At 56.0% G+C, this 230686-nt stretch carries 202 protein-coding genes, 5 tRNA genes, 6 rRNA genes and 2 riboswitches (2 of these 215 only partly in view); of the genes, 111 read left to right on the top strand and 102 right to left on the bottom strand.

The features are described from left to right. The 6 genes from mnmG to ravA all read right to left on the bottom strand — a co-directional run. Positions 1-1880, bottom strand: the 5' portion of a protein-coding gene (mnmG, locus tag PU624_RS04135) for a tRNA uridine-5-carboxymethylaminomethyl(34) synthesis enzyme MnmG (RefSeq protein ID WP_283546692.1). Its footprint begins 10 nt before the window's first position; only the first 1880 of its 1890 coding nucleotides appear in the window; its start codon is at positions 1878-1880; the stop codon falls past the left edge of the window. A 432-nt stretch (positions 1881-2312) separates the two neighbouring features. Beyond that, complete coding sequence (gene mioC, locus PU624_RS04140) at positions 2313-2753, bottom strand: FMN-binding protein MioC (protein WP_283546693.1); 441 nt, start codon at positions 2751-2753, stop codon at positions 2313-2315. A gap of 154 nt (positions 2754-2907) precedes the next feature. Further along, positions 2908-3369 carry a transcriptional regulator AsnC gene (gene asnC, locus PU624_RS04145; RefSeq protein WP_003849496.1) on the bottom strand — a complete coding sequence of 154 codons (462 nt, stop codon included), beginning with the start codon at positions 3367-3369 and terminating at the stop codon, positions 2908-2910. Positions 3370-3472: 103 nt separating this feature from the next. After that, complete coding sequence (gene ovoA / locus PU624_RS04150) at positions 3473-5611, bottom strand: 5-histidylcysteine sulfoxide synthase (protein ID WP_283546694.1); 2139 nt, start codon at positions 5609-5611, stop codon at positions 3473-3475. Between the two features lie 71 nt (positions 5612-5682). Next, positions 5683-7143 carry an ATPase RavA stimulator ViaA gene (gene viaA, locus PU624_RS04155; RefSeq protein WP_283546695.1) on the bottom strand — a complete coding sequence of 487 codons (1461 nt, stop codon included), beginning with the start codon at positions 7141-7143 and terminating at the stop codon, positions 5683-5685. Next, positions 7140-8636 carry an ATPase RavA gene (ravA, locus tag PU624_RS04160; RefSeq protein WP_283546696.1) on the bottom strand — a complete coding sequence of 499 codons (1497 nt, stop codon included), beginning with the start codon at positions 8634-8636 and terminating at the stop codon, positions 7140-7142. The genes viaA and ravA overlap by 4 nt, the downstream gene beginning before the upstream one ends. A gap of 291 nt (positions 8637-8927) precedes the next feature. Here ravA and kup point away from each other — a divergent pair, with 291 nt between their 5' ends. Further along, positions 8928-10796 (top strand): low affinity potassium transporter Kup, encoded by a 1869-nt coding sequence (gene kup / locus PU624_RS04165; RefSeq protein ID WP_283546697.1) that lies wholly within the window; start codon positions 8928-8930, stop codon positions 10794-10796. A gap of 15 nt (positions 10797-10811) precedes the next feature. Here kup and qseC read toward each other — a convergent pair whose 3' ends face one another. Then, on the bottom strand, positions 10812-12167 hold the full coding sequence (gene qseC, locus PU624_RS04170) for a quorum sensing histidine kinase QseC (RefSeq protein ID WP_283546698.1): 1356 nt from the start codon (positions 12165-12167) through the stop codon (positions 10812-10814). After that, positions 12155-12826 (bottom strand): quorum sensing response regulator transcription factor QseB, encoded by a 672-nt coding sequence (gene qseB / locus PU624_RS04175; RefSeq protein WP_283546699.1) that lies wholly within the window; start codon positions 12824-12826, stop codon positions 12155-12157. The genes qseC and qseB overlap by 13 nt, the downstream gene beginning before the upstream one ends. Positions 12827-12988: 162 nt before the next feature. Between qseB and PU624_RS04180 the strand changes: the two genes are divergently transcribed. The 7 genes from PU624_RS04180 to rbsR all read left to right on the top strand — a co-directional run bounded on the left by PU624_RS04180 (position 12989) and on the right by rbsR (position 19373). Beyond that, a complete protein-coding gene (locus tag PU624_RS04180) occupies positions 12989-13396 on the top strand; it encodes a YgiW/YdeI family stress tolerance OB fold protein (RefSeq protein ID WP_283546700.1) in 408 nt (135 codons plus the stop codon). A gap of 183 nt (positions 13397-13579) precedes the next feature. After that, positions 13580-13999 carry a D-ribose pyranase gene (rbsD, locus tag PU624_RS04185; protein WP_283546701.1) on the top strand — a complete coding sequence of 140 codons (420 nt, stop codon included), beginning with the start codon at positions 13580-13582 and terminating at the stop codon, positions 13997-13999. Positions 14000-14006: 7 nt separating this feature from the next. Further along, positions 14007-15515, top strand: coding sequence for a ribose ABC transporter ATP-binding protein RbsA (gene rbsA, locus PU624_RS04190; RefSeq protein WP_283546702.1), 1509 nt, complete (start codon positions 14007-14009; stop codon positions 15513-15515). Next, entirely contained in the window at positions 15512-16483 is a 972-nt protein-coding gene (gene rbsC, locus PU624_RS04195) for a ribose ABC transporter permease (RefSeq protein ID WP_013359547.1), read from the top strand. Before rbsA ends, rbsC begins: the two co-directional genes overlap by 4 nt. A gap of 25 nt (positions 16484-16508) precedes the next feature. Beyond that, a complete protein-coding gene (rbsB, locus tag PU624_RS04200; RefSeq protein ID WP_283546703.1) occupies positions 16509-17384 on the top strand; it encodes a ribose ABC transporter substrate-binding protein RbsB in 876 nt (291 codons plus the stop codon). 62 nt (positions 17385-17446) lie between these two features. Beyond that, on the top strand, positions 17447-18376 hold the full coding sequence (gene rbsK, locus PU624_RS04205) for a ribokinase (protein ID WP_283546704.1): 930 nt from the start codon (positions 17447-17449) through the stop codon (positions 18374-18376). A 13-nt stretch (positions 18377-18389) separates the two neighbouring features. Beyond that, positions 18390-19373 carry a ribose operon transcriptional repressor RbsR gene (gene rbsR / locus PU624_RS04210; RefSeq protein ID WP_283546705.1) on the top strand — a complete coding sequence of 328 codons (984 nt, stop codon included), beginning with the start codon at positions 18390-18392 and terminating at the stop codon, positions 19371-19373. On the opposite strand, the gene mdtD is transcribed toward rbsR, so the two are convergent. Continuing rightward, the gene (mdtD, locus tag PU624_RS04215; protein WP_283546706.1) at positions 19370-20770 is read right to left on the bottom strand and encodes a multidrug transporter subunit MdtD; all 1401 of its coding nucleotides are present in this window, start codon (positions 20768-20770) and stop codon (positions 19370-19372) included. The two genes, rbsR and mdtD, sit on opposite strands and share 4 nt — an antisense overlap. 534 nt (positions 20771-21304) lie before the next feature. Between mdtD and PU624_RS04220 the strand changes: the two genes are divergently transcribed. From PU624_RS04220 to rrf (PU624_RS04235), 4 genes are all read left to right on the top strand, one after another. Further along, a 16S ribosomal RNA gene (locus PU624_RS04220) occupies positions 21305-22845 on the top strand. Between the two features lie 88 nt (positions 22846-22933). Next, positions 22934-23008, top strand: a tRNA-Glu gene (locus PU624_RS04225). 230 nt (positions 23009-23238) lie between these two features. Next, positions 23239-26149 (top strand): 23S ribosomal RNA (locus tag PU624_RS04230). A gap of 211 nt (positions 26150-26360) precedes the next feature. Next, positions 26361-26476, top strand: a 5S ribosomal RNA gene (rrf, locus tag PU624_RS04235). The 16S, 23S and 5S rRNA genes sit together here with 1 tRNA gene alongside, the layout of an rRNA operon. Positions 26477-26561: 85 nt before the next feature. Here the strand turns inward: rrf (PU624_RS04235) and mobB are convergent. Together mobB and mobA are read right to left on the bottom strand one after the other, a co-directional pair. Next, positions 26562-27068 carry a molybdopterin-guanine dinucleotide biosynthesis protein MobB gene (gene mobB, locus PU624_RS04240; RefSeq protein ID WP_283546707.1) on the bottom strand — a complete coding sequence of 169 codons (507 nt, stop codon included), beginning with the start codon at positions 27066-27068 and terminating at the stop codon, positions 26562-26564. Between the two features lies 1 nt (position 27069). Then, positions 27070-27636 (bottom strand): molybdenum cofactor guanylyltransferase MobA, encoded by a 567-nt coding sequence (gene mobA, locus PU624_RS04245; protein WP_283546708.1) that lies wholly within the window; start codon positions 27634-27636, stop codon positions 27070-27072. A gap of 45 nt (positions 27637-27681) precedes the next feature. On the opposite strand from mobA, the gene PU624_RS04250 reads away from it, so the two are divergent. From PU624_RS04250 to spfP, 5 genes are all read left to right on the top strand, one after another. Next, the gene (locus PU624_RS04250) at positions 27682-27957 is read left to right on the top strand and encodes a YihD family protein (protein WP_003850728.1); all 276 of its coding nucleotides are present in this window, start codon (positions 27682-27684) and stop codon (positions 27955-27957) included. A 45-nt stretch (positions 27958-28002) separates the two neighbouring features. Next, positions 28003-28989 carry a serine/threonine protein kinase gene (locus PU624_RS04255; RefSeq protein ID WP_283547936.1) on the top strand — a complete coding sequence of 329 codons (987 nt, stop codon included), beginning with the start codon at positions 28003-28005 and terminating at the stop codon, positions 28987-28989. A gap of 26 nt (positions 28990-29015) precedes the next feature. Beyond that, on the top strand, positions 29016-29645 hold the full coding sequence (gene dsbA / locus PU624_RS04260; RefSeq protein WP_003850731.1) for a thiol:disulfide interchange protein DsbA: 630 nt from the start codon (positions 29016-29018) through the stop codon (positions 29643-29645). A 377-nt stretch (positions 29646-30022) separates the two neighbouring features. Beyond that, positions 30023-32809: a DNA polymerase I gene (gene polA, locus PU624_RS04265; protein WP_283546709.1), complete on the top strand. Its 2787-nt coding sequence runs from the start codon at positions 30023-30025 to the stop codon at positions 32807-32809. 284 nt (positions 32810-33093) lie between these two features. After that, complete coding sequence (gene spfP, locus PU624_RS22280) at positions 33094-33141, top strand: small protein SpfP (RefSeq protein ID WP_071892919.1); 48 nt, start codon at positions 33094-33096, stop codon at positions 33139-33141. Positions 33142-33226: 85 nt separating this feature from the next. Here spfP and yihA read toward each other — a convergent pair whose 3' ends face one another. Beyond that, the gene (gene yihA / locus PU624_RS04270; RefSeq protein WP_283546710.1) at positions 33227-33862 is read right to left on the bottom strand and encodes a ribosome biogenesis GTP-binding protein YihA/YsxC; all 636 of its coding nucleotides are present in this window, start codon (positions 33860-33862) and stop codon (positions 33227-33229) included. A 553-nt stretch (positions 33863-34415) separates the two neighbouring features. Here yihA and yihI point away from each other — a divergent pair. Both yihI and hemN read left to right on the top strand, forming a co-directional pair. Then, positions 34416-34940, top strand: a complete 525-nt coding sequence (gene yihI / locus PU624_RS04275) for a Der GTPase-activating protein YihI (RefSeq protein WP_283546711.1) — start codon at positions 34416-34418, stop codon at positions 34938-34940. A 233-nt stretch (positions 34941-35173) separates the two neighbouring features. Then, entirely contained in the window at positions 35174-36547 is a 1374-nt protein-coding gene (gene hemN / locus PU624_RS04280) for an oxygen-independent coproporphyrinogen III oxidase (protein WP_283546712.1), read from the top strand. A gap of 41 nt (positions 36548-36588) precedes the next feature. Here hemN and glnG read toward each other — a convergent pair whose 3' ends face one another. From glnG to glnA, 3 genes are all read right to left on the bottom strand, one after another. Beyond that, positions 36589-37998, bottom strand: a complete 1410-nt coding sequence (gene glnG / locus PU624_RS04285) for a nitrogen regulation protein NR(I) (RefSeq protein WP_010258440.1) — start codon at positions 37996-37998, stop codon at positions 36589-36591. A gap of 7 nt (positions 37999-38005) precedes the next feature. Then, complete coding sequence (gene glnL, locus PU624_RS04290; RefSeq protein WP_111142116.1) at positions 38006-39055, bottom strand: nitrogen regulation protein NR(II); 1050 nt, start codon at positions 39053-39055, stop codon at positions 38006-38008. 138 nt (positions 39056-39193) lie between these two features. Next, complete coding sequence (glnA, locus tag PU624_RS04295) at positions 39194-40603, bottom strand: glutamate--ammonia ligase (protein WP_013359533.1); 1410 nt, start codon at positions 40601-40603, stop codon at positions 39194-39196. Between the two features lie 438 nt (positions 40604-41041). On the opposite strand from glnA, the gene typA reads away from it, so the two are divergent. The 5 genes from typA (at position 41042) to fabY (ending at position 45983) form a co-directional block, all read left to right on the top strand. After that, on the top strand, positions 41042-42865 hold the full coding sequence (gene typA / locus PU624_RS04300; protein WP_283546713.1) for a ribosome-dependent GTPase TypA: 1824 nt from the start codon (positions 41042-41044) through the stop codon (positions 42863-42865). A 210-nt stretch (positions 42866-43075) separates the two neighbouring features. Then, entirely contained in the window at positions 43076-43672 is a 597-nt protein-coding gene (yihX, locus tag PU624_RS04305; RefSeq protein ID WP_283546714.1) for a glucose-1-phosphatase, read from the top strand. A gap of 3 nt (positions 43673-43675) precedes the next feature. Then, on the top strand, positions 43676-44545 hold the full coding sequence (locus tag PU624_RS04310) for a virulence factor BrkB family protein (protein ID WP_283546715.1): 870 nt from the start codon (positions 43676-43678) through the stop codon (positions 44543-44545). After that, positions 44542-44979, top strand: coding sequence for a D-aminoacyl-tRNA deacylase (gene dtd, locus PU624_RS04315; protein ID WP_283546716.1), 438 nt, complete (start codon positions 44542-44544; stop codon positions 44977-44979). The genes PU624_RS04310 and dtd overlap by 4 nt, the downstream gene beginning before the upstream one ends. 56 nt (positions 44980-45035) lie before the next feature. Continuing rightward, entirely contained in the window at positions 45036-45983 is a 948-nt protein-coding gene (fabY, locus tag PU624_RS04320) for a fatty acid biosynthesis protein FabY (RefSeq protein WP_090967234.1), read from the top strand. 33 nt (positions 45984-46016) lie between these two features. Here the strand turns inward: fabY and PU624_RS04325 are convergent, their stop codons facing one another. The 7 genes from PU624_RS04325 to gmk all read right to left on the bottom strand — a co-directional run bounded on the left by PU624_RS04325 (position 46017) and on the right by gmk (position 55151). After that, positions 46017-47696 carry an AsmA family protein gene (locus PU624_RS04325; RefSeq protein ID WP_283546717.1) on the bottom strand — a complete coding sequence of 560 codons (1680 nt, stop codon included), beginning with the start codon at positions 47694-47696 and terminating at the stop codon, positions 46017-46019. 118 nt (positions 47697-47814) lie between these two features. Then, a complete protein-coding gene (locus PU624_RS04330; RefSeq protein WP_283546718.1) occupies positions 47815-49188 on the bottom strand; it encodes a uracil-xanthine permease family protein in 1374 nt (457 codons plus the stop codon). A 104-nt stretch (positions 49189-49292) separates the two neighbouring features. After that, the gene (gene recG / locus PU624_RS04335) at positions 49293-51371 is read right to left on the bottom strand and encodes an ATP-dependent DNA helicase RecG (protein ID WP_283546719.1); all 2079 of its coding nucleotides are present in this window, start codon (positions 51369-51371) and stop codon (positions 49293-49295) included. Continuing rightward, positions 51368-52066, bottom strand: a complete 699-nt coding sequence (gene trmH / locus PU624_RS04340) for a tRNA (guanosine(18)-2'-O)-methyltransferase TrmH (protein WP_283546720.1) — start codon at positions 52064-52066, stop codon at positions 51368-51370. The genes recG and trmH overlap by 4 nt, the downstream gene beginning before the upstream one ends. A 2-nt stretch (positions 52067-52068) precedes the next feature. Beyond that, positions 52069-54177 carry a bifunctional GTP diphosphokinase/guanosine-3',5'-bis pyrophosphate 3'-pyrophosphohydrolase gene (gene spoT, locus PU624_RS04345; protein ID WP_283546721.1) on the bottom strand — a complete coding sequence of 703 codons (2109 nt, stop codon included), beginning with the start codon at positions 54175-54177 and terminating at the stop codon, positions 52069-52071. Positions 54178-54197: 20 nt separating this feature from the next. Continuing rightward, positions 54198-54473, bottom strand: a complete 276-nt coding sequence (gene rpoZ, locus PU624_RS04350) for a DNA-directed RNA polymerase subunit omega (RefSeq protein ID WP_003851346.1) — start codon at positions 54471-54473, stop codon at positions 54198-54200. A 54-nt stretch (positions 54474-54527) separates the two neighbouring features. Further along, the gene (gene gmk / locus PU624_RS04355; protein WP_033743562.1) at positions 54528-55151 is read right to left on the bottom strand and encodes a guanylate kinase; all 624 of its coding nucleotides are present in this window, start codon (positions 55149-55151) and stop codon (positions 54528-54530) included. 239 nt (positions 55152-55390) lie between these two features. Here gmk and ligB point away from each other — a divergent pair, with 239 nt between their 5' ends. After that, positions 55391-57142 (top strand): NAD-dependent DNA ligase LigB, encoded by a 1752-nt coding sequence (ligB, locus tag PU624_RS04360; protein ID WP_283546722.1) that lies wholly within the window; start codon positions 55391-55393, stop codon positions 57140-57142. Here the strand turns inward: ligB and PU624_RS04365 are convergent. From PU624_RS04365 to PU624_RS04395, 7 genes are all read right to left on the bottom strand, one after another. Next, positions 57080-57697: a trimeric intracellular cation channel family protein gene (locus tag PU624_RS04365; RefSeq protein WP_283546723.1), complete on the bottom strand. Its 618-nt coding sequence runs from the start codon at positions 57695-57697 to the stop codon at positions 57080-57082. The genes ligB and PU624_RS04365 overlap by 63 nt on opposite strands. A gap of 438 nt (positions 57698-58135) precedes the next feature. Beyond that, positions 58136-58780: an oligosaccharide flippase family protein gene (locus PU624_RS04370; RefSeq protein WP_283546724.1), complete on the bottom strand. Its 645-nt coding sequence runs from the start codon at positions 58778-58780 to the stop codon at positions 58136-58138. Between the two features lie 146 nt (positions 58781-58926). After that, positions 58927-59127, bottom strand: a complete 201-nt coding sequence (locus PU624_RS04375) for a hypothetical protein (protein WP_283546725.1) — start codon at positions 59125-59127, stop codon at positions 58927-58929. A 434-nt stretch (positions 59128-59561) separates the two neighbouring features. Continuing rightward, positions 59562-59957, bottom strand: coding sequence for a polyketide cyclase (locus PU624_RS04380; protein WP_136196385.1), 396 nt, complete (start codon positions 59955-59957; stop codon positions 59562-59564). A gap of 136 nt (positions 59958-60093) precedes the next feature. Beyond that, positions 60094-61236 (bottom strand): alanine racemase, encoded by a 1143-nt coding sequence (locus PU624_RS04385; protein WP_283546726.1) that lies wholly within the window; start codon positions 61234-61236, stop codon positions 60094-60096. A 227-nt stretch (positions 61237-61463) separates the two neighbouring features. Then, positions 61464-62387 (bottom strand): kdo(2)-lipid IV(A) palmitoleoyltransferase, encoded by a 924-nt coding sequence (lpxP, locus tag PU624_RS04390; RefSeq protein ID WP_283546727.1) that lies wholly within the window; start codon positions 62385-62387, stop codon positions 61464-61466. 414 nt (positions 62388-62801) lie between these two features. Continuing rightward, a complete protein-coding gene (locus PU624_RS04395) occupies positions 62802-63665 on the bottom strand; it encodes a YicC/YloC family endoribonuclease (RefSeq protein ID WP_010258384.1) in 864 nt (287 codons plus the stop codon). A 155-nt stretch (positions 63666-63820) separates the two neighbouring features. On the opposite strand from PU624_RS04395, the gene PU624_RS04400 reads away from it, so the two are divergent. Next, a complete protein-coding gene (locus PU624_RS04400; protein ID WP_283546728.1) occupies positions 63821-64246 on the top strand; it encodes a DUF3574 domain-containing protein in 426 nt (141 codons plus the stop codon). A 38-nt stretch (positions 64247-64284) separates the two neighbouring features. Here PU624_RS04400 and PU624_RS04405 read toward each other — a convergent pair whose 3' ends face one another. Beyond that, complete coding sequence (locus PU624_RS04405) at positions 64285-65469, bottom strand: NupC/NupG family nucleoside CNT transporter (RefSeq protein WP_283546729.1); 1185 nt, start codon at positions 65467-65469, stop codon at positions 64285-64287. Positions 65470-65619: 150 nt separating this feature from the next. Here PU624_RS04405 and rph point away from each other — a divergent pair, with 150 nt between their 5' ends. Further along, positions 65620-66336, top strand: a complete 717-nt coding sequence (gene rph, locus PU624_RS04410) for a ribonuclease PH (RefSeq protein WP_010258378.1) — start codon at positions 65620-65622, stop codon at positions 66334-66336. Between the two features lie 49 nt (positions 66337-66385). Beyond that, the gene (gene pyrE / locus PU624_RS04415; RefSeq protein WP_031591887.1) at positions 66386-67027 is read left to right on the top strand and encodes an orotate phosphoribosyltransferase; all 642 of its coding nucleotides are present in this window, start codon (positions 66386-66388) and stop codon (positions 67025-67027) included. A 35-nt stretch (positions 67028-67062) separates the two neighbouring features. Here the strand turns inward: pyrE and slmA are convergent, their stop codons facing one another. The 3 genes from slmA to coaBC form a co-directional block, all read right to left on the bottom strand. After that, positions 67063-67659, bottom strand: coding sequence for a nucleoid occlusion factor SlmA (gene slmA / locus PU624_RS04420; protein WP_010258372.1), 597 nt, complete (start codon positions 67657-67659; stop codon positions 67063-67065). 118 nt (positions 67660-67777) lie between these two features. After that, on the bottom strand, positions 67778-68236 hold the full coding sequence (gene dut / locus PU624_RS04425; protein WP_031375149.1) for a dUTP diphosphatase: 459 nt from the start codon (positions 68234-68236) through the stop codon (positions 67778-67780). Beyond that, positions 68214-69434: a bifunctional phosphopantothenoylcysteine decarboxylase/phosphopantothenate--cysteine ligase CoaBC gene (gene coaBC, locus PU624_RS04430; protein ID WP_283546730.1), complete on the bottom strand. Its 1221-nt coding sequence runs from the start codon at positions 69432-69434 to the stop codon at positions 68214-68216. Before coaBC ends, dut begins: the two co-directional genes overlap by 23 nt. A gap of 180 nt (positions 69435-69614) precedes the next feature. Between coaBC and radC the strand changes: the two genes are divergently transcribed. From radC to mutM, 4 genes are all read left to right on the top strand, one after another. Further along, positions 69615-70271 (top strand): RadC family protein, encoded by a 657-nt coding sequence (gene radC, locus PU624_RS04435; protein WP_283546731.1) that lies wholly within the window; start codon positions 69615-69617, stop codon positions 70269-70271. A gap of 241 nt (positions 70272-70512) precedes the next feature. Further along, the gene (gene rpmB / locus PU624_RS04440) at positions 70513-70749 is read left to right on the top strand and encodes a 50S ribosomal protein L28 (RefSeq protein WP_006121249.1); all 237 of its coding nucleotides are present in this window, start codon (positions 70513-70515) and stop codon (positions 70747-70749) included. 19 nt (positions 70750-70768) lie between these two features. Next, positions 70769-70936 carry a 50S ribosomal protein L33 gene (gene rpmG, locus PU624_RS04445; protein ID WP_003024094.1) on the top strand — a complete coding sequence of 56 codons (168 nt, stop codon included), beginning with the start codon at positions 70769-70771 and terminating at the stop codon, positions 70934-70936. A gap of 69 nt (positions 70937-71005) precedes the next feature. Continuing rightward, the gene (mutM, locus tag PU624_RS04450; protein WP_283546732.1) at positions 71006-71815 is read left to right on the top strand and encodes a bifunctional DNA-formamidopyrimidine glycosylase/DNA-(apurinic or apyrimidinic site) lyase; all 810 of its coding nucleotides are present in this window, start codon (positions 71006-71008) and stop codon (positions 71813-71815) included. Here the strand turns inward: mutM and coaD are convergent. The 11 genes from coaD to rfaD all read right to left on the bottom strand — a co-directional run bounded on the left by coaD (position 71812) and on the right by rfaD (position 83077). Next, a complete protein-coding gene (coaD, locus tag PU624_RS04455; protein ID WP_283546733.1) occupies positions 71812-72291 on the bottom strand; it encodes a pantetheine-phosphate adenylyltransferase in 480 nt (159 codons plus the stop codon). The two genes, mutM and coaD, sit on opposite strands and share 4 nt — an antisense overlap. Further along, positions 72288-73064, bottom strand: a complete 777-nt coding sequence (locus tag PU624_RS04460) for a glycosyltransferase family 2 protein (RefSeq protein ID WP_283546734.1) — start codon at positions 73062-73064, stop codon at positions 72288-72290. Before PU624_RS04460 ends, coaD begins: the two co-directional genes overlap by 4 nt. Further along, positions 73064-74338, bottom strand: a complete 1275-nt coding sequence (waaA, locus tag PU624_RS04465) for a lipid IV(A) 3-deoxy-D-manno-octulosonic acid transferase (protein ID WP_283546735.1) — start codon at positions 74336-74338, stop codon at positions 73064-73066. The genes PU624_RS04460 and waaA overlap by 1 nt, the downstream gene beginning before the upstream one ends. A 92-nt stretch (positions 74339-74430) precedes the next feature. Further along, the gene (locus PU624_RS04470; protein WP_283546736.1) at positions 74431-75564 is read right to left on the bottom strand and encodes a glycosyltransferase family 4 protein; all 1134 of its coding nucleotides are present in this window, start codon (positions 75562-75564) and stop codon (positions 74431-74433) included. After that, positions 75557-76633 carry a putative lipopolysaccharide heptosyltransferase III gene (gene rfaQ, locus PU624_RS04475; RefSeq protein WP_283546737.1) on the bottom strand — a complete coding sequence of 359 codons (1077 nt, stop codon included), beginning with the start codon at positions 76631-76633 and terminating at the stop codon, positions 75557-75559. The genes PU624_RS04470 and rfaQ overlap by 8 nt, the downstream gene beginning before the upstream one ends. A 73-nt stretch (positions 76634-76706) precedes the next feature. Then, complete coding sequence (locus tag PU624_RS04480) at positions 76707-77693, bottom strand: glycosyltransferase (RefSeq protein ID WP_283546738.1); 987 nt, start codon at positions 77691-77693, stop codon at positions 76707-76709. A 326-nt stretch (positions 77694-78019) separates the two neighbouring features. Next, on the bottom strand, positions 78020-79024 hold the full coding sequence (locus PU624_RS04485) for a glycosyltransferase family 8 protein (RefSeq protein ID WP_283546739.1): 1005 nt from the start codon (positions 79022-79024) through the stop codon (positions 78020-78022). 9 nt (positions 79025-79033) lie between these two features. Next, on the bottom strand, positions 79034-80110 hold the full coding sequence (locus tag PU624_RS04490) for a glycosyltransferase family 9 protein (protein WP_283546740.1): 1077 nt from the start codon (positions 80108-80110) through the stop codon (positions 79034-79036). Beyond that, positions 80107-81084 (bottom strand): lipopolysaccharide heptosyltransferase RfaC, encoded by a 978-nt coding sequence (gene rfaC, locus PU624_RS04495; protein ID WP_283546741.1) that lies wholly within the window; start codon positions 81082-81084, stop codon positions 80107-80109. Before rfaC ends, PU624_RS04490 begins: the two co-directional genes overlap by 4 nt. Then, positions 81072-82127 carry an ADP-heptose--LPS heptosyltransferase RfaF gene (rfaF, locus tag PU624_RS04500; protein WP_283546742.1) on the bottom strand — a complete coding sequence of 352 codons (1056 nt, stop codon included), beginning with the start codon at positions 82125-82127 and terminating at the stop codon, positions 81072-81074. The genes rfaC and rfaF overlap by 13 nt, the downstream gene beginning before the upstream one ends. Before the next feature lie 17 nt (positions 82128-82144). Then, positions 82145-83077 carry an ADP-glyceromanno-heptose 6-epimerase gene (rfaD, locus tag PU624_RS04505; protein WP_013359495.1) on the bottom strand — a complete coding sequence of 311 codons (933 nt, stop codon included), beginning with the start codon at positions 83075-83077 and terminating at the stop codon, positions 82145-82147. Between the two features lie 230 nt (positions 83078-83307). Here rfaD and PU624_RS04510 point away from each other — a divergent pair, with 230 nt between their 5' ends. Next, positions 83308-84504, top strand: a complete 1197-nt coding sequence (locus tag PU624_RS04510; protein WP_283547937.1) for a glycine C-acetyltransferase — start codon at positions 83308-83310, stop codon at positions 84502-84504. A gap of 10 nt (positions 84505-84514) precedes the next feature. Continuing rightward, positions 84515-85543 (top strand): L-threonine 3-dehydrogenase, encoded by a 1029-nt coding sequence (gene tdh / locus PU624_RS04515; protein ID WP_283546743.1) that lies wholly within the window; start codon positions 84515-84517, stop codon positions 85541-85543. Between the two features lie 28 nt (positions 85544-85571). On the opposite strand, the gene PU624_RS04520 is transcribed toward tdh, so the two are convergent. The 4 genes from PU624_RS04520 to envC form a co-directional block, all read right to left on the bottom strand. After that, on the bottom strand, positions 85572-86483 hold the full coding sequence (locus tag PU624_RS04520) for a hypothetical protein (protein WP_283546744.1): 912 nt from the start codon (positions 86481-86483) through the stop codon (positions 85572-85574). Further along, the gene (locus PU624_RS04525; protein ID WP_283546745.1) at positions 86476-87705 is read right to left on the bottom strand and encodes a glycosyltransferase; all 1230 of its coding nucleotides are present in this window, start codon (positions 87703-87705) and stop codon (positions 86476-86478) included. The genes PU624_RS04520 and PU624_RS04525 overlap by 8 nt, the downstream gene beginning before the upstream one ends. 104 nt (positions 87706-87809) lie before the next feature. Next, the gene (locus PU624_RS04530) at positions 87810-88712 is read right to left on the bottom strand and encodes a divergent polysaccharide deacetylase family protein (RefSeq protein WP_283546746.1); all 903 of its coding nucleotides are present in this window, start codon (positions 88710-88712) and stop codon (positions 87810-87812) included. A 3-nt stretch (positions 88713-88715) separates the two neighbouring features. Next, positions 88716-90017, bottom strand: a complete 1302-nt coding sequence (gene envC, locus PU624_RS04535; RefSeq protein ID WP_283546747.1) for a murein hydrolase activator EnvC — start codon at positions 90015-90017, stop codon at positions 88716-88718. Positions 90018-90269: 252 nt separating this feature from the next. On the opposite strand from envC, the gene PU624_RS04540 reads away from it, so the two are divergent. The 5 genes from PU624_RS04540 (at position 90270) to cysE (ending at position 93390) form a co-directional block, all read left to right on the top strand. Continuing rightward, a complete protein-coding gene (locus tag PU624_RS04540) occupies positions 90270-90701 on the top strand; it encodes a rhodanese-like domain-containing protein (RefSeq protein WP_109653815.1) in 432 nt (143 codons plus the stop codon). A gap of 19 nt (positions 90702-90720) precedes the next feature. Beyond that, positions 90721-90975, top strand: a complete 255-nt coding sequence (gene grxC / locus PU624_RS04545) for a glutaredoxin 3 (protein WP_283546748.1) — start codon at positions 90721-90723, stop codon at positions 90973-90975. A gap of 38 nt (positions 90976-91013) precedes the next feature. Then, complete coding sequence (secB, locus tag PU624_RS04550; protein ID WP_179899239.1) at positions 91014-91484, top strand: protein-export chaperone SecB; 471 nt, start codon at positions 91014-91016, stop codon at positions 91482-91484. Beyond that, on the top strand, positions 91484-92500 hold the full coding sequence (gene gpsA / locus PU624_RS04555; protein ID WP_283546749.1) for an NAD(P)H-dependent glycerol-3-phosphate dehydrogenase: 1017 nt from the start codon (positions 91484-91486) through the stop codon (positions 92498-92500). Before secB ends, gpsA begins: the two co-directional genes overlap by 1 nt. A 68-nt stretch (positions 92501-92568) precedes the next feature. After that, positions 92569-93390: a serine O-acetyltransferase gene (cysE, locus tag PU624_RS04560; protein ID WP_090967199.1), complete on the top strand. Its 822-nt coding sequence runs from the start codon at positions 92569-92571 to the stop codon at positions 93388-93390. Here cysE and trmL read toward each other — a convergent pair. Genes trmL through cpxR form a run of 3 tightly spaced genes read right to left on the bottom strand, consistent with a single transcriptional unit; the run spans position 93387 to position 95970 of the window. Then, entirely contained in the window at positions 93387-93860 is a 474-nt protein-coding gene (gene trmL / locus PU624_RS04565) for a tRNA (uridine(34)/cytosine(34)/5-carboxymethylaminomethyluridine(34)-2'-O)-methyltransferase TrmL (protein WP_283546750.1), read from the bottom strand. The genes cysE and trmL overlap by 4 nt on opposite strands. A 35-nt stretch (positions 93861-93895) precedes the next feature. Beyond that, positions 93896-95275, bottom strand: coding sequence for an envelope stress sensor histidine kinase CpxA (gene cpxA / locus PU624_RS04570; protein ID WP_179899243.1), 1380 nt, complete (start codon positions 95273-95275; stop codon positions 93896-93898). Further along, on the bottom strand, positions 95272-95970 hold the full coding sequence (gene cpxR / locus PU624_RS04575) for an envelope stress response regulator transcription factor CpxR (protein WP_009088062.1): 699 nt from the start codon (positions 95968-95970) through the stop codon (positions 95272-95274). The genes cpxA and cpxR overlap by 4 nt, the downstream gene beginning before the upstream one ends. A 148-nt stretch (positions 95971-96118) precedes the next feature. Between cpxR and cpxP the strand changes: the two genes are divergently transcribed. The 6 genes from cpxP (at position 96119) to PU624_RS04605 (ending at position 101631) form a co-directional block, all read left to right on the top strand. Beyond that, positions 96119-96628: a cell-envelope stress modulator CpxP gene (gene cpxP / locus PU624_RS04580; RefSeq protein ID WP_003851271.1), complete on the top strand. Its 510-nt coding sequence runs from the start codon at positions 96119-96121 to the stop codon at positions 96626-96628. A 455-nt stretch (positions 96629-97083) separates the two neighbouring features. After that, positions 97084-97239 (top strand): con-10 family general stress protein, encoded by a 156-nt coding sequence (locus PU624_RS04585; RefSeq protein WP_003851267.1) that lies wholly within the window; start codon positions 97084-97086, stop codon positions 97237-97239. 251 nt (positions 97240-97490) lie between these two features. Continuing rightward, positions 97491-98402, top strand: coding sequence for a CDF family cation-efflux transporter FieF (gene fieF, locus PU624_RS04590; RefSeq protein ID WP_283546751.1), 912 nt, complete (start codon positions 97491-97493; stop codon positions 98400-98402). Positions 98403-98601: 199 nt separating this feature from the next. After that, complete coding sequence (pfkA, locus tag PU624_RS04595; RefSeq protein WP_003851263.1) at positions 98602-99564, top strand: 6-phosphofructokinase; 963 nt, start codon at positions 98602-98604, stop codon at positions 99562-99564. Between the two features lie 143 nt (positions 99565-99707). Next, on the top strand, positions 99708-100697 hold the full coding sequence (locus tag PU624_RS04600) for a sulfate ABC transporter substrate-binding protein (RefSeq protein WP_283546752.1): 990 nt from the start codon (positions 99708-99710) through the stop codon (positions 100695-100697). A gap of 160 nt (positions 100698-100857) precedes the next feature. Beyond that, positions 100858-101631, top strand: a complete 774-nt coding sequence (locus tag PU624_RS04605; protein WP_283546753.1) for a CDP-diacylglycerol diphosphatase — start codon at positions 100858-100860, stop codon at positions 101629-101631. 28 nt (positions 101632-101659) lie between these two features. Here the strand turns inward: PU624_RS04605 and tpiA are convergent, their stop codons facing one another. Then, positions 101660-102427, bottom strand: a complete 768-nt coding sequence (gene tpiA / locus PU624_RS04610; protein ID WP_010258199.1) for a triose-phosphate isomerase — start codon at positions 102425-102427, stop codon at positions 101660-101662. Positions 102428-102547: 120 nt separating this feature from the next. Continuing rightward, a complete protein-coding gene (locus PU624_RS04615) occupies positions 102548-103138 on the bottom strand; it encodes a DUF1454 family protein (protein ID WP_283546754.1) in 591 nt (196 codons plus the stop codon). 98 nt (positions 103139-103236) lie between these two features. On the opposite strand from PU624_RS04615, the gene PU624_RS04620 reads away from it, so the two are divergent. Then, positions 103237-103671, top strand: coding sequence for a DUF805 domain-containing protein (locus tag PU624_RS04620; protein ID WP_283546755.1), 435 nt, complete (start codon positions 103237-103239; stop codon positions 103669-103671). Here PU624_RS04620 and fpr read toward each other — a convergent pair. Next, positions 103662-104408: a ferredoxin--NADP(+) reductase gene (gene fpr / locus PU624_RS04625; protein WP_283546756.1), complete on the bottom strand. Its 747-nt coding sequence runs from the start codon at positions 104406-104408 to the stop codon at positions 103662-103664. The two genes, PU624_RS04620 and fpr, sit on opposite strands and share 10 nt — an antisense overlap. A gap of 273 nt (positions 104409-104681) precedes the next feature. On the opposite strand from fpr, the gene emrD reads away from it, so the two are divergent. Then, positions 104682-105875: a multidrug efflux MFS transporter EmrD gene (gene emrD, locus PU624_RS04630; RefSeq protein ID WP_283546757.1), complete on the top strand. Its 1194-nt coding sequence runs from the start codon at positions 104682-104684 to the stop codon at positions 105873-105875. On the opposite strand, the gene glpX is transcribed toward emrD, so the two are convergent. From glpX to PU624_RS04645, 3 genes are all read right to left on the bottom strand, one after another. Next, on the bottom strand, positions 105865-106875 hold the full coding sequence (gene glpX, locus PU624_RS04635) for a class II fructose-bisphosphatase (RefSeq protein WP_283546758.1): 1011 nt from the start codon (positions 106873-106875) through the stop codon (positions 105865-105867). The two genes, emrD and glpX, sit on opposite strands and share 11 nt — an antisense overlap. 96 nt (positions 106876-106971) lie before the next feature. Next, positions 106972-108483, bottom strand: coding sequence for a glycerol kinase GlpK (gene glpK, locus PU624_RS04640; RefSeq protein ID WP_090967187.1), 1512 nt, complete (start codon positions 108481-108483; stop codon positions 106972-106974). 30 nt (positions 108484-108513) lie between these two features. Then, positions 108514-109365: an MIP/aquaporin family protein gene (locus tag PU624_RS04645; protein WP_283546759.1), complete on the bottom strand. Its 852-nt coding sequence runs from the start codon at positions 109363-109365 to the stop codon at positions 108514-108516. Between the two features lie 405 nt (positions 109366-109770). Between PU624_RS04645 and zapB the strand changes: the two genes are divergently transcribed. After that, positions 109771-110010, top strand: coding sequence for a cell division protein ZapB (gene zapB / locus PU624_RS04650; RefSeq protein WP_003851242.1), 240 nt, complete (start codon positions 109771-109773; stop codon positions 110008-110010). 53 nt (positions 110011-110063) lie between these two features. On the opposite strand, the gene rraA is transcribed toward zapB, so the two are convergent. The 6 genes from rraA to priA form a co-directional block, all read right to left on the bottom strand. Further along, positions 110064-110549 carry a ribonuclease E activity regulator RraA gene (gene rraA / locus PU624_RS04655; protein WP_009088032.1) on the bottom strand — a complete coding sequence of 162 codons (486 nt, stop codon included), beginning with the start codon at positions 110547-110549 and terminating at the stop codon, positions 110064-110066. A gap of 158 nt (positions 110550-110707) precedes the next feature. Further along, positions 110708-112045: an ATP-dependent protease ATPase subunit HslU gene (hslU, locus tag PU624_RS04660; protein WP_031591847.1), complete on the bottom strand. Its 1338-nt coding sequence runs from the start codon at positions 112043-112045 to the stop codon at positions 110708-110710. 10 nt (positions 112046-112055) lie between these two features. Beyond that, positions 112056-112586 carry an ATP-dependent protease subunit HslV gene (hslV, locus tag PU624_RS04665; protein ID WP_283546760.1) on the bottom strand — a complete coding sequence of 177 codons (531 nt, stop codon included), beginning with the start codon at positions 112584-112586 and terminating at the stop codon, positions 112056-112058. An 88-nt stretch (positions 112587-112674) separates the two neighbouring features. Beyond that, on the bottom strand, positions 112675-113685 hold the full coding sequence (gene ftsN, locus PU624_RS04670) for a cell division protein FtsN (protein WP_283546761.1): 1011 nt from the start codon (positions 113683-113685) through the stop codon (positions 112675-112677). A gap of 151 nt (positions 113686-113836) precedes the next feature. Further along, positions 113837-114874, bottom strand: coding sequence for a DNA-binding transcriptional regulator CytR (cytR, locus tag PU624_RS04675; protein ID WP_283546762.1), 1038 nt, complete (start codon positions 114872-114874; stop codon positions 113837-113839). A 165-nt stretch (positions 114875-115039) separates the two neighbouring features. After that, positions 115040-117235, bottom strand: coding sequence for a primosomal protein N' (priA, locus tag PU624_RS04680; protein WP_283546763.1), 2196 nt, complete (start codon positions 117233-117235; stop codon positions 115040-115042). A 225-nt stretch (positions 117236-117460) separates the two neighbouring features. On the opposite strand from priA, the gene rpmE reads away from it, so the two are divergent. Beyond that, entirely contained in the window at positions 117461-117676 is a 216-nt protein-coding gene (gene rpmE / locus PU624_RS04685) for a 50S ribosomal protein L31 (RefSeq protein WP_003851227.1), read from the top strand. A gap of 79 nt (positions 117677-117755) precedes the next feature. Here the strand turns inward: rpmE and metJ are convergent, their stop codons facing one another. After that, positions 117756-118073, bottom strand: coding sequence for a met regulon transcriptional regulator MetJ (gene metJ, locus PU624_RS04690; protein WP_009088019.1), 318 nt, complete (start codon positions 118071-118073; stop codon positions 117756-117758). 273 nt (positions 118074-118346) lie between these two features. Here metJ and metB point away from each other — a divergent pair, with 273 nt between their 5' ends. The 3 genes from metB to metF all read left to right on the top strand — a co-directional run bounded on the left by metB (position 118347) and on the right by metF (position 123047). Then, positions 118347-119507 (top strand): cystathionine gamma-synthase, encoded by a 1161-nt coding sequence (metB, locus tag PU624_RS04695; RefSeq protein WP_283546764.1) that lies wholly within the window; start codon positions 118347-118349, stop codon positions 119505-119507. 2 nt (positions 119508-119509) lie between these two features. Beyond that, positions 119510-121945 (top strand): bifunctional aspartate kinase/homoserine dehydrogenase II, encoded by a 2436-nt coding sequence (locus tag PU624_RS04700; protein WP_283546765.1) that lies wholly within the window; start codon positions 119510-119512, stop codon positions 121943-121945. A gap of 202 nt (positions 121946-122147) precedes the next feature. Then, positions 122148-123047: a methylenetetrahydrofolate reductase gene (gene metF / locus PU624_RS04705; RefSeq protein ID WP_283546766.1), complete on the top strand. Its 900-nt coding sequence runs from the start codon at positions 122148-122150 to the stop codon at positions 123045-123047. Between the two features lie 75 nt (positions 123048-123122). Here metF and ppc read toward each other — a convergent pair whose 3' ends face one another. Both ppc and argE read right to left on the bottom strand, forming a co-directional pair. Next, on the bottom strand, positions 123123-125774 hold the full coding sequence (gene ppc / locus PU624_RS04710) for a phosphoenolpyruvate carboxylase (RefSeq protein WP_283546767.1): 2652 nt from the start codon (positions 125772-125774) through the stop codon (positions 123123-123125). A 353-nt stretch (positions 125775-126127) separates the two neighbouring features. Then, positions 126128-127276 carry an acetylornithine deacetylase gene (argE, locus tag PU624_RS04715; protein WP_283546768.1) on the bottom strand — a complete coding sequence of 383 codons (1149 nt, stop codon included), beginning with the start codon at positions 127274-127276 and terminating at the stop codon, positions 126128-126130. Between the two features lie 167 nt (positions 127277-127443). On the opposite strand from argE, the gene argC reads away from it, so the two are divergent. The 4 genes from argC to argH all read left to right on the top strand — a co-directional run bounded on the left by argC (position 127444) and on the right by argH (position 131945). Continuing rightward, a complete protein-coding gene (gene argC / locus PU624_RS04720; protein WP_283546769.1) occupies positions 127444-128448 on the top strand; it encodes an N-acetyl-gamma-glutamyl-phosphate reductase in 1005 nt (334 codons plus the stop codon). 14 nt (positions 128449-128462) lie between these two features. After that, positions 128463-129239, top strand: coding sequence for an acetylglutamate kinase (gene argB / locus PU624_RS04725; protein WP_283546770.1), 777 nt, complete (start codon positions 128463-128465; stop codon positions 129237-129239). A gap of 24 nt (positions 129240-129263) precedes the next feature. After that, a complete protein-coding gene (locus tag PU624_RS04730) occupies positions 129264-130481 on the top strand; it encodes an argininosuccinate synthase (RefSeq protein ID WP_283546771.1) in 1218 nt (405 codons plus the stop codon). Between the two features lie 90 nt (positions 130482-130571). Further along, positions 130572-131945, top strand: coding sequence for an argininosuccinate lyase (gene argH, locus PU624_RS04735; protein WP_283546772.1), 1374 nt, complete (start codon positions 130572-130574; stop codon positions 131943-131945). Between the two features lie 120 nt (positions 131946-132065). Here argH and PU624_RS04740 read toward each other — a convergent pair whose 3' ends face one another. Further along, entirely contained in the window at positions 132066-132800 is a 735-nt protein-coding gene (locus tag PU624_RS04740) for a glutathione peroxidase (protein ID WP_283546773.1), read from the bottom strand. A 124-nt stretch (positions 132801-132924) separates the two neighbouring features. Between PU624_RS04740 and oxyR the strand changes: the two genes are divergently transcribed. Continuing rightward, positions 132925-133842: a DNA-binding transcriptional regulator OxyR gene (gene oxyR / locus PU624_RS04745; RefSeq protein ID WP_010258132.1), complete on the top strand. Its 918-nt coding sequence runs from the start codon at positions 132925-132927 to the stop codon at positions 133840-133842. On the opposite strand, the gene sthA is transcribed toward oxyR, so the two are convergent. Continuing rightward, positions 133825-135225, bottom strand: coding sequence for a Si-specific NAD(P)(+) transhydrogenase (gene sthA, locus PU624_RS04750; RefSeq protein ID WP_090967168.1), 1401 nt, complete (start codon positions 135223-135225; stop codon positions 133825-133827). The two genes, oxyR and sthA, sit on opposite strands and share 18 nt — an antisense overlap. A 192-nt stretch (positions 135226-135417) precedes the next feature. On the opposite strand from sthA, the gene fabR reads away from it, so the two are divergent. After that, positions 135418-136065 (top strand): HTH-type transcriptional repressor FabR, encoded by a 648-nt coding sequence (fabR, locus tag PU624_RS04755; protein ID WP_003851200.1) that lies wholly within the window; start codon positions 135418-135420, stop codon positions 136063-136065. A gap of 14 nt (positions 136066-136079) precedes the next feature. Beyond that, the gene (locus tag PU624_RS04760) at positions 136080-136433 is read left to right on the top strand and encodes a YijD family membrane protein (RefSeq protein ID WP_003851197.1); all 354 of its coding nucleotides are present in this window, start codon (positions 136080-136082) and stop codon (positions 136431-136433) included. Positions 136434-136473: 40 nt separating this feature from the next. On the opposite strand, the gene trmA is transcribed toward PU624_RS04760, so the two are convergent. Continuing rightward, on the bottom strand, positions 136474-137577 hold the full coding sequence (gene trmA / locus PU624_RS04765) for a tRNA (uridine(54)-C5)-methyltransferase TrmA (protein ID WP_008926930.1): 1104 nt from the start codon (positions 137575-137577) through the stop codon (positions 136474-136476). A 110-nt stretch (positions 137578-137687) separates the two neighbouring features. Beyond that, a riboswitch (cobalamin riboswitch) is annotated at positions 137688-137870 on the top strand. Between the two features lie 70 nt (positions 137871-137940). Here trmA and btuB point away from each other — a divergent pair. The 9 genes from btuB to PU624_RS04810 all read left to right on the top strand — a co-directional run bounded on the left by btuB (position 137941) and on the right by PU624_RS04810 (position 146598). Then, positions 137941-139821 carry a TonB-dependent vitamin B12 receptor BtuB gene (gene btuB, locus PU624_RS04770; RefSeq protein WP_283546774.1) on the top strand — a complete coding sequence of 627 codons (1881 nt, stop codon included), beginning with the start codon at positions 137941-137943 and terminating at the stop codon, positions 139819-139821. After that, positions 139766-140617 (top strand): glutamate racemase, encoded by an 852-nt coding sequence (gene murI, locus PU624_RS04775; RefSeq protein ID WP_283546775.1) that lies wholly within the window; start codon positions 139766-139768, stop codon positions 140615-140617. The genes btuB and murI overlap by 56 nt, the downstream gene beginning before the upstream one ends. Before the next feature lie 396 nt (positions 140618-141013). Continuing rightward, a 16S ribosomal RNA gene (locus PU624_RS04780) occupies positions 141014-142554 on the top strand. A gap of 73 nt (positions 142555-142627) precedes the next feature. Beyond that, positions 142628-142704 (top strand) — tRNA-Ile (locus tag PU624_RS04785). A gap of 142 nt (positions 142705-142846) precedes the next feature. Next, a tRNA-Ala gene (locus tag PU624_RS04790) sits at positions 142847-142922 on the top strand. 207 nt (positions 142923-143129) lie between these two features. Beyond that, positions 143130-146040, top strand: a 23S ribosomal RNA gene (locus tag PU624_RS04795). Between the two features lie 195 nt (positions 146041-146235). Further along, a 5S ribosomal RNA gene (gene rrf, locus PU624_RS04800) occupies positions 146236-146351 on the top strand. An 87-nt stretch (positions 146352-146438) separates the two neighbouring features. Then, positions 146439-146515, top strand: a tRNA-Asp gene (locus PU624_RS04805). Positions 146516-146522: 7 nt separating this feature from the next. Next, a tRNA-Trp gene (locus PU624_RS04810) sits at positions 146523-146598 on the top strand. A gap of 109 nt (positions 146599-146707) precedes the next feature. Here the strand turns inward: PU624_RS04810 and hdfR are convergent. Next, positions 146708-147541 carry an HTH-type transcriptional regulator HdfR gene (gene hdfR, locus PU624_RS04815; protein ID WP_283546776.1) on the bottom strand — a complete coding sequence of 278 codons (834 nt, stop codon included), beginning with the start codon at positions 147539-147541 and terminating at the stop codon, positions 146708-146710. Between the two features lie 120 nt (positions 147542-147661). On the opposite strand from hdfR, the gene PU624_RS04820 reads away from it, so the two are divergent. Beyond that, positions 147662-148000: a MaoP family protein gene (locus tag PU624_RS04820; protein ID WP_010253568.1), complete on the top strand. Its 339-nt coding sequence runs from the start codon at positions 147662-147664 to the stop codon at positions 147998-148000. 25 nt (positions 148001-148025) lie between these two features. Here PU624_RS04820 and PU624_RS04825 read toward each other — a convergent pair whose 3' ends face one another. Then, entirely contained in the window at positions 148026-149546 is a 1521-nt protein-coding gene (locus PU624_RS04825) for a YifB family Mg chelatase-like AAA ATPase (RefSeq protein WP_283546777.1), read from the bottom strand. Between the two features lie 330 nt (positions 149547-149876). Between PU624_RS04825 and ilvL the strand changes: the two genes are divergently transcribed. The 6 genes from ilvL (at position 149877) to ilvA (ending at position 156437) form a co-directional block, all read left to right on the top strand. Further along, positions 149877-149975 carry an ilv operon leader peptide gene (gene ilvL, locus PU624_RS04830; RefSeq protein ID WP_072101316.1) on the top strand — a complete coding sequence of 33 codons (99 nt, stop codon included), beginning with the start codon at positions 149877-149879 and terminating at the stop codon, positions 149973-149975. Between the two features lie 150 nt (positions 149976-150125). Beyond that, a complete protein-coding gene (gene ilvG, locus PU624_RS04835; RefSeq protein ID WP_283546778.1) occupies positions 150126-151772 on the top strand; it encodes an acetolactate synthase 2 catalytic subunit in 1647 nt (548 codons plus the stop codon). Beyond that, on the top strand, positions 151769-152026 hold the full coding sequence (gene ilvM, locus PU624_RS04840; protein ID WP_283546779.1) for an acetolactate synthase 2 small subunit: 258 nt from the start codon (positions 151769-151771) through the stop codon (positions 152024-152026). The genes ilvG and ilvM overlap by 4 nt, the downstream gene beginning before the upstream one ends. Before the next feature lie 18 nt (positions 152027-152044). Beyond that, entirely contained in the window at positions 152045-152974 is a 930-nt protein-coding gene (locus PU624_RS04845; RefSeq protein WP_090967023.1) for a branched-chain amino acid transaminase, read from the top strand. Positions 152975-153036: 62 nt separating this feature from the next. Further along, positions 153037-154887, top strand: coding sequence for a dihydroxy-acid dehydratase (gene ilvD, locus PU624_RS04850; RefSeq protein WP_090967022.1), 1851 nt, complete (start codon positions 153037-153039; stop codon positions 154885-154887). A 2-nt stretch (positions 154888-154889) separates the two neighbouring features. After that, positions 154890-156437: a threonine ammonia-lyase, biosynthetic gene (ilvA, locus tag PU624_RS04855; protein ID WP_283546780.1), complete on the top strand. Its 1548-nt coding sequence runs from the start codon at positions 154890-154892 to the stop codon at positions 156435-156437. On the opposite strand, the gene ilvY is transcribed toward ilvA, so the two are convergent. After that, entirely contained in the window at positions 156438-157319 is an 882-nt protein-coding gene (gene ilvY, locus PU624_RS04860) for an HTH-type transcriptional activator IlvY (protein ID WP_008926355.1), read from the bottom strand. 162 nt (positions 157320-157481) lie between these two features. On the opposite strand from ilvY, the gene ilvC reads away from it, so the two are divergent. After that, complete coding sequence (gene ilvC / locus PU624_RS04865; RefSeq protein WP_010253551.1) at positions 157482-158957, top strand: ketol-acid reductoisomerase; 1476 nt, start codon at positions 157482-157484, stop codon at positions 158955-158957. A gap of 632 nt (positions 158958-159589) precedes the next feature. On the opposite strand, the gene PU624_RS04870 is transcribed toward ilvC, so the two are convergent. From PU624_RS04870 to PU624_RS04880, 3 genes are all read right to left on the bottom strand, one after another. Beyond that, a complete protein-coding gene (locus tag PU624_RS04870) occupies positions 159590-160921 on the bottom strand; it encodes an MFS transporter (protein WP_283546781.1) in 1332 nt (443 codons plus the stop codon). A gap of 272 nt (positions 160922-161193) precedes the next feature. After that, entirely contained in the window at positions 161194-162213 is a 1020-nt protein-coding gene (yhjD, locus tag PU624_RS04875) for an inner membrane protein YhjD (protein WP_283546782.1), read from the bottom strand. 45 nt (positions 162214-162258) lie between these two features. Then, complete coding sequence (locus PU624_RS04880; protein WP_283546783.1) at positions 162259-163158, bottom strand: LysR family transcriptional regulator; 900 nt, start codon at positions 163156-163158, stop codon at positions 162259-162261. Between the two features lie 115 nt (positions 163159-163273). On the opposite strand from PU624_RS04880, the gene PU624_RS04885 reads away from it, so the two are divergent. Next, entirely contained in the window at positions 163274-164032 is a 759-nt protein-coding gene (locus PU624_RS04885; protein WP_283546784.1) for an SDR family NAD(P)-dependent oxidoreductase, read from the top strand. Positions 164033-164071: 39 nt separating this feature from the next. Here PU624_RS04885 and PU624_RS04890 read toward each other — a convergent pair whose 3' ends face one another. Beyond that, the gene (locus PU624_RS04890; protein WP_283546785.1) at positions 164072-164917 is read right to left on the bottom strand and encodes a PhzF family phenazine biosynthesis protein; all 846 of its coding nucleotides are present in this window, start codon (positions 164915-164917) and stop codon (positions 164072-164074) included. Positions 164918-165023: 106 nt separating this feature from the next. Here PU624_RS04890 and PU624_RS04895 point away from each other — a divergent pair, with 106 nt between their 5' ends. Then, complete coding sequence (locus tag PU624_RS04895) at positions 165024-165647, top strand: glutathione S-transferase family protein (protein ID WP_283546786.1); 624 nt, start codon at positions 165024-165026, stop codon at positions 165645-165647. Here PU624_RS04895 and PU624_RS04900 read toward each other — a convergent pair. Then, positions 165614-167101, bottom strand: coding sequence for an aminotransferase-like domain-containing protein (locus PU624_RS04900; protein ID WP_283546787.1), 1488 nt, complete (start codon positions 167099-167101; stop codon positions 165614-165616). The two genes, PU624_RS04895 and PU624_RS04900, sit on opposite strands and share 34 nt — an antisense overlap. 134 nt (positions 167102-167235) lie before the next feature. On the opposite strand from PU624_RS04900, the gene PU624_RS04905 reads away from it, so the two are divergent. Beyond that, positions 167236-167823: a LysE family translocator gene (locus PU624_RS04905; RefSeq protein WP_283546788.1), complete on the top strand. Its 588-nt coding sequence runs from the start codon at positions 167236-167238 to the stop codon at positions 167821-167823. Here PU624_RS04905 and PU624_RS04910 read toward each other — a convergent pair. The 3 genes from PU624_RS04910 to PU624_RS04920 all read right to left on the bottom strand — a co-directional run bounded on the left by PU624_RS04910 (position 167820) and on the right by PU624_RS04920 (position 172915). Beyond that, positions 167820-170204 carry a phosphoketolase family protein gene (locus PU624_RS04910; RefSeq protein ID WP_283546789.1) on the bottom strand — a complete coding sequence of 795 codons (2385 nt, stop codon included), beginning with the start codon at positions 170202-170204 and terminating at the stop codon, positions 167820-167822. The genes PU624_RS04905 and PU624_RS04910 overlap by 4 nt on opposite strands. A gap of 127 nt (positions 170205-170331) precedes the next feature. Then, positions 170332-171948 carry a malate dehydrogenase (quinone) gene (gene mqo / locus PU624_RS04915; protein WP_283546790.1) on the bottom strand — a complete coding sequence of 539 codons (1617 nt, stop codon included), beginning with the start codon at positions 171946-171948 and terminating at the stop codon, positions 170332-170334. A gap of 511 nt (positions 171949-172459) precedes the next feature. Continuing rightward, positions 172460-172915: a carboxymuconolactone decarboxylase family protein gene (locus PU624_RS04920; protein WP_283546791.1), complete on the bottom strand. Its 456-nt coding sequence runs from the start codon at positions 172913-172915 to the stop codon at positions 172460-172462. A gap of 57 nt (positions 172916-172972) precedes the next feature. Here PU624_RS04920 and pdxR point away from each other — a divergent pair, with 57 nt between their 5' ends. Further along, positions 172973-174409 carry a MocR-like pyridoxine biosynthesis transcription factor PdxR gene (pdxR, locus tag PU624_RS04925; RefSeq protein ID WP_283546792.1) on the top strand — a complete coding sequence of 479 codons (1437 nt, stop codon included), beginning with the start codon at positions 172973-172975 and terminating at the stop codon, positions 174407-174409. Here pdxR and PU624_RS04930 read toward each other — a convergent pair. Beyond that, positions 174399-174641 (bottom strand): DUF1158 domain-containing protein, encoded by a 243-nt coding sequence (locus PU624_RS04930; RefSeq protein WP_283546793.1) that lies wholly within the window; start codon positions 174639-174641, stop codon positions 174399-174401. The two genes, pdxR and PU624_RS04930, sit on opposite strands and share 11 nt — an antisense overlap. Positions 174642-174957: 316 nt before the next feature. Between PU624_RS04930 and mntP the strand changes: the two genes are divergently transcribed. From mntP to PU624_RS04950, 5 genes are all read left to right on the top strand, one after another. Further along, on the top strand, positions 174958-175533 hold the full coding sequence (mntP, locus tag PU624_RS04935; RefSeq protein ID WP_003852038.1) for a manganese efflux pump MntP: 576 nt from the start codon (positions 174958-174960) through the stop codon (positions 175531-175533). Between the two features lie 117 nt (positions 175534-175650). After that, a complete protein-coding gene (azuC, locus tag PU624_RS22285) occupies positions 175651-175728 on the top strand; it encodes a stress response protein AzuC (RefSeq protein ID WP_150011385.1) in 78 nt (25 codons plus the stop codon). A 400-nt stretch (positions 175729-176128) separates the two neighbouring features. Further along, entirely contained in the window at positions 176129-176341 is a 213-nt protein-coding gene (gene cspE, locus PU624_RS04940; protein ID WP_031593036.1) for a transcription antiterminator/RNA stability regulator CspE, read from the top strand. Positions 176342-176677: 336 nt separating this feature from the next. After that, a complete protein-coding gene (locus tag PU624_RS04945) occupies positions 176678-177589 on the top strand; it encodes an alpha/beta fold hydrolase (RefSeq protein ID WP_283546794.1) in 912 nt (303 codons plus the stop codon). Continuing rightward, on the top strand, positions 177582-178973 hold the full coding sequence (locus PU624_RS04950) for a hypothetical protein (RefSeq protein WP_283546795.1): 1392 nt from the start codon (positions 177582-177584) through the stop codon (positions 178971-178973). Before PU624_RS04945 ends, PU624_RS04950 begins: the two co-directional genes overlap by 8 nt. A 21-nt stretch (positions 178974-178994) precedes the next feature. Here PU624_RS04950 and PU624_RS04955 read toward each other — a convergent pair whose 3' ends face one another. Continuing rightward, positions 178995-180347, bottom strand: coding sequence for an MFS transporter (locus PU624_RS04955; RefSeq protein WP_283546796.1), 1353 nt, complete (start codon positions 180345-180347; stop codon positions 178995-178997). Between the two features lie 170 nt (positions 180348-180517). Next, positions 180518-181420: a GntR family transcriptional regulator gene (locus tag PU624_RS04960; protein WP_283546797.1), complete on the bottom strand. Its 903-nt coding sequence runs from the start codon at positions 181418-181420 to the stop codon at positions 180518-180520. Between the two features lie 137 nt (positions 181421-181557). On the opposite strand from PU624_RS04960, the gene PU624_RS04965 reads away from it, so the two are divergent. Next, positions 181558-182586 carry a zinc-binding alcohol dehydrogenase family protein gene (locus PU624_RS04965; RefSeq protein WP_283546798.1) on the top strand — a complete coding sequence of 343 codons (1029 nt, stop codon included), beginning with the start codon at positions 181558-181560 and terminating at the stop codon, positions 182584-182586. A gap of 17 nt (positions 182587-182603) precedes the next feature. Here the strand turns inward: PU624_RS04965 and PU624_RS04970 are convergent, their stop codons facing one another. After that, positions 182604-183524 carry a nucleoside hydrolase gene (locus PU624_RS04970; RefSeq protein ID WP_283546799.1) on the bottom strand — a complete coding sequence of 307 codons (921 nt, stop codon included), beginning with the start codon at positions 183522-183524 and terminating at the stop codon, positions 182604-182606. A gap of 117 nt (positions 183525-183641) precedes the next feature. Then, positions 183642-183717, top strand: a riboswitch (Fluoride riboswitch). A gap of 87 nt (positions 183718-183804) precedes the next feature. Here PU624_RS04970 and crcB point away from each other — a divergent pair. After that, on the top strand, positions 183805-184182 hold the full coding sequence (gene crcB, locus PU624_RS04975) for a fluoride efflux transporter CrcB (RefSeq protein ID WP_283546800.1): 378 nt from the start codon (positions 183805-183807) through the stop codon (positions 184180-184182). Between the two features lie 128 nt (positions 184183-184310). Next, on the top strand, positions 184311-185126 hold the full coding sequence (locus tag PU624_RS04980) for a sugar phosphate isomerase/epimerase family protein (RefSeq protein WP_283546801.1): 816 nt from the start codon (positions 184311-184313) through the stop codon (positions 185124-185126). On the opposite strand, the gene PU624_RS04985 is transcribed toward PU624_RS04980, so the two are convergent. From PU624_RS04985 to PU624_RS04995, 3 genes are all read right to left on the bottom strand, one after another. Next, positions 185123-185728: an alpha/beta hydrolase gene (locus PU624_RS04985; protein ID WP_283547938.1), complete on the bottom strand. Its 606-nt coding sequence runs from the start codon at positions 185726-185728 to the stop codon at positions 185123-185125. The two genes, PU624_RS04980 and PU624_RS04985, sit on opposite strands and share 4 nt — an antisense overlap. Positions 185729-185751: 23 nt before the next feature. Next, entirely contained in the window at positions 185752-186693 is a 942-nt protein-coding gene (locus PU624_RS04990) for a glutathione S-transferase family protein (RefSeq protein ID WP_283546802.1), read from the bottom strand. Between the two features lie 98 nt (positions 186694-186791). Beyond that, the gene (locus PU624_RS04995; protein ID WP_283546803.1) at positions 186792-187697 is read right to left on the bottom strand and encodes a LysR family transcriptional regulator; all 906 of its coding nucleotides are present in this window, start codon (positions 187695-187697) and stop codon (positions 186792-186794) included. A gap of 141 nt (positions 187698-187838) precedes the next feature. On the opposite strand from PU624_RS04995, the gene PU624_RS05000 reads away from it, so the two are divergent. Next, positions 187839-188963, top strand: coding sequence for a GNAT family N-acetyltransferase (locus PU624_RS05000; RefSeq protein ID WP_283546804.1), 1125 nt, complete (start codon positions 187839-187841; stop codon positions 188961-188963). Here PU624_RS05000 and PU624_RS05005 read toward each other — a convergent pair. Further along, on the bottom strand, positions 188960-190792 hold the full coding sequence (locus tag PU624_RS05005; RefSeq protein WP_283546805.1) for an ABC transporter ATP-binding protein: 1833 nt from the start codon (positions 190790-190792) through the stop codon (positions 188960-188962). The genes PU624_RS05000 and PU624_RS05005 overlap by 4 nt on opposite strands. A 72-nt stretch (positions 190793-190864) precedes the next feature. Here PU624_RS05005 and PU624_RS05010 point away from each other — a divergent pair, with 72 nt between their 5' ends. Then, positions 190865-191365: a GNAT family N-acetyltransferase gene (locus PU624_RS05010; RefSeq protein WP_283546806.1), complete on the top strand. Its 501-nt coding sequence runs from the start codon at positions 190865-190867 to the stop codon at positions 191363-191365. Between the two features lie 35 nt (positions 191366-191400). On the opposite strand, the gene PU624_RS05015 is transcribed toward PU624_RS05010, so the two are convergent. After that, positions 191401-192318, bottom strand: coding sequence for a sugar ABC transporter substrate-binding protein (locus tag PU624_RS05015; protein ID WP_283546807.1), 918 nt, complete (start codon positions 192316-192318; stop codon positions 191401-191403). Positions 192319-192737: 419 nt separating this feature from the next. Between PU624_RS05015 and PU624_RS05020 the strand changes: the two genes are divergently transcribed. The 9 genes from PU624_RS05020 to PU624_RS05060 all read left to right on the top strand — a co-directional run bounded on the left by PU624_RS05020 (position 192738) and on the right by PU624_RS05060 (position 204147). Beyond that, complete coding sequence (locus PU624_RS05020) at positions 192738-194129, top strand: MFS transporter (protein WP_283546808.1); 1392 nt, start codon at positions 192738-192740, stop codon at positions 194127-194129. Further along, entirely contained in the window at positions 194110-195066 is a 957-nt protein-coding gene (locus tag PU624_RS05025) for a 2-hydroxyacid dehydrogenase (protein WP_283546809.1), read from the top strand. Before PU624_RS05020 ends, PU624_RS05025 begins: the two co-directional genes overlap by 20 nt. 156 nt (positions 195067-195222) lie before the next feature. Continuing rightward, positions 195223-196389, top strand: coding sequence for an HD-GYP domain-containing protein (locus PU624_RS05030; protein WP_283546810.1), 1167 nt, complete (start codon positions 195223-195225; stop codon positions 196387-196389). A 108-nt stretch (positions 196390-196497) separates the two neighbouring features. Continuing rightward, entirely contained in the window at positions 196498-196587 is a 90-nt protein-coding gene (kdpF, locus tag PU624_RS05035; RefSeq protein ID WP_010253443.1) for a K(+)-transporting ATPase subunit F, read from the top strand. Next, entirely contained in the window at positions 196587-198275 is a 1689-nt protein-coding gene (gene kdpA, locus PU624_RS05040; protein WP_283546811.1) for a potassium-transporting ATPase subunit KdpA, read from the top strand. Before kdpF ends, kdpA begins: the two co-directional genes overlap by 1 nt. Then, on the top strand, positions 198272-200320 hold the full coding sequence (kdpB, locus tag PU624_RS05045; RefSeq protein WP_283546812.1) for a potassium-transporting ATPase subunit KdpB: 2049 nt from the start codon (positions 198272-198274) through the stop codon (positions 200318-200320). Before kdpA ends, kdpB begins: the two co-directional genes overlap by 4 nt. Before the next feature lie 10 nt (positions 200321-200330). After that, positions 200331-200900 carry a potassium-transporting ATPase subunit KdpC gene (gene kdpC, locus PU624_RS05050; RefSeq protein ID WP_283546813.1) on the top strand — a complete coding sequence of 190 codons (570 nt, stop codon included), beginning with the start codon at positions 200331-200333 and terminating at the stop codon, positions 200898-200900. A 16-nt stretch (positions 200901-200916) separates the two neighbouring features. Further along, positions 200917-203595 carry a two-component system sensor histidine kinase KdpD gene (gene kdpD / locus PU624_RS05055; RefSeq protein WP_283546814.1) on the top strand — a complete coding sequence of 893 codons (2679 nt, stop codon included), beginning with the start codon at positions 200917-200919 and terminating at the stop codon, positions 203593-203595. A 54-nt stretch (positions 203596-203649) separates the two neighbouring features. After that, a complete protein-coding gene (locus PU624_RS05060) occupies positions 203650-204147 on the top strand; it encodes a TIGR00645 family protein (protein ID WP_003852093.1) in 498 nt (165 codons plus the stop codon). Positions 204148-204186: 39 nt separating this feature from the next. Here PU624_RS05060 and PU624_RS05065 read toward each other — a convergent pair whose 3' ends face one another. After that, positions 204187-205155 carry a LysR family transcriptional regulator gene (locus tag PU624_RS05065; RefSeq protein ID WP_283546815.1) on the bottom strand — a complete coding sequence of 323 codons (969 nt, stop codon included), beginning with the start codon at positions 205153-205155 and terminating at the stop codon, positions 204187-204189. A 93-nt stretch (positions 205156-205248) separates the two neighbouring features. Between PU624_RS05065 and PU624_RS05070 the strand changes: the two genes are divergently transcribed. From PU624_RS05070 to PU624_RS05085, 4 genes are all read left to right on the top strand, one after another. Further along, on the top strand, positions 205249-206451 hold the full coding sequence (locus PU624_RS05070) for an MFS transporter (RefSeq protein WP_283546816.1): 1203 nt from the start codon (positions 205249-205251) through the stop codon (positions 206449-206451). 61 nt (positions 206452-206512) lie between these two features. After that, on the top strand, positions 206513-207859 hold the full coding sequence (locus tag PU624_RS05075; RefSeq protein WP_283546817.1) for a cation:proton antiporter: 1347 nt from the start codon (positions 206513-206515) through the stop codon (positions 207857-207859). Positions 207860-207881: 22 nt separating this feature from the next. Beyond that, on the top strand, positions 207882-208226 hold the full coding sequence (locus PU624_RS05080) for a hypothetical protein (protein WP_090966944.1): 345 nt from the start codon (positions 207882-207884) through the stop codon (positions 208224-208226). 168 nt (positions 208227-208394) lie between these two features. Then, positions 208395-209291: an alpha/beta hydrolase gene (locus tag PU624_RS05085; RefSeq protein WP_033734349.1), complete on the top strand. Its 897-nt coding sequence runs from the start codon at positions 208395-208397 to the stop codon at positions 209289-209291. Positions 209292-209439: 148 nt separating this feature from the next. Here the strand turns inward: PU624_RS05085 and PU624_RS05090 are convergent, their stop codons facing one another. The 6 genes from PU624_RS05090 to PU624_RS05115 form a co-directional block, all read right to left on the bottom strand. Next, the gene (locus tag PU624_RS05090) at positions 209440-210519 is read right to left on the bottom strand and encodes a porin (RefSeq protein ID WP_283546818.1); all 1080 of its coding nucleotides are present in this window, start codon (positions 210517-210519) and stop codon (positions 209440-209442) included. A 199-nt stretch (positions 210520-210718) separates the two neighbouring features. Continuing rightward, positions 210719-211465 carry a glycerophosphodiester phosphodiesterase family protein gene (locus PU624_RS05095; protein WP_283546819.1) on the bottom strand — a complete coding sequence of 249 codons (747 nt, stop codon included), beginning with the start codon at positions 211463-211465 and terminating at the stop codon, positions 210719-210721. Between the two features lie 37 nt (positions 211466-211502). Next, positions 211503-212606 carry an extracellular solute-binding protein gene (locus tag PU624_RS05100; RefSeq protein WP_283546820.1) on the bottom strand — a complete coding sequence of 368 codons (1104 nt, stop codon included), beginning with the start codon at positions 212604-212606 and terminating at the stop codon, positions 211503-211505. A gap of 32 nt (positions 212607-212638) precedes the next feature. Beyond that, complete coding sequence (locus PU624_RS05105) at positions 212639-213475, bottom strand: ABC transporter permease (RefSeq protein WP_283546821.1); 837 nt, start codon at positions 213473-213475, stop codon at positions 212639-212641. Further along, positions 213475-214341: an ABC transporter permease gene (locus tag PU624_RS05110; protein ID WP_283546822.1), complete on the bottom strand. Its 867-nt coding sequence runs from the start codon at positions 214339-214341 to the stop codon at positions 213475-213477. Before PU624_RS05110 ends, PU624_RS05105 begins: the two co-directional genes overlap by 1 nt. Further along, the gene (locus tag PU624_RS05115; RefSeq protein ID WP_283546823.1) at positions 214338-215438 is read right to left on the bottom strand and encodes an ABC transporter ATP-binding protein; all 1101 of its coding nucleotides are present in this window, start codon (positions 215436-215438) and stop codon (positions 214338-214340) included. Before PU624_RS05115 ends, PU624_RS05110 begins: the two co-directional genes overlap by 4 nt. A 648-nt stretch (positions 215439-216086) precedes the next feature. Between PU624_RS05115 and PU624_RS05120 the strand changes: the two genes are divergently transcribed. Beyond that, complete coding sequence (locus tag PU624_RS05120; protein WP_283546824.1) at positions 216087-217217, top strand: ROK family transcriptional regulator; 1131 nt, start codon at positions 216087-216089, stop codon at positions 217215-217217. Positions 217218-217286: 69 nt separating this feature from the next. Here the strand turns inward: PU624_RS05120 and gorA are convergent, their stop codons facing one another. Then, positions 217287-218639: a glutathione-disulfide reductase gene (gorA, locus tag PU624_RS05125; protein ID WP_283546825.1), complete on the bottom strand. Its 1353-nt coding sequence runs from the start codon at positions 218637-218639 to the stop codon at positions 217287-217289. A gap of 128 nt (positions 218640-218767) precedes the next feature. Between gorA and rnz the strand changes: the two genes are divergently transcribed. Further along, entirely contained in the window at positions 218768-219679 is a 912-nt protein-coding gene (rnz, locus tag PU624_RS05130; RefSeq protein ID WP_283546826.1) for a ribonuclease Z, read from the top strand. Here rnz and PU624_RS05135 read toward each other — a convergent pair. Both PU624_RS05135 and PU624_RS05140 read right to left on the bottom strand, forming a co-directional pair. Then, positions 219676-220494: a CPBP family intramembrane glutamic endopeptidase gene (locus PU624_RS05135; protein WP_283546827.1), complete on the bottom strand. Its 819-nt coding sequence runs from the start codon at positions 220492-220494 to the stop codon at positions 219676-219678. The two genes, rnz and PU624_RS05135, sit on opposite strands and share 4 nt — an antisense overlap. Positions 220495-220500: 6 nt before the next feature. Further along, positions 220501-221343, bottom strand: a complete 843-nt coding sequence (locus PU624_RS05140) for a 23S rRNA (adenine(2030)-N(6))-methyltransferase RlmJ (RefSeq protein WP_283546828.1) — start codon at positions 221341-221343, stop codon at positions 220501-220503. A 339-nt stretch (positions 221344-221682) separates the two neighbouring features. On the opposite strand from PU624_RS05140, the gene prlC reads away from it, so the two are divergent. Both prlC and rsmJ read left to right on the top strand, forming a co-directional pair. Next, complete coding sequence (gene prlC / locus PU624_RS05145; protein WP_283546829.1) at positions 221683-223725, top strand: oligopeptidase A; 2043 nt, start codon at positions 221683-221685, stop codon at positions 223723-223725. An 8-nt stretch (positions 223726-223733) separates the two neighbouring features. Continuing rightward, entirely contained in the window at positions 223734-224480 is a 747-nt protein-coding gene (rsmJ, locus tag PU624_RS05150; RefSeq protein WP_283546830.1) for a 16S rRNA (guanine(1516)-N(2))-methyltransferase RsmJ, read from the top strand. Between the two features lie 68 nt (positions 224481-224548). Here the strand turns inward: rsmJ and uspA are convergent, their stop codons facing one another. Beyond that, positions 224549-224974 (bottom strand): universal stress protein UspA, encoded by a 426-nt coding sequence (gene uspA, locus PU624_RS05155; protein ID WP_283546831.1) that lies wholly within the window; start codon positions 224972-224974, stop codon positions 224549-224551. Positions 224975-225390: 416 nt separating this feature from the next. Here uspA and uspB point away from each other — a divergent pair, with 416 nt between their 5' ends. Next, complete coding sequence (gene uspB / locus PU624_RS05160) at positions 225391-225726, top strand: universal stress protein UspB (RefSeq protein WP_003852126.1); 336 nt, start codon at positions 225391-225393, stop codon at positions 225724-225726. 36 nt (positions 225727-225762) lie between these two features. On the opposite strand, the gene pitA is transcribed toward uspB, so the two are convergent. Beyond that, positions 225763-227265, bottom strand: coding sequence for an inorganic phosphate transporter PitA (gene pitA, locus PU624_RS05165; RefSeq protein WP_283547939.1), 1503 nt, complete (start codon positions 227263-227265; stop codon positions 225763-225765). A 243-nt stretch (positions 227266-227508) separates the two neighbouring features. On the opposite strand from pitA, the gene PU624_RS05170 reads away from it, so the two are divergent. Next, positions 227509-228693 carry a BaiN/RdsA family NAD(P)/FAD-dependent oxidoreductase gene (locus tag PU624_RS05170; protein ID WP_283546832.1) on the top strand — a complete coding sequence of 395 codons (1185 nt, stop codon included), beginning with the start codon at positions 227509-227511 and terminating at the stop codon, positions 228691-228693. Between the two features lie 7 nt (positions 228694-228700). Here the strand turns inward: PU624_RS05170 and PU624_RS05175 are convergent, their stop codons facing one another. Continuing rightward, on the bottom strand, positions 228701-229687 hold the full coding sequence (locus PU624_RS05175; RefSeq protein WP_283546833.1) for an aldo/keto reductase: 987 nt from the start codon (positions 229685-229687) through the stop codon (positions 228701-228703). A 291-nt stretch (positions 229688-229978) separates the two neighbouring features. On the opposite strand from PU624_RS05175, the gene PU624_RS05180 reads away from it, so the two are divergent. Next, a complete protein-coding gene (locus tag PU624_RS05180) occupies positions 229979-230176 on the top strand; it encodes a hypothetical protein (protein WP_013359382.1) in 198 nt (65 codons plus the stop codon). 1 nt (position 230177) lies between these two features. Beyond that, positions 230178-230686, top strand: the 5' portion of a protein-coding gene (locus tag PU624_RS05185; RefSeq protein WP_283546834.1) for a hypothetical protein. It continues 319 nt past the right edge of the window; 509 of the gene's 828 nt are visible here — the first part of the coding sequence; the start codon lies at positions 230178-230180; its stop codon lies beyond the right edge, outside the window.

Consider the following 230686-nt stretch of genomic DNA (forward strand, 5'->3'; position numbering starts at 1 on the left):
TTGCGCAGCAGACCCTGTTTTTTCAGATAGATAAGCAGAATTGAGATGGCCGCCGGCGTAATGCCGGAAATGCGCGTTGCCTGACCAATCGACGACGGCTTGTGATCGTTCAGCTTGGCGATCACCTCATTCGACAGCCCGTTCACCTGACGGTAGTCGAGGTCTACCGGTAACAGCGTATTCTCGTTACGCAACTGGCGGTCGATCTCTTCCTGCTGGCGCGCAATATACCCTTCATATTTGACCTGAATCTCAACTTGCTCAGCGGCCTGCTCATCAGTCAGAGCCGGACCAAAGGCATCCAGTGTCATCAGCTTCAGGTAAGTCAGCTCCGGACGGCGCAGCAGATCTTCCCCGCTGGCTTCTTTGGTCAGCGGCGCGCTGAGGACGGTGTTCACTTCTGTCACGTGTTCTGACTTCGGATGAACCCAGATATCGCGCAGGCGCTGACGCTCCAGTTCAATCGCTTCCAGTTTCTGATTGAAACGCGCCCAGCGCGCATCGTCCACCAGACCCAGCTCACGACCGGTTTCGGTCAGACGCAGATCGGCGTTGTCTTCGCGCAGCATCAGACGGTATTCAGCACGGGAGGTAAACATCCGGTACGGCTCTTTGGTGCCGAGTGTGCAGAGATCATCAACCAGCACGCCCAGATAAGCCTGGTCACGACGCGGCGCCCAGCCCTCTTTGTCGGCAGACTGGCGGGCCGCATTCAGACCAGCCAGCATCCCCTGCGCAGCCGCTTCTTCGTAGCCGGTGGTGCCGTTGATCTGTCCGGCAAAGAACAGGCCGTGAATAAATTTACTTTCCAGCGTCGGTTTGAGATCGCGCGGATCGAAGAAGTCATACTCAATGGCATAACCCGGACGCACGATCTTCGCATTCTCCATACCCTGCATCGAGCGGACGATCTGAATCTGCACGTCAAACGGCAGACTGGTCGAAATCCCGTTCGGGTAGATCTCATTACTGGTCAGCCCTTCCGGCTCCAGGAAAATCTGATGCGAGTTACGATCGGCAAAACGCATGACTTTGTCTTCGATCGACGGGCAGTAGCGAGGGCCGATCCCCTCAATGATCCCGGCATACATCGGGCTGCGATCCAGATTATTGCGGATCACATCATGGGTTTTCTCGTTGGTATAGGTGATCCAGCACGGCACCTGCTGCGGATGCTGAGAGGCATTGCCCATGAACGAGAACACCGGCATCGGGTTATCGCCGTGCTGCGGACTGAGCACTGAAAAATCGATGGTGCGCGCATCGATACGCGGTGGCGTACCGGTCTTGAGGCGGTTGACCCGCAGCGGCAGCGCACGCAGTCGTTTTGCCAGCGGAATGGACGGGGGATCGCCAGCGCGACCGCCACTGTAATTGTCCAGACCGATATGAATTTTGCCGTCAAGGAATGTACCGACGGTGAGGACCACGGTTTTCGCGCGGAACTTCAGTCCCATCTGGGTGACTGCACCCACCACCCGATCGTTTTCCACGATAAGATCGTCAACCGCCTGCTGGAAGATCATCAGATTGGGCTGGTTCTCCAGTGCGGTGCGCACTGCCTGGCGATAGAGCACGCGATCCGCCTGAGCACGGGTAGCCCGCACTGCCGGACCTTTGCTGGCGTTTAGTATCCTAAACTGGATACCCGCCTGGTCAATCGCACTGGCCATCAGACCACCCAGGGCATCCACTTCCTTCACCAAATGTCCTTTGCCAATACCACCAATCGCCGGGTTACAGGACATTTGTCCAAGCGTATCAATGTTATGGGTGAGTAACAGGGTTTGCTGACCCATTCGGGCTGCCGCCATTGCGGCTTCGGTGCCCGCATGACCACCACCAATTACGATGACGTCAAAAGGATCCTGATAAAACATGAAGTGGTACCTCGGTTGATGAACTTGCAGGATCGTCGTCCTGGGGCGTGGATTCTACTCAAATTCCGTCTGGGGTGAAAGCCGCGGGATCGTCCGGTTTTAAAAGAAAGGATCTTAGATCTGTATATGATCTTTCTGTTAGATCTCTTATTAGGATCCCGGTTTTCTGTGGATATGTGCCAGAAGCACAGCAGAAACAACAGGATGAAGAGGATCACTACCTGTTAGTGATCGGTGATCCTGATCCGTATAAGCTGGGATCAAAATGGCACGTTATCCACAGCTCAAAAATCATTCTCCCGTTGTTCTTTGGGTAACTACCGGTTATACGCAGTAAAATAGGGTAGTTATCCACAAAATAAACGAGTCCAAAAGGATAAAATCAGCATCTTCCACTGGGGATCGTCACTATTTCGCGATCCCCAGCCCCATTCAGATCGCCTTTTTCCAGCTTTCCAGCCAGGCTTCCGCCGGATCTTCAGGGATCTCATGCTCCAGCACGTCAATCTCCAGACGATCGCCAATCTGACGGGCACCCTGAGCAATTAACAGCGCTTCAATCTGGCGGATCGCGCCACAAAAGAGATCATATTCATGATTGCCGAGTCCAATGGCACCAAACCGGACCTGCGAGAGATCGGGCTGGCTTTCCGTGATGGCTTCGAACAGCGGCAGCAGGTTGTCGGGAATATCGCCGGCACCGTGAGTTGAACAGACCACCAGCCAGATACCCTCGAGCGGCACCTCGTCCAGCTCCGGGCCGTGCAGCATCTGGGTTGAGAAGCCCGCTTCCTGTAATTTTTCTTCGAGATGTTCAGCCACATACTCTGCGCTACCCAGAGTACTGCCACTGATTAAGGTAATATCGGCCATCTTGCTCTCCCGGACATTAAGGCGAGCATTGTACGCTGTGATCAAGCGGTGATCCACCTGTGGACAACAGGGTTAATAGATCAAGAGAGGCGAAGGCAGCCGTTGTCAGCCGCCACATTCGTCAGGGATAAGATTATGCACAGGGCGGAGAGGATCAGGGCTTGATGGTCCGCATGATCGGGTTTTGCAGCGAGATCAGGGTTTCTGTCGACTGGATTTCATCAATGGTCTGGATCTTGTTGATCAGCACCTGTTGCAGGGCATCGATTGACCGGCACATGACTTTAATAAAGATGCTGTAGTGGCCGGTCGTGTACCAGGCCTCGACGACTTCATCCAGCGCATCCAGTTTGCTCAGCGCCGCCGGATAGTCACGCGCACTCTTGAGGATAATGCCGATAAAACAGCAGACATCAAACCCCAGCTGGCGCGGATCGATATCTACCCGGGTGCCCAGAATAATGCCCGCCTGCTTCATCTTTTCCACACGCACATGAATGGTGCCGGGGCTGACATTAAACTGTTTTGCCAGCTCGGCGTAAGCGGTGCGCGCGTTATCCAGCAGGGCATTCAGAATGCCGCGATCCAGGTTATCGAGCTGCAGATGTTCGGCCATGGCCATCCTCGTTATTGGTCTGCTTGAGTAAACAAAGGTGAATGTGCAGCAAAATAACGGTTCAGGCAACTACCGGCAGCGACGGGCGCCGCTGCCGGTTCACTTAGCGTTTGCGCCAGACGGTGACCTGCGCCAGCGTGTGCTGGAACTTGCGGGCCGTTTCGCGGATCACAAACGGTTTATCCTGCGGTTCATCGACCAGGTCGAAGTCGGCCGCCAGCAGACGTTGCAGTGCTTGCAGTGTGGTCAGTGCCTCACCATTCTCACGCACGCCGCCCAGCCAGTTCTCCTTCGGCGTGAAATCTTCCAGCCAGGTGTAAGGCGATGAGAGCAGCAGAATGCCGCCCTGACGCAGCATCGGTGTGATGTCACGCAGGAAGCGTGCAGGCTGACGCAGACGATCGATCAGGTTGGAGGCGAGTACCAGATCGTAACGGCCAGGCTGCGGCTTCAGGTTACAGGCGTCGCCCTGAACAAACTGAATCCGCTGCGCCAGTTCGCTCTCCAGTGAGAAATCTTTCAGGCGAACCTGACGATACTCCACCAGATCGCCTTCCTGCGGCAGCAGATAACGGAAGTCTTCGCCGCTGGCCAGCTGCAGCGCCACATCAATGAAGCGTGCCGAATAGTCCATCCCGGTAACGCGTTCAAAGTGGCGTGCCAGTTCAAAACTGGCGCGTCCGGTGGCACAGCCGATATCCAGAGCATCGCCACGGGCCGGGGTGTAGTTAAGCGCCAGCTTCACCAGGCTTTCGGCATAGTTATCCACGCCGAAATAGCGCGGGCCATACTGGAAGTCGAGGTACTGCGACACCATCGCGTCTGATTCATACGGGTTCAGCGCCATGGTCTCCTGATGGCTGGAAACCACGTAGCGGAAACCGGCATGCTGGAAGAAGTGGCGGCGGAACGCATAGCGTGCTGATTTCAGCGCTTCGTTGCCGGTCGAGATCCAGCTGCCGCCTTTAATCAGCGAATGTTTGCCATCGAAGGTCGGAGTAGAGAAATCATCGTAAAGCGGGTGGACTTTGAAGCCTTCAAAGCCGTTAGTTGGCGTGGTTGTCCACTGCCAGACGTTACCGACGATATCGAAGAATTCGCCCTGGGCGAAGAGATCGACTGGCGAGGAGGAAGCCCAGTACGCCAGGTTGATGTTGCCCGGCGCCCGCTCCCAGTCCGGCTGATCGCCCACGACCTGTTCGCGCAGCTGAGCCCACTCCGCTTCACAGGGAAGCTGAACGCTCATGCCGGTCTGATCCGCCTTCCATCGGCAGAACGCCGCCGCTTCCAGCTGATTCACCTCGGCAGGCCAGTCCCATGGCATAGTGACTTCTTCACACATCAGACGCAGTTTAAGCTGATCGGGCATCGCAGGCGTGCCGACCCAGAAAGTGGGCATCTCTGCTTTGGCAAACTGACACCAGCCCCAGCCTTCATCATCCCACCAGCGGGCATCCTGATAACCGCCCGCCTCAACGAACGCCAGAAATTCTGCGTTGCTGACCAGCATTTTGCTCGCCCTGAACGGCTGCAGCGCAACCTGCTGGCGGCCATATTCGTTATCCCAGCCGTAGGTATCGTCGGTTTTACCCAGCGTGACGGTGCCGCCAGGCATCGGCAGCAGCGTGTTGGCCGGCACAGCTTCGCGCTGGTGGCGCGCCATCGGACAGGCCGGCCACGCGGCCTGCGGTCTGACCCACTCAACCGGTAACTGGCGGATCAGCACGCTGGAGGTTTCCAGATGGATACGCTCATGCTCAATACCCATCAGGATCACCCAGGCCGGGCTCTCCCAGCTGATCGGCAGCGTAATCGGCATGGTCTGGATCAGATCGCTGACCAGCGCTTTCACGCGTCCGCGGTATTCACGGACTTCTTCAATAGTGGGCCAGTCATAGTGGCTGTCGTTGAGATCGTCCCAGCTCATCTCATCCACACCAATCGCCATCATCGCTTCGATACGATCGTCCAGACGCGCGTCAATCAGGCGTCCGGCCATCAGCTTATTAATGTAGAAGGTGGCAGTATGGCCAAAATAGAAGATAAGCGGATGGCGCAGCGGAATGGCTTTGGTAAACCAGGCCTTCGAATCGGCCAGACAGGTGAACAGACTTTCATACTGTTCCCAGGTCTGATGAAAATAGGCCAGCAATTCGGCACGTTTTTGTTCTGTATTCTGGCCGGAGAGCAATAACGTCCGCGTCGGTGCAGGCAAATCGCGGTGGGGTTGAGCAAGCGTCACAGGAAGCTCCAGATTGCTGAGTAAGTGAAACGGTAATTTACTATAGCAAAGAAGCTTTTCTGTCAGATGACTTAACGGCGCCAGTGGCGCAGCAGGCGGCTTTTCATGCCGGTATCGAAGCGCCAGATATGGTCGAAGATGCGCAGAATGCCTGGTTTCCCGTGGGCCGACATGGCGACGGCGTGAAAACGTTGCTGATTGTGTCGCTGGCGCGTTTTAATCGCCCCGATCACCTCTTCCGGCAGACGCTGGGCAATAAAATCGGAGACGATCACCGCATCGGCCTCCTGCCACAGTGCGCCTTCCATCCGGGTGACAACAGAGGACAGACAGGCAGCCAGATCGGTACCGCCGCGAAAACGCTGACTGAGAAAGCGAATCGCCTGTTCCAGTCCGTCATCACCGGTCAGCTCATAGCCAATCACCTCATGAGCAAACAGCATGATGTAGCAGCGACGGCGATCGGCCAGCGCGACCTTCAGCAGTGCCAGACAAAATGCCTTGGCGCAGCGCTCATTGAAGCCACCCATCGAACCGGAGGTATCAACGCAGACGATAAACGGCCCGCGCGGCTGCTCTTCATGCTGCTGGTGGCTGGCCGGACGCATCGTCACCTTTTCATGCCAGGCATCGCCCTGCAGCTTGTAAGTCAGCAGCCGTTTTTCCACCAGCCGCCGGTAAAATTCCAGCTCCAGTTCGCTGATGCTCAGCGCGGCTAACTCCGGCGGCAGCAGACGCAGCACGTCATCGCTCTGATGAATGCCGCTGACCTCTTCCGGCACGGACGCAGGTTCCTGCACCAGATGGTGAAAAGCCTCCATCGGAGCATCCTGCGACGGCACCGATTTGGCCTCGCGGCTGCGACCCAGCTGCTGCGCCAGTTTCAGCAGCTCCGGCTGCTGCGCCAGAAAGTCGCCATATTGCAGCATCAGCTGATAGTCGCCAGGCTGCAGGGACGCTTTGCTCATATCCCACAACCGGCCAGCCGCGGCTTCGTCATCGTCGCCGAGAATCGGTGCCAGCTGGCCGCTCAGCGCCATGCGCTGCTGCAGTTCCGCCAGCAGGCGCTCGCGCTGCTGCTCCAGCAACTGCTGATTCAGCGTCAGGGTCTGTAAGGTCAGGCTCAGCCGCCAGCGCTGTAAAAAGAGCTGGTGCTGCGCGCTGCTGAGATGGTTGATATCGGTGTGCTGCAGCAGACGGTTAGCTTCATCAAGAAAGGGAGAGGGCAGACTTGCAAGCGCCTGCAGTGTGGCAGTTAACTGATGGCTGAATTCACGATCGCTGAGGAGCTGTACCCGCTGAAACAGCTGAAACTCTTCGGCCAGCGTGGCCGGAACCGGCGTGGCCTTGAGATCGGCATTAATCTCCGCTCGCCAGCGCGGCACATCGCGCAGCAGCGCTTTCTTCAGGCCGGGAAACTTTTCAAAAAACAGCGCCAGCTGTGGGGACGCCAGCAGGGCAATAATCAGCTCTTCGATCAGTTCGGTTTCACCTACTGAAAGCAGCGTGCTGAGCGTCTCCACTGAGATCATTTACGCGCCTGTTTCAGCTGTTCCGCCACATCCTGCAGGCTGGTTTCAACCCGCGCCAGCCAGTCATCACTGATAAACAGGCAGCGCTGATGCTGACTGAACTGGTGACGCTGCGACCGCAGTTCACTCTCCAGCGCATCCAGCGCCTCGGTGATCTCACCCGGCAGCGGCTCGCTGCTGCTGACGCCTGGCAGCATCAGCCGCGACGATTGCAGGCTGACATCACGGATAGCCAGGCAGTGCTGTGCATCCACCTGTAAATCCAGACTCTGCGCAAAGCCAATCCCATTCAGCTTGCCGCGAATCTCGCCGCCTTTCTGCAGCCACTGATTCAGTGCATCACGCGCAATCACCAGATGGCTTACCTGCATGTCATGCAGCATCAGCGGCTTTTGCAGCATCAGCGTCAGTTGCTCATCGGTAAAGCTTTCCGGCAGATCGTAATGAGGTTTGCGACTGAACATGCCGCTGTGTTTTTCCAGGGTGATCGCCTGCGCAATGCTCTGCTGTTGCTGCAGGGCCATGCGACGCGCTTTGATCTGCTGCAGTTTCAGCAGCATCGGCTGCTGCTGCCAGGCGTGCTGCGTCATCAGCTGATCGATTTCGCGTTCCAGCAACTGCATGGACGCGACGTCATGCCACAGGCAATCTTTCAGCAGGATCAGGTCAATGGGCGCAATCACGTTGCGTCCGCTGTAAAAGGCGCTGGCCTGCAGCAGATGAATGGCTTTTTTCCAGCGACGATCGGAAATATAAGGCGCGGCGGGCTGGCTCTCCAGCTGCTGACGCAGCTGATAAATCAGTTCAAACACCGCATCGGGCAGGCTGACCTGGCTGATGCCGAGCTGCCACTGCGCATACTCTTCATCACTGATACGCAGGGATTCCGCGACCGGATTGGTGTGCTCATCCTGCTGGTGGGTCAGCATGCTGCGAAAGTTCTGCTTCTCATGCACGTTATCCAGCCACAGGCGAATCAGCATCCGGTCGTAAAGCGCTTCAAGGCCGCTATCTGCTTCCGGCAGTTCATTGGAGGCGGTGACCAGCAGCCGCATCGGGATGGTCTCTTCGCTGTCGCCATTACGGAAGCGGCGTTCGTTGATGGCGGTCAGCAGGGTATTCAGAATCGCCGGGCCGGCTTTCCAGATCTCATCCAGAAAAACGATCTCCGCGTCGGGCAGATACCCTTTCGTCAGACGCTGATAACGCCCTTCATCTTTCAGCGCCTGAATGGAGAGGGGACCAAACACCTCTTCCGGTGTGGAGAAACGGGTCATCAGATATTCAAAGGCGCGGGCGTGCTGAAAGGCATATTTGAGGCGGCGGGCAATCAGGCTCTTGGCGATGCCAGGCGGTCCCAGCAGGAACACGCTTTCGCCACTCAGCGCCGCCAGCAGGCAAAGACGAATGGCATGATGCCGCTCATACAATCCTTTTTCTAACGCATTGCTAAGGCGAGAAATTCTTTCTGCCAAAAGATGGGGTTGAGCCATAATCACTTCAATGTCCTTACGATCGTCGGGCCGCCGCGCTTAAGCAAGCGCATTACTCTATAGATCATCATGCGTGAAAGCGTTGATAGCTGTCAGCTTTTTTGTTTCAGAAGGTTTGCCTGATTGAAAAGCGACGCTAAATAACGCTTTATCGTCAGAATCGACCCCGTTACCCTGCCAGACAGGCGAAGCGGGTATAGGAATTTTTGGTAAACCGTGCATACTGTGCGCTTTTTGATGGCCTGAGCGAGGGGTTTTCGCGCCTCTTAGACTCCAACAAAAGATAACTCTATGAGCTCGGATAATAAGCAGTCACTTCGCGGATTAACGCTGGCCGCTATCGGTGTTGTTTACGGGGATATCGGCACCAGTCCGCTGTATACCCTGCGTGAATGTCTTTCCGGACAGTTTGGCTTCGGCGTTGAGCGGGAAGCGGTATTTGGCTTTCTGTCGCTGATTTTCTGGCTGCTGGTGCTGGTGGTCTCACTGAAGTACATCAGTTATGTGATGCGCGCAGACAATGCCGGTGAAGGCGGGATACTGACCCTGATGTCGCTGGCGGGCCGTCATACCGGTGCACGTGCCACGGCGGTGCTGGTGATCATGGGCCTGATTGGCGGCAGCTTCTTCTATGGGGAAGTGGTGATCACGCCGGCTATTTCAGTGATGTCAGCCATAGAAGGCCTGGAGATTGCCGCGCCGTCGCTCGATCCCTTTATTGTGCCGATGTCGATTGCAGTGCTGACGCTGCTGTTTGCGATTCAGAAACATGGCACCGGCATGGTGGGCAAACTCTTCGCGCCGGTGATGCTGGTCTGGTTCCTGGTGCTGGCGATCCTTGGGGTCAACGGCATCATGAAAAACCCGGAAGTGCTGCATGCACTGAATCCCGCCTATGCGGTTGAGTTCTTCGTGCACTATAAGTCTGTCTCATTCTTCGCGCTTGGCGCCGTCGTGCTGGCGATTACCGGGGTGGAAGCGCTTTATGCCGATATGGGTCACTTCGGTAAAGTGCCGATTCGGCTGGCCTGGTTCTCGGTAGTGCTGCCGTCGCTGGCGCTGAACTACTTTGGTCAGGGCGCGCTGTTACTCAGCGATCCCAAAGCGATTAAAAACCCCTTCTTCCTGCTGGCGCCGGACTGGGCGCTGATCCCGATGCTGATTCTGGCAACCCTGGCGACGGTTATCGCCTCGCAGGCGGTTATCTCGGGTGTCTTCTCGCTGACGCGTCAGGCGGTGCGACTGGGTTATCTGCCTGGGATGCGTATCATCCACACCTCTGAGCGCGAATCGGGCCAGATTTATATCCCGGTGATCAACTGGGTGCTCTATTTCGCGGTGCTGATTGTGATTATCAGCTTTGAGCATTCAAGTAATCTGGCTGCGGCCTACGGTATTGCAGTGACCGGTACCATGGTGCTGACGGCGATGCTCTCCTGCACCGTGGCGGTTAAAAACTGGCACTGGAACAAGCTGGCGGTGGCCGTCATTCTGGTACTGATGCTCTGCATCGACGTGCCGCTGTTTACCGCCAACCTGGTGAAAATCTTCTCCGGTGGCTGGCTGCCGCTCTGTCTCGGCCTGGTGATGTTTGTCATTATGACGACATGGAAAAGCGAACGTTTCCGCCTGCTGCGCCGTATGCACGAACATGGCAACTCCCTGGAAGCGATGATCGCATCACTGGAGAAATCGCCACCGGTTCGCGTGCCGGGCACGGCGGTGTATATGTCGCGTGCGCTGAATGTGATTCCGTTTGCCATGCTGCATAACCTGAAGCACAACAAGGTGTTGCATGAGCGGGTCGTGCTGCTGACGTTGCGGACTGAGGATGCGCCTTACGTGCATAATGTACGTCGCGTCACGATTGAGCAGCTGTCGCCGACGTTCTGGCGCGTGGTGGCGAGCTACGGCTGGCGCGAAACGCCAAACGTCGAGGAGATCTTCCACCGCTGCGGGCTGGAAGGACTCAACTGCCGCATGATGGAGACGTCGTTCTTTATGTCGCATGAGTCGCTGATTATCGGCAAACGGCCGTGGTATCTGCGCCTGCGCGGCAAACTCTTCCTGGCGCTGCAGCGCAATGCGCTCCGCGCGCCAGACCAGTTTGAGATCCCGCCAAACCGGGTGATTGAGCTGGGTACTCAGGTCGAGATTTGATCTGCAGCGCCCGCCTTACGGGGCGGGCGCTGACCAGCGCAGCGTGACGCATAATCCGCCGCCGGGTCGCTGGCTGAAGCTAACCTGCATCCCGTGCAGCTGGGCGATGTTGCGAACGATCGATAATCCCAGCCCGCTACCGCTCTTCTCCTGACCTGGCGGCCGCCAGAAACGCTCACCAAGCCGTTGCAGATCCGCTGTACTCAGTCCCTCGCCGTTATCCTCCACCGACAGGCTATTGGCCTGCAAACGCACATCCACTTCGCTGCCCGCGGGCGTGTAGCGGATGGCGTTATCCAGCAGATTTCGCACCAGCAGAGACAGTAATAGCGGATGCCCCTGAATCTGCGGATCGGTCTCCGCGTGCAGCCGCAGCGTTACACCGTTTTTATCCGCCAGCGGCAGCTGTGCGACGAGCGTCTCCTGCACCGTGCGTTTCAGCGCTACCGGTTCGAAGGCGCTGCGCGCATCATCGGCCTCAACCCGCGAGAGCGTCAGCAGCTGATCCACCAGCCGCGTTGCGCGGGCAATGCCGGCATCCAGTTGCTGCAGCGCATGGGTTCGCATCACTTCATCATCCGCAGTCAGCTGGATCACTTCGCTTTGCACCTGCAGCGCGGCCAGCGGACTACGCAGCTCATGCGCGGCATCGGAGGTAAAGCGCCGTTCACGCTGCATCATGGCGCTGATGCGGCTGAACAGACCATTGAGCGCGACCATCAGCGGTTGTACCTCTTTCGGCACGCGGTCTGCCTGCAGCGGCGTATCGTCATCGGGCGCGCGCTGCGCCAGCTGCCGGGCCAGCGTTTTCAGCGGCCGCAGTTCAGACCAGACCAGCCCGATCAGCAGCAGCAACATAAAAGGCAGCGCGATCAGCCAGGGCAGCACGCTGGCTTTCATCACATCCCGCGTCATGTCGTCACGGTATTCCGACTCCTGACCCACCACCACCCGAAACTGCTTATCGGGCGTTGTCAGCCAGACAAACCGCCAGCGATCGTCATCATTGGTGAGCTGACCCTCATGAAATCCCTGATAGTCAGCTTCAAATGGCAGATAGCGGCCATTATCGCCATCATTCATCACCTGCCTGCCGTCCCGCGTGAAGACAGCAAAGGCCAGCGCATCATCATCCTGTTCGCCGCGATGATGGCGCAGCATCTCTTTGGTTTTTGGCAGCGTGGGGGTGTTCAGTGAGGAGAAATCCAGCGTCAGCAGGCGCTTCGCCAGCAGCATCTGCTGGGTATCAAAGAGCTCATCCAGGGTTTCACGCGTCTGATACCAGGCACTGATACTGGCGCTGGCCCAGCAGAGGCCGAGCAGCAGCACAAAACCGATGCCCAGCCGCAGAAACAGACTCATTGATCGCATCCGGCTTCCCCCAGGGTATAACCGACGCCGTGCAGCGTGCGGATAAACGCGCTGCCCAGCTTTTTACGCAGATGATGGATGTGAACTTCTACCGCGTTGCTGGAGACGTCGGCATCCCAGCTGTAGAGTTTCTCTTCCAGCTGGCTGCGCGTCAGCACCCGGCCCGGGTTGCGCATAAAGAGTTCCAGCAGCGCCAGTTCACGGCTTTTCAGCTCAATCGTCTCACCCTCGCGCATCACACTGTGGCTGCCGGGGATCAGCACCACGTTACCGTGACGGAGTTCGGGCTGCAGCTGGCCGTGGCGGCGGCGGATCAGCGCCTGTAAGCGAGCGGCCACTTCGGTTAAGGCAAAGGGCTTACACAGATAGTCATCGGCTCCAAGCTGAAGCCCTTCGACCCGCTGATCGAGCGCATCGCGGGCGGTCAGTATCAGTACCGGCACATCGTTGCCCTCCTGTCGCCACTGCCGCAGGATATCGAGTCCATCCCGCTCAGGCAGCGAGAGATCCAGAATCACCGCGTCCCACGGCGCGGCCTCCAGCGCGTTAAAGCCCGACTCACCCGAGGTAAACCAGTCAACGCTGAAGCCCAGTTTACTCAGCCCGGCTTTGATACCGTCGCCAATTAAGCGATCGTCTTCAATCAGTAAAATACGCATCACGTCTCCCTGTTCCGATAGCGCTTTATACGAAGCAACTTCCCCACTGTACAGCTGATTTCGGCGAAAATGGCTTATTTTTACCGCTTAAGAAGCTGTTAAGAACTCTATGGTCAACTGGACGTATTCAAACCGAAAACACCACTGAGAAAGGGGTACACCATGAAAAAGCACGCTGCAATTCTGGCCGTCGTTATGCTGGCTTCCGCCCCGGTTTTCGCTGCACAGCAGGGCGGATTTGTTGATCCCAGCGCGCCAGCCGCACAGACGCAGTCAGCAACCGGTCAGGGCGGCTTCAGTGCCGATCACACCAGTGTGGTGACCGTGAAGCAGGCTGAAGAGATGAAAGATGACAGCTGGATTACCGTGCGCGGCAAGCTGGAGAAACAGACCGGCAAGGAAGATTATCTGTTCCGCGACCAGACCGGCACCATGAAAGTCGAAATCGACCACAAGCACTGGAACGGGCAGACCATCACACCTAAAGATAACGTTGAGCTGACGGGTGAGCTGGATAAAGATTTCAACAGCATTGAGTTAGACGTTAAGCAGGTTAAAAAGCTGCCTTAATCTTTTCCTTCAGGGCTGCATTTGCGGCCCTTTTTTTCATCCCCTCTCCCGCCTTAATGCAAATTTCCCCCGGCATGAGCGAAACGTTTCGATGACGATCACAGATTTCTTCTTTGCCCGTTGAGTTGATGGCGGCTTTTCATACACTCCTGACAGCGAAACGTTTCGCTGTGGAGTGAAAAGATGAAAAAAGGTCGCTTGTTAAACGCTGAACTCTCTCATGTGATTGCCCGCCTGGGACACACGGATACGCTGACGATTGCTGATGCAGGCTTGCCCATTCCGGCAGGACCGCAGCGTATCGACTTAGCGCTCACGCCGGGTACGCCCGATTTTATGCAGGTGGTGAATGCTGTCGCACTGGAGATGCAGGTAGAGAGCGCCCTGATCGCGGAGGAGATTAAGCAGCATAATCCGCAACTTCATAGTGCGCTTGTCGCCGTGCTCGAAGCCTTGCAACAGCACCAGGGGAATAGCATCACCATCAGCTACACCAGTCATGAACAATTCAAACAACAAACGCAGCGTAGTCAGGCGGTCATTCGCAGCGGAGAGTGTTCTCCGTTTGCGAATGTCATCCTCAGCGCCGGTGTGACCTTCTGAGGCCGCTATGCAACCTTTACTGCAACTCGACGGCATTGAGAAATCCTTTCCGGGTGTGAAGGCCCTTAAGGGTGCGTCGCTGAATGTCCGGGCAGGACGCGTGATGGCGCTGGTGGGCGAGAACGGCGCAGGCAAGTCCACCATGATGAAAGTGCTGACCGGGATCTACCAGTATGATGCCGGTACGCTGCGCTGGCTCGGCAAAGAGACCCGTTTCAGTGGGCCGAAAGCGTCTCAGGAAGCGGGCATTGGCATCATCCATCAGGAACTGAACCTGATCCCTCAGTTAACCGTGGCGGAGAATATTTTTCTCGGTCGTGAATATGTCGGCCGTTTTGGCCGTATCCAGTGGCCGCGTATGTATGCCGAAGCGGATGCACTGCTTAAACGGCTTAATCTGCGCTTCAACAGCCACAAGCTGGTAGGGGATTTATCGATTGGCGATCAGCAGATGGTCGAAATCGCCAAAGTCCTGAGTTTTGAGTCGCAGGTCATCATCATGGATGAACCAACTGATGCGCTGACCGATACCGAAACGCTATCGCTGTTCCGGGTGATCAACGAACTGAAAGTGCAGGGCTGCGGCATCGTCTATATCTCGCATCGCATGAAAGAGATCTTTGAGATCTGCGATGACGTCACGGTATTCCGCGACGGCCAGTTTATTGCTGAGCGTCCGGTGAGTGAGCTGACCGAAGAGAGCCTGATCGAGATGATGGTCGGACGTAAGCTGGAAGATCAATATCCCCATATCGATCAGGCGCCAGGCGACGTGCGGCTGAAAGTGGAAAACGTCAGCGGACCGGGCGTGGAAAACGTCAGCTTCAGTCTGCGCAAAGGGGAAATCCTTGGCGTGTCTGGTCTGATGGGCGCGGGCCGTACCGAACTGATGAAAGTGCTGTACGGCGCATTGCCGCGTCGCGAAGGCAACCTGTGGCTCAATGGCCGGGAAGTGGTGACGCGCTCGCCGCAGGATGGACTGGCGAACGGCATCGTTTACATCTCCGAAGATCGTAAGCGCGATGGTCTGGTACTGGGCATGTCAGTGAAAGAGAACATGTCGCTGACGGCGTTGCGCTATTTCAGTCACGGCAGCGGCACACTGAAACACGCGGCAGAGCAGCTGGCGGTGGGCGATTTCATCCGGCTGTTCAATGTTAAAACGCCTTCCATGGAGCAGCCGATCGGCCTGCTTTCAGGTGGTAACCAGCAGAAAGTGGCGATTGCCCGTGGTCTGATGACCCGGCCCAACGTGCTGATTCTGGACGAACCGACACGCGGTGTGGATGTCGGTGCGAAGAAAGAGATCTATCAACTAATTAACCAGTTTAAAGCCGAAGGGCTGAGCATCATCCTAGTCTCCTCGGAAATGCCGGAGGTGCTGGGCATGAGCGATCGGATTCTGGTGATGCATGAAGGCCGTATCAGCGGCGAATTTACCCGAGAAGAAGCCACTCAGGAGAGCCTGATGGCAGCCGCCGTAGGCAAGCAACACAGCGAGGATTTAGTGGTATGACGACCCAAACTTTACCGGCCAGCCGTCGCTGGTTTAGCAAAAGCTGGTTACTGGAGCAGAAGTCGCTGATAGCGCTGATGGTGCTGATCGCCGTAGTGGCAAGCCAGAGCCCGAACTTCTTTACCGTGGCGAACCTGTTCAACATTCTGCAGCAGACCTCGGTTAACGCCATTATGGCGGTCGGGATGACGCTGGTGATCCTGACTTCCGGTATCGACCTCTCGGTGGGTTCGCTGCTGGCTCTGACCGGCGCGGTGGGTGCATCGCTGGTGGGCATGGAAGTCAATGCCCTGGTCGCGGTGGCGGCTTCGCTGGCGCTCGGAGCGGCAATCGGTGCCCTGACCGGCACCATTGTGGCGCGCGGCAAGGTTCAGGCCTTTATCGCCACGCTGGTCATGATGTTGCTGCTGCGCGGTGTCACCATGGTCTACACCGACGGCAGCCCGATTAACACCGGCTTCAGTGCCAATGCCGATCTGCTGGGCTGGTTCGGTATCGGTCGCCCGCTGGGTATTCCTGCGCCGGTCTGGCTGATGGCGCTGGTCTTTATCGCCGCCTGGTACATGCTGCAGCACACCCGCCTGGGTCGCTATATCTATGCGCTTGGCGGTAACGAAGCGGCAACGCGTCTCTCTGGCATCAATGTGAATCGCGTTAAAATCATCGTCTATTCACTGAGTGGCATGCTGGCAGCGCTGGCGGGCACCATTGAAGTGGCGCGTCTCTCTTCGGCGCAGCCAACAGCGGGTACCGGCTATGAGCTGGATGCGATTGCTGCGGTCGTGCTGGGCGGAACCAGCCTGGCTGGCGGTAAAGGCCGTATTTTCGGCACCCTGATTGGCGCACTGATCCTTGGCTTCCTGAACAACGGCCTGAACCTGATGGGCGTCTCTTCGTACTACCAGATGATCGTTAAAGCGGTAGTCATCCTGCTGGCGGTGCTGGTGGATAATAAAAGCAGTAAATAACTCTGACCTTACACAGGATAACAAGATGAAAAAGTTAACCGCACTGGCCATGATCCTCGGCGCAACGCTCAGTACCAGCGCTATGGCAAAAGATACCATCGCGCTGGTGGTTTCAACCCTGAACAACCCGTTCTTTGTCTCCCTGAAAGAGGGTGCACAGAAAGAAGCGGATAAGCTGGGCTACAACCTGGTGGTGCTGGATTCGCAGAACAACCCGGCGAAAGAGCTGGCAAACGTGCAGGATCTGACGGTTCGCGGCACCAAACTGCTGCTGATCAACCCGACTGACTCTGATGCCGTGGGCAACGCCGTGAAGATGGCTAACCAGGCGAACATTCCGGTTATTACGCTGGACCGCGTTGCTGCACAGGGCACGGTGGTCAGCCACGTCGCTTCTGACAACCGTTTCGGCGGTAAAATGGCCGGTGATTTCATCGCCAAAAAAGTCGGCGAAAATGCCAGAATTATTGAGCTGCAGGGCATTGCCGGTACCTCTGCTGCCCGTGAACGTGGCGAAGGCTTCAAACAGGCCGCTGATGCGCATAAATTCCAGATCCTCGCCAGCCAGCCTGCTGACTTTGACCGTACCAAAGGTCTGAACGTCATGCAGAACCTGCTGCAGGCGCATCCGGATGTTCAGGCGGTCTTCGCTCAGAACGACGAAATGGCACTGGGTGCACTGCGTGCGCTGCAGACCGCCGGTAAAACCGGTGTGATCGTGGTTGGTTTTGACGGCACTGCTGATGGCGTTAAAGCCGTAGAAGCTGGCAAACTGTCTGCGACCGTGGCACAGATGCCAGAAAAAATTGGCATGATTGGCGTGGATACCGCTGATAAAGTGCTGAAGGGTGAAAAAGTGCAGGCGATCAATCCGGTCGACCTGAAGCTGGTCACTCAATAACTCAAAGAAAAGCAGGGCACCGCGCCACCCTCCCGGTGGCGCACTTATTCCGGACTCCCCTAATGAGCAAAAACGCAAAACTGGCCGTTCTTGGCAGCATTAATGCTGACCACATCCTTAATCTGGCGCACTTCCCTCGTCCCGGTGAAACGGTGATCGGGCAGAATTATCAGATTGCGTTTGGCGGTAAAGGTGCGAATCAGGCGGTAGCCGCTGGTCGTGCTGGTGCTGATATCGCATTTATCGCCTGTGTAGGCGCTGACGACATTGGCGAACGTATTCGTCAGCAGCTCACACAGGACAATATTGATACCTCGCCGGTCGAGGTCGTCGGGGGTGAGTCGACGGGTGTGGCGATGATTTTCGTCAACGGTGACGGTGAGAACAACATCGGCATCTACTCCGGTGCAAACGCGGCGTTAACACCCGAATGTGTGACACGTCATCAGCAGGTTATCGCCGACGCCGATGCACTGTTAATGCAGCTGGAATCACCGCTGGAGAGCGTGCTGGCCGCCGCGACCCTCGCCCGACAGCATCAGACGCAGGTTATTCTCAATCCGGCACCCGCTACCCGTCTCTCCGATGAGCTGCTGGCGCTGATCGACATTATTACGCCGAATGAGACCGAAGCCGAGAGTCTGACCGGCATTGCGGTCCACAACGATGAAGATGCCGCCCGGGCTGCGGCAGTGCTGCATGCGAAAGGCATCGGCACGGTACTGATTACGCTGGGTCGCCGCGGTGTCTGGCTGAGCGAGCAGGGCGAAGGTCAGCGTATTGCGGGCTTCAGTGTTAAAGCTATCGATACCATCGCGGCGGGCGATACGTTTAACGGCGCCTTTATTACCGCGCGACTGGAGCAGAAGCCGATGTACGACGCGGTGCGATTTGCCCATGCCGCCGCCGCTATTGCCGTTACCCGCTCGGGTGCGCAGCCCTCCGTGCCGTGGCGCGCGGAGATCGATGAATTTTTGCAGCAGCAGGGCTAAGCACTTGAGCACCATGAAAGATGTCGCTCGCCTGGCGGGCGTCTCTACCTCCACTGTCTCGCACGTAATCAATAACAATCGCTTTGTCAGTGAAGGCGTGCGGGAAAAAGTTGAGCAGGCCATCCGCCACCTTAACTACGCCCCTTCTGCGCTGGCGCGCAGTCTGAAAATGAATCAGACGCACACCATCGGTATGCTGCTGACCACCAGTAGTAACCCCTTTTATGCCGAAGTCGTGCGGGGCGTGGAGGAGAGCTGCTATCAGCGTGGCTACAGCCTGATTCTTTGTAATACGGCGGGTGATGAGGAGCGGATGAACCGCAGCCTGGAAACGCTTATGCAGAAGCGCGTCGATGGTTTGCTGATCATGTGTACTGAAAGTCACCTGCCCTCGGCAGACATTCTGAACCGTTATCCTTCTATACCTGCGGTGATGATGGACTGGGCGCCCTTTGAAGGGCGGGGTGACATCATTCAGGATAACGCGCTGCTGGGCGGAGAACTGGCGACTCAGCACCTTATCGACAGCGGTTACACCCGCATCGCCTGTATCGCCGGTCCGCAGGATAAAACCCCGGCGCGTATGCGTCTGGAAGGTTATCGCAACGCCATGGCAAAGAGTGGCCTGGAAATTCTGCCCGGCTATGTGGTGAATGGTGACTTTGAATTTCAGGGGGGCTACAACGGGATGGTCGAGTTGCTGGCGCTGGAAACGCCGCCGGACGCTGTCTTTACCAGTAATGATGCTATGGCGGTCGGTGTTTATCACGCACTCTATCAGGCCGGGATGCAGGTTCCGCAGCAGATGGCGGTCATGGGATATGACGATATCGAACTGGCGCGTTATCTCACTCCGCCACTGAGTACCATCCATCAGCCGAAAGATGCGCTGGGTGAACTGGCGATAGACACCTTAATTCATCGTCTCAGCGATCCCGACGCCAGCCAGCAAACGCTGGTGCTGACGCCGGAACTGGTGGTGCGGGGGTCGGTTTAGCGCTTTTTCTTCTTGTCGCGATTACTGATCAGATTTCGTCCATCCCCGTTTTTCAGCAGCATAAAGGTCAGCGCCGAAAGTACGGTGACAATACCCATGGTCAGAAACGTGGCGTGGAACTGCGAAATGGTGCTGGTTTCAAACTCCTGATAGAAGCGCAGCACCGCCGCGCTGACGGCCACACCAAAACTGATCGCTAACTGCTGCGTCACGGCCAGCACGCTGTTACCCCCGCTGGCGTTATCATCATCCAGGTCAGCCAGCGTAATGGTGTTCATGGCGGTGAACTGTGTAGACATGGCCATGCCGAGCACAAACAGCGGAAGCAACAGAACAAAGATGCTTTCAGCGGGTGACTGCAGAGAGAAGCTGGCGATCAGGAGGCCAATAATGGCGGTAATGCCGACCAGCAGACGGCGATAGCCCAGCCAGCGCAGCAGTTGTGTCACCGTCGACTTCGCCAGTATCGAGCCAATGGCGGTTGGTGCCATCATGCAGCCTGCGATAATTGCGGAAAAGCCAAACCCGACCTGCAACATGAGCGGCATCAAAAAGGGCACACAGCCGGTGCCGAGACGAGAGGCAATGTTGCCGACGATGCCGACTGAGAAAGTCCGGGTTTTAAACATCGGCAGATTGATCAGCGGTGAAGGGTGATTCCGGGCATGCACTATATAGAGGAGTAAAAGCACGATCCCGCTGAGTAATATCCCACCCGCCAGCCAGGCGGAAACAATCCGCTCACCAAACAGCTCAATCCCAATCGAGATCATCACCAGTCCAGCCCCGAACAATATAAAGCCGAAAAAGTCGAAGCGGCGCTTGGGTGTGGTGAAGTCCGGCATATATTTGCGTGCGTAGATAATGCCGAGAATGCCAATCGGGATGTTAATCAGGAAGATCCAGTGCCAGGTGGCGTAGGTGACCAGCACGCCGCCCAGCATCGGCCCCAGTATCGGGCCAACCAGTCCTGGCATGGTGACAAAATTGAGCACCGGCAGCAGTTCACTGCGCGGGTAGGCGCGTAACAGTGCCAGTCGCGCGACGGGCATCATCATTGCGCCACCCACACCCTGAACGATGCGCGAGATGACCAATACCGAAAGCGTCGGTGACAATGCACAAGCCAGCGAACCGAGGGTGAACAGCGAAACCGCAACGATGAACACCTTGCGCGTACCAAAGCGATCGGCGAGCCAGCCGCTGACCGGAATCAGCATAGCGACAGTCAGGGTGTAACTGATGACGGCGGATTGCATGGCCAGGGGAGAACGATCAAGGCTGGTGGCGATAGCGGGCAGGGCAGTGTTGAGTATCGTGGCGTCGAGTGACTGCATGAAAAAGGCCATAGCAGCTATCCATGGCAAACCAGCCATGCTGCGCGCGGATTTTATCATTGAGTGTCCTTCCTGGGGTTATCCTGCGAGAAGAAGCAAAATAATAGCACCCGTAATCGGCAACGGCAGGTCTCTTTACAACGTTTAGTTGCCACTTTTGTGCGTTATTCGGCCATGAAACGTCTCTTTTTAAGCCGTTCGTTTAAAAAAGATGCGCTCAGCAAATTAATTCGAAGAAACACTTGTCAGCCTGAGGAAACTCCCTATAATGCGCCTCCATCGACACGGAACACCGGCAACGGGGAAACGGGTTGAGAGGCACAGGAGACTGCGCCGCCGGAGAAAAACTTCTGAAATAGAGGTTGACTCTGCAGGAGGAAAGCGTAATATACGCCACCTCGCGACAGGACGCTAACGCACTGTTCGCACTGCTCTTTAACAATTTATCAGACAATCTGTGTGGGCACTCGCAGGATTGATATCAGCGTCTCCGGACGTAAAAAAATATCAAGCCTCACGAGTGAACACATAATGAAATTCATTATGACGTTTTACAGATGAGCACCGCTTAACTTGTTTAAGCAAATCAAACTTAAATTGAAGAGTTTGATCATGGCTCAGATTGAACGCTGGCGGCAGGCCTAACACATGCAAGTCGGACGGTAGCACAGAGAGCTTGCTCTTGGGTGACGAGTGGCGGACGGGTGAGTAATGTCTGGGGATCTGCCCGATAGAGGGGGATAACCACTGGAAACGGTGGCTAATACCGCATAACGTCGCAAGACCAAAGAGGGGGACCTTCGGGCCTCTCACTATCGGATGAACCCAGATGGGATTAGCTAGTAGGCGGGGTAATGGCCCACCTAGGCGACGATCCCTAGCTGGTCTGAGAGGATGACCAGCCACACTGGAACTGAGACACGGTCCAGACTCCTACGGGAGGCAGCAGTGGGGAATATTGCACAATGGGCGCAAGCCTGATGCAGCCATGCCGCGTGTATGAAGAAGGCCTTCGGGTTGTAAAGTACTTTCAGCGGGGAGGAAGGCGACGGGGTTAATAACCGCGTCGATTGACGTTACCCGCAGAAGAAGCACCGGCTAACTCCGTGCCAGCAGCCGCGGTAATACGGAGGGTGCAAGCGTTAATCGGAATTACTGGGCGTAAAGCGCACGCAGGCGGTCTGTTAAGTCAGATGTGAAATCCCCGGGCTTAACCTGGGAACTGCATTTGAAACTGGCAGGCTTGAGTCTTGTAGAGGGGGGTAGAATTCCAGGTGTAGCGGTGAAATGCGTAGAGATCTGGAGGAATACCGGTGGCGAAGGCGGCCCCCTGGACAAAGACTGACGCTCAGGTGCGAAAGCGTGGGGAGCAAACAGGATTAGATACCCTGGTAGTCCACGCCGTAAACGATGTCGACTTGGAGGTTGTTCCCTTGAGGAGTGGCTTCCGGAGCTAACGCGTTAAGTCGACCGCCTGGGGAGTACGGCCGCAAGGTTAAAACTCAAATGAATTGACGGGGGCCCGCACAAGCGGTGGAGCATGTGGTTTAATTCGATGCAACGCGAAGAACCTTACCTACTCTTGACATCCACGGAATTCGGCAGAGATGCCTTAGTGCCTTCGGGAACCGTGAGACAGGTGCTGCATGGCTGTCGTCAGCTCGTGTTGTGAAATGTTGGGTTAAGTCCCGCAACGAGCGCAACCCTTATCCTTTGTTGCCAGCGAGTCATGTCGGGAACTCAAAGGAGACTGCCGGTGATAAACCGGAGGAAGGTGGGGATGACGTCAAGTCATCATGGCCCTTACGAGTAGGGCTACACACGTGCTACAATGGCGCATACAAAGAGAAGCGACCTCGCGAGAGCAAGCGGACCTCACAAAGTGCGTCGTAGTCCGGATCGGAGTCTGCAACTCGACTCCGTGAAGTCGGAATCGCTAGTAATCGTGGATCAGAATGCCACGGTGAATACGTTCCCGGGCCTTGTACACACCGCCCGTCACACCATGGGAGTGGGTTGCAAAAGAAGTAGGTAGCTTAACCTTCGGGAGGGCGCTTACCACTTTGTGATTCATGACTGGGGTGAAGTCGTAACAAGGTAACCGTAGGGGAACCTGCGGTTGGATCACCTCCTTACCTGAAGATACCTTCCCGCGCAGTGTCCACACAGATTGTCTGATAAAAAGTAATGAGCAGGACGGCTGCGAAGTCGTGACACAATTGTGTCCCCTTCGTCTAGCGGTTAGGACTCCGCCCTTTCACGGCGGCAACAGGGGTTCGAATCCCCTAGGGGACGCCACCTGCTTGGTGACAGGTGAAAGGTGTCTCCATACAGTATCTCAAAACCGATTTGGTTGCGTAAGCAGCCGGGCCGCGTTTGAGATATTTGCTCTTTAACAATCCGGAACAAGCTGAAAATTGAAACGACATGTCGTTTTCATTCTCCGTAATAAGAATGAAAAACGCGATATGTTCGAGTCTCTCAAATGCTTGCAACACGCAGCGTTGTAAAACGCCTGTGGGTTGTGAGGTTAAGCGACTAAGCGTACACGGTGGATGCCCAGGCAGTCAGAGGCGATGAAGGACGTGCTAATCTGCGTAAAGCGACGGTAAGGTGATATGAACCGCTACAGCCGTCGATGTCCGAATGGGGAAACCCGGTGCACTCTGTGCATCATTGCAGCATGAATACATAGTGCTGCAAGGCGAACCGGGGGAACTGAAACATCTAAGTACCCCGAGGAAAAGAAATCAACCGAGATTCCCCCAGTAGCGGCGAGCGAACGGGGAGCAGCCCAGAGCCTGAATCAGCTTGTGTGTTAGTGGAAGCGTCTGGAAAGTCGCAGGGTACAGGGTGATACTCCCGTACACAAAAACACACATGCTGTGAGCTCGATGAGTAAGGCGGGACACGTGGTATCCTGTCTGAATATGGGGGGACCATCCTCCAAGGCTAAATACTCCTGACTGACCGATAGTGAACCAGTACCGTGAGGGAAAGGCGAAAAGAACCCCGGCGAGGGGAGTGAAACAGAACCTGAAACCGTGTACGTACAAGCAGTGGGAGCCTTGATTTATCAGGGTGACTGCGTACCTTTTGTATAATGGGTCAGCGACTTATATTCTGTAGCAAGGTTAACCGTATAGGGGAGCCGCAGGGAAACCGAGTCTTAACTGGGCGTTAAGTTGCAGGGTATAGACCCGAAACCCGGTGATCTAGCCATGGGCAGGTTGAAGGTTGGGTAACACTAACTGGAGGACCGAACCGACTAATGTTGAAAAATTAGCGGATGACCTGTGGCTGGGGGTGAAAGGCCAATCAAACCGGGAGATAGCTGGTTCTCCCCGAAAGCTATTTAGGTAGCGCCTCGTGAACTCATCTTCGGGGGTAGAGCACTGTTTCGGCTAGGGGGCCATCCCGGCTTACCAACCCGATGCAAACTGCGAATACCGAAGAATGTTATCACGGGAGACACACGGCGGGTGCTAACGTCCGTCGTGAAGAGGGAAACAACCCAGACCGCCAGCTAAGGTCCCAAAGTCATGGTTAAGTGGGAAACGATGTGGGAAGGCACAGACAGCCAGGATGTTGGCTTAGAAGCAGCCATCATTTAAAGAAAGCGTAATAGCTCACTGGTCGAGTCGGCCTGCGCGGAAGATGTAACGGGGCTAAACCATGCACCGAAGCTGCGGCAGCGACGCTTAGGCGTTGTTGGGTAGGGGAGCGTTCTGTAAGCCGTCGAAGGTGGCCTGTGAGGGCTGCTGGAGGTATCAGAAGTGCGAATGCTGACATAAGTAACGATAAAGCGGGTGAAAAGCCCGCTCGCCGGAAGACCAAGGGTTCCTGTTCAACGTTAATCGGAGCAGGGTGAGTCGACCCCTAAGGCGAGGCCGAAAGGCGTAGTCGATGGGAAACAGGTTAATATTCCTGTACTCGGTGTTACTGCGAAGGGGGGACGGAGAAGGCTATATCAGCCGGGCGACGGTTGTCCCGGTTTAAGCGTGTAGGCGGAGAGTTTAGGTAAATCCGGACTCTTGTTAACGCTGAGGCGTGACGACGAGGCACTACGGTGCTGAAGTGATAAATGCCCAGCTTCCAGGAAAAGCCTCTAAGCATCAGGTAACACAGAATCGTACCCCAAACCGACACAGGTGGTCAGGTAGAGAATACCAAGGCGCTTGAGAGAACTCGGGTGAAGGAACTAGGCAAAATGGTGCCGTAACTTCGGGAGAAGGCACGCTGGCGCGTAGGTGGAGGGACTTGCTCCCCGAGCTGAAGCCAGTCGAAGATACCAGCTGGCTGCAACTGTTTATTAAAAACACAGCACTGTGCAAACACGAAAGTGGACGTATACGGTGTGACGCCTGCCCGGTGCCGGAAGGTTAATTGATGGGGTTATCCGCAAGGAGAAGCTCTTGATCGAAGCCCCGGTAAACGGCGGCCGTAACTATAACGGTCCTAAGGTAGCGAAATTCCTTGTCGGGTAAGTTCCGACCTGCACGAATGGCGTAATGATGGCCAGGCTGTCTCCACCCGAGACTCAGTGAAATTGAACTCGCTGTGAAGATGCAGTGTACCCGCGGCAAGACGGAAAGACCCCGTGAACCTTTACTACAGCTTGACACTGAACATTGAGCCTTGATGTGTAGGATAGGTGGGAGGCTTTGAAGCGCGGACGCCAGTTCGCGTGGAGCCAACCTTGAAATACCACCCTTTAATGTTTGATGTTCTAACGTAGGCCCGTAATCCGGGCTGCGGACAGTGTCTGGTGGGTAGTTTGACTGGGGCGGTCTCCTCCTAAAGAGTAACGGAGGAGCACGAAGGTCAGCTAATCACGGTCGGACATCGTGAGGTTAGTGCAATGGCATAAGCTGGCTTGACTGCGAGAGTGACGGCTCGAGCAGGTGCGAAAGCAGGTCATAGTGATCCGGTGGTTCTGAATGGAAGGGCCATCGCTCAACGGATAAAAGGTACTCCGGGGATAACAGGCTGATACCGCCCAAGAGTTCATATCGACGGCGGTGTTTGGCACCTCGATGTCGGCTCATCACATCCTGGGGCTGAAGTAGGTCCCAAGGGTACGGCTGTTCGCCGTTTAAAGTGGTACGCGAGCTGGGTTTAGAACGTCGTGAGACAGTTCGGTCCCTATCTGCCGTGGGCGCTGGAGAATTGAGGGGGGTTGCTCCTAGTACGAGAGGACCGGAGTGAACGCACCACTGGTGTTCGGGTTGTCATGCCAATGGCATTGCCCGGTAGCTAAGTGCGGAAAAGATAAGTGCTGAAAGCATCTAAGCACGAAACTTGCCCCGAGATGAGTTCTCCCTGACTCCTTTGAGAGTCCTGAAGGGACGTTGAAGACTACGACGTTGATAGGCCGGGTGTGTAAGCGCAGCGATGCGTTGAGCTAACCGGTACTAATGACCCGTGAGGCTTAACCTTACAACGCCAGAGGCGTTTTTGAGAGACACGATTTTCAGCTTGTTACCGGATACAGTTGTGTCCTGCGGACCAAGGTCCGAAGGATTTTGCGCTTAGGCAAGGCGGCAACCGACCGATATGAAGGAGCATACTGAAGTATGTGACTGAGTAGCGCGAGGGAAGCCAACGCAGCATAAGCACAAAAGACACAGGACAGAGCACAAAGAATTTGCCTGGCGGCTTTAGCGCGGTGGTCCCACCTGACCCCATGCCGAACTCAGAAGTGAAACGCCGTAGCGCCGATGGTAGTGTGGGGTCTCCCCATGCGAGAGTAGGGAACTGCCAGGCATTAATTAAGTGAAGAAGCCCCACACAGCAGTGCGGGGCTTTTTTACGTCTGCAGATCGTGAAAAAACACGCCTAATGACCCGCTTCAGCACTTTTTCAGCCAGTCAGCAATGAAATCAGCAACGCTATCCGGACGATTTATATCCAGAACCGGCATATTCAGCGCTAATTTCTGGTCGCTGGCGACGGCGATCACCTGCTCATCAAGCAATTCTTCGATCCCACCCTTGATTCCAGCACGGCATAGAACAATTTTAGGCACCGGTTCCTCTTTAAAGCCCTCGACCAGTACTATCTCCAGCGTAGCGTGATCCATGCGGCTGAGCAGATAAGGCAGATCAATCGACTGCTTTTCCGGCGTCTCGCACATCAATGCCCATCGCTCTGAACTGGCTACCATCACCTGACTGGCTCCCGCTTTTCTGAGCAGATAACTGTCTTTGCCTGGCGTATCCACATCCATCTGATGATGTGTGTGCTTAATCAGCCCGGTGCGAATCCCCTTACTACTGAGCATCGGTATCACCTGCTGTAACAGCGTCGTTTTTCCAGTTCCACTCCAGCCAACAATCGCGAGTAAGGGTACTGGCATATCAACTCCTCTCATTCAGATCGTCTGGCGTATTGATATTTCGGAAAGCGGATTCATCATCTTCCAGCTGCACAGCATGGCCGCCATGATCGCGCAGGAAGTGCATCAGGCGTCGCTCACCAGCCTGTAGATAGTCATGAAGAGGCGCAGCCATATCCCGATGAATCAGGGCCAGCGTTGGGTGATCGCGCAACTGTGAGCGTACCCAGACGGCCGGTGCCTCTCCACGTTGTTCAACCAGTTTTTCCACGAAATTAAGCGGTACGGCAGGCGTATCACAGGAGCAAAAAGCAGCCCATTCGCCATCGATGGCGAGAAGCGTACTGTAGATGCCAGCCAGCGGCCCCGGATAATCATCGAAAACATCCTGCACAACCCGACACCCGCTTAACTGATAGCGATCAATATTGCGATTAGCATTAATCATGACAATGTCGACTTGTGGCCTGAGCCGTTCAAGGACATGCTGATAAAGCGGCCTGCCATCCAGTTGCACTAATCCTTTGTCCTGACCACCCATACGGCGGCCCTGACCACCGGCCAGAATGATGCCGGTTAATATTGTCATGGCTGTGCCCTCGCTGATGACGCACTGTGAATAGGGGATACCTGAATGAAATGCCATCGTTTAAACGAGTTGATCGCGTTGCTGCAACCCGCCTGGCAAAAAGAACCTGACCTTAATCTGGTCACATTTTTGCAGAAACTGGCTCAGGAATCTGGTTTCCGTGGCCCGTTAAGTGAATTAACCGACGATGTATTAATTTACCATCTCAAAATGCGTGACTCAGCCAGCGATGATGAGATCCCTGGCCTGAAAAAAGACTATGAAGTTGATTTCAAAACAGCCCTGCTCCGCGCACGGGGGGTCATTAAACAGGACGAGTAGTGTTATCCTTGGCAGCTAAATGCAAGGGCAACTACAGGTAACATGATGAGCGACGCTGCTTTTAACTTCCAGACATTGAATCCCGACGTATTGCTTGATGCGCTCTGGGATACAGGAATTCGCGTCGAATCGGGACTGACAGCCCTGAACAGCTATGAGAACCGGGTTTATCAATTCAGCGATGATGAAAAACGTCGCTATGTCGCGAAGTTTTATCGCCCACAGCGCTGGCGTGCCGAACAGATTGCTGAGGAGCATCAGTATGCACTCGATCTGCTGGCTGACGAGGTGCCCATCGCGGCACCATTGCGACTAAAAGGCGAGACACTGCACAGCCACGCTGGCTTCTTCTTTGCCGTATTTCCCAGCCTGGGCGGACGGCAATATGAGACAGACAATGAAGATCAGATGGAGTGGGTTGGTCGCTTCCTGGGCCGCATTCATCAGACCGGGCGTAAAGCGCTGTTTAGTCAGCGTCCGACGATGGGTCTGGATGAATACCTCCATGAGCCGCGGCAGGTACTGGAGCAATCTCTATTAGTGCCTGCATCACTTAAGGCTGCACTGCTACAGGCGATCGATAAGCTGGGTAACACGCTGCAGCAACAGTGGCACACCACGTGGCAACCGCTACGATTACATGGCGACTGCCATCCGGGTAATATCCTGTGGCGTGATGGACCGCTGTTTGTCGATCTGGATGATGCCCGTAATGGCCCGGCGGTACAGGACCTGTGGATGCTGATCAGCGGCGACAAACAGGAGCAGCGTATTCAGTGGGATATCCTGCTGGAGGCTTACAGTGAATTCAGTGATTTTGATATTAATGAATTGTCACTGATTGAGCCTTTACGCGCTATGCGCATGGTTTATTATCTGGCCTGGGTTGTCCGACGCTGGCAGGATCCCGCTTTTCCGCGCGCTTTCCCCTGGATGACAGATGAAGATTTCTGGCGCAGGCAAATTTCACTCTTTACCGAGCAGGAGAAGCTGTTGCAGGAACCTCCTCTGCAGCTGACACCGCAATATTAATGACGTAGTCAGGAGAATTTTTCACGATGAAAAAGATTTGGTTTGCACTGATGGGTTTAGTGCTGGCATTCAGCGCGTCTGCTGCCCAGTTCACTGAAGGTAAACAATATGTGAGTCTGCCGAAACCCGTGGCCGGCGAACCTCAGGTGATGGAGTTCTTCTCTTTCTTCTGCCCGCACTGCTATCAGTTTGAACGTATTTATCACGTCAATGATGCGGTGAAGAAGAATCTGCCTGCTGACACCAAACTGGTGAAATACCACGTCGATTTCCTCGGGGGTGACCTGGGACCGGTTGTCACTCAGGCCTGGGCTGTTGCAATGGCGCTGGGTGTTGAAGATAAGGTGACAGTACCGATCTTTGATGGCATCCAGAAAACACAGACCATTACCGATCCTGCCAGTCTGAAAGAGACCTTTGTCAAAGCGGCCGGTATCTCCGCTGCTGACTACGATGCAGCCTGGAACAGCTTTGCCGTAAAAGCGCTGGTTGCACAACAGCAGAAAGCGGCGGCGGATGTTGATCTGCGCGGTGTGCCAGCAATGTTCGTCAATGGCAAATATATGGTGAACAACGGCGGCCTTGATACCAGCTCTATGGACAATTTCGTTGCTGATTACGCGAACGTGGTCAAATTCCTCGTAAGCCAGAAGTAATCTGCTTTACCATCCCATTTAACGCCAGCTCTGCTGGCGTTTTTTTATGCCATTGAACAGAGTCATAAATTTTGTCCATCTCCAGGGCATAAATTTAATATCCACACAAGGGATCGCGTAATTAAAATTGCCGATCGGGTCACGGAAATTAAATAACCCGATGAAATATATATGTTTTATTGAGGGTCAAAACATTTAAGATCCTGAAAAACAGCGCGTTATAATTTTTACGCACAAAGTTATCCACAGAATGATCGTTGCGATCTCCCCTCCAGAACCGCCAAAAACGCGACATATCCTACGCCTTAGTTCACCATTTCCGCCAGCTTGTGGCATCCTTATAGACCAACCCATAGCAACGAAGACAACACAGACTTATGGCGCAAATAGCAGAAAATCCCCTCATTCTGGTTGATGGCTCATCCTATCTTTATCGCGCGTATCACGCGTTTCCGCCGCTGACCAATAGTGCAGGTGAACCCACTGGTGCCATGTACGGCGTGCTCAACATGCTGAAAAGCCTGCTGGCGCAATACAATCCGAGTCACGTTGCTGTGGTGTTCGATGCCAAAGGCAAAACCTTCAGGGATGAGCTGTTCGAGCATTACAAATCTCACCGTCCGCCGATGCCTGATGATCTGCGAGCGCAAATCGAGCCGCTGCATGAGATGGTGCGGGCGATGGGTCTGCCGTTGCTGGCTGTAAGCGGCGTTGAAGCCGATGACGTCATCGGTACGCTGGCGCTGGAAGCGGAGAAAAAGGGTCTTTCAGTACTGATTAGCACCGGCGACAAAGATATGGCGCAGCTGGTCACTCCCGCTATCACGCTGATTAACACCATGAGCAATACGATTCTGGGGCCGGAAGAGGTTGAGCAGAAGTACGGTGTGCCGCCCGCCTTGATCATCGATTTTCTGGCCATGATGGGCGACAGCTCAGATAACATCCCAGGCGTGCCGGGTGTGGGTGAGAAAACCGCACAGGCTCTGCTGCAGGGCCTGGGCAGCATGCAGACGATCTATGACAATCTGGACAAGGTGGCCGATCTCGGCTTTCGTGGTGCCAAAACCATGGCGACCAAACTTGAGCAGAATCGTGATGTGGCATTTCTCTCTTACCAGCTGGCGACCATCAAGACAGACGTTGAGCTGGCGCTGCCCTGTGAAGAGCTCACCGTCACTGAACCCAATGTCGAGGCGCTGCAGACCCTCTTCAGTCGTTATGAGTTCAAACGCTGGCTGAGTGACCTGCAGGACGGTAAATGGCTGCAGGGCAAAAAGAGTCCTGCTCAGGCACAAGCAGCGCTCTCCGATGAGCCAGTCGCTGTGGTTGAAACCAGCAGCGTGTTACCGACCGAGGGTTATGTCACGATCCTGGATCAGGAAATCTTTGATAGCTGGCTGGAGAAGCTGAAAAACAGCGACGTGTTTGCCTTTGATCTGGAGACCGACGCGCTGGATACCCTGAGCGCTAATATCGTGGGCATCAGCTTCGCGGTAGCGCCCGGTGAAGCTGCCTACTTGCCGGTTGCCCATGACTATCTTGATGCACCTGATCAACTGGATCGTGCCGCCGTTCTGGCACAGCTCAAGCCCCTGCTGGAAGATGAGAGCGCCTGGAAAGTGGGGCAGAATCTCAAATACGATCGTGGCGTGCTGAAGAACTACGACATTGAACTGGCCGGTATCAAATTCGACACCATGCTTGAGTCCTATATTCTCAACAGCGTAGTGGGTAAACATGACATGGATAGCCTGGCTGCTCGCTGGCTTAACCATAAAACGGTCACCTTCCAGGAGATCGCCGGAAAAGGCAAAAATCAGCTGACGTTCAATCAAATCGCGTTAGAGCAGGCATCCCATTATGCTGCTGAGGATGCCGATGTGACCCTGCAGTTGCATCTTAAGATGTGGCCAGAGCTGGAGAAAGAAGCGGGCCCGAAAAAAGTCTTCGAGCAGATTGAAATGCCGTTACTGACGGTGATTTCACGGATTGAGCGTAATGGCGTGTTGATTGATCAATCCATTCTGGCGCAACACTCGAAAGAGCTGACTGCCCGACTGGCTGAGCTTGAATTAAAAGCGCATGAGCTGGCAGGGGAACCCTTTAACCTTTCATCCACTAAGCAGCTTCAGGTGATCCTGTTTGAGAAACAGGGTATCAAACCCACGAAGAAAACGCCGGGCGGTGCGCCGTCAACCAGCGAAGAGGTGTTAGCTGAGCTGGCACTCGACTATCCGCTGCCCAAAGTGATTCTGGAGCATCGCGGTTTATCCAAACTCAAGTCGACCTATACGGATAAATTGCCGCTGATGATTAACCCGATAACCGGGCGCGTGCATACCTCTTATCATCAGGCTGTTACCGCAACCGGACGCTTATCTTCTGCCGATCCGAATCTGCAAAACATCCCGGTGCGTAATGATGAAGGACGCCGAATCCGTCAGGCCTTTGTGGCGGCCAAAGGCCATCGCATTGTGGCGGCGGACTATTCACAAATCGAACTGCGTATTATGGCCCACCTCTCTCAGGACAAAGGATTGCTGGACGCGTTTGCCCAGGGCGAGGATATTCACCGCGCCACGGCCTCCGAAGTGTTTGGTGTGGCGCTGGATAAAGTCAGCGGCGAACAGCGTCGCAGCGCCAAAGCGATCAACTTTGGTCTGATTTATGGCATGAGCGCATTTGGTCTGTCGCGTCAGCTGAATATCGGTGCGGGCGAAGCGAAAAAGTATATGGACCTCTACTTTGAACGCTATCCAGGCGTACTGCGCTATATGGAGAACACCCGCCAGCTGGCTGCAAGTAAGGGCTATGTCGAAACGCTGGAAGGCCGTCGGCTCTGGCTGCCAGATATCAAATCCAGCAACGCCATTCGTCGCAAAGCCGCAGAACGTGCCGCGATCAATGCGCCAATGCAGGGAACGGCAGCGGATATTATCAAGCGGGCGATGATTGCCGTAGATGCGTGGCTGGAACAGCAAAAAGATAATGACGTCCGCATGATCATGCAGGTTCACGATGAACTGGTATTCGAAGTGAAAGAGGAGGCGGTTGAAAAGGCCAGCCAGAAAATCCGTGCGCTGATGGAAGGCAGCGTGCAGCTCGACGTTCCTTTACTGGTCGAAGTCGGGACAGGTAACAACTGGGATGAAGCCCACTGATTCATAGCCGGAGGTCGGTTCCGCAGGGCGGAATCGGCCAGTCATCAGGTATAAGAAAATCGTTTAGTTAACCGGTTTAGCGTGTTGAAAACTGGCACTGAGAGAACGGGTTTTTCTAACTGCTTATCGTCTAAACACTTTTTTCGTCATTAAACTACATCACAACGCTATTTTTGTGACGTGCATGGTAGAAAAAGTCCTGTTTGATGTAAGTAAGCAACAAAAAAGCCTTTGTCAGGCACAGAAAATCAGGTAAAGTTCGTCGCGTAGGGTACAGAGGTAAGATGTTCTATCTTTCAGACCTTTTACTTCACGTAATCGGATTTGGCTGAATTTAGCCGCCCCAGTCATTCTGTGACTGGGGCGTTTTTTATTGGGCTTTTTGCACCGCCAGTTTCAGCGGCACAGGGCAGACACTTACTCTTCCGCGTCCTGATCCTCAACCGCCGGCTCAAGCGTATTAAACCAGCTGTCCAGCTTCTGACGAACCTTATCGACGCCGATTTTCTTCAGCGATGAGAAGAGCTCTACCTGCACATCACCGACAAATTCGAGTGCGGCTTCACGCACGATATTGAGCTGCGCTTTACGGGCCCCTGAGGCCAGTTTGTCTGCTTTAGTCAGAAGCAACAGTACCGGAATGCCGCTTTCTACCGACCACTGAATCATCTGACGGTCGAGATCTTTCAGCGGATGACGGATATCCATCAGGATCACCAGACCTTTCAGCGCCTGACGTTTTTGCAGGTACTCACCTAACGCACGCTGCCACTTCAGCTTCATCTCTTCCGGCACTTCGGCGTAACCGTAACCCGGCAGGTCGACCAGACGTTTACCTTCTTTCACCTCAAACAGGTTAATCAGCTGCGTACGTCCCGGTGTTTTACTGGTACGCGCCAGACCCTTCTGATTGGTTAACGTATTCAGCGCACTCGATTTTCCCGCGTTCGAGCGGCCAGCGAAAGCCACTTCAATTCCGGTATCGGCAGGCAGATGGCGGATATCCGGCGCGCTCATAACAAAGTGGGTAACGTGATAATTCAATTCAGACAAGGTGACACTCCAGAAAACGCATTAAGGCAATACGGGCGATTATACGCGTTATGACGCTAAAGTGCTCAACCGCGTCTCATCCGCCAGGTTTGTAAGAGATTTGCCATTAAAGCTGCGGGTTATTTCGCTTTTTACTTTAATTACTAAAAATAAAAATTTATATAATTCAGTTAATTATCATAAATCGTTCTTTTTTTGAACGAACTATTTGCGGCGCTGACTTGAGGCTTTTACCAGTTGGTCTACATTAGTGTGCAGTGCACGGCAGCACCCATCAGGATGATGCGCTCAGGGATACCAGGAGGGTAAAGAGCGGTGGAATGGAACGAGGTCAGGGATTGCGGACCAGACAGGGATAAGGAAAAGCTCAGGAGTTGAGCAGGCGCGGGATTGACCGGGATGTTACGAGCCGAAAAGGATTTAAAACATGATTCCTTCCTATGAAGGTATGAAATAAGGCGACAGCTTGAGCTGTCGCCTTTTTTCTTTGTCTACTTTCTGCTAGATTTCGCCGCAATTCTATACTGAATAAAAAAAGCCGGGACCGAATACTATGAAGCAACCTGCACGAGCTGCTCACGGCAAACCTGCCGTCAAAGCCAAACGCAAATCGCGTGACGATATCAACCATGAAGCACGCGATCGTAAACGTGATAAAAAGCATCGCGGACATGCATCTGGCAGCCGTGCTAATCCGGCGGCGTCCGAAAGTAATGGCGGAAGTCAGGCGAACAGCGTGAAAGATCCGCGCATCGGGAGTAAAAAACCGGTGGCCCTGATTGCTGAGGGAAAAACCGCAGCCGTTAAGCCAAAGAAAAGCGTCGAAAAACCGGCCGCTGAGAAGAAAGTGCGTCTGACGCCAGAAGAAGAGCTGGCGAAGCTGGAAAATGATGAGCGTCTGGATGCGCTGCTGGATCGGCTGGAAAATGGCGAAACACTGTCAGCTGAAGATCAGGGCTGGCTGGATGCCTCGCTGGACCGTATCGATGAACTGATGGAGCAGTTAGGCATCGTGATGGATGATGCCGAAGATGAGCAGGCTGAAGAAGATATGTACCGTCTGCTGAAAGGCAACTAAGCAAATTTGATCGGCATGTGGTTTCCGCATGCCGCGCTTATCAGGTAAACGACAATGTTTTGGCCTGGATCAATTTTCGCGCTGCTGGCGACATGTTATCTACTGTGGTTATTGTTTAAACTACGACGCCTGTCGCGGCTGAAGCAACGTTTACGTCGGGTCTCATCCCGCTCACCTTTCATCTCCTCTTCTTCGCGACCTTCTCTCAGACGCCGTCACCGGAAGGAGTGAGCATGCCATCGCAGCAGATTGAGTGGGATCAGGCGTTAATTGAAAAGTACAATTACGCTGGCCCGCGTTACACCTCTTATCCCACCGCGCTGGAGTTCAGCGAGCAGTTCGCGGAAACTGATTTCCAGCGTGCCGTGGCGCGTTTTCCCGATCGTCCGCTGTCGCTCTATGTTCATATTCCCTTCTGCCATCGTCTCTGCTACTTCTGCGGCTGTAATAAGATTGTGACGCGTCAGCGCCACAAAGCGGACCGCTATCTGGATGTGCTTGAGCAGGAGATTATTCAGCGCGCGCCGCTGTTTCGTGAGCGTCAGGTCACGCAGCTTCACTGGGGCGGTGGTACGCCAACCTTTCTCGATAATGCGCAGATTTCGCGGCTGGTGGGTTTGCTGAAGCAGCACTTCAGCGTGGCCAACGATGCCGAAATGTCGATCGAAGTTGATCCCCGGGAAATTGAGCTGGATGTGATTGATCACCTGCGATCGCTGGGATTCAATCGTCTGAGCATGGGCGTGCAGGATTTCAATAAATCGGTGCAGGAACGGGTTAACCGGGTGCAGGATGAAGAGGTGATTTTCGGCCTGATGGCGCGCGCCCGTGAACAGGGCTTCAGCTCAACCAGCATCGACCTGATCTATGGTTTGCCCCTGCAGACGCCAGCCAGCTTCGCCTGGACGCTGGAGCGGGTCCTGGCGCTGAGCCCGGATCGCCTTAGCGTCTTTAACTATGCGCATCTGCCCGCGATGTTCGCAGCACAGCGTAAAATCAAAGAGAATGAACTGCCCTCTGCTCAGCAAAAGCTGGATATTCTGCAGCAGACCATCGCGACCCTGACTCAGCAGGGCTACCAGTTTATCGGCATGGATCACTTTGCAAAGCCGCAGGATGAGCTGGCTATCGCGCAGCGTGAAGGACAGTTGCATCGTAATTTCCAGGGATACACGACGCAGGGCGGCACCGATTTACTGGGCCTTGGCGTCTCGGCCATCAGTATGATTGGCGACAGTTATGCGCAGAACCAGAAAGACCTGAATACCTGGTACGCGTGTGTGGAACGGCAGGGAAATGGCCTGTGGCGCGGTATCGCCTTAACCGACGATGATTGCCTGCGGCGTGATGTGATCAAAACGCTGATTTGTAACTTCTCGCTGGATTTTGCCGCGACAGAGGCGCAATGGGGAATTCGCTTCAGTGACTATTTTGCCGAAGACCTGGCGCTGCTGAAACCGTTAATCGCCGACGGGCTGGTGGTCCGGACGTCGGGTGGGCTGGAGGTGACAGGAGTTGGCCGGTTACTGATCCGTAATATCTGTATGTGCTTTGATCGCTATCTGCGTCAGAAAGCGCGTCAGCAGCAGTTCTCCCGCGTTATCTGAAGAAACGGGCTGGCAGATGACGCCAGCCCGTACCGAATCGCTTATTCCATGCCAAGCTCTTTCAGCTTGCGCGTCAGGGTGTTTCGTCCCCAGCCCAGCAAACGTGCCGCTTCCTGCTTGTGACCTTGCGTATGACGCAGCGCAGTGGTGAGCAGCGTGCGCTCCATCTCCGGCTGTGCTTCCGACAGCAGATTCTGATGACCGGAACGCAGGGCGCGGTCGGCCCACTGTGCCAGCAGCGTTGCCCAGCTATCAGGCAGCGACTGCACCGGATTTTCCGGGGTACTGGATTCAAACAGCTCGCCGGGCAGATCCTGAATCAGCACTTCCTGACCCGCAGCCATCACGGTCAGCCAGCGACAGGTGTTCTCCAGCTGACGCACGTTACCGGACCAGTGCAGCCGGGTTAGGGCTGTCTCAGTTTCCGGATGCAGAATCTTCGCTTCCACACCCAGCTCACGGGCCGCCACCTGCAGGAAGTAACGCGCCAGACGCGGGATATCCTCACGACGCTCACGCAGCGGCGGCAGATGCACGCGAATGACATTCAGGCGGTGGAACAGATCCTCACGGAACTTGCCTTCCTGCACGCGCAACTCCAGGTTCTGGTGGGTTGCCGCGATAATACGCACATCCACTTTCACCGGCGCATAACCACCGACGCGATAGAACTGACCATCGGCCAGCACGCGCAGCAGACGGGTCTGCACATCCAGTGGCATATCACCGATCTCATCCAGGAACAGCGTGCCGCCATCCGCCTGCTCAAAACGGCCCTGACGGATCTGGTTCGCCCCGGTAAAGGCGCCTTTCTCGTGACCAAACAGCTCTGACTCAATCAGGTCTTTGGGGATCGCCGCCATGTTCAGCGCGATAAACGGCGCTTTGGTGCGCGGGCTGTGGCGATGCAGCGCATGGGCCACCAGCTCTTTACCGGTTCCGGACTCGCCGTTGATCAGTACGCTGATCGAAGAGCGCGATAATCGTCCGATGATGCGGAACACATCCTGCATCGCGGGGGCTTCACCAATGATATCGGTGGTCGGTCCGCTGACCGGCTGATTACGCGGCTGCTGCTGCTCCTGATAGTGACTGATAGCACGCTCTACCAGCGCAACAGCCTCATCAATATCGAACGGTTTAGGCAGATAATCAAAGGCACCCTGCTGATAGGCGCTGACGGCCGCATCCAGATCCGAATGCGCTGTCATTATGATGACCGGAAGCATCGGATGACGCTGTTTAATCTGTTTCAGCAGCGCCAGGCCATCCATACCGGGCATGCGAATGTCTGACAATAAAACGTCCGGGGTTTTGGTTGAGAGGGCATCCAGCACCTCGCTAGCGCTATCAAAAGTCGCGCAGCTCAAACCGGCTCCAGTGAGCGCGCGTTCAAGCACCCAGCGGATGGAGCTATCGTCATCGACGATCCAGACTATCCCTCGTTGCATAGAAACCTCACTGGCGAATAGGCAGGTAAACCGAAAATTCGGTATGTCCCGGCCAACTGTTAAATTCTATTTTTCCTGAATGTTGATCAATCAGGCTACGGGCGATGGAGAGGCCTAAACCGGTTCCGCCTTCACGTCCGCTGACCATCGGATAAAACAGCGTATCCTGCAGCTGGGCCGGAATGCCGGGGCCATCATCTTCAATATCAATTCGTGCCACCAGGCGATAACGCGTGCCGTGCAGCGTCAGCTGGAAGGCCGTACGGGTGCGGATAATAATGGTGCCGCCTTCGTCGCCCAGCGCCTGAAGCGCATTGCGCACTACGTTAAGCAGCACCTGTTCGATCTGGTCGGGGTCGTGCGGCAGTTCCGGCAGGCTGGGATCATAATCCCGCACCAGCGAGACATTCTCCGGCAGCTCCATCGACACCAGATTAACCACCCGTTCAGCCACCTGATGAATGCTCTGTGTGATGTGCATGCCCGGCTGCTGTGGTCCTAACAGACGATCAACGAGATTCCGCAACCGGTCGGCCTGTTCAATAATGACTTTGGTGTATTCATTCAGCGAGGGATCGGGCAGGGCGCGGGATAAAAGCTGTGCCGCACCGCGCAATCCACCCAGCGGATTTTTAATCTCATGGGCCAGGCCGCGAACCAGATCGCGAGCGGCCACCTGCTGGGCGTGCTGTAACTGCTCCTGACTGAGGCGACGCTGATTATCCATCGGCGCCATTTCCATCAGAATTAAGCCATCGGGTAACCGCTGGGCGGTCAGCGACATAATATGTGCGCGACCATCTACCACCAGCGTGACCTCACTGTCAGTAAAGCCCTGGCCAGCCTCAAGACTCTCGCGCATCACCTCGATATTCAGCGAAAAGTAGCCGGTTAATTCCGGTAACGGCGTGCCGAACAGTTTGCGTGAGCTTTGCGCCAGTAATTGCTGCGCCGCCGGGTTGGCGTAATGAATAACCAGATCGTTATCCACCAACAAAATACTGTTGATTAAAGCGTTGAGAATCTGCCCTGCATCGGGCAGAGAGCCAGTTGCCATACAACGTTCCTCTGCACTAATTAGGTGCATTTTAGTCTTAAAGCCGAAAAGAGGGCGAATGAACGGTGAATTCGCGGAGAAAAAAGCCCATCCGAAGATGGGCTAAAAGTTTCCACGGCAACAAAATCGTTTGACCAGTTAAACGCTGTAGTACAGCTCGAACTCAACCGGGTGTGGCGTCATGCGAACGCGATCCATCTCTGCTTTACGCAGTTCAATGTAAGCATCGATCGATTCGTCAGTGAATACACCGCCACGAGTCAGGAACTCGCGGTCTTCGTTCAGTGCATTCAGCGCTTCTTCCAGAGAGCCTGCAACTTTTGGAATCTCAGCTTCTTCTTCCGGTGGCAGGTCATACAGGTTCTTATCCATCGCATCGCCAGGATGGATTTTGTTGATGATGCCATCCAGGCCAGCCATCAACAGCGCGGTGAACGCCAGGTATGGGTTAGCCGCTGGATCCGGGAAGCGCGCTTCGATACGACGGGCTTTCGGGCTGGCAACAACCGGGATACGGATTGAGGCTGAACGGTTACGGGCAGAGTAAGCCAGCATAACCGGTGCTTCGTAACCCGGGACCAGACGCTTGTAAGAGTTGGTCGTTGGGTTCGCCAGGGCGTTGATCGCTTTAGCGTGCTTGATGATACCGCCAATGTAGAACAGCGCCATTTCAGACAGGCCGCCGTACTTATCGCCGGCAAACAGGTTCTGGCCACCTTTAGAGAGTGACATATGGCAGTGCATGCCTGAACCGTTGTCGCCAAACATTGGCTTCGGCATAAAGGTCGCTGTTTTGCCGTAAGCGTGAGCCACGTTATGCACGACATATTTGTAGATCTGAATTTCGTCAGCTTTTTTGGTCATGGTATTGAAGCGGGTTGCCACTTCGTTCTGACCCGCAGTCGCCACTTCGTGGTGATGCGCTTCAACAACCAGGCCCATCTGCTCCATTGTCAGACACATAGCAGAACGGATGTCCTGTGATGAGTCTACTGGTGGAACCGGGAAGTAGCCGCCTTTCAGACCTGGACGGTGACCTTTGTTACCGCCTTCGTACTCTTTACCGGTGTTCCATGCCGCTTCGATATCATCGATAGCCACATGTGAACCGGAAGTCGATGAACCGAAACGGATGTCATCGAACAGGAAGAATTCTGGTTCTGGTCCAAACAGCACGGTGTCCGCGATGCCGGAAGAGCGCAGGTAATCTTCAGCGCGCTTAGCAATAGAACGTGGATCGCGGTCGTAGCCCTGCATAGTGCCTGGCTCAAGAATGTCACAACGGATGATCAGCGTAGAATCTTCGAAGAAAGGATCCATGACTGCCGTGGTGGCGTCAGGCATCAGCACCATGTCTGATTCGTTAATGCCTTTCCAGCCGCCAATAGACGAACCATCGAACATTTTGCCTTCTTCGAAGAAGTCAGCGTTAACCTGGTGAGCAGGGATCGTAACGTGCTGTTCTTTACCTTTGGTATCGGTAAAACGCAGGTCAACAAACTTAACTTCATGCTCGTTCATCATCGAGAGAACGTGTTCAGCGGACATACTCAACTCTCCTGGAAATGGTCTTTCATTATCTACATGGCGAGGAAACGTCGTTTCCGGAATCCGTTGCGGGAAAACCACTCCCTGACCAACCTCTTCCGGCACGCTCTTCAACCGACATCTGACTGGCGTTTACGCTTGATTTAGATAAAGCGAATTCTGTGCCAACTTTCCCGATGTTGCTTAAATCGCCTTGTGCTGCACCTTTTTGTCATAACGCGGCTGCACCACGGTGGTTTTGTTGCACCATTAAAGTGCTTTATGGTGATCTTGTGGCACTATTTTGGTGCGTAGGACCAACTTAGTGCATTTTCTGCACCGGGAACAGGGCAAATTTGCGTCTATTCAATAAACTTGCAGTGAAAAGTGTGATGGTGTTCAGTCTTTCGCTTAATCAGTGTACAATAACGCGCTATTTCTAATGCCTGAGGCAAAGCTGTGATCGAAAATTTGCGTAACATCGCCATCATCGCGCACGTTGACCATGGAAAGACCACCCTGGTTGACAAACTGCTGCAACAATCCGGTACTTTTGATGCCCGTACCGAAGCAACAGAGCGCGTGATGGACTCCAATGATTTGGAGAAAGAGCGTGGGATTACCATCCTCGCAAAAAACACCGCCATTAAGTGGAATGACTACCGTATCAACATCGTTGATACCCCGGGACACGCCGACTTCGGTGGTGAAGTTGAGCGCGTCATGTCCATGGTGGACTCGGTGCTGCTGGTTGTAGATGCGATGGATGGCCCTATGCCGCAAACCCGCTTCGTGACCAAAAAAGCGTTCGCGCATGGTCTGAAGCCGATTGTGGTTATCAACAAAGTAGACCGCCCTGGTGCGCGTCCGGATTGGGTTGTTGATCAGGTGTTTGACCTGTTCGTAAACCTGGATGCCACTGACGAGCAGCTCGACTTCCCTATCATTTTCGCCTCGGCGCTGAATGGTATTGCTGGTCTTGAGCACACCGACATGGCTGACGATATGACCCCGCTGTACCAGGCGATCGTTGACCACGTTGCGCCTCCGCAGGTTGAGGCTGATGCCCCACTGCAGATGCAAATCTCTCAGCTGGACTACAACAACTATCTGGGCGTGATCGGCATCGGCCGCATCAAGCGCGGTAAAGTTAAGCCTAACCAGCAAGTCACTATCGTCGATAGCGAAGGCAAAACCCGTAACGGTAAAGTCGGTAAAGTGCTGACTCACCTGGGTCTTGAGCGTATCGACAGCGAGCTGGCAGAAGCGGGCGATATCATTGCTATCACCGGTCTGGGCGAGCTGAACATCTCTGACACTATCTGTGATCCACAGAACGTGCAGGCGCTGCCAGCACTGAGCGTCGATGAGCCAACCGTAACCATGTTCTTTAACGTCAACACCTCACCGTTCTGCGGTAAAGAAGGTAAGTACGTGACTTCACGTCAGATCCTTGAGCGTCTGAACAAAGAGCTGGTTCACAACGTGGCACTGCGTGTTGAAGAAACTGAAGATTCTGACGCGTTCCGCGTATCAGGTCGTGGTGAACTTCACCTGTCAGTTCTGATCGAAAACATGCGTCGTGAAGGTTTCGAGCTGGCGGTATCCCGTCCGAAAGTTATCTTCCGCGAAATCGATGGCCGTAAACAGGAGCCATTCGAAAACGTTACGCTGGATATCGAAGAAACGCATCAGGGTTCCGTTATGCAAGCCATGGGCGAGCGTAAAGGCGATCTGAAAAACATGGATCCGGATGGCAAAGGCCGCGTACGTCTCGACTACGTGATCCCAAGCCGTGGCCTGATTGGCTTCCGTAACGAATTCATGACCATGACTTCCGGTACCGGTCTGCTCTACTCTACTTTCAGCCATTACGACGATATCCGTCCGGGCGAAGTAGGCCAGCGTCAGAACGGCGTACTGATCTCTAACGGTCAGGGCAAAGCGGTCGCGTTCGCGCTGTTCGGTCTGCAGGATCGCGGTAAGCTGTTCCTGGGCCATGGTGCAGAAGTCTATGAAGGCCAGATCATCGGTATTCACAGCCGTTCTAACGATCTGACAGTTAACTGTCTGACCGGTAAGAAACTGACCAACATGCGTGCTTCAGGTACTGATGAAGCAACGACCCTGGTTCCACCGCAGAAAATGACGCTGGAACAGGCGATCGAGTTCATCGATGATGACGAACTGGTCGAAGTGACTCCACTGTCAGTGCGTATCCGTAAACGTCACCTGACTGAAAACGACCGTAAACGTGCTTCACGTGGTCCTAAAGACGCATAATTGCGCCTTTAAATGATAAAGAGCCCCGCCTGCGGGGCTTTTTTTTTGCCTGAAATCCGGGATTCTCCAGCCGGGCCAGCGAATAGTTGTGGGCGTCGCTGCGCGCTTAACCCACCTGCCGGCGTTTACGCTTTTCTCTCCGCGAGTGCCTGTTCAGCCTGCACTTTTGCCGCTAGAGTGAATACTCCAGGGAACAGAAGGAGACACACCATGCTGTATATCTTTGATTTGGGCAATGTGATTATCGATATCGACTTTAACCGCGTGCTGGGTGTCTGGAGTGACTTCAGTCGTGTACCGCTGGCCTCGCTGCAAAGCCATTTCCAGATGGATGAAGCGTTTGAACAACACGAACGTGGCGAGATCAGCGATGAAGATTTCGCGCTGGCGCTGTGTGAAAAGCTGGAAATCGCGCTGAGCTATGAGCAGTTTGCGGCTGGCTGGCAGGCGGTCTTCGTTGATGTGCGTCCGGAAACCCTGGCACTGATGAACCGGCTGCGGCTGGAAGGTCATCGGGTGGTGATTCTTTCGAACACCAACAAACTGCATTGCGAATTCTGGCCGACGCAGTATCCGGACGTGCAGCAGGCGGCAGATAAAATCTATCTCTCCCAGGAGCTGGGCATGCGTAAACCGGAAGCCCGGATTTATCAGCATGTGCTGGACGCCGAAGGCGTGACTGCCGATCAGGCGGTGTTCTTTGATGATAATCCACAAAATATTGAGGCGGCCCGCGCCATGGGAATAGAAAGTGTACTGGTTACGGACAGTAAAACGGTACCCAACTGGTTTGCAGGTCTACAGTAGCTCATGATGTCACGTAAATTTCGTCCCGGGCTGCACGCGTTCTGGTTGTGGATCCGACTGTTGTGGAAACGCATTGATGAGGATGGCATGACGACCCAGGCCGGTAATCTGGCTTATGTCTCATTGCTGGCGCTGGTGCCGCTGATTGCGGTGGTGTTTGCCCTGTTTGCAGCGTTTCCGGTCTTCTCTGACATCAGCGTGCAGTTGAAGCAGTTTGTCTTTAACAATCTGATGCCCGCGGCCGGTAACACGCTGCAACGCTACCTTGAGCAGTTTGTTGCTAACGTAAACCGGATGACGGCGGTCGGGGCGGTCGGCCTGATCGTGACCGCCTTACTGCTGATGCATTCGGTCGATACCGCGTTGAATACTATCTGGCGCAGCAACAAGAAACGCCCGATGGTTTACTCCTTTGCGGTCTACTGGATGATCCTGACGCTCGGCCCGCTGCTGGCCGGTGCCAGCCTGGCGATCAGCTCCTATCTGCTGTCGCTGCGCTGGATTAATGCGACCGGCGTCACCAGTCTGGTCGATCAGATGCTGCGCATTTTCCCGCTTCTGCTGTCGTGGCTCGCCTTCTGGTTGCTCTACAGTATTGTTCCCACCCAGCGGGTGCCGCCGCGCGATGCGCTGATTGGCGCGCTGGTGGCCGGTGCGCTGTTTGAGCTGGGTAAAAAGGGCTTTGCGCTCTATGTTACGATGTTCCCTTCCTATCAGCTGATCTACGGCGTACTGGCCGTGATCCCCATTCTGTTTCTCTGGGTCTACTGGACCTGGTGTATTGTGTTGTTAGGCGCGGAAATAACCGTCGCGTTAGCCGACTATCGGCAATTAAAACAGCAGCACAAAGAAGAGCAACGCGAGGAAACATGATTGCATTGATTCAACGCGTGCAGCGCGCCAGCGTCAGCGTCGATCAGGACGTGATCGGCGAAATCGGTGCCGGCTTACTGATTTTACTGGGTGTGGAAAAGGGCGATGACAACGCGCGTGCGGAACGTCTCGCAGAACGCGTACTGGGCTATCGCATCTTTAGTGATGAGCAGGGCAAAATGAACCTGAGTGTCCGCCAGACGGGCGGAAGTGTGCTGGTGGTGTCGCAGTTTACGCTGGCCGCAGATACGCAAAAAGGGATGCGCCCCTCCTTTTCGGCAGGCGCGGAGCCTGCTGAAGCCGAACGTCTGTATGATTATTTCAGCGACTACTGTCGCCAGCAGGGGATTACAACGGCGAACGGCCGTTTTGCTGCAGATATGCAGGTCTCGCTGGTGAACGACGGGCCTGTGACGTTCTGGTTACAGGTGTGAGATCGCAAGCTGAGCGGCAGGGAACGGGCCACCTATCCGAGCGGGAGAAACATTACATGTATCACCTTCGCGTGCCACAGACGGCGGAAGAGCTGGATATCTATTATCAGTTCCGCTGGGAGATGTTGCGTAAACCACTGCGTCAGCCGCAGGGGTCGGAACGTGACGCCTGGGATGCCCTGGCGCATCATCAGATGGTGGTTGATGAGCAGGGAGATCCGGTCGCTATTGGCCGTCTCTATATTAATGCCGACAATGAGGCCGCTATCCGCTTCATGGCCGTGCATCCTTCGGTGCAGGGGAAAGGGCTGGGTACGCTGATGGCGATGACCCTGGAGTCCGTGGCGCGTCAGGAAGGGGCTAAGCGGGTAACCTGCAGCGCCCGCGAAGATGCCGTCGCGTTCTTCGCTAAGCTTGGCTACATCAACCAGGGCGAGATTACCGCGCCACAGACGACGCCGGTACGCCACTTTCTGATGATCAAGCCGGTGGTTACGCTCGACGATATCCTGCATCGCGCCGACTGGTGCGGACAGCTGCAGCAGGCCTGGTATGATCACATCCCGCTTAGCGAGAAAATGGGTGTGCGTATTCTGCAGTTTACCGGCCAGAAATTTATCACCACCATGCCGGAAGCGGGCAATCAGAATCCACACCAGACGCTGTTCGCCGGTAGTCTGTTCTCACTGGCCACGCTGACCGGCTGGGGATTGATCTGGCTGCTGCTGCGCGAACGCCATCTCGGCGGCACCATTATTCTGGCGGACGCGCACATTCGTTACAGCCATCCCATCAGTGGACGGCCTGGCGCGATTGCCGACCTCGGCTCACTCAGCGGCGATCTCGATCGTCTGGCGCGCGGACGTAAAGCGCGCGTGCAGCTTGAAGTCGAGCTTTTTGGCAATGATGAGTGTGGCGCGGTGTTTGAAGGGGTCTATATCGTCCTGCCCGCCGATCCGGATGGGCCGCTGGAAGAGGGCGGTTCGGGCGCACGTATCAATTAATCATAAGGGCCGCATCTGCGGCCCTTAATGTTATTAACGTACCTGGCCTGCCTGCATGGTCTGCTGCACCTGCTGGCTGTCTGTGGTCACCGACAGCGTGCCATTAACCGTCGGGCGCAGTGGCTGGCCTGCGGCTAATGCACCGCTCAGTTGCAGCTGCATATTACTGTCACCGGTTAATGGCAATGCGGGCCATCCCCAGTTCTGCAACATATTCACCGGTACTGCACGACCGGTCAGTTGTAGCGTCAGTGGACGCGCTGGCTGCTGGCCTACGGTAGCCGTCCCTTCCAGCAGCCCCTTATTACTGAACGCACTCAGCTCGGTAACCTGAATCTGCTGTGGGTCAGCACTCAGCGCAATCGACGGATGACGCAGATCGGTGCGGTTAAAGGTCGACTCTGCCGCATTCAGGCTGAGTTTACCCGACCAGATCCCCCACTGGTGCTGCTGCGCCAGCAGCAGGTTCTCGCCGGCACCATCCAGTGAGGTCAGCTGGAAGGGAAACGCCGGATTGATGTCGATAATCAGGTTACGGTTAGAGGAGAAACGCGTCACCTCTACGCTATCCAGCCACTTAGGCAGTGTCGCCTGCCAGCGGTCACGCCAGTCCTGCGGCAGGGTATATTCCAGTCCGGCAACGGCCAGATTTTTCAGCGTCAGGCGTTTATTGCTGCGAGACCAGTCACCGTCAGCCCGAATCACCCCGTTCGCCCAGCGTGAACTGAACTGCGTCAGCGCCAGACCCTGCGGTGAGAAATCCAGATTAACGATGGGATCATTAAGCTCGAATCCACCGTTGATGAAATTGCTGGCATTCAGCGCCAGCGAACCATCGTTACTCTGCCAGTCATCGCCCTGCCAGTTAACGTTTCTTAGCGTCAGATCCAGATCCGTCACCGCCCAGTCAGGCCCCTGCAGGCGCGCATCGGTCATGTCGAGTCGGGTAATAGCAATTGAGGGAACAGCCTGCAGGGTATGCAGGAAATCTTTCAGGCTGCTGGTGGTCTGCAGACGAATGTCGTTCAGTCGCAGCTGATTGATTTTCCAGTTGCCCTGGGCATCACGCTCACCGTTACCGGTCATGGAGCCGCGCGCCAGGTCGGCACCAATATTGTCAAAGCGCATCCGGCCCTGGGAAACACTGCCCTGAATCAGGACATTCTCCCCCGGCACCTTATTCAGCGTCATGCTGCCTGCGCTCATCTGGAAGCGGGCATCGCGACCCAGCATATCCAGGGCTGTAGGTTTCCACGGCAGAATGCCGCCATTAACCTGCTGAGCAAACAGCGGTAATGGGCTGTTGGGGCTGTCGATACGCATATTGTTGAGCTGCAGGCGATCGGCCTGAATCGGCAGCGCGCTGTCTGGCGTCAGATTAGCCAGATTCACTTCGCCATCGCGCAGCTCCAGGCTGCTGAAATGCAGCGGATCGCTGAACTGAATCAGCGCCAGACCGAGATCGACCCGTTTCGCCACCAGAACCGCAGGCTGCCCATCGTGACCAAAGCTGAAGTCATCCAGAATGATATGAGAGGGAGAGGAGAAATTGTGTTCAATTTTACTCAGGGAGAGATGCCATTCGGTTTTATCGCTCACCCAACGGCTAAACCAGCCTGCACCCCACTGTGTCTGCAGCAGTACATAGATCACGACCAGGGTGAAAAGCAGCAGCAAAAGTAAGGTGAGGAAAAACTTTCCAAGAAATTTCATAGCATCCTTCCCGAGTTAAATCCGGTGAGAGGTTGTTATGCCTGAATTACCGTTACAGCTCAACAGCCTGGATGTAAATCCGAATAATTAGCAGGCAGGCCGAAGCCTGCCCGTGGCCTTACTTCTCTTGCGGGAAAATCAGGTTGAGCACGATTGCGGTAATGCCGCCCGCTGCAATGCCGGAAGAGAGCAGGGTTTTCAGCCAGTCAGGCGCAAACTGCAGGATCAGCGGCTGCTGGGAAACGCCCAGGCCCACCGCCAGTGACAGCGCGATAATCATGATGGCGCGACGGTTAAGCGGCTCGCGTGACACGATGCGAACGCCCGAGGCGGCGATGGTGCCGAACATCACAATCGTTGCGCCACCGAGCACCGGTTCAGGGATCATCTGCACCAGACCGCTGACGGCCGGAAACAGCCCCAGCACAATCAGCATCAGCGCCACAACAAAGCCCACGTAGCGGCTGGCAACGCCGGTTAACTGAATCACGCCATTGTTCTGACCGAAGCAGGAGTTAGGGAAGGTATTAAACAGTGCGGAGACAAAGGAGTTGAGGCCGTTCGCCAGCACGCCGCCTTTCAGGCGTTTCATATAGAGCGGTCCGCTGACCGGCTGTTCCGACACATCTGAAGTGGCGGTGATATCGCCGATGGTCTCCAGGGAGGTCACCATAAACACCAGCATCAGCGGGATAAGCAGATTCCAGTCGAAGCCCAGTCCGTAATAAAGCGGGGTCGGTACCACGATCAGCGGCTGGTTAGCGGGGAGAGCGGCTGCAGGCAGCATCCCCATCGCCCAGGCCAGCAGATAGCCCACCGCCATCGCAATCACCAGAGAGGCGACGCGCAGGTAAGCGTTCTTCTGGCGGTTAAGCAGCACGATCACCAGCAGCACGGCACCGGCCAGCATCAGATTTTTCGGTGCGCCAAAGGTATGGTCGTTCATCGCGCTGAAACCGCCGCCAATCGAGGTCAGACCTACCTGAATCAGCGACAGGCCGATGATCATCACCACAATACCGGAAACCAGCGGCGTGATGATCCGGCGGGCCAGGTGTAATACGCGTGACAGCACCATTTCGGTACAGGAAGCCACCATCAGCGTGCCAAACAGCGCCGCCATCATGGTGGGCACGTCAGCACCACCATTTTTCAGCGCCATCCCACCCATAATCAAAGGTGTGACGAAGTTGAAGCTGGTGCCCTGAATCGACAGCAGACCCGAGCCCACAGGCCCCCAGGTTTTGATTTGCAGCAGAGATGCCACGCCCGAAGCAAACAGTGACATGCTGATAACGTGCCGGGTATCTTCTGCGGGCAGACCCAGCGCCTGACAGATCAGAATGGCTGGCGTGATGACTGCGACAAACATCGCCAGCAGATGCTGCCCGGCGGCAAACAGCGTTTGCGGCAGAGGTGGACGATCTTCAAGACGATAAATCAGTTCGCTTTGCGTGGCGGAAGGCTGGTCTGGCTGAGGATTGGTGGACATCTTCTGTTCTTCCCAAAAAATAATGTGGCGATTGTAATCAACCACCGGGTAAAAGCAATCGTTTGCCCGGCGAGGATAAAAAAGGCCGATTCAGGGGGAATCACTCAGACGTTGGTAAAACGGGTGTTCTCTGGCAGCCAGCGTTCAATCAGGGCGCTGGCCTGCTCGGGATAGTGCTGGTGGATGTGGCGTGCCACACGCTGAACTTCAGGCACCATCGCTGCATCGCGCAGCAGGTCGGCCACTTTAAATTCGGCGTTGCCGGTCTGACGCGTACCCAGCAGTTCACCCGGCCCGCGAATCTCCAGATCGAACTGGGCAATCACAAAGCCGTCATTGCTGTCGCGCAGTACCTGCAAACGTTTCTGTGCCGTCTTGCTCAGCGGCGCTTTGTAGAGCAGCACACAGTGCGACGCCACGGCGCCACGACCTACACGGCCACGCAGCTGATGCAGCTGCGCCAGTCCTAACCGCTCCGGGTTCTCGATAATCATCAGGCTGGCATTCGGCACGTCCACGCCGACCTCAATCACGGTCGTCGCTACCAGCAGCTGCAGTTCATTGGCTTTAAACGCCTGCATCACCGCCTGTTTTTCCGCGGGTTTCATACGGCCATGCACCAGTCCGATATTTAAGTCGGGCAGCGCGGTTTTCAGGGATTCCCAGCTGGCTTCTGCCGCCTGGGCTTCCAGCAGTTCCGACTCTTCAATCAGCGTGCAGACCCAGTAGGCCTGACGACCTTCGCGGCAGGCATGCTCAACCCGCGCCACAATTTCCTCGCGTCGCGTATCGGGGATGGCGACGGTCGTCACCGGTGTTCGACCCGGCGGCAGCTCATCGATGGTTGAGGTATCGAGATCGGCATACGCGGTCATCGCCAGGGTGCGCGGAATGGGTGTGGCGGTCATGATCAGCTGATGCGGATGGAAACCCTGCTCTTCGCCTTTTTCCCACAAGGCCAGTCGCTGGTGGACCCCGAACCGGTGCTGTTCATCAATAATGACCAGCGCCAGACCGTTGAACTGTACCTGCTCCTGAAACAGAGCGTGTGTGCCCACGACCATCGCCACCTGACCACTGGCTATCGCTTCCTGCTGGGCCTGGCGGGCTTTGCCTTTCTGTTTCCCGGCCAGCCAGCCTACTTCAATGCCCAGCGGCGCAAACCACTGGCGGAAGTTACTGGCGTGCTGTTCAGCCAGCAGTTCGGTCGGCGCCATCAGCGCAACCTGTTTGCCATGGGCGATAACGTTCAGTGCAGAGAGCGCTGCAACCAGTGTTTTGCCCGAGCCGACATCGCCCTGCACCAGCCGCATCATCGGGAAATCATTGGCCAGATCTTTCTCTATCTCCGCCACCACGCGTTTCTGCGCATTCGTTGGCGAGAAGGGCAGCGCGGCCAGCAGTTGATCACTGAGATTGTGTCGCGGCGGCATCGGTAACGCGTAATAGCGCTGCGCACCGGCGCGCACCGCCAGCATGCTGAGGTTGTGCGCCAGCAGCTCTTCCAGAATCAGCCTGCGTTGAGCAGGATGACGGCCACTTTCCAGCTCGCTGAGCCGGAGATCGGGCGGCGGACGATGCAGTGTGCGCAGCGCATCAGGCAGGCTGATCAAGCCGCCGCTCAGTTCCTTCGGCAGCAGCTCGGCAATCGGGCAGCTTTCCAGCAGCGTCAGCGCCTGGTCGGTGAGATTACGCAGCGTGGCCTGTCGGATGCCTTCGGTGGTGGGATAAACCGGCGTTAAGGTCTCTTCCAGCGTCACATTGCTCTGTTCGCCCTGGATGCGGTATTCGGGATGAATAATCTCGGCGCCACGCTGACCGCGCTTAATCTCACCATAGGCGGTGACGCGGCGGCCCGGCGACAGGTTGTTCTTCATCCCGGCATTGAAATTGAAGAAGCGCATCGTCAGCACACCGCTGCCATCGCTGATCTGGCACACCATCATCCGGCGGCGACCAAAGGTGATATCTGTGTGCAGCACTTCGCCTTCTACGGTGGCCCAGATACCGGGCAGCAGATCATCAATGGCATAGAGTTGGGTGCGATCTTCGTAGCGTAGCGGGAGATGGAGCAGGAGATCCTGAATGGTGTGCAGGTCAATTTTGGCCAGTTTAGCTGCCTGGCTGGCACCGACGCCGGTCAGGGTACTGAGCGGGATGGCATCCAGCAGACGGCCTTTCATCTTCTTTTACCGGTCGACTGCATGGTTGCCCACCAGCTGGGATCGGCCTCGACTTCACCCTGCGCATTGATGCGCGGATAAGGCAGACCTTTCTGTTTTGCGACCCGCGCCAGCACCGGGAATCCGCCTTCGAACAGCAGACGTTGCTGTTCATCTTCATCCAGCAGGCTGTAATCACGCAGGTAAAGACCGGCGTTCTGACGCTGCCGCTGGGCTTCATAGAGGATTAGCGCGCAGGCGACCGAGACATTCAGCGACTGCACCATACCCACCATAGGAATCACAATCTGCCGATCGGCCAGCGCCAGGGCATCTTCGGTGATGCCGGTTTTTTCCTGACCCATCAGGATGCAGGTCGGAAGGGTATAGTCGATCTCACGAAAATCCACGGCATCGGCGGAGAGATGGGTCGCCAGAACCTGCATCTTCTGCTGTTTAAGCTGTTTTACGGCATCGCCGATGGTGGGATGGGTGACCACTTTTACCCAGCTGTTGCTTCCGGCAGACGCGGACGCCTGCGTGCGCATCCGCTGGCTCGGCCAGACGGCATGCACTTCGTGGATGCCGACGGCGTCGGCCGTGCGGATCACCGCGGAAACATTGTGCGGTTTATGCACCTGCTCCATGCAGACCGTCAGGTCGTGCTGGCGCAGTGCCAGCATCGCCTGAATCCGGGCAAAACGTTGATCGTTCATGCCTAGTTACGGTTACGGTGGACTTTGATCACATCCGGCATCACGCGAATTTTACGCATGATATTCGCCAGATGGACGCGATCACGTGCGGTCAGGCGGATAAAGGCGCTGTAGACACGGCCATCGCGCTCTTCGGTATTCAGGCTCTGAATATTGGAACCGGCCGTGTTGATTGCCGCCGTCAGGTTCGCCAGCGCGCCCTGATGGTTAAACATGTCGACTTTGATTTCCGCCACGAACTCCTGCTCGGTGACTTTGTCCCACTCGACCGGCATGAATTTTTCCGGCTCTTTCTGGTAGCCGCGAATATTGCGGCAGGATTCATGATGCACCACCAGCCCTTTGCCAGGACTGACATGGGCCACAATCGGGTCACCGGGAATCGGTCGGCAGCATTTAGCGAAGGTAATCAACACGCCATCGGCGCCTTTAATCGGCAGTTTACCGCGCTTGCTGTTACTGCTGATCGCGTTGCTGTCAGCCTGCAGCAGGTTTTTCGCCACCACCACGCTCATTGCATTGCCCAGACCGATTTCCGCCAGCAGATCGTCTAGCGAGGTCAGCTTCATACGATCCAGCTCCTGCCTGATATTTTCAGGCGGGATCTCAGCCAGTTTACGGCTGCCGCCCAGCGCATGGCTGAGCAGGCGGCGACCCAGATTGACGGAGTCTTCGCGCTTGAGGTTTTTCAGCAGCTGGCGAATTTTGGCGCGGGCTTTGGAGCTCACGACAAAGTTGAGCCAGGCGGCGTTAGGACGGGCGCCTGGCGCAGTAATGATCTCAATCGTCTGACCGCTGGTCAGGGATTGCGACAGCGGATAAGGCTGACGGTCAACGCGAGCGCCGACGCAGGCATGGCCGATATCGGTGTGAACCGCATAGGCGAAGTCTACCGGTGTCGCGCCGGTTGGCAGCTCAACAATGCGGCCTTCAGGCGTAAAGACGTAAATCTCATCCGGGAAGAGATCGGACTTCACGCTTTCAATAAATTCAAACGAACTGCCCGCACTCTGCTGCAGCTCCAGCAGGCTTTGCAGCCAGCGCTGAGCGCGAATCTGTGCGGTGGTGCCACTTTCGCCCGCCTGTTTGTAAGCCCAGTGCGCAGCGACCCCCATTTCCGCCATCTGATCCATATCCTCGGTGCGAATCTGCACTTCAACCGGCACGCCGTGCGGACCGATCATGGAGGTATGGAGGGATTGATAGCCGTTGGCCTTGGGGATGGCGATGTAATCTTTCACGCGGCCCGGACGCGGCTTATATAAGCTGTGCATCTGGCCCAGAACGCGATAGCAGGTATCCAGATCTTTCACGATGACGCGAAAGGCATAGATATCCATGATCGAGTGAAAACGCTGCTCTTTCAGCGTCATTTTGCGGTAAATCGAGTAAAGATGCTTTTCGCGACCGCTGACGCGGCAGGGAATGCCCGCTTCCTGCAAACGGCCATCGATCTCAGAAAGAATCTTCTGGATCATCTCTTTACGATTACCACGCGCGGCTTTCACCACCTCTTTAATCACCCGATAACGATTCGGGTAGAGGGCCTCAAAACCCAGCTCTTCCAGCTCCGTTTTAAGATGATGAATACCCAGGCGGTGCGCCAGCGGACTGTAAATCTCTAACGTTTCCAGCGCGATGCGGCGACGTTTGTCCGGGCGTAATGACCCGAGGGTGCGCATATTGTGGGTGCGGTCAGCCAGCTTGATGAGAATGACGCGGATATCCTGCACCATCGCCATAATCATCTTGCGGAAGTTCTCTGCCTGCGCTTCTTTCTTGTCGCGGAATTTCAGCTTATCCAGCTTGGAAACGCCTTCGACCAGCTCCGCCACACTTTTACCGAACAGCTGTTCCATGTCCTGATAAGTGGCTGGCGTATCTTCGATCACGTCATGCAGCAGCGCGGCCATGAGGGTTTCATGGTCGAGCTTCATTTCCGCCAGAATACAGGCCACGGCAACCGGATGGGTGATATAAGGCTCACCGCTGGAGCGTGTCTGTCCCTCGTGGGCATCACGTGCGACAAGGTAGGCTTGCTGGAGGCGCTTGATCTGCTCCTCTGGCAAGTATTTTTCAATCAGTTGATTGAGACTTTCAAACAGATACAAGGGCGACCTGCAGGTGGCTGTTAACGACGACCTTCAGCGATAGCGGTAACGGCCTGTAACTCAGCGGCTTCCTGCTCTTGCTGTTCCTGACGATCACGCACATCTAAAATCTGATTGGTGACCAAACCTTCTTCGATTTCGCGCAGGGCGATAACGGTAGGTTTATCGTTCTCTTCCGGAACCAGCGGATCTTTACCGCCAACCTGCATCTGACGTGCACGACGTGCAGCGACCAACACCAGGTCAAAACGATTACCAACTTTTTCTACTGCGTCCTGAACGGTTACGCGTGCCATAGGTGTGCTACTCCACAGATGAAGAAATGACTGCGCATCATACTGAAACTGTATTCAGACTGCCAACAGTTTGCTGATTAAAGCATCGTGACGCGCCTTCTGACGCGCCATACGCAGACGTTCTGCGCGAATAATGGTTTTCAGATCGGACAGCGCCAGATCAAAATCATCATTCACAATTAAATAGTCATACTCGGCGTAGTGGCTCATTTCCGCTACTGCCTGAGCCATGCGACGCGTGATGACCTCTTCGCTGTCCTGGCCACGACCGCGTAAACGGCGATCGAGCTCTTCTTTCGAAGGCGGCAAAACAAAGATGCTGCGTGCGCCAGGCATTTTAGCGCGGATTTGCTGCGCACCCTGCCAGTCGATGTCGAGAAACACGTCAACGCCGGTTGCCAGCACCTGCTCAATAGCATGGCGCGACGTCCCGTAATAGTTGTCGAAAACCCGGGCATGTTCGAGGAAAGCATCTTCCGCGATCATCTGCTCAAATTCATGTTTCTCAACAAAAAAGTAATGTTCGCCATGGGTTTCACCCGGACGCATACCGCGCGTCGTGTGCGAAACAGAGACCTGCGTGTCATACAACGGCTGGGTCTTTAACAGTGCCTGAATCAGGCTGGATTTCCCTGCACCGCTGGGAGCAGAAACAATATAGAGCGTGCCTTGAGCCATGGTTTTCTTGAATTGATTAAAAGCGGAGTCGATTTCCTGCACAGTATACACAGCTTCCCGTTGCCACGCAGCGTTTGCGCAGCGGCAACCCTCAACTTTTGCGCAGTTTCGCGCAAATGGCTGTCGGACGGCTGTAATTCCCCCCTTATTGCCACGGTATCCCTTCCGCAACCGAACCTCGCCTCTGGCTGACGCTAACGCATTGATGTTGAATGCCGCAAAACATCAGAGGAAAGCGTATGAAAGGATTCGGCTGGCCGCTGTTTGCGGCTGTTCTGTGTTTCGTCCTGTGGCCTGCGCATAGCGCCGTTTGTCCGGTCTGGACACCCACACGGGCAATCGAAGAGATCCACCATCTGCAACAGCAACTGCGACACTGGGATGACGCTTACTATCGCCAGGGGCAGAGTCCGGTGGCTGACGCGGATTATGACGCTCTGCAGCAGCGCCTGATTCAATGGCAGCGCTGTTTTAGCGCTTCTCAGCCCGCTTACACACCGCAACTGCCGGGCAAGGGTGAGCACCTTCATCCGGTCGCCCATACTGGCGTAAAAAAGATGCGCGACAAGCTGGCACTGGCTTACTGGATGCAGGGACGACGCGATCTCTGGGTGCAGCCAAAAGTCGATGGCATTGCTGTTTCACTGGTGTATCGCCACGGCAGGCTGGTTTCGCTTTTAAGTCGTGGCGATGGATTGCGCGGTGAGGAGTGGCTGGCTAAAGCCGCCTGGATCCCGGCCATTCCGCTGCATATCGAGACCCGTCTCGACGAAGTGGTGCTGCAGGGTGAGCTATTCCTGTCGATGACCGGTCATCAACAGGCAGTGGATGGCGGTAAAAATGCGCGCTCACAGGTGGCCGGGGCCATGATGAGTAAACAGCGGGTTCCCCTGCTGGATTCGCTCGATATTTTCATCTGGGCCTGGCCAGATGGCCCCGCCACCATGACGGAACGCCTTGCGCAACTCAGCCGCTGGGGACTGGGCGTTGCGGAAAAATGGAGTCACAGCGTCAAAGATGAAGAGGACGTCGCACGCTGGCGGGAGCGCTGGTTTCATGCTGCGCTGCCCTTTGTCACGGATGGCGTGGTGGTTCATCAGAGCCTGCGACCTGCGGGCAAAAACTGGCTGCCGGGAGAGGGAACCTGGGCCGTTGCCTGGAAATATCAGCCTCCTGAAGTCAGCGCGGAGGTACTCTCCGTCGATTTTCCTGTTGGCCGCACCGGGAAAATCGCGGCAGTACTTAATCTGCAGCCGGTGCAGCTGGATGATAAGACGGTCAGGCGGGTTAATGTTGGGTCGCTGCGTCGCTGGCAGGAGAGCGATATCGTGGCGGGCGATGTGATCGCGCTGAGTCTGGCGGGGCAGGGAATTCCCCGGCTGCAGCGGGTAATCTGGCGTGTAGCAGAGCGGCATTACCCTCAGCCTCCCGACGCGTCGCGTTATACGCCGCTGACCTGCTACACCTTCAGCGCTGAGTGCCAGAAGCAGCTACTGGCAAAATTACGCTGGCTCAGCCAGAAAACGGTGCTGAACATTCCGGGTGTAGAGCGCGGCACCTGGCTGCGCTTACTGGAAACCGGCAGTATGACGCATCTGTTCGGCTGGCTGACGCTCACACCGGAACAGATTGCCGCCGCAACGGGCCTGTCTCCGCAGCGGGCGGGTCAGCTCTGGCACCGTTTTAATCTCACCCGGCAACAGCCGTTTCGACGCTGGGTGGATGCCTTAGGCGTTTCACTGCCGCGAAAGGCTCTGATGTCGCTGCCCGATCAGCAGTGGGAGCGCTTAATGCAGCGGGATGTTAAGGGGTGGCAGGCTTTACCCGGTGTTGGTGAGGCGCTGGCAAAGCGCCTGGTTGCGCAGTTTCATGATGCACGGGTGCAGGCACTGATCGCGTTTCTGCAACAGCAGGCTATTCCTGCCTCCTCAATGCTCGGGATGGGGATAGTTGAAAATCGGCAAACCGAGGCGGAAGCGCAGCGCCAGTAAGCGGGCAAAGAAGCCAAACAGCAGGGTAATGATAATCACCGCCTCATGCGCCAGCGTGGTTTTCAGCAGCAGGATATACATCCAGCCAGAGGCGAAAGCGATACCGGCGTAGAGTTCCTTCTGGAACACCAGCGGAATGCGGTTACAGAACATATCACGCAGTACGCCGCCAAAGACGCCGGTAATCACCGCGCTTATCGCGGCAATGATCATGGCGTGTCCTGAGTCGAGCGCAACCTGTGCGCCAATAATAGAGAAGACCACCAGTCCCAGCGCATCGAGCACCAGGAACACTTTGCGCAGGTGCGTCATCAGAGGCGCCAGGAAAGTGGTGATGACCGCCGCTGCCGCCACAATCATGATGTATTCAGGATTTTTCACCCAGCCCAGCGGATAGTGACCCAGCAGGATGTCGCGCACCGAACCACCGCCAATCGCGGTCACTGACGCGATAATAATGACACCGAACAGATCCATTTTGCGGCGACCCGCCGCCAGCGCACCTGTCATCGCCTCAGCAGTAATACCAATGATGTAGAGAACGGTCAGTAACATAGCAGACTCCAGTAAAACGGCGGCAGGGTGACGGCATTGCCTGAGAGACGGCGACGGAGATTTTCTGGCGATCGGCGTCCGGGATTAGCGCAGTTTATACCAGCCAGCCCCGTCCTCAGCATAGAAAGACTTTTTTGCGAAGAGACTGTGGTGAATACCTGTGGAAAATGGAGATAAAAAGTGTACAGCGGGTGTATGCGCAGCGGCCTGATGTTTTACGGACCTGGACGGACGGGAGATTATCCGACCGTGCCCGTCAGACAGCGGCAGGACGAAAGTCAGGTTATAGAGAAGATAAAAAGGGGATGCAGCTGATAAAGAAACGAATGAGTCAGGGAAATAAAACGACAGATTTAATAAAAAGAAAAGGCGTGCTGGTTAACAGCACGCCAACGCATCATTTCTGATGCTCAGAGCCCACCATACAGACTTATTTTATTATTTGTTTCTTGCACGAACTTTAGCAAATGCATTCAGGCTAAAGTGGTATTCCGGCTGGAACCATGAACGACCATAGTAGCAGTAAATCAGCATGCGAATGGATGCCATCGCAAGGTAACCCCAAATCGCACATAATACTGAAGGTGTCAGCCAGACGGTAAATAAAGTTACGGCAAGTCCGGCTAATACTGAGGAGGTTTCAGCAAAAGCGATACGGGTATATTGTTTTTCGCGCTGTAATATTGCACGGTAATGCTGGCCCTGTGGGATGATAATAAACACCACTGAGACCATCTGCAGCATTAATGCCAGTTGAGGTTGATCAAACAGGCTGTTCAGCAGGTGGCTGGCCGTAAATAACAGTCCAAATACCGCGACACCCATCAACATATTACCCCAGTAGATCGTGGAGAGGTCGTTGATAGAGAGCATACAGCGGCGGATCAGCGTATTCGAGAAGCCACGATCGGCCAGCGTATCGATAGCCAGTAAAGCAATCACGGCAATCGCCAGCAGGTTCAGTTCATTCGCCTGCAGAATCTGGGCCAGCAACGACAGTTGCAGTACGCCAATGCCAATAATTTTGATTGAAGAGAGCAGAGACCATTTTGCGCTATTAAGACTGCTTTCACGTATTGCCATAATATACTCGTTAGAGTCCATCGACTCTGTGAGAATTAAAGTGTTGTGTAACGGCAAGGAGAGGTTGCTGTGACACCGTTGATAAGTGCAATTTTCCCGGCCGAAGTCCTGAAAAATCTTCTCAGGCTTGCCATGTTATTATGGGTTTAATCAAATGATGCCCGGATAAAATAGATATCCCTGGTAAATTTTTTGTTTCGTGTCATGGCGGAATCCTCTGCAGCTAATAAGAATTCCGCCAGATCACGAATAAATCCTGTTGTAGTTTTATATTCTCCTGCCAGCATCCTTGCGGCAATCTCAACGCATTCTTTTCCTGATAACAGGGGATGTGTTGAGCGGTCCATGACTTTTTTACTGCTTTATCATTATGGGTATTGCTGTGTGTGGAATGATTTATACATTGTTTTATTTAATTTAACACCATAAGAAAAGTCTGATTACGCGACCGCAGAAATAAATGGTTTCACTCTATGCATGAAAAATATTAAATCCCCAGCAGGGCAGTAATAAACGATTGTTGATGATTAATGTATGCGTCAGAGAGAAAGTGTTCGTGCAGAAGGTGAAGAGGCCTGTAATCAGGGAAGATCGCCAGCCTGTCGGGTGATTTTGCCAGGAATTTTCCTGGCAGCAATGCTTAAGCAGGCCTGGTGGTAGAGGCGTAATGAGGATGAGCAATCAGATAAGTGCTTTATGCATTATCGTTGGAAGTTTTTCTATTTTTTTTCATTAACGGCCAGCGATAAGTACAGAGAAAAAAGTGAGCTAAGTCATTGATTTACTGTGTCAGGAGCTGGTTGAGTTTCTCCAGATCGTTGCTAACCCATTCAATATCCTGCTTAAATCGCTCATCTGAAGTAAATGGCTGGCGATAAACCGTCACCATCACCTCGGCACCCTGTTCGTTCGCTATCACGCGCATCGGCACGTAGATCTCCTTGCCTGAGCCGCTATCAATCCAGTGATCCATCACGCCAAACGGATTATGTGGCGAGAACCGAATCTTCACATTGCCCTGCGGGCCTTTAGCACGCCAGCGGTTGCCATCGGGTTCCAGTGCGCTTTGCGTCAGCCCGGAAGCCCACTTTGGAAAAAATTCCGGCTTCCAGATGGTTTCATAAAGATCTAACCACTGACGTGGAATCGTCAGGCTCAGCGTGCGCGAGGAGAGCATGTAACCTCCGGTGGATAAGCTAAAAACGCATTAAAGCATGGGGCCAGGCCTGTTAAAACGTTGTTACAGCAGAAGTGTGGTGTTGACAGGGTTTCGTACAAACGGCAGACAGCAGATGAGGCTGTCTGCCGCTGATTCAGATGAAATTGCCGCGCGCAGAGACCGCATGCTCTTCGCTATGGCCACTGGCGTGGCGCAGAACAAAGCTATCTGACTGCGCCATTACTGCGCAACTGTGATTCGGGAAGATACGCAGCAACGTGCCGACTTCCGGGCGGCGATCCTGATAAAGCAGAAAACCGTGCTCCTCAGATAACTTCGTCACTTCATAGGTGTGGCCTGCTTCGTCAGCTGCAACACCGAAGCCGCTGGCATTGGTGCCGTGTGGTCCTTTATCCGAACTCAGCATTTTTGATCCGGCATCCACAATCGCGAAATGATCGTTCACCGCTACCACGCGAGTAATGACGCTCATTGCCAGCTGATCGACATGACTCAACCCGAGTCGACAGGCGGTAAGATCGAGCAGTGCATAGTTGCCGGGCCGGATTTCATTGATGCAGGGCGCAATCTCTGCTGCCAGCGCGGTCGGCGTCGAACCCACAGAGAGAGGGCAGTCAGTAAACCCCGCAGCCTGCAGTTTTGCCTGTACCCGCTGCATCAATGCCGTTTCCTGGTGGGCGACATCAATAATGGCTGCGGCGTGACCGGCACCATAAGCGTGACCGGCATGCGACACTAACCCGGCAAAGCGTAACCCTTTATCCTTTAGCGCCTGCGCAATCAGCACAGCTTCGTCAGTATCAGGATTAACGCCGATCCGATGTAATCCGACATCCACTTTAATCGCCACCGCCAGGTCGCATTCCGGTTGCTGCTGTGAGGCATCAGCAAGCGCCGCCACGCCCTGCACGCTGTCCGCAATCAGGGTAAGCCGGACCTGATGAAGCACGGCGAGGCGTAGCAATTCAGCCACGCTTTGCGGTTGTACGACCGGATAAGCCAACAGCAGATCACGAACGCCACCCTGGATAAAACTGATGCCTTCGCTGGGTTTAGAGACGGTGACACCCTGTGCGCCGGACGCGATCTGACGCTGTGCAATCCAGACGCTTTTATGCGTTTTGATATGCGGACGCAGTGCGACGCCTGCCGCACTCGCTTTGCGCTGCATCTGCTGCAGGTTCTGCTCCAGGCGCTCTGCATCCACTTCAATATAAGGCGTAAGGCGATCATCAATCAGCGGGCGCTGCCACTGCTGTGTATCGTTGATATTCATAAGGTTGTCCGGCATTGAGGAGGTAAGAGAATGCATCATTCCTTAATTATCTCTCTGATGCCAGCCTGACTGCCGCAGAACAGGCGTGCTGATCAACAGCGTTAGCGATAAACAGTATGAAAGTCATCGGGCAGAGAAAGCGGACATCACGCAGCAGGGGATCAACAGATAAAAACAAAAAAGCAGGCGCGTGGCCTGCTTTTCAGTCAACTCAGACGTAAAGTCACTCAGACGTAGAGCGATTTTTCACCCGGTGGGCGGGTTTTGAATCGACGATGCAGCCAGAGGTACTGTTCGGGCGCACGAAGAATCTGATTTTCGATCACTTTGTTCATATAAGCTGCAGCTGCAGCTTCGTCCGTATGAGGATAGTTTTCCAGCATCGGTTCGATAATCAAATGATAGCCATCATTATCAGGATTACGAATCAGCATAATCGGCACCATCGCTGGCTTCGCCAGACGCGACAGAACAAACGTCCCGTTGGTAGTGGCGGCTTTCTCGACGGCAAACAGCGGCGCAAAGGTGCTGCCTTTAGGGCCGTAATCCTGGTCAGGCGCAAACCAGACCGATTCACCCTGTTTAAGCGCATTTACCATACCGCGCAAATCACGGCGGTCGATCATCGCTTTGTTCGAGCGCATGCGACCTTTGGTCTGCACATACTCCATCGCCTGATTATTGTGCGGACGATACATCGCCATCATCGGCTGGCAGAGTCCGCTGATGCGGCCGCCCAGTTCCAGTGACATAAAATGCACGCCAATCAGCATCACGCCGCGCTTTTCGTTCTGTGCAGCATGGAGATTATCCAACCCTGACACTTTAAACAGACGTCTCACTGCACGGTCAGACCAAAACCAGGCAATACCGGTTTCAGCCAGCGCCATGCCTAAAGAGGCAAAATTCCCGGCGATCATGTGTTCTGTTTTTTCTTCACTGATGCCAGGAAAGCAGAGTTCAATGTTACGACGGGTGATACGTTCGCGGCGCTGCAGGAAATGACGGGAAATTTTGCCCGCACCCGCACCGAGACGCATCAGAACAGGGTAGGGAAGCTGGACCAGAAGCCAGAGCACGCCCAGGCCAAACCAGGTAAACCAATAACGCGGATGTAGCAGCGACCTGCTAAATTTTCCGGTGTTTTTCATTAACAACCTTCATGGGATAGATGGATGTATCGCATAAAGAGCACTTCCATGAGTCTTAAGGCGGTACAGCTGTACTGATTTCGACCAACACTTTATCAAAAAGTGCCTTCAAAGAAAGGGAAACTCCACAATCTACAGGATTGACCTGTTTCATGGATCCAGCGCTTCGGGGACGAAAAAAGGGTTCATAACTGAAAAATGATTTTAAATTCAGAAAATTAAAAAAGACAGACCTGAAATGCGAAGTGTGACTGACAGGTGTTCAGGAAGAGTCCGGAAATGAAAATTTATTAATCTTTACGTAATGTTGAGGCCAGCCACGTCCATGAAAGGCCGCATGAGCTGATGTATCTTGCCTGAAAAATGAACAAAGCGCCATCGCTGGCGCTTCATTACTGACCTGCCGGGCAGGTGTTACTCGATATTCTGAATCTGCTCGCGCATCTGTTCAATCAGCACTTTCAGTTCGATCGCTGACGTTGTGATTTCTGCGTTGATCGACTTCGATGCCAGCGTGTTCGATTCACGATTGAACTCCTGCATCATGAAATCAAGACGACGGCCAACGGCCTCTTTCTTTTTCAGGATGTTGTAGGTCTCTTTAACGTGCGCATCCAGACGATCCAGCTCTTCGGAGACGTCAACACGCTGCGCCATCATCACCAGTTCCTGCTCCAGGCGATTGTTTTCCAGCTGGACTTCAGCATCTTCCAGTTTGGCGACCAGGCGCTCACGCTGCCATTTGATCACTTCAGGCATCTGCGCGCGCACTTTGCTGACTTCCTGCGAAACGCCTTCCAGACGCTGCTCAATCATCGCTTTCAGTGCAGTGCCTTCACTTTCACGTGCCGCAATAAAATCATCCAGCGCACCATCCAGTGCCTGCAATAACTGTGTATTGATGGCATCCAGATCCTGCTCCTGTGCAGACATCACACCCGGCCAGCGCAGGATATCCAGCGGATTAATCGCGCCTTCGTCGCTCTGCATTTTTACCCAGTTGGCAGCCTGCACCAGCTGTTTCGCCAGCGTTTCATTGAGCATCAGCTCACCCTGCGCGCTGGGATCGGCATCATAACGCAGGTTGCACTCAATTTTACCGCGCGTCAGACGCTGGCGAATGCGTTCGCGGATAACCGGCTCCAGCCCACGAAACTGCTCCGGCAGACGGATGTAAGTTTCCAGATAACGCTGGTTAACGGAGCGCAGCTCCCAGGCGGCGCTGCCCCATTCGCCTTTGGCTTCGCTGCGGGCATAAGCGGTCATACTGCGGATCATAAGCGGTACTCATTTGCGGAAAGATGGGTGAAGTATAGCGAGGCGAGCCACCGCATAACAGGCATAAGCGCCTCACAGGAAAATAACGAACCATTTCCGCTTTTAGCGACAGACACTTATGATGACCACTGACCCCTTGTGAGGATGACTGATCTATGTCTCGCGTTATTGCCCTTCCTGTTGTGATGGCTCTGCTGCTGGCGGGTTGCCAGACGCGCCACGCGCCGCCGACTAAACCGCAACCTATCTGCGCGGGTGGCGATATGATGATGCAGACCACGTTGTGGTTTGGAATGAGTAAGCCAGATGGCGGCAGGGTGAGTTCACTCGACTGGATGAACTTCGTGGATAATGAGGTCACGCCACGTTTCAAAGCAGGATTGTCGGTCTATGACGCCAGAGGTCAGTGGATGGGCGAGAACGGCAAGCTGGCACGGGAGAACAGTAAAGCGTTGATGCTGATCCACGGTATCGATCCCGCGACCAATCAGGATATTGAGGCGTTACGTAATCTCTACAAGAAACGCTTTAATCAGGAGTCGGTGATGCGCGTAGATGCGCCGGTCTGTGTGGGATTCTAGGGCGAAAGCGGGCGGCAGCGCTGCCGCCCGATGAATTATCAGATAAACAGGCCGGCAAAGGCCGCCGAGAGCAGGCTCACCAGCGTTGAACCATAGACCAGCTTCCAGCCAAACCGGGAAACCACATTGCCCTGTTTCTCGTTCAGGCCTTTTATTGCACCAGCCACAATGCCGATCGAGGCAAAGTTAGCAAAAGAGACCAGGAACACCGACAGAATACCCAGCCCACGCGCGCTCATGCCCGCCGCAACTTTCTGCAGTTCAATCATCGCCACAAATTCGTTCGCCACCAGCTTAGTCGCCATGATGCTGGCCGCCTGCAGGGCATCCGCTTTGGGAATGCCAATCAGCCAGGCCAGTGGATAGAACAGGTAGCCGAGCAACTGCTGGAAGCTGTAACCGAACACCGCCGCAAACACCGCATTCACGGCAGCGATCAGGGCAATAAAGCCAATCAGCATCGCCAGGATAATCATCGCAACTTTGAAACCGGCCAGGATGTACTCACCCAGCATCTCAAAGAAGCTCTGCTCTTCATGCAGTTTCTCCAGCTCGATAGGCTGCTCATCCTGGCTTTTCATCGGATTGATGATCGACAGGATAATAAAGGTGCTGAACATGTTAAGCAGCAGTGCCGCAACCACATACTTCGGTTCAATCATCGACATATAGGCACCGACAATCGACAGCGAAACAGTGGACATTGCGGTCGCCGCCATGGTGTAGAGCCGGCGCGGCGGGATATCACCCAGAATCCCTTTATAGGCGATGAAGTTCTCCGACTGACCGAGAATCAGTGTGCTGACGGCGTTGAACGACTCCAGCTTGCCCATGCCATTAATCTTCGACAGCAGCGTTCCGAAAATACGGATCAGCAGCGGCAGGATACGCCAGTGCTGCAATATGCCGATTAGCGCGGAAATAAAAACAATCGGGCAGAGCACGCCAAGGAAGATAAATGCCAGTCCCTGCTTACTCATTCCGCCAAACACGAACTCCGTGCCCTGCGCGGCAAAGCCCAGCAGCGTCTCAAAGAAACCGGCGAACGAGCCGACCAGCGCCAGACCTCCGGCAGAGTGAAGGAAGAACCAACCCAGCGCGGCTTCCACCACAATCAGTTGAATAATAAAGCGCAGACGAATCTGCTTACGGTCATGACTGACCAGCAGCGCAAGGGCGAAAATCACCACCAGCGCCAGCAGGAAATGAAGAATGGCGGCCATATGTCTTTTTTATCAGAGAGAAAGGAAACCGCATTTAGCCACAGCTGGCAGGGAATTTCATCTGATGCCTGCGCCAGACCGGCGCAAGAGACAGCGGGCAAGGAAGTCCGTATAATGCGCAGCCAATCATTAGCAAGACGGAGAATACCCATGCGTCCAGCAGGCCGTAGCGCACAACAGGTGCGTCCAGTCACATTGACCCGCAATTACACCAAACACGCAGAGGGTTCCGTTCTGGTGGAATTCGGCGAAACGAAAGTGCTTTGCACTGCCTCCGTAGACGAAGGGGTTCCGCGTTTCCTTAAAGGCCAGGGTCAGGGTTGGGTCACTGCCGAATATGGCATGCTGCCGCGTTCGACCCACAGCCGTATGGCGCGTGAAGCCGCCAAAGGCAAGCAGGGCGGACGTACGCTGGAGATTCAGCGTCTGATTGCCCGTTCACTGCGCGCCGCGGTTGATCTCAAAGCGCTGGGTGAATTTACCATCACGCTCGACTGTGACGTGATCCAGGCCGATGGCGGCACCCGTACCGCCTCAATCACTGGCGCCTGTGTGGCACTGGCTGATGCGCTGAATAAGCTGGTCGCCAGCGGCAAGCTGAAAGCCAACCCGATGAAGGGCATGGTCGCAGCCATTTCAGTGGGCATCGTCAAGGGCGAAGCGCTGTGCGATCTGGAGTACGTTGAAGACTCAGCCGCAGAAACCGACATGAACGTCGTAATGCTGGAAGATGGCCGTATGATCGAGGTGCAGGGCACTGCCGAAGGCGAGCCGTTCAGCCATGAAGAGCTGCTGACGCTGCTGGCGCTGGCCCGCGGCGGAATTGAGGAATTAATTCAGGCGCAGAAAGCAGCGCTGGAAAATTGATGTAACAGGCGACCTCAGAGTCGCCTTTTCTTTATTTGAGGAGTGAGAAATGAAAGCCTGGCAGCGTCAGTTTATTGAATTCGCCCTGAACAAGCAGGTGCTGAAGTTCGGTGAGTTCACTTTGAAGTCAGGGCGTAAAAGCCCCTATTTCTTTAATGCCGGTCTGTTCAACAGCGGACGGGATTTAGCGCTGCTGGGACGCTTCTACGCGCAGGCGCTGGTGGATGGCGCTGTCGATTTCGATCTGCTGTTCGGCCCGGCCTATAAAGGCATTCCGATTGCCACCACCACAGCGGTGGCGCTGGCGGATCATCATGACCGCGATGTGCCTTACTGCTTCAACCGTAAAGAAGCCAAAGATCACGGTGAAGGTGGCCTGCTGGTAGGCAGCCCGCTGCAGGGCAAAGTGATGCTGGTGGACGATGTGATCACCGCAGGCACGGCGATTCGCGAGTCGATGGATATTATCGGCGCGCATAACGCTACTCTGGCAGGCGTGCTGGTTTCGCTTGATCGTCAGGAACGTGGACGTGGAGAGATGTCGGCGATTCAGGAGGTGGAACGTGATTACGGCTGCAAAGTGACCGCGATTATCACACTGGCAGATCTGATTGCCTGGCTGGAAGAGAAGCCGGAGATGGCCGATCATCTGGCACAGGTCCGTGCTTATCAGAAAGCGTACGGAATATAACAGAGGCGGGCGTAATGCCCGCCTTCTCTGACTCTTTACGCCAGCTGGGCGGCAATCAGCGGCCAGCGAGCCTCAAAGTCTGCGGTAGGGCTGAAGCGAAACTCAGAACGGACATACCGCGACAGTAAGCCTTCACAGAACGCCAGCAGCTGGCTTGCCAGTAACGCCTCATCAGCCTGAAAGGCTTCACCCTCACGCATTTTCCGTTCACGCATCACCTGTCGCAGTTGCACTTCAATCCGCTCAAACAGCTGATTGATACGTCCCTGCAGTCGGTCCTGCTCAAACATCAGAGCATGGCCGGTCAGAATGCGCGTCAGTCCCGGATTACGCTCACCAAATCCCAGAATCAATTGCACGATCAGACGCAGACGCGTCATGGTCTCTTTTTCATCCTTGAGGATCAGATTGATGCGGGTAATCAGACTGTCTTCGATAAACTCAATCAGGCTATCGAACATTCGTGTCTTGCTGGGGAAGTGACGATACAGCGCCGCTTCGGAAACGCCCACCGTGGCTGCCAGTTTGGCTGTGGTAATACGCTGACTGCCATCACCCGACTCCAGCATCTGCGCCAGCGCCTGCAAAATCTCTTCGCGACGATTCCGCTTCGCGACTTTTTTTTCTGCCATGACCTTAAAGACCCCTGAAATTCACCTAAAACAGGCAACACCTACGCATCTGCCACAGGAACGCGTCCTGCGGCGATGAGGAAAAATAACGGGCGTAAGTGAAAGTCGGTAATGCGGGTTACTGGCGACCGGAGTGGCCGAAGCCGCCTTCGCCGCGCAGGCTGGCGTCGAAATCTTCGACCAGGTTAAATTCCGCCTGCACCACCGGTACAAACACCAGTTGTGCCATGCGATCGCCGGGCTGCAGCGAGAAACTTTCCTGACCGCGATTCCAGACCGATACCATCAGCTGTCCCTGATAGTCAGAGTCAATCAGACCCACCAGGTTGCCCAGCACGATGCCATGTTTGTGGCCAAGGCCTGAGCGCGGCAGGATCACCGCGGCCAGATCGGGGTCGGCGATATGAATCGCCAGGCCGGTTGGAACCAGCGTCGTGGTACCTGGTGCGATGTCGAGAACATCATCAATGCAGGCGCGTAAATCTAACCCAGCGGAACCTGAAGTGGCGTAGGTCGGCAGTGGAAATTCTTTGCCGACACGCGCATCCAGGATTTTAACGTCTATTTTTTTCATCATAACGGCTGACAATCTCGTCTATTAATTGTTGGCCAAGGAGAGACTTATCGCTGAGCGGTAAGCGTTTTTCTCCATCCTGCCAAAAAAGGTGAAGAGCATTGGTGTCGCTATTAAACCCCTGTCCGGCTTTAGCGACGTCGTTAGCGCAGATCAGATCCAGATTCTTGCGCACCCGTTTTTGCCGGGCGTATTCTTCCACATTCTGTGTTTCAGCAGCAAATCCAACAACGAATGGCCGGTTTTCCTGAAGTGCAGCGACGCCGGCAACAATATCGGGATTCTTTACCAGGTTCAGCGTGACGTTATCATCGCCGCCCTGTTTCTTGATTTTATCGGCCGCAATATCGGCTGCCCGGTAGTCTGCCACGGCTGCGCTTGCAATGAAAATATGTTGTTTGTCTATCTCGCTCATCACAGCAGCCTGCATCTCCAGCGCGCTGGTAACATCAACGCGTCGCACTCCCGCTGGTGCAGCCAGGGTGACCGGGCCGCTGACCAGCGTCACCTGTGCGCCGCGTCTGGCGGCTGCAGCGGCAATAGCAAAGCCCATTTTGCCGGAGCTGTGATTTGTGATGTAGCGCACCGGGTCCAGCGCCTCACGGGTCGGGCCGGCGGTAATCATAATGTTGAGATGTTGCAGATCGTTGACGGGCGCGGCCCACTGCACCGCATGGTCAACAATCGACAGCGGATCCAGCATCCGGCCCGGCCCGACATCACCACAGGCCTGGCTGCCGCTGTCAGGACCCCAAATCAGCACGCCTCGCGCGTGGAGCGTCTGCAGGTTTTGCTGGGTCACCGCTGCACGATACATCTGCTGATTCATCGCGGGCACCACCGCCACGGGTGAAGCCGTCGCTAACACCGCGGTCGTCACCAGATCGTTTGCCATACCGGCAGTCACACGGGCAATCAGGTCGGCAGTGGCCGGTGCCAGCACGATCAGATCAGCCCATTTTGCCAGTTCAATATGCCCCATCGCCGCTTCCGCCGCCGGATCAAGCAGATCGTCAAACACCGGATAGCCGGAGACGGCCTGCAGGCTGAGCGGCGTAATAAACGCTTTGGCACCCTCTGTCATCATTACGCGCACATCAGCACCGCGATCGCGCAGGCGGCGCACCAGCTCAGGTGCTTTATAAGCAGCGATACCGCCGCTCACGCCCAGAAGAATTTTTTTGCCGGCTAATCCCATCATGATGTTGGCCTCACTAAGCTCTCTGCCGCTCGCGGCGGCGAATGCACGGACTTTATCACAAAAGCGCGGATGCGCCTTTTCACCGACTGCGTTTGCGAGCCGTCTCGTAAATTGCCGCGCCACTGATAGCCGCGCGCTCCAGGATGGGCCATGCTGAGGCCCATCTCAGGGAGAGCGAACATGAAAATAAAGGGACCACGGGAGAAACTTCAGAAGCTGGGCGCCCATTCGTTAAGCGATACCGAACTGCTGGCCATTTTTCTGCGTACCGGATCGCCGGGGCAGAATGTTTTGGAGCTGGCCGGGCAGATGCTGGAGGGTTTTGGCTCGCTTTATCAGCTCATGACGTCAGACAAAGCGGCATTCGGTAAAATCAAAGGCGTTGGCGATGCCAAGCTGGCGCAACTTCACGCGATTGCCGAACTGGCGAAGCGCTTTTTCGCCAGTAAGCTGGCCCGCGAAAGCGCAATGGAAAATCCGCACATCACGCGCCAGTACCTGCAAAGTCTGTTAGCTCATCAGGAGCGTGAGATCTTTATGGCTCTGTTTCTGGATAACCAGCATCGGGTGCTGCGGGCTCAGAATATGTTCTCGGGTTCTATTAACAGTGTGGAAGTGCACCCGCGCGAGATCGTCCGGGAAGCGCTGAAGCTCAACGCCGCCGCCCTGATACTGGCGCATAATCATCCGTCGGGCATGGCTGAACCGAGCCGGGCAGACAGAGAAGTCACCCATAAAGTCAGCGAAGCCTGCCAGCTACTCGACATCCGTTTGCTCGATCATCTGGTGATTGGTCATGGCGAATATGTCTCCTTTGCGGAGCGGGGATGGCTCTGATACCGGGAAATTTCACGCCAGGTGGCGGCTTTTTGCCCGATCATTCGGGATCTTTATCTGTTCGGGACTTGAGCACTTGGGCTGAGCGGCGTATACTACGCCACCTTTGAGAATCTCGGGTTTGGCGGTTAGGCCAGCTTAGCGGGTTCCATGGAATTCGCCTGGCGGGCTGCAAGCCTGACGAGGCGGCCCAAACCTAATTTTTAAAGCTCGAGCTGATTTGATTTTTGGAGATATTGACATGTCACGAGTCTGCCAGGTAACTGGAAAGCGTCCGGTGACGGGTAACAACCGTTCCCACGCAATGAACGCGACGAAACGCCGTTTCCTTCCGAACCTGCACTCACACCGTTTTTGGGTTGAGAGCGAGAAGCGCTTCGTTACTCTGCGTGTATCTGTTAAAGGTATGCGTATTATTGATAAAAAGGGCATTGATACGGTGTTAGCCGATATGCGTGCCCGTGGTGAGAAGTACTAAGGTACTAAGGAACTGAATCATGGCTAAAGGTATTCGTGAGAAGATCAAGCTGGTTTCCTCTGCTGGTACAGGTCACTTCTATACCACCACGAAGAACAAACGTACTAAACCAGAGAAGCTGGAACTGAAAAAGTTCGATCCGGTTGTACGTCAGCATGTGCTCTACAAAGAAGCTAAAATTAAGTAATTTTAGTGTTCTGCTAAAAACCCGGCTCCGGCCGGGTTTTTTGTTTGTGTAAAACGCTGAGGAGAGGGTATGCCAGAGTTGCCAGAGGTTGAAACCAGCCGCCGCGGTATCGAACCGCATTTGGTCGGTGAAACCATTCTTCACGCCGTGGTGCGTAATTCACGTCTGCGCTGGCCTGTTTCGCAGGAGATCCTGTCGTTGAGCGATCAGCCGGTGCTCAGCGTGCAGCGTCGGGCGAAATATCTGCTGCTGGAACTGCCGCATGGCTGGATCATTATCCACCTTGGCATGTCGGGCAGCCTGCGCGTGCTGTCAGAAGAGCTGCCAGCAGCGAAGCATGACCATGTTGATTTAGTGATGAGCAACGGCAAAGTGCTGCGCTACACCGACCCGCGTCGCTTTGGTGCCTGGCTCTGGAGCAGCGATCTGGCGGGCAGTAGCGTGCTGGCACATCTCGGGCCGGAGCCGCTCAGCGAGGCGTTTGACGGGGCTTACCTGCTCGATAAGTCACGCGGCAAGCGGACGCTCATCAAGCAGTGGCTGATGGATAACAAAGTGGTAGTGGGCGTGGGCAACATTTACGCCAGCGAGTCACTGTTTACCGCCGGGATCCTTCCCGATCGCGCTGCCGGCAGTCTGTCGCAGGCCGAAGCGGAGCTGCTGGTCAACACCATCAAAGCTGTACTGTTACGTTCGATTGAGCAGGGCGGGACCACGCTGCGTGATTTCCTGCAGACCGACGGTAAGCCAGGCTATTTTGCACAGCAGCTGCAGGTTTATGGCCGGGCAGGTGAACCCTGCCGGGCATGCGGTACGCCGATTGTCAGCGGCAGGCATGGGCAGCGCAGCACCTACTGGTGCCCGAGCTGCCAGCATTAAGCCAGTTTAGCCAGCAGTGCCTGATGTACTGGCGCGGGCAGGAAGGCGCTGACATCGCCGCCGTGACGCGCCACCTCTTTGACCAGTGAAGAAGAGATAAACGAAAAGCCTTCAGACGGCATCAGGAAGACACTCTCCAGCGTGGGCAGCAGATGACGATTCATCTGCGCCAGCTGCATTTCATATTCAAAATCTGACACCGCCCGCAAACCACGGACCAGCACATTCGCCTGCTGATCACGGGCGAAATTCGCCATCAGATCGCTGAAGCCGACGACCTCAACGTTGGGCAGGTCGGCAACCACCTGACCGGCCAGCGCCACGCGCTCATCCAGGCTGAACATCGGTTTTTTACTGGGGCTGGCGGCAACGGCCAGAATGACCTGATCAAACATTTGCGCTGCCCGCGTCACGATGTCGAGATGGCCGAGCGTCACAGGATCAAACGTACCGGGATAGATGGCTTTCGTGGTCATACTCGCCCTTTTGCCGAAGCATGATTCAGCGCCCAGAGGGCTGAATATTTATTGAAGGTATACTGCGCGTTGACCACCGCCAGAATCCAGCCCTGCTTACCGTCAAGAAAACCGGCACGCAGCAGCAGCGTTTTCACGAACGCGCCCAGCGTATGGCTGAATACAGAAAACAGGCTGCAACGCTTACCGCGCTGATGGCGTTCCGTAGCCCAGGCTTCAGCATAGGCCAGTTGCTTACGCTGAAAGGCGATTAAATCACGGCAGGTCAGATGGTGCAGATCGCCGGGCAATGCCACCACCGGCGCACCGTCACTCTGCAGTGATTCATGCACCAGATTGTCATTGTAGCGGAAGGTGCGGGGATAGAGGCGCATTACGCGGTCAGGATACCAGCCACTGTGGCGCATAAAGCGGCCGAGGAACAGATTACTGCGGCCCAGGCTATAAACCGTACGGCTGGGTGGGGCGACCAGGACCTGCTCAATCGCGGCACGCAGTTCGGGTGAAACGCGCTCATCCGCATCGATCATCAGAATCATGTCGCCGGTGGCATAGTCCTGCGCGCGCTGGCGCTGAATGCCATAACCCTGCCAGTCATCGTTGCGGTAGACCTGCGCCCCGGCCTGCGTGGCGATTTCGACACTGTCGTCACTGCTACCAGAGTCCAGCACGATAATTTCATCGGCCCAGCTGACCGAGGCCAGGCAATCAGGCAGGAGTTCCGCTTCATTTTTGGCGATCATCACCACGGAAAGACGTTGGCGTGCTGACATTAGTGAGTCCGGGGAGGCAGATGCGGTTCGAGTAACTGTAGCAGACGCTGGAGCGCACCCTGATTCTGGTGCAGCACGTCCACCGCATGGCGTCCGTAATAACGGCGGTAATCATCATCCTGTAACAGGTTGGTGACCTCTTTTACCAGCGACATCACGTCGGTCACGGTGATCAGCCCCTGGCCTTCCTGCAACTTGCTGCAGATATCTTTGAAATTCCAGATATGGGGTCCCATCAGAACCGGAAGAGCATGGGCGGCCGGTTCAAGCGGGTTGTGTCCACCCCGTTCAACCAGGCTGCCGCCGACAAACGCCAGATCGGCAATGCCGTAAAGCAGCATCAGTTCACCCATCGAATCACCGATGACCACCTGCGTTGAGCCAGAAGGGATCTCACCGCTGCTGCGCAGGATAAAACTGAAACCACGTGCCTGCGTCAGTTCACGGGCATCGTTGAAGCGCTCGGGATGGCGGGGCACCAGAATCAGCAGCAGGTCCGGGAAGGTCTGCAGCAGGCGGCGATGAGCATCCAGCACAATGGCTTCTTCGCCTTCATGCGTACTGGTAGCGATCCACACCGGACGACGCGGTGCCCACTGGCGACGCAGCGTCACCGCTCTGGCGGCCAGTTCGGGCGTCACGGAAATATCAAATTTCAGGCTGCCGGTAATCGTCAGTTGTGAACGTTTCAGGCCCAGACTCAGGAAGCGGTCGCCATCTTCTGCGTTCTGCGCCGCGATCAGGGTGATGCTCTGCAACAGCTGGCGCATGAATTTACCCAGCTTGCGGTAGCCTTTGGCGGAGCGGGCGGAAAGGCGGGCATTGGCGATCACCAGCGGAATATTACGCTGGTGCAGAATGCGGATAATGTTCGGCCACAGCTCGGTTTCCATGATGATCACCAGCCGTGGGTTGACCGTATCCAGAAAACGATTAATTGAGCCCGGCAGGTCATAAGGCAGATAGACGTGATGCACATCTTTGCCGAAAGCAGACTGCGCGCGCTCTGAGCCGGTCGGCGTCATCGTAGTGACGGTAATCGGCAGGGTCGGGTAACGATGACGCAGCGCACGCACCAGCGGAATCGCGGCCAGAGTTTCACCCACCGAGACCGAATGCAGCACAATGCCGTCGGGCTTCACTTTGCCGACACAATAGCCATAGCGTTCCGCCCAGCGTTTGCGATAGGCAGGCGCTTTACGACCGCGCAGCCACAGGCGCAGCCAAATCAGTGGCTGAATTAAGTAGAGCAATGTGGTGTAAATGGTCGTCATAGTTACCGTTACAGCAGGTTCGCGTCTAAAAACAGATTAAAATCAGATGACGGCATGTTATCAGAAACCCCGCACGCACTCATCCCACATTGTCAGTTGCTACTCAGTACCTGCTGATAAAGGGAAGTCAGCGCCTGCGCCAGTCGTTGGGGGCCGTAAGGTTCAATTTTGCGCCGTGCCGCCTCGCCCATTCGTGAATCAACGGAAAGTGCCGGTATTGCGTTAACCGCCTGATTTAACCCGCTGATATCTAATGCATCGCAGACGAAGCCTTCCTGACCAGCGGTAATAAATTCTGCACCACCGCAGCCGGTGCTGGTAATCACCGGTAAGCCGCAGGCCATCGCCTCCAGCACTACGTTCGGGAAGGGATCATAGAGCGTGGGCAGCAGCAGGCCATCTGCCGCGTGATAGAACGGCTGCACATCCTGCTGCACACCGACAAAGCGCAGGCGATCCAGGCAGTTAAGCTGGTTTGCCAGCTGCTGATAACGTTGTAGCTGCTTATCCTGACCGACCACAATCAGATAGCGATCGCTGGCGGCCAGCGCCTGGATTGCGGCTTTCAGCCCCTTGCGCTCAAAGCCGGAGCCGACATAAATCAGTACGGTCGCGGAATCGGGCAGGGCCAGCTGCTGGCGGGTAGCGCGACGGGCTGCTTCTGTGGCAGGCTGGAAACGGCTGGCGTCAATGGCGTTATGAATAACGTGAATTTTACCGGCGTCGAGCGAGAAACAACGCAGGATATCCCGCTTTACCATTTCTGAATTACAGATCACCGCTTTCAGCGTCGGAGAGTTAAACATCTCCGCTTCCGCCTGCAGCACATAGCGATGGTAAGGACTGAGCGTCGCGCTTAGCCGTTGAAACGATGAGACGATGCGCGCGCGCTGTTCCAGCCAGACGCGATGCACGCCATCACCCGCGCGGAAAATGTCACAGCCCGCGATGCGCTCATGACTTTGCACAATATCGAACTTTTCGCGTTCCCAGCAGGCGCGGGCTGCGCGGGCAAAACCGCGCTCACGGGATACCCGACCCAGCTTTGAGGGATTGCAGATATGCAGATGCCAGTCCGGATTCGGCGTGCCCTGCCAGCTGCGGGTTATGATATTGAGATCGAGCTGTTCGCTGCCCAGCGCTTCAAGCGCGCGTGAGATAAAACGCTCGGCACCGCCATCCGGACGATATTTCTGCCGGACAATCGCCAGCCGTAACTTACTCATTCAGGTAGCTCCTCGCTGCCGCGACCACATCCTTCACCGGAATGGCCGAGAGATAACGCTGGTCAGTTTTGGTGTCGATGGAATCGGGTGAGGGCAGCGGGCCATAATCGCCCGCCCAGATGACATGATTGTTGTCGCCCCAGGGCCGCCAGTGCTGCAGCTTGGTCGGGCCAAACAGCGCAATGCAGGGCGTTTCAAGCGCGGCCGCCATGTGCATCGGCGCAGAGTCGACACCAATAAACAGCCGGGCGTGATCGATCAGCGCCGCCAGCTGCGGCAGAGTGAACTGACCCGCCAGCGAAACCACATCCTTCGATACACAGAGCGCGCGAATGCGGTTAATCATCGCCAGCTCCTGCTTGTCCGGCCCGGCGGTCAGCACCACTTTGCGGCCCGGCTGCGCCAGCTGATCAAGCGTGGCGGCAACGCTCTCCTCTTCCCAGCATTTGAATCCCCAGCGAGAAGTGGGCTGCACCACAATATAGGGCGCGGTGACATGATGTTCCGCCAGTCGGGCCTGCACCGTTTGCTGATCAGCGTCGCTGTAGTGCATTGAGACGCGCGCGCCGTCGCTGCTGATGCCAAGGGGCGCCAGCGCCGACATATTCTGCTCAACGGTATGCAGTTTACTGTGATTGTGGGTGGGGACCAGCCGGTTGTGACACCATCGCCACAGCGCGTTATCGCGTTTTTTAAACGCAAAACCGATACGAACGGGCGCCGCAGAGAACCGGGTAATAAGAGCTGCGCGCCACTGATCGGCCAGATTAATCACCAGATCATAATGGGCGTCACGCACGGCGCGAATTAATGCACGCTCATGGCCCAGCTTGCGCCAGGTTCCCTCCTGCTTCCATTTGCGATCGATGACGTGCAAATGGCGGATAGCCGGATGCGCTTCCAGCATCGGACGCGTCTCTTTATAGAGCAACACGTCGATGCTGGCCTGCGGATAACGCTCATGAAGCGCATTAATGGCGGGCGTTGTGAGCAGCATGTCACCATGATGGCGCAGCTTAATCAGTAATATATTTTTTGGAGAGAAGTTTGCTGGAGTCAGGCTGGCCATAAACAAGAGTTCTCAGAATTCAGTGAACCGATTGTAGGGCAAACCCTTTTTAGGATAAAGCCAGCCTCAAAGGTTATTTCTCACGCCAGCGATAGAGCCGGGCCAGCCATAGCAGCAACTGATACCACTGCTTAATTCCCCGGGCATTGCGTAACATACGCAGGTGGGTCCGGGTTGCAAACAGATCGGCAATGATGGCCTGTCGTGCCCGGGCATCAGGCTCACGTCTCACACTGTGGCAGACGCTCAGCGCTTCATGCGTCACCTGATAGTGAAATGACGGGTAGATCTTCACGCGGTCACGATAGCGATTGTTGAGCTCTTCCAGCAGCCGCGCAATCTTCAGGTAGTGACGCTGATATTCAACGTTGCGCTCGCCGGTCCGTTTGCGATTGCTGATGGAGGCGTCGTGCATATAGTAGCGATAGAGCACCGCTTCGGTATAGCGCACACGTTTTGCCAGCAGCATAAACTCGGTGGTCCAGGGAATATCCTGATGATGCAAACCCGGCTCGAACTGCAACTGATGCTGCTCAATCAGCTCCCGGCGATAGATGCCCAGCCAGACGACATGCATATAACGATGGGTTTTCAGCGCGGTGTTGAGCCAGTCAGCCCCGCTTAGCACCGGCGTGCTGCGCAAACGATCCAGCGGAATCAGCGGTTTTACCCGCTGGCTGTGTTTGAAAAACCACTCGGCGTTGCACTGAGCCGCATCCAGGTTATCCGCTTCCGCCAGCGTCACCAGCGTCTGATACATCTCAGGCTGCATGGTGTCATCCGCATCAGGAAAGGTGACATATTTCCCGCGGGCTATCGCGAGACCAGCGTTACGCGCGCGCGATACGCCGCCATTTTCCTGATGAATCACACGAATATGCGAATGCTGCTGTGCATAGTGGTCGGCACGCTCGCCTGAGCCGTCAGTGGAACCATCATCGACAATAATGATTTCCAGCGCGGTCAGCGTCTGCGCCAGCAGTGACTGCATGAACTCATCAAACATGCTGCCCGCGTTGTACATCGGGGTAATGATACTCAGCAGAGGAGAAGTACTCATGACAATATCTGCACCAGCGTTATATTCACTGCGAAAGGGCGTTGCCTCGTCATAAATCATTTCCAAATCAGCAGAATGAAATCAGGGAGTGCATGATTATAAAACGGTGTGGCGTCCCTGCTTTACTAAAAACCACGCCCGACAACAATAATGCGCTATATGCGCTTTTTTTACGCAAAGTGGTCGTGCAGGTAAACAGATTATTATGCCGGCTTTCTGTCAGCGTCGTTTTATTGAGGTCGGAGCAAACGGGAGGCGGGATAAATGACGGGGAAGTCAGGCGCTGAAATAACAGCGCCCGCATCAATATGATAAACCTGAGTGCGCTATTGCTCGCTCTGCTTAAAGAACTTGAGACTGACATACTTCATCATCCAGCTCATGCTTTCAGCATACTGTTTATGATGCCACTTAATGCGGGAAAATCGCTTCATCTCTTTATAATGTTTTGGTGCATCAAGCGGTTGTGAAGCCCAGGGTGAGCGCTGGTAATAGCTGTAGTAGCGCTGGGCAAGATCGCTGCCAGCCCAGGCATGCCAGGGTTTACATTTGCCGGTGTAGTGAATCATCACGGTGTCCGCTGGCACGGCCGTATAATCCCAGACTTTATTGGCGATGATGTCGTAAATCTGGTTATAGCGGTCTGGCAGGATCAGGATCTCATCCTCCAGCACGATATTCAGCGCATCCTGATCGGGAAAACCAAACTCTGCGCCCCGCGTTACCAGCACGTCGGTAATGCGCGCGGTGGTCTGCCTTTCGAGCCAGCGGGGAATATTGATCAGCATAAAGCCGGAGTTGAAATAGTGATGATGCGTCAGCCCGAGCTTCGCGCACTGATTCTGGCGTGCACGCGGCGTGTCATTACAGGCCGCCAGCGTGTAATCCGTCATATCCAGGCTGAACAGGGGAGAGTAATCGCCTACGACCAGGGTATCCGCATCAATATAGATCACCCGGTCGCTGTAGCTCGCCACGGTTCCGGGGATCAGGAAGCGGTAATGGATGCTTTTAGGGTAGCGTCCGACCGCAGGCAACTGATCAACCCAGTCGCTGTTAAAGATATGCAGCGTGATCGCCAGACGGTGTCCCGTGGCCAGCGAGCACAGTTTTTCCACATCCTCTTCGCGAAGCGAGTCTGAGAAAATATGGGCGTGGAAAGCTGTATCGGGATGATGGCTGAGAAGTGAAAACAACGTAATGCCCAGGCCACGCGCGTAGGCGTGGTTAATGCCAAACGCAACGTGAACCGGATTGTCATCCGTGTCAGCAAGCGTGTTAACCAGCAGCTGACTTTGCTGAACGGCATCAGCAAGAGGGGTAATTGCCATTACGCTTCACTATTCCAGATTATGAGTAATAAACGTTTGTATTCTAGTCAGTTTATCGTGATCCAGCCCGAATAATTTTTCAGCAGGCTGATCAAACTTAAAACGGGTGGCAAAAACGAACGTCGAGGCGTCAATATTATCCGGTCCGATGAACAACACATTATTAACCGGACGCTGTTCTCTGACTTCACATGGGCCGTAAAGCATGATCACCGGGATCTGCTGCGCATCCGCAATATAGGCATTGCCAGAGTCAGAGGCGATATAGAAATCCATCTGCGAAATGGCCCACGGAACCTCTTCCAGCTTTAGCTCACCAATCAGACTGACAATATTCTCTTTTGGGCCGGTCAGACTCAGTAACTCATCCAGCCACGGCTGCTCCGCTGGTGGGCCAAACACATAAAAGGTGCAGGGCAGGTCATCCAGCGAGGTCATCAGCTGCTGCCAGATGCTGGCAGGAATCGTCTTGGCCTTATTACCGGCAGAAATGCTGATGCCTATTTTAATGCCACTGCGCGGATTCTGCAGCGCGGCGGGCGGCACGGGCGGCTGCCAGAGCGGCGAGGTCGCGTGTTTAGGGAAATCGGTGTAGCGATAGTCACGGTTAATCAGCTTCAGATAACTGTCCAGCGTCAAATCTGTCTTAGCGTGGTCGACAATGCCGCTGGCGCTGCGATAGAACGTCTTATGGTAGGACTTCCGCACATAGGTGCGCAGAAACTGCTTATTCGGTGCGTTGCATAACGCGGCAAAGAACAGGTTTACGCTGTTTGGCTGCACCAGATAGACGTTGTCATAGCGGTTCATCAGGGTGAACGCGAGTTTCAGTTTGGCAAAAAAGCTGCGCTTTGCGTCTTCAATCAGGAAATAGCGGCTGACCGTGTCATCGTGACGCGCCAGCGGCTCCACCGCTTTGCTGATCAGCAGCTCAGACTGACCCAGCGCGCGAAGCATGGGTGTGATATTGATAAAATCACCAATCTTCGCCGTCTGGATGATTAAGCTGCGTCCGGTTGGCCGGTAAAACAGCCGCATTATGGCCCGGAAAGGCAGAAGCAGCAGGTAGATCAGCACATAGTTCATGGCGTGTTTTCCGTAATAACGGCCCGCAGTTTTTCTGCCACCGTGTCAGCTGTCAGCTCCGCCAGATTATGATTCGGGGCGCTCAGTGCCTGTTGGTTCTGCCCGTAACCCCCAATCAAACCAGGATCGGTCGGGCCATACAGCGTGAGGTTGGGACGATCCAGCGCCGCCGTCAGGTGACTTAATCCGGTATCTACCGAGACCACCGCCCGTGCGCCCGCCAGCTGTTGGGCTATCGCTTCCAGCGTCAGCTTAGGCAGCACCTCAACATGCTCAAAGCCTTCTGCAAGCCGCAGTGCGCGTTGATGCTCGTGTTCCGCACCCCAGGGCAGTTTCACCCGCAGACCGCTGGGCTGCATCTGCTCAATCAGCTGTCGCCAGTGCGATTCCGGCCAGTGCTTGTTGTCACGGGTCGTGGCATGCAGAAAGACCAGGTAATGCTGTGCATCAGCGGGCAGATGATGCAGGAAGTGTCCGGCAATCGCGTAGTCACCCTGGCTTTGCGGCTTTTCATAGCCCAGGCTTTTGGCAAACAGTTCGCGCGTTCGCTCAACCGCGTGTTGTCGCTTACTGACCTCATGGCGGACGTCATACCACCAGCTGGCAAACGGCTCACGCGCGCTCCGGCTGTCCTGTCCATGCTTCACCCCTTTCGATAAGCGGGTGACCAGCGCGGCACTTTTGATCAGCCCCTGCGCATCAATCACGATATCGTACTCACGTGACTGTAACTCGCGCTTAAACAGCACGCGCTCTTCACGCTGCTGACTGCCAAACCAGTGTTTGCGCCAGCGGCGAATCGCAACCGGTAACACCTTGTCGACGGCGGGATGCCAGCCAGGAATCTGCGCAAAGTTCTCTTCCACCACCCAGTCGAAACGGATACCGGGGATGGCATGCATCGCATCGGTCAGTGCAGGAAGCGAATGTAGCACATCGCCCATTGAAGAAGTTTTAACAATCAGGACGTGCATGGCACCTCCTGTGGCGCAAGCAGTTCGCTCAGCGTCTGATGTACACGCTCAGGCTGGATATCGATCAGACTCTGGTGATAGCCCTGTTCAGCATCACCTTTGCGGACTTTGTGATAGCCGGTAATCAGGCGGATAATGCGCGCCTGACGCGCCAGCGGCGGCGTAAAGTCAGGACTGCTGGGGCCATAGAGCGCCACCAGTGGTCGATCCAGCGCCGCAGCGATATGCATCAGGCCGGAGTCATTGCTGACCACGGCACGGCATTGCGCCAGCAGAATCACCGCCTGTTCCAGCTGGGTTTCTCCCGCCAGATTACGGCAGTGGCCACGCGCCTCTTCGGGCAGCGCAGCGATAATCTCTTCGCCGGTCGGGCGATCTTTGGCGGAGCCAAACAGCACGATCTGGAAGCCGTCAGCAATCAACTGGCGAGCCAGCGTGGCGTAGTGATAGTGCGGCCAGCGTTTGGCCGGACCAAATTCAGCGCCTGGACAGAAACCGATGATCGGACGGGTCGCCGCGAGCTGAAACTGTGCGGCCGTTTCAATCTTTTCCTGCTCTTCAACCTGCAGCTTTGGCCACAACAGCGGCTGTGGCAGCTGCGCCGCCGAGGCAACCGGTGTGTCGTAGCCCAGCGCAACGTAGCGCTCAACCATCAGTGGAAACGCGGCTTTATCCAGCACCCGCAAATCGTTCAGCAGGCCATAACGCATTTCACCGCGCCAGCCGACGCGGCGTTTTATTCCGGCGAAGAAGGGGACCAGCGCCGACTTAAAGGAGTTAGGCAGCACATAAGCCCGGTCGTAATGACTGGCGCGCAGTACTTTCCCCAGCCGGCGACGTTCACCAATTTCCAGCGCGCCATGCCCGAGCGGCATCGCCAGCGCCTGATTGACCTCCGGCATGCGTGACAGCAACGGACGGCACCACGCAGGTGCCATCACGTCAATCACTGCATCCGGATGTTCGGCCTTGAGTGTGCGATAGAGACTTTGCGACATCATCATATCGCCGACCCACGACGGGCCGATTACCAGAATTTTCATCGCCGGAGCAGCTTCCTTTATGCGTTGCGGTTCAGCCAGACCATATATTCAGCGACGCCCTGCGCCACCGTTTTAAACGGTTTGTCGTAGCCCGCGGCACGCAGTTTAGTGAGATCGGCCTGGGTATAAGCCTGATAACGTCCTTTGAGTTTCTCCGGGAACGGGATGTACTCGATCTGACCTTTCTGATGGAACTTCAGTACCGCATCCGCCACTTCCTGGAAAGATTCGGCGCGGCCTGTGCCACAGTTGTAAATCCCGGAGACGCCGTTTTCCCAGCACCACAGGTTCACTTCTGCCACATCATCCACGTGGATGAAATCACGCTTAAAGCCGTCACTGCCTTCAAACAGTTTTGGATTTTCATCGTTGCTGATCTGCGTGTTCAGATGGAAGGCAACGCTGGCCATGCTGCCTTTGTGGCCTTCGCGCGGTCCATAGACGTTGAAATAGCGGAAGCCGCACACCGGCGAGTTCGCTTCCGGCAGCATCTGACGGACGTAGTGATCGAACAGCATTTTGGAGTAGCCATAGACATTCAGCGGCTGCTCATACTGGCGCTCTTCGATGAAGTTCTCGTTGCGTCCGCCGTAGGTCGCTGCAGAAGAGGCGTAGAGGAACGGGATCTCGCGCTCAAGACAGAAGTGCAGCAGCTCTTTGGAGTACTGATAGTTGTTCTCCATCATGTACTTGCCATCCCACTCGGTGGTGGAAGAGCAGGCACCCTGATGGAATACCGCTTCAATCGGGCCTAAATCATCGCCCGCCATCACGCTCATCAGGAACTCTTCTTTGTCCATATAATCGACGATATCCAGGTCGACTAAGTTGGCAAACTTGGTGCCATCCTTCAGATTATCCACCACCAGAATGTCGGTGTGACCGCGATCGTTCAGCGCTTTGACGATATTGCTGCCAATCATTCCTGCGCCGCCAGTTACGATAATCATGTTGTTACCTTCAACGTTGTGGGGTGAAACAGGAGGTTTCACACACGAATACCTCACATCATAACATTTCATCAGGGTGCAGACAGCCAGATGACTCTGTAACGCTTTGTGCGTACATCCTTGCGGCGTGAACTATGCTGCAAAAATGACATTCTGTTGGGCGATTTATCGTGAAGAAGCGGCCTGTTCAGTAAGATATGCCAGATTTTTGCCATCTGAGGAGAGCAATGATGCCTGCGCAATTTTATCAACAACTTCGTCAGCAACTTGATGATGCACGTCAGGAAGGACTGTTTAAACAGGAGCGAATCATCACTTCTGCCCAGCAGACGGAGATCGCGGTTGGCAGCGATCCGGCAGTGATTAACTTCTGCGCCAATAACTATTTAGGTCTGGCGAACCATCCGGCGCTGATTCAGGCGGCGAAAGAGGGGATGGATTCGCATGGTTTTGGCATGGCATCGGTGCGCTTTATCTGCGGCACGCAGGATAGCCATAAGCAGCTGGAAAAGCGGCTGGCAGAGTTTCTCGGTATGGAGGATGCCATTCTCTATTCCTCCTGTTTCGACGCCAACGGCGGCCTGTTTGAAACCCTGCTCGATGCGCAGGATGCCATCATTTCCGACGCGCTGAATCACGCCTCCATTATCGATGGTGTCCGGCTGTGCAAAGCGCAGCGTTATCGCTATGCCAATAACGACATGGCGGAGCTGCGGGCCTGTCTGCAGGAAGCGCGCGATAAAGGTGCGCGTCATATTCTGATTGCCACTGATGGCGTCTTCTCAATGGATGGGGTGATTGCAAATCTGCCCGCCATCTGCGATCTGGCCGATGAGTTTTCCGCGCTGGTGATGGTGGATGATTCTCATGCGGTGGGCTTTGTCGGGAACGCCGGACGCGGAACCCATGAATACTGCGATGTTATGGGTCGGGTCGACATCATTACCGGCACGCTGGGTAAAGCGCTGGGCGGCGCGTCCGGTGGCTACACCGCAGCGAAAGCCGAAGTGGTGGAGTGGCTGCGTCAGCGTTCCCGTCCCTATCTGTTCTCCAACTCGCTGGCTCCGGCCATTGTTGCCGCCTCGCTAAGGGTGCTGGATTTGCTCAGTGAAGGCGACGGACTGCGTCAGCGTCTGTGGGACAATGCCCGCTACTTCCGGGAGCAGATGACAGCGGCGGGCTTTACGCTGGCCGGTGCCGATCACGCGATTATTCCGGTGATGCTGGGTGACGCCAGCGTTGCCCAGGAGTTTGCCCGCCTGCTGCAACAGGAAGGCATCTACGTGACGGGCTTCTTCTATCCGGTGGTGCCAAAAGGTCAGGCACGCATTCGCACCCAAATCTCTGCGGCGCACACCCAGCAACAGCTGGAACGTGCGGTGACGGCCTTTACCCGCATCGGCAAACAACTGGGCGTCATCGCCTGAGGAGTCCGTCATGAAAGCACTCGCCAAACTGAACAAGGAAGAGGGCATCTGGATGGTGACTGATGCCCCGGTTCCTGAGCCGGGTCACAACGATTTGCTGATTAAGATTCGTAAAACCGCCATCTGCGGCACCGATGTCCATATCTACAACTGGGATGACTGGTCGCGCAAAACCATTCCGGTGCCGATGATTGTCGGTCATGAATATGTGGGTGAAGTGGTAGCGATAGGGCAGGAAGTCAAAGGCTTTTCGATTGGCGATCGGGTCTCAGGTGAAGGACATATCACCTGCGGACATTGCCGTAACTGCCGCGCCGGGCGAACGCATTTATGCCGTAACACAATGGGCGTGGGCGTTAACCGCCAGGGCTGCTTCGCGGAGTATCTGGTCATCCCGGCCTTTAATGCGTTCAAAATTCCCGACAACATTTCCGATGAGCTAGCGGCAATCTTTGACCCGTTCGGCAACGCGGTGCATACCGCCCTCTCGTTCGATCTGGTCGGCGAGGATGTGCTGATCTCCGGCGCAGGTCCTATTGGCATCATGGCCGCTGCGGTCTGTCGGCACGTCGGTGCACGCAACGTGGTGATCACTGATATCAATGAGTACAGATTGTCACTGGCGCGGAAAATGGGCGTCACGCGCGCAGTCAATGTGGCGAATGAAGATCTGCGGGAAGTGATGCATTCGCTGGGCATGACAGAGGGATTTGATGTCGGGCTGGAGATGTCGGGTGCGCCTCCGGCGTTTCGTTCATTGCTGGAGGTGATGAATCACGGTGGGCGTATCGCACTGCTGGGCATTCCGCCGGGTGAAATGGCGATCGACTGGAACCAGGTGATCTTCAAGGGGCTTTTCATTAAGGGAATCTATGGCCGTGAGATGTTTGAAACCTGGTACAAAATGGCGGCGCTGATTCAGTCCGGTCTCGATCTGACGCCGGTAATCACCCATCGTTATAGCATTGACGATTTTCAGCAGGGCTTTGATGAGATGCGTTCAGGACGCTCGGGGAAAGTGATACTGAGCTGGGATTAAAACAACGGCCGCCGGGGCGGCCGACTGATTAACTTTGCTTCTTCTCTTCGTCGGTCAGGTAGCGCACTTTGCGCGTGTAGTCCTGGCCTTTGAAGTTCAGCGGCTGTTGCGGGTCGGCAAGGTACTTCTGCCATTCCGACAACGGGAATCCACCATGTGCGCCCACCACGTCAGACGGGATCACCGCCGACTGACCGCCGATTTTCTTTGAGACCGGCCAGTTAGCCCATTCCCCCAGATTGACGGTTTTAATATCCAGCATATCCAGCAACACCGCGAGCGGCAGCTGGTCAGTTGGCGGCTGGCTGTCGTTCATCAAATTCCATGTGTCATTAAACAGCGTCAGCCAGAGCGGCGAAATGCGCTGCCACACTTCACGCGTGGCAGCCAGGTAAGCGCCATTAACGTGATCTGTCAGGTATGGACGAATGCTGTGCGGGTAGTAGGCGGGAATCGCCTCTTCCGGCGCACCGTCCAGCTTGGCAATCATTTTCCCCTGACGGAAGCTGGAGTAGAGATGGCCTGGCTTCATCATGATTGCCGGCATCTTCAGCAGATTGAGGTCGGAATCGATCATCAGAATGCCATCGCCTTTTGCCTGCAGGGGCGCCTGCAATTTGATCAAACGGCTGCGATAAATCTGCTTGTAGCGATAGCTCTCTTCGCGATGCGGCACGTCCAGCGTTGCCACGCGGGTTTTCACTGGCAGGCTGCCAAAGGCGTGAGCGGGCTGATCGCTGACGATCACAATCTCATCAGCCTCCGTTGCAAAGCGCGCCGCAAAATCGGCACTGAGCAGGGCTTCTTCGATGTAGTCCGCGCCGGTGCAGGGGATCACGACAGAGGTGACGGGAACCGTGCCCTGAACTTCCTGATGCGAATACGGCAGGTTATGGCGCGCTCTGATATGACGGTAACGGGAGTTTAAAAAATTAAGCATGAGGTTTCTTTTTGACGACGCTTTGCAGAATATTCTCGACGCCGCTGATATAGGTTTCAATAGCGTACTGTTCACGTACGCGTTTCGCTGCCGCATTGATCAGGCGTTGACGTAAATCCGCGTCCTGCCACAGCGCGGTCAGGTGCTGGGTCAGTTGCACGACGTTGCCATAGTCAAACAGCAGCCCGGTTTCGTCATGACTGATCAATTCGGCAGTGCCCACCACGCGGGATCCCACGACGGCGGTATTCACCAGCATCGCTTCCAGTACGACCCTGGGTAAGCCTTCACTGCGTGAGGCAAGAATAAAGGTATCAAAGGCAGTAAGGTAATCCAGCGCATTGTTCTGAAAGCCCGTAAAGACCACATGATGCTGGATGTTCTCTGCGGTAGCGAGTTGCAGCAGATGCTGAAGTTCCGGACCCGCGCCGACAATCACCATCTTCCAGTCTGCATCCGGGTTGGCGCGTTTAAAGCGGCCCAGCGCCTGCAGAACATGGTGATTAGATTTACGTAATATCAGCGAGCCGATCGTGCCAAACACAAAGGTCGACGGAGAGAGTTTAAAGCGCTGGCGGACTTCAAGGCGGTCGGGCAGGGACTGGTGAATATCGATGGCGTTATTAACGGTAAAACAGCGCTCCGCATCCACACCATGACGGCGCAGGGTGTTATGCACGCCCTGTGACACGGCAATCACCGCCTGACAATCCTCATTAACCATGCTGACCAGCCGCGGTTCCAGAACCGGATCGATACGGCAATGCTGCACCACCGCAATCTCCAGGCTGCGCGCCGCCAGATAACCTTCCACATTGGTGCTGGGCTGATTATTCATGTAGAGCGTGTCAAACTTCCCAAGCTGCAGCAGTGAATTGATCTTGATGGCATTAGGCATAATACGCCAGTGCGTATCAATCTGGTCGATGGCACGCTTCTTAAGCTTTTTATTGAAAAACAGCAGTGCCCGCGCGGCTTCTTTAACCAGCTTCGCCCAGCGTGGCTGCTTGATTTGCGGAATAAAAAAGACCGGAATAGCCAGCGCATTCAGCGTAGCCTCAATGGTTTCGTCATTGCCACGGCTGTAGTTGTGATAGAAGCAGCAGGTGATATCAAACTTTTGACGATCGATACGTTTCAGCAGCTCCAGCATACTGTTGGTGCCGCCGCCCCACTCTCTGCCGTTATCCAGCAGCAGGATTTTTTGTTTATTAATCGTCATCCCTATCACTGTTCCCGCACCGCCCGTTATTGCCCGACCCAGGATTATAGTAATTTCTGCGTATAAATGAACGCTAAGCCGACGACTTAGCATTCATCGCAAATTCAGAACAGATTTTTTAGCGTTTTAAACAGCGGGCTGTTATTCACACTTTCGCCAATGACCGTTAAGGCTCTGGTAGCAGGAACCGGCGTCAGCGGCTGTTTCGGTTTACACAGGCCGGCAGGCTGGAAGCGAGGTGGCACCGGTTTTGCCGGAGCCACAGGCGTCGGTGAGCCGCTGCGGAGTGATTCGTTCAGCAACTGGCTGGGACGAACCAGCGTAATGTCGGCTGGCAGCGTGGGTAACATCTGCTGCAGCACCCGCACGGTAGTCGGGTGGGGATGACCAATCGCAATGGCGTACCCGTCGCGCTGCGCCAGTTTCACCGCCCGGCTGAACTGCTGGCGGATGGCGTTAATATCCTGGCTGTCATCAAGGAACACCCGGCGTTTTAATACTTTAACCTGAGTACCCTGTGCGGCAGGAATAGCCTGACTGTTCGCGATGGTCATGCTATCCAGAAAGTAGAGATTGTAGTGGTTCAGCGCCTGCATCACTTTCTGCATGCCGGGCAGGCTTGAGGTCATCCTGCTGCCCATATGGTTGTTCAGACCAACGGCATAAGGCACGTTATTAACGGCATTGCGCATGATGCGGGAGACCTCTTCGCTGCTCATCTCCGGCGTTAAGGTATCTTTTTCCAGCGGCTGTTTGCTCAGGGGGGCCATCGGCAGATGGATCAGGACTTCATGACCACTCTGATGCGCTTTAGTCGCCATTTCACGGGCGTGGGGCGCGTTGGGCAACACCGCCACTGAAATAGCCTGCGGCATCTGCAGGACCTTGTTCTCTTCGGCGGGGCGATAGCCGACATCATCGATGACGATGGCCAGTTTGCCCGCCTGTGCAGCGTAGCTGAACAGCAGGGCGCTTAAGAGAACGGGGAGTTTTCGAAGTTGCAGCAAAACCTATCTTCCTAACCACGGGAGTGGATTGACGGCCTGTCCCTGACGTCGGATTTCAAAATAGAGCGACGGGGTACCACGGCCACCACTGGTGCCCACCAGTGCGATAGGCTGTCCTGCCTTCACCTGCGTACCCACGCTCACCAGCGCACTTTGGTTGTAGCCATACAGGCTCATATCGCCTTTACCATGCTCCAGCACCACCACCAGACCGTAGCCCTGTAACCAGTCGGCCATCAGCACACGACCATCGGCGATTGCTTTCACCTCGGTGCCTTCCCGCGCATCAATCACCAGCCCTTTCCAGCGCAGTTCACCCTGCAGCTGTTCACCAAAGCGATGTTCTATGCGTCCGCGAACCGGCCACAACGCCTGTCCGCCTGCGCGACCAAGTCCACCGGTGCGGGCCACCAGTTCGCGCTCGCTCTGGGTGGGCTGATAACTGGAGCCTTTGGCTTTCGCCTGCGCCTGACGCTGACGCACTTTTTCCGCCTCACGCGCTTCACGGGCTGCGCGCTCGCGCGCCTCGCGTTCCGCACGGGCGATCTTATCCTGCAGGCGGCTTTCGTTCTGGCGCATCTCGACCAGATCGGCCTGATCTTTTTCCAGCGCGCTTTCCAGTGACGTCAGGGTCTTTTTACGCGCTTCGCTCGCCTGTTGCAGCTTCTGCTGCTGGCCCTGTTGCTGCGTTAACAACTCTTTCTGCTGCTGTTGCTTCTGCTCCAGCGTGGCGCGTTGCTCATCCAGATCCTGACGCGTCTTTTGCAGCGATTCGATATTTTTCTGGCGGGCAGCATTCAGATAGCCGAAATAGGCCAGAATACGCTCACTGCGCTGGCTCTCTTCACCGCCCATCAAAAGCTGTACGCCGTTGTGCTTACCCTGACGGAACGCCGCGTCAAGTTGCTCTGAAAGCAGGTTTTCCTGGCGGGTTTGCTGTTTTTCAAGTCGGGCGATGGAGGTGGCGAGTTGTTTCATCTCGTCATTCAGGGCGGTGAGGCTATTGCGGGTGTCACGCAGCTGACGGCTCGCCTGAGCAATGATTTTTTCCTGGCTCTGCAGCTGATCGAGTAATTTGCTGCGCTGTACCTTCTGCGCTTTGACACTTTTCTCTTTCTCAGCAATGTTTTGCTGAATGGACTGAAGCTGAGATTTACTGTCTTCTGCACTTCGGGCAACAGCAGGCAATAACAGTGCCCCCGCACAAAGCAGGCTAAGGGAGAGGCTGGACAAGTGTATGAACAACGGCAGGTTATCGCCGTTGGGACGGGTCCTTGTGTGCGAAACGGTTGTTTTTCCCTTCATAGGCCAATGATTATTCCACGATGAACCGCCGCTTACCAGTGCTCCCCACTGGCATTTGCTTTTCCAGTTATGTCCACTTTCACAATGACATGGATTAAGCCTTACGCCATTTTTGCTATTCAGCCACTTTTTTTGGAAAATGAAGCACAAATCTATACTCTGGCCGCATAGCATCTGTACATGCGAAGTGGCGCAGGTATACTCAGAACCCTTGTTTTAGCTTATTAGCCCGGTCTGGAGTCGTTACCCCTCATGCAAGAAATTATGCAGTTTGCAAGCAATCACCCCATCCTGAGTCTGGCATGGGTCGTTTTACTCGTTCTGGTGATTGTGACTACCGTTAAAGGAATGTTCTCTAAGGTAAAAACGATCAGCCGCGGTGAAGCAACCCGCCTGATTAACAAAGAGGACGCGGTAGTTGTAGACGTGCGTTCGCGCGACGATTTCCGCAGAGGGCATATTTCAGGTGCGCTGAATGTGGCAGCCGCTGAGATTAAAAAAGGCAACATTGACGAACTGGCAAAGCATAAAGCACAGCCCATAATTGTAGTATGTGCAACCGGACAAAGCGCGGGTGATTCTGCTGCGCATCTGAGTGCTGCAGGCTTTGAGCAGGTTTCAGTGCTGAAAGACGGTATCAGTGGCTGGAGCGGTGAAAATCTGCCATTAGTTCGCGGTAAATAATCCTGTAGAGGTGCTGATCATGGCAAATGTTGAAATGTATACCAAGGTTACCTGTCCATACTGCCATCGGGCGAAGGCGCTGTTAACGCAAAAAGGCGTATCGTTTCAGGAGATCCCCATCGATGGCGACATGGCGAAACGTGAAGAGATGATCAAGCGTAGCGGTCGCACCACAGTGCCTCAGATTTTTATTGATGCGCAGCACATTGGCGGCTGCGACGACTTATTCGCACTCGATAATCGCGAAGGTTTAGATCCACTACTGCAGGCGTAATTTTACGCCGGACAATCTCATACATAGGATTTGGTCACATGTCAGAACAAAACACGAACGAAATGCAATTCCAGATTCAGCGCGTATTCACTAAAGACATCTCTTTTGAAGCGCCAAATGCACCGCAGGTTTTCCAGAAAGAGTGGGAACCGGACGTTAAACTGGATCTGGACACTGCATCTTCTCAGCTGGCTGACGAAGTTTACGAAGTGGTACTTCGTGTGACTGTAACCGCAACTGTGGGTGAAGAGACCGCTTTCCTGTGTGAAGTTCAGCAGGCGGGTATCTTCACCATCAGCGGTATCGAAGGAACGCAGATGGCACATTGCCTGGGTGCATACTGCCCGAACATTCTGTTCCCTTATGCACGCGAATGCATTACCAGCCTGGTATCCCGTGGTACCTTCCCGCAGCTGAACCTGGCACCGGTTAACTTTGATGCGCTGTTCATGAACTATCTGCAGCAGCAACAAGGTGAAGAAGGTGCTGCACCACATCAGGATGCCTGATGACAACTCACGCTTCGATTAGCGTCATCGGTGCCGGATCCTACGGCACCGCTTTGGCGATTACGCTGGCCCGTAACGGCCATCCGGTGCTGTTGTGGGGACATAACCCGACGCATCTGGCGCAACTTCAGAATGACCGCTGCAACACTGCTTTCCTGCCTGATGTCCCGTTCCCCGACAATCTTTCCCTTGAGCCTGATCTGACCAACGCTATCGCTGCCAGCCGCGACTTGCTGGTCGTGGTGCCGAGTCATGTGTTTGGCGATGTACTGCAACAGATTAAGCCGCATCTGCGGCCAGATTCGCGCATTGTCTGGGCGACCAAAGGGCTGGAAAAAGAGACGGGTCGTCTGCTGCAGGATGTGGCGCGTGAAATTGTCGGCGATGCTATACCGCTGGCGGTGATCTCCGGACCGACCTTTGCGAAAGAGCTGGCAGCCGGATTACCGACCGCCATCGCGCTGGCCGCCACGGATGCGCAGTTTGCTGATGACCTGCAGCAGAAGCTGCACTGCGGTAAAAGTTTCCGTGTTTATAACAATCCTGACTTCGTCGGCGTACAGCTGGGCGGCGCGGTGAAGAACGTCATTGCTATCGGTGCCGGAATGTCTGACGGGATTGGTTTTGGCGCGAATGCGCGTACCGCACTGATCACCCGTGGTCTGGCAGAGATGAGCCGCCTAGGCGCAGCGCTGGGTGCCGATCCCACCACCTTCATGGGGATGGCAGGCCTGGGCGATCTGGTGCTGACCTGTACTGATAATCAGTCGCGTAATCGTCGTTTTGGCATGATGCTGGGCCAGGGTGAGGATGTAGATAGCGCGCAACGCATTATCGGACAAGTTGTAGAAGGCTACAGAAACACCAAAGAAGTCAAAGCACTGGCTGCAAGGCTGGGCGTAGAAATGCCGATCACCGAGCAGATTTATCAGGTGCTGTATTGCGAAAAACCGGCGAGAGATGCAGCATTAAGCCTGCTGGGACGAACAAGGAAGGACGAAAACAGCACGGGCTAACGCAGGACGCGTAGCATCATCACCTGCAGCGCCCATTCAGGCGCTTTTTTTATCGGGAGAAAGCAGCAATGTCGTCTGATGAGTTAGAACTGGTCTGGAATAATATCAAAGCAGAAGCGCGCGCCCTGGCTGATTGTGAGCCGATGCTGGCCAGCTTCTTCCACGCGACATTGCTTAAGCATGAAAATCTCGGTAGCGCACTGAGTTATATGCTGGCTAACAAGCTGGCTAACCCGATTATGCCCGCCATCGCCATTCGTGAAATCGTTGAAGAAGCCTACCGTGAAGATCCGTCGATGATAATGTCTGCGGCTTACGATATTCAGGCCGTGCGTCAGCGCGACCCGGCAGTGGATAAATATTCCACGCCGCTGCTGTATCTCAAAGGTTTTCACGCCCTGCAGGCCTACCGCATCGGCCACTGGCTGTGGAATGAAGGCCGGCGTGCGCTGGCGGTTTATCTGCAGAATGAAATCTCCGTCTCCTTTGCCGTCGATATTCATCCCGCTGCTAACATCGGCCACGGCATCATGCTCGACCATGCCACCGGCATAGTGATCGGTGAAACCGCCGTGGTGGAGAATGATGTCTCGATCCTGCAATCGGTGACGCTGGGCGGAACCGGTAAAACCAGCGGCGACCGTCATCCGAAAATCCGCGAAGGGGTGATGATTGGTGCCGGTGCGAAAGTTCTGGGCAATATTGAAGTCGGCAGGGGAGCAAAAATCGGCGCCGGTTCCGTCGTGTTACAGCCCGTGCCGCCGCACACCACTGCCGCAGGTGTTCCCGCGCGGATCGTCGGTAAGCCAGGCAGTGAAAAGCCGTCGATGGATATGGATCAGCACTTCAATGGCAGCCTGGCCGGCTTTCAGTTTGGCGACGGCATCTAGTCTTTAATCAGCGCGCCGGCGTAACCGAGCTGGCGCCACGCTTCATACACCACCACCGATACAGCGTTCGATAAATTCATACTGCGGCTTTCTGCTCTCATCGGGATGCGGATTTTTTGCTGTGCCGGTAATGCGGCCAGGATCTCAGCGGGCAGTCCACGGCTCTCCGGCCCGAACAGCAGATAATCGCCTGCCTGATAGGCGACGGCACTGTGTGCAGGCGTCCCTTTGGTCGTCAGCGCAAACAGACGCTCAGGCGACTCTGTGGCGATAAATGCCTGATAGTCAGCATGGAATTTTATGGCTGTAAATTCATGGTAATCCAGCCCGGCGCGACGCAAGCGCTTGTCATCCCAGGCAAAGCCGAGCGGCTGAATCAGATGAAGCTGGAAGCCCGTATTGGCGCACAGGCGGATGATATTGCCGGTATTCGGCGGAATTTCTGGTTCAAACAAGACGATGTTAAGCATAAGGCCCCCGATGACAGGGGCCGAAGCATAGCAAATTATTGACGACCGGAGGAGTAGAGCGGCAACCAGAGAGTCAGACGCAGGCCGCCCAGTGGGCTGTCATCGGCTTTAACCCAGCCTCGGTGCTGCTGCACTGCCGTTTCGACAATCGCCAGGCCAAGACCGGTGCCGCCTGATTCACGATCGCGCGCTTCATCGGTACGGTAGAAGGGGCGGAAAATCTGTTCGCGATCTTCCGGACTGACGCCAGGACCATCATCATCGACATGTACCGTAATACCGGAAATATCGACGGAGAAGCTGACGCTGATATGCGTGTGTGAATAGCGCAGCGCGTTGCGTACGATATTTTCCAGTGCACTCTCCAGCGCATGAGGGTTGCCATAAAGTGGCCACGGGCCAGGCGGATAGGGAATATCCATCTTCTTACCCATCTGCTCAGCTTCGAAACGGGCATCTTCCAGCACCCCATTCCACAACTGATTCGCCTTCATCGCTTCGCTGACCAGCGCATTTTTATGCTGGGTGCGCGACAGCACCAGCAGATCGTTGATCATGCCATCAAGACGCTGTGCTTCCATCTCAATGCGGGCCAGCTCCTTACCTTCGCCCTGACGCCGACGCAGCAGCGCGGTAGCCAGTTGCAGACGGGTAAGCGGGGTGCGGAGTTCATGGCTGATATCCGATAACAGACGTTGCTGACCGGTCATCATCCGTTCCAGCGCACTCACCATCTGGTTAAAGCTGGAACCCGCGGCCAGGAACTCCTGCGGACCTGATTCCAGTTCCGGATGCTGACGAAGGTTTCCGCTTGCGACTTCATCGGCAGCGTATTTCAGCTTACGCGCCGGACGTGCCAGGCTCCACGCCAGCCACAGCAGCAGCGGTGAGCTGATGAGCATGGTGACGATAAGCAGTAGCAGGGGACGGTCAAACAGCAGATTGACGAAATCGAGCTGGGAACTGTTGGCAGGACGGATCATGTAAAGCTGGTAGTTATCTTCGCCATCCCGGACGGCAAAAGGCCCTACCAGCTCAACGCGACCATATTTCTTCTTTTGTGGATGATCGGCATTGTCAGACTGGCCGATAAAATTGCGGATAACCTGCATTTCGTTATGTTGCGCGCCAATCACCCGACCTTCACTGGTCACTAACAGCAGTCGCTGACCCGGCGGTGCCCACTTTTCCACGGCACGAAACAGACGACGCCACCACATCAGATCGTTAGGGGGATCCTGTGACAGCTCTGCTTCGACGTGTTGCTCAATCATGATGCCCTGCCGCTGTTCACTCTCCAGCAGCGAGGTCATCTGACGTGAATCGAGCTTAGGCACCATTAACACCAGCATCAACACCAGCGCCAGCGTTAACCAGAAGATGGCGAAGATACGGGTGGTCAGACTTCCAATCATGATGCCGAAACCATCAGATAGCCGCGGCCACGTAAGGTTTTAAACCAGGGATGACCGTCACGGCGCTCAGGCAGCTTGCGACGCAGATTCGAGATATGCATATCAATGGCGCGGTCAAAAGGCGTCAGGCGTTTGCCCAGCACTTCCTGACTCAGATGTTCACGCGACACGACCTGGCCCAGATGCTGTGCCAGCAGATAGAGCAGGGTGAACTCCGTGCCAGTAAGATCCAGCGTGACGTCATCAAAACTGGCCTCCTGACGACCCGGATTGAGACGCAGGCAGTCCACTTCCAGCGTAGGTGAGCTGTTATCGTGTTGCTGCTGCTGTTCACTCCAGTTGGAGCGCCGCAGAATAGCGCGGATACGCGCCACCAGTTCGCGGTCGTTAAACGGCTTAGGCAGATAGTCATCTGCACCCAGTTCAAGGCCCAGTACACGATCCAGCTCGCTGCCGCGCGCCGTTAGCATGATGACGGGGGTTTGATGTTGCTGACGTAGTTCTTTCAGGGTGTCGATACCGTTTTTCTTCGGCATCATGACATCCAGTAAAAGCAGATCAATAGAGTTATCGAGCAGGTTCAGCGCTTGTTCACCATCGCTGGCTACCACCACTTCAAACCCTTCCATTTCTAACAGTTCTTTTAAAAGCGAAGTTAATTCGCGGTCGTCATCTACCAACAGGATTTTATTCATTTTTGTAGCCCTCCGCAGGCAAAATACCGTGTTCCTGGCGCACCTATCCATCGCTTTACGTAGTTTTACACCCCCTGACGGATGTTTGCAGCTGTCGCCGTACACTGGCTCTCGTTGAATCGCAAAACGGAACGAACTGGAGTACACGATGCGCAAATTAACCGCCGTCGTCCTTGCCTCAGCGATGGCTCTGAGTGTCGCCAGCGCAGATGCTAAAGATGCGACGACGATTGACGAGATGCATCATGGCGGATTGCCGACAGGCAGTATGACGCAAAATCCGCAAAGCCACATGTTCGACGGTATCGAGCTGACTGAAGAGCAACGTCAGCAGATGCGTGACCTGATGCAACAGGCAAGACATGATCGCCCGGTCGTTCATATTGACGATATTGCAGCACTACACGAGTTAGTGACGGCAGACCAGTTTAACGAAGCGGCCATCCGTCAGAAGGCGGAAGTCATCGCCAGAGTTCAGGTTGAACAACAGGTCGAGATGGCGCGCGTACAGAATCAAATGTTTCAGCTGTTAACGCCGGCCCAGCAGTCGGCTTTACAGAAGAATTACCAGCGGCGACTTAATGAGCTGCGACAGTTTTCGAATTTGCAGTCAGCGTCATCGCTGCAGGCAGTGAGTAGTACCAGCAGTAACCAGTAACATAGTATCCCTGTTTTCCTTGCCATAGACACATCCCTGTCTTCCCCCGCCATGATGGTGGGGGTTTTTTTTATCTTTTTTTCACTTTTTTTATTTTGACAGGAATCATCACCTCGCAATAAAACCCCCTTTTTATTGGCGCTTGTTGAGCTTTTATTCATCAGATTCGACGATTTCTTATTATTCAGGGCTGGACGTAAATTTAAACGGACCGGCAAGCGTTTTTCCGCCTGTAAAATATTCTAACTCGCTGAAAGTAAATGAATTACAGGAGCTGAGTGAAGATATTATTTATATTTTTCAACCAACTACAGTTCCCGCGTTTCGCTTGTTGGTTCAGGCGCATCTTCTACACTAAATCCTGTCACTGCAGGGAAGTTAAGTGTCTTTGCGAAGTCTCAGGGAGCAACAACCACATTATGTAGTCCTGAATGAATCTATTAACGGAGTAAGTTATGGCAGAGCATCGTGGTGGTTCAGGTAATTTCGCAGATAATCCGCAAAAAGCGTCTGAAGCCGGTAAGAAAGGTGGTCAGAACAGCGGCGGCGGAAACTTCAAAAACGATCGTGAAAAAGCATCAGAAGCCGGGAAAAAAGGCGGCAAAAAGTAGTCGCCGGCGCTTTCTCAGCATCGGTCAGGGCCTGAATATGGCCTGGCAATGATGTGTATGACACTTTGCCCCGTCCTCTCAAAGGTCGGGGCTTGTTTTTTTCTGCCTGCCTTGCTCTTTAAAGCTGTTCCTCTCAGTAGAGCCTTTCCCGGTAAACGACCCGTTAAGCACAGCCCGTCTCCCGGTGTTAAACTTCAGCCATTCATCCATTTAAGTGCGCATCCTCACTGATGCCGCATAGGGAATCTGGCATGCAACCCTCTTATGGCCGACTGGTAAAACGTGCTGCGCTCGCTGCCACCATTCTTGCGTCTGTGCTGTTACTCGTGAAAATTTTTGCCTGGTGGTACACCGGTTCGGTAAGTCTACTGGCCTCACTGGTGGACTCGCTGGTGGATATCGCTGCCTCGCTGACTAATCTGCTGGTGGTGCGTTATGCGCTGCAGCCTGCCGACGAAGATCACACGTTCGGGCACGGTAAAGCAGAGTCGCTGGCGGCGCTGGCGCAAAGTATGTTTATTTCCGGTTCGGCGCTGTTTCTGTTTCTGACCGGCCTGCAGCATCTTGCCTCGCCCAGTGAGATGCGGGCACCGGGTGTCGGTATCATTGTGACTGTGGTAGCGCTTGGCTCAACGCTGGTGCTGGTCGCCTTCCAGCGCTGGGTGGTGCGTAAAACCCGCAGCCAGGCGATTCGGGCTGACATGTTGCACTATCAGTCGGATGTCATCATGAATGGCGCCATTCTGATTGCGCTGGTGCTGAGCAGCTATGGCTTTGCCCGGGCGGATGCGCTGTTCGCGCTGGGGATTGGCGTTTTCATTCTCTACAGTGCATTGCGGATGGGTTACGAGGCGGTGCAGTCATTGCTGGATCGCGCATTACCGGAAGAGGAGCGGCAGCAAATCCTGACGCTCGCGACAAACTGGCCGCAGGTGCAGGGCGTTCACGATCTGCGCACACGCCAGTCCGGCCCGACCAAATTTATTCAGCTTCATCTGGAACTGGAAGATCAGCTGCCACTGGTGCAGGCGCATCGGGTAGCAGATCAGGTTGAGAAGGCGTTACGCAAAGAATTTCCCGGGTCAGATGTAATTATCCATCAGGATCCCTGTTCTGTGGTACCGTTCGAGACCAAAGATTCGTTAGGTTTTTTACGTAAATGAATCAAATCGATACGGAAAGGATGACGTAACGCTAACATCGCTGCAAAAAATAGTAAAAAGTTGTCTGACCTGAATCAATTCAGCAGCAAGCCTTTGATATACTATCTGCCATCACATGTCGCGCTAGTCGTAAATATGATTGTCAGCAGCGATCGACAGGCAGGATTAACCCTTAGTTTTGAACAATCCAGAGGTTGTCATGATCAAAAAAATTGGTGTATTAACCAGCGGCGGTGACGCCCCAGGCATGAACGCAGCTATTCGTGGAGTGGTTCGTTCCGCGCTGAGTGAAGGACTGGAAGTTTTTGGGATCTATGACGGTTATCTGGGATTGTACGAAGATCGCATGATCAATCTTGATCGCTACAGCGTCTCTGACATGATTAACCGCGGCGGCACTTTCCTGGGCTCAGCGCGTTTCCCTGAGTTCCGTAATGAAGATGTGCGTCAGGTTGCCATTGAGAATATGAAAAAGCGCGGCATTGATGCGCTGGTGGTCATTGGTGGTGACGGCTCCTACATGGGGGCTAAGCGCCTGACTGAAATGGGCTTCCCCTGCATTGGTCTGCCTGGCACCATCGACAACGACGTGGCCGGAACGGATTACACCATCGGTTATTTCACTGCGCTGGAAACCGTGGTGGAGGCGATTGACCGTCTGCGTGACACCTCTTCATCACATCAGCGTATTTCGATTGTTGAAGTGATGGGTCGCTACTGTGGCGATCTGACCCTGGCCGCGGCGATTGCCGGTGGCTGTGAGTTCATCGTCCTGCCGGAATTCCCGTATACCCGCGAAGAGCTGGTGGCGGAAATCAAAGCGGGCATCGCCAAAGGTAAAAAGCACGCTATCGTGGCGATTACCGAGCACATCTGCGATATCGACGATCTGGCGCGTTTCATTGAAACAGAAACCAAACGTGAAACCCGTTCGACCGTACTGGGTCATATTCAGCGTGGCGGTGCACCTTGTGCGTATGACCGTATCCTGGCGTCACGCATGGGTGCTTACTCCATTGAACTGCTGATGCAGGGTTACGGCGGCCGTTGCGTGGGTATTCAGAATGAGAAGATGGTGCATCACGACATCGTCGACGCGATTGAAAACATGAAACGTCCGTTCAAGCGCGACTGGCTCGACACGGCGAAGAAACTCTACTGATTCTTCTGCGGGGTGTGCTGCAAAGCACGCCCCGGCATCCTCCTTCTATATTCCCCACGGTTATAACAGCTTATTTTTAATTCTTTTAGCTCTGTAATGGTTTATGTCACGCTTAGCCCATAACGACATTGGGAGAGTGCGTAATGAACAAGTGGAGTATCGGCGTTACCCTGTTGCTGGCCTCAACCAGCGTTCTGGCGAAAGACATTCAGCTGTTAAACGTTTCCTACGATCCAACGCGTGAGCTGTACGAACAGTACAACAAAGCGTTCAGTGCGCACTACAAACAGGAAACCGGCGATAATGTCGTGGTCCGTCAGTCGCATGGCGGCTCCGGCAAACAGGCAACCTCAGTGATTAACGGCATCCGTGCGGATGTGGTCACGCTGGCGTTGCAATCGGATGTCGATGCCATTGCAGAACGCGGTCGTATTGATAAGAACTGGATTAAGCGTCTGCCAGACAACTCTGCGCCTTACACGTCAACCATTGTCTTCCTGGTCCGCAAAGATAATCCCAAGGGCATTCACGACTGGAGCGACCTGACCAAACCCGGCGTGTCCGTGATTACCCCTAACCCGAAAACCTCCGGCGGCGCACGCTGGAACTATCTGGCGGCCTGGGGCTGGGCGCTGGATCATAACAATGGCGATCAGGCTAAAGCGCTGGCATACGTCAGAGCGCTGTTTAAAAACGTTGAAGTGCAGGATTCCGGCGCGCGTGGCGCAACCAACACCTTCGTTGAACGCGGGATTGGTGATGTGCTGATTGCCTGGGAAAACGAAGCTTATCTGGCGGTTAACAAACTGGGTAAAGACAAGTTCGAGATTGTCACCCCGAGCGAATCGATTCTGGCTGAACCGACCGTGTCCGTGGTCGATAAAGTGGTAGATGAAAAGGGAACGCGCAAAGTCGCAGACGCCTATCTGAAATACCTCTACTCGCCAGAAGGCCAGACTATCGCTGCCCAGAACTACTATCGTCCGCGTGATGCAGAAATCGCGAAGAAATTTGCCAGCCAGTTTGCGCCGGTGAAGCTGTTCACCATTCAGGACAAGTTTGGTGGCTGGGCACAGGCTCAGAAAGCGCACTTCGCCGATGGCGGCAGCTATGACCAGGTCATGAAACCGTAATAGATTGCGGTCAGCGCCCCCGCGCTGACCGCTTATCCGCAACAACCCCACCTTTCTCTTTTCTCTGCCCGGCTGCTGGGTTATCTGCCCGAATTCCCCGTGACATTTTTTTCCCGCCAGGCGAGGATGCAGGCTGCTAAACCATTCAGGAAGCGTTGTTATGCCGACAAATCGTCGTGCAACCAGCCTGGTTGCGGTTCTGCTGGTGCTGGTCATTGCGGGGATACTGGCTGCCGCACTGCATTTCAAAAAGAACAGTGATGCGCTGTGGCAGATCGTCAGCCAGAAATGTGTGCCTCATCAGCAGAGCCGCGGAGATCCGGCGCCCTGTCAGCGTGTCGATCAGCTTCATCGCTATGCCATGCTGAAAGACAGGAATGGGCCGTTACAGTATCTGCTGATCCCGCTCGACAAAATCACCGGCATCGAAAGCCCGCGGTTACTGCAACCCGCTACGCCCAACTACTTTGCCCTTGCGTGGCATGAACGAACCCTGCTTGCACAGCGACGCGGCTCACCCATTGCCGATCGGGTTCTGTCACTGGCGATCAATTCACAGTATGGCCGCACGCAGAACCAGCTCCATATTCATCTCTCCTGTCTGCGACCCGATGTGCGTCAGCAGCTGGATCAGCTTTCGCCACAGCTTAGCGGCCAGTGGCAGGCGATCACGCTGCATAAGCATCACTACTGGCTGCGGGCCCTGACGCCGGATGAGCTGACTCAGCAGAGTGCCTTTATCCGGCTGGCCGATGAGCGGTCAGAGGCACGCACAGAGATGGGGAAATATGGGCTGGCACTGGCTGCGTTAAGCGATGGGCGACTGGTGCTGATGGCGATAGAGCGGAACTGGCTGCTGCTGAACAGTGGGTCGGCGGAGGAGTTGCAGGATCACGCCTGTGAGCTGATTGCGCCCATAAAAAAGGCGGCTTAAGCGCCGCCCCTTACCGGTATGCTAATGCTTAGGCGCTTTTTGCAGCCGCCGCAGCTTTAACGATGACCGCGAAAGCATCTGCTTTCAGTGACGCACCGCCAACCAGCGCGCCATCGATATCAGGCTGGGTGAACAGCTCAGCAGCGTTCTTGTCGTTTACTGAACCGCCGTACTGAATGATGACCTGTTCTGCGATAGCCGCATCTTTCTTCGCGATATGATCACGAATGAATTTGTGCACGGCCTGTGCCTGAGCAGGGGTCGCAGATTTGCCGGTACCGATGGCCCAGACTGGCTCATACGCGATGACCGCATCTTTGAACGCTTCGGCGCCCTGCGTTTCCAGAACGGCATCCAGCTGACGAGCGCAGACTTCTTCGGTTTTACCCGCTTCGTTTTCTGCTTCGGTCTCACCAATGCACAGCACCGGAACCAGACCCACTGACTTCAGTACCGCGTATTTCTTCGCGATGAACTCGTCGCTCTCTTTGTGGTAAGTGCGGCGTTCTGAGTGACCGATAATGATGTATTTCGCGCCGATATCTTTCAGCATTTCTGCGGAAACTTCACCGGTAAACGCGCCAGACAGGTTAACGTCCACGTTCTGCGCACCCAGTGCGATGTGGCTACCGGAGATGGCGTGTTTTGCCTGCTCGAGATAGAGCGCTGGCGGTGCAATGGCGACGCCACAACCCTCAACGCCAGACAGTTCCTTGCGCAGACCCGCGATCAGTTCAGCTGTGATCTGCTTGCTGCCATTCAACTTCCAGTTACCCATAACCAGTGGATGTCGCATTCTATCCTCCGCATAAAGCGATACATGAAAAGTCGCTGCCAGCTGGCAGCGTTGTCTGCCAGACAGTATAGAGATCAAATGTAGCGATGGCTTTGCTTTTCGTCATTTTCAGCCACATCCTCAGGGGGTTGCGAGCGCCAGTTTTACCGGCTCAATGGCGAAAGTCAGCCCCTTGTCGCCGTTGTCGGCCACCACAAAACGGAGCGCGCCGTCGACCTGCGCAAAGTAGGGCAAATCCTTACCTTCCTTCAGCAAACCTTCCAGCTTTTTACGTCCCTCTTCGGCGCTGAGGCCTGGTACAAAGAAGCGCAGCATGGCAGTCATGTAGGCCAGCGCTTTTTGCTGCGAGGCATTCTGGTCTGGTCCTGGCAGGGGCAGCCAGGTAATCTGCAGCGTCTTAATTTTGCCGGTGCCGGGCTCCAGCGCGGTAGAGGCATAGAGCGTTTCATTGATTTTGCTGGCGGCGCGCGTCAGGTTACTTTTGTCACCCCGGTTATCAATGGCGCGATATTCCGGCAGCATCAGCGTCGCATTGGCCAGATTATACTTTTCGCGAAACTGGCCGATAGTCATGTCAAAGGTGGGAGCGCCCGCCAGCAGATAGGGCGCGGTGGGCAACGCGTCGGGCCGTTCCTGCGGTGGCGGATCGGCGGCAAAGACCGGAACCGTCAGCGCAAACGATAACAGCAGTGCGCCAGGCAAATTCTTCATTTTGTCGATCCTAACCCGTAAACTCAGGCGCAAATTAAAACGGTTTTTATCCGCGAGGTCAAAAGCGCGGCGGTTCTCTTCTCTCTGGATGATAATGCATGACGTTACAACAATGGTGTTTTTCCTGGCGCGGCCGGCTGGGACGACGTGATTTCTGGATCTGGCAGGCAGTCTGGTTGCTGACAACGACACTGTTATTCGCCCTGGCAGCTAATGACTGGGTTGATACCCAGATGGCGGCTTTTGGCGTGGTCTGCCTGCTGTGGCCCGCCAGCGCAGTCATTGTTAAACGCCTGCACGATCGCAATCGTCCCGGCTACTGGGGATTTCTGGTGATTGTGGCCTGGCTGCTGGTGGCGGGAAACTGGAGCATGCTGAGCGGGATTCTGCCCTGGCTGCTGGGTCGCGCCATTCCATTTGTGTTACTGGCTGGCCTGGTACTCGAACTCGGCGTTTTTCGCGGCACCCCCGGCGCTAACCGGTTTGGTACCGCGACCCAGCCGGTGCGATACCGGCAAACGGCTCACCAGTAATGTTCGCTGGTGATATGACCCGGCTTGCGCTTCAGGTGCTTACGCATCTCACGCGTCTCTTTCAGTAATTGCTGGGTATCACGTACCATCTGCGGGTTGCCGCACAGCATCACATGGCTGCTGTCGGCATCCAGCGTTAATCCGGTGGCACGCTCCAGTTCACCATTTTCGATCAGCGCCGGAACCCGGCCCGTCAGCGAACCGGGAATCGCTTCGCGGCTCACCACCGTCTGGATGTGCAGCTTGCCCTGATAGCGCTGCTGCAGCTGCTGCATTAAGGGTAAAAAGCTCAGGTCAGCTGCATAGCGTGCGGCATGGACCAGCACGATGTTTTCAAAGCGATCCAGTCCTTCGCCCTGCTGCAGCATGGAAAGGTAAGGACCAATAGCGGTGCCGGTTGCCAGCATCCATAAGGTTTTGCACTCCGGGACTTCATCCAGCACAAAGAATCCCGCGGCCTCTTTCGTGACCATCACCTGATCGCCAGGCTGGAGTGCCTGCAGATGCGGACTCAGCTTGCCATCGGGCACGGTGACCAGGTAAAACTCCAGCAGATCATCTTTCGGCGAATTAACGTAGGAGTAGGCGCGCTGCACCCGCTCACCGTCGATTTCCAGTGCCAGCTTGGCAAATTGCCCGGCGATAAAGGGATCGATGGGCGCTTTTACCCGGAGACTGAACAGCGCATCCGTCCAGTTTTTCACTTCCTTTACTTCAGCATTGACCCACTCAGCCATAATCACTCCCTGGTTGTTGATTATTCAGGCAGGTCACTATTTTCGCGACTAGCCGGTGAGAATGCCAGCCTGCGCCCTGGCAAAGGCTCTAATCGACAAACTGTTGTTTTGTCTTTACAGGCTGGCGCATAAACTTGACAGGCGCAAGCCGGGACCTTTTGGCCTGCCTCTCGCTTTGTCATCTAATCCTGATATTTTGCCCGCCATAACACGAAGACTGGCGGGTGAACCGCTGCTTTAACCTCCTTTCACAGAAAGAAATTTTGCATAATCATGATTAGTAAACTGGAAAATCGCCCACTGCTGGTGATGCTTATTGTGCTGGTGGCCGTCGGGCAGATGGCACAGACCATCTATGTTCCGGCGATGTCGGTGATGGCAGACGCGCTGAATGTGCGGGATGGTGCGCTGCAGCGTGTGATGGCGGCTTATCTGATGACCTATGGCGGATCCCAGCTGATCTACGGCCCGCTGTCAGACAGCGTGGGCCGGCGTCCGGTGATCCTGGCGGGCATGATGATCTTTATGATCGGTGCAGTCACGGCGCTGATGGCGACATCACTCGATATGCTGGTGCTTGGCAGCGCGATTCAGGGACTGGGAACCGGCGTAGCGGGCGTAATGGCCCGCACCATGCCGCGTGATCTCTACGAGGGTCACGCGCTGCGCCGCGCTAACAGCCTGCTTAATATGGGCATTCTGGTCAGCCCGTTACTGGCGCCGGTGATTGGCGCACTGCTGACCCAGCTCTTTGGCTGGCACGCCTGTTTCGCTTTCCTGCTGCTGCTCTGCCTGGCGGTAACGCTGTCGATGGCGCGCTGGCTGCCGGAGACCCGGCCGCAGGGTGCGGAAGTGACCCCTTTCTTCAAACGCTACGCCCGCCTGCTCAGCGACGCGAATTTCGTCCGCTACATTGTGCTGCTGATTGGCGCGCTGGCTGGCATTGCAGTATTTGAGTCGAGCTGTGGCGTGCTGCTGGGCGGCGTGCTCGGTCTGCACAGCCTGACCGTCAGCATCCTGTTCATTCTGCCCATTCCGGCGGCGTTCTTCGGTGCCTGGTTTGCCGGACGCGAGCAGGGTTCATGGCACAGCCTGATGTGGTGGGGCGTGAATAGCTGTCTGCTGGCGGGCATTATGATGTGGATCCCGGCGTGGTTCGGCGTGATGAATATCTGGACGCTGCTGGTGCCTGCCGCGCTGTTCTTCTTTGGCGCTGGCATGCTGTTTCCGCTGGCGACCTCAGGGGCAATGGAACCCTATGCCTGGCTGGCAGGGAGCGCGGGTGCGCTGATTGGCGGGATGCAGAACCTGGGATCGGGCCTGGTGGCGTGGCTGTCAGCCATGATGCCGCAGCGCGATCAGTTCAGCCTTGGGATGCTGATGTTCTTCACCGCGCTGGTGATGCTGCTCTGTTGGTTGCCGCTCTCACGTCAGCCGGAGCGCGGCAACCAGCCGGTTACAGGATAAACGGATGGAGCGCCGGATCTTTGTGGTCGAGATAGTGAATCGACTGGATGCGGCGAATGGTGCGTGATTTACCGCGAATCAGCAGGGTTTCGCTGGTGGCGATATTGCCCTGACGCGTAATGCCTTTCAGTAACTCGCCACTGGTAATGCCGGTGGCGGCAAACACGACGTTGTCGTTGCGCGCCATCTCACTCAGCGTCAGCTTCTTACCCGCTTCAATTCCCATCTCTGCACAGCGCTGCAGCTCCTGCTCACCAAGCAGACGGTTTTCAGCGCTGTCGCCTTTGACGTGGTGACGCGCCAGCAACCGGCCCTGCATATCGCCATCCAGCGCACGGATCACCGCTGCGGAGACGACGCCTTCCGGTGCGCCGCCGATGCCATACATCACATCCACTTCGCTGTCAGGCATGCAGGTCAGAATCGAGGCGGCGACATCGCCATCCGGGAAGGTAAACACCCGCACGCCCAGCTGCTGCAACTGGCTAATCACTGCATCGTGACGCGGCTTTGCCAGAATCGACACGGTCAGCTGCGACAGTGGTTTGTTCATCGCTATCGCGATATTACGCAGGTTGGTTTCCAGCGGCAGGTCGAGGTTGATCGCGCCATGCGCAGCCGGGCCCACGATCAGTTTTTCCATATACATATCCGGGGCGTGCAGAAAGCTGCCTTTATCGCCCACGGCCATCACCGCCAGCGCATTCGCCTGGCCGAGCGCCGTCATGCGGGTCCCTTCAATCGGATCGACGGCAATGTCGACGGCATCGCCGCGACCGGTACCGACTTTTTCACCGATATAGAGCATCGGGGCTTCGTCGATTTCGCCTTCACCGATCACAATCTGACCGTCAATTTCAATGGAGTTCAGGACATGACGCATGGCATGGACAGCCGCGCCGTCAGCCGCATTTTTGTCGCCGCGTCCTAACCAGTGATAGCCTGCCAGGGCGGCAGCTTCGGTTACGCGGGAAAATTCAATGGCAAGTTCTCGTTTCATGGCATCTACCTGACAAAAAACCGGCAGGCAGTGTAACACAGCGGGGGAGTGGGGCGGGGAAAAGGCCCGCGACGACCAGCATCGCGGGCGTTGATATTACTCCTGTTCTTCCCACGCCTGTGCGCGGGCAACCGCTTTTTTCCAGCCAGCATAACGGAAGTTACGCTCGGTGGTTTCCAGGCTTGGACGGAACTCACGCTCGATAACGGCTTTCGAGCGCACTTCATCCAGATCCTGCCAGAAGCCAACAGCCAGACCGGCAAGATACGCAGAACCCAGCGCGGTCACTTCACGCACTTCCGGACGCTCAACACGGGTGCCGAGGATGTCAGCCTGGAACTGCATCAGGAAGTTGTTGGACACTGCACCACCATCCACACGCAACGCCTGCAGACGGGTATTAGCATCGTTCTGCATCGCTTCCAGCACGTCACGCGTCTGATAAGCGATCGACTCCAGTGTCGCGCGGATGATGTGGTTAGAGTTGGCACCGCGCGTCAGGCCGAAGATGGCACCACGGGCATACGGGTCCCAGTAAGGTGCGCCCAGGCCGGTGAAAGCAGGCACCATGTAAACGCCGTTGGTGTCTTTCACTTTCATCGCGAAGTATTCAGAGTCAGCCGCTTCACTGATCAGCTTCATCTCATCACGCAGCCACTGAATAGAGGCACCACCGATAAACACGGCACCTTCCAGCGCATAGTTCACTTCACCGCGCGGGCCACAGGCGATCGTGGTCAGCAGGCCGTGGGTTGAGGTCACCGCTTCAGTACCGGTGTTCATCAGCATGAAGCAGCCGGTGCCGTAGGTATTTTTCGCCATGCCAGGCTGTACACACAGCTGGCCATACAGCGCGGCCTGCTGGTCACCGGCGATACCAGCGATTGGAATACGTGTACCGCCTTTACCGCCGATGTTGGTCTGGCCGTAGACTTCAGAAGAGGACTTCACTTCTGGCAGCATTTCACGCGGGATATCCAGGATATCCAGCATGCGCTGATCCCACTCCAGCTTGTGAATGTTGAACATCATGGTACGGGAGGCGTTGGTGTAGTCGGTGATGTGCACGCGACCCTGAGTCATTTTCCAGACCAGCCAGGTATCGACGGTACCGAACAGCAGCTCGCCACGTTTTGCACGCTCACGTGAGCCTTCAACGTGGTCCAGAATCCACTTCACTTTGGTCCCGGAGAAGTAAGGGTTAATCACCAGACCGGTGGTGTGCTGGATGTACTCTTCCAGACCCTCTTTCTTCAGTTTGTGGCAGTAGTCGGCGGTGCGGGGATCCTGCCAGACGATGGCGTTGTAGATCGGCTTGCCGGTCTCTTTTTCCCAGACGATAGCGGTTTCGCGCTGGTTGGTGATACCGATTGCCGCGATCTCATCAGAGCGGATGTCGGCATGGGCCAGCACTTCAACCAGCGTTGAGCTTTGTGAAGCCCAGATATCCATCGGGTCATGTTCAACCCAACCGGCTTTCGGGTAGATCTGGGTAAATTCGCGCTGCGATACCGCGATGATATTAGAATCGTGGTCGAGAACGACGGCACGTGAACTGGTTGTGCCCTGATCGAGCGCGACGATATATTTTTTATCTGTGGTAGTCATAAATTCAGTCCTGATGATAAAAAGTGAAACTTACGCTTTACGCTGCTGAGCGCGCGCAACCGGTTTTTCTGCTGGAACGCTGGGTTCCTGTGCGGCACCTGGCAGGTAGCGACCAATCAGTGTGCGATAACCGACTGCACCCAGGCATGCACCGACCAGCGGGCCAAAAATTGGGACCAGGAAGTAAGGAATATCTTTACCACCTGTGAAGGCAACGTTACCCCAGCCTGCAAAGAAGGCGAACAGCTTAGGTCCGAAATCACGCGCCGGGTTAAGAGCAAAGCCGGTCAGTGGACCCATTGAGCCACCAATCACCGCGACCAGCAGGCCGATCAACAGTGGCGCCATCGGTCCACGCGGAACACCGTTGCCATCATCAGTCAGCGCCATAATCACCGCCATAAGCACTGCGGTAATCACCATCTCAACCAGGAACGCCTGGCCTACGCTGATGTGCGGGTTAGGATAGGTTGAGAAGATACCCGCCAGATCCAGACTCTGAACCGAGCCGCGTACCATCTGATGACTTTGTTCGTAATCGACAAACAGGCTGTAGTAGAGACCATAAACCAGCGCGGCTGCGCAGAATGCTCCGGCGATTTGCGCCAGAATATACGGCACCACTTTACGGCCTTCGAAGTTGGCGAACAGACAGAGTGCAACCGTAACGGCAGGGTTCAGATGTGCGCCTGATACCCCAGCGGTAAGATAGACAGCCATTGAGACCGCTAAGCCCCAGATGATGCAGATTTCCCACTGACCGAAGGCGGCACCGGCGAGTTTCAGTGCAGCCACACAGCCTGCACCAAAGAAAATAATCAAGCCTGTCCCCAGAAATTCGGCAATACACTGACCTTTGAGCGTGTTAGTTGTCTGACTCATAATAGTGGTTCCTGAAGCGAGGTTAAATTTTATCAGTTTTTGTTCTCATTCCATGAGGCACCCAGCTTTAATGTAGGGCTGATGTGAATTTATCGTTAACGAACATAAACGAGAAATAGCGAAATCGTTTTTTGTGTACTGTGTCATAAAAATGCGCGTTTTCGCGTATTCTGGCTTTCCTTAGCCCATATTCGCGCCTGATTACAGGGAGGACGGACCAGTACCAGAAAGCAGCCTCAGTAAGCGCAACGTAAATTCAGGGATTGGCTGAAAAGTGTTACAGACTGCGCCCGCAGCGGCCGCGTTGCTGGACTTGAGGGGTTAGGCTACATACAATCGGGACAACGTTGCTGGCTTAAGCTGGCATCATCAACGCCTTGCAGGAATTTAGGAGAGGTCAGAAAGATGTCATTTGAAGTATTTGAGAAACTTGAAGCGAAAGTACAGCAGGCGATTGATACCATCACCCTGTTGCAGATGGAAATCGAAGAGCTGAAAGAGCAGAACAACTCACTGCGTAACGATGCGCAACAAGTCGCGGGCAACCACGATGCGCTGATGCGCGAAAATCAGCACCTGAAAGAAGAGCAACATGTATGGCAGGAACGTCTGCGTGCATTGCTGGGAAAAATGGAAGAGGTTTGAAGCCTCAGCTGATGTGAAAAACGGGTGCTCTGGCACCCGTTTTCATGTCTGGCCTATTCGAGGTCCAGCGCATCCTCTGACAGAATGATACCGGTGTTATCGGCATAGAGATGGTCGCCGGAGAAGAAGGTGACGCCGCCGAAATTGACGCGCACATCGCTTTCGCCAATCCCTTCACCTGCAGCGCCTGCCGGAATCGCGGCAATGGCCTGAATGCCAATCTCCAGCTCTTCCAGCTCATCAACCTGACGTACCGAACCGTAAATCACCAGGCCTTCCCACTCGTTGGTTGCTGCCAGGCGTGCCAGCTGCGCATCGACCAGCGCACGACGCACTGAGCCGCCACCATCAATCACCAGTACCCGACCCCGGCCGTTCTCTTCCAGCAGATCGTAGAGTAAGCCGTTGTCTTCAAAGCATTTCACTGTGGTAATCTGACCACCGAATGAAGTGCGCCCACCAAAGTTTGAAAAAAGCGGTTCAACAACATTCACTTCTTCATGGTAGATATCGCAGAGTTCAGATGTATCGTATTTCATAAGGGTTTCGTCTGTTTGCCACAGGAAGGGTAAGTATATCGCTATATGCAGATTGTTGGCAAAATCATCAGTATGAAAAAAGCATCGTTCGATCAAGAACATGCATAAAAAAGCCCAGCCGGGTGGGCTGGGCTTCGGAAAAGCGCTGAATCAGTGAATCACAGAATGAAGCGGCTAAGGTCTTCGTCAGCCACCAGTTCATCCAGATGTTTACCCACATAGTCAGCATCGATGGTCACCGATTCACCGTGGCGATCGCTGGCGTCATACGAGATATCTTCCATCAGACGCTCCAGCACGGTGTGCAGACGGCGCGCACCGATGTTTTCAGTCGTTTCGTTAACCTGCCATGCGGCTTCAGCGATCCGGCGAATCCCCTCTTCGGTGAACTCAATGTTCACACCCTCGGTATTCATCAGGGCTTTATACTGCACGGTAATCGAGGCATTCGGCTCGGTCAGGATGCGCTGGAAATCATTGACGGTCAGCGCCTGCAGCTCAACACGGATTGGCAGACGACCCTGCAGTTCCGGAATCAGATCGGATGGGCTGGCAACCTGGAACGCGCCTGAGGCGATAAACAGAATGTGGTCGGTTTTGACCATGCCATGCTTGGTGGAGACGGTGCAGCCTTCCACCAGCGGCAGCAGGTCGCGCTGAACGCCTTCGCGAGAGACATCCGGGCCGCCGGCATTCTGGCCGCCGCGCTTACAGATTTTGTCGATCTCATCGATGAACACGATACCGTGCTGCTCAACGGCATCAATCGCATCCTGCTTGAGCTCTTCCGGATTAACCAGTTTTGCCGCTTCTTCTTCGATCAGCAGCTTCATCGCTTCTTTGATCTTCAGCTTGCGGGCTTTCTGCTTCTGGCCGCCGAGGTTCTGGAACATCGACTGCAGCTGGCTGGTCATCTCTTCCATGCCCGGAGGGGCCATGATTTCGACGCCTGGGCTGCTGGCAGCCAGATCGATCTCAATCTCTTTATCATCCAGCTGGCCTTCGCGCAGCTTCTTGCGGAACGACTGGCGAGCCGCAGACGGTTCAGCGCTCTGCTCTGACTGGCCCCAGTTGTTTTTCGCTGGCGGAATCAGCACATCAAGAATGCGTTCTTCGGCCATCTCTTCAGCACGATATTTGTTCTTTTCAATCGCCTGACTGCGCACCATTTTAATGGCCGAATCCGTCAGATCGCGAATGATAGAGTCCACTTCCTTACCGACATAACCGACTTCGGTAAATTTTGTCGCCTCTACTTTGATGAACGGTGCATTGGCCAGCTTAGCCAGACGACGCGCGATCTCGGTTTTACCAACACCGGTCGGACCGATCATCAGGATGTTTTTTGGGGTCACTTCATGGCGCAGCTCTTCGTCGAGCTGCATGCGGCGCCAGCGGTTGCGCAGTGCAATAGCCACGGCGCGCTTGGCGCTGTCCTGGCCGATAATAAAGCGGTTCAGTTCGCTGACGATTTCGCGTGGAGTCATCTCAGACATATTTATACCCTTACGCCTTAGACGTTAATTCTTCGAAATTAACGTTGTGGTTAGTGTAGATGCAGATATCACCCGCGATATTCAGCGACTTCTCGACGATGTCGCGTGCGCCCATTGCGGTATTCTCCAGCAGCGCGCGTGCCGCTGCCTGGGCGAAAGGCCCACCGGAGCCGATGGCGATCAGATCGTTTTCAGGCTGGATGACGTCACCGTTACCGCTGATGATCAGTGAGGCTGACTCATCCGCGACTGCCAGTAAGGCTTCAAGGCGACGCAGCATACGGTCGGTACGCCAGTCTTTGGCCAGCTCCACCGCGGCTTTTACCAGGTGGCCCTGGTGCATTTCCAGTTTACGTTCGAAAAGTTCAAAGAGGGTGAAGGCGTCTGCGGTGCCGCCAGCAAATCCGGCAATCACCTTATCGTTGTATAAACGACGCACTTTTTTAACGTTGCCTTTCATCACGGTATTGCCGAGCGTAGCCTGGCCATCACCGCCAATCACTACCTGGCCGTTGCGTCGTACACTTACTATTGTTGTCACGGGCAGACCCCTTGTTGCTGTCGGAAAAGGACTCCGCGCACGGGGCGCGGAGTATCATGCAACAGATATGGGGCGGGTTTGACGGGTTTCAACCCCCGATGGAGAGCGGAATACAGCTGGAGTGTCCGGAACTGCGCAGACGTTTCAGGGTGCTGTCAGCGGATGCACGATCTTTGTACGGACCGATAACCACACGATTCCAGCCGCCACCGGTAGTAATGCGGCTTTCAAAGCCTTCAAAGGCTAAGCCCGCACGTACCGATTCAGCCTGATCGGTGCCTTTAAACGAACCACACTGCACCATCCAGCGCTGCGAAGAGGCTTTCTCCGCCGGTTTCGCCTTCGCGGTCTCCTGCGGTTTTGACTCCACTTCCTGCTCCCGCGTTATCGGCGCAGGTTGCGACTGGCGCTGTACGTTTTGCTGCTGCTGCTGCTGACGTTGCTGACGTTGCTGTTGTTGCAATTGCTGCTGTTGCTGACGCTGCTGCTGTTGTTGCAACTGCTGCTGACGTTGCTGTTGCTGCTGAGCCTGCAATTGCTGACGTTGCTGCTGGACCTGTTGTTGCTGCTGTTGCTGCTGTTGCTGCTGAACCTGCTGCTGCTGACGTTGCAGCTGTTGCAACTGCTGCTGATGCTGCAGCGTCTGCTGACGTTGTGCCGGTGTCTGTTCGTTCCACGGCACTTCGTTGAGCTGTGTTGGCTGCTGACGCATATCCGCCTGCATCTGCTCCAGCAACTGGCGCTGCTCGTCGGTCAGCTGTGTCTGCGACTTCACTTCGCCACCCGATGAGGGTTCGATAGGGGTCGGCACGGTGACCTGACGGTTCTCCAGCTCTTTAATATATTTCCAGCGCTCTTCAGGCTTTGGCGGTAAGCCATTGCCGTTGGCTTTATGATCCGTAATGACCGGCACGTCTTCTTTCTTGTGATGCGCCAGGAACCATAAACCACCGGCAAAGGTCACCAACACTGCGACCGCCAGTACAATCATCAATTTAGATGTTCCCGAACCGCCTTTGCTCTTCTTGCCACGGCTGGGGCTTTTTTTGCGACGCGTCCCTGTTGAACGCCCGCGGCCTACGTAATCTTTTTGTGCCACTCTCGTTCTTATACCCTTCAAAAATGTGCCAGATGGGCGAAATGATGATTTTTACGCGCCCGGCAAGGAGTCCGCCATGTTACTTAAGGGTCGGAACTTTGACCAGCAGTGTTCGCCTTAAGAATCTACTGAAAAAATCAGACGAATACGCTTATTTTTCACGCTTTTTTGCTCGCGCCGTGCTGCCACGAATGGTTAAACCGGCATCCAGCAGCCGTGATCCGCTGATGACGCGTTTGCCATTTAGCTCATCCAGCAGCAGAAGCATCGCTTCCCGGCCTATCTGGTAGCGTGGCTGAGTGACCGTAGTCAGTGGCGGCTCGCAGTAACGGGATAGCTCAATGTCATCGAATCCCACCACTGAGAGATCTTCAGGTATCCGCAATCCACAGCGTCTGGCCTGATTCATCGCTCCCAGCGCCATGATATCGCTATGGCAGAACAGGGCGCGCGGTGGTTGCGGCAGCGTCATCAACTGATTCATGGCGGCAACGCCTGCCTCAAACGTAAAGTCACCGCGCACAATATAGGTGGGATCGACCGTCAGCCCGCTGCGGCGCATCGCCTGGACATACCCCTGCAGACGATACTGGCAGAGCGGCATCTCTTCCGGCCCGGCGATACAGGCGATATGCGTGTGACCCAGCTGCAGTAAATGATTCACCGCTTCGAACGCGGCAGTCAGGTTATCGATGTGGACCGTGGGCAGTGACATTTCCGGCGCAAACTCATTCGCCATTACCATCGGCGGTAAGTTGCGTTGCTCATCAACGCTGGCATCAAAGGGCAACTGTGAGCCGAGCAGCACCATGCCATCGATCTGTCGCGTCACCATCAGATTGAGAAAGGTTCTCTCCTGCTGATTCTGATGGGCGCAGTCACCGATCAGCACCAGATAGCCCTCTTCAGCTGCCGTGACTTCGACGCCACGAATGATTTCACTAAAGAAGGGATCGCAGATGTCAGGGACAATAACCAGGATGGTACGCGTCTCGTTACGACGCGCATTACGCGTGGGGCCATGTGCCGCATAGCCGACGGCGGCAACCGCCTGCTCGACTTTATGGCGGGTGGCCGCCGAGACCTTTTCCGGATTCATCAGCGCACGCGATACGGTGGCGGTTGAGACGCCCGCGTGTTCCGCGACATCCTTCATCGTGGCGGCGGGCGGTTGTTGATTCTGCTCCAACACATGCTCCTGACGCGTTATGGCGCGTTCGATTCTGTTTTTTGCCTGACCTGAAAGCAAACCGGGCAACATTGTTAACGATTGCCCGGCTGGTTGTTACTTAATTTGCATAAAAATTGTGACTTATGCGACATTTTTCGATCTGGCTCGCAGTGTCAGAAAAAATCAGCTCTCGGTCGGGTCAATATCCAGCGTCCATTTCACTTTTCGCGCGGCGGGCAGCGTGGAAACCAGCGGCAATGAACTGCTCAGTAACTGTTGCAGACGCTGTCGGGAAGGATGCTGCAACAGCAGCTGCCAGCGCCAGCGTCCACTGCGTTTGGGCTGCAGGGCAGGCAACGGACCCATAAACCACATCGCCTTGTCATTCAGCGGGCTCGCTTCCAGCAAGTTGCGAAGTTGCTGCAGGAATTCTGCCGCCTGCTGGTTATCCATATCTTCCGCGCGGAACAGCGCATGGCGGCTCCAGGGCGGCAGGTGAACCGCCTGTCGCTCCAGCAGTGCCTGCTGAGCAAACGCCGAATAACCCTGATGCAGCAGCGTCTGCAGTAGCGGATGTTCCGGATGGTGCGTCTGCAGCAGCACCTCGCCCTGTTTGCCGGCACGGCCAGCACGCCCGGCGACCTGGGTATAGAGCTGAGCAAAGCGTTCCGCCGCACGAAAATCGGCTGAGAACAGCGCACCATCGACATCCAGCAGCGACACCAGCGTGACATCGGGGAAGTGGTGGCCTTTGGCCAGCATCTGCGTACCGACGAGGATACGTGCGCCGCCGCGATGGACGTCAGCCAGATGCTGCTCCAGCGCGCCTTTGCGGCTGGTGGTATCACGATCGATTCGCGACACCGGCACGCCAGGGAAGAGTGTGCCGAGCTGCTGCTCCAGCTGTTCAGTCCCGACGCCCACCGGCAGCAGATGGGTGGAACCACATTGCGGGCATTGGTCAGGCAGCGGACGCTGGCTTTCGCAATGGTGGCAGCGTAGCTGGCGATGATGCTGATGCAGTGTGTAGTAGCGGTCACAGCGGGTGCATTCGGCAATCCAGCCGCAGTCGTGACAGAGCAGGGCGGGCGAAAAACCGCGGCGGTTAAGAAACAGCAGCACCTGATTATCGGCCTGCAGGTGCTGGCGCATTTTACCAATCAGGCCCGGTGCCAGGCCGCCGATCAGCTGCACGCCTTTTAAGTCGATGAGCTGTTGCAGCGCCGGTCTGGCGTTACCGGCACGCTTAGTGAGGTCGAGCTGGCGATACTTGCCGCTGCGGACATTGTGCAGCGTTTCCAGAGCGGGCGTCGCGGATCCCATCACAATCGGGATATCCTCTTCATGCGCACGGAAGACAGCCAGGTCGCGCGCCTGATAGCGCCAGCCCTCCTGCTGTTTGTAGGAACTGTCGTGCTCTTCATCAATAATGATGACGCCAGGACGGGCCAGCGGCGTAAACAGCGCCGATCGGGTGCCAATCACAATCGCCGTTTCGCCGCGCCGGGCACGTAACCACACCGCCAGCCGCTCACTGTCATTTAAGGCGGAGTGCAGCACATCGATGGGCGCATCAAAACGTTCGCGAAAGCGGGCGATAGTCTGCGGGGTTAAGCCAATCTCGGGCACCAGCACCAGCGCCTGTTTACCGCGCGCCAGCACATTTTCCAGCACGCTGAGATAAACCTCGGTTTTGCCGGAGCCGGTGATGCCCGCCAGCAGCCACGCAGCATAATGTTCATCATCTGCCCGGATTGCGCCTACGGCCATAGCCTGATCGGTATTGAGTCGCAGACGTTCGCCTTTCACAGCATAAGTGGTACGCCAGTCGTGCATCTGCGGCTGATGTTCATGCAGTTCGCATAATCCCTTAGCCCGCAGCGCCTGCAGCGTCGCCTCCGTCAGATCGTGTTCAGTAACCTGATGACGATAAAGCGGTTGCTGACGCAGTGCAGCCAGCGCCTGCTGCTGTTTCGGGGCCCGCTTTAAACTCTCCGGCGCAGTTGCCCGGCCCTGTTCGGTGATTTCCCAGCGCCACAGGGGATTGTCCTGCGCCGCTTTGCCCTGGCGCAGTAGCACCGGAATCGCGTGGCTCAGCACTTCTCCCTGCGGCGAATGATAGTAGCTGGCGGCCCAGTTAAGGATGCGCCACAGCGAGGGCGGATAGAGTGACTCACTATCCAGCACCTCGATCACGCGTTTGAGTTGTGCTTCCGGCAGATCGCTGCTGTCACGAAAGGCGACCACAATCCCGATCATCCTGCGATTGCCAAAGGGCACACTTACGCGACCGCCAATGACCGGCTGCGTGCCCTGGGGCGGCAGATAATCAAACAGACGGGGCAAGGGGACGGGCAGGGCGACCTGGACTACGGGCATAACTCTCTCTTTCCGGCTCAATCATCGGGGAAGCTAGTGTACACGCTGACCCGGATGGCGGGTATCTCAGCAGATATTTGCAGCAATCGTAACTTACCTGTATAATATGCCGCCTTCGGTGAGAAAGATCTTGCCGGAGTACACCCTATAATGTTCAACCGCGTGTGGTGCTGTGCAGGTTAACGCCTGGCACGGAGAGCGACACGGCCTTCTATGAGGTTTCCCATGAAACAAGGTATTCACCCGAAATACGAAGCAGTTACTATCAAATGTACCTGCGGCAACGAGATCCACACCCGTTCAACACTGACTCACGAGCTGAACCTGGACGTTTGTGGCAAATGCCACCCGTTCTATACCGGTAAGCAGCGTGAAGTGGCAACTGGTGGCCGTGTTGACCGCTTTAACAAGCGTTTCAGCGTGCCAGGCGCTAAAAAATAAGATTAAAAGGCACCTGAACCTGCGGGTTCGGCGGCAAGAAAAAACCCAGCTTCGGCTGGGTTTTTTTATGGCTGAAAGATCAATACTCCCAGGTATCCGGATCGACACCCATCTGGCGCATGATTGCTTTTGCTTCTTCCGGAATCTCATCACTGCGCTCTTTGCGCAGGTCGACATCATCCGGCAGCGGTTGGCCCGTAAAGGCATGTAAAAAGGCTTCGCAAAGCAGCTCGCTGTTGGTCGCGTGACGCAGGTTGTTCACCTGACGACGGGTACGCTCATCCGTTAAAATCTTCAGCACGCTTAATGGGATAGATACTGTGATCTTCTTAACCTGCTCGCTCTTCTTACCGTGCTCAGCGTACGGGCTGATATATTCGCCGTTCCATTCAGCCATGGGTTACCTTAATTAATAAACGTTAAATGTTAGGAAATCAGCGGATTATGCCTGATTTTTTCCTGCCTGACCCCTGATATGGCGGGTTTTCTTCGCTCACTGCCTCTGCATTACAGAGGGGAACGCCAGGCGATGACGCATAATTTTAGCGGTTATTGCGTTTCTGCTCAATCTATACGCAAAGACATTTAGATGTCCAGATGTATTGACGTCTAATTAGAGGGTGATATCCTGTGGCCTACATTTTATCCACTCTTCAGGAACAATTCGCTCATGACGCGTAAACCGGCAACCATCGCAGTGCGCAGCGGTTTGAATGATGACGAGCAATATGGCTGCGTTGTCCCGCCAATTCATCTTTCAACAACCTATAACTTCCTGGATTTTAATGAGCCACGTGCGCATGACTATTCCCGTCGTGGTAACCCCACACGTGATGTCGTACAGCGTACCCTGGCCGAACTGGAAGGCGGAGCGGGCGCGGTATTAACCAATACCGGGATGTCGGCGATTCATCTGGTCACGACCGTGTTCCTGAAGCCTGGCGATCTGCTGGTTGCACCACACGACTGTTATGGCGGCAGCTATCGGCTGTTTGACAGCCTGAGCAAGCGCGGCGCGTATCGGGTGAAATTTGTCGATCAGGGCAATCCGGTAGCGCTGCAGGCGGCACTGGATGAAAACCCTAAACTGGTGCTGATTGAAAGCCCCAGCAATCCGCTGCTGCGCGTAGTGGATATCAGCGCGATTTGCGCCGCTGCCCGTGCGGCAGGCGCCATCAGCGTGGTGGACAACACCTTTATGAGTCCCGCGCTGCAGAACCCTCTGGCGCTGGGTGCCGATCTGGTGATCCACTCCTGCACCAAATACCTGAATGGCCACTCCGATGTGGTCGCGGGTGCCGTAATTGCCAAAGATCCGCAACTGGCGACCGACCTGGCCTGGTGGGCGAATAACATTGGTGTGACTGGTGCCGCGTTTGACAGCTATCTGCTGCTGCGCGGGATTCGCACGCTGTCGCCGCGCATTGCAGCCGCACAACGCAACGCACTTGCGATTGTTGAGTATCTGAAGCAGCAGAAGCTGGTGAAAAAGTTGTATCATCCCTCGCTGCCGGAAAACGCCGGACACGAACATGCCGTACGTCAGCAGCGCGGCTTTGGCGCCATGCTGAGTTTCGAGGTCGACGGTGATGAGGCGCTGCTGCGCCGCTTCCTGAAAGCGTTGCGGCTATTTACGCTGGCGGAATCGCTGGGCGGAGTAGAGAGTCTGATCTCCCATACCGCCACCATGACGCACGCGGGGATGTCGGCAGAAGCACGCGCGGCAGCGGGCATTTCCGATACGCTGCTACGTGTTTCTGTCGGTATTGAAGATCACGAAGATTTAATTGCCGATCTGGATAATGCATTCCGGGTCGCAGCCGAGGGTTAAGCATGACGATTTCAGCAGGCGCGGGAACGCCGAACATCAGGCAGTTGCATAAGTTTGGCGGCAGCAGCCTGGCCGATGCGCGTTGCTATCAGCGCGTCGCCAGCATTATGGCGGACTACAGCCAGCCGGGCGATCTGATGGTGGTCTCTGCGGCAGGCTCAACCACTAACCAGCTGATTAGCTGGCTGAAGCTGAGCCAGAACGATCGCCTCTCTGCGCACCAGGTGCAACAGGCTTTACGGCGCTACCAGAGCGAGTTGATCAGTGCGCTGCTGCCTGCTGAGATCGCCGAACCTTTAATCACCGCGTTTATCCGCGATCTGGAAAAGCTCGCTGCCCTGCTGGATGCGCCGATCACCGATGCGGTGTATGCCGAAGTGGTCGGGCATGGTGAAGCCTGGTCTGCGCGGCTGATGTCAGCGGTACTGAGTCAGCGTGACCTGCAGGCCTGCTGGCTGGATGCGCGTGAGTTTCTGCGTGCAGAACGTGCCGCTCAGCCACAGGTGGATGAAGGTAAATCCTGGCCACTGCTGCAGACTTTGCTGGCGCAGCATCCGCATAAGCGCATCGTGGTAACCGGATTTATCAGCCGCAACGACGCCGGTGAAACCGTCCTGCTTGGCCGCAACGGCTCCGACTACTCCGCTACGCAGATTGGTGCGCTGGCGGGTGTCGGACGCGTGACCATCTGGAGCGATGTGGCGGGCGTTTACAGCGCCGATCCCCGCAAAGTTTCTGATGCCTGTCTGCTGCCGCTGTTAAGACTGGATGAAGCCAGTGAGCTGGCGCGCCTGGCGGCCCCTGTGCTGCATACGCGTACGCTGCAGCCGGTGTCCGGCAGCGATATCGACCTGCAACTGCGCTGCAGTTATCAGCCAGAGCAGGGTTCAACCCGTATTGAACGCGTGCTGGCCTCCGGGACGGGCGCGCGTATCGTGACCAGCCATGATGATGTTTGCCTGATTGAGATTCAGCTGCCAGAGCAGCATGACTTCGCCATCCTGCACAAAGAGATCGACCTGCTACTGAAGCGTGCGCAGCTGCGTCCGCTGGCGTTTGGTGTTCATCCTGACCGTCAGCTGCTGCAGCTCTGCTACACCTCCGAAGTGGTTAACAGCGCCTTTACGCTGCTACAGGATGCCGGTTTACCGGGCCATCTGCAGCTGCGCGACGGCCTGGCGCTGGTGGCGCTGGTGGGCGCTGGTGTCACCCGCAATCCGCTGCATACCCATCGCTTCTGGCAGCAGTTAAAAGATCAGCCGGTAGAGTTCATCTGGCAGTCAGAAGAGCACATCAGCGTGGTCGCGGTGCTGCGCGTCGGCCCGACTCAGCATCTGATTCAGGGACTGCATCAGTCGCTGTTCCGGGCAGAAAAACGCATCGGCCTGATGCTGTTTGGCAAAGGCAATATCGGCTCACGCTGGCTGGAGCTGTTTGCCCGCGATCAGGAAACACTGTCAGCGCGTACCGGTTTTGAATTTGTGCTGGCGGGCGTCGCGGACAGCCGCCGCAGCCTGCTGAGCTATGACGGGCTGGATGCCAGCCGGGCACTGGCCTTCTTTGATGATGAAGCCGTGGAACGTGATGAAGAGTCGCTGTTCCTGTGGATGCGTGCTCACCCCTTTGATGACCTGGTGGTGCTGGATGTCACCGCCAGCACACCGCTGGCGCAGCAGTATCTCGACTTCGCCAGCCACGGTTTTCACGTAATTAGCGCTAATAAGGTCGCGGGTGCGTCTGACAGCCAGACCTGGCGGCAGATTCGCGATGCCTTTACCAAAACCGGGCGTCACTGGCTCTATAACGCCACCGTGGGTGCAGGCCTGCCGATCAACTACACGGTGCGCGATCTGCGTGACAGCGGCGATACCATCCTGGCGATCAGTGGGATCTTCTCCGGAACGTTGTCCTGGCTGTTCCTGCAGTTTGATGGCACGGTGCCGTTTACCGAGCTGGTGGATCAGGCCTGGCAGCAGGGCTTAACCGAGCCCGATCCGCGTGCCGATCTCTCCGGTCAGGATGTCATGCGTAAGCTGGTGATCCTGGCGCGTGAGGCAGGCTACAACATCGAGCCGGATCAGGTGCGGGTTGAATCGCTGGTGCCGAACAACTGTCAGCAGGGCTCTGTGGACCACTTCTTTGAGAATGGCGAAGAGCTTAACGAGCAGATGCTGCAACGGCTGGAAGCCGCGCAGGAGATGGACCTGGTGCTGCGCTACGTTGCCCGTTTTGATGCCAACGGCAAGGCGCGCGTGGGTGTTGAAGCGGTGCGTCCGGAACATCCGCTGGCCTCGCTGCTGCCGTGCGACAACGTCTTTGCGATTGAGAGTCGCTGGTACCGCGATAATCCGCTGGTGATCCGGGGACCGGGTGCAGGGCGGGATGTCACCGCAGGCGCTATCCAGTCAGATATTAATCGCCTCGCACAACTGCTGTAACTTTTCCTCCTCAGGCGCTTCGGCGCCTGTTTTCAATGCCTTATCTCCCCCCTGTTGAATCTCCTTCATGTTGGTTGAAAATTGATCACGGCTGCTGACCATTTTTACGTTGACGGCACGCTCTGATTACGTCATTTTGAACATCTGGACGTCTAAACGTGTAGATGTTCACAGGCCGATTGTTAATCGATGAGGGTGCAGGATGAGTTTCTTTCATGCCAATCAGCGCGAAGCGCTAAACCAGAGCCTGGCTGAGCTGAACGGGCAAATTAATGTTTCATTTGAGTTCTTCCCGCCTCGTACCAGCGAAATGGAAGAGACCCTGTGGACCTCCATCGATCGTCTGAGCAGCCTGAAGCCGAAATTCGTTTCTGTGACCTACGGCGCGAACTCAGGTGAACGCGATCGCACGCACAGCATTATCAAAGGCATTAAAGATCGCACCGGTCTGGAGGCGGCACCCCATCTGACCTGTGTCGATGCCACGCGGGATGAACTGCGCGCCATCGCTCAGGATTACTGGAACAACGGCATCCGTCATATTGTGGCGCTGCGTGGCGACCTGCCTCCCGGCAGCGGTAAGCCAGAAATGTACGGCAGCGATCTGGTGTCGCTGCTGAAAGAGGTCGGCGATTTTGATATTTCCGTCGCTGCATATCCGGAAGTGCATCCCGAAGCGAAAAGCGCTCAGGCCGATCTGATTAACCTGAAGCGAAAAATTGATGCAGGCGCCAGCCGGGCGATCACCCAGTTCTTCTTCGACGTTGAAAGTTATCTGCGTTTTCGCGATCGCTGTGTTTCGACCGGCATCGACGTGGAAATTGTGCCGGGCATTCTGCCTGTTTCTAACTTTAAACAGCTGCAACGCTTTGCCACGCTGACCAATGTACGTGTGCCGGGCTGGATGAGCGCGATGTTTGCCGGGCTGGATGATGACCCGGAAACGCGCAAAATGGTGGGTGCCAATATCGCGATGGATATGGTGAAAATCCTGTCCCGTGAAGGGGTGAAAGATTTCCATTTCTATACGCTGAACCGTGCTGAAATGAGTTACGCGATCTGCCACACCTTAGGCGTGCGTCCTGCTGCGGCAGCGGCTTAATTCCTGCGCGTCAGCCAATAAAAAAGTCGGGAGAGTCCCGACTTTTTTGTTTTTGCTGGTCAGCGTCCGATACGATTAACCGGTATTGCGCATACCTGCCGCCACACCCGCAATCGTCACCATCAGCGCCTGTTCAACGCGGGCATCCGGCTCATCGCCACGCGCTTCCTGCGCACGTGAACGATGCAGCAGTTCTGCCTGGAGTACGTTGAGCGGATCGGTATAGACGTTACGCAGCGCTATCGACTCGGCAATCCACGGCTGGTCAGCCATCAGGTGTGAGTCATTGGCGATGGTCAGTACCGCTTTGATATCCGCAGCAAGCTGGTCGCGCAGCTGTTTGCCCAGCGGCCAGAGTGATTTGTCGACCAGACGCTGATCGTAATATTCCGCCAGCCACAGGTCGGCTTTCGAGAAGACCATCTCCAGCATTCCCAGACGGGTAGAGAAGAATGGCCAGTCGCGACACATCGCTTCCAGCTGATCCTGATGACCCGCTGCCATCGCCTGCTGCAGGGCAGCACCGGCACCCAGCCAGGCTGGCAGCATCAGACGGTTCTGCGTCCAGGCGAAAATCCACGGAATCGCGCGCAGCGACTCTACACCGCCGGTAGGACGGCGTTTGGCCGGACGTGAGCCCAGCGGTAATTTACCCAGCTCCTGCTCCGGCGTCGCCGAGCGGAAGTAGGGCACAAAGTCCGCATTTTCACGCACATATCCGCGATACATCGCACAGGAGTCAGCAGAGAGCTGATCCATGATGTCGCGCCATTCACGTTTTGGCTCCGGCGGTGGCATCAGGTTCGCTTCCAGAATCGCGCCGGTGTAGAGCGACAGGCTGGCGATGGTCACGGCCGGTAAACCATATTTAAAGCGGATCATCTCGCCCTGTTCGGTCACACGCAGACCGCCGCGCAGGCTGCCTGGCGGTTGTGACAGCAGTGCCGCATGGGCAGGTGCGCCGCCACGGCCAATACTGCCGCCGCGTCCGTGGAACAGCGTCAGTGAAATCCCGGCCTTCTCACAGGTTTTGATCAGCGCATCCTGCGCCTGATATTGCGCCCAGCTGGCGGCCATCACACCGGCATCTTTCGCCGAGTCAGAATAGCCAATCATCACCATCTGTTTGCCCTGAATAAAGCCGCGATACCAGTCAATGCTCAGCAGCTGGCTCATCACGTCGTTCGCGTTGTTCAGGTCATCAAGCGTTTCAAACAGCGGGGCAACCGGCATGGCGTACCCGATACCGGCTTCTTTCAGCAACAGATGCACGGCCAGTACGTCAGACGGGGTTTTCGCCATTGAAATAACATAGGCGGCAATCGAACCCTGTGGGGCTTCCGCCGCGACGCGACAGGTCTCCAGTACTTCACGCGTCTCATCGCTGGGTTCCCAGTTGCGAGGCAGCAGCGGACGTTTGGAGTTCAGTTCACGAATCAGGAAGGCCTGCTTGTCCGCCTCGGACCAGCTTTCATAATCGCCGAGACCCAGATAGCGGGTGACTTCAGCAATCGCCTCTTTGTGACGGGTGCTCTCCTGGCGCAGATCGATCCGCACCAGCGGCACGCCGAAGCATTTCACGCGGCGCAGCGTATCGAGCAACTGGCCGTTGGCGATAATGCCCATGCCGCACTGTTGCAGTGACTGATAGATAGCAAACAGCGGGTCCCACAGCTGATCGTTGGAAACCAGCAGATCGGCCGGACGCGGCAGCCGTTCGCCTTTCAGGCGGCGTTCCAGGAATGACTGAGTGGTCATCAGCTGGCTGCGCAGGCGTTTCAGGATCACACGGTAAGGTTCCAGCGCTTCCGGATCGCCGCTGAGCTCGCGGATCTCTTCACTGCATTCGGACATCGACAGCTCGGAGATCAGCACGCCGATATCACGCAGGAACAGGTCAGTGGCTTTCCAGCGGCTCAGCTGCATCACATGGCGGGTAATCGACGCCGTGACGTTCGGGTTACCATCGCGGTCGCCACCCATCCACGAGGTGAACTGTACCGGCACGAAATCGACCGGCAGCTTAAGGCCAAACGCCTCTTCAACCTGCTCGTTCAGCTCACGCAGGAAAGCCGGAACGCCTTCCCACAGGCTATTTTCTACGACGGCAAAGCCCCATTTGGCTTCGTCGATAGGGGTCGGACGATATTTGCGGATCTCGTCAGTGTGCCACGCCTGCGCCACCAGCTGACGCAGACGGCGCATAATCTGGTTACGTTCGTAGTCTGAGACGTCGCTGTGATCGAGCTGCTTCAGGCAGCTGTTAACTTCAACCAGCTTGTGAATGAGCGTACGACGGGTGATTTCGGTCGGGTGCGCAGTCAGCACCAGCTCCAGTGACAGCGACTCAATGGCCGCAAGGATGTCGCTTTCGCTGATATTTTTCTGCTGCTTCAGGGTATCAAAAGTCTTTTTCAGCAGTTCAGGATGGTTCTCACCCTCGCCACTCTGCGAGATGGTCTGATACTGCTCAGCCACGTTGGTGAGGTTCAGAAACTGGCTGAAAGCGCGTGCAACCGGCAGAAGCTCTTCGTTGGAGAGGTTCTGCAGCGTATTGAGCAGTTCTTTACGATGAGTGTCATTTCCTGCACGGGATGACTTGGAGAGCTTACGGATGGTTTCCACCTGGTCGAGGATGTTCTCTCCCAGTGCATCCTTAATCGTATCCCCGAGCAGTTTGCCGAGCATACTGACATTACTTCGCATTGCGGAATATTGTTCGTTCATTGGACCCTGACACCCTTATCGTCTTGAAAAACTTCTACACCCGACCTTTCAGGCAGCAGAAAAATCAGCAACATTGTGTTCCCGATAATCTACAGGGAACCGGCTACGTTGCCGCCTGTCCGCATTCTGAAACGTTCTGGATAATCACCCGGTGGGCATAACATCGTCTTTTATCTAGCCACGTAATGTTGCGTTCGTCAAATGCGTTAAAGTGCGCTGAAGATGTGGCTAACTAACGGAAATTCGTAGAATTTATCGGGAAGCAAGTGGGATAAGTTATTCTTATTATTAAATCCCGCAGAATGAGGGGGCATTTTGCTGTTAATACAGTGAAATGCCCCATTTGCTGTCAATCAGTGACAAAAATGCTGCACAACCTGACTGATAAGCGCCCGTGTCGGCTTAATAAATGCTGTATCAATAAATTCATCCGGCTGGTGTGCCTGATTTATGGAACCCGGACCCAGGACCAGCGTCGGGCAGAGCTGCTGAATAAACGGCGCTTCGGTGCAGTAATTCACCACCTCGGTCGGTGTACCCAGCAATTTCTCAACCACACTCACCAGCTCATGGTTTGCCGGACACTCATAGCCCGGAATCGGAGGATGCAGTTCGGCTACCGTGACACGGCCCGGCCAGCGCACGCTGACCGGAGCCAGCGCCTCGTTCAGTAATCCATCCAGATCGCTTAGCGACAGGCCCGGCAACGGACGGATATCCATATGCAGTTCACAGCAGGCGCAGATGCGGTTAGCGGCGTCTCCGCCGTGAATGTGGCCGAAATTCATGGTCGGATAGGGGATGGCGAAACCGTCATGGTGATAACGTTCCTGCAGCGTCGTGCGCAGTTGCATCAGATGAGTGATCGACTCATGCATCAGTTCAATGGCGTTAACGCCGCGCGCCGGATCGCTGGAATGGCCCGATTTCCCTTCAATACGAATCACATTCGACAGATGGCCTTTGTGCGCGCGCACCGGTTTCAGCGAGGTCGGTTCACCGATGATGGCGCAGTCGGGGCGCAGTTGCGTCGATTCAGAGAAATATCTGGCGCCGGCCATCGTGGTCTCTTCATCGGCGGTGGCGAGGATGTAGAGCGGCTTGCTCAGCGTGCTGACATCCACATCGCGCAGCGTATCGAGAATAAAGGCAAAGAAGCCTTTCATGTCTGCCGTACCCAGACCATAGAGCTTGTTGTCGTGCTCAGTCAGGGTAAAGGGATCGCGCGTCCAGCGGCCATCATCAAAGGGAACGGTATCCGTATGACCGGCTAACAGCAGGCCGCCCGCACCGGTACCGGTGCGCGCCAGCATGTTAAATTTATTGCGCGTGCCGGGCACCGGCTGCACTTCAACGCTGAAGCCCAGGTCGCGGAACCAGCCTGCCAGCAAATTGATTAAAGTTTCATTACTCTGATCCAGTGCGGCATCGGTTGCGCTGATCGACGGTGTGGCGATTAACTGGCGGTACAGTTCAATAAAAGGCGGTAATTTTGTCTTCACTGTTGGCGGTCCTTGGGTTAGGATGTATCCATATTCATGCAGTAATAGTGAATAAAAATACATTGACGTCCTCTGCAAGGGAACTATAAATCACTGCAGATGACAGGGTGGGTAACGGGGCAAGGCCGCGACCCGGAACGTGCGACTGTAAAAAGGGTTACAGCCTGATGTTGAATACGCTGATCGTTGGTGCCAGTGGTTATGCTGGCACAGAGCTTGCCACCTTCCTGAATCGCCATCCACATATCAACATAACCGCTTTGGCGGTTTCGGCGCAAAGCCCTGATGCCGGCAAGCGCCTGTCCGATCTCCATCCGCAGCTGAAAGGCGTGGTGGATTTGCCGCTGCAGCCACTGAGCAGCGCGGCCGAATGGGCAGATAAAGTGGATGTGGTGTTCCTGGCGACGGCCCACGAAGTCAGCCACGATCTGGCGCCGGAATTTCTCAAGGCCGGTTGTGTGGTGTTCGACCTGTCGGGCGCGTTCCGCGTGAATGACGCTGATTTTTATACCCGCTTCTATGGCTTCACCCATCAGCATGGCGAGTGGCTGGATAAGGCCGTTTACGGCCTGGCAGAATATCAGCATGAAAAAATCCAGCAGGCACAGCTGGTGGCTGTTCCGGGTTGCTATCCGACGGCTGCGCAGCTGGCACTGAAACCCCTGGTGGATGCCGGACTGTTAAACGACGCGCAGTGGCCGGTCATTAACGCCACCAGCGGCGTGAGCGGTGCCGGACGTAAAGCCAATGTCGGCACCAGCTTCTGCGAAGTAAGCCTGCAGCCTTACGGTCTGTTCAATCATCGTCACCATCCGGAAATCGTCGCCCACCTCGGTACGCCGGTGATCTTCACGCCACACCTGGGAAGTTTCCCGCGCGGTATTCTGGCGACCATCACCTGCCGTCTGAAAGCGGGTGTCAGCCGCGAAGATATCGCCGCCGTTTTCCATCGCGCCTATGACAACAAGCCACTGGTGCGGCTCTATGAAAAGGGCGTACCGGCGCTGAAAGCCGTTGTCGGCCTGCCTTACTGTGATATCGGTTTTGAAGTACAGGGCGAACATCTGATTGTCGTAGCCGCCGAAGATAATCTGCTGAAAGGCGCGGCATCGCAGGCGGTACAGTGCCTGAACATCCGGTTCGGCTTCCCTGAAACGCAGTCACTGATTTAACGGACAAATAAACCATGACCAATCCATTGATTATTAAGCTGGGCGGAGTGCTGTTAGACAGCGAAGAAGCGCTGGCCCGCCTGTTTGAAGCGCTGCTGAAATATCGCAGCGCCCATCAGCGTCCGCTGATCATTGTCCACGGCGGTGGTTGCCTGGTTGATGAACTGATGAAAAAGCTGGCGCTGCCGGTGATGAAGAAAAATGGCCTGCGCGTAACCCCAGCCGATCAGATCGACATCATTACCGGTGCGCTGGCGGGAACCGCAAACAAAACGCTGCTGGCCTGGGCGAAGAAATCGGGCATCAACGCGGTCGGCCTCTGCCTGGGCGATGCGGGCATCGTCAATGTTGCCCCGTTTGATGAAGAACTCGGCCATGTTGGCCATGCAACGCCGGGCGATCCGGCACTGCTGAACACCCTGCTGGCGGCCGGTTACATGCCGGTGGTGAGCTCCATTGGTATTACTGACAGCGGCGACCTGATGAACGTCAATGCTGACCAGGCAGCGACCGCACTGGCCTCGACGCTGGGCGCTGATCTGGTTCTGTTGTCAGACGTCAGTGGTATTCTCGACGGCAAAGGTCAGCGCATCGAAGAGATGACCGCCGACAAAGCTGAACAGCTGATTACCCAGGGCATTATTACCGACGGCATGATTGTTAAAGTGCACGCTGCGCTTGATGCGGCGCGTACGCTGGGCCGCCCGGTGGATATTGCCAGCTGGCGTCACGCTGAGCGGCTGCCTGACCTGTTTAACGGCGTGTCGATTGGCACCCGGATTCTCGCTTAACGACTCTGATTCAAGGATTACGAAATGCAAACGCAAAACATCAAAAAAATCGTTCTGGCTTACTCCGGTGGTCTTGATACTTCGGCCATCATTCCATGGCTGAAAGAGAACTACGGCGGCTGTGAAGTGGTCGCTTTCGTAGCGGACATCGGTCAGGAGCGCGGCGATCTGGAAGGTGTGGAGAAGAAAGCTCTGCAGTCTGGCGCATCTGAATGCCACGTGGTTGATCTGCGTGAAGAGTTCATCAGCGATTACGTTTATCCGGTACTGCAGACGGGTGCGCTGTATGAAGGCACCTATCTGCTGGGCACCTCTATGGCGCGTCCTATCATCGCTAAAGCGCAGGTTGAGCTGGCGCTGAAAGTGGGCGCGGATGCGCTGTGCCACGGCGCAACCGGTAAAGGGAATGACCAGGTGCGTTTCGAAACCACCTACACCGCGCTGGCACCACAGCTGAAAGTGGTGGCCCCATGGCGTGAATGGAACCTGCGTTCACGTGAAGCGCTGCTGGACTACCTGAAAGAGCGCAACATCCCGACCACTGCGTCGCTGGAAAAAATCTACAGCCGTGACGAAAACGCCTGGCACATCTCTACCGAAGGTGGCGTGCTGGAAAGCACGGCCAATGCACCGAATAAAGATTGCTGGGTCTGGACTGTCGATCCGCTGGAAGCGCCTGACCAGCCTGAAGAAGTGACCGTGACCGTCGAGAAAGGTCGGGTTGTGGCGGTTAACGGCGAAAAACTGAGTCCGTTCCAGTGTCTGGAAAAACTGAACGTGCTGGGCGCAAAACATGGCGTCGGCCGTATCGATATCGTTGAAAACCGTCTGGTGGGCATTAAGTCCCGCGGCTGCTATGAAACCCCTGGCGGCACCATCATGGTGAATGCGCTGCGTGCGGTTGAGCAGCTGGTGCTGGATCGCGATAGCTTCAAATGGCGTGAGCAGCTGGGCCATGAGATGTCTTACGTTGTTTATGACGGTCGCTGGTTCGCCCCGCTGCGTAAGTCGATTCAGGCGGCTGCCGAATCACTGGCGGAAGAGGTGAACGGTGAAGTGGTGCTGCAGCTCTACAAAGGCCAGGCGACGGCTACCCAGAAGCGTTCTGCCAACAGCCTCTACTCGGAAGAGTTCGCGACCTTCGGTGAAGATGAAGTGTACGATCACCGTCACGCGGGCGGCTTTATCCGTCTGTTCTCGCTCTCTTCGCGTATCCGCGCCCTGAACGAGCAGAAGAAGTAATTTTCAGGCGGGGTGCGCCTCGCCTCACAGTTTTCATTCAGGGGCGGCATTTATGCCGCCTCTTGTTTAACGATTCAGAGGAGTTTTCACATGGCACTTTGGGGTGGACGGTTTACTCAGGCAGCGGATCAGCGTTTTAAACAGTTCAACGACTCGCTGCGCTTCGATTACCGCCTGGCAGAGCAGGACATCATTGGCTCTGTTGCCTGGTCCAAAGCGCTGGTGACGGTCAATGTTCTGACTCAGGATGAGCAGCAGCAGCTGGAAGCAGCCCTGAATGCGTTACTGGATGAAGTGCGTGAGAATCCTGAGCAGATCCTGCAGAGCGATGCCGAAGATATTCACAGCTGGGTTGAAGGCAAGCTGATCGACAAAGTCGGTTCGCTGGGCAAAAAGCTGCATACCGGCCGGAGCCGTAACGATCAGGTCGCGACCGATCTGAAACTGTGGTGCAAGGTGCAGATTGAAGCATTGCTGGGTGCCACGCGTGAACTGCAGCAGGCGCTGGTGGTGACGGCTGAAGCCAATCAGGATGCCGTGATGCCAGGCTACACCCACCTGCAGCGTGCGCAGCCGGTGACGTTTGCGCACTGGTGTCTGGCCTACGTTGAAATGCTGGCGCGTGATGAGAGCCGTCTGCAGGATACCCTGAAGCGGCTCGATGTCAGCCCGCTGGGCTGTGGCGCACTGGCCGGTACCGCCTATGAGATCGATCGTCAGCAGCTGGCAGGCTGGCTGGGCTTCGCGTCCGCCACGCGCAACAGTCTGGATACCGTATCAGACCGCGATCACGTGCTGGAGCTGCTCTCTGACGCGGCTATCGGCATGGTGCATCTGTCGCGCTTTGCCGAAGATATGATTTTCTTTAACACCGGCGAAGCGGGCTTTATCGAGCTGTCAGATAAAGTGACTTCAGGCTCATCGCTGATGCCGCAGAAGAAAAACCCGGATGCCCTGGAGCTGATTCGTGGCAAATGTGGTCGGGTGCAGGGCGCACTGACCGGCATGATGATGACCCTCAAAGGGCTGCCGCTGGCGTATAACAAAGATATGCAGGAAGACAAAGAGGGGCTGTTCGACGCGCTCGACACCTGGCTCGACTGTCTGCATATGTCCGTGCTGGTGCTGGATGGGCTGCAGGTTAAACGTCCGCGTTGCCAGGAAGCGGCTGAACAGGGCTATGCAAACTCCACCGAGTTGGCCGACTATCTGGTCGCCAAAGGTGTGCCGTTCCGTGAAGCACACCATATCGTCGGGGAAGTCGTGGTTGCGGCCATCGGGCAGGGCGTGGCGCTGGAAGCGCTGTCACTGGCGCAGCTGCAGCAGTTCAGTGCGGTGATTGGCGAGGATGTCTATCCGATCCTGGCGCTGCAATCCTGTCTGGATAAGCGTAATGCGCAGGGCGGTGTCTCGCCACTTCAGGTTGCGCGTGCCATCGGTGATGCCAAGCAGCGTCTGGCGTGATCAGCAGGTAAAAAAAAGCGGGCATATTAAATGCCCGCCAACCTCTAGCTTCAGAATTACTACTTTTTTTATAGGCACATCATCAAAGCGCCTGCTCTCCCGGCCGACGCTCAGATTCTTTTAAGCTGACAGCAAGTATTGTTGCAGATCCTCACTCCCGCCAATGTGACGACCACCCATGAAGATTTGCGGTACAGTCGCCCGGCCTGAAACGGCGCGCAGACTCACGGTTGTCGCATCCTGTCCCAGCACAATCTCTTCATACTGAATGCCATGATCCATCAGCATCTGTTTTGCCTGAGTGCAGAAGTTGCAGCCTGGCTTCGTAAAGATGGAGACCGACTCCTGGGCTTTACACTCCGGCGCCAGATAGCGCAGCATGGTATCGGCATCGGAAACCTCAAACGGGTCGCCAGGCTTGTTCGGCTCCACAAACATTTTCTCGACCACGCCGTTACGTACCAGCATTGAGTAGCGCCATGAACGTGGGCCAAAGCCGAGATCGGCTTTCTCAACCAGCATCTCCATGCCACGGGTAAACTCGCCGTTGCCATCAGGGATAAAGGTAATGTTGTCGGCGCGCTGTTCTGCTTTCCAGGCGTTCATCACAAAGGTGTCATTCACCGAGACGCACAGAATGCTGTCCACGCCCTGCTGAGCAAACAGACCTGCTAATTCGTTGTAACGTGGCAGATGGCTGGAGGAGCAGGTGGGTGTAAAGGCACCTGGCAGTGAAAAAACGATAACCGTTTTGTCTTTAAACAGCGCTTCAGTGGTCACATCGACCCAGCGATCGCCCTGACGCGTGTGAAAAATCACTGACGGAATGGCTTTACCTTCCTGACTTGCAAACATTTTTATCTCCTGAGATACCACGTTCCTTTTGATGCGCGCATTATTCCCAACCACCCTTGATAGGGCCAATCGTTCATTGCTATTCTATCTATCGCCACGGGCTATCGTGGTTTGGAGGGTAATAATGAATATTCGTGATCTTGAATATCTGGTTTCGCTTGCTGAACACCGTCATTTCCGTCGTGCGGCGGATGCGTGTCATGTCAGTCAGCCGACGTTAAGCGGGCAAATCCGTAAGCTGGAAGATGAGCTGGGAGTCATGCTGCTGGAGCGCACCAGCCGTAAAGTGCTGTTCACGCAGGCAGGTTTACTGCTGGTGGATCAGGCACGAACGGTGCTGCGTGAAGTGAAAGTGCTGAAAGAGATGGCGAGTCAGCAAGGGGAAGCGATGTCAGGTCCGCTGCATATCGGCCTCATCCCGACCACCGCGCCTTACTTATTGCCACAGATTATCCCGACGCTGCACCAGACATTCCCAAAACTGGAGATGTATCTGCACGAAGCGCAGACGCAGCAGCTGCTGGCGCAGCTCGACAGTGGCAAGCTCGACTGCGCGATTATCGCGCTGGTCAAAGAGAGCCAGGCCTTTATCGAAGTGCCGCTGTTTGACGAGCCGATGAAGCTGGCCGTTTATGCCGATCATCCGTGGTGCGATCGCGACCGTGTGCCGATGTCCGATCTGGCTGGCGAGAAATTGCTGATGCTGGAAGACGGGCACTGTCTGCGTGACCAGGCGATGGGGTTCTGCTTCGAAGCGGGTGCCGATGAAGATACCCATTTCCGCGCGACCAGTCTTGAGACGCTGCGCAATATGGTAGCGGCAGGCAGCGGCATTACGCTGTTACCGGCGCTGGCGGTTCCACCAGAGCGTATTCGCGACGGTGTCTGCTATCTTACCTGCTACAAACCGGTGCCACAGCGCACGATTGCGCTGGTCTATCGTCCGGGCTCACCTCTGCGCAGCCGTTATGAACAGCTGGCAGAGGCGATTAAAACCCACATGCAGCACTATTTCGACGCTGCGTTAAAACAGGCGGTTTAAGCCGTTTAACGCCGCAACGCGATAGGCTTCGGCCATGGTCGGGTAGTTAAAGGTGGTATTCACGAAGTACTCAATCGTGTTACCACCATTTTTTTGCTCCATGATCGCCTGACCGATGTGGATGATCTCGGCGGCACGCTCGCCAAAGCAGTGGATCCCCAGGATCTCTTTGGTTTCACGATGGAACAGGATCTTCAGGCTGCCGACATTCATCCCCACGATCTGCGCCCGCGCCAGATGCTTAAACTGCGCACGGCCCACTTCGTAAGGCACCTTCATGGCCGTCAACTGCTGCTCGGTTTTACCCACAGAGCTGATTTCCGGAATGGTGTAGATACCGGTTGGGATATCTTCAATCAGGTGCGCTGTGGCTTCCCCTTTGATAATCGCCTGCGCAGCAATACGACCCTGATCGTAGGCGGCTGAGGCCAGGCTCGGATAACCAATCACGTCACCGACAGCATAGATGTGCGGCTGAGCCGTCTGATACATGCTGTTCACTTTCAGCAGGCCACGACCATCCGCTTCCAGACCGACATTTTCCAGTGACAGCGAATCGGTGTTACCGGTACGACCATTGGCGTAAAGCAGGCAGTCCGCTTTCACTTTCTTGCCCGACTTCAGATGCATGATGACGCCATCTTCCACGCCTTCAATCTTCTCAAACTCTTCGTTGTGACGAATGACCACACCGCTGTTCCAGAAGTGGTAAGAGAGAGAGTCCGACATTTCCTGATCAAGGAACGCCAGCAGGCGATCGCGGGTGTTAATCAGGTCAACTTTGACGTTCAGACCACGGAAAATCGACGCATATTCACAGCCAATTACCCCAGCGCCATAAATAATGACGTGGCCCGGTTCGTGGTGCAGGTTAAGGATGGAGTCGGAGTCATAGACGCGCGGATGGGTAAAGTCGACATCGTCAGGATGGTAAGGCCGTGAACCGCAGGCGATAACAAACTTCTCTGCCGTCAGCGTCTCACGCGTGCCATCGGGTTGCTCAATCTCCACGGTGTTGGCATCAACGAAATGCGCATCACCCTGATAAAGTTCACAGCGATTACGCTCGTAGAAGCCCTGACGCATGGCTGTCTGCTGGCTGATCACGCTTTCCGTGTGATTAAGAATGTCGGCAAAAGAGGAGCGAAGCAGTCGGGTATGATCGCTGTAGAGTGGGTTCTGGTTGAATTCAATAATGCGACTGACGGCGTGGCGAAGGGCTTTAGAAGGGATGGTGCCCCAGTGCGTACAACCGCCGCCGATGTTGTGGTAGCGTTCGATCACAGCGATGCGCGCTCCCTGTTTTACCAGCCCCATCGCCGCCCCTTCACCGCCGGGTCCTGAGCCAATCACAATGGCATCGTAATCGTAAGACTTTTGCATACCGATACGTCCTATTATTTATACATTTTTACAACGAGATTCTAACATCTCGTCGCGCACTTCTGAATTCTATCAGCGATTTTCATCACGTTTTGATAAAGAGTGAGGTTCACAGGCGGTGACAAAGATTGCCAATCTGTACGCTGAAAATTTTGTTATAGTGCCCTCTCAACACCGCTAAAGGCAGAGAGAATGGGCGTCAGAGCGCAACAAAAAGAACGTACACGACGTACACTGATTGAAGCAGCTTTCAGTCAGCTCAGCGCCGAGCGCAGTTTTGCCAGTCTGAGTTTGCGGGAAGTAGCCCGTGAAGCAGGCATCGCACCCACCTCCTTTTATCGGCATTTTAAGGATGTTGATGAGCTTGGCCTGACGATGGTGGACGAAAGCGGGCTGATGCTGCGACAGCTGATGCGTCAGGCGCGCCAGCGTATCGCCAAAGGCGGCAGCATCATTAAGACGTCGGTGTCGACCTTTATGGAGTTCATCGGCAACAACCCCAACGCTTTCCGCCTGTTACTGCGTGAACGTTCCGGCACCTCTGCCGCTTTCCGTGCCGCCGTGGCGCGTGAAATTCAGCACTTTATCGCTGAACTGGCTGATTATCTTGAGGTCGAAAATCGCATGCCGCGCAGTTTTACCGAAGCGCAGGCTGAAGCGATGGTGACTATTGTCTTCAGCGCCGGTGCAGAAGCACTGGATGTTGATGCTGAGCAGCGACGTAAGCTTGAGGATCGGCTGGTGTTACAGCTGCGTATGATCGCCAAAGGCGCTTATTACTGGTACCGCCGTGAGCAGGAACGACTGGCGGTCACCCTGGAAAAACCCGAAGAGCAATGAGTAAGGATCAGTCCATGACCCACCCAGGTACCCGCGATAAAAGCACTCTGGCACTGGCTTTTATTACCGGCTTAGCGATTAACGGCTCGTTTTCAGTGCTGTTCAGCGCCTTTGTTCCCTTTTCGATTTTTCCGCTGATTGCGCTGGGTCTGGCGGCCTGGTGTCTGCATCAGCGTTATCTCAACACCAATATGCCGGACGGCATGCCAGGACTCGCGGCCGCGTTTTTCCTGCTGGGGATTCTGGTTTATAGCGCGCTGGTGCGGGCAGAATACCCGGACATTGGCTCCAACTTTGTTCCCACCGTTCTGATGGTGGCGCTGGTGTTCTGGATTGCGACGCGGTTTAAGCGCAAGCGTAATCAGTAGGGATTAAAGAAAACGGGAACCTCAGGGTTCCCGTTTTTGTTTACGCTTTACGCGTCAGCAGAACGCCGCATTCCATATGATGGGTGTAGGGGAACTGATCAAACAGCGCCAGACGCGTCACGTCGTGCGTTTCTGACAGCGTCTGCAGATTGTCGCTCAGGGTCTGCGGGTTACAGGAGATGTAAAGGATGCGCGGGTACGCCTGCACCATCTTCACGGTCTCTTCATCCAGGCCGCTGCGTGGTGGGTCGACAAAAATTGTCTCGCATTCGTAGCTGGTCAGGTCAATCCCTTCCAGACGATTGAAGCTGCGCACGCCATTCATCGCCTGAGTAAATTCTTCCGCCGCCATACGAATGATCTGCACGTTATCAATCTGGTTCACGGCAATGTTGTACTGCGCTGACGCAACAGAAGGCTTGGCGATCTCAGTCGCCAGAACGCGGCGGAAGTTACGCGCCAGCGCCAGCGAGAAGTTGCCATTACCGCAGTAGAGTTCCAGCAGGTCACCCTGTGAATCCTGCGTCACATCCAGCGCCCACTCCAGCATCTGAATATTCATCGCCGCGTTAGGCTGGGTAAAACTGTTTTCGACCTGACGATAGATAATCTCGCGACCCGCCACCGGCAGACACTCATCCACATAGTCACGATCCAGACAGATTTTGGTTTTGGTCGCACGGCCAATCAGCTGCACATCCAGACCTTCCGCACGCAACTGATCACGCAGCGCGGCGGCTGCCTGCTGCCACTCATCATCCAGCTTGCGGTGATAGAGCAGTGAAATCACAATCTGATTGCTCATGGTCGACAGATAGTCGATCTGGAACAGTTTATGACGCAGGGTGCGGTTATCACGGATCGCGGCGATCATCTTTGGCATCAGTTGGTTGATCAGCTGACTGGCCGCCGGGAACTGATCAACTCTGATCCGCTCGCGTGTCTGCTGATCAAAAATGATGTGATAAATATCATCGCCGTCGTGCCACAGGCGGAATTCGGCGCGCATCCGATAGTGGCTGACCGGCGAACGGAACACCTCCACGTCGGGCGCAGCAAAAGGTGTCATCATCGTCTCTAAACGACTGACTTTTTCCGCCAGCTGTGCGTCATAGTCTTCAATGGGGAGATGTTCGGGTGTCATGAGCAATCCTGATTAATAGCTTACCAGCGGGCGATTGTAGGCATTCACTTGCTGATGTCCAGTCCCACAGCGAGAAGATGTTTGGCTGTCTGGACTTCCGTATCCCCACTCCGTAGACTGCAGACGCCGGCCTCAAGCCCGAGTTAATAGGGAATCCAGTGTGAATCTGGAGCTGACGCGCAGCGGTAAGGAATGTCGTGATGAGTGCAATTGCAGACACTGTCTTGTGGGATGGGAAGTCATCATCACTTATGGTTCCCAGCCCGAAGACCTGCCGGTGTAACGTCGCTACTCGTACAATCATCGCGTGCTATTGATTGGCGGCCTGCGGCATCCTGCTTCGTCTTATGGATGCGATTAAAAATGACAAAAAAAACGGCTTCGCTGTTCGCTCTGAGCGCAACGGCGATTTCTCTCTGGGCGCAATACGGTTTTGCGCAGGGGAATGATGATACGCAAATAGTTACCGCCAACCGTTTTGCTGAACCTGTTTCCGGGGTGCTGGCGCCCACCACCGTCGTCACGCGTGATGAAATCGATCGCTGGCAGGCCAAAAGCCTGACGGATGTGATGCGCCGTCTGCCGGGTGTCGATGTCGCGCAAAGTGGCGGATTAGGGCAGCAGAGTTCGCTGTTTATTCGGGGCACCGAATCCAGACATGTACTGATCCTGATTGATGGTATCCGGCTTAATCAGGCGGGTATCACCGGTTCGTCGGACCTCAGCCAGATCCCACTGTCGCTGGTGCAGCGTATCGAATATATCCGCGGCGCACGTTCTGCGGTCTACGGTTCCGATGCGATTGGCGGCGTGGTGAATATCATTACGGGTCGATCGCAACCGGGCACTACGCTGACGGCGGGCATGGGGTCCAACGGCTATCAATCGTATGACGGATCAACCCAGCAGATGCTGGGCGACGCGACAAAGCTTACCCTGGCTGGCAACTACACATACACCAAAGGGTATGACGTGGTGGCGGGCTTTCCCAATGATTATGGCCCGGCGCAGCACGATCGCGACGGCTTCATGAGCAAAACCCTGTATGGCAACCTTGAGCATCAGTTCAGCGATGAGCTCAGTGGTTTTGTGCGCGGGTATGGGTTTGATAACCGCACCGCCTATGACGGGTCATACACTTATGATGACAGCTTCACTAATATCATCGGCCTGGCTGATACCCGTCAGCTCTACAGCCAGACCTGGGACACCGGGTTACGCTTCAACCGCGACTTTTACTCTACCCAACTCATCGCCAGTTATGGCCATACCAAAGACATTAACTACGATCCGCGCAATGGCCGCTACGGCGCCGCGTCGACCTTTGATGATGTCACTCAGTACAATCTGCAGTGGGGCAACACCGTGCAGGTGGGGCAGGGCGCGATCAGTGCGGGTGTCGACTGGCAGAAAGAGACGACTGAGCCAGGCACAGGGACTTTGTCAGATGGCTATGAACAGCGTAATACCGGCCTCTACCTGACCGGGCAGCAGCAGTTTGGCAGCGTCACCCTTGAAGGTGCGGTACGCGGTGATGACAATAATCAGTTCGGCTGGCATAACACCTGGCAGACGGCGGCCTCATGGGAGTTTATTTCTGGTTACCGCACGTTTGCCTCTTATGGCACGGCCTTCAAAGCGCCAAATCTTTCGCAGCTTTATAGCTCCAGCTACGGTAATCGCGATCTCGACCCCGAAAAAAGTAAGCAGTGGGAAGGCGGTTTTGAAGGGCTGAGCGGGCCGGTGAACTGGCGCGTGTCGGGCTATCGCAACGACATCGATAATCTCATTGATAACGATCCGCAGACCTTCCGCTACTTCAACATCAAGCAGGCGCGTATTAAAGGCGTTGAAGCCACAGCAGGATTCGATACCGGGCCGCTGACGCATCAGCTCTCATATGATTATGTCGACGCGCGGGATGGCAGTACCGATCAGCCACTCATTCGCCGGGCTAAGCAGCAGGTGAAGTATCAGCTCGACTGGACGCTGTATGAGTTTGACTGGTCCGTGACATATCACTATCTGGGTGACCGTTATGATACTGACTTCAACAGCACGCCCAGCCGTAGCGTGAAGTTAGGTGGCGTCAGCCTGTGGGATCTCGCCGTCTCATATCCTGTCACTTCACAACTCACGGTTCGTGGTAGAATTGCCAACCTGTTCGATAAAGATTACGAGACAGTGTATGGCTATCAGACTCCAGGACGAGAGTATTACCTCAGCGGCAGCTACAACTTCTGATTTGCGTCCCACCGTGCTGGTGTTTGATTCCGGCGTCGGTGGGCTTTCTGTCTATGATGAGGTCCGTCAGCTGTTGCCGGATCTTCATTATCTCTATGCCTTCGATAACGCTGGCTTCCCCTACGGCGAGAAAAGCGAAACCTTCATCGTGGAACGGGTGGTCGCCATCGTTGAAGCTATTACCCGGCGCTATCCTCTCTCGTTAGTCATCATCGCCTGCAATACGGCCAGCACGGTTTCATTGCCCGCTTTACGTGAACGCTTTGTGTTTCCTGTTGTGGGTGTGGTTCCGGCGATTAAACCGGCTGCGCGCCTGACGCGTAATGGTGTGGTCGGGCTACTGGCGACGCGGGCGACAGTGCGCCGTCCTTATACCCATGAGCTGGTGGTGCAGTTTGCCGGTTCCTGCAACATTGAGATGCTGGGATCAGCGGAGCTGGTGGAACTGGCCGAAGCGAAGCTGCACGGTGCGGAGGTTGCACTGGATGAGGTGCGCCGTATTGTTCAGCCCTGGCTGCGGATGGCTGAACCACCGGATACGGTCGTTTTAGGCTGTACACATTTTCCTTTACTGCGCGAAGAGCTGCAGCAGGTGTTACCTGAAGGGACGCGTCTGATTGATTCCGGTGCGGCAATTGCACGACGCACTGCCTGGATGCTGGAGCATGAAGCACCTGAAGTAAATTCTTCGCAACAGAATGTCGCATTCTGTACGGAGCTGGATGGCGAAGCGGGTCAATTATCACCCGTTTTACAGCGTTATGGCTTCCCGTTGCTTGAAAAACTGCCGCTTTAGGGGCTTTTAGCTGAAAAAAGAAGCACTCGGAATTTTATTTCAAATTAGAACTTGTCAGCCTCCGAGAACTCCCTATAATGCGCCTCCACTGACACGGCACAACGGCTTACGAAGCGCCGGGTTGAGTAGGTTCGAAATCATACGAACCAGTGAGTTAAGCGAAAATAAATGCTTGACTGACAATGCGGAAAGCGTAATATACGCAGCCCGCGCCGCAGTAAATCGCGGCATGCTCTTTAACAATTTATCAGACAATCTGTGTGGGCACTCGCAGGATTGATATCAGCGTCTCCGGACGTAAAAAAAATATCAAGCCTCACGAGTGAACACATAATGAAATTCATTATGACGTTTTACAGATGAGCACCGCTTAACTTGTTTAAGCAAATCAAACTTAAATTGAAGAGTTTGATCATGGCTCAGATTGAACGCTGGCGGCAGGCCTAACACATGCAAGTCGGACGGTAGCACAGAGAGCTTGCTCTTGGGTGACGAGTGGCGGACGGGTGAGTAATGTCTGGGGATCTGCCCGATAGAGGGGGATAACCACTGGAAACGGTGGCTAATACCGCATAACGTCGCAAGACCAAAGAGGGGGACCTTCGGGCCTCTCACTATCGGATGAACCCAGATGGGATTAGCTAGTAGGCGGGGTAATGGCCCACCTAGGCGACGATCCCTAGCTGGTCTGAGAGGATGACCAGCCACACTGGAACTGAGACACGGTCCAGACTCCTACGGGAGGCAGCAGTGGGGAATATTGCACAATGGGCGCAAGCCTGATGCAGCCATGCCGCGTGTATGAAGAAGGCCTTCGGGTTGTAAAGTACTTTCAGCGGGGAGGAAGGCGACGGGGTTAATAACCCTGTCGATTGACGTTACCCGCAGAAGAAGCACCGGCTAACTCCGTGCCAGCAGCCGCGGTAATACGGAGGGTGCAAGCGTTAATCGGAATTACTGGGCGTAAAGCGCACGCAGGCGGTCTGTTAAGTCAGATGTGAAATCCCCGGGCTTAACCTGGGAACTGCATTTGAAACTGGCAGGCTTGAGTCTTGTAGAGGGGGGTAGAATTCCAGGTGTAGCGGTGAAATGCGTAGAGATCTGGAGGAATACCGGTGGCGAAGGCGGCCCCCTGGACAAAGACTGACGCTCAGGTGCGAAAGCGTGGGGAGCAAACAGGATTAGATACCCTGGTAGTCCACGCCGTAAACGATGTCGACTTGGAGGTTGTTCCCTTGAGGAGTGGCTTCCGGAGCTAACGCGTTAAGTCGACCGCCTGGGGAGTACGGCCGCAAGGTTAAAACTCAAATGAATTGACGGGGGCCCGCACAAGCGGTGGAGCATGTGGTTTAATTCGATGCAACGCGAAGAACCTTACCTACTCTTGACATCCAGCGAACTTGGCAGAGATGCCTTGGTGCCTTCGGGAACGCTGAGACAGGTGCTGCATGGCTGTCGTCAGCTCGTGTTGTGAAATGTTGGGTTAAGTCCCGCAACGAGCGCAACCCTTATCCTTTGTTGCCAGCGAGTCATGTCGGGAACTCAAAGGAGACTGCCGGTGATAAACCGGAGGAAGGTGGGGATGACGTCAAGTCATCATGGCCCTTACGAGTAGGGCTACACACGTGCTACAATGGCGCATACAAAGAGAAGCGACCTCGCGAGAGCAAGCGGACCTCACAAAGTGCGTCGTAGTCCGGATCGGAGTCTGCAACTCGACTCCGTGAAGTCGGAATCGCTAGTAATCGTGGATCAGAATGCCACGGTGAATACGTTCCCGGGCCTTGTACACACCGCCCGTCACACCATGGGAGTGGGTTGCAAAAGAAGTAGGTAGCTTAACCTTCGGGAGGGCGCTTACCACTTTGTGATTCATGACTGGGGTGAAGTCGTAACAAGGTAACCGTAGGGGAACCTGCGGTTGGATCACCTCCTTACCTGAAGATACCTTCCCGCGCAGTGTCCACACAGATTGTCTGATAAAAAGTAACGAGCAGAAAAAACCTCTACAGGCTTGTAGCTCAGGTGGTTAGAGCGCACCCCTGATAAGGGTGAGGTCGGTGGTTCAAGTCCACTCAGGCCTACCAAATTCGCACTCACGCTGCGTTATGTTCCCGGCTTGCATAGTTCACTATGCTTCGCGGAAACATGCCTTGCCTGAGCACGAATTACATTTCTCACGAAGTGTACTCGGTTGAGTGGTAGTAGTGGTCTCTGCAGTAACTGTATGGGGCTATAGCTCAGCTGGGAGAGCGCCTGCCTTGCACGCAGGAGGTCAGCGGTTCGATCCCGCTTAGCTCCACCATACCGTTTATCTGTTTTTTCTGAATACTTCAGAGCGTACCGGCAACGGTGTGCTGCGAAGTATTATGCTCTTTAACAATCCGGAACAAGCTGAAAATTGAAACGACATGTCGTTTTCATTCTCCGTAATAAGAATGAAAAACACGACATGTTCGAGTCTCTCAAATGCTTGCAATTCGCAGCGTTGTAAAACGCCTGTGGGTTGTGAGGTTAAGCGACTAAGCGTACACGGTGGATGCCCAGGCAGTCAGAGGCGATGAAGGACGTGCTAATCTGCGTAAAGCGACGGTAAGGTGATATGAACCGCTACAGCCGTCGATGTCCGAATGGGGAAACCCGGTGCACTCTGTGCATCATTGCAGCATGAATACATAGTGCTGCAAGGCGAACCGGGGGAACTGAAACATCTAAGTACCCCGAGGAAAAGAAATCAACCGAGATTCCCCCAGTAGCGGCGAGCGAACGGGGAGCAGCCCAGAGCCTGAATCAGCTTGTGTGTTAGTGGAAGCGTCTGGAAAGTCGCAGGGTACAGGGTGATACTCCCGTACACAAAAACACACATGCTGTGAGCTCGATGAGTAAGGCGGGACACGTGGTATCCTGTCTGAATATGGGGGGACCATCCTCCAAGGCTAAATACTCCTGACTGACCGATAGTGAACCAGTACCGTGAGGGAAAGGCGAAAAGAACCCCGGCGAGGGGAGTGAAACAGAACCTGAAACCGTGTACGTACAAGCAGTGGGAGCCTTGATTTATCAGGGTGACTGCGTACCTTTTGTATAATGGGTCAGCGACTTATATTCTGTAGCAAGGTTAACCGTATAGGGGAGCCGCAGGGAAACCGAGTCTTAACTGGGCGTTAAGTTGCAGGGTATAGACCCGAAACCCGGTGATCTAGCCATGGGCAGGTTGAAGGTTGGGTAACACTAACTGGAGGACCGAACCGACTAATGTTGAAAAATTAGCGGATGACCTGTGGCTGGGGGTGAAAGGCCAATCAAACCGGGAGATAGCTGGTTCTCCCCGAAAGCTATTTAGGTAGCGCCTCGTGAACTCATCTTCGGGGGTAGAGCACTGTTTCGGCTAGGGGGCCATCCCGGCTTACCAACCCGATGCAAACTGCGAATACCGAAGAATGTTATCACGGGAGACACACGGCGGGTGCTAACGTCCGTCGTGAAGAGGGAAACAACCCAGACCGCCAGCTAAGGTCCCAAAGTCATGGTTAAGTGGGAAACGATGTGGGAAGGCACAGACAGCCAGGATGTTGGCTTAGAAGCAGCCATCATTTAAAGAAAGCGTAATAGCTCACTGGTCGAGTCGGCCTGCGCGGAAGATGTAACGGGGCTAAACCATGCACCGAAGCTGCGGCAGCGACGCTTAGGCGTTGTTGGGTAGGGGAGCGTTCTGTAAGCCGTCGAAGGTGGCCTGTGAGGGCTGCTGGAGGTATCAGAAGTGCGAATGCTGACATAAGTAACGATAAAGCGGGTGAAAAGCCCGCTCGCCGGAAGACCAAGGGTTCCTGTTCAACGTTAATCGGAGCAGGGTGAGTCGACCCCTAAGGCGAGGCCGAAAGGCGTAGTCGATGGGAAACAGGTTAATATTCCTGTACTCGGTGTTACTGCGAAGGGGGGACGGAGAAGGCTATATCAGCCGGGCGACGGTTGTCCCGGTTTAAGCGTGTAGGCGGAGAGTTTAGGTAAATCCGGACTCTTGTTAACGCTGAGGCGTGACGACGAGGCACTACGGTGCTGAAGTGATAAATGCCCAGCTTCCAGGAAAAGCCTCTAAGCATCAGGTAACACAGAATCGTACCCCAAACCGACACAGGTGGTCAGGTAGAGAATACCAAGGCGCTTGAGAGAACTCGGGTGAAGGAACTAGGCAAAATGGTGCCGTAACTTCGGGAGAAGGCACGCTGGCGCGTAGGTGGAGGGACTTGCTCCCCGAGCTGAAGCCAGTCGAAGATACCAGCTGGCTGCAACTGTTTATTAAAAACACAGCACTGTGCAAACACGAAAGTGGACGTATACGGTGTGACGCCTGCCCGGTGCCGGAAGGTTAATTGATGGGGTTATCCGCAAGGAGAAGCTCTTGATCGAAGCCCCGGTAAACGGCGGCCGTAACTATAACGGTCCTAAGGTAGCGAAATTCCTTGTCGGGTAAGTTCCGACCTGCACGAATGGCGTAATGATGGCCAGGCTGTCTCCACCCGAGACTCAGTGAAATTGAACTCGCTGTGAAGATGCAGTGTACCCGCGGCAAGACGGAAAGACCCCGTGAACCTTTACTACAGCTTGACACTGAACATTGAGCCTTGATGTGTAGGATAGGTGGGAGGCTTTGAAGCGCGGACGCCAGTTCGCGTGGAGCCAACCTTGAAATACCACCCTTTAATGTTTGATGTTCTAACGTAGGCCCGTAATCCGGGCTGCGGACAGTGTCTGGTGGGTAGTTTGACTGGGGCGGTCTCCTCCTAAAGAGTAACGGAGGAGCACGAAGGTCAGCTAATCACGGTCGGACATCGTGAGGTTAGTGCAATGGCATAAGCTGGCTTGACTGCGAGAGTGACGGCTCGAGCAGGTGCGAAAGCAGGTCATAGTGATCCGGTGGTTCTGAATGGAAGGGCCATCGCTCAACGGATAAAAGGTACTCCGGGGATAACAGGCTGATACCGCCCAAGAGTTCATATCGACGGCGGTGTTTGGCACCTCGATGTCGGCTCATCACATCCTGGGGCTGAAGTAGGTCCCAAGGGTACGGCTGTTCGCCGTTTAAAGTGGTACGCGAGCTGGGTTTAGAACGTCGTGAGACAGTTCGGTCCCTATCTGCCGTGGGCGCTGGAGAATTGAGGGGGGTTGCTCCTAGTACGAGAGGACCGGAGTGAACGCACCACTGGTGTTCGGGTTGTCATGCCAATGGCATTGCCCGGTAGCTAAGTGCGGAAAAGATAAGTGCTGAAAGCATCTAAGCACGAAACTTGCCCCGAGATGAGTTCTCCCTGACTCCTTTGAGAGTCCTGAAGGGACGTTGAAGACTACGACGTTGATAGGCCGGGTGTGTAAGCGCAGCGATGCGTTGAGCTAACCGGTACTAATGACCCGTGAGGCTTAACCTTACAACGCCAGAGGCGTTTTTGAGAGACACGATTTTCAGCTTGTGACGGATAAAATTAGCGGAAACGAAAGATTCTGTGCTGATGCAAGGCGGCCAGTGCCGCAGCGGAAGGAGCATACTGAAGTATGTGACTGAGGCTGCAAGCGCAGGTAACGCAGGAGCAGCGCAGAAGATTCGTTTCGTGCACCAAGATTTGCCTGGCGGCTGTAGCGCGGTGGTCCCACCTGACCCCATGCCGAACTCAGAAGTGAAACGCCGTAGCGCCGATGGTAGTGTGGGGTCTCCCCATGCGAGAGTAGGGAACTGCCAGGCATCAAATTCGTTCCTTTTCCCCTGACAAGGAAAGCAACAGGAACAGACGGCTCTCAGCCAGTTGCTGAGAGCTGTGAAAGAATCGGTGGAGCGGTAGTTCAGTTGGTTAGAATACCTGCCTGTCACGCAGGGGGTCGCGGGTTCGAGCCCCGTCCGTTCCGCCACCCTATTAGGGGCGTAGTTCAATTGGTAGAGCACCGGTCTCCAAAACCGGGTGTTGGGGGTTCGAGTCCCTCCGCCCCTGCCAGAAAACGATCCTTTGCTTCGGCAAAGGATTTTTTTTGCCTTTAAAAAAGCAAAAAAGAAAAACCAGCTAACTCTAACTGGCCTCTGATCTTCCCTCTTTGCCTGCAAATTCAGCTATTTTGCCTGACCAGAATCGGGAACTTAAGCAACTGACGGATATGTGCCTGCTGATCGCTGTTCTGCAACCAGACAGCATAGAGCGGACGAACGGCGATGGGCGTATCCGGAATCATCATCAACTCACTGTAAACACTCTGCCAGAAATCCGGCAGGAACGCGCACGCTCCGGTTGTGTGAAGGAGTTCACGGGTGACATGCGCCGATGTCGTGGACAGTACCGGCACATCATCAGCCCCGGAGAGATAGCTCTGATGCTGATGAAAATCTGCTCCCCACTCCAGCTTAATGTAATCATATTTTTCACGCTTTTCGCTCTGCCGTGCGCAGAACAGCGCCAGTGAAATATGACCAATCTGCTGGCTGGTTAACTCATCCATCTTCGGCGCTTCCGTGGTGATCAACAGATCCAGCTGGCGCTCATGAAGTTGTTTAACCAGCAGATGCCGCTGTGCCACGCGCGCTTCTAAATGCAGGCTCTCCCGATTCTCATACAGCGTCTGTAGCCATGGCGTCAGATAAGCCTCCCACAGGGATGCACTGGCACCTATCGAAAGCTCATGGTGCTGCTGAGTGTGAGAAACCTCCTTCTTCGCCATCATCCACGTGCTCATCAGGCTTTCAGCATAGGGAAGCAGTCGCTCTCCGGCCGCCGTCAGACGTATGTTATTGCGATGCCGTGTAAAAAGGTTAACGCCAAGCTGATTCTCTAACTGACGGATGCGAAAACTGACAGCAGATTGCGTGAGGTAAAGGGCTTCTGCAGCACGCCCGAAATGACGTGTTCTGCTCACTTCCAGGAAAGTTTTCAGTAATTCCGTATCCACAGCGTTCTCCCAAAAAATGTTTGTCGTATAGATTTAAATGTTTTGTTTTACACTCTGTCAAGCCTATCTAATACTCCGCGCCATTAACAGCACGGCATTAGAAAATCAGGAGCGTGTAACATGGCGGAAAGCTTCTCAACAGAGAATCGTTTCTTTGATAACAAACATTACCCGCGTGGTTTCTCACGCCACGGTGACTTTACTATTAAAGAAGCTCAGCTTCTTGAACGCCACGGTTTCGCTTTTAATGAGCTGGATTTATCAAAGCGTGAGCCTGCAACCGAAGAAGAACGTTTGTTTATTGAAGTGTGTCGTGGCGTGCGTGAGCCGCAAACGGAAGCTGAACGTGTATGGTCCAAGTATATGACCCGTATCAAGCGTCCTAAGCGTTTTCATACGCTGTCTGGCGGTAAACCGCAGATGGACACCGTTGAAGACTTTACCGACAGCGACGATTAACAAAAAAGGGGCGAAAGCCCCTTTTTTATTGCAGGCTGTTATGCAGATGGATCATCAACCGATCAATCGTGCGATAACTGACAGCTTCCTGCAGATGATACCGGCTAATGGCTGTATCCCCCGCCAGATCGGCCACGGTACGTGCCACTTTCAAAATCCGCTGCCATGCCCGTACCGATAAACCCAGTTTCTCCAGCACGGACTCCAGCCACTCCGCATCCTCTTTAGCAGGCTGACACCAGCGCATAATCTCCGCATTGTTTAAGTGCGCATTTATTTTGCCTGCGCGAGCCAGCTGAATCTCCCGCGCTGCAACCACCCGATGACGAACCTGCTCAGACGCTTCCGCTCTGGCGCGCTGACCGCTGAGCATGCCGCTCGGCAGTAGTGGCACTTCCAGAGACAGATCAAAACGATCAAGAAAAGGGCCGGATAGCTTACTGAGATAACGCAATACCTGCTGGGGTGAGCAGCGGTTATGCTGACCCTGATAATGTCCGGTTGGACTGGGATTCATCGCAGCAATCAGCTGAAACCGTGCCGGGTAAGTGACTTTAGCGCGGGTACGTGAAATAGCGATGATGCCCGACTCTAACGGCTCGCGCAGGGAGTCCAGCACCTTGCGATCAAATTCCGGCAGTTCATCCAGAAACAGCACGCCGTTATGTGCCAGGGAGATCTCACCGGGCCGTGGCAGCGATCCGCCCCCAATCAAAGCATAGAGAGAGGCACTGTGATGAGGTGACCTGAAAGGCCGGGTGCGCCACTGTCGGTGCAGGGTACTGCTGTTCACCAGGCTGGCGATTGCCGCGCACTCCAGGGCTTCCTGATCGCTTAACGCAGGCATGATGCCAGGCAGTCGGGTTGCCAGCATGGTTTTACCGGTGCCCGGTGGCCCAATCAGCAACAGGTTATGCCCGCCCGCTGCCGTAATCTCCAGCGCCCGGCGCCCCTGTTCCTGACCAATGATATCTGCGAGATCCTCAGCAGGCGCATCGCCCTGATGCTCAGGATATTGCGCTGCCGGTAACGTGAGTTCATTGCGCAGAAAGGCACACACTTCGCTGAGGTGAGAGGCGATAAGCGACGAGCCCTGACGGATGAGTCCGGCATCACCCTGATTTTCAGCGGAGAGAACCAGCTGCCGCCCAGCCCGAATGGCCACCATGGCCGCAGGAATCGCGCCCTGTACACTGCACAGTGCGCCGTCGAGCGCCAGTTCACCCAGAAACTCATAGTGCGTCAGCTTGTCGGCAGGAAGCTGCTCAGAGGCGACCAGAATAGCGATCGCCATGGGTAAGTCATACCGCCCGCCCTCTTTGGGTAAATCCGCGGGTGCCAGATTGATGGTGACGCGCTTCGCCGGGAAGGTGAAACCGCTGTTGATAATGGCGCTGCGTACCCGCTCACGCGCCTCTTTCACCGTGGTTTCCGGCAGACCCACCAGTGTTAATGCAGGCAGGCCGTTACTGATGTGTGCCTCAATGGTTACCAGCGGGGCTTCCACGCCCAGTGCTGCCCGGGTCAGAACTTTTGACAATGACATACTCGCTCCTTGTTGCCGCCAGTCTGGTGACAGCGTCAAAGGAAAGCGAGGGGAGGATCAGCACTGCTCGAGTTATTGCACAACCCATCAGTGGCTTTTTCATGGCGTATTAAAAGATTGTGCGACTGCGCGCAAATTCACCAAAACATTATTACGTCACTAAAGTGACGAATAATTATCATCATCTAATTATTTCTTTTATTACAAATTGATAGGAGGGGATTTCACGACACGCGCTAAAAAAAGTCTGTAAAAAAAGTTGTGCGATGCCCCCTGACTATGATAACTCTGTAGGCATTACTTCGAACACGAAAAAGAATTGAACAACACATGAAAGCCCTTCTACAAGTGATTAGCCTGGTCGTGATTAGCGTGGTGGTGGTTATTAACCTACCGTGCGGGGCAACGCTTGGAGAAAGAAAGGCTTAAAAATCAAGCCTCGAATCCGAAAAAACCCCCGCACCGAAAGGTCCGGGGGTTTTTTTTCGACCCGAGGAAATATCAGCAAATCCACAAGGAACAAACAATGAACAGTAGCATAAAATTCTGTTGTTCCGGTCAGGACACAGGAGAATAGCGATGACAGGTGCACAGTGGGTAGTTCAGGCTTTACGCGCGCAGGGTGTGGATACCGTATTTGGTTACCCTGGCGGCGCAATCATGCCGGTATACGACGCGCTCTACGACGGCGGCGTGGAACACCTACTGTGTCGTCACGAGCAGGGCGCTGTAATGGCGGCAATCGGATATGCCCGTTCAACCGGCAAAACCGGCGTCTGTATCGCCACTTCCGGTCCTGGCGCGACTAACCTGATCACCGGTCTGGCGGATGCGATGATGGATTCGGTTCCGGTGGTTGCGGTAACGGGTCAGGTCACCTCGGCCTTCATCGGCACCGATGCTTTCCAGGAAATCGACGTACTGGGACTTTCGCTGGCCTGTACCAAGCACAGCTTTCTGGTTGAATCGCTGGATGAGCTCCCCGCTATCATGGCGGAAGCCTTTGCGCTGGCGCAGTCGGGCCGTCCGGGTCCAGTACTGGTTGATATCCCGAAAGATATTCAGATTGCGCAGGGTGAGCCCGCACCGCATCTGGTTCCGGTAGAAGAGGGCGGCGCGCTGCCACATCAGGCGATTCACGAAGCTCGTACACTGATGGCGCAGGCCAGAAAGCCGATGCTTTACGTTGGCGGTGGTGTTGGCCTGGCACAGGCTGTTCCGGCACTGCGTGCGCTGGCAGAAGAGTCCGGTATTCCGGCCGTGGCGACCTTAAAGGGGCTGGGCAGTGTGGCCCCGCAAAGTGACGTTTACCTTGGCATGCTGGGAATGCACGGCACCAAAGCCGCCAATCTGGCCGTACAGGCGTGTGACCTGCTGATCGCGGTCGGTGCCCGTTTCGACGACCGCGTGACCGGCAAACTGGATACCTTTGCACCGCATGCCAGCGTGATTCATCTCGACATCGATCCCGCTGAGTTAAACAAATTACGTCGCGCACATGTCTCGCTGCAGGGCGATCTCAACGAACTGCTGCCCGCCCTGAGTCAGCCTCTGCATATTGACGCCTGGCGTGATGAAGTCAAAGCCCTTAAAGCCAGTCACCCATGGCGCTACGACCATCCAGGCGACGCGATCTACGCACCGCTGTTGCTGAAGCAACTTTCCGATCGCAAACCGGCGAATACCGTGGTCACCACCGACGTCGGTCAGCATCAGATGTGGACGGCGCAACACATGGCATTCAGCGCACCGGAGAATTTCATCACCTCCAGTGGCCTGGGCACCATGGGCTTTGGCTTACCGGCTGCCATCGGCGCGCAGGTTGCACGACCGGACGATACGGTTATCTGTGTCTCGGGCGATGGCTCCATCATGATGAACATCCAGGAGCTGGGCACCATCAAGCGCGGCAAGCTGCCGGTCAAAATCGTACTGATGGATAACCAGCGTCTGGGTATGGTGCGCCAATGGCAGCAGCTCTTTTTTGACGGTCGCTACAGCGAAACCAATCTGTCCGACAATCCCGATTTCCTCACGCTGGCCAGGGCGTTCAACATCCCCGGCCAGCGCATTACCCGTAAAGATCAGGTCGACGCCGCCCTTGATGCTCTGCTGAACAGCGAAGGTCCTTACTTCCTGCATGTTGCGATAGATGAGCATGAAAACGTCTGGCCACTGGTACCGCCGGGTGCCAGCAATGCAAACATGATGGAGAAAACCGTATGAACCAGCATCAATTGTCTATCGAAGCCCGTTTCCGCCCTGAAATATTAGAGCGCATTTTACGCGTCGTGCGTCACCGCGGTTTTCAGGTCTGTTCTATGAACATGGCCTCAGTCGCCAACGCAGAAAACATTAATATTGAAATGACCGTTGCCAGCCAGCGCTCCGTCGATTTACTGTCTTCGCAGTTAAGTAAATTGATCGACGTTGCATGCGTTCAGATTCACCAACAGACAACACAACAAATCCGCGCGTAGCCGCGAGAGGGAATAACAATGAGCACGAAGAAAGCAGACTTTATTTGGTTCAATGGCGAGATGGTTAAGTGGGAAGATGCGAAGGTCAGCGTCATGTCCCACGCGTTGCACTACGGTACGTCGGTATTTGAAGGCGTGCGCTGCTACGACTCTCACAAAGGACCGGTTGTGTTCCGTCATCGTGAACACATGCAACGTCTGCACGACTCCGCAAAAATCTATCGCTTCCCGATCAAAAGCAGCGTTGATGAGCTGATGGAAGCGTGCCGCGAAGTCATCCGCGTGAACAAACTGAAAAGTGCTTATATCCGTCCGCTGGCCTTTGTTGGCGATGTGGGCCTGGGCGTAAATCCGCCAGATGGTTTCACTACCGACGTGATCATTGCGGCATTCCCGTGGGGCGCCTACCTGGGCGCTGAAGCGCTGGAGAACGGCATCGATGCTATGGTCTCCTCATGGAACCGCGTGGCGCCAAACACCCTGCCAACCGCCGCTAAAGCGGGTGGTAACTACCTCTCCTCACTGCTGGTGGGCAGCGAAGCCCGTCGTCACGGCTATCAGGAAGGTATCGCACTGGATACCAATGGCCTGATCTCCGAAGGTGCAGGCGAAAACCTGTTTGAAGTTAAAGATGGCGTGCTCTATACCCCGCCATTTACCTCTTCGGCACTGCCGGGCATCACCCGCGATGCCATCATCACGCTGGCACGTGATATGGGCATTGAAGTGCGTGAGCAGACCCTGTCGCGTGAATCTCTCTACCTGGCTGACGAAGTCTTTATGTCCGGTACCGCCGCAGAAATCACTCCGGTGCGCAGCGTTGACCGCATTCAGGTTGGCGAAGGCAAGCGTGGCCCGGTGACCAAACGCATCCAGGAGGCCTTCTTTGGCCTGTTCACCGGCGAAACCGAAGACAAATGGGGCTGGTTAGATCCGGTTAACCCATAATCAGATACAGCGCGGGCGTCATCTGACGTCCGCGAGCTTATTCTTACTGGAGTAAATAGAGCATGCCTAAGTACCGTTCCGCCACTACCACCCACGGCCGCAACATGGCGGGTGCCCGTGCCTTATGGCGCGCGACAGGAATGACCGACGACGATTTCGGCAAGCCGATTATCGCTGTGGTTAACTCATTCACCCAATTTGTCCCTGGCCACGTTCACCTCCGCGACCTGGGTAAACTCGTCGCTGAGCAGATTGAAGCGGCGGGTGGTGTGGCTAAAGAGTTCAACACCATCGCGGTGGATGACGGTATTGCCATGGGTCATGGCGGCATGCTGTATTCACTGCCTTCGCGCGAGCTGATTGCTGACTCGGTCGAGTACATGGTCAACGCGCACTGCGCCGACGCTATGGTCTGCATCTCCAACTGCGACAAAATCACCCCAGGAATGCTGATGGCGTCACTGCGCCTCAATATCCCGGTGATCTTCGTTTCAGGCGGACCGATGGAAGCGGGTAAAACCAAGCTTTCTGACAAGATCATCAAGCTGGATCTGGTCGATGCGATGATTCAGGGTGCCAACCCGAACGTCAGCGATGCCGACAGCGATCAGATCGAACGCTCTGCCTGTCCGACCTGCGGCTCCTGCTCCGGCATGTTCACCGCCAACTCGATGAACTGCCTGACCGAAGCACTCGGCCTGTCGCAGCCTGGCAACGGTTCACTGCTGGCCACGCACGCCGATCGCAAAGAGCTGTTCATCAATGCCGGTAAGCGCATTGTCAGTCTGACCAAGCGCTACTACGAGCAGGATGACGTCAACATGCTGCCGCGTAACATCGCGAACAAGGCGGCTTTCGAGAACGCCATGATGCTCGATATCGCCATGGGCGGTTCCACCAACACCGTACTGCACCTGCTGGCGGCAGCACAGGAAGGCGATATCGACTTCAATATCTCCGACATCGATCGCCTGTCACGTAAAGTGCCTCAGCTTTGTAAAGTCGCGCCGAGTACCCCGAAATACCACATGGAAGATGTGCATCGCGCGGGTGGCGTTTTCGCGATTCTGGGCGAGCTGGATCGCGCAGGTCTGTTCGACAGCAGTGCCCGTAACATCCTGCAGCAGACGATGCGTGAAACGCTGGATCAGTACGACATCATGCTGACCAAAGATCAGGCGGTTAAAGATATGTTCCGCGCGGGCCCGGCGGGCATCCGTACCACCCAGGCATTCTCACAGAACTGCCGCTGGGACACGCTGGATGATGACCGTGCCGAAGGCTGTATTCGTACTCGCGAAAACGCGTACTCGCAGGATGGCGGTCTGGCCGTGCTATACGGCAACATCGCCGAAGATGGCTGTATCGTTAAAACGGCGGGCGTAGACAAAGAGATCCTGACCTTCACCGGTCCGGCCAAAGTCTATGAAAGCCAGGATGACGCGGTAGAAGCGATTCTGGGCGGCAAAGTGGTGGCAGGCGACGTGGTCGTCATCCGCTACGAAGGACCAAAAGGCGGACCGGGCATGCAGGAAATGCTCTATCCGACCACTTATCTGAAATCGATGGGCCTGGGCAAAAGCTGCGCGCTGATCACTGACGGTCGTTTCTCCGGCGGGACGTCGGGCCTCTCTATCGGCCACGCTTCGCCTGAAGCGGCCAACGGCGGCACCATTGCGCTGGTCAAAGATGGCGACACCATCGAAATCGATATCCCTAACCGCGGCATCAAACTCGCCGTACCGGATAACGAACTGCATGCGCGCCGTGAAGAGCAGCAGGCACGTGGCGATGCGGCGTATACGCCAGTCAATCGTCAGCGTGAAGTCTCCTTTGCGCTGCGTGCTTACGCATTACTCGCGACCAGTGCTGATAAAGGCGCTGTCCGCGATAAGAGCAAGCTGGGAGGCTAAAAATGGCCGAGTCTCAACCGCTACCTGACGCGCCTGGCGGCGCCGAGTATTTGCGCGCAGTACTGCGTTCACCGGTGTATGAAGTAGCACAGGTGACGCCGCTGCAGGTTATGGAAAAAATTTCAGCGCGTCTCGGCAACACCGTTCTGGTGAAGCGGGAAGATCGCCAGCCGGTGCACAGTTTCAAGGTGCGCGGAGCGTACGCGATGATTGCCGGTCTGAACGAGGAGCAGAAAGCGCGCGGCGTGGTGACGGCGTCAGCCGGTAATCATGCGCAGGGCGTGGCGCTCTCCGCGACTAAGCTGGGCATCAAGTCACTGATCGTGATGCCGCTGGCGACAGCAGACATCAAGGTTGATGCAGTGCGCGCATTTGGCGGTGAGGCTTTCCTGTTTGGCGCCAACTTTGACGAGGCGAAAGCTAAAGCGATAGAACTCGCTGAACAGCGCGGCTATACCTTCGTGCCGCCGTTTGACCATCCGGCTGTGATTGCCGGACAGGGCACGCTGGCGATGGAGCTGCTGCAGCAGGATGCGCACCTCGACCGGGTCTTTGTCCCGGTGGGTGGCGGCGGTCTGGCCGCGGGCGTCGCGGTGCTGATCAAGCAGCTGATGCCGCAAATCAAAGTGATTGCGGTGGAGTCCGAAGATTCAGCCTGTCTGAAAGCCGCGCTGGAAGCGGGTCATCCGGTCGATCTGCCACGCGTCGGGCTGTTTGCCGAAGGCGTCGCGGTCAAACGGATTGGCAGCGAAACCTTCCGGCTCTGTCAGGCCTACATCGATGACATCATCACTGTCGACAGCGATGCGATTTGCGCTGCGATGAAAGATCTGTTTGAAGATGTTCGTGCTGTGGCGGAACCGTCGGGTGCGCTGGCGCTGGCGGGCATGAAAAAGTATATCCAGCAGCACGAGATCAAGGGCGAGCGGCTGGCGCATGTCTTATCCGGGGCCAACGTCAATTTCCACGGTCTGCGTTACGTCTCTGAGCGTTGCGAGCTGGGCGAACAGCGTGAAGCGCTGCTGGCTGTCACCATCCCGGAACAGCAGGGCAGCTTCCTGCGTTTCTGCCAGACGCTGGGCGGACGTTCCATCACCGAGTTCAACTACCGCTACGCGGATGCGGACAAAGCCTGCATCTTTGTTGGCGTTCGTCTGACCCGTGGTGTGGAAGAGCGCAGCGAGATCATCAGCGAACTCACCAGCGGCGGTTATCAGGTGGTCGATCTCTCAGATGATGAGATGGCGAAACTGCACGTGCGTTACATGGTGGGCGGACGTCCCTCCAAGCCGCTGCGTGAACGGCTCTTCAGCTTTGAATTCCCGGAAGCTCCAGGCGCATTGCTGAAGTTCCTGCAGACGCTGGGCACCCACTGGAATATCTCGCTGTTTCATTACCGCAGCCACGGCACCGACTACGGTCGTGTACTGGCAGCTTTTGAACTGGGCAGCGATGAGCCACGTTTTGAGGAGCATCTTACCGATCTGGGTTACGACTTTCATGATGAAAGCCAGAACCCGGCGTTCCGCTTCTTCCTGTCAGGCAACTGATTACAGCTGGCTCCAGAAAGCACTGATCAGCGGCTCTCCGAGCCGCTTTTTTTGCACGCAGATCCCGAGTTCGAACGGCGCAACCGAGTCAATATTCTCCAGCAACAGCACGCGGTTCCGCACCGGGTCCGGGCTGTTCTCCAGCACCACATCTGGCAGCAGGGCGATACCGCAACCCAGCGCCACCATCGAGACAATCGCTTCATGCCCCGACACCGTGGCGTAAATCACCGGGTTCGGAATGCGCTGGCGGCGGAACCAGAGATCGATACGCCGCCGTGCGGGTCCCTGCACCGGCAGGATAAACGGAATTTTTGACCAGTCGGGTTGCGGCTGTGTGGCCTGAGTGCGAACGGCACAGGGTAGTGCAGGCGCAATCAGCACCAGCGGAATCAGTCCCAGTGGCATAAAATCAATGCTGGCGGGCAGGGTTTCAGGCCGTCCGGCAATCGCTAAATCGGCATCGCCGGAGTGCACTTTTTCCACCGCATCCGCAGCATCGCCGGTATCCAGTTTGATTTCGACCTGCGGATGTTCCGCGCGAAAGCGGTCCAGGATAGGTGGCAGATGACTGTAGGCCGCCGTCACAGAACAGAACAGCCGCAGTTCGCCGCTGAGTGACGGGCCGTTAAGATCCATCACATGGCGCAGTTGCTGATATTGCAACAGCGTCTGCTGGGCAAACTGGCGCAGGCGTTCGCCCGCTTCCGTTAGCGTCACGGTGCGGTTATCACGCAGAAACAGCGCATGGCCGACATCTTCTTCAAGCCGCTGGATCTGGCGTGACAGCGTGGAAGGGCTGACGTGCATAGCACGCGCAGTGCGCCCGAAGTGGCAGCTTTCTGCCAGATGAAGAAACAGTTTCAGATCCCGTAAATCCATGTGCGCGTCGCCTCTGGGTGGTGTTGCATTTATTGCAATGTGACGTTGTTAATATATCAATTTAAGCAACAGAATTCCTGTCATATGATGGGGTCATTCGCGGCGCTGCATGATTCGCCGTTCCTGAACAAAAAAAGCAAACACAACCTTACCGGAGTACCCATGGCTAACTATTTCAACACATTGAACCTGCGCAACCAGCTGGCGCAATTAGGCAAATGTCGTTTCATGGCGCGTGATGAATTCGCGGATGGTGCCAGTTTCCTGAAAGGCAAAAAAGTCGTTATCGTTGGCTGTGGTGCGCAGGGCCTGAACCAGGGCCTGAACATGCGTGATTCCGGTCTGGATGTTGCTTATGCACTGCGTGCCGAAGCGATTGCGGAGAAACGCCCTTCATGGCGCAAAGCGACCGATAACGGTTTCAAAGTGGGTACTTACGAAGAACTGATCCCGCAGGCTGACCTGGTGGTTAACCTGACGCCAGACAAGCAGCACTCCGCTGTAGTTCAGGCTGTTCAGCCGCTGATGAAAGATGGCGCTGCGCTGGGCTACTCACACGGTTTCAATATCGTTGAAGTGGGCGAAAGCATCCGTAAAGACATCACTGTCGTGATGGTGGCGCCGAAGTGTCCGGGTACTGAAGTGCGTGAAGAGTACAAACGTGGCTTTGGTGTTCCGACGCTGATCGCGGTTCATCCGGAAAACGATCCAAAAGGCGAAGGCATGGCGATTGCTAAAGCCTGGGCAGCAGCGACCGGCGGCGATCGTGCTGGCGTGCTGGAATCTTCCTTCGTTGCAGAAGTGAAATCTGACCTGATGGGTGAGCAGACCATTCTGTGTGGCATGTTGCAGGCGGGTTCACTGCTCTGCTTCGACAAGCTGGTGGCTGAAGGTACTGACCCGGCTTACGCAGAAAAACTGATTCAGTTCGGCTGGGAAACCATCACCGAGTCACTGAAGTTTGGTGGCATCACTCTGATGATGGATCGTCTCTCTAACCCGGCGAAACTGCGCGCTTATGCGCTGTCAGAGCAACTGAAAACCATCATGGCGCCGCTGTTCCAGAAGCACATGGATGACATCATCTCCGGTGAATTCTCTTCCGGCATGATGGCTGACTGGGCGAATGATGATAAAAACCTGCTGACCTGGCGTGAAGAGACCGGCCAGACCGCCTTCGAAACTGCCTCACAGTATGAAGGCAAAATCGAAGAGCAGGAGTACTACGACAAAGGTGTTGTGATGGTTGCGATGGTTAAAGCGGGCGTTGAGCTGGCGTTTGAAACCATGGTAGACGCCGGCATCATTGAAGAGTCTGCTTACTACGAATCACTGCATGAACTGCCGCTGATTGCGAACACCATCGCACGTAAGCGTCTGTATGAAATGAACGTGGTTATCTCTGATACCGCTGAATATGGTAACTACCTGTTCTCCTTCGCGGCGGTGCCGCTGCTGAAAGAGTTCATGACCACACTGCAGCCAGGCGATCTGGGTAAAGCGGTTGAAGGCACGCAGGTCGACAACGCGCAGCTGCGTGACGTCAACGAAGCCGTTCGCCAGCACCCGATTGAAACCGTTGGCCGCAAACTGCGTGGCTACATGACCGACATGAAGCGTATCGCTGTCGCAGGCTAATAACCGGCAACACAGTTTTCAGCAAAACAAACCCCGGCTTGCCGGGGTTTTTTGTTTGTGAACATTGCCTGAGCAGTTCACTGGTGGGACTGTGCCTGCATTGCCTGCATTGCCTGCATTGCCTGCATTGCCTGCATTGCTGTAAGACCGTGCCTGCACAGGGAACACGGTCAGATCGGAAAGACGCAAAACCCGCCATCCCTGGCATGCTCTGCCCGCGCCGTCCCTGGCGCGGGACGCTTTCCTCTTCTGCCCATGTTACCTGTGCCATCAGGCTTCTTAGTTGCTGTAAGAATTACCCCGCCTCAGGTTTTATACATTTAAACGCGAGTCAGCATTTCCGAACAGACAACTAATGCACTTAAAGCGATGGGAGCATACGCCTGTAGCAAAGCATCGCGCCGCCCGAATAAAAACGCCGGGAGCGTTTTTGAACAACGCAAAGCGTTGGCCCGTTTACGGGCGCACCTCAGGGATGAGGTGCGTAATCGCCCGCGCTGAGCCTGCCATGGATGGCGTCTTTTGCGTCTTTGCGAAAGGCGTATGCTCCCTGAACCCCCCTTTATTGACTAAACCCATCCCATAAAAAAACCCGGCGGCTGCCGGGTTTCACTGACCTTCATCTAACAGGATTAAACGTCATACAGCGTCTGGTGACGCGTCTCTTTACAGGCCAGCAACGCTATCAGCGTCAGCACTGCCATCGACGCCAGATAAAGCCCCACCGCCTGCAGACCGTAATGCGCATTCAGCCAGGTCGCGATATAAGGCGCAACTGAGGCACCCAGAATCGAGGAGAGATTATAAGAGAACGATGCGCCGGTATAACGCACTTCGGTCGGGAACAGCTCCGGCAGCAGCGCGCCCATCGGACCAAACGTCAGCCCCATAATGCTCAGACCCAGCAGCAGAAACGCCATCACCAGCGCCTGTGAACCCGAACCAAGCATTGCCGGGAACAGGAACGAAAACGCGATAATCATCAGCGTAATGGTAATCATCGTCTTGCGGCGACCAAAACGGTCAGCCAGCAAACCGGCAATCGGCACCATCACCCCAAAACCAATCACCGCCAGCATCAGCATCCACAACATACTATTACGCGGAATGCCCAGACCGGCCGGCGCTGCCGTGGTGCCGTAGCTCATCGAATAGACAGTCATGATATAGAACAGCGTATAGGTCGCCAGCATGATAAAGGTGCCGAGAATAGTGGCCGTCAGATGCTTGCTCAGCAGCGCCGCAATTGGCACCCGAACCTGCTTCTTCTCTTTCTGAACTTTGGCAAACACCGGACTCTCATGCAGCGAAACGCGCACATACAGGCCAATCAGCACCAGTACGGCAGAGAGAATAAACGGCACGCGCCAGCCCCACTGCATAAACTGCTCGTCGGTCAGCAGCCACGAAAGCAGCAGGAAAGTCCCGTTAGCGAAGAAAAAGCCAATTGGCGCACCCAGCTGAGGGAATGAACCGTAAAGCGCACGCTTCTTCGCCGGCGCATTTTCCGTCGCCAGCAGCGCCGCGCCACCCCATTCACCACCCAGCCCCAGTCCCTGACCAAAACGCGCCAGCGCCAGCAGCAGCGGCGCCATCACGCCAATCGTCTCATAGCTGGGCAGCAGACCAATCACCACGGTGGAAATACCCATGGTCAGCAGCGAGGCAACCAGCGTGGCTTTACGCCCGACGCGATCGCCAAAGTGACCAAACACGGCAGAGCCAATCGGACGCGCGATAAAGGCGATAGCAAACGTGGCCAGCGACTGTAGCGTTGCGACCGTAGCATCACCCTGCGGGAAGAAAATGTGCGGGAAAACGATGACCGCAGCCGTGGCATAAATATAAAAGTCGAAGAACTCGATGGCCGTGCCGACCAGCGAGGCAATCACCACTTTACTGCGTGAGTTAACCGGCGTGGGATCCTGCTGTTTGTCGAGTGTGTCTGTGAGGGAGGCTTGCATAACTGTTTCTTATTTGTAAATACAGACAAAGAATCTTACGCATCTGCCAGGGCGCATTCAATGATGAAAACCCGCGCCCCGTCTGGCTTCAGAGGGCAAAAAGAGGATAATTTCTGTGGTGCTGCGAATACCGGGTGATACCGGGGTAAACCGGACGATATCTGGCGGGATACTCTAAGAAAGGGCTAAATAAAAGTGACCCCTCAGCTATTCATCCTGTTATCTGATTAAAAAATAGCCGAGGGGTGATATTTTCCGCTGTTGTTAACGGATTACGATGATTTGTGTCGTGACGCGCTGCCCGCTTCAGGCATCTGTGGGTCATCTTTATATTTGGCGGTGGCGATCCACGCGGCACAGAACAGCGTCAGACGGGCGAAGAAGTAGAAGAACGCCATCAGGCCGAGCACCGAACCAAAGGCGGCACCGGAAGGCGAGGTCGCCATCTTCGGCAACGTCAGCGTCATCACAAACTTAATCACCTCAAAGCCGATTGCCGCCAGCAGAGTGCCGCGGAACAACGCTTTCTTGCGCGGCTTATGACGCGGCAGGATCCAGAAAATCCACAGGAACAACAGATAGTTCGCCATCACGGAAATTGAAGTGGCGATAATGGTCAGCGCAGGCCGTAACCAGTCGATGCCATCCAGACCCAGCGCACTCACGATAGAGGCCTGCGCAGAACCGGCTACTGAGGTCAGCGACAGCGTAATCACCAGCGCCAGCATCAGACCGGTCAGCGACAGCAGATCGCGGATATAACGTTTCCAGATCTTCTCTTTGTCATCCGGTTTCCGTTCCCACACGTCACGCGACTGGGCGCGAATCGCTTCACGCAGGTTACCCATCCAGTTAAGACCGGAGTAGAGCGCCAGCAGTAAACCGGTAATCCCCACGGTGGCGCGCTGCTGAATAGCAGTGTTCACCGTATTCTTCAGCGTGGTCGCCAGCGTCGGATCGCTGATGCTGCTGACGATTTTGTTGATGATATCGGTCAGCAGATCCTGATTCGATGCCAGCACAAAACCCACGGCGGCAAACGACACCATCAGAATGGGGATCAGCGATAAAAACGAAAAATAAGTAATGGCCGCACCAAACTGGCTGCCGAGCCGATCGTTAAAGCGGTCAAGGGCGCGAATAAAATGCGCCACCGCCGGAATAGCCTGGAACCAGGTGGCGAAACGCGACACGCGAACAATAGATTCATCCACGGTGTGATTGCCGGTTTTAATATCGATAAGCGGCTTTTGTGGCTGCAAATCCTGCGGGTTTTCCTGCTTGTCTGTCATAGACCTTCACTGTCCTGTTTATCATGAAAATCAAAGTATAGCCGCTCAGGTGACGTACTCCTGTAACACCTGACTCAGCCACTCCATAAATACCCGCACGCGACGTGCCACATTGCGCCGGTGCGGGTAGAGCAGATGGATCGGCATCGGTCTGGCGGGGAAGCGATGCAGCACTTCCACCAGTTCGCCCCTTTCCAGTAATGTCTGAATCCCGGCGGCAGGCACCTGAATAATGCCTAATCCTGCCAGACAGGCGGCGCGATAGGTTTCGGTGCTGTTCACCGTCACCACGCCGCCGGTATGAACGTAATGGCACTGCCTGCCATCGAAATATTCAAAGCCGGGTGATGCCTGACCCAGTTGCTGGCTGTAATGCACCATCGCATGCTGCGACAGCTCTTCCAGACGGGTCGGCATGCCGAACCGCGAAAGGTAGCCAGGGCTGGCGCAGTTGATCAAGGTATGGGTACCAATTTTTCGCGCAATCAGTCCCGAATCCTTGAGCTCACCAACCCGAAGTACGCAGTCAAACCCTTCGCGGATCACATCCACCTGGCGGTCGCTGCTGCTCAGCTCAATCTCCACACCGGGGTAGTGCTGCAAAAATTCCGGCAGCCGTGGCAGGACAAAACCGGTGGCCATCGCCACCGACATATCCACCCGCAGTTTACCGCTGAGCGAGGCCGGCTCGTGCTGAAACAGGCTGTCCATATCGTCAATCATCGACAGTAAATCCAGACAGCGATCGTAATAGACTAATCCATCCTGGGTAAGTTGCACCCGGCGCGTGGTGCGATGCAGCAAACGCGTTGCCATCTGGTTCTCCAGCGCCTGAATCTGCCGCGATACGCTGCCTTTGGGTATGCCTAAGCTCTCTGCCGCGCGGGTAAAACTGCCCATTTCGGCCACCCGCACAAATACCTGCATTGCGTGAATTTTATCCATGTTGTTCACCGATTGTTGTTTTTATTGAAACAGTGATGCGCGTTTAACACTGTTTATAGATCAATAATTCACGAATATCCTTAACGCGTGTTCAATTTTTCAACAGGTGTGAGAGATGAATCAGAAAGTAGCGTTAATTACCGGTGCAAACCGCGGTTTAGGCCGTAACGGAGCCTTAAAACTGGCTGCCAGGGGCACAGATATCATTCTGACGTATCGCAGCCATGCCGATGAGGCGCAGGCGGTCGTAAAGGAAATTGAGGCGCTGGGACGACGCGCAGTGGCGCTGGCGCTGGATGTCGGCGAAACCGGCCAGTTCGATCGCTTTGTCGGCGAAGTGAAACAGGCACTGCAGCAGCAGTGGCAACGGGAGCGCTTTGACTATTTAGTGAACAACGCTGGTCACGGACACTACAAGCCGTTTACCGACACCACCGAGGCGGAATTTGATGCGCTGGTGAATGTGCATTTTAAAGGGCCATACTTCCTGACTCAAAAGCTGCTGCCGCTGATCAATGACGGTGGCCGCATCCTGAACATCTCCAGCGGTCTGACCCGTCTGGTCTACCCTGGCTCCTCGACCTATGCGTCGATGAAAGGGGCGATGGAAGTGCTGACGCGCTATCAGGCGAAAGAGCTGGGCGAACGACGCATTCGCGTCAACATCCTGGCACCAGGTGCGATAGAGACCGATTTTGGCGGTGGCCGGGTTCGCGATACCCGCGAGATTAACGATCAGATTGCCGGGCTGACGGCGCTGGGCCGTGTCGGATTGCCGGATGATATCGGTGATGCCATTAGCGCGATCCTCAGTGACGAAACCGGCTGGATCACCGCGCAGCGGATTGAAGCGTCAGGCGGGCAGGGAATTTAACCGCTGGCGGCGTCGCGGAAAATACGACGCCGCCGCATTTTACAGCGTAATGGTGCCGTCGATGACGGTAACCGTATTGCCGCCAATCCAGATGGTCTCACCGGCATAGGTCACGTTCACCCGACCGGCGCGCTGCAGGGCCGTACCCTGACGAACGCGATAGGAGGTGGTAAGACCTGCGGCTGCGAAGTAACGCGCCAGACAGGCGTTAGCGCTGCCGGTCACCGGATCTTCGGTCAGGCTGCCATTCTCTACCAGCAGGCCGCGCACTTCATACTGCTCTTGCTCGCCCTCAGGCAAGCGGCCAAATGGCATCACGCCAGACACACCTGCATGTTTGATCAGGCGCTGCAAATCGCTGACATTGGGCTGCAGCGCCAGCACGGCTTCGGCGCTGACCATCGGCACCAGCAGCCAGCGAATCCCCATATCGACCACCGTCGGGCTTTGCGTCAGATCGAACGCATCGCTGTTAAAGGCATTCCCCATCAGCGCATCCTGCCATGGCATCAGCGTGGCTGGCGGCGCAGCAAAGGCCAGACCCGCCTCACCTATTTTCACCGTCACGTTACCGACGCCACACTCCTGCACGATTTCACCCGGCGTTCGGGTTGGCCAGCCCGCCTCCAGCAGCGCGTGCGCGGTACCCAGCGTCGGATGACCGGCAAACGGCAGCTCGCCTTCCACGGTAAAAATCCGCACCCGGTAGTCCGCCTCTTCGTGCTGTGGCGGCAGCACAAAGGTGGTCTCCGACAGGTTAGTCCAGCGGGCAATCGCCGCCAGCTGGCTGTCACTTAACCCCTCAGCATCCATGATCACCGCCAGCGGATTGCCCTTAAAGGCGGATGAGGTAAACACATCGACTTGCTTAAACGCGACCTGCATTGTGACTCCTTGCTCTGGGTTCAGTGTGGCCTTTTCTCTGCCGGATGATTGCTTATAACAGCTAACAGCGTTATCAATAAGTTAAAGATTTTACCGGAGACTATGAATGCTAACGATCCTGGGACGCGCCTCCTCAATCAACGTGCGCAAAGTATTATGGCTGTGTGACGAACTTGACCTTGATTTTGAGCGCGAAGAGTGGGGCGACGGCTTCCGCTCCACCCATCTGCCCGAATTCATGGCACTGAATCCGAATGCGATGGTGCCGGTGCTGAAAGATGATGACTTTGTGTTGTGGGAATCCAATACCATTCTGCGCTATCTGGCGAATGCCTATGGCGGCGAGTGGCTCTATCCTCATGATCCGCAGACGCGTGCGCCTGTCGATCAGTGGATAGACTGGCAAGCCACCGAACTCAACACCTCATGGCGCTACGCATTTATGTCGCTGGTGCGAAACTCCCCGGCGCATCAGGATCCGCGTCTGCTGGCGGCGGCCAGCAAAGGCTGGGCGCATACCATGAGCATTCTTAATCAGCAGCTGGAAAAGACCGGTCGCTACGTTGCCGGACGTAATTTCACGCTGGCCGACATTCCGATCGGTCTGGCGGTGAACCGCTGGTTTGAAACGCCGCTCGAACACCCCGACTATCCGGCGGTGCGCAATTATTACGAGCGCCTGACCGAGCGTCGCGGCTATACCGTCTGGGGCCGCAACGGCACGCCCTGAGGCTCGCCGCACGGCACTCCTGCCAGTTCACAGGCGATTTCACCCGCGCGCTGAATCGCCCGGGTGTAGCGCGCATCAAACGGATAGCAGCAGGAGAGACGCAGCGCATGATTGTAGCGCTCGCTCAGCGAATAGAGCGCGCCAGGCGTGACGCAAATCTGCTCCTGCAGCAGCCGATCAAACATCTCGGTAGTATTCACGCCGCCCGGTAGCTCGACCCAGAAGACGAAGCCACCGCGCGGCAGCGTTGCGCGCGTGCCCTCCGGGAAGTAGCGGGCGATCAGACCCCGTGCCTCATCCAGATTAGCCGCATAGCGGCGGCGGAGCGTGCGCAGATGGTGGTCGTACCCGCCGGAAGCGAGAAACTCCGCCAGCGTTTCGGAGAGCAGGGCGGATTCGGCCATCGAGGAGACGGCTTTCAGTCGGGCAATCGCATCATGAAAACGACCCGCAGCCGTCCAGCCTATACGGAAGTCGGGTGCCACGGTTTTGGTGAAGCTGGTGCAGTAGATCACCCAGCCATCGCGATCAAACGCTTTCACGGCGGGTGAGAGCGGCCAGTCGAACTGCAGTTCGTCATACAGCCCATCTTCTATCAGCGGAACGTGGTAAGTATTCACTAACTTTGCCAGCCGCTTCTTATTCTCCAGCGACATGCCGCAGCCCAGCGGGTTCTGCGCGCTCGGCATCGCAATCAGTGCCTTAATACGCTGCTCCTGCAGCAGCATCTCCAGCGCATCCAGCGACAGCCCATGCTGCGGATCGGTAGGGATTTCCAGCGCCTTCAGGCCCAGCGAGGCCAGCAGCGGGAAGAGGAAGAAGTAGGTCGGCGACTCCAGCCCGACGCAGTCGCCGGGTTGCGTGACGGCACGAAGTGCCAGCTGAAGCGCCTCCATGCAGCCGTGGGTCAGGGTGATCTCATCGGCCGTGAGGGTCTGGCCGGCGTGCAGCGCCCGTCGCGCTATCTCCTCCCGTAAGCGCTCACTACCGGGCGGAAGTGCATAGCGCCCGATCATGTTGGGATGACGGCGCAACAATGAGGCGGTAATCCGGGCGATGCGCGCCGCCGGAAACAGCTCGCTGTCCTGCGGGCAGGCCAGCGAGATATTGGTGTAGTCGGGATGATTCTGCGCCGCAAACACCTTATCGATCAGGTCGAGCTTGCCGCTACTCGGGTCGCGTACCCGGGTCTTATGCTGACCGTGACGGGTGACGGCGGGCAACACCCCGCGCACGTAGTAGCCCGACTGGGGACGCGCCTCTATCAGCCCGCGATCTTCCAGCAGCTGCCAGGCATTGAGCACCGTATTGACGCTGACCTGATGTGACTGGGCAACGCGGCGGATTGCCGGCAGGCGCTTGCCGGGTTTCAGCGTGCCCTGATGGATGGCCTCAGCGAAGCTGTCTGCCAGCTGCTGATAGAGCGGCTGATCGGACGTGGGAGCAAGGGACACAGTAGCCTCCGGATTGGATGGGTACAATTGCTGTTAACAATAACTGTAACCATAACAATAGTGATTTTGTGTCACTGTTACCATCTCTTTCCCCGCCGTAGCATAGAACTCTGTCCACTTTCAGGAGAGCCACGATGCTCGATCCCTCTTTCTTCAGCTACGTTACCGTGATGTCGATTACGCCAGGCCCGAATAACCTGTTGCTGGCGACCTCCGGCGTCAATTTTGGCATGCGGCGCACCCTGCCGATGGTGTTTGGCATTCTGGTGGGCTGTGCATTACAGACGGTGATTGCCGGGATGGCGCTGGAGGTGTTGCTGCACTGGATGGCGGCGATTCGCCTGCCGCTGACGCTGGCAGGCTGTACCTATCTGATGTGGTTATCCTGGAAAATCTTTCGCGCCGCCGCACCTGAAGCGCGAACCCGACCGCAGCCAATGACGATGGTGGGGGGTGCCTGCTTCCAGGCGATCAATCCCAAGGCCTGGCTGATGGCCACCAACGTCGCGCTGCTCTACAGCGGCAGCAGCGGCGTGCTGACGGTAATGATCGGCTTTATGCTGCTCAATCTGCCCTGCATCCTGATCTGGGCTGCGCTGGGCGATCGCCTGCGCAGCCATCTGCAGATTGCCTGGAAGCGCCAGCTGTTTAACAGCCTGATGGCGCTGTCGCTGGTGGCGACTACCGTCTGGATGCTGACCGACGCGTTGCTGGCCGCTTAATCGGGCGCACCGGGTGCGGTGGCCGACGGCCATTTCCAGTTCTGCACCTCCGGCAAATCTTCGCCATGTTCACGGACATAGCGATGATGTTCCGCCAGACGCTGTTGTAAATCCTCCAGCAGTTCCGGATGTGCATCGGCCAGCCCCGGCACGCGCAGAATCGCCTCCTGCGCCAGATGATAACGGTCAAGCTCGTTCAGCACCGTCATATCAAATGGCGTGGTGGTGGTTCCCTCTTCATTAAAGCCGCGCACATGGAAGTTGCGGTGATTGGTGCGTGAATAGGTCAGGCGATGTATCAGCGTCGGATAACCGTGGAAAGCAAAAATCACCGGTTTATCCTGGGTAAACAGCGCGTCGAACTCCGCATCAGATTTACCATGCGGATGCTGATCTTCAGGCTGTAACGCCAGCAGATCGACCACGTTCACCACGCGGATACGCAGTTCGGGCAGCATCTCACGCAGCAGATCGACCGCCGCCATCGTCTCCATAGTGGGCACGTCACCGGCGCAGGCCATTACCACATCCGGCTGTTCATTCTCCGGCGTCGTGCCCGCCCAGCGCCATTCGCCCATACCCGCCTCACAATGGGTCACGGCGCTGGCCATATCCAGCCACTGCGGCGCAGGCTGCTTGCCTGCCACAATCACATTGATCCGGTCCCAGGTGCGCAGGCAGTGATCGCCCACCCACAGCAGCGTATTGGCATCCGGCGGCAGATAGATGCGCACGATGTCCGCTTTCTTGTTGGCGACGTGATCGATAAAGCCCGGATCCTGATGGCTGTAGCCATTATGGTCCTGTCGCCAGACGTGTGAAGAGAGCAGATAGTTTAGCGACGAGATCGGCTTACGCCAGCCCAGTTTACGTGACACCTTCAGCCACTTGGCGTGCTGGTTAAACATCGAATCGACGATGTGGATAAAAGCTTCATAGCAGTTGAACAGCCCGTGGCGGCCGGTCAGCAGATAGCCTTCAAGCCAGCCCTGACACTGATGCTCACTGAGGATTTCCATCACCCGGCCATCCCGCGCCAGCTGCTCATCGTACGGCTCGGTTCGTTCCAGCCAGGTGCGGCTGGTCACGTCGAAGACGGGTGTCAGACGGTTAGAGGCGGTTTCATCCGGGCCAAATACGCGGAAATTATCGCGGTTGCGCTGGAACAGCACGCTGAGATAGCGGCCCAGATGCTCGGTGGCCTGCGCCATCTCCGTGCCTGGCTCGCGGACATCGCAGGCAAACTCCGCAGCCGCAGGCGTATCCAGCTCACGACGCAGCAGGCCGCCATTGGCATAAGGCGAAGCGCCCATGCGTTTATCGCCCTCTGGTGCCAGCGCCTGCAGTTCCGGCTTCAGCCGACCCTGTTCATCAAACAGGTCGTCGGGCTGATAGCTGCGCATCCATGTCTCAAGAATCTGGCGATGACCTTCATCTTCACGGCAGGCCGCGACCGGCACCTGATGCGCCCGCCAGAAATCCTCCACTTTCTTGCCGTCGACCGTTTTCGGGCCGGTCCAGCCTTTGGGGCTGCGCAGAATAATCATCGGCCAGCGCGGCACGTCGGTGCTGGCGTTGCCGCTGCGCGCTTCGTGCTGATACGCAGCGATTTTACTGAAGGCGTTATCCAGCGCCTCCGCCATCAGCGGATGCATTTTTTCCGGCTCATGCCCGCAGACGAATATCGGCTCATAGCCGTAGCCGCTGAACAGCTGGTGGAGATCCTCATCGCTGCTGCGGCCCAGCAGCGTCGGGTTGGCAATCTTATAGCCATTCAGATGCAGAATCGGCAGCACCGCGCCGTCACGTTGAGGATTGAGGAATTTGATGCCGTGCCAGCTGGAGGCCAGCGGCCCGGTCTCCGCTTCACCGTCGCCAATGACACACGGCACCACCAGGTCGGGATGATCGAAGGCCGCACCAAAGGCATGGGAGAGCGAATAGCCCAGCTCTCCGCCTTCATTAATCGAGCCGGGCGTTTCCGGTGCCGCGTGGCTGGGAATACCGCCCGGAAACGAGAACTGCTTAAACAGGCGCTGCATGCCCGCCGCATCCTGAGAGATGTGCGGATAAATTTCGCTGTAGCTGCCCTCCAGCCAGGTATTCGCCACCATGCCGGGGCCGCCATGGCCTGGCCCGCAGATGTAGATCATATCCAGGTTCTGTTTGCGGATAACACGGTTGAGGTGGGCGTAGATGAAATTCAGTCCGGGCGTGGTGCCCCAGTGACCCAGCAGACGGGGTTTGATGTGTTCCGGCCTGAGTGGCTCGCGCAACAGCGGGTTGTCCATCAGGTAAATCTGTCCGACGGAGAGGTAGTTCGCTGCCCGCCAGTAGCGGTCGAGCAGGGTAAATTCGGGTGACGCAGGGGAGTAAGACATGCGGGTTCCTCCTGATCGTTCAGCTAAAAGATGCCTTAACCCTAATAGAGAATACCGGGTACGACCAGGCAACCGGCCAATAAAAAAAGGCCCCGCAGTGCGGAGCCTCTTTATCAGCGGCGCTGGATTACTTGCCGACGACGAACGCGGTTTCCCGTCCTTCATCGTTGGCCGCCATCGGCGTGACTGGCGAATAGTCCAGTTGCAGAATACGACTCGTTTCGGCTAACACTTTCTCTGTCAGTGCCACGTCACCGTTCAGCTTACGACCCCATGATGGGACCACCGCACGGATTTTGTTCTGCCATTCCGGCGAAGCCATCTGCTCAGGACAGACCTTGTGCAGCAGCTCCAGCATGATCGGTGCCGCCGTAGACGCGCCCGGCGAGGCACCCAGCAGCGCTGAAATCGTGCCATCCTGTGACGCAACGACTTCGGTGCCCAGACGCAATACCGCGCCCTCTTTCTCATCTTTCTTGATGATCTGCACACGCTGACCAGCAGTCACTAAGCGCCAGTCTTCCTGCTTCGCCTGTGGCACATAAGCACGCAGCGCATCCATCCGGTCGCGATCGCTCTGCAGCACCTGATCCATGAGATACTTCACCAGATCGAAACTTTTCAGGCCCACTTTCACCATCGGCAGCATATTGCTGCTGTTCAGCGAGGTGAACATATCCATCAGCGAACCCTGCTTCAGGAACTTGGTCGAGAAGGTGGCGAACGGGCCAAACAGCAGCACCTGCTTACCATCCAGCACGCGGGTATCGACATGCGGCACGGACATCGGCGGTGCGCCGACGCTGGCTTTGCCGTAAACCTTAGCCATATGTTGCGCGACGACCTGCGGGTTTTCCGTGACCAGGAATGAACCGCCCACCGGGAAACCGGCGTAACCGTTGGCTTCCGGAATGCCAGCCTTCTGCAGCAGTGGTAACGCCGCGCCACCAGCACCGATAAAGATTTTGCCAGCGGTCAGCGTGCGACGGGTGCCGCTGTTCAGACACTGCAGCGTCACCTGCCAGCGACCATCGGCCAGCTGCTTCAGCTCACGGACTTCCTGACGCAGACGCAGCTGGAAATTCGCTTTCTTCTCTAACGCAGCGATCAGCTGACGGGTGATTTCACCGAAGTTCACATCGGTACCCATCTCTGTCCAGGTCGCGGCCACTTTCTGGCTACGATCACGGCCATTCATCACCAGCGGGATCCAGCGGGCAATCTGCTGCGGATCTTCGGAGTAGGCCATGCCACGGAACAGGGTGCTTTTCTGCAGTGCCGCGAAGCGCTTGCGCAGGAAGTCGACATTGTCGTCTCCCCAGACAAAGCTCATATGCGGCGTACTGTGAATAAAGCTTTTAGGATTACGCAGGTTGCCTTTCTGGACCTGATAAGCCCAGAACTGGCGGGAAATCTGGAACGATTCGTTGATCGTTACCGCTTTGGAGATGTCGATGCTGCCATCCGCCTGCTGAGGCGTATAGTTCAGCTCCGCCAGCGCCGCATGACCGGTGCCCGCGTTATTCCAGCCGTTGGATGACTCTTCGGCCACGCTATCGAGCCGCTCCACCATCTCGATGGACCAGTCCGGCTCTAAGTCCTGCAGCCATGCACCGAGGGTAGCGCTCATCACACCCGCACCAATCAGCAGCACATCAACGTCTTTGCGCTCCTGCGCGGTAGTAGTGGTGTCCTTTGCCATGGCACTCATCGCGAGCGCAAGGTTTACAGCTGAATTGCTCATGAGGCGACATCTCCTCTTCTGTTGACCTGAAGCCCAACAGTTTCGCAGGCGAAATAGTCACGCTTCTTACGAGCGCGTTGCGCTATTTCTCAAAGGTTAAGTCTCAGGTATAGGGTTAAAGCGGTGATAACGCGTTAACTGAACGTTATGCTTAGTCATCCGAATATAACATTCTCGCATCTGAATTAAACATTAGTTTATTTTTTAAATGCAGAAATGATTCAGCATAAGAATTAATCATCACGATGTGTGGCGTATTAGCGGTTTTTTAGAGTGAAGTCAGTGAGTTAACTGAAAAGCTATGTTGCGGAAAAGCCCCATGCTGGTGCAGGGACGGAAAGGATGTTAACAGTGCGGAATTATTTAATTAGCTGAAATTTAGCGATTTATTATGCAGTGAGGAATAACAGGAATCGGGGTGAGAGCGCCTGAACAGGCGCTTGTGTAAAAATAATGTTACATTTTTGTGAGTCTGAAAATGCGCGCGCACCGGCGCACGCATCGGATTCACTTATGACTGATTCGCGCTGGCAGGCAGCTTTTTCAGACTTATCGCTATGCGGTTATAGGTGTTCATCAGACCAATCGCGATGTTCAGATCGACAATCTCCTTTTCACTGAAGTGAGCTGTCAGTGCGTTATAGCAATCGTCTGGCGCGCCCTGCTGAGCAATCAGCGTCAGGCATTCAGCCCAGTGAAGAGCCGCCTTCTCTTTATCACTGAACAGCGTGCCGGATTCATGCCAGACCTGGGTCAGTACGATCTTATCCCAGCCCATGCCCGCTTTATTCAGCGCTTTGGTATGCATATCAATGCAGTAGGCGCAGCCGTTAATCTGCGATATGCGCAGGAACAGCAGTTCCAGTAAAGTGAGCGGCAGATCGGTTTGTGCCAGATAACTGTAAACGCCGCCCAGCGCTTTCATGCCTGCCGGTGCTGCACTGTGAAAATCGATACGTTCGCTCATCTTATTGCCTCCTGGGGTTGATAAGGCGATTTTCGGCTTTTCAATGGAGCAGATAAAGTGCCAAAAAATGAGAGTCTGACTGGTCCATCGCCGCTTTCTGTGCTGACACTGCAGCGCGGAACATCCCGCGGTCTCAGCGAACAGCTGCGGCAGCTGATTGAACAGGCGATTGGTGAAGGGCGCTTACAGCCCGGCGCGCGTCTGCCCTCCTGCCGCGATCTGGCGGCGCAGCTCGGTGTGGCGCGCGGCACCGTTCGTGCCAGCTATGACATGCTGGTGGATGGTCAGTTTCTGCAGGCCAGAGGCGCGGCGGGTACCTTCGTCAGCCCATTACTGCCGTTAAAACCGGCCAGTGCCAGTCCTGAACGCCCGTTGCCGGAGGGTATAGAAGAGTTTGAAGCGCCACCGCTGACCTTTCAGATGGGCATTCCGGCCAGCGATGCGTTCCCGGCCAAAGTCTGGCTGCGCATCCTGCAGCGTCAGGCGCGCATGCAGGTCAGCAGACCGGCCAGCTATCCCGATCCGCGCGGTAGCTTAGCGCTGCGTCAGGCGCTGGTGGCCTATCTGGCGGTGGCGCGCGGCCTGCGCTGTCAGGCGGACCAGATCATTATCACCAGCGGCTATGCGGGCGCGATGGGGCTGATTGGGCTGGCGATGGATTTTCAGGGCAAAACGGCCTGGCTGGAAGATCCCGGATTCTGGGTGGCGCGTCGCGCAGTCGAAGCGCTGCGTGTTACGCCGGTTGCCGTGCCGGTTGACGATGAAGGGTTGCAGGTGGAGGCCGGCATTGCCCGCGCGCCGGAGGCCGCTTTCGCGCTGGTCACACCGGGACAGCAGGCACCCCTTGGCATGACAATGAGCCTCGCGCGCCGCCATGAATTGCTGAACTGGGCCAGCCGCGAGCAGCGCTGGATTATCGAAGATGACTATCTGGGTGAGCTTCAGCCCGGCAATCGCGCCGCACCAGCACTGGCAGCGCTCGACAGCGAAGGGCGGGTGCTGCACATCGGCACTTTCAGCAAGACGCTGACGCCGCAACTTCGGCTCGGATTTATGGTGGTTCCGCCCGCACTGGCGACGCGCTTCGGGGAGGTCTGCGCGTTACTTTCGCCCGCATCCTCAGGGTTGCTGCACAACGCGGTGGCGGAGTTTCTGCGGGAAGGTCACTTTATGCGGCATCTGCGGCGCATGAAGCGCGTCTATCATGAGCGACTGGAACAGATGATCGCGGCGCTCCATCCTCACTTTCCCGACCTGCAACGCGCCGGGCTGGCGGTGATTGTCCGCTTACCTGCCGGTACGCCGGATGAGCTGATTGCGCAGCAGGCGGTAGAGTGGGGCATGGCGCCCTCGCCGCTGTCGATCTGGTATCAGCAGGCCGATCAGCGCGGTGCGGGTCTGGTGCTGGGGGCGGCACATCTGCCGCGTGAAGGCTATGCGCGCAGCGCCGAACGACTAAAAGCGCTGGTCGATGCGCAGGCGATCAGCCCCTGAACCAGCGACGCCAGACAAAGCGGATAACAAAAAACTCTATGGTGCCCAGCAGCAAAAACCAGACGCAAAACACCACCGTGTAAAGCTGATTCAGATCCTGCAAATGGAACATCTGCAACAGATGCTGCGCCACGGTCACGCTAAAGGCGGGCGCGGGCAGCAGTAGTGCTGAGAGAAAACCCAGCAGCAGAATGCCGCCAGGCACGATCAACGTCTCAAAAGGGTTATTCATAACCGGTATCCCCTATTTATCAGCCCGGCATTCTCCGGTAATCGGCGACACGGTTCAATGGTGGCGTGCGGCAATACGCCCATCCGGGGCGTTGCAGGGCAAAGGAAAGGGTCAGAAAAGGCTTTAGCACCATCGACTTAGCGCGATTCATAGCGAATGATAAGAGTTATAGCCTTTGCTATACTTAAATCCCTGATTTTACTGTCTTTTTATCTGTGCCTTTGCGTGGTAGACTGCGCCCACTTTTTCATAACTGAACACTTTGTGTGGTGAATTCAGCGTGAATTGCCGCTTTTTCGCCCCAGGTGAATAAATCATGACCTTTATTGCCACTTTAATTCTTGCGCTGGGTATGTCGATGGACGCGTTTGCTGCTGCACTGGGCAAAGGTGCCACATTGCATCGTCCTGGTTTTAAAGAAGCGCTGCGTACCGGTCTGATCTTCGGCTCTATTGAAGCACTGACCCCACTGATTGGCTGGGCACTTGGCCTGGCTGCCAGCCGTTACATCATGGCGTGGGATCACTGGGTTGCCTTCACTCTGCTGGCGTTTCTGGGTGGCCGTATGATGATGGAAGGTTTCCGTCAGACTGCTGTCGCAGAACCCTGCGAAGCCCCGCAAAGCCATGGCTTTATGGTCCTGGCGACCACCGCCGTTGCGACCAGCCTGGATGCGCTGGCGGTCGGTGTCGGTCTGGCTTTCCTGCAGGTGAATATCATCACCACCGCGCTCACCATTGGTGCCGCCACCACCGTGATGGCGACGACCGGCGTATTAGTCGGGCGCTTTATCGGTCCGGTACTCGGCAAATGGGCGGAAGTGCTGGGTGGCGTGGTGTTAATCGCCGTTGGCTCCACCATTCTGTTGCAGCATCTCGGCTACACCGCCTAGGGCTTTTGCACATAAAAGCGGCATTTTTGTGATCTGGTTCAAATTTATTTGCTGTTAAAACGCACAGCGGCTATACTTTTTCGGTATATCTTCAACTAAATTTGAATCAGGTATTTCATGAAACGCATTCTTAAACACGTGTTCCGCGCTTACGTTGAGACGTTCAAACACGTACCGCCGGGTGCCATGTACTAAGCACCCCGCAAGAAACCCTCGATAATCGCGGTCAGGGATCGACCTGTGATTATCACCTTCTCTGTTTTTTCTGTCCTTGCTTCTGCTGATTTAAACCCGCGTTTTGGCACTTCTGGTGCATCTTATTTGTGTGCCTCCTCTCGCCATTCAGCCATCTGAGCGTTTAAATGGTTAAAATAAATAAGCATATACATTGCTAAATTATTATCGCTATGTCTTAATGCGTCATCGGTTTGGAACACAGACCTTATGAAAGCAGTTTTAGTAAAGTAGTCTTCAGTTCAAGTGTTATCCACAGATATCCTTCTTCGAAAGCCTCCTCCTAAGTGCCCAATAAGTAAATCTCTAACTACAGGCCATCTTCGCCGCTCTTAGTGGCTAATCGATTAAGGAAATATCTATGTCTGACAAAATGACTGGTTTAGTAAAATGGTTTAATTCTGATAAAGGTTTTGGCTTTATCACTCCCGATGACGGCAGCAAAGATGTCTTCGTGCATTTCTCTGCTATCCAGGGTGATAACTACAAAACGCTTGATGAAGGTCAGAAAGTCTCCTTCACCATTGAAAATGGCGCTAAAGGCCCTGCAGCTGGCAACGTCACAGCGCTGTAAGCCGCGCTCATTATCAGCGACGCCTACAATAGCGATGAAGACATTAGTCTGAGCAGATAAGCACTGCTGATAATAAAATAAACCCGCCCAGTGCGGGTTTTTTATTGCCTGAAATCGTTGACTCAGATCCTCTGCGTAAACGCAGACGTGAAAACACTGGCTCTCATGTCCGCTTCTCGCTCACAGCGTACACACATCATTCACTGCCGTCCTTGCCCTCCCGCTTACATCTGACAGACCCTCCACCAGAATTCACCCTCCGCAACTCCCCATTAACCCGCCACCAACCCGATCCCGTCCTACACTGAATTATTCTCCCCAAACCAGGAGCAGCGGATGATCCAGAAGCATCGACGAAAACAGGCAGCGATTGTGGCAGGCGTGGGATTAGGTGTGGCGGCTACGCTTTGGGGTATGAAACGCTGGCAGGCGCTGAAACAGACGCCGCCGGTGTCACCGCGCAGTCATCACGCCGGGCTGGCGGGTTACTTTCAGCAGGTAGGTGACTGGCGCATGTTTACCCGCGTCACGCCCAATGAGGATCAGGGATTGCCGGTGGTGCTGGTTCACGGTCTGGTGATGTCGGGCCGGGCGATGGAGCCGCTGGCACTGGCGCTGGGTCGCGACTATCACGTGCTGGTGCCGGATCTGCCCGGTTTTGGGGCCAGCATGCTGCCACCTTCCGCACCCATCATGACGGTGGATCAGCAGGCGGAAGCCCTCTGGCTCTGGCTGCAGCACAACGGTTTTCAGCGTGCCATTTGGGTGGGCAACGCTTTTGGCTGCCAGATTCTGGCCGCGCTGGCGGTGAAATATCCGCAGGCGGTGGCGGGGCTGGTGCTGCAGGGGCCGACGGTGGATCGCCATGCGCGCAGTCTCACACGTCAGTTGTGGCGCAGCTGGCGCAACACCGGACTGGAGGCGCACCGTTCGCCGGGTTCGCTGGCGCGCATCGACTATGCCAAAGCGGGGTTGTGGCGCGCGTTTGGTACGCTGCGTGTCATGATGCGCGACCACATCGAGCATCGCCTCACTTATATCAACGCGCCGACGTTACTGTTGCGTGGCTCGCGCGATCCGATCTGCCCGGCGCGCTGGCTGGATGAGCTTGCCGCGCTGATGCCGCGCAGTGAGCGCCTGACGCTGCGCGACGGCACCCATACGCTGCATTACGTCTATCCGTGGAGTTTCTGCAACGCCATCCGCCCCTTCCTGGCGCGCATTCAGCAGGAGAATCAGCATGAGTAAACCGCCCAAGGGCATCGCCCGTTTTGATTCTGCCGCCGCCATGCTGCTGGCGCTGGCGAATGCGCTGCACGATCGCCCCTTTGCCAGTCCGAGCCAGTCGCCGACGCTCGACCGGCTGCTGCCCTCGCTGAATCGTCTGCCGACCGGGCTGCGTGAGTGGGGCTATGCGCTGGGTGGCATGGCCGAGGGCATCAGCCTGCGGCAGGCGGGCGAGCTGGATATAGAAGGCATCGCGGAATGGATGGTGAGTGAGTATCCACAACAGGATTATCCGGCGGCCTTTATCGGTTCGTCGAATGGCGCGCTGGTGCATCTGGCGTCGGCGATGAACGTGCCGTGGCTGCCGCAAACCTTCCTCTGTCCGGTTCGGGCCGCCAGCAACGATCCGGATGATGCCCAGGCGAGTTTTGAGCAGGGCAAAGAGGTGGCCGCCGCGCTGCTGGCCGCCTGGCCACGGCTGGCCGTTCACCACATGCACGATCCGAATCAGGATCGTCTGATGCTCGATCAGATGCGTTATTTCCGGCTGAAACTGCGTGAACTGCCGCTGGCCTTCAACGAATTTCTGATGGGGAGCCTGCCCGCCGGTTCCACGCTGTTTATCAATCACTGCACCCAGCAGTGGCCGGTGACGCGCACCAGCGATCGCTCGTTCTTTCAGTTCGGTGCGCCGGGCGGGGCCAGCGAAAAAGAGTTTATGCAGGGTGGTCCGCGCGTGGCGGAATATCTGGCGCGCTATGGCGTTGATCGGGAGCGCTGGACACCGCCAGCCATCACCGACCGGGTGCCGGAAGCGGAGTGGGGACTGGATGGCTATCTGATTGCGCCGCTGAAAAAGCTGGCCGAAGCGCAGAACTGGAAGCTGATGGAGATTCGCTATGAAGACCCGGAAGCGATGAGTTATGTGGTGGCGGAGATCTACCGCGACTGGTATCTGGCGGCGGGCATTTTACCGACCCGGCTAACGGTGGACAGCTTCCTGCTGATGGATCCGTGGTGTACGCAGCAGCAGCAGTCAATTCCATTCTGGCTGAGCTTCAGCAGCGAATCCTCGGCGTCAGCGCTGCAACGCTTCCTCGAAAAACAGCCGCCGTTCCGTAACATCGACATGATGCTCTTTTCTCACGGCACCGACAGTATCGGGCTGGCGGAGATTGATCGTTGGCGGGGGCTGCTGTCCCATGCGCGTGATGAGGGGGTCTTAATCGGCGTGGATGAAGAGCGATATCCGCGTGACTTTGCGACGTTTGCCCGCTTCGACTCGGCGCTGCGTGAACGGGCACCGCTGTTGCCACCGCCACCTGCGCTGAGCGCGGAGAAGGTGATGACAGGTATTCAGCGTTACGGTGCGAAACATGGAGTCACCCTGACGGCGCTGACGTAAACGCCGCGCCGTCAGCCGTGATTATTCGCCGTCGGTGATCGGCTGGCGCACCAGCAGCAGGTAGGCGAGTGCGCCAACCAGCGTGACGCAGGCACAAATCATCAGCGCCAGGCTGAACGATTTGGTGGTGTCGAGCACCCAGCCGGTGATGACTGGCGCGAACGAGGCGAAGATAAAGCTGGCGAAGTTCTGGATGCTGCCGACCGAGGCGGTCATGCGCGCAGTCACGTTGGCATGAATCAGTCCCCAGCATGACGTGCCGGCAAAGTGGATGCAGAACAGCGCCATGCCAATCAGCGTCACGGCGCTGGAGGTATCCGTCGCGCGGGTTACCACGGCGGTAAACCCGGCGGACAGCAGCATACCGCTGACGATGCAGACTTTGCGGGTTTTCACCGCGTTAAAGCCGCGACGCACCAGCGAGTCGACCACATAGCCATTCAGCAGCATGCCCGCCGCACCAAACAGGAACGGAATCGCCGCCAGCAGGCCGGTGCTTTTCAGATCGAGGTGATAGGTGGACTGCAGGTAGCCCGGCAGCCAGGCGATGTAGAGCCAGGCAGTGTAGTTAATGCCGCTGAAGCCAATCATCATCCCCCACATGGTGCGCTGCTTAAACAGGCCGCGCCACTCTTTGAAGCTGATCGGCTCTTTACGCGACGCCACACTGCCCGCCTGCAGATAGTGGATCTCTTCGGTGCTCAGGGTGTTGTTGTCGCGGTCGCGGTAAATCATATACCAGCCGATAGCGAGGAACATGCCCAGGATACCGATGGTGACAAACATGCCGCGCCAGCCCATTACCAGCATCATCGCGGCCAGAATCGGCGGTGCTACGGACAGTCCAATCATCGAAGCCGCATTAAACATCCCCATCGGCATGCCGCGATCTTTAATGTTGAACCAGTCGTTGATCACTTTCACGCCGCACGGGTTCATCGGCGCTTCGCCAATCCCCAGGCCGATGCGCACCAGGATGAACTGGGTGAAGTTATGCACCAGACCGGAAGCGGCCTGGAACAGCGACCAGATGAACATGCCGATACCGAGCATAATGCGCGGTCCTTTGCGATCCAGCAGCGCGCCACACGGCAGCTGCGCCAGGCCATACGCCAGCGAAAAGGCGGAGAGCAGGAAGCCGATTTCGGTGGCGCTCAGCCCCATCTCATCGCGGATGGTCATATTCGCGACCGACAGCGAGCTACGATCCAGATAGTTGATGATGGCCGCGAACAGCAACAGCAGCATTGCCGTAATCTGCACCTTGCGGATGCGCGGTGAACGCACCACGTCGCTGCGCATTGGCACGAAATCCTGGTCTGGTGGCGTGTCGCCGGTCACGCTGTCGCGGCCGGTTACTGAGGTCTTTTCCATTGCACTCTCCCGAAACTGGGTACTTATCGTTATGGTGAGAAGGGGTCTGCGCGCAGCGGCAAAAGGCCGCCGTGACGTTGCAGTCGAGACTAAGAGCAAAGGGTTAAGGATGTTGCAAAGATGTTTCTGAATCGTGCGGGAGCTAATGCTTTGTGGTTTTTAATCGGTTTTTAATTGTACTGGCCGATTGAGCGCACCATCGAGGTCTTGGCGGTCGCCAGATGGTTATGTAATGCGCAGAGCGCGTCGATATCCTGACGGCCAATCAGCGCGGTCAGAATCGCCATATGCTCCTCCAGCGCCACGATATTGCGCTGCTTGAGATCGCTTTCATCCCACTGATAATGCGAGTGAAAGATCACCGAGATAATCTCCAGCGACTGATTGAAAAAGGGGTTATTGGCGGCGGATAAAATCAGCGAATGCATCTGGCGGTCCAGCGCAGCAAAGTGGCGATAGTTACTGGCGATGGTGTCGCGCATCGATCGGTGGCGATCCAGAAGATCCCGCGCCTGCACCCAGCGTTCATCGCTGGCGGGCAGATTAAGAAAGCGGCTCAGGGCGTGGGTTTCCAGCATCTCGCGCAGTTCAAACAGCTTTTCGGCGTAGTCCTTCGTGAATTTTTTCATACGCCACTGGCCGCGTTTCACCGGCTCCAGCAGGTCATAGCGCATGAAGCGAAGCAGAAATTCGCGCACCACCACCGGACTGACTTTCACCTGCTGCGCCAGTTGCAGCTCGCTGAAGGTATCGCCGGGCACCAGCTGCCGCTGGTTAATCATATTAAAAAACATCTGCTCAAAGTGGCTGGCCTGCTGCTCTATCGGCGGCGTTAAGGCGCTAAAACTGTCTTCTTCGCGCGGATCGCGCACGATAACGTAGGTGTGATCGACTTTATCCAGCACGCCGCACTGATGCAGATAGTGCAGGGTATGGCGCACGGTGGTCCGGCTGATATTGAACATCTCGGCCAGTGCAGCCTGTGGGGGAAGGGGCGAACGAATGTGATGCTGAGCAATACTCTCCAGCATCTGGTTGATGACGTTCTGACGCAAATTCTGGCTGCGACTCATCGGACTCTCCGGTTTTTTATGCATTAAAAACCATTCAAAGCCCAAAAAAATCGCCGTGCTTCACACTTCCCGCAAACGAACGCCGCGCGACGAGCAGGATTCGCCATAACTGCCTGCAGGACAACCGGAGAATCACCATGACAACAATGAAAGCACTGGTCATCGCTGAACCACGTAAGATGGTCTGGGCCACCCGCGACACCCCCGAGCCTGCCGCTGGCGAGGCGCTGATTAAAATCCTTACCGCCGGGATCTGCGGCACTGACATTCACGCCTGGTCCGGCAATCAGCCGTTCTTCAGCTATCCACGGGTGCTGGGCCATGAAATCTGTGCCGAAGTGGTGGCGCTGGGCCGTGGCGCTGAGGGTTTTCAGCCGGGCCAGCGGGTCGCGTTAATGCCCTACATCTCCTGCCTGCGCTGCGACGCCTGCCAGAGCGGCAAAACCAACTGCTGTGAGCAGATCTCGGTGATTGGCGTGCATCAGGATGGCGGTTTCTGCGACTACTTAACCGTGCCGGTCAGCACGCTGCTGGCGGTGGATGAGGTAGCACCGGAAGCGGCCGCGCTGATTGAGCCGTTTGCCATCAGCGCCCATGCCGTGCGTCGCGCCGGAATTGTGGCGGATGAGCAGGTGCTGGTGGTCGGTGCGGGACCGATTGGACTGGGTGTGGCCGCCATTGCCGCCGCCAGCGGCGCACAGGTGGTGGTGGCGGATACCAGCGAATTTCGTCGCCAGCATGTCGCTGACCAGCTCGGGCTGGCAGCACTGAATCCGGCTGATGAGGCGTTTTACAGCGCGCTGCGCGAGCAGTTTGGTGGCCGTCTGGCGCTGAAAGTAATCGACGCCACCGGCAGCCCGGCAGCGATGAACAATGCGGTCAACCTGATGCGGCACGGCGGTACGATTGTCTATGTCGGCCTGCACAAAGGCGATCTGGTCATTCCGGACAGCGAATTCCACAAAAAAGAGACCACGCTGATGGGCAGCCGCAACGCCACCCGCGAAGATTTTGACCGGGTGAGTGCGCTGATGGCCAGCGGCCAGCTGCGCGCCGAAATGATGCTGAATCACCATCTGGCGTTCTCCACGCTGGATGAAACCTTCGAGTCGCAGATCATCAACAACCGCGAACTGATTAAAGGCGTGATTCACTTCGACCAGTAGCGCGGTCAGCCAGCGCTTCAGGGCGCGGTGAGGGTCTCAAAGAAGTGCGCCCGCACCGCGTCCGCGTCCACACCGAGCGCAATACGCTGGGCAGGCAGACCGGCAAACGGATCGGCCCGGGATGCCAGCGCGCTCAGTTTACGCACCGTCTGACCGCAGGCGATGCCCTCCGTGATCACCCGCAGTGGGCTTTCAGTGAGGGTAAAGGCCTGCGGCAGCGTCAGCCACGCCACCGCCAGGGTATCGTGCAGCGCCATCCCCTCGAATCCCTCTTTCTCCAGACTGTAAGCCAGGTAAGGGCGACAGATAGCGCTCAGCACCGGCTGGTTCAGACGCTGAACCTCTTCGCCGTTGATCAGCACCTTGTGCGTGACATCCAGCGGGATCACCACCACGTTGAGCGCCGAGGCGAGCACCTGATCGGCGGCGTGCGGATCTTTCCAGATATTAAATTCGCTGAAGGACGTGACGTTACCGCTGTGGCCGTCGGTGCCAAACGCGCCGCCCATAATCACCAGCTCTTTCACCAGCGGAATAATATCCGGCGCCTGATTAATGGCCGTGGCAATATTGGTCAGCGGACCAATCGCCACCAGAGTGATCTGATGCGGCTGCGCCCGCACGCTGTCGATAATAAACTGCACCGCGCCAGGCGCCTCATCGCTGAAAGCATTATCAAACGCATCGCCCAGCCCATCTTCACCGTGCAGCCTGGCGGGCGCAGAGGGTGCCAGCGCCAGCGGCCGTGAACAGCCGCGCCAGACCGCCGCGTTAATCGCCATTTTGTCGCAAAACAGCCGGGCATTTTTCACCGCCTGACCCACCGCCACATTACCAAAAACCGTTGTAATCCCCAGCAGATGCTGCGTCCGCGCCGCATAGGCCAGCGCAAAGGCATCATCCACGCCGATATCAGTATCAAAAATCAGGGTACGCATAGGGTCTCCGCAACGGGCTGTAAACCATCAGCATTACCCCGTCAGCGGGCAGGGCGTCAAGCGATTCAGCCGCCACCAGCACACGCTTGCCAGCCTGAAACGGGCGTCGTATTATCAGCCGCTCAAGGTGATGGCGTGCCACCTTTCCCAACCGCCGGTGGGCTTAACACCGGCTGATGACGCCTGACACTCAATCCTTTCGCGGGAGCTGAGGTGTCAGGCGCAGTTTATCTCTGCCTCTCCCCTCAGCCCGGCATTACTCTGTAATCAGGAGCAAGACATGTTTAAACCGTTACTGGCTGTGGTGATCGGCGGCTCTGCTGGCTGTGTTCTGCGCTGGCTGTTCGCGATGCGCTTTAATGCGCTCTTTCCCAACCTGCCGCCTGGTACGCTGCTGGTGAATCTGATCGGCGGTCTGGTGATTGGCGGCGCGATGGCCTGGTTTGTCCGCCATCCGGAGATCGACCCGATCTGGAAACTGCTGATCGTCACCGGACTCTGCGGCGGGCTGACCACGTTCTCCTCGTTCACCGCGGAACTCATGGGACTGCTGCAGGCAGGGAAATATCTCTGGGGGATGGCGATCGTGCTGGTGCATGTGATCGGCTCGCTGCTGATGGCGTTTGCCGGTTTCGCGCTGGTCACGCTGCTGGGCTGACCCGGCGAATCGGCGCTTGTCATAACGCTTAAGAGGTAGATACTGTTTCAGGTTTTACTCCCGCGCTGCGCTGTGCGGGCGTAATGCTGAACGTCACCGATTATTCCGGACGATTAAGGAGCCGAGCAATGCGAACCAATTCCACCTTCCTTAACCTGGTGTTGTTAAACGGTGCACCCGGCCAGAAATTACAGGCGGCGCGTGACGCCGGTTTTGATCAGGTCGAGATCTGGCGCGAGGATGTTGACGCAAACGCGGGCGGCGCGGCGGCCCTGGCGGAGATTGCCGTCTTAAAGGGACCCGGCTTTATCAATCTGCAGGTGCTGCGCGATTTTACCGGCGCACCGGGTGCGCTGCGCGGAAAGAAGCGTGAGGAGCTGCGCGAGTTTATCCGGATCGCTCAGGCGCTGGGCTGCGACACCATTCAGGCACCGGCCAGCACCCGCGAGGATTGCTGTGCAGATCAGATTGATGATGACCTGCGCTGGATGGCCTCTGAAGCCGCACGCTACAACATGCGCATCATGTATGAGCCGATGGCCTGGTGCAGCGTGGACAACACGCTGCCGCTGGCGTGGCAGCGACTGCAGCGGCTCGACCAGCCCAATATCGGACTGGTGGTGGATCTGTTCCACATCTGCGCGCTGGGTGGCGACGCCTCGCATCTGGACGGCATTCCCGCCGACCGCATTTATGAAGTGCAGTTGTGTGATATGGCCGCCGTTCCCGCTCAGGATAAGCAGAGCCTGATGGCGATGGCAAAGCATCAGCGTCTGCTGCCCGGCGATGGCATTATCGACGTTGAACGCTTTGTCGATAAGCTCAAAAGCGCGGGCTATCAGGGGCCGGTGGGAATCGAAGTTTTTAATGATGCGCTGAAACGCCTGCCGCCGGACGTGGCTGCGCGTCATGCCCGGCAGGCGTTAAAGCGTTGCTGGGGTTAATCCTGTAAGCACTGCCCGATAAACGCGGCGGCGTGCATGGCACCCTGGGCTGAGATGGTGTGGCCAGTGGCGGGTTCAAAGCGCGCGTCGACCGGCACCGAAGCGGCTCTGAGCCGTGCGGCGGCAGATTCGCTCTCCTGCCACGGAATGACATCATCGGCCTGACCGTGAATCAGCAGCGCGGGCACATGAGCCTGCGGCGTTAATTCACCGTCAACCGCCAGACGACCCGAGAAGGCGACCACGCCCGCCAGCGGATAACGGCCAGAAGCCAGTGCATCCAGCGCCATGATCGACCCCTGAGAGAAGCCCACCAGCACCACATCCTGCCAGCGATCGGCGAAGCCGTGCTGCGCGACAATCTCGCTCAGCGTCGCATCAAACGCCGCCCGCGCGGCCCGTACCCGGCCCGGCCGGTTCTCTGGCGTCACGTCCGCCAGGCTGAACCACTGCCAGCCAAAACCGGCGGGAAAACGTTCAGGTGCATTGGGTGAGGCAAAAATCACATCCGGCAACAACGTCGCCCAGTGACGGCCAATCGGAGCCAGATCGTCGCCGTTACTGCCTACGCCATGCAGAAAAATCACCAGTACTTTTGCCATCATTGCTCCTTTAGCTTACGCCCTTAAAAACCGTATTCACTCATATCCGGGCCAGCCGGAACGATCCCGTTCGGATTCAGCGCCTTGATTGAGTAATAACCCTGTTTGATGTGATCGATATTGACCGTCTCACGTACGCCAGAAACCGACAGCATGCTCTTAAGATAGCGATTCAGCAGCGTATAGTCGCGTATCCGGCGCAGGTTGCATTTGAACAGGCCATGATAGGCGACGTCAAAGCGAATCAGGGTCACGAACAGGCGAATATCGGCTTCCGTCAGCCGTTCACCCAGCAGGAAGGTGCGGCCATCGCCGAGCAGGGCCTCCAGTTCATCGAGCTGGCTGAAGACATCGTTAAATGCCTGCTGATAGCTGATCGCGGTCGTGGCGAATCCGGCGCGATAAACACCGTTATTCAGACGCGGATAGAGGCTCTCATTCAGCGCATCAATCTCCGCACGCAGCGCGGCGGGATAGAGGTCGATATGGTTATCGGCCAGGTTGCCAAAGCCGCTGTTAAACATGCGCACGATGTCAGCGGACTCGTTGTTAACGATGGTGCCGGTTTTCTTGTCCCACAGCACCGGCACGGTGGCGCGGCCGGTGTAATCGGGCACGACGCGGGTATAGATTTCATGCAGATATTGCGCGTTGTTCAGCGGGTCCGGCTGCGAACCGGGAAAATTGCCAAAGCGCCAGCCCTGGGCACCGAGCTGCGGCTCTACCACCGTCACGCTAATCAGCGACTCCAGCCCTTTAAGTTTACGGGCCATCAGGGTACGGGATGCCCACGGGCAAATCAGCCCCACATAAAGATGGTAACGATCGGGTTCGGCCGCGAATTCAGTGGAGCCATCGCTGCTGATAAAATGCCGGAAGCCGGACGTCTGACGGACGAAGCCGCCCTGTTTATCGGTAGCCTGCACCGGATGCCAGTCACTACTCCATTTGCCTTCTACTAACATTGTGCGACTCCTCTGTGATGAGAGACGCAGCTTAACTGATGCCGAAACAGCTGATAATCCGGTCACGAAGACAATCATTTATTCCATTATGGAAGAAATCACGCCAGCGGAAAGTGGGTGAAATGCGTCACCAGAAAGTCGATCAACAGGCGCGCCCGGTGTGCCAGATGGCGGGCAGGCGGATAAACCGCAAACAGGCCCAGCGGCGGCGTCCCGACGTTCTCCAGCAGCCGGACAATCTCACCACGTTGCAGCGCCGGAGCCGCAATAAAACCGGGCAGACGCGCAATGCCTAATCCGGCGACGGCGGCCTGCAGGCAGGCTTCGGTGTTGGCGAAGCGCAGACGCCCGCTCACCGGTACGGTAACTATCTCGTTGCTACCGTCGCCGCTGGCAAACGGCCAGTGCCAGGGATCGCGAAAGTTGGTGTCGATAATGCACTGATGCTGATCCATGTCACGCCAGTGCTGCGGCGTGCCGAACTGCTCCAGATAGACCGGCGAAGCGGCGATGCGCACATGTACCTCACCCAGCTTGCGTGCCACCAGGCTGCTGTCGCTGAGGGTACCGATACGGATCGCCATATCAAAGCCTTCATCAACAATGTTGACGGCCCGGTCTGAAAAGCTCACATCCAGTTCGATCAGCGGATAGCGCCGGGCAAACGCCACCAGCACCTGGGAGAGCACCGCCGTGCCAAAGGAGCCGGGCGCGCTGATTTTCAGCCGGCCGGTTGGTGTGGTGGCGCTTTCCCGCACGCTGGCATCCAGCGCCTCAAAGGCATCGAGCAGGTTTTTCACCCGCTCATAATAGCTGCGCCCGACGTCGGTGGGCGACAGGGCGCGCGTGCTGCGCTTGAACAGCTGGACGCCGAGCTGCTGCTCCAGCTTTGAAACCAGCTTGGACGCCTGACTGCTGCTGGTGCCCAGACGTAACGCCGCCGCCGAAAAGCTGCCGGTTTCCAGCACCGTGACAAACATCCGGTCACAATCGAGTCGATCCATGGCGATGTCCTGTGGAGGTAAAGTGGCAGTATAGGGGCTGCGGCCAGGCGTTGCAGCCTTCACTTTGCGTGCCTTAACCCTTTCGCTGGCGGGGAAAACCTGCTTGACTGACTCTCTGCCCGACGTTCTCTGGAGTATTTCATGTCGCTGATTCACCTGACGTCACTGGCGGAGATCCCGGCCGCCGAGTGGGATGTGCTGTTGCCTGATGACCAGCCGTTTTTACGCCACGCCTTTCTGCTGACCTTAGAAGAGAGTGGCAGCGTGCGGCCCGAATCCGGCTGGCAGCCTGATCACCTGCTGTGGCGGGAAAATGGTGAGACCCGCGCCGCGCTGCCGGGCTACCGCAAACGCCACTCGCAGGGCGAATATGTCTTTGATCACGCCTGGGCGGATGCCAGCCAGCGTGCCGGGATCCGCTACTACCCGAAATGGCTGGGGGCGATTCCCTTCAGCCCGGTCAGCGGCGCACGCCTGCTGGGTGACACCTCCGCTGCGGCACAGCTGCTGTCGGCCCTGCCGGAGAGCCTGTTGCAGCAGGGGTTAAGCGGCGCACACATCAACTTTACCGATGCGCAGGCTAACCAGCTGCTGGCCGATCAGCCCGACTGGCTGTCCCGGCTCGGCTGTCAGTATCACTGGCATAACCGTGGATACCGCGATTTTCAGGACTTCCTGGACACGCTGATGTCGCGCAAGCGCAAACAGCTGCGTAAAGAGCGTGAGCAGGTGGCGCAGAGCGGCTTTGAGTTTGACCGCTATCGCGGCTGTCAGCTGCGCGAAGATCAGTGGGATTTTGTCTACACCTGTTACGCCAACACCTATGCGGTGCGCGGTCAGCGGCCCTATCTGACGCGCGACTTCTTCAGCCTGCTGGCGGAACGGATGCCGCAGAATATTGTGGTGGTCATCGCCCGCTTACAGCAGCAACCGGCGGCGATGGCTTTCTATCTGCGGGACAGCCACTCGCTCTATGGCCGCTACTGGGGCTGTCTGGCGGAGTTTGACCGGCTGCACTTCGAAACCTGTTTCTATCAGGGGATGGATTTAGCCCTTGATGAAGGGCTAACGCGCTTTGATGCGGGTGCACAGGGCGAGCACAAACTGGTGCGCGGCTTTGAGCCGCAGATCACCCACTCCTGGCACTATCTGCTGCATCCCGGCCTGCGCGATGCCGTGGCAGATTTTCTGGTGCAGGAGCGGGAAGGCGTACGCGGCTGGGCGGAAGAAGCGCGCGACGCCTTACCCTATCGACGCGGCGATTAATCGATGCCGACAAAACCGCCGGTCTGATGCTGCCACAGACGGGCATAAAGACCGTTCTGCGCCAGCAGCTCGTGATGGCTGCCCATCTCGGCAATACCGCCTTTATCCAGCACCACCAGGCGATCCATCTTCGCGATGGTCGACAGGCGGTGCGCAATCGCGATCACGGTTTTGCCCTGCATCAGTGACTCCAGGCTCTCCTGAATGGCCGCTTCCACTTCGGAGTCGAGCGCTGAGGTGGCCTCATCCATAATCAGAACCGGCGCATCCTTCAGCAGCACGCGGGCAATCGCCACACGCTGACGCTGACCACCCGACAGTTTCACGCCGCGCTCGCCCACATGTGCATCCAGCCCGGTGCGGCCCAGTGAATCAGAGAGCAGCGGAATAAACTCATCGGCGCGGGCGCGGTGAATCGCCAGCTGCAGCTCTTCCTCGCTGGCGTCGGGACGGCCATAGAGCAGGTTTTCCCGAATCGAGCGGTGCAGCAGCGAGGTGTCCTGCGTAATCATGCCAATCTGGCTGCGCAGGCTCTCCTGCGTCACGGTGGCGATATCCTGATCGTCGATCACAATCCGCCCGCCGTTCAGGTCATAAAGACGCAGCAGCAGGTTCACCAGCGTCGATTTGCCGGCACCTGAAGGGCCAATCAGGCCAATCTTCTCACCGGGTCGGATGTCGAGGTTAAAACCGTTAATCACCTGACGGCCACCGCCATAATCGAAGCGCACATCCTCAAAACGGATGTTGCCGCGGGTCACGTTGAGCTGCTTCGCCTGCGGTGCATCCTGCACGCTCAGCGGCTGCGCAATGGTTTTCAGGCCATCCTGGACCGTGCCGATATTCTCGAAGATGCCGTTGACGACCCACATAATCCAGCCGGACATGTTGACCAGGCGGATCACCAGACCGGTCGACAGCGCAATCGCCCCGACGCTGATCAGCGACTGGCTCCATAACCACAACGCCAGCCCGGAGGTTGAGACAATCAGCAGGCCGTTCAGCGCCGACAGCGTCAGATCCATGCTGGTGACCATGCGGCCGGCATGCTGCGTTTTTTCCGTCTGCTCCTGAATCGCCTCACGCGCATACTGCCGTTCCAGATCGCTGTGGGCGAACAGCTTGATGGTGGCGATGTTGGTGTAGCCATCAACAATGGTGCCCATCAGCTTAGAGCGGGACTCTGAAGAGACCACCGAACGTTTTTTAACGCGCGGCACAAAGAAACGCAGCGAGGCGCTGTAGGCCACCATCCAGATAATCAGCGGGATCATCAGCCGCCAGTCGGCACCGGCAAACAGCACCAGCGAGGTCACGGCGTAGATCAGCACATGCCAGATGGCGTCCACCAGCTGCACGGCGGAATCACGCAGGGAACTACCGGTCAGCATGATGCGCTGGGCAATACGGCCTGCGAAATCGCTCTGGAAGAAGTTGAGGCTCTGGCGCAGCACGTAGTTGTGATTCTGCCAGCGGATCATGCTGGTCATGCTCGGGCTGATGCTCTGATGCACCAGCATGTCGTGCAGGGCGATAAAAATCGGCCGCAGAATCAGCGCCACCGCACCCATCCACAGCAGTACCGGCCAGTTATCCTGAAACAGGCTGGCGGGCGTGGAGTGATTGACCATATCGATAATGCGGCTCAGATAGCTGAACAGTGACACTTCGATCAGCGCTGCCGCCAGTCCCACCACCAGCAGTGCCGCAAAACTTGGCCAGACCTGACGCAGATAGTAGAGGTAAAACGACCAGACCGTTGAGGGAGGCGAATCGGTGGGCGCGTCATGAAATATATTGATAAAACGCTCAAAACGACGATACAACATAGCGATACTCTTTCCGTCCGGTAAAGAGCTACAGCTTAGTGCATGAACCCCGATCGGCTAAAAGGAGAAAATATGGAAATCGTTATTCGGGCACGGGAACCGCAGGATGCCGCCGCCTATCAGCACCTCTACAGTCATCCCGATGTCTATCCGTGGACACTGCAACTGCCGTTTCCCAGCGTCGCCACCTGGGAGAAAAAATTCGCCAGAATGGATGCCGAGGGGTTTATCGCCTTTGTCGCTGAGATCGATGGCGTGCTGGCCGGGGAGCTGACGCTGTTCGTGGATAACAAGCCGCGCACCCGCCACTGCATCAGCTTTGGGCTGGGCGTGCATCCTGACTTTGGCGGTCGCGGCGTCGGTGAGCGCCTGATCCGCACCGCGATGGACTATTCCCGCAACTGGCTGGGCATTACGCGAATGGAGCTGGAGGTATTTCACGACAACGATCGGGCGCTGCGACTCTATGAGCGGCTGGGCTTTGAGCGGGAAGGGGTGATGCGTCAGGCCGCATTGCGCGACGGCCAACTGCGCGATGTGGTGATGATGGCGAAGCTGCTGAACGGGAAGTGATAACCGGAGCGGCATCTCTGCCGCTCCGTGCTGCGTTACGGATTTTTATTGCTGTAGCGCTGCATGTTCTGCTGCGTGACCAGCTCAAACGGGATCCACTGGTGGGCGTCCACCTTCTGGCCTTTGATCATCTGCTGCGCCACCTCAACCGACTTTTTACCCTGGCCCACCGCATCCTGGAACACCGTCACCGCCAGTCTGCCGCTCGCCAGCGCTTTCAGGCCATCCGGTGTGGCATCAATGCCGCCGACCAGAATGGTTTTCTTCGGCTTCGCCTGAGCCATCGCCATCGTCGCGCCAATCGCCATTTCATCGTTGTTGGCGGCGACAATATCAATCTCTTCGCCGTTCGACAGCCAGTTGAGCATTAAATCCATGCCCTCATTGCGCGCATAGTTGGCGGTCTGCTTCAGCACTACTTTCATGTCGGGATACTTTGCCACCACCTGCTCCACATCTTTGGTGCGCTGCAGCGCGCCCGCATCGCTGAGGTTACCGATCATAATGGCGACGTTGCCACGGTAACCGGCCTGCTTCGCCAGGGCCTCCATCTGCAACGTGCCCGATTCGCGTTCGTCAGAGCCGACAAACACCACACCCGGCGGCAGGGTTTTATCGCCCGGCGTGCGGTTAACGTAGACCAGCGGAATGTGCGCCTGCTGCGCCAGTTTCGTCAGGGCAGGGGTGCTGGCGGAGTCGACCGGATCGACAATAATCGCGTCTACGCCAGCGCTGATAAAACTCTGCACCTGGTCGGTCTGACGACCGACATCGCCGCGCGCATCTTCGAACTGCGCATCCAGATGACGCGCTTTGGCCTCTTTCTCAATCGACTGACGAATAATGGTCAGGAAGTTCTGGTCGAAATAGGCCATTGAGACGCCAATCTTCTCTGCCAGCGCCGACGTCGAAAGAGAAAGCAGACAGAGCATTGCCCATGCACGTTTATTCATTGGGGACTCCAGAGGTTACCGGATGGAATGGATTTTTCATTTATTATTAAAATGGAAAAGCAGGATCATTTGCAGAGTAAGAACTGCCGTCAGCTTTGACAACTGGCCCTTTTCACACTTGCTAGCGCCGCCACATTTTGCCGTGAAATTGCCGCGTCATAGCTGCCCGCGCCGGTGAAATCCCCGACCTGGCGCACACTCTGCGGCAGAGAGCCGTAGCTTTTCGCGCTTTTGTGCAGCGCCGCACGGGCAGTTGTGGCAGTTGCCAGAAAAGCGCGTAATCGGAGCCGTCGATCTCAACATCCGCACAATGACCGATGGTTAGCGGCCTATCTATATTCCCTTAAGCGGGAAATCTCAGCGTTATTCCTGAAAAAAACCTCGTGGCGTAACCCGCCGCTTTTTAAGGAATTCAGCTCATGCCAAAAGACCAAACCCCTCAACGGACGACCCATGTCCGCATCGGGATCCTCTGCCTGATCCTGTTCCTGTCGGTGGTGGCTTATGCCGATCGCTCGATCCTCTCGATCTCCGGATCGGCGATCAAAGAGGAGTTCGGGCTGTCCGCGATCCAGCTCGGATTGATCCTCTCGGCCTTCAGCTGGGCCTATGTCATCGGCCAGATTCCCGGCGGACTATTGCTTGACCGCTTCGGCGCCAAAAAAGTCTATGGCGTCACGCTGGCGCTCTGGTCCGTCTCCACGCTGGCGATGGGCTTCGTGGGGGAGTTCTCCAGCGGCATGACCGGCGCACTGATGCTGATGTTTGGGCTGCGCTTTATGCTGGGATTGATTGAGGCGCCCAGCTTTCCCGCCAATGCGCGCGTGGTGATTATGTGGTTCCCCGGCGCAGAGCGGGGACGGGCTTCCTCGCTGTTCAGCTCGGCGCAATATTTTGCCGTCGCCATCTTCTCGCCGCTTTCAGGCTGGCTGGTGTCGCGCTTTGGCTGGGAATGGCCATTCTTTGTGCTGGGCGGCATCGGTCTGGTGGCGGTATTTGTCTGGGCGGCCTGGATGCGCGAACCGCGTAATCACCCCGGCGTGTCGGAAAGTGAACTGCGCCACATCGTCGAGGGGGGTGCGCTGGTGGATATCGATGCAGCCCAGACGCTGAAAGCGCGGCCGCCGGTCAGCAAAGCGATGTTCAGAAAGCTGCTCACCAATCGCATGCTCTGGTGCGCTTATCTCGGGCAGTACTGCATCATCGCGCTCAGCTACTTCTTTATCACCTGGTTTCCGATCTATCTGGTGCAGGCGCGCGGTATGAACATCATGGAGGCGGGATTCGCCACCATCGCGCCGGCGCTGTTTGGTTTTCTGGGCGGCATCAGCGGCGGTTACCTGTCAGACAAATTAATCGCCCGGGGCTGGAGCGTCTCCTGGGCGCGTAAAACACCCTATATCGTCGGCATGCTGATGGCGTCGAGCCTGGTGCTGGCGGCGATCATTCCCGGTAACGGCGGCATCATCGCCATTATGTCCTTCGCCTTTTTCGGCAAAGGCATCGCGGCCGGAGCAGGCACCTGGACGGTGATCAGCGACACCGCACCCAAAGAGGCGGTGGGTCTGGCGGGTTCAATATTTAACGGCATCGGCAATATTGCCGGTTTCACCACGCCGCTGCTGTTCGGCATCATCGTCGGGCTGACCGGCAGCTACAGCATCGGACTGGCGTTTGTAGCGGCACACTGCGTGGTAGCGGCTCTGCTGTTCCTGCTGGTGATGGGACCGATTGAACGCGTCGGTGAAGAGACCGATCGCCCGGCATCCTATAATAATCAGGAGAAAGAAGATGGCATTAAAGCAATGTAAGGTGCTGATCAAAGGGAAATTCCTGCCACCGCAGTTGATAGAGAATATCGAAACGTCGTTCACCGCCTTCCGGCTGTGGGAGGTAGAAGATGAGGCAGCCTTTCTGGCTGAGCAGGGTGCCGATATCGACATGCTGGTCACCAGCGGCAATGCGGTCATGGGTGCACCCGCCGCGCTGATCGCCGCGCTGCCCAACCTGAAAGCGATCTGCAGTAACGGCGTCGGGTATGACAGCATTGATACGGAGACCGCCCGGTCGCGCGGCATTGTGGTGACCAACACGCCAGAGGTACTGAATGATTGCGTGGCCGATCTGGGGATGGCGCTGCTGCTGGATGTGGCACGCCGCATCAGTGAGGCCGATCGTTTCACGCGTGCTGGTCACTGGTCGCAGGGTCGCTTTCCGCTGAGCAGCAAAATCGGCGGCAAGGTATGCGGCATCGTCGGACTGGGCAATATCGGTCAGGCGGTGGCCAGGCGCGCGCAGGCATTTGATATGGCGATTCACTACTACAACCCGCGTTCACGCCCCGATGTGCCTTATACCCGGCATGAGAGCCTGGTCGCGCTGGCGCAGCAGGCCGATTTTCTGGTGCTGACGCTGCCAGGCGGTGCCGCAACACGCCATATTATCAATGCGGAAGTTCTGCAGGCGCTGGGGCCGCAGGGCTATCTGATTAACATTGCGCGCGGCAGCGTGGTCGATCAGCAGGCGCTGGTGGAGGCGCTGGAAACCGGGCAGATCGCCGGTGCCGGGCTGGATGTGTTTGAACAGGAGCCGCAGGTGCCCGACGCCCTGCGCCAGCGCGACAATGTGGTGATTACGCCCCATATCGCCAGCAGCACCCGTGAAACCATGGCGGCGATGGCTGAGCTGGTGTTTGAGAACATGCTGGCGTTTGCCCGGGGTGAGCCGGTGCTGACCCGGGTAGTGTAACCACACCCCTGACTTAACCCCGCGAAAACAGGGGCGGGGCAGGTGCCTCTCCTCTGACCACTCTTTTAACTCCCGCCTTCGCACAAAACAGCCTGAAGAAAATTTGTCCAGCTGCCGATATCACCTTACCCCCCGTCAATTTTAAGGAGTGATAGCGTGATAAAGCTGATTACCATTGATGAATTGCGTCCAGGGATGTTTATCCACAAGCTGGAGGTCTGGTGGATAAAAGACCAGCGCATTCATAATCAGATGCTGATCACTGACCCACGACAGATTGCCACGCTACGCAGTGAAGGGATCCGCCAGCTCTGGATCGACCTCGATCGATCGGTACAGACGCCGATCGCCTCCCCGGTCGCAAAGCGAACCATTGGCCGTACCCCGTTTTTTCAGGAGCTGGATCAGGCACAGCAGATCTTCCAGCAGGGCAAACCGAAAGTGCTGGCGATGTTCAACGAAGCGCGGCTGGGTAACGGCCTGAAACTCGATTATATGATGGACCTGGTGGATGAAATCGCCGGATCGATCACGCGTGAACCCTCTGCCATGCTGAGTGTGGCGCGGCTGAAAAATCACGATGACTACACCTATCTGCACTCCATGGCGGTCTGCGGGCTGATGATTGCGCTGGGTAAAAAACTCGGGCTGGATGAGCAGCAACTGCGTCGGGTGGGCATGGGCGGTTTACTGCATGATGTCGGCAAAGCGGCCGTACCGCTGGCGATCCTGAACAAAGAGGGCAAGCTGACGGAAGAGGAGTTCAGGGTGATGCGTGAGCATCCGGTGGTCGGCACGCAGATGCTGATAGAAGCCGACGCCGATGACGACCTGCTCGATATCGCCCTGCATCATCATGAAAAATATGATGGCAGCGGCTATCCGCACCGCCTGAAAGGCGAGGCGATCTCGTTCTACGCCCGTATGGCGGCGGTGTGTGATGTTTATGATGCGGTGACCTCAACCCGCTCCTATCGCAACGGCTGGACACCCGCAGAGGCGATGCACCAGATGCTGAGCTGGCGCGGCCATTTTGACCCTGCCTTGCTGCACACCTTTGTACGCACCATCGGTATCTATCCGGTGGGATCGCTGGTACGTCTGGCCTCGGGCCGGGTGGCGCTGGTGGTGAAAGCGGGCGAAAAATCGCTGATGCGGCCCTGCGTGCATGTCTTCTGGTCGCTGCACGCCCAGCGCGAAGTCAAACCGGAAGAGCTCGACCTCGGCGACAGCTTCTGCACCGACAGCATTGTGGGTGCCGAAGACAGCAAGCTGTGGGGCAACGTCGATCTCAATCGTATCTGGGCGCTGGAAGTCGCCTGATTTTTCGCCATTTTTACACTATTTTTACGCCCGCCCGCTGCATTTTAACCCCTTCTTTATACGCCTCCGCGCAAGCTAAGCCATAAATCCAATCCTCTGGAGGTTCCTGTGAGCGTGGGCGTAATAACTGGCATTGTGCTGGTGGTGTTGTTGCTGGGCTATCTGATCTATGCCCTGTTAAATGCGGAGGCCTTCTGATGGCGGCCAATGCTTTTTTACTCATCGCATTTTATCTGGTGCTGCTGATGGTGCTGGCGCAGCCGCTTGGACGGGGCCTGGCCTCGTTAGTGGCTGACAAGCCGGTATTTGCCCGCCTGGAAGCGCCGCTGTGGCGACTGCTGGGCGCGCAGGAATCGGATATGCGCTGGCCTCACTACCTGCTGGCGATCCTGCTGTTCAACGCGCTGGGCTTCGTGGTGCTGCTGGCGATGTTGCTGTTGCAGGGCTCGCTGCCGCTGAATCCTCAGCAGCTGCCTGGCCTGAGCTGGCATCTGGCGCTCAACACCGCCGTGAGCTTCGTGACCAACACCAACTGGCAGTCCTACAGCGGCGAAAGCACCCTGAGCTATTTCAGTCAGATGGTAGGCCTGACGGTGCAGAACTTCCTCTCTGCCGCGACCGGTATCGCCGTCGCCTTTGCGCTGATCCGTGGCTTTGCCAATCGCAGCTCTGCAACCCTGGGTAACGCCTGGCGCGACCTGACCCGCATCACGCTCTATGTCTTACTGCCGATCAGCCTGCTGATGGCGCTGTTCTTTGTCAGCCAGGGCAGCATTCAGAACTTCGCCCCTTATCACAGCTTCTCCACGCTGGAAGGCGTGCAGCAGACGCTGTCGATGGGACCGGTAGCGTCGCAGGAAGCGATCAAAATGCTGGGCACCAACGGTGGCGGCTTCTTTAACGCCAACTCCGCTCATCCGTTTGAAAACCCGACGGTGCTGACGAACCTGGTGCAGATGCTGAGCATCTTCCTGATCCCGGCCGCGCTCTGCTTCGCGTTTGGTGAAAGCGTGCGTGACCGTCGTCAGGGCCACATGCTGCTGTGGGCGATGACGCTGATGTTTGTGGCGGCGGTCGCGGTCGTGATGTGGGCCGAACTGCAGGGCAACCCGCACTTCCTCCAGCTGGGGGCCGACAGCGCCGTCAACATGGAAGGCAAAGAGACGCGCTTTGGCATTCTTAACAGCAGCCTGTTCGCGGTCATCACCACCGCGGCTTCATGCGGTGCGGTCAATGCCATGCACGACTCCTTTACCGCGCTGGGCGGCATGGTGCCGATGTGGCTGATGCAGCTGGGCGAAGTGATCTTTGGCGGCGTCGGTGCCGGTCTCTACGGCATGCTGCTGTTTGTACTGCTGGCGGTGTTTATCGCCGGGCTGATGATTGGCCGTACCCCGGAGTTCCTGGGTAAAAAAGTCGATGTGTGGGAAATGAAAATGACCGCGCTGGCGATTCTGGTCACCCCGGCGCTGGTGCTGATCGGCACCGCCCTGGCGATGATGACCGACGCCGGACGCAGCGCAATGGCGAACCCCGGCATTCACGGCTTCAGTGAGGTGCTTTACGCGGTCTCCTCGGCGGCTAACAACAACGGCAGCGCCTTTGCCGGACTGAGTGCTAACACGCCGTTCTGGAACCTGTTACTGGCTGTCTGCATGCTGCTGGGCCGCTTCGGCATCATCATTCCGGTGATGGCGATTGCCGGTGCGATGGCGGTGAAAAAAGTGCAGCCGGTGGGTAACGGCACGCTGCCAACGCACGGTCCGCTGTTTATTGCACTGCTGATCGGTACGGTGCTGCTGGTGGGTGCACTGACCTTTATTCCTGCTCTGGCGCTGGGCCCGGTGGCTGAGCATCTGCAACTTGTTCAGGGACAATCCTCATGAGTCGTCAACAACAGGCGTTATTTGACGCAGCCCTGCTGCGTACCTCGGCCTGGGATGCGGTGAAAAAGCTCGATCCTCGGGTACAGTTCCGTAACCCGGTGATGTTTGTGGTCTACCTCGGCAGCATTCTGACCTCGCTGCTGGCGGTGGCCATGCTGACCGGACGCATCAGCGGCAGCGCCAGCTTTACCGGGTCGATTGCGGTCTGGCTCTGGTTCACCGTGCTGTTCGCCAACCTGGCGGAGGCGCTGGCAGAAGGGCGCAGTAAGGCCCAGGCCAGCAGCCTGAAAGGGGTGAAAAAAACCAGCTTTGCCAAAAAACTGGCATCAGCGCGCTATGGTGCCGAGTGGCATCAGGTCAGTGCCGATGAGCTGCGCAAAGGCGATGCGGTGCTGGTAGAAGCGGGCGACATCATTCCCTGTGACGGTGAAGTGATGGAGGGCGGTGCCTCAGTGGATGAGAGCGCCATTACCGGTGAATCTGCACCGGTCATCCGTGAATCAGGCGGTGACTTCGCCTCTGTGACAGGCGGTACGCGCATTCTCTCTGACTGGCTGGTGATCACCTGTAGCGCCAACCCTGGCGAAACCTTCCTTGACCGGATGATCGCCATGGTGGAAGGCGCGAAACGCCGCAAAACCCCGAATGAGATTGCCCTGACCATCCTGCTGGTCTCACTGACCATCGTGTTCCTGCTGGCGACCGTGACGCTCTGGCCGTTCTCGGCATGGGGCGGAACGCCGGTCAGCATCACCGTGCTGGTGGCGCTGCTGGTCTGTCTGATCCCGACCACTATCGGCGGCCTGCTGTCGGCGATTGGTGTGGCGGGGATGAGCCGGATGCTGGGTGCTAACGTCATTGCGACCAGCGGACGTGCGGTCGAAGCCGCCGGCGATGTGGATGTGCTGATGCTGGACAAAACCGGCACCATCACGCTGGGTAACCGTCAGGCGACCCAGTTCCTGCCCGCGCCGGGCGTCAGTGAAGAGCAGCTGGCCGACGCCGCGCAGCTCGCCTCGCTGGCGGATGAAACGCCGGAAGGCCGCAGCATCGTGGTGCTGGCGAAGCAGCGATTCAATCTGCGTGAGCGCGATCTCAGCAGCATGGGTGCCAGCTTTATTCCGTTCTCCGCCCAGACCCGCATGAGTGGCGTGAATGTGCAGGATCGGTTGATCCGCAAAGGCGCGGTCGATGCCGTTCGTCGCCATATCGAAGCCAACCACGGTCGTTTCCCGGCCGAGGTCAATGCGCAGGTGGAAGAGGTGGCACGCAGTGGCGGGACGCCGCTGGTGGTGTCAGAGGGCGCGAACGTGCTGGGCGTGGTGGCGCTGAAAGATATCGTGAAAGGCGGCATCAAAGAGCGTTTTGCCGAACTGCGCAAAATGGGCATCAAAACGGTGATGATCACCGGCGATAACCCGCTGACCGCCGCGGCGATTGCTGCAGAAGCGGGCGTGGATGACTTCCTGTCCGAGGCCACACCCGAAGCCAAGCTGGCGCTGATCCGCCAGTATCAGGCAGAAGGACGTTTAGTGGCGATGACCGGCGACGGCACCAACGATGCGCCTGCCCTGGCGCAGGCGGATGTGGCGGTAGCGATGAACTCCGGTACGCAGGCGGCAAAAGAGGCGGGCAACATGGTCGATCTCGACTCGAACCCGACCAAGCTGCTGGAAGTGGTACACATCGGTAAACAGATGCTGATGACGCGCGGTTCGCTGACCACCTTCAGTATCGCCAACGACGTGGCGAAGTATTTCGCCATTATTCCGGCGGCGTTTGCGGCGACCTATCCGCAGCTCAACATGCTCAACGTGATGCAGCTGCACTCGCCCGCCAGCGCGATTCTGTCGGCGGTGATCTTTAACGCCCTGGTGATTGTGTTCCTGATCCCGCTGGCCCTGAAAGGCGTCAGCTACCGCCCACTGAGCGCCGCTGCGCTGTTGCGCCGCAACCTGCTGATTTACGGTCTGGGTGGCCTGCTGGTGCCGTTTGTCGGCATCAAAGCGATCGATTTGCTGTTAGTGCTTTCAGGCATGGCCTGAGGAGAGAAAAATGAGTCAGTTACGTCCGGCAATTTTACTGTTGTTGCTGCTTACGCTTGTCACCGGCGTGGTTTATCCTTTGCTCACCACCGGTCTGGCGCAGTGGCTGTTTCCATCACAGTCCAGCGGCTCGCTGCTGGAGGAAGATGGCGTGGCGCGCGGGTCCGCCCTGATTGGCCAGAACTTTACCCAGCCCGGCTATTTCTGGGGCCGTCCTTCAGCCACCGGTGATAAACCGTATAACCCGCTCTCCTCAGGCGGCAGCAACCTGGCCGCCAGCAACCCGGCGCTGGATAAAGCGGTAGCCGACCGCGTCGCTGCGCTGCGGGCCGCGAACCCGCAGGCGCCGGCAGCCGTACCGGTGGAGCTGGTGACCGCTTCCGCCAGCGGACTGGACCCGGATATTCCGCCGCAGGCGGCTCTCTGGCAGGCCCAGCGTGTCGCCGCCAGCCGCAAGGTGCCGGTCGCCCAGGTCGAGGCGCTGATTGAAAAGATGACGCATCGTCCGCTGATGCCATTCCTCGGCACACCGACCGTCAACGTGTTACAGCTGAATATGGCGCTCAACGAACTGCAATGATGGTGTTAAGGAAGCGATGAACCACGACGAACCTCAGCGTCCCGATCCCGACGCGCTGCTGCAGGCTAACCGCGAAACGCATCGCGGGCAGCTGAAAATCTACTTTGGTGCCTGTGCCGGCGTGGGCAAAACCTACGCCATGCTGCAGGAGGCACAGCGGCTGCGTGCGCAGGGTCTGGATGTGCTGATTGGCGTGGTAGAGACCCATGAACGGCCGGAAACCGCCCAGCTGCTGACAGGATTAACCCTGCTGCCGCGTCGCGCCACCGGCCGTTCGCGTCATGCGGAGTTTGACCTCGATGCCGCGCTGGCCCGCCATCCGGCCGTGATCCTGATGGATGAGCTGGCGCACACCAACGTCAAGGGCTCGCGCCATCCCAAGCGCTGGCAGGATATCGAGGAGCTGCTGGAAGCGGGTATCGACGTCCTGACCACCGTCAACGTGCAGCACCTTGAGAGCCTCAACGATGTGGTCGGCGGCGTCACCGGCATTCAGGTGCGCGAAACCGTACCCGATCCCTTTTTCGACAGCGCCGACGAAGTGGTGCTGGTCGATCTGCCGCCGGACGATCTGCGGCAGCGGCTGAAAGAGGGCAAAGTCTATATCGGCGACCGCGCTGAGCGCGCCATCGAGAACTTTTTCCGCAAAGGTAATCTCTTCGCCCTGCGTGAGCTGGCTCTGCGTCGCACCGCCGACCGGGTCGATGATCAGATGCGCGCCTGGCGCGATCAGCAGGGACGGGAACGCGTCTGGCACACCCGCGACGCCATTCTGCTCTGCATTGGCGACGACAGCGGCAGTGAAAAGCTGGTCCGGACCGCTGCCCGACTGGCGGCGCGACTCGGCAGTGAATGGCACGCGGTCTATGTCGAAACGCCCCGGCTCAACCGGCTGCCGGAAGCGCGGCGACGGGCAATCCTGCGCACGTTACAGCTGGCGCAGGAGCTGGGCGCGGAAACCGCCACCCTCTCAGAACCGGATGAAGCGGAAGCGGTACTGGGCTACGCCCGCGAACACAATCTGGGCAAAATCGTCACCGGCCGTCGCCCGCTGCGGCGCTGGCGGCGTGACAGTTTTGCCGAGCGTCTGGGTCAGCTGGGTCCCGATCTTGACCTGCTGGTCGTCGCGCTGGATGAGCCGCTGAAAGATGCGCCGCATCCGCTGCCGGATGGCCGCGTCAACAGCGAGAAATGGCGTATTCAGCTGCGCGGCGTGATGATGGCGCTGGTGCTCTGCATTCTGGTGACCGTGGCCGGACAGTCGGTGCTGATCAGTTTCGATCCCGCCAACTGCGTGATGATCTATCTGCTGGCGGTGGTGATCGTGGCGCTGCGCTATGGCCGCTGGCCGTCGGTGATCGCCACGGTGATGAACATCATCGCCTTCGACCTCTTCTTTGTGGCCCCCACCGGCACGGTGGCGGTTTCCGACCTGCAATATCTGGTGACCTTTGGCGTGATGCTGGCGGTCGGCGTGATCGTCGGCAATCTTACGGCAGGCGTGCGTTACCAGGCGCGCGTGGCGCGCTACCGTGAACAACGGGCGCGCCAGCTCTATGAAATGGCGAAATCGCTGGGCAGCGCGTTAACGCCGCAGGATATCGCCGCCACCAGTCAGCGGGTGCTCGACGCCACCCTGCAGGCGCGCTGCCTGCTGCTGCTGCCGGATGAGCAGGGCGAGCTGAAACCGGTAGGCGATGCGTTACCGGCCAGCGAGCCGGATCGCGCGATTGCGAAATGGAGTTACAGCAAAGGCCAGCCTGCGGGCGCGGGCACCGATACCTTACCGGCGGTGCCTTATCAGATCCTGCCGCTGAAAAGTGGTGCGCACTGCCGGGGTTTGCTGGTGGTGGAGCCGCAGAACCTGCGTCAGCTGATGATCCCCGAACAGCAGCGGCTGGTCGAAACCTTTACCGTGCTGATCGCCAACGCCCTGGAGCGGATGGCGCTGTCGCACAGCGAGGCGGCCTCCCGGCTTTCGGCAGAGCGTGAACAGCTGCGCAATGCGCTGCTGTCAGCGCTGTCGCACGACCTGCGCACCCCGCTGACCGTGCTGTTTGGTCAGGCGGAAATGCTGATGCTCGACCTGGCCAGCGATAACTCAAAATATGTGCCGCAGGCCAGCCAGATCCGCGAGCAGACGCTGAGCACCATCCGGCTGGTGAGCAACATGCTGGATATGGCGCGCATTCAGTCGGGCGGCCTTAATCTGCGGGAAGAGTGGCTGGCGCTGGAAGAGGTGATCGGCGGCGCGCTGAGCAGCATGGCACCGTCGCTGAAAGGGCATGAGGTCCAGCTCGATCTGCCGGACGACATCGTGCTGATCAAAGGCGACAGCACGCTGCTGGAGCGGGTCTTCACTAACCTGATAGAGAACAGCCTGAAGTATGCCGGTAACAGCGCCCCACGTGGCATTCGCGCCTGGCGGGCAACGACACGGCTGGAGATCGCGGTCTGGGACAGCGGACCGGGCATTGCCGAAGAGGATTTAACCCGGATATTCGATAAGTTCTGGCGCGGCAATAAAGAGTCGGCGGTGCCGGGCGTCGGGCTGGGTCTGGCGATCTGTAAAACCATTATCGAGAGCCACGGCGGCCAGATCTGGGCCGAAAACCGGCCCGAAGGTGGCGCGGCATTTCGTCTCTCGCTGCCGCTGCCGCCCGCCCCTGAAATTTCTGACGAAGGGCTGAAATAACTTCACAGTGAATCGGTTATACTCCCGGTCCTGTTTGTTAACATGTGGGACCGTATGGAACGTTTTACCGAAAACCTGATGTATGCATCGCGCTGGTTGCTGGCTCCGGTTTACATTGGACTTTCGCTGGGATTGCTGGCGCTGACCATTAAATTTTTCCAGGAAATTTTCCACCTGCTGCCCAACATTTTCAGCATTGCGGAAAACGATCTGATCCTGCTGCTGCTGTCGCTGGTGGACATGACGCTGGTTGGCGGCCTGCTGGTGATGGTGATGCTGTCGGGTTATGAGAACTTCATTTCTAAGCTCGATATCGACGAAGACAAAGAGAAGCTGAGCTGGCTGGGCAAGATGGACTCCGGCTCGCTGAAAAACAAAGTCGCGGCCTCCATCGTCGCCATCTCCTCGATTCACCTGCTGCGGGTGTTTATGGAAGCGCGCAACGTCGAAAACGACAAGCTGATGTGGTACGTGATTATCCACCTGACCTTTGTGCTTTCCGCCTTTGTAATGGGCTGGCTGGACAAAATGTCGCGCTACGATAAAAAGTAAATTTCTCCCTCTGGCGACCCGCTGACGCGGGCGCCTGCTTTATCCTTTCCGCTCTGTTCCCCCTGAACGATCCGCTGGCTGCGAGGCCGGACGCGTGCCTGCCAGTTGCGGCATCACCTCTTTGATCATCGCAAAAAAGTGCTGCAGCCTGGCCGGGTAGTAACTCGCCCAGGGATAGGTCAGCCACACCGGAAGCGGCGGTGCCTGCCACGCAGGCATCAGCTGAACCAGGCCGCCATCCGCTAAATCTTCCTGCACTGCCCATGAGGAGACAATCGCCGCGCCCATTCCCGCCAGCGCCGCTTTGCGCACCGCGTATAAACTGTCGCTGCTCAGCCGCGGCGTAATCGCCAGGTTCACCGGCTGACCGTCGTCAATCTTCTGCAACGCCACTTCGTTACGGTAAAAACTGGTCAGCGCCAGCCACGGCAGATCGCGCAGCTGTTCAATCTGTTCTATCGGCGGATGCTGCGCCAGCAGATGCGGAGCGGCCACCACAATGCGCGGCACTTCGGCCAGCAGCACCGCCACCACCGAGGGATCGGTCGGCGCGCCGACCTGAATGGCGCAGTCCACATTCTCCGCCATAAAGTCGGGCGTGCGGTCATTCAGCATCCACTCGATATTGAGCCGGGGATAGCGGTGCAGATAGTCCACCAGCGGAGCGATCAGCTGATCCTGACCAAAGGCGTGCGGGGCACGTACCCGCAGCGTACCGACCGGGTCGGCGCTGGCGCCGGTCAGCTCATCTTCCAGCGCATGCCAGGTCGCCAGCAGCTGCCGCGCCTGGGCATAGCAGCGTTCGCCATCATCGGTCAGTTTCAGCGCATGGGTGGTGCGCAGGATCAGCTTCAGCCCCAGACGCTGCTCCAGGGTCTGCAGCCGACGGCTGACGGTGGGCTGTGTCGTACCGAGCTGGGCGGCGGCGGCGGATAAGCTGCCGCTCTCGACGATACGGATAAAGGTCTGCATCAGGTCGATGCGATCGCTGCTGTTCGGGTTATTCATACGTACCACGCATAACGGTTTTGCCTGATGTCAGTCTACCGCGTATAACCGCGATGCGCTTTAATGGTGGGACGAAATGATGAGGATTACAGCATGTCAGCCATACAGACCCGGACTCAAAATGAATCGCTCTCCACGCCGCTGGTGTTTACCCTGGCCGCCGGTGCCGGACTCAGCGTGGCGTCGATTTACTACAGCCAGCCGATGCTGGATATCATCAGCAGGCAGTTTAACGCCGGCATTGGCGCAGTCGGCATGGTGCCGATGCTGACCCAGGCGGGCTATGCGCTGGGTATTCTGCTGCTGGCCCCGCTGGGGGATCGTCATGACCGCCGCACCATTATCTTTATCAAGGGCTTACTGCTGGTCGCGGCGCTGCTGCTGTGTGGTTTTTCCGGCGGACTCAGCGCGCTGCTGGTTGCCAGTTTTATCACCGGCCTGACCGCCACCGTGGCGCAGGATATTGTGCCCGCGTCGGCGGCGCTGGCCCCGGAACGCAGCCGCGGTAAAACGGTCGGCACGGTGATGACCGGGTTGCTGGTCGGCATTCTCTTATCGCGGGTGGTCAGCGGGGTGGTGGCGGAGTATTTCGGCTGGCGCACCATGTATATGATCGCCGCGCTGGCGGTGCTGCTGATTACGCTGACGCTGTGGCGGGTGCTGCCGCGCTTCGCACCCGGTACTTCGGTGAGCTATCCGCGTCTGTTGCTGTCGCTGGTGCATCTGTGGCGTCACCATCAGACGCTGCGCCGGGCTGCGCTGGCTCAGGGTCTGCTCTCTGTAGCCTTCAGCGCCTTCTGGTCAACACTGGCGTTGATGCTCAGTGACCGTTTTCATCTGGACAGTGCCGTCGCTGGTGCCTTTGGTTTAGCCGGGGCTGCAGGTGCGATGGCGGCACCGCTGGCGGGCAGTTTTGCTGACCGAATCGGCCCGGCAAGAGTCACCCAGGCCGGTGCCGGGCTGGTGACGATCTCTTTTGCGCTGATGTTTCTGCTGCCGCTGCTGCCTGTGCCTGCGCAGCTGGCGCTGATAGTCGTCTGTACCATCGGCTTTGATTTGGGCGTGCAGGCTACGCTGGTAGCACATCAGACGCTGGTCTACGGTCTGGCGCCGGAAGCACGTAGCCGTCTGAATGCACTGCTGTTTACCGTGGTGTTTATCGGAATGGCGACCGGTGCGGCGCTGGGCAGTCTGGCGCTGGCTCACTGGGGCTGGAATGGCGTGGTTGCGCTCGCCACCTTAGCTGGTGCCGCGGCTCTCGCGGTCCGCTTCGCCAGTCGCCACCTGAAAAACTGACCTCTCGCCCGTCAAAAAATGTGCCAGGCTTATTCATAAACCCGAAATATTGTGGAGTGTTATGAACTTTTTAGCCTGGACAGCAGCGACGGGCGGCCTTCTGCTGCTGATGTCGCTGGCTTCCGGTTGGATTCACCGGGGGCCAGTCACCTCATTTGGTCTGTTCCTTATCGCGGGCATGCTGTGCGGCCCGTGGGGATTTGACGTTATCCACCTCGATATCGTCACCCATTCCGAAGCCGTGGCCCACATCACTGAAATCACCATGGCGGCCTCGCTGTTTATCACCGGTCTCAAGCTGCGTCAGCCGCTGCAGAACAACTGCTGGCACACCGGGCTGAAACTGGCGTTTCCCGCCATGCTGCTCACGGTTGCCGCAATGACTCTGCTGGCGCATTTCCTGGTGGGATTAGACTGGCCGGTTGCGCTGGCGTTTGGGGCCATTGTCGCGCCGACCGATCCGGTGCTGGCGAGCTTAATCTCGGTCAACGATGCGCAGGATGATGACTCGCTGCGGGTGGCGATCTCCAGCGAGGCGGGCATGAACGATGGCTCCGCGCTGCCACTGCTGATGCTGGCCCTGCTGCTGTTCAATGGCGAAAGCCTGAGTGGCGCGATGCTGGCGCACTGGGGCGCGGTCGAAGTGCTCTGGGCGATTGGCGGCGGTCTGATCATTGGCTTTGTTCTGGGGCAATTGATCGGCATGCTGGCGACCCGACTGCGCAATGCGAATGGCGACGTTGCGCCCAATGATTTTCTGGCGCTGGCGCTGATAGCGCTGAGTTATTCGCTGGTGGAGTACCTGGGTGCCTCCGGCTTCCTGGCCGCCTTCGCCGCCGGACTGGGGTTACGCCGTGCCGAGCTGGGCGTGTTCCGTCGCCATCAGCCGGAAGATCTCTCTGACGACGAGCGTGTGTTGCCCTCTGAGGCGCTGGTGAACCCTAACAAACGTCTGGCGCATCAGGGCAACAACAATATGGTGAAGTCGATTGGGTTTGTAGTAGGCGACGCCCTCTCTTTTGGCGATACTATTGAACGTTTACTGGCGGCTGGCATGATGGTGGTGCTGGGCGTCACACTGGCGCAGCACTGGAACATCTATGGTGTGCTGATTGGCCTGGTGCTGTTTGCGGTAGTGCGACCGCTGGCCGTCTGGCTGGTGACCGTGCGCGCCGGACTGCCGCTGGGGCAGCGTCTGATGATTGGCTGGCTGGGCATCCGGGGGATTGGCAGCCTGAACTACATCGCCTATGCCTGGACGCACGGCATGCAAGGCCCGCAGATGGAAATTATGACGAATATGGCGTTAACGCTGGTGGTCTGCAGCGTGGTGGTTCACGGCACCACCGTGACGCCGCTGCTGAACTGGCGTCAGAAGCGCATCGAAGCCCTTCAGCGCAAGGTTTAACCTGAACGAACAGGAGTTAAAAATGAAAGTGACTCAGATAGTGCTGCTGAGCATCCTCGCCACCGGCAGCGCGCTGGCGGCGGACGACACTGATACTGAGCAGAATGTTTACGCCAGTCAGTTGTGCCACATTGTCAGCGGCGAGAAAAAGGTCGCGAGTGCGGATCAATATGTTGAACAGATGAAATCGTCAGTGGCGAGCAGTCAGTCGTCATCGGCGATGAATCAGCCCGAATTTGATGAAGAGTCGGCGCGTGAAGTGGCCAGTGCCTGGCTGCAACTGGGTGACGATGAGCGTGCCAAACTGCGCGTCAACGAGCAGCAGTGCGAGCAGGCCGTGATGGCGCAGTTCCAGCAGGAAGATTAACCACACGGAATGAAATAAAAACGCGCCTGCCGGGCGCGTTTTTTTATGGCTTTCCTGGGGCCATTGCGTACATAATCGCCAGCCATGGCACCAGACTTGCATTTGTTCATACTTCTTTAGCCTACCGCAACGGTTCGCTGACATTTCAGGCATCACACAACAGGCATTATGATTACGCGTCGACGCTTTATTCTCGGCACGGGAGCGCTCGGGCTCTCCATGACCACCGGCAAATTATTTGCCCGCGATGACATTATTCCCCTCTGGCCGGATGATCCGCCCGGCGGTGGCGGCCCATCCGGCCAGTTGCATATTAACAGCAGCGGTTCCTGGTCAAATATCGTCAGCCCGGCGATTCAGCGCTTTAAACCGGAAAATCCGAATGGCGAAGCGGTATTAATTGCTGCGGGTGGCGGCTATCGCTGGATTGGCATGGGACGCGAAGCCTGGCCAGTGGCGCGCTGGCTCAATGCCAGTGGCTATACCGCCTATGTGCTCAGTTACCGGTTGCCGCATGAGAAGTGGCAGGCGGGTCGGCTGGCACCCTTGCAGGATGCGCAGCGCGCCATCCGGCTGGTGCGCTCTTTCGAGCGTAAGGTGCATGTGCTGGGCTTCTCGGCAGGTGGACATCTGCTGGGGCTGGCGGCGGCGCGGCCGGATTTTGAATCTTATCCGGCCATCGATCCGCTGGATGAAGTGGTGCCGAAAGTCGACAGCGTCGGCCTGATCTATCCGGTCATTACGCTGGAAGCGCCTTATCAGCACACCAACACGCATCTGATGATGGTGGGCAAAAATGCCACGCCGCAGGATGAGGCGAACTGGTCAGTGCAGAACTACGTGACCCGGCAGTATCCGCCGACGTTTCTGGCGCAGGCCGAGGACGATCACACCTCAAATCCCTTTAACACCGAGCTGATGCGCGACACCTGTCGTCGTAACCGCGTGCCGGTTGAGCTGATTCAGATCAGCAAAGGCGGACATGGATTCGGTCTGGGCAAGGCGGGTACGCCCGCAGCGTTATGGGATCAGGCGTATGTTCGCTGGCTGGATCGGGTTAGCTAAGTTGCACTGGCGCGGTGCGTCGCTGCACGTTACGGCCCGGTTATCCTTACCCCTGCGGCTGACGTAAAAAAAGCCGGCATTTGCCAGCCTCGCTAAATGAGCGATGTTCAGGAATGAAGCAATATCGCATAAAACATGATCGGCCTGATCAGAACTGATAGGTCAGGCCCATACCGATACTGTTTTTCGTCGTAATGCCGGTGGCACGCGTAAAGTCGTTTTCCTTCAGCAAGTTAATACGGTAGTCCACGTAGGTCAGCATGTTCTTGTTGAAATAGTAATAGGTGCCCACCGCAATATATTTCTGCATCGTCTGACTGCCCCCGGCAAAATTCCCTGCGCCCTGCAGGTTTTCGCCGCGCTGCGTGACAAAACCGACAGAGGGGCGCAAACCGTTCAGGAACTGGTACTGCGCAATCGCCTCAACGTTATGGGTTTTGTCGGCGACCTGTGCCAGCTGTCCATAAGGCGTAACGTCATTGGCTTCGCCATACATGGCGGCCAGATAGATCTGGCTGGCATCATATTTTGCAGAGGTGACCCAGGCGGTGGCATCGTCTCCCTGAGCGTCAGCTTGCTGAGTCAGCGTCCGTTTTGCTTTCATCCCAGCCGCCGCAATGCTCAGCCCATCGGTAATGCTGTAAGTCAGACCCGCGCCGTAACCATCCCCATTAGCCAGTCTGGCGGTTGCGCGGTCATTTTTTCCCTGATACTGCAGGGTTAGTTTTAATCCACCCCAGTCCGGAGAGTGCCAGGTTGCGAGGCCGGTTGAGCGTTTTGACAGGAAATTATCGTTGGTGGTCATGGTGCCGGAACCATAGATCGGCGCCATATCCGTGTAGGCAGAGGCAACATACAGGACTCCAAAGCTACGGCCATAATCGAACGAGCCGAAGTCGGCCAGTTTCAGACCGGCAAACCCTAAACGTGTGGCATTACCCGTTTGCGCGTCGCTACCGCCTTCACTGTGATTCAGCTGGAAATTATATTCCCACTGACCATAACCGCTAAGCCTGTCATTAATTTGCGTCTCACCTTTAAAACCCAGGCGGGCATAAGAGTTGTCGCCATCTTCTGCAATATTATCTGACAAAACATGGCGGGCATCGACTTTACCGTACAGGTCGAGCTTATTTCCGTCTTTATTATAAATTTCGGCGGAGCATGCAGAAAATGAGACCAGACAACAGATTGCATACGGCGCGACTATTTTTATTTTATTGTGCATATCATCTACCTTTATCCGTTAAATGAAGCATGAGGATGTTACCGCTCAGAGCGGCGTTCATTTCGATATCACGGTGGTCTTATTGAATAAATCAATAATAAAATGGATATAGCGGCCATAAAGGCTATGGCCATTTTTTATAATGACTTTCCCCTGGTGTTATTGCAGTCTGTCAGAACGTTTCCTGGTGAATATTTTATTAAAAGGCTAAGTCAGGTATGTCGCTTAATATCGTTTGTGCACCCGCATCGATATATTTTCGGGCAAGAACCGGGTCATTGACCGTGGCAATCGCGAATTCAATACCTGAACGGGCCAGTCGCGCCAGGTCTTCATCCGTCGCGAAGTCACCCAGGAAATGCAGGATCTGGCAACCTGTTCTGGCGAGGAGCGCCACGGGATCTTTTGGCGGGACGCAAACCGCCAGCCCACGCGGTACATCAGGCATAAGCGTTGCGGCAACCTGCAGCGAAATCTCCGAGAAGCTGCTGATAAATAACTTCTTCTCGCCTGCGGGCCACAGTGACTTCAGCTGAGCGATCGCAATTTCCGCCGTTTCCACTTCCTGCCCGGAGGTGGGTTTGATTTCCAGCTGCAGCCCGACGCCTTTATCCAGTACAAAGCGGACTGTTTCAGCCAGCGTAGGCACTTTCACGCCCCTGAACAGGTGGCCATAACGCACGCCCGCCTCCAGCGACCGGATCTCATCCAGGGTTAAATTCGCAACATAGCCTTTGCCATTCGTTGTCCGGTCCACTGAGTCGTCATGAATAATGACCGGGTGCATATCTTTGGTGAGTTTGACATCCACCTCCATCCACGTCGCGCCACGTTCAACGGCCGCCTGAAACGAAGGTAACGTGTTTTCTGGTGCCAGTAGCGGTGCTCCCCGATGAGCTATCAGGCGGGAGTTCACTACGCGTGCAGGGTGTTTTTGGGTCGACATTACGGGCTTCACCTTCTGTTAGGGTTTTATCGCAGGTTTACCTGAGCAAAACCTGGTTAGAAAATTCGGTTCTGACTTCATCACCCAGCGGTTTCGGCATGAACCGGGTGCTATGAACGCGCTCTTTGCTGTTGATCAGCCCGGCATCACGATTCACTTCTTTGTTCTGAGGCGTAATGCCATACACCTGCTGGAACAGCCGTTGGGTGGCGGGCAGCGTCAGCCAGTGGATAAACAGCAACGCTGCCGCTTTATGGGGGGCGTTTTTAGGTATCGCCACCATATTTCCGCCGCCGGGCATGCCGAAATCGGGGATATACAGGCGGATCGTTTTCGGGACTTCACCGTGGTTTTCTAATCCCACCAGGTAATCTTCCCAGGCGGGGACCAGCAGGAATTCACCGCTGACCAGTCGGGTGACGCTGTCGGCGTTGGAGGCCGTAATGATGTAGTTGGGGCGCTGCTGTTTGAACCAGTTCCAGGCGGGCTGCAGAGCCGTCAGGCTTTTTACATCCGCGTCGCCTTTCGTGAAGTCAAAACCCGGCACCAGCGTGCGCGTCACCGATTCAATAAAGGCCGGGCCGGATCCGCCGTTTTCAACGTTGAAGCCAAATTCCTGAGGATGACTTTGCAGGAAGGCCGTGATCTGCGGCAGGGTGCGTGGCAGCTCACTTTTTTTCAGGCGGCGTGAATCGTAGGCCAGACCGGTCTGGTTGCCCCAGAATGCCACGCCATAGCCTTTGCTGTCCGTTCCCTCAATATTGCAGTTCAGGGTTTTGCCTTCCGGCAGCAGTGTATTAATCGGGCCGAAAAACGTCTGCTGAGGCGATACAGTACCGAATGCGCCCCCGCCAATCGAAAACACATCAATATCACCGGTTTCCTCTCCCCGGTCAGCCATGAGTTTATTAATATTGCCCTGCAGTGTGCCTTCAGACAGGGTAACGTTAATACCGTACTGTTTTTCAAACAGGCTGACCTGCTCTTTTAAACGATCCTGGTAATACCATTGATACCAGGTTAATTTCCCTTCTTTTTTCGCCTGTTCGACAATCTGTTCCCAGTTCATCGTGGTTAAATCCTGAGCCTGGCTACAGAAAGCCCCGGCCAGCAATAATATTGCAGCTACGAGTCTGAACATATATTTCCCCAATAAAAACGTGTTAAACGCTGTCAGCCTTTTCCTGCAAAGGCGGCGACAGGATTTTTCGTCAATAATTTTTCTGCAATCAACATTAAAATGACATTTGGTACAACCAGCATTAAAGAAATGACCGCCGCATTGGGACGGATAAAGTTATAACCCAGATAAGAATAAAGAATGGTAGGGACGGTAATAAAATCGGGTGAGCCAACAATGAAACTGATGGCGAACTCTTCTATGGATAACGTAAAGACAATAATTAATGCGGCAAATATTCCCGGTCTGATGGTGGGCAGGCAGGCCACTAAAAAACGGTTTATTACCGAAGCACCCATATCCCGTGCCGCATCGAGCGTGTCCTGGCGTATCTGCGAAAACGACAGGGTCAGAATGCGGACGGCATAAGGCATCAGGATAATAATATGCCCCAGCAAAATCCCGCCAAACCGGCTGTGGATGCCCGCCACATTGAGCAACATGGAAAAAAACAGTGCGACGACAAAGCCCGGAACGATAAGCGGCAATAAGATCGCATTCTGTAAAAGATGTTTGCCCGTAAACGACATCCTGCCAAACGCCCACGCGGCAGGCAGAGACAGCATCAGCGTGCAGACGGAGACGGTGGCCGCCAGTAAATAGCTGTTCCTGAGCGCCTGGGGTAACGCGGTGGTGGTCCAGACTTCCACCCAGCGGCCCAGTGAGAGCACCGGCGGCAGGGCATCTGGCCATGCCCACGGATGGGTTTTATCGACCAGTGACCACAGGACGGTCAGCATAAAGGGAATAACCAGCCACAGCATAAAGAGCGCGATGATCATAATCATCATGACGATCCGCAGTGGGGATAAGGTCTGTCTGACTTTCATTATCTCTGTTCTCCGGCTTGTTGTAGCCACTTCGCCAGGGCGGCAAGTACGACTGCACCGACAAAAGCCGCCAGCATTAAAATCACCGCGACAACGGCCGCAAGATTCCAGCCCTGCGCGCTGATTTCAGGGAAGCGCAGCATATATTGCGAAAGAGAGAACACGCTGGTTGGCCCCGCAACGACCTGGAATGAAAAGTCACCCAGGGCGCCGATGAAGATCAGGACCAGCGATACCTGAACGGATTGGATAGATAAGGGCAGGATGATCTGTAACAACCGGGCAGTTTTGCCTGCGCCCAAATCCCGCGCGGCATTAAAAATTTCGTCGCCAATCGCGCGCAGGCTGCCGGACATAATAAGCAGCGCATAGGGAAGCTGTTTCCACACCTGCAAAATAATTATGCCAATTCCCCAGCGGTCATTCTGCATTCTGATGGGGTGAGAGATGATCCCCAGCTTAAGCAAGCCCAGGTTAATAAAGCCCTGCCAGGAAATCAGGTTGATAAACAGCAGCGCAGCGACCAGGCCGTGTACCATCAGCGGGGCTTTGAGTAAGCCGCCCATCAGCATCGAGCCGGGGAAAGGCTTTCTCAGCCACAGTGCCAGCGGAAGCGCCAGGGCAACGGAGAGCACCGCACTGATCACGCCGATTCTGAGCGAATAGCCTGTCGCGCGCCACAGCTGGCTGTCATTCAGAATGGTTTGCCAGTACTGAAGCGTGAAGTGCGCCGGTGCGCCAAAATCAAACAGGCCAACGGATTGCGCCAGCGCCATGATCACAATCAGCATCAGAGTGAGGATGACCGGCGCGACCGCAGGCAGCACCAGCAACCAACAGAGCCTGTTCCGGTTGCGCGTTTTCATGAATAGCTTTCCCGTAAAAAACGGATCTTGTCTGGCGCAATAGAGAAATTAACGTTGTCACCTTCGCGGATGGAATTTTTACCAACCAGCTGGATACACCACTGATATTCCGTTTCTTCATGGCCCAGCGGATGAACCTGAAGTTCAGAAAGGTTGCCCAGAAAACTCACCGCACCGATCCCGAAGGTCCGCGTGTTTTTTCCGGAACTGTGTTCGCTCAGTACGGCATCCTCAGGGCGCCAGAAGGTATAGACCTTGTCCGATACGGGCGGCACAGGGCTATGGATTTCCATTTCGCCCAGTACGCACGCAATGCGATACATCCCGGTGCTGCTGTCGCTCTCCAGTATGCGGGCTTTCATGACGTTAGCCTGGCCGACGAAACCGGCGACAAAGCGGTTTACCGGGGAATAATAGATCTCATCCGGCGTACCGGTTTGCTCAATCTTCCCGGCATTCATGACCACCACAACGTCAGACATCGACAAGGCTTCTGCACGGTCGTGGGTAACATAAATGGCGGTAAACCCATGGGAGCGCTGAAGCTGTCTGATCTCCAGCCGTACCTTGTCGCGTAATCTGGCATCCAGATTTGACAGCGGCTCATCAAACAACACGATTTCCGGACGTACGGCCAGCGCTCTGGCAAGCGCCACGCGCTGCTGCTGACCGCCGGATAACTGCGCCGGCAGTTTAGGCAAATGCGCATTCAGCGATACCTGGGCAGCGGTCTGCGCTACGCGATCGTCAATGTCCGTTTTCGCCATCTTCCTCTGCCTGAGGCCAAATCCGATATTTTCAGCAACGGAAAGGTGAGGAAAAAGCGCATAGGACTGAAAGCACATCGCCGTGTCGCGATGTTCAGGTTTGACATGATGCATATCCTGCTGGTGGATCAGCACTTCGCCACTATCAGGCGTGTAAAAGCCGGCAATAACTTTAAGCAGCGTGGTTTTGCCACAGCCAGATGGGCCAAGCAGGGAAACAAATTGCCCTTTTCTGGCCTGCAGTGAAATGCCGTTCAGCGCGACAAAATCGTCGAACGTCAGCGTGGCATTGTGGATTTCTAGCGTGTTCACGTTGGGCTGCTCCGTCATAAATTGCCAGGGACTTCTTAATTAATGCGAGGTGCATAATAATTTGCCGTATGGAATTTAAGCAATTTCAGGCAGGTTAAGAATTTATTAACTTTTTAAAACTTATTAATAACAGTGGAATGGATGTTTACTTTGAAATCGCACGTTTAACGCGCTAACTATTTTAATGCGTTGTGATTAATATTCAGGATCGAAGGGCAGGGTTGCTGAAACAGAAAGCGCAAAGGAGAGCCGGGCAACGCTGTCCTGAAAGATAGTGATGCGCTAAGCCGGGAGCAATACGTGGTCAGGCGGGAGTAAAACGAGAATGAGGGTGGACTGTCGCCATGGTTTTAAGCGCCTTGCCATGGTTTAGCTGCTGCATAAAAAGAAGTGTGTGGAGGGAGGCAGAACCCTGGGCAAAGTAAAAGTATTAATCCGGACAAAAGGTTCGTTTTTAATATAATGCGAATTGCATGATATTTCAGTGTCTCTCCATTATGTTTCACTCTTATGAAGCTTTTATGATCGGGATAAACCGGGCATGAGAGGCTGAATAGCAGCAAGTCTGACTGAAACGTAAAGGCCGGGCCCTTTACTACTCGTCATGCATAAAAGCATGCTAGGGTATTTTCAGAACCCATTATTAAACACGGTGAGGACAACGCTGTGGTTCATGGATATTCCGCTGGTCATGAAGTCGAACTTACTCGCAGTGAAAAACTTATTCTGGAGCTTGTCCGCCGCAACGATGGCATTTCCCGCGCCTCGCTGGTTTCGCAAACCATTCTGAATCAGTCATCTATTCACCGCATTGTTGATACGCTGACCGAAAACGGTTTTCTCAGCCTGGGGGAATCGCCGTCCCAGGGAAGAGGCAAGCCCAGCCCGTCGTTATCACTGAATGCGAATGCGCGTTATGGTTATGGCATCTCTATTAACTCAGACAGCGTTGCCGCCAGCCTGATTAATTTCCGGGGCGGTATTACAGACTACTGCGTACTGGATACGCATCCACGCGATCCTGCCCGGACCTTATTCAGTATCAAACATCACTATCTGGATACCTTGAAAAAACACGCTATTTCGCCTGAAAAAGTCTGTGGTGTGGGATACAGCATGGCGGGCTTTCTTTATGATTCACGAAAGTATTTCAATCCGCCTGAACCGTTAAAAAACTGGATGGGCATCGATCTGCGTCGTGAAATTACCATGTTATTTGATAGACCGGTCTGGATTGAAAATAACGCCACGACGGCAGCGCACGCTGAAGCCTTTTTAGGCGCCGGGCTGAAATACGATACGTTTGGCTATCTCTCTTTTAATTATGGTTTTGGCGGGGGCATCGTGATTAACGGTAAACCGTTTCAGGGTGCGTTTGGCAATGCGGGGGAGATCAGCCGTATTTTTACGCCGGAAGAGGGCAGGCTGCGCCCGGCTCTGGGGATCCTGATCGATCGGTTACGTCACGGCGGTATTGAAATTAAAGATATCCGCGATCTCAATCATAAATTCGATCCGGCCTGGCCGATTGCGCAACAGTGGGTAGAAGACGTCACGCCAAACCTGTATCGGGCAATAGATGCCATGAATGCGGTGATCGATCCCGGCGCCATCATATTAGGGGGTGAAATTCCCCGTAAGCTGGGCGAGATATTTTTAGCCAGGCCGCAGACCCGTTCGGATAAACGCTGGGACATTGCTGCGGAATATCCGGATATTCTGCTAAGCGCCATTGAGGGGGACAGTGCGGCACTGGGCGCGGCGCTGACGCCATTGCGGGAAACCTATTTTAATTAAGGCCGTTACCCGCAGACCAAAGTTTCAGCGGGTAACGGTAAGTCATGCGCATGAGCAGGGGGTATGTTACTAGCGCATTGTCACAAACTCTTCCGCTGCGGTCGGGTGGATCGCCACGGTGTTATCGAAGTCTTTCTTGGTGGCACCCATTTTCAGCGCCACGGCGAAGCCCTGCAGCATCTCATCCATACCGAATCCGATTCCGTGAATGCCGACAATCTTCTCATCTGCACCCACACAGACCAGCTTCATGCGGCACGGCTGACGATGCTGGGTGACGGCGGTGTACATGGCGGTAAACGACGACTTGTAGACCTTCACCTGATCGTCGCCGTACTGTTCGCGCGCCTGCGGTTCGGTCAGTCCCACCGTGCCAATCGGCGGATGGCTAAACACCACGGTCGGCACATTGCTGTAATCCAGATGCTCGTCGGGCTTATTGTTAAACAGACGCTCAGAGAGACGACGGCCTGCCGCAACCGCCACCGGCGTCAGCTCAACCGCACCGGTGTTGTCGCCCACGGCGTAAACGCCTGACACACTGGTGTTCTGGAATTTATCGACTTTGATATAGCCTTTGTCATCCAGCGCCACGCCTGCGGCTGCAATGTTGAGGTTATCGTTGGCCGGCTCACGGCCAATCGCCCAGACCAGGCAATCCACCGTATATTCGCTGCCGTTTTCCAGCTGCAGCGTCAGGCTGCCATCGCTGTTTTTAATCACCGCTTTTGGAATGGATTCGGTGTGCAGCGCCGGGCCTTCGGTGTTCATCACTTCGACCAGCGTCTCGGTGAGCAGCGGATCGAAGCTGCGCAGTGGCGCATGTTTACGCACGAACAGGTGGGTTTCTGAACCCAGCGCGTTCACGACACCTGCCAGTTCGACTGCAATATAGCCCGCGCCGATGACGGCGGTGCGTTTTGGCAGGGCATCCAGCTCGAAGAAGCCATCGGAATCAATACCGTACTCCGCACCCGGAATGTTGGGGTGAACCGGACGACCGCCGGTGGCGATCAGAATATGGTTTGCCGTGATAATCTCGCCGTTAACTTCGACGCTGTGCGCATCGACAAAGCGGGCAAAGCCTTTGATCACTTCAACTTTGTTTTTACCCAGCACGTTGTCGTAAGAGTTGTGGATGCGATCGATGTAGGCGCTGCGGTTTTTCACCAGCGTGGCCCAGTCGAAGCGGTTCACGGTGGTGTCGAAACCATAATCCGGCCCGTAGAGATGGATAGCTTCGGCGATTTGCGCGGCGTGCCACATGATTTTTTTCGGCACGCAACCCACGTTCACGCAGGTGCCGCCCAGCTCTTTCGCTTCAATCAGGGCACATTTCTGGCCATACATAGCTGCACGGTTAATCGAGGCGATGCCGCCGCTGCCGCCGCCAATGGCGAGATAGTCGAAATGTCGGGTCATTGAAGTATCCATCCGGTTGCATAAAAAAATTGGGGTTGAGTGTAACGCTGCGGGTCGAAATGACGCAAAGTTTGCGCCTATGATTGTAATAGGGTTCTGTTTTTTATTCGCTTACAGGGAAGCATACCATGCACCTTACTTTTCTCGGCACCGGCGGCGGTGCTCCCAGCCTGCAACGTAACGTGACGTCCATTGCTTTTACCCGTGCGCTGAGTGGTGAAACCTGGCTGTTCGACTGCGGGGAAGGCACGCAATTACAGTTTATGCGCTCCAGCCTGAAACCAGGCAAGCTGGATAAGATTTTTATCACCCATCTGCATGGCGATCATATTTTCGGGCTGCCGGGATTACTCACCAGCCGGTCAATGGCCGGGCTGACCTCACCGATGACGGTCTATGGCCCCAGAGGATTAAAGACCTTTGTTGAGACGGCGCTGTCGATCAGCGGCTCCTACACCGACTACCCGCTGACCATTGTGGAGATTGAGGCAGGCTGGACGCTGGATGACGGCGAGTTTCGTATCAGTGCCTGGCCGCTGAGCCATCCGGTGGAGTGTTTTGGCTACCGCATTGAGCAGCATGATAAACCCGGCCTGCTGGATGCCGCGCGGCTGAAAGCGGAAGGAGTACCGCGCGGTCCGTGGTTCCAGCAGCTGAAGCAGGGGGAATGTGTGACGCTGGAGGATGGACGGGTCGTTAACGGGGCTGACTATCTTGGCCCGGCGACGCCCGGCAAAAAGCTGGCCATCTTTGGCGATACCGCACCGACCGGGGTTGCGCTGCAACTGGCGGCGGATGTTGACCTGATGGTGCATGAAACCACGCTGGAGGCAGCGATGGTGGAAAAAGCCAACGGGCGTGGCCACTCTACGACACTGCAGGCGGCGGAAGTGGCTAAGCGCGCCGGGGCAAAGCGGATGATCGCCACCCATTTCAGCTCCCGCTATCTGGCAAAGGACATGAGCCGACTGCTGGCGGAGTGCCAGACGATTTTCCCCTGCACCGAGCTGGCCTCAGACCTGGCCGTATTCACTGTTTAGTGATGCAGTGCCGGATAAGTAAACAGCAGCAGATGGGTAATATTCAGGGCGAAGTGCAGGGCGGTCGCCAGCCATAAGCGGCCGCTCCAGTGCCATGCCAGACCGTAAAGCAGGCCAGCCAGGGAGGCGAAAATCACCAGCAGCACGCCGCCCTGAACATGTGCCAGCCCAAACAGCAGCGCGCTAATCAGCAGCGCGGGCATGCCGCCCAGCACCGCTCTCAGCCGCTGTTGCAGATAGCCCCGGAACAGCGCCTCTTCGGCCAGCGAGACAAAGAACAGATTCGCCAGCATAAACGCGGGCAGCCACGGTGGATTGTGAGGCTCAAAAGCCAGGCCACCCAGCAGCACGGCGCTTCCCAGCAGCAGCGGCACGGCGGCGATTAACGCCAGCGCGGCGATCCACGGATAACGCGGCGGGCAGGCACGGGCGCGAAACAGCGTCGGCAGGCAGGCCAGCAGCACAAAGGGGATCAGCGCTTTATCGAAGTTGAAGGAAAAACTGAACGGCAGGCTCTGCGCGCCAGCCTTTACCTCATCGACCTGCAGGGAGTTGTTAAAGCCGGGGAAAAGGTGGAGAAACATTCCCAGCGAAATCAGCACCAGCAGCGCTTCGCTCAGTATTTGCTTTCGGGAATGAATCGGGTCAAAGCGCCGCAGCGCGACCAGTGCGGCGATCCCCGCCAGCAGCGGTAAAACCGGCCACGTCAGGACATGATGATAAAATCCCAGCAGCGCGGCGAGCGCTAACAGCAGTAGCGCCAGCCGCCGGGCGGGTTGCAGCGCGCCGAGCGCGCCTGCCAGCAGAATCCACATGGTGGTTTATTCAGGAACGATCTGATTCACCACGAAGTGACCGGTACCGGTCGGGACCAGTTTTTTGTGCAGCCACGGCAGCAGGGTATTCATCTGCTGGGCCAGCTTCCACGGCGGGTTAATCACGATCATGCCGGAGGCGGTCATGCCGCGCTGATCGCTGTCCGGGCGGGCCGCCAGTTCGATCTGCAGAATGTTGCGGATGCCGGTCGCTTCCAGGTCGCGCAGCATGTGTTTGATCTGCTGGCGCAGAACCACCGGATACCAGAGCGCAAAGACGCCGGTGCCAAAACGTTTATGGCCTTCCTGAATCCCTTTCACTACTGCCTGGTAGTCGCTTTTCATCTCATACGGCGGATCGATCAGCACCAGACCGCGACGCGATGGAGGTGGCAGTTTCGATTTTAACTGCTGATAGCCGTCGGCACGATCGACGCGCGCGCGGTCATCTTTGCTGAATTCGTTACGCAGCAGCGGATAGTCGCTGGAGTGCAGCTCAGTGAGTTGCAGTCTGTCATCTTCACGCAGCAGATGGCGGGCAATCAGCGGCGAACCGGGATAGTAGCGCAGCGTGCCGCTGCGGTTCAGCGCACGGATCGCATCAAAATAGGGTTGCAGCAATTCCGGCGCATCGGGCTGCTGCCAGATACGCGAGATGCCTTCCAGATATTCACCGGTACGCTCGGCGTGCTCGCCGCTCAGCTGGTAGCGGCCTGCGCCTGCGTGGGTATCCAGGTAGAAAAACGGTTTCTCTTTCTCTTTCAGCGCCGTGATGATCAGGCTCAGAACGGTGTGCTTCAGCACGTCGGCGTGGTTGCCAGCATGGAAGCTATGGCGATAACTCAGCATTGTTTATCCTGTTGATGTATAAGGTTTTAATTGATGGAAAATCAATTTATACCAATTATTACCCCACGTATTACCCACAGAACGACGCACAGCAACCGACGCAGGAAAAGCATGAGAATCCGCGATTATATCAGGGATGACCCGCTGATGGACCAGAAGCGTGATAACAAATCAGGATCACGGGCATCAGACAAAAGCAGGCATCTTCCGTGCGGTGATCCGCGCGTTTCTTCCCCACCTCATCCTGGCTGCCATTGATTTTCGCTACACTAAGCCGCATGTTACTTAGATTGCGTTGCGCGACCCGCTGCGCCCCATACATCGATAAAGGACTGCGCTATGACCAATCCGCTACTGACATCTTTTACGCTCCCCCCTTTTTCTGCCATTAAGCCTGAACATGTGGTGCCTGCCGTGACGGAAGTGCTGAGTCACTGTCGCGCAGAAGTCGAAAAAGTCGTGGCGCAGGGTGCGCCGTATACCTGGGATAATCTGGTTCAGCCACTGGCGGAAACCGACGATCGTCTGAGCCGTATTTTCTCACCGGTCAGCCATCTGAATGCGGTAAAAAACAGCCCGGAGCTGCGTGAAGCCTATGAGCAGACGCTGCCGCTGCTCTCTGAATACAGCACCTGGGTCGGTCAGCATGAAGGCCTCTATCAGGCGTATCGCAACCTCAAAGAGGGCGATCAGTACGCGGCTCTGGATCTGGCGCAGAAGAAAGCGGTCGATAACGCCCTGCGTGATTTCGAACTCTCCGGTATTGGCCTGCCAAAAGATAAACAGCAGCGTTATGGCGAAATCGCCGCGCGCCTTTCTGAGCTGGGTTCGGCATACAGCAACAACGTGCTCGATGCGACCATGGGCTGGAGCAAGCTGATCACCGATGAAAGCGAGCTGGCCGGTATGCCGGAAAGCGCGATGGCGGCGGCGAAAGCACAGGCGGAAGCCAAAGAGCAGGACGGCTGGCTGCTGACGCTGGATATCCCAAGCTATCTGCCGGTCATGACCTACTGCGACAACGCCGCGCTGCGTGAAGAGATGTATCGCGCCTATGCGACGCGCGCCTCCGATCAGGGGCCGAATGCCGGTAAGTGGGATAACGGCCCGATCATGGCCGAAGAGCTGGCGCTGCGTCACGAGCTGGCACAGCTGCTGGGCTTCGACTCCTATGCCGATAAATCGCTGGCGACCAAAATGGCGCAAAGCCCGTCTCAGGTGATCGACTTCCTGAATGACCTGGCGGAGCGTGCGCGTCCGCAGGGTGAAAAAGAGCTGGAGCAGCTGCGTGCCTTTGCGCAGAAAGAGCATGGCGTTGAGCAGCTTAATCCGTGGGATCTCACCTATTATGGTGAAAAGCAGAAGCAGCATCTCTACACCATCAGCGATGAGCAGCTGCGTCCTTACTTCCCGGAAGAGCGTGCGGTCGCTGGTCTGTTTGAAGTGGTGAAGCGCATTTACGGCATCAGCGCGAAGCAGCGTACCGACGTTGAGGTTTACCATCCGGATGTGAAGTTCTTCGATCTGTTCGATGAAACCGGCGAACTGCGCGGCAGCTTCTATCTTGACCTCTACGCCCGCGAGCACAAACGTGGCGGTGCGTGGATGGATGACTGCGTCGGCCAGATGCGTAAAGCCGATGGCAGCCTGCAGAAGCCCGTCGCCTACCTGACCTGTAACTTTAACCGTCCGGTGAAAGGCAAACCTGCGCTGTTCACCCATGACGAAGTGATTACCCTGTTCCATGAGTTTGGTCACGGCCTGCACCACATGCTGACCCGCATCGAAGCGCCTGGCGTCTCCGGTATCAGCGGTGTGCCATGGGATGCGGTCGAACTGCCAAGCCAGTTTATGGAAAACTGGTGCTGGGAACCGGAAGCGCTGGCGTTTATCTCGGGTCACTTTGAAACCGGCGAACCGCTGCCGAAAGCGTTGCTGGATAAAATGCTGGCGGCGAAAAACTATCAGGCCGCGTTGTTTATCCTGCGTCAGCTGGAGTTCGGCCTGTTCGATTTCCGTCTGCACACCGAGTTCAACCCGGAGAAAGGCGCGCAGATTCTGGAAACCCTGCGCGAAGTGAAAAGCCGCGTGGCGGTGGTTCCGGGTCCGGAATGGGGCCGTTTCCCGCACGCTTTCAGCCACATCTTTGCAGGTGGCTATGCGGCAGGTTACTACAGCTATCTCTGGGCCGACGTGCTGGCGGCAGATGCGTACTCCCGCTTCGAAGAAGAGGGCATCTTCAACCGCGAAACCGGTCAGTCGTTCCTGGATAACATCCTGACGCGCGGCGGTTCTGAAGAGCCGATGGAGCTGTTCAAACGCTTCCGTGGCCGTGAGCCGCAGCTCGATGCGATGCTGGAACATTACGGCATTCAGGGATAAGACAGTTTGTGAAAATCTGTTTACTCGATGAATCAGGCGCCGGAGACGGCGCCTTATCACTTTTAGCGCAGCGCTGGCAGCTGGAGCACGATGAAGACGCGCTGCTGGCGCTGGTGCAGACCCCAACGCACCTGGAACTGCGCAAGCGTGATGAGCCAAAGCTGGGCGGGATTTATGTTGATTTCGTCACGGGCGCGATGGCGCATCGGCGTCGCTTCGGCGGTGGACGCGGCGAAGCCGTCGCTAAAGCGGTCGGCATCAAAGGCGGTTATCTGCCGGATGTGGTTGATGCGACTGCCGGACTGGGCCGTGATGCGTTTGTGCTGGCGGCGCTCGGCTGCCGGGTGCGGATGCTGGAGCGCCATCCGGTGGTGGCAGCGCTGCTGGAAGATGGATTGCAGCGCGGTTATCAGGATGCGGAAATTGGCCCGTGGCTGCGCGACCGCCTGACGCTGATTCATGCTGCCAGCGCGCAGGCGCTGGGCGATATCACGCCGCAGCCGGATGTGGTTTATCTCGATCCGATGTATCCCCATCGCCAGAAAAGTGCGCTGGTGAAAAAAGAGATGCGGGTCTTTCAGTCGCTGGTCGGGCCGGATGAAGATGCAGATGCGTTACTGGAACCGGCCCGTCGGCTGGCGAAGAAACGGATTGTGGTCAAACGGCCAGACTATGCTCCGCCGCTGGCGGGTGTGGTGACGCAGGCGGCCGTGGTCACTAAAAGCCATCGCTTTGATATTTATCCTCCGCTTTAACGCATAAAAAAGCCGGCTTCGCGCCGGCTTTAATCATGTATACGCCTCAGACGGAATTACTCGTCGTCTTAATCGCGCAGCGGCACAATCAGCATGTCGATGTGCACGGTGTTGATCAGCTGACGGGCTGAGGACATCAGCTTGCTCCAGAAATCCTGATGATGACCACAAACCACCAGGTCAACGTCATATTTCTTGATCGCATCAACCAGAACCTGGCCCAGGTCGCCACTGCCGCTCAGCGTTTCACTGATCGGATAGCCCGCCGCATCTGACAACCCTTTCAGTGCCGCATGCGTCTCTTCAGAGATGCGCTTCTGCATATCCCCTAAGTTGACATCAATCAGGCCGGTGTAGAGGTCGGAGTAATTCACATCAACGTGAATCAGGGAAATTCTGGCATCGTACGGACGAGCCAGTGAGACGGCCTTATCCACCAGCAACTGGCTTTCGGGAGAAAGGTCGACTGCAATCAGGATGTGTTTATAAGCCATGATAAAACTCCTTTCACGAGATTAAGGATGGCATCCGGTGTTCCTGCCGCGTCACAGCTTAGCGAAATCCCTTGCGCGAGCGGGCGATGAGCGCCACCAAAGTGTCAACCTGCATTGCAGGTGATGATGTTGTTATATCCTGAGTATAGCCTTCTCTGACGGCAAATGCTGCCGTTGCCGCCTGGCTTATGAATAAGATCAAGGCTATGCCAGATTTACTCGCGCTGAACGAAAATCATCGTTGGAAAAAATGTAAAGAATTCTCCTACACTGAAAAAAGGCGGACCGGTTCACAGCCGCTCAGGGGGTCGAAAATTTTCGCAGTCCGGTGATTCAGTGGCTGGTTTTTTCTGCAGGCAGGCTCAGTGTCTGACACGGGAGTCTGTTGCTGCGATGCCAGTCGGGAGGGGGAGAATATGATCAGCACTATTGCGCTTTTTTGGGCTCTTTGTGTGGTGTGTATCGTGAATATGGCGCGCTATTTTTCGTCTCTGCGCGCGCTGCTGGCGGTATTACGGGGATGTGATCCGCTGCTGTATCAGTATGTCGATGGGGCAGGGTTTTTTACCTCTCACGGTCAGCCGAGCAAGCAGGTGCGTCTGGTCACCTACATCTGGGCAAAACGCTATCTCGATCATCATGACGATGAGTTTATCCGGCGCTGCGAGCGGGTTCGGGGGCAGTTCGTTCTGACCAGTGCGCTGTGTGGGCTGGTGGTCATCAGTCTGGTGGCGCTGGCGATCTGGCATTAAAAAAGGGCGACTTACGTCGCCCTTTTTTTGCTGGCATCACACCAGTTTTAAGGCAATCCAGTAGAGCGAACCCGACAGCAGAATACAAACCGGCAGGGTGAAGATCCACGCCATGGCGATGTTCTTGATGGTTCGGCTCTGCAATCCGCCACCGTCAACCAGCATCGTACCGGCTACCGATGAAGAGAGGATATGCGTGGTGGAGACGGGCATGCCGGTATAGCTGGCGACGCCAATCGACAGCGCGGCTGTCACCTGTGCTGACATTCCCTGTGCATAGGTCATGCCTTTTTTACCAATCTTCTCACCAATAGTGGTGGCAACACGACGCCAGCCAATCATGGTGCCGATGCCCAGCGCCAGCGCTACGGCCACAATAATCCAGATAGGCGCATACTCGATGGTACCCAGCAGGTCGCTTTTCAGCTTATTGAGGAAGCGTTTGTCATCGGGTGAGGTCTCTTCCAGACGGGCCGCTTTATCGGCGGTATCGGAGATACACAGCAGCAGACGACGCATCTGACCGCGCTGATCAACTGTCAGCTGATCGTAGCTCTGCAGATTATTCAGCAACACCTGCGCACCCTGTACCGCCTGCAATGCGCGCGCGCTGTCACAGTGGAACTCTTTCGGGCTGGCCGCTGGCACTTCTTCCGGCGTTGGCAGCTTAGGCGGTGCCATCTGGATGATGTGGTTCAGCGAGGCGTTGTGCTGCTGGTAATACTGCTCCAGGTGATTGACCGCATCGCGGGTGCGCGTGATGTCATAACCGGAGGCATTCATATTCACCACGAAACCAGCCGGTGCCACGCCAATCAGGACCAGCATGATCAGGCCAATGCCTTTCTGACCGTCATTCGCACCGTGCGAATAGCTCACGCCAATCGCCGAAACAATCAGGGCGATACGGGTCCAGAACGGCGGCTTTTTCTTGCCGTCGATCTTCTCGCGGTCAGCAGGTGTCATATGAATACGCGCACGCTTTTTGGTATTGCTCCAGTAGCGACGCAGAATAAAGATCAGGCCGCCCGCCATCACCAGGCCGACAATCGGCGACAGGATCAGAGAAAGGAAGATGTTCAGGACTTTCGGGATGTTGAGCGCATCAACCACCGAGGTTCCGCTCATCAGGGCGTTGGTCAGACCGATACCGATAATGGCGCCGATCAGCGTATGGGAGCTGGAGGCCGGCAGACCGAGATACCAGGTGCCGAGGTTCCAGATAATCGCCGCCAGCAGCATAGAAAACACCATGGCGAGACCGTGAGCCGATCCAACATTCAACAACAGATCGGTAGGAAGCATATGAACAATGGCGTAAGCGACACTCAATCCACCGAGCAGCACGCCAAGGAAGTTGAATACACCCGCCATCACCACAGCAAGCTGGGCACGCATGGCACGCGTATAGATGACCGTCGCAACTGCGTTGGCCGTGTCGTGGAAACCGTTGATCGCTTCGTAAAACAATACAAACAGCAGGGCAAGAACCAATAACAGGCTAGTACTGAGGTCTAGACCAGCAAACAGATGTAGCATAAACGTTACGCCATTTTTGGAGGACATGAACGCGGCGCATTATCCGCGACAACGTGCTGTATGGGAAAGGAAAATATAGCGCTAATTTAACCTTTCGTCGTAAGGCTTAAGGTTACCCCGGTGAAAAAGAGTTAGATATTAAGCAGATACAATATGACACATTTACGGCAATTTTTTGACGCTGGCGTCTCAGTGAGCAGATCACTACAATCTGCGCCTTTCCAGTTAAGTGAGTGAACCGCAGTGGAACAGTTTGACGTTATCATCATTGGTGCCGGAGCCGCAGGGCTCTTCTGCGCCGCCCAGGCCGGACAGCGGGGACGCCGCGTGTTACTGCTGGATAACGGCAAAAAGCCAGGACGCAAGATTCTGATGTCTGGCGGTGGCCGCTGCAATTTCACCAATCTCTATACGGAACCCGCGGCCTATCTGTCGCACAATCCCCACTTCTGTAAATCGGCGCTGGCGCGTTATACCCAGTGGGATTTTATCGATCTGGTTAATCGCCACGGTATCGCCTGGCATGAGAAAACCCTGGGGCAGCTCTTTTGTGATGACTCTGCCCAGCAGATTGTCGATCTGCTGCTGGCCGAATGTGACAAAGGCAATGTCACGCTGCGACTGCGCAGTGAAGTGCTCAGCGTAGCGCGCGATGAAAGCGGTTATACCCTTCAGCTCAACGGCAGCACGGTTCAGGCGGAGAAGCTGGTCATTGCCAGTGGCGGTCTGTCGATGCCTGGCCTGGGCGCTTCGCCGTTTGGCTATAAAATTGCGGAGCAGTTCGGACTGAGCGTGTTCCCGACGCGCGCGGCGCTGGTGCCGTTTACCCTGCACAAGCCGCTGCTGGAGCAGTTGCAGACGCTGTCAGGCGTCGCGCTGGAGACCACTATCGATGCGCAGGATGGCACCCGCTTCAAAGAGGCGATGCTCTTTACCCACCGTGGTCTCTCCGGCCCGGCGGTATTGCAGATTTCCAGCTACTGGCTGCCGGGTGAGTTCGTCACCATCGATCTCTCGCCCGCCACACCACTTGACGCGTTTCTGGCGGCGCAGCGTGAAGCGCATCCGAATCTCAGCCTGAAAAACAGCCTGGCGAAAATCCTGCCAAAGCGTCTGGTGGAAGTCCTGCAGGCGCTGAATGTGGTGCCGGATATCACCCTGAAGCAGCTCAACAGCAAACAGCAAACCGAGCTGGTGCAGACGCTGCACGCCTGGCGCATCCAGCCAAACGGCACCGAGGGGTATCGTACTGCGGAAGTGACGCTGGGCGGCGTGGATACCACACAGCTCTCCTCGAAAACCATGGAGGCGCGCGCGGTGCCGGGGCTTTACTTTATTGGGGAAGTGGCCGATGTCACCGGCTGGCTGGGGGGATATAACTTCCAGTGGGCCTGGAGTTCCGCCTGGGCCTGCGCCCAGGCGTTGTAACGCAGGTTTACCAGCGCTGATGCACGTGAGGTGCGATCTTCTCCTGATAGATCTGCTTCAGTGCCGCCATCGTCTCTGCAGAGAGCGCGTCGACGTCGCTGGCGCGGGCATTGGCTTCAGCCTGTTCGCGGTTTTTCGCGCCAGGAATCACCACGCTGACATCTTCGTTCATCAGGATCCAGCGCAGCGCAAACATCGCCATGGTGGTGTCACCCGTGACAAAGCGGCGAATCTCCTCAACCGCCTCCAGCGCCACCTCATAAGGCACGCCGGAGAAGGTTTCGCCTTTATCGAACGCTTCGCCATTACGGTTAAAGGTGCGATGGTCGTCAGCGGCAAACACGCTGTCGGCGCGCATTTTGCCGGTCAGTAAGCCTGAAGCCAGCGGCACACGGGCGATGATCGCCACGTCACGGCGTTTCGCTTCACGCAGCAGCAGCTCAGCCGGACGCTGGCGGAAGATGTTGTAGATCAGCTGAATTGACGCGACGTTGGGAAACTCCAGCGCCTTCAGACCTTCCTCGACTTTCTCAACGGAAACGCCGTAATGACGGATTTTTCCGGCGGCGACCATCTCATCCATCACGGCAAACACGTCCGGGTTGTAGTAGACCTCGGTTGGCGGGCAATGCAGCTGCACCAGATCCAGCGTTTCGGTCTGCAGATTTTCCCGTGAGCGTTCGATAAACGCGTTGAGGTTTTCGGCGTTGTAGCCCTCAGCCACGTGCGGTGAAAGGCGACGCCCCAGCTTGGTCGCCACAAACGGGCGTTCCCCGCCGCGCTGATTCAGCACCTCTGCGATAATCTTTTCGGAGCGACCATCGCCATAGACATCGGCGGTATCAATAAAGGTGATGCCTGCATCCAGCGCAGCGTTCAGCGCGGCTTTGGCATCCTCCATACTCACTTCTCCCCAGGTTCCGCCAATAGCCCATGCGCCAAAGCCAATTTCGGAGACGCGCTGACCGGTACGGCCCAGTGTTCGTAGTTTCATGCAAACATTCCTCGATGCGTTTCAGACAGGGTGACAGAAAGCGGCTAACCATTGAGCTTAGCGCTTCCTGGTGAAGAGGCGATCAGGCTTCAACGCAGAGCCGTCCGGAAAAACAGGACCTGTTGACGGCAGGCTACTGGTTACGTTGAATAATTCAGGTAAGAACAGCGTTACAGGCGTCGCTACCGCTTCGCTAAATAATTGATTTTAAGATATTTCACCTGAAATTAAACAGGCGGAAATGTCGATTCGGTCACATACTTCAATTTTCAGGCCAATAATGGGATCGCTATGTTCAAATTTGTTAAGTCGGTCTTTGCCAGTCCCGAGAAGTTTCTGCAGATCATGACCCGTCAGGATATTAACGACTCCATCGCTGAAGGTGAGCGCATCATTATTGACGAGAACGGCAATATCTCGGTCAACACGCTGAGCGAGGAAGTCCACGAAGATTTCGCCCGTCATGTGAATACGTTAAAGGGAGTGTGAGGTGGGTACCGCAATATTTATGGTGCTGATGGTCAGTGGTTACTGGTACACCAGCCGTGATTTAAACAGCCGCTTTAAAATCCGTCGTTCGTCGGGCTGGGACGTCTATTTCCTGGTCGCACTTTACGGCTGTATTTTTGTTCTGCAGGGTGTATTTGCGACCGGCATCATCTGGTTACTGCTGCTCTGCATCTCCGGCATCGCCAATGCCGTCCAGATGATCCCTGGCGTTCATCTGAAGTGGCAGGTGGAGTTTATGACATGGAGCTTCCTGGGCATCCAGGCACCGGTCGTGATCATGCTCGCCTTTGCCATTCTGCTCTGTCTTTATCGCTCAAACTGGGCAGGCAGCGCACGACTCAACGTCTCCGGTCGTAAAGATCTTTATCAGAAACTGTCGCGCTCCAATGGCGTGGAACAACTGCTGTTTCAGTGCATGGAAGAGGGCGAACTGGCGTGGATTACCCTGAAGTCGCGCCGTATTTACATCGGCATGGTGCACGCCTCGAC

It is taken from the genome of Pantoea sp. Lij88 (genome assembly GCF_030062155.1).
Taxonomy (GTDB): domain Bacteria; phylum Pseudomonadota; class Gammaproteobacteria; order Enterobacterales; family Enterobacteriaceae; genus Pantoea.

Coding starts and splice junctions, on each gene's coding strand:
- mioC (WP_283546693.1), bottom strand. CDS start 2,753: ATGGCCGATATTACCTTAATCAGTGGCAGTACTCTGGGTAGCGCAGAG.
- asnC (WP_003849496.1), bottom strand. CDS start 3,369: ATGGCCGAACATCTGCAGCTCGATAACCTGGATCGCGGCATTCTGAAT.
- viaA (WP_283546695.1), bottom strand. CDS start 7,143: ATGATCTCAGTGGAGACGCTCAGCACGCTGCTTTCAGTAGGTGAAACC.
- ravA (WP_283546696.1), bottom strand. CDS start 8,636: ATGGCTCAACCCCATCTTTTGGCAGAAAGAATTTCTCGCCTTAGCAAT.
- kup (WP_283546697.1), top strand. CDS start 8,928: ATGAGCTCGGATAATAAGCAGTCACTTCGCGGATTAACGCTGGCCGCT.
- qseC (WP_283546698.1), bottom strand. CDS start 12,167: ATGCGATCAATGAGTCTGTTTCTGCGGCTGGGCATCGGTTTTGTGCTG.
- qseB (WP_283546699.1), bottom strand. CDS start 12,826: ATGCGTATTTTACTGATTGAAGACGATCGCTTAATTGGCGACGGTATC.
- PU624_RS04180 (WP_283546700.1), top strand. CDS start 12,989: ATGAAAAAGCACGCTGCAATTCTGGCCGTCGTTATGCTGGCTTCCGCC.
- rbsD (WP_283546701.1), top strand. CDS start 13,580: ATGAAAAAAGGTCGCTTGTTAAACGCTGAACTCTCTCATGTGATTGCC.
- rbsA (WP_283546702.1), top strand. CDS start 14,007: ATGCAACCTTTACTGCAACTCGACGGCATTGAGAAATCCTTTCCGGGT.
- rbsC (WP_013359547.1), top strand. CDS start 15,512: ATGACGACCCAAACTTTACCGGCCAGCCGTCGCTGGTTTAGCAAAAGC.
- rbsB (WP_283546703.1), top strand. CDS start 16,509: ATGAAAAAGTTAACCGCACTGGCCATGATCCTCGGCGCAACGCTCAGT.
- rbsK (WP_283546704.1), top strand. CDS start 17,447: ATGAGCAAAAACGCAAAACTGGCCGTTCTTGGCAGCATTAATGCTGAC.
- rbsR (WP_283546705.1), top strand. CDS start 18,390: ATGAAAGATGTCGCTCGCCTGGCGGGCGTCTCTACCTCCACTGTCTCG.
- mdtD (WP_283546706.1), bottom strand. CDS start 20,770: ATGATAAAATCCGCGCGCAGCATGGCTGGTTTGCCATGGATAGCTGCT.
- mobB (WP_283546707.1), bottom strand. CDS start 27,068: ATGCCAGTACCCTTACTCGCGATTGTTGGCTGGAGTGGAACTGGAAAA.
- mobA (WP_283546708.1), bottom strand. CDS start 27,636: ATGACAATATTAACCGGCATCATTCTGGCCGGTGGTCAGGGCCGCCGT.
- PU624_RS04250 (WP_003850728.1), top strand. CDS start 27,682: ATGAAATGCCATCGTTTAAACGAGTTGATCGCGTTGCTGCAACCCGCC.
- PU624_RS04255 (WP_283547936.1), top strand. CDS start 28,003: ATGAGCGACGCTGCTTTTAACTTCCAGACATTGAATCCCGACGTATTG.
- dsbA (WP_003850731.1), top strand. CDS start 29,016: ATGAAAAAGATTTGGTTTGCACTGATGGGTTTAGTGCTGGCATTCAGC.
- polA (WP_283546709.1), top strand. CDS start 30,023: ATGGCGCAAATAGCAGAAAATCCCCTCATTCTGGTTGATGGCTCATCC.
- yihI (WP_283546711.1), top strand. CDS start 34,416: ATGAAGCAACCTGCACGAGCTGCTCACGGCAAACCTGCCGTCAAAGCC.
- hemN (WP_283546712.1), top strand. CDS start 35,174: ATGCCATCGCAGCAGATTGAGTGGGATCAGGCGTTAATTGAAAAGTAC.
- glnG (WP_010258440.1), bottom strand. CDS start 37,998: ATGCAACGAGGGATAGTCTGGATCGTCGATGACGATAGCTCCATCCGC.
- glnL (WP_111142116.1), bottom strand. CDS start 39,055: ATGGCAACTGGCTCTCTGCCCGATGCAGGGCAGATTCTCAACGCTTTA.
- glnA (WP_013359533.1), bottom strand. CDS start 40,603: ATGTCCGCTGAACACGTTCTCTCGATGATGAACGAGCATGAAGTTAAG.
- yihX (WP_283546714.1), top strand. CDS start 43,076: ATGCTGTATATCTTTGATTTGGGCAATGTGATTATCGATATCGACTTT.
- PU624_RS04310 (WP_283546715.1), top strand. CDS start 43,676: ATGATGTCACGTAAATTTCGTCCCGGGCTGCACGCGTTCTGGTTGTGG.
- dtd (WP_283546716.1), top strand. CDS start 44,542: ATGATTGCATTGATTCAACGCGTGCAGCGCGCCAGCGTCAGCGTCGAT.
- fabY (WP_090967234.1), top strand. CDS start 45,036: ATGTATCACCTTCGCGTGCCACAGACGGCGGAAGAGCTGGATATCTAT.
- PU624_RS04325 (WP_283546717.1), bottom strand. CDS start 47,696: ATGAAATTTCTTGGAAAGTTTTTCCTCACCTTACTTTTGCTGCTGCTT.
- PU624_RS04330 (WP_283546718.1), bottom strand. CDS start 49,188: ATGTCCACCAATCCTCAGCCAGACCAGCCTTCCGCCACGCAAAGCGAA.
- recG (WP_283546719.1), bottom strand. CDS start 51,371: ATGAAAGGCCGTCTGCTGGATGCCATCCCGCTCAGTACCCTGACCGGC.
- trmH (WP_283546720.1), bottom strand. CDS start 52,066: ATGAACGATCAACGTTTTGCCCGGATTCAGGCGATGCTGGCACTGCGC.
- rpoZ (WP_003851346.1), bottom strand. CDS start 54,473: ATGGCACGCGTAACCGTTCAGGACGCAGTAGAAAAAGTTGGTAATCGT.
- gmk (WP_033743562.1), bottom strand. CDS start 55,151: ATGGCTCAAGGCACGCTCTATATTGTTTCTGCTCCCAGCGGTGCAGGG.
- ligB (WP_283546722.1), top strand. CDS start 55,391: ATGAAAGGATTCGGCTGGCCGCTGTTTGCGGCTGTTCTGTGTTTCGTC.
- PU624_RS04365 (WP_283546723.1), bottom strand. CDS start 57,697: ATGTTACTGACCGTTCTCTACATCATTGGTATTACTGCTGAGGCGATG.
- PU624_RS04370 (WP_283546724.1), bottom strand. CDS start 58,780: ATGGCAATACGTGAAAGCAGTCTTAATAGCGCAAAATGGTCTCTGCTC.
- PU624_RS04375 (WP_283546725.1), bottom strand. CDS start 59,127: ATGGACCGCTCAACACATCCCCTGTTATCAGGAAAAGAATGCGTTGAG.
- PU624_RS04380 (WP_136196385.1), bottom strand. CDS start 59,957: ATGCTCTCCTCGCGCACGCTGAGCCTGACGATTCCACGTCAGTGGTTA.
- PU624_RS04385 (WP_283546726.1), bottom strand. CDS start 61,236: ATGAATATCAACGATACACAGCAGTGGCAGCGCCCGCTGATTGATGAT.
- lpxP (WP_283546727.1), bottom strand. CDS start 62,387: ATGAAAAACACCGGAAAATTTAGCAGGTCGCTGCTACATCCGCGTTAT.
- PU624_RS04395 (WP_010258384.1), bottom strand. CDS start 63,665: ATGATCCGCAGTATGACCGCTTATGCCCGCAGCGAAGCCAAAGGCGAA.
- PU624_RS04400 (WP_283546728.1), top strand. CDS start 63,821: ATGTCTCGCGTTATTGCCCTTCCTGTTGTGATGGCTCTGCTGCTGGCG.
- PU624_RS04405 (WP_283546729.1), bottom strand. CDS start 65,469: ATGGCCGCCATTCTTCATTTCCTGCTGGCGCTGGTGGTGATTTTCGCC.
- rph (WP_010258378.1), top strand. CDS start 65,620: ATGCGTCCAGCAGGCCGTAGCGCACAACAGGTGCGTCCAGTCACATTG.
- pyrE (WP_031591887.1), top strand. CDS start 66,386: ATGAAAGCCTGGCAGCGTCAGTTTATTGAATTCGCCCTGAACAAGCAG.
- slmA (WP_010258372.1), bottom strand. CDS start 67,659: ATGGCAGAAAAAAAAGTCGCGAAGCGGAATCGTCGCGAAGAGATTTTG.
- dut (WP_031375149.1), bottom strand. CDS start 68,236: ATGATGAAAAAAATAGACGTTAAAATCCTGGATGCGCGTGTCGGCAAA.
- coaBC (WP_283546730.1), bottom strand. CDS start 69,434: ATGATGGGATTAGCCGGCAAAAAAATTCTTCTGGGCGTGAGCGGCGGT.
- radC (WP_283546731.1), top strand. CDS start 69,615: ATGAAAATAAAGGGACCACGGGAGAAACTTCAGAAGCTGGGCGCCCAT.
- rpmB (WP_006121249.1), top strand. CDS start 70,513: ATGTCACGAGTCTGCCAGGTAACTGGAAAGCGTCCGGTGACGGGTAAC.
- rpmG (WP_003024094.1), top strand. CDS start 70,769: ATGGCTAAAGGTATTCGTGAGAAGATCAAGCTGGTTTCCTCTGCTGGT.
- mutM (WP_283546732.1), top strand. CDS start 71,006: ATGCCAGAGTTGCCAGAGGTTGAAACCAGCCGCCGCGGTATCGAACCG.
- coaD (WP_283546733.1), bottom strand. CDS start 72,291: ATGACCACGAAAGCCATCTATCCCGGTACGTTTGATCCTGTGACGCTC.
- PU624_RS04460 (WP_283546734.1), bottom strand. CDS start 73,064: ATGTCAGCACGCCAACGTCTTTCCGTGGTGATGATCGCCAAAAATGAA.
- waaA (WP_283546735.1), bottom strand. CDS start 74,338: ATGACGACCATTTACACCACATTGCTCTACTTAATTCAGCCACTGATT.
- PU624_RS04470 (WP_283546736.1), bottom strand. CDS start 75,564: ATGAGTAAGTTACGGCTGGCGATTGTCCGGCAGAAATATCGTCCGGAT.
- rfaQ (WP_283546737.1), bottom strand. CDS start 76,633: ATGGCCAGCCTGACTCCAGCAAACTTCTCTCCAAAAAATATATTACTG.
- PU624_RS04480 (WP_283546738.1), bottom strand. CDS start 77,693: ATGAGTACTTCTCCTCTGCTGAGTATCATTACCCCGATGTACAACGCG.
- PU624_RS04485 (WP_283546739.1), bottom strand. CDS start 79,024: ATGGCAATTACCCCTCTTGCTGATGCCGTTCAGCAAAGTCAGCTGCTG.
- PU624_RS04490 (WP_283546740.1), bottom strand. CDS start 80,110: ATGAACTATGTGCTGATCTACCTGCTGCTTCTGCCTTTCCGGGCCATA.
- rfaC (WP_283546741.1), bottom strand. CDS start 81,084: ATGCACGTCCTGATTGTTAAAACTTCTTCAATGGGCGATGTGCTACAT.
- rfaF (WP_283546742.1), bottom strand. CDS start 82,127: ATGAAAATTCTGGTAATCGGCCCGTCGTGGGTCGGCGATATGATGATG.
- rfaD (WP_013359495.1), bottom strand. CDS start 83,077: ATGATTATCGTAACTGGCGGCGCAGGAATGATTGGCAGCAATATCGTC.
- PU624_RS04510 (WP_283547937.1), top strand. CDS start 83,308: ATGCCTGCGCAATTTTATCAACAACTTCGTCAGCAACTTGATGATGCA.
- tdh (WP_283546743.1), top strand. CDS start 84,515: ATGAAAGCACTCGCCAAACTGAACAAGGAAGAGGGCATCTGGATGGTG.
- PU624_RS04520 (WP_283546744.1), bottom strand. CDS start 86,483: ATGCTTAATTTTTTAAACTCCCGTTACCGTCATATCAGAGCGCGCCAT.
- PU624_RS04525 (WP_283546745.1), bottom strand. CDS start 87,705: ATGACGATTAATAAACAAAAAATCCTGCTGCTGGATAACGGCAGAGAG.
- envC (WP_283546747.1), bottom strand. CDS start 90,017: ATGAAGGGAAAAACAACCGTTTCGCACACAAGGACCCGTCCCAACGGC.
- PU624_RS04540 (WP_109653815.1), top strand. CDS start 90,270: ATGCAAGAAATTATGCAGTTTGCAAGCAATCACCCCATCCTGAGTCTG.
- grxC (WP_283546748.1), top strand. CDS start 90,721: ATGGCAAATGTTGAAATGTATACCAAGGTTACCTGTCCATACTGCCAT.
- secB (WP_179899239.1), top strand. CDS start 91,014: ATGTCAGAACAAAACACGAACGAAATGCAATTCCAGATTCAGCGCGTA.
- gpsA (WP_283546749.1), top strand. CDS start 91,484: ATGACAACTCACGCTTCGATTAGCGTCATCGGTGCCGGATCCTACGGC.
- cysE (WP_090967199.1), top strand. CDS start 92,569: ATGTCGTCTGATGAGTTAGAACTGGTCTGGAATAATATCAAAGCAGAA.
- trmL (WP_283546750.1), bottom strand. CDS start 93,860: ATGCTTAACATCGTCTTGTTTGAACCAGAAATTCCGCCGAATACCGGC.
- cpxA (WP_179899243.1), bottom strand. CDS start 95,275: ATGATTGGAAGTCTGACCACCCGTATCTTCGCCATCTTCTGGTTAACG.
- cpxR (WP_009088062.1), bottom strand. CDS start 95,970: ATGAATAAAATCCTGTTGGTAGATGACGACCGCGAATTAACTTCGCTT.
- cpxP (WP_003851271.1), top strand. CDS start 96,119: ATGCGCAAATTAACCGCCGTCGTCCTTGCCTCAGCGATGGCTCTGAGT.
- PU624_RS04585 (WP_003851267.1), top strand. CDS start 97,084: ATGGCAGAGCATCGTGGTGGTTCAGGTAATTTCGCAGATAATCCGCAA.
- fieF (WP_283546751.1), top strand. CDS start 97,491: ATGCAACCCTCTTATGGCCGACTGGTAAAACGTGCTGCGCTCGCTGCC.
- pfkA (WP_003851263.1), top strand. CDS start 98,602: ATGATCAAAAAAATTGGTGTATTAACCAGCGGCGGTGACGCCCCAGGC.
- PU624_RS04600 (WP_283546752.1), top strand. CDS start 99,708: ATGAACAAGTGGAGTATCGGCGTTACCCTGTTGCTGGCCTCAACCAGC.
- PU624_RS04605 (WP_283546753.1), top strand. CDS start 100,858: ATGCCGACAAATCGTCGTGCAACCAGCCTGGTTGCGGTTCTGCTGGTG.
- tpiA (WP_010258199.1), bottom strand. CDS start 102,427: ATGCGACATCCACTGGTTATGGGTAACTGGAAGTTGAATGGCAGCAAG.
- PU624_RS04615 (WP_283546754.1), bottom strand. CDS start 103,138: ATGAAGAATTTGCCTGGCGCACTGCTGTTATCGTTTGCGCTGACGGTT.
- PU624_RS04620 (WP_283546755.1), top strand. CDS start 103,237: ATGACGTTACAACAATGGTGTTTTTCCTGGCGCGGCCGGCTGGGACGA.
- fpr (WP_283546756.1), bottom strand. CDS start 104,408: ATGGCTGAGTGGGTCAATGCTGAAGTAAAGGAAGTGAAAAACTGGACG.
- emrD (WP_283546757.1), top strand. CDS start 104,682: ATGATTAGTAAACTGGAAAATCGCCCACTGCTGGTGATGCTTATTGTG.
- glpX (WP_283546758.1), bottom strand. CDS start 106,875: ATGAAACGAGAACTTGCCATTGAATTTTCCCGCGTAACCGAAGCTGCC.
- glpK (WP_090967187.1), bottom strand. CDS start 108,483: ATGACTACCACAGATAAAAAATATATCGTCGCGCTCGATCAGGGCACA.
- PU624_RS04645 (WP_283546759.1), bottom strand. CDS start 109,365: ATGAGTCAGACAACTAACACGCTCAAAGGTCAGTGTATTGCCGAATTT.
- zapB (WP_003851242.1), top strand. CDS start 109,771: ATGTCATTTGAAGTATTTGAGAAACTTGAAGCGAAAGTACAGCAGGCG.
- rraA (WP_009088032.1), bottom strand. CDS start 110,549: ATGAAATACGATACATCTGAACTCTGCGATATCTACCATGAAGAAGTG.
- hslU (WP_031591847.1), bottom strand. CDS start 112,045: ATGTCTGAGATGACTCCACGCGAAATCGTCAGCGAACTGAACCGCTTT.
- priA (WP_283546763.1), bottom strand. CDS start 117,235: ATGCCCGTAGTCCAGGTCGCCCTGCCCGTCCCCTTGCCCCGTCTGTTT.
- rpmE (WP_003851227.1), top strand. CDS start 117,461: ATGAAACAAGGTATTCACCCGAAATACGAAGCAGTTACTATCAAATGT.
- metJ (WP_009088019.1), bottom strand. CDS start 118,073: ATGGCTGAATGGAACGGCGAATATATCAGCCCGTACGCTGAGCACGGT.
- metB (WP_283546764.1), top strand. CDS start 118,347: ATGACGCGTAAACCGGCAACCATCGCAGTGCGCAGCGGTTTGAATGAT.
- PU624_RS04700 (WP_283546765.1), top strand. CDS start 119,510: ATGACGATTTCAGCAGGCGCGGGAACGCCGAACATCAGGCAGTTGCAT.
- metF (WP_283546766.1), top strand. CDS start 122,148: ATGAGTTTCTTTCATGCCAATCAGCGCGAAGCGCTAAACCAGAGCCTG.
- ppc (WP_283546767.1), bottom strand. CDS start 125,774: ATGAACGAACAATATTCCGCAATGCGAAGTAATGTCAGTATGCTCGGC.
- argC (WP_283546769.1), top strand. CDS start 127,444: ATGTTGAATACGCTGATCGTTGGTGCCAGTGGTTATGCTGGCACAGAG.
- argB (WP_283546770.1), top strand. CDS start 128,463: ATGACCAATCCATTGATTATTAAGCTGGGCGGAGTGCTGTTAGACAGC.
- PU624_RS04730 (WP_283546771.1), top strand. CDS start 129,264: ATGCAAACGCAAAACATCAAAAAAATCGTTCTGGCTTACTCCGGTGGT.
- argH (WP_283546772.1), top strand. CDS start 130,572: ATGGCACTTTGGGGTGGACGGTTTACTCAGGCAGCGGATCAGCGTTTT.
- PU624_RS04740 (WP_283546773.1), bottom strand. CDS start 132,800: ATGTTTGCAAGTCAGGAAGGTAAAGCCATTCCGTCAGTGATTTTTCAC.
- oxyR (WP_010258132.1), top strand. CDS start 132,925: ATGAATATTCGTGATCTTGAATATCTGGTTTCGCTTGCTGAACACCGT.
- sthA (WP_090967168.1), bottom strand. CDS start 135,225: ATGCAAAAGTCTTACGATTACGATGCCATTGTGATTGGCTCAGGACCC.
- fabR (WP_003851200.1), top strand. CDS start 135,418: ATGGGCGTCAGAGCGCAACAAAAAGAACGTACACGACGTACACTGATT.
- PU624_RS04760 (WP_003851197.1), top strand. CDS start 136,080: ATGACCCACCCAGGTACCCGCGATAAAAGCACTCTGGCACTGGCTTTT.
- trmA (WP_008926930.1), bottom strand. CDS start 137,577: ATGACACCCGAACATCTCCCCATTGAAGACTATGACGCACAGCTGGCG.
- btuB (WP_283546774.1), top strand. CDS start 137,941: ATGACAAAAAAAACGGCTTCGCTGTTCGCTCTGAGCGCAACGGCGATT.
- murI (WP_283546775.1), top strand. CDS start 139,766: ATGGCTATCAGACTCCAGGACGAGAGTATTACCTCAGCGGCAGCTACA.
- PU624_RS04820 (WP_010253568.1), top strand. CDS start 147,662: ATGGCGGAAAGCTTCTCAACAGAGAATCGTTTCTTTGATAACAAACAT.
- PU624_RS04825 (WP_283546777.1), bottom strand. CDS start 149,546: ATGTCATTGTCAAAAGTTCTGACCCGGGCAGCACTGGGCGTGGAAGCC.
- ilvL (WP_072101316.1), top strand. CDS start 149,877: ATGAAAGCCCTTCTACAAGTGATTAGCCTGGTCGTGATTAGCGTGGTG.
- ilvG (WP_283546778.1), top strand. CDS start 150,126: ATGACAGGTGCACAGTGGGTAGTTCAGGCTTTACGCGCGCAGGGTGTG.
- ilvM (WP_283546779.1), top strand. CDS start 151,769: ATGAACCAGCATCAATTGTCTATCGAAGCCCGTTTCCGCCCTGAAATA.
- PU624_RS04845 (WP_090967023.1), top strand. CDS start 152,045: ATGAGCACGAAGAAAGCAGACTTTATTTGGTTCAATGGCGAGATGGTT.
- ilvD (WP_090967022.1), top strand. CDS start 153,037: ATGCCTAAGTACCGTTCCGCCACTACCACCCACGGCCGCAACATGGCG.
- ilvA (WP_283546780.1), top strand. CDS start 154,890: ATGGCCGAGTCTCAACCGCTACCTGACGCGCCTGGCGGCGCCGAGTAT.
- ilvY (WP_008926355.1), bottom strand. CDS start 157,319: ATGGATTTACGGGATCTGAAACTGTTTCTTCATCTGGCAGAAAGCTGC.
- ilvC (WP_010253551.1), top strand. CDS start 157,482: ATGGCTAACTATTTCAACACATTGAACCTGCGCAACCAGCTGGCGCAA.
- PU624_RS04870 (WP_283546781.1), bottom strand. CDS start 160,921: ATGCAAGCCTCCCTCACAGACACACTCGACAAACAGCAGGATCCCACG.
- yhjD (WP_283546782.1), bottom strand. CDS start 162,213: ATGACAGACAAGCAGGAAAACCCGCAGGATTTGCAGCCACAAAAGCCG.
- PU624_RS04880 (WP_283546783.1), bottom strand. CDS start 163,158: ATGGATAAAATTCACGCAATGCAGGTATTTGTGCGGGTGGCCGAAATG.
- PU624_RS04885 (WP_283546784.1), top strand. CDS start 163,274: ATGAATCAGAAAGTAGCGTTAATTACCGGTGCAAACCGCGGTTTAGGC.
- PU624_RS04890 (WP_283546785.1), bottom strand. CDS start 164,917: ATGCAGGTCGCGTTTAAGCAAGTCGATGTGTTTACCTCATCCGCCTTT.
- PU624_RS04895 (WP_283546786.1), top strand. CDS start 165,024: ATGCTAACGATCCTGGGACGCGCCTCCTCAATCAACGTGCGCAAAGTA.
- PU624_RS04905 (WP_283546788.1), top strand. CDS start 167,236: ATGCTCGATCCCTCTTTCTTCAGCTACGTTACCGTGATGTCGATTACG.
- PU624_RS04910 (WP_283546789.1), bottom strand. CDS start 170,204: ATGTCTTACTCCCCTGCGTCACCCGAATTTACCCTGCTCGACCGCTAC.
- mqo (WP_283546790.1), bottom strand. CDS start 171,948: ATGAGCAATTCAGCTGTAAACCTTGCGCTCGCGATGAGTGCCATGGCA.
- PU624_RS04920 (WP_283546791.1), bottom strand. CDS start 172,915: ATGAGCGAACGTATCGATTTTCACAGTGCAGCACCGGCAGGCATGAAA.
- PU624_RS04930 (WP_283546793.1), bottom strand. CDS start 174,641: ATGAATAACCCTTTTGAGACGTTGATCGTGCCTGGCGGCATTCTGCTG.
- mntP (WP_003852038.1), top strand. CDS start 174,958: ATGACCTTTATTGCCACTTTAATTCTTGCGCTGGGTATGTCGATGGAC.
- azuC (WP_150011385.1), top strand. CDS start 175,651: ATGAAACGCATTCTTAAACACGTGTTCCGCGCTTACGTTGAGACGTTC.
- cspE (WP_031593036.1), top strand. CDS start 176,129: ATGTCTGACAAAATGACTGGTTTAGTAAAATGGTTTAATTCTGATAAA.
- PU624_RS04945 (WP_283546794.1), top strand. CDS start 176,678: ATGATCCAGAAGCATCGACGAAAACAGGCAGCGATTGTGGCAGGCGTG.
- PU624_RS04950 (WP_283546795.1), top strand. CDS start 177,582: ATGAGTAAACCGCCCAAGGGCATCGCCCGTTTTGATTCTGCCGCCGCC.
- PU624_RS04955 (WP_283546796.1), bottom strand. CDS start 180,347: ATGGAAAAGACCTCAGTAACCGGCCGCGACAGCGTGACCGGCGACACG.
- PU624_RS04960 (WP_283546797.1), bottom strand. CDS start 181,420: ATGAGTCGCAGCCAGAATTTGCGTCAGAACGTCATCAACCAGATGCTG.
- PU624_RS04965 (WP_283546798.1), top strand. CDS start 181,558: ATGACAACAATGAAAGCACTGGTCATCGCTGAACCACGTAAGATGGTC.
- PU624_RS04970 (WP_283546799.1), bottom strand. CDS start 183,524: ATGCGTACCCTGATTTTTGATACTGATATCGGCGTGGATGATGCCTTT.
- crcB (WP_283546800.1), top strand. CDS start 183,805: ATGTTTAAACCGTTACTGGCTGTGGTGATCGGCGGCTCTGCTGGCTGT.
- PU624_RS04980 (WP_283546801.1), top strand. CDS start 184,311: ATGCGAACCAATTCCACCTTCCTTAACCTGGTGTTGTTAAACGGTGCA.
- PU624_RS04985 (WP_283547938.1), bottom strand. CDS start 185,728: ATGGCAAAAGTACTGGTGATTTTTCTGCATGGCGTAGGCAGTAACGGC.
- PU624_RS04990 (WP_283546802.1), bottom strand. CDS start 186,693: ATGTTAGTAGAAGGCAAATGGAGTAGTGACTGGCATCCGGTGCAGGCT.
- PU624_RS04995 (WP_283546803.1), bottom strand. CDS start 187,697: ATGGATCGACTCGATTGTGACCGGATGTTTGTCACGGTGCTGGAAACC.
- PU624_RS05000 (WP_283546804.1), top strand. CDS start 187,839: ATGTCGCTGATTCACCTGACGTCACTGGCGGAGATCCCGGCCGCCGAG.
- PU624_RS05005 (WP_283546805.1), bottom strand. CDS start 190,792: ATGTTGTATCGTCGTTTTGAGCGTTTTATCAATATATTTCATGACGCG.
- PU624_RS05010 (WP_283546806.1), top strand. CDS start 190,865: ATGGAAATCGTTATTCGGGCACGGGAACCGCAGGATGCCGCCGCCTAT.
- PU624_RS05015 (WP_283546807.1), bottom strand. CDS start 192,318: ATGAATAAACGTGCATGGGCAATGCTCTGTCTGCTTTCTCTTTCGACG.
- PU624_RS05020 (WP_283546808.1), top strand. CDS start 192,738: ATGCCAAAAGACCAAACCCCTCAACGGACGACCCATGTCCGCATCGGG.
- PU624_RS05025 (WP_283546809.1), top strand. CDS start 194,110: ATGGCATTAAAGCAATGTAAGGTGCTGATCAAAGGGAAATTCCTGCCA.
- kdpA (WP_283546811.1), top strand. CDS start 196,587: ATGGCGGCCAATGCTTTTTTACTCATCGCATTTTATCTGGTGCTGCTG.
- kdpB (WP_283546812.1), top strand. CDS start 198,272: ATGAGTCGTCAACAACAGGCGTTATTTGACGCAGCCCTGCTGCGTACC.
- kdpC (WP_283546813.1), top strand. CDS start 200,331: ATGAGTCAGTTACGTCCGGCAATTTTACTGTTGTTGCTGCTTACGCTT.
- kdpD (WP_283546814.1), top strand. CDS start 200,917: ATGAACCACGACGAACCTCAGCGTCCCGATCCCGACGCGCTGCTGCAG.
- PU624_RS05060 (WP_003852093.1), top strand. CDS start 203,650: ATGGAACGTTTTACCGAAAACCTGATGTATGCATCGCGCTGGTTGCTG.
- PU624_RS05065 (WP_283546815.1), bottom strand. CDS start 205,155: ATGAATAACCCGAACAGCAGCGATCGCATCGACCTGATGCAGACCTTT.
- PU624_RS05070 (WP_283546816.1), top strand. CDS start 205,249: ATGTCAGCCATACAGACCCGGACTCAAAATGAATCGCTCTCCACGCCG.
- PU624_RS05075 (WP_283546817.1), top strand. CDS start 206,513: ATGAACTTTTTAGCCTGGACAGCAGCGACGGGCGGCCTTCTGCTGCTG.
- PU624_RS05080 (WP_090966944.1), top strand. CDS start 207,882: ATGAAAGTGACTCAGATAGTGCTGCTGAGCATCCTCGCCACCGGCAGC.
- PU624_RS05085 (WP_033734349.1), top strand. CDS start 208,395: ATGATTACGCGTCGACGCTTTATTCTCGGCACGGGAGCGCTCGGGCTC.
- PU624_RS05090 (WP_283546818.1), bottom strand. CDS start 210,519: ATGCACAATAAAATAAAAATAGTCGCGCCGTATGCAATCTGTTGTCTG.
- PU624_RS05095 (WP_283546819.1), bottom strand. CDS start 211,465: ATGTCGACCCAAAAACACCCTGCACGCGTAGTGAACTCCCGCCTGATA.
- PU624_RS05100 (WP_283546820.1), bottom strand. CDS start 212,606: ATGTTCAGACTCGTAGCTGCAATATTATTGCTGGCCGGGGCTTTCTGT.
- PU624_RS05105 (WP_283546821.1), bottom strand. CDS start 213,475: ATGAAAGTCAGACAGACCTTATCCCCACTGCGGATCGTCATGATGATT.
- PU624_RS05110 (WP_283546822.1), bottom strand. CDS start 214,341: ATGAAAACGCGCAACCGGAACAGGCTCTGTTGGTTGCTGGTGCTGCCT.
- PU624_RS05115 (WP_283546823.1), bottom strand. CDS start 215,438: ATGACGGAGCAGCCCAACGTGAACACGCTAGAAATCCACAATGCCACG.
- gorA (WP_283546825.1), bottom strand. CDS start 218,639: ATGACCCGACATTTCGACTATCTCGCCATTGGCGGCGGCAGCGGCGGC.
- rnz (WP_283546826.1), top strand. CDS start 218,768: ATGCACCTTACTTTTCTCGGCACCGGCGGCGGTGCTCCCAGCCTGCAA.
- PU624_RS05135 (WP_283546827.1), bottom strand. CDS start 220,494: ATGTGGATTCTGCTGGCAGGCGCGCTCGGCGCGCTGCAACCCGCCCGG.
- PU624_RS05140 (WP_283546828.1), bottom strand. CDS start 221,343: ATGCTGAGTTATCGCCATAGCTTCCATGCTGGCAACCACGCCGACGTG.
- prlC (WP_283546829.1), top strand. CDS start 221,683: ATGACCAATCCGCTACTGACATCTTTTACGCTCCCCCCTTTTTCTGCC.
- uspA (WP_283546831.1), bottom strand. CDS start 224,974: ATGGCTTATAAACACATCCTGATTGCAGTCGACCTTTCTCCCGAAAGC.
- uspB (WP_003852126.1), top strand. CDS start 225,391: ATGATCAGCACTATTGCGCTTTTTTGGGCTCTTTGTGTGGTGTGTATC.
- pitA (WP_283547939.1), bottom strand. CDS start 227,265: ATGCTACATCTGTTTGCTGGTCTAGACCTCAGTACTAGCCTGTTATTG.
- PU624_RS05175 (WP_283546833.1), bottom strand. CDS start 229,687: ATGAAACTACGAACACTGGGCCGTACCGGTCAGCGCGTCTCCGAAATT.
- PU624_RS05180 (WP_013359382.1), top strand. CDS start 229,979: ATGTTCAAATTTGTTAAGTCGGTCTTTGCCAGTCCCGAGAAGTTTCTG.